Origin of the sequence: Vibrio hibernica (assembly GCF_015223435.1) — a bacterium.
GTDB classification, from domain to species: domain Bacteria; phylum Pseudomonadota; class Gammaproteobacteria; order Enterobacterales; family Vibrionaceae; genus Vibrio; species Vibrio hibernica.
In genome coordinates, this window is record NZ_VHKO01000001.1 from 115,343 (window position 1) to 282,643 (window position 167,301).

At 39.8% G+C, this 167,301-nt stretch carries 155 protein-coding genes and 1 tRNA gene (1 of these 156 running past the window's edge); 77 read left to right on the forward strand and 79 right to left on the reverse strand.

The genetic code is table 11. The features are described from left to right. The 5 genes from FH976_RS00500 to tesA form a co-directional block, all read right to left on the reverse strand. On the reverse strand, nucleotides 1-116 hold the 5' portion of the coding sequence (locus tag FH976_RS00500; RefSeq protein WP_194088943.1) for a hypothetical protein. Its footprint begins 49 nt before the window's first position; only the first 116 of its 165 coding nucleotides appear in the window; the start codon lies at nucleotides 114-116; its stop codon lies beyond the left edge, outside the window. 80 nt (nucleotides 117-196) lie between these two features. Continuing rightward, the gene (locus FH976_RS00505) at nucleotides 197-712 is read right to left on the reverse strand and encodes a YgjP-like metallopeptidase domain-containing protein (protein ID WP_194088944.1); all 516 of its coding nucleotides are present in this window, start codon (nucleotides 710-712) and stop codon (nucleotides 197-199) included. Between the two features lie 94 nt (nucleotides 713-806). Next, nucleotides 807-2,459 carry an ABC-ATPase domain-containing protein gene (locus FH976_RS00510; protein ID WP_194088945.1) on the reverse strand — a complete coding sequence of 551 codons (1,653 nt, stop codon included), beginning with the start codon at nucleotides 2,457-2,459 and terminating at the stop codon, nucleotides 807-809. 178 nt (nucleotides 2,460-2,637) lie between these two features. Next, complete coding sequence (gene fabV, locus FH976_RS00515) at nucleotides 2,638-3,861, reverse strand: enoyl-ACP reductase FabV (protein ID WP_194088946.1); 1,224 nt, start codon at nucleotides 3,859-3,861, stop codon at nucleotides 2,638-2,640. Nucleotides 3,862-4,107: 246 nt separating this feature from the next. After that, the gene (gene tesA / locus FH976_RS00520; RefSeq protein ID WP_194088947.1) at nucleotides 4,108-4,734 is read right to left on the reverse strand and encodes a multifunctional acyl-CoA thioesterase I/protease I/lysophospholipase L1; all 627 of its coding nucleotides are present in this window, start codon (nucleotides 4,732-4,734) and stop codon (nucleotides 4,108-4,110) included. Between tesA and FH976_RS00525 the strand changes: the two genes are divergently transcribed. The 3 genes from FH976_RS00525 (at nucleotide 4,733) to FH976_RS00535 (ending at nucleotide 9,853) form a co-directional block, all read left to right on the forward strand. Continuing rightward, entirely contained in the window at nucleotides 4,733-5,500 is a 768-nt protein-coding gene (locus FH976_RS00525; RefSeq protein WP_194088948.1) for an ABC transporter ATP-binding protein, read from the forward strand. The genes tesA and FH976_RS00525 overlap by 2 nt on opposite strands. Further along, nucleotides 5,500-8,022: an ABC transporter permease gene (locus FH976_RS00530; RefSeq protein ID WP_194088949.1), complete on the forward strand. Its 2,523-nt coding sequence runs from the start codon at nucleotides 5,500-5,502 to the stop codon at nucleotides 8,020-8,022. Before FH976_RS00525 ends, FH976_RS00530 begins: the two co-directional genes overlap by 1 nt. 349 nt (nucleotides 8,023-8,371) lie before the next feature. Continuing rightward, nucleotides 8,372-9,853: an FAD-dependent oxidoreductase gene (locus FH976_RS00535; protein ID WP_194088950.1), complete on the forward strand. Its 1,482-nt coding sequence runs from the start codon at nucleotides 8,372-8,374 to the stop codon at nucleotides 9,851-9,853. A 6-nt stretch (nucleotides 9,854-9,859) separates the two neighbouring features. On the opposite strand, the gene FH976_RS00540 is transcribed toward FH976_RS00535, so the two are convergent. Then, complete coding sequence (locus FH976_RS00540; RefSeq protein ID WP_194088951.1) at nucleotides 9,860-10,786, reverse strand: endonuclease/exonuclease/phosphatase family protein; 927 nt, start codon at nucleotides 10,784-10,786, stop codon at nucleotides 9,860-9,862. A 307-nt stretch (nucleotides 10,787-11,093) separates the two neighbouring features. Between FH976_RS00540 and nrdD the strand changes: the two genes are divergently transcribed. The 4 genes from nrdD to FH976_RS00560 all read left to right on the forward strand — a co-directional run bounded on the left by nrdD (nucleotide 11,094) and on the right by FH976_RS00560 (nucleotide 15,760). Continuing rightward, a complete protein-coding gene (nrdD, locus tag FH976_RS00545; RefSeq protein WP_194088952.1) occupies nucleotides 11,094-13,232 on the forward strand; it encodes an anaerobic ribonucleoside-triphosphate reductase in 2,139 nt (712 codons plus the stop codon). Nucleotides 13,233-13,254: 22 nt separating this feature from the next. Continuing rightward, entirely contained in the window at nucleotides 13,255-13,728 is a 474-nt protein-coding gene (gene nrdG / locus FH976_RS00550; protein ID WP_194088953.1) for an anaerobic ribonucleoside-triphosphate reductase-activating protein, read from the forward strand. A 116-nt stretch (nucleotides 13,729-13,844) separates the two neighbouring features. Further along, nucleotides 13,845-15,029, forward strand: a complete 1,185-nt coding sequence (locus FH976_RS00555) for an amino acid aminotransferase (protein ID WP_194088954.1) — start codon at nucleotides 13,845-13,847, stop codon at nucleotides 15,027-15,029. 41 nt (nucleotides 15,030-15,070) lie between these two features. Next, the gene (locus tag FH976_RS00560) at nucleotides 15,071-15,760 is read left to right on the forward strand and encodes an ATP-dependent zinc protease family protein (protein WP_194088955.1); all 690 of its coding nucleotides are present in this window, start codon (nucleotides 15,071-15,073) and stop codon (nucleotides 15,758-15,760) included. Between the two features lie 136 nt (nucleotides 15,761-15,896). Here the strand turns inward: FH976_RS00560 and FH976_RS00565 are convergent, their stop codons facing one another. Next, the gene (locus tag FH976_RS00565) at nucleotides 15,897-17,321 is read right to left on the reverse strand and encodes an MltF family protein (RefSeq protein ID WP_194088956.1); all 1,425 of its coding nucleotides are present in this window, start codon (nucleotides 17,319-17,321) and stop codon (nucleotides 15,897-15,899) included. Between the two features lie 177 nt (nucleotides 17,322-17,498). Here FH976_RS00565 and FH976_RS00570 point away from each other — a divergent pair, with 177 nt between their 5' ends. From FH976_RS00570 to mog, 6 genes are all read left to right on the forward strand, one after another. Then, nucleotides 17,499-18,998 (forward strand): cobyric acid synthase, encoded by a 1,500-nt coding sequence (locus FH976_RS00570; protein ID WP_194088957.1) that lies wholly within the window; start codon nucleotides 17,499-17,501, stop codon nucleotides 18,996-18,998. A gap of 19 nt (nucleotides 18,999-19,017) precedes the next feature. Then, complete coding sequence (locus tag FH976_RS00575; RefSeq protein ID WP_194088958.1) at nucleotides 19,018-19,803, forward strand: TOBE domain-containing protein; 786 nt, start codon at nucleotides 19,018-19,020, stop codon at nucleotides 19,801-19,803. 114 nt (nucleotides 19,804-19,917) lie between these two features. Next, nucleotides 19,918-20,682, forward strand: coding sequence for a molybdate ABC transporter substrate-binding protein (modA, locus tag FH976_RS00580; protein ID WP_194088959.1), 765 nt, complete (start codon nucleotides 19,918-19,920; stop codon nucleotides 20,680-20,682). Between the two features lie 47 nt (nucleotides 20,683-20,729). Then, nucleotides 20,730-21,446 (forward strand): molybdate ABC transporter permease subunit, encoded by a 717-nt coding sequence (modB, locus tag FH976_RS00585; protein WP_407701618.1) that lies wholly within the window; start codon nucleotides 20,730-20,732, stop codon nucleotides 21,444-21,446. Then, nucleotides 21,443-22,570 carry a molybdenum ABC transporter ATP-binding protein ModC gene (modC, locus tag FH976_RS00590; RefSeq protein WP_194088961.1) on the forward strand — a complete coding sequence of 376 codons (1,128 nt, stop codon included), beginning with the start codon at nucleotides 21,443-21,445 and terminating at the stop codon, nucleotides 22,568-22,570. Before modB ends, modC begins: the two co-directional genes overlap by 4 nt. 305 nt (nucleotides 22,571-22,875) lie before the next feature. Continuing rightward, on the forward strand, nucleotides 22,876-23,409 hold the full coding sequence (gene mog / locus FH976_RS00595; protein ID WP_194088962.1) for a molybdopterin adenylyltransferase: 534 nt from the start codon (nucleotides 22,876-22,878) through the stop codon (nucleotides 23,407-23,409). 78 nt (nucleotides 23,410-23,487) lie between these two features. Here mog and FH976_RS00600 read toward each other — a convergent pair whose 3' ends face one another. Continuing rightward, nucleotides 23,488-23,940, reverse strand: a complete 453-nt coding sequence (locus FH976_RS00600; RefSeq protein ID WP_194088963.1) for a DUF3069 domain-containing protein — start codon at nucleotides 23,938-23,940, stop codon at nucleotides 23,488-23,490. A gap of 95 nt (nucleotides 23,941-24,035) precedes the next feature. Next, nucleotides 24,036-25,487, reverse strand: a complete 1,452-nt coding sequence (locus FH976_RS00605; protein WP_194088964.1) for a protein adenylyltransferase SelO — start codon at nucleotides 25,485-25,487, stop codon at nucleotides 24,036-24,038. A gap of 150 nt (nucleotides 25,488-25,637) precedes the next feature. Here FH976_RS00605 and FH976_RS00610 point away from each other — a divergent pair, with 150 nt between their 5' ends. From FH976_RS00610 to FH976_RS00645, 8 genes are all read left to right on the forward strand, one after another. Next, entirely contained in the window at nucleotides 25,638-26,621 is a 984-nt protein-coding gene (locus tag FH976_RS00610) for a Solitary outer membrane autotransporter beta-barrel domain (protein WP_194088965.1), read from the forward strand. A gap of 191 nt (nucleotides 26,622-26,812) precedes the next feature. Continuing rightward, nucleotides 26,813-27,088 carry an HlyU family transcriptional regulator gene (locus FH976_RS00615; RefSeq protein ID WP_194088966.1) on the forward strand — a complete coding sequence of 92 codons (276 nt, stop codon included), beginning with the start codon at nucleotides 26,813-26,815 and terminating at the stop codon, nucleotides 27,086-27,088. 265 nt (nucleotides 27,089-27,353) lie between these two features. Continuing rightward, nucleotides 27,354-28,907, forward strand: coding sequence for a Re/Si-specific NAD(P)(+) transhydrogenase subunit alpha (gene pntA, locus FH976_RS00620; RefSeq protein ID WP_194088967.1), 1,554 nt, complete (start codon nucleotides 27,354-27,356; stop codon nucleotides 28,905-28,907). 9 nt (nucleotides 28,908-28,916) lie between these two features. After that, complete coding sequence (pntB, locus tag FH976_RS00625) at nucleotides 28,917-30,296, forward strand: Re/Si-specific NAD(P)(+) transhydrogenase subunit beta (RefSeq protein ID WP_194088968.1); 1,380 nt, start codon at nucleotides 28,917-28,919, stop codon at nucleotides 30,294-30,296. A 176-nt stretch (nucleotides 30,297-30,472) separates the two neighbouring features. Continuing rightward, nucleotides 30,473-31,936, forward strand: coding sequence for a sensor histidine kinase VxrA (gene vxrA, locus FH976_RS00630; protein ID WP_407701620.1), 1,464 nt, complete (start codon nucleotides 30,473-30,475; stop codon nucleotides 31,934-31,936). Further along, nucleotides 31,911-32,567, forward strand: coding sequence for a response regulator transcription factor VxrB (gene vxrB, locus FH976_RS00635; protein ID WP_194088969.1), 657 nt, complete (start codon nucleotides 31,911-31,913; stop codon nucleotides 32,565-32,567). The genes vxrA and vxrB overlap by 26 nt, the downstream gene beginning before the upstream one ends. 4 nt (nucleotides 32,568-32,571) lie before the next feature. Further along, nucleotides 32,572-33,441: a DUF2861 family protein gene (locus tag FH976_RS00640; protein ID WP_194088970.1), complete on the forward strand. Its 870-nt coding sequence runs from the start codon at nucleotides 32,572-32,574 to the stop codon at nucleotides 33,439-33,441. Nucleotides 33,442-33,450: 9 nt separating this feature from the next. Then, on the forward strand, nucleotides 33,451-33,597 hold the full coding sequence (locus FH976_RS00645; protein WP_194088971.1) for a YoaH family protein: 147 nt from the start codon (nucleotides 33,451-33,453) through the stop codon (nucleotides 33,595-33,597). Nucleotides 33,598-33,659: 62 nt separating this feature from the next. Here FH976_RS00645 and FH976_RS00650 read toward each other — a convergent pair whose 3' ends face one another. Then, a complete protein-coding gene (locus tag FH976_RS00650) occupies nucleotides 33,660-33,833 on the reverse strand; it encodes a hypothetical protein (protein ID WP_194088972.1) in 174 nt (57 codons plus the stop codon). Between the two features lie 112 nt (nucleotides 33,834-33,945). Next, on the reverse strand, nucleotides 33,946-34,809 hold the full coding sequence (gene hdfR / locus FH976_RS00655; protein WP_194088973.1) for an HTH-type transcriptional regulator HdfR: 864 nt from the start codon (nucleotides 34,807-34,809) through the stop codon (nucleotides 33,946-33,948). Nucleotides 34,810-34,973: 164 nt separating this feature from the next. Here hdfR and maoP point away from each other — a divergent pair, with 164 nt between their 5' ends. Beyond that, a complete protein-coding gene (maoP, locus tag FH976_RS00660) occupies nucleotides 34,974-35,321 on the forward strand; it encodes a DUF413 domain-containing protein (RefSeq protein WP_194088974.1) in 348 nt (115 codons plus the stop codon). A 441-nt stretch (nucleotides 35,322-35,762) separates the two neighbouring features. Here the strand turns inward: maoP and FH976_RS00665 are convergent, their stop codons facing one another. The 4 genes from FH976_RS00665 to yciH form a co-directional block, all read right to left on the reverse strand. Beyond that, nucleotides 35,763-36,515 carry a DsbA family protein gene (locus FH976_RS00665; RefSeq protein ID WP_194088975.1) on the reverse strand — a complete coding sequence of 251 codons (753 nt, stop codon included), beginning with the start codon at nucleotides 36,513-36,515 and terminating at the stop codon, nucleotides 35,763-35,765. 283 nt (nucleotides 36,516-36,798) lie between these two features. Further along, complete coding sequence (locus FH976_RS00670) at nucleotides 36,799-37,182, reverse strand: cystatin domain-containing protein (RefSeq protein WP_194088976.1); 384 nt, start codon at nucleotides 37,180-37,182, stop codon at nucleotides 36,799-36,801. A gap of 74 nt (nucleotides 37,183-37,256) precedes the next feature. Then, nucleotides 37,257-38,678, reverse strand: coding sequence for an MATE family efflux transporter (locus FH976_RS00675; RefSeq protein WP_194088977.1), 1,422 nt, complete (start codon nucleotides 38,676-38,678; stop codon nucleotides 37,257-37,259). 31 nt (nucleotides 38,679-38,709) lie between these two features. Further along, nucleotides 38,710-39,021: a stress response translation initiation inhibitor YciH gene (gene yciH, locus FH976_RS00680; protein ID WP_194088978.1), complete on the reverse strand. Its 312-nt coding sequence runs from the start codon at nucleotides 39,019-39,021 to the stop codon at nucleotides 38,710-38,712. Between the two features lie 130 nt (nucleotides 39,022-39,151). Between yciH and FH976_RS00685 the strand changes: the two genes are divergently transcribed. Beyond that, nucleotides 39,152-40,117 carry a tyrosine-type recombinase/integrase gene (locus tag FH976_RS00685; RefSeq protein ID WP_194088979.1) on the forward strand — a complete coding sequence of 322 codons (966 nt, stop codon included), beginning with the start codon at nucleotides 39,152-39,154 and terminating at the stop codon, nucleotides 40,115-40,117. 50 nt (nucleotides 40,118-40,167) lie between these two features. Here the strand turns inward: FH976_RS00685 and FH976_RS00690 are convergent, their stop codons facing one another. After that, nucleotides 40,168-41,178 (reverse strand): D-alanine--D-alanine ligase, encoded by a 1,011-nt coding sequence (locus FH976_RS00690; protein ID WP_194088980.1) that lies wholly within the window; start codon nucleotides 41,176-41,178, stop codon nucleotides 40,168-40,170. Nucleotides 41,179-41,289: 111 nt separating this feature from the next. Next, on the reverse strand, nucleotides 41,290-41,928 hold the full coding sequence (locus FH976_RS00695) for an SPOR domain-containing protein (RefSeq protein WP_194088981.1): 639 nt from the start codon (nucleotides 41,926-41,928) through the stop codon (nucleotides 41,290-41,292). A 263-nt stretch (nucleotides 41,929-42,191) separates the two neighbouring features. Between FH976_RS00695 and FH976_RS00700 the strand changes: the two genes are divergently transcribed. Further along, complete coding sequence (locus FH976_RS00700; protein ID WP_194088982.1) at nucleotides 42,192-44,918, forward strand: bifunctional acetate--CoA ligase family protein/GNAT family N-acetyltransferase; 2,727 nt, start codon at nucleotides 42,192-42,194, stop codon at nucleotides 44,916-44,918. On the opposite strand, the gene FH976_RS00705 is transcribed toward FH976_RS00700, so the two are convergent. Next, on the reverse strand, nucleotides 44,902-45,801 hold the full coding sequence (locus FH976_RS00705; RefSeq protein ID WP_194088983.1) for a LysR family transcriptional regulator: 900 nt from the start codon (nucleotides 45,799-45,801) through the stop codon (nucleotides 44,902-44,904). The two genes, FH976_RS00700 and FH976_RS00705, sit on opposite strands and share 17 nt — an antisense overlap. A gap of 257 nt (nucleotides 45,802-46,058) precedes the next feature. Here FH976_RS00705 and FH976_RS00710 point away from each other — a divergent pair, with 257 nt between their 5' ends. Then, a complete protein-coding gene (locus tag FH976_RS00710; RefSeq protein WP_194088984.1) occupies nucleotides 46,059-48,239 on the forward strand; it encodes a TonB-dependent hemoglobin/transferrin/lactoferrin family receptor in 2,181 nt (726 codons plus the stop codon). A 107-nt stretch (nucleotides 48,240-48,346) separates the two neighbouring features. On the opposite strand, the gene galE is transcribed toward FH976_RS00710, so the two are convergent. The 3 genes from galE to FH976_RS00725 form a co-directional block, all read right to left on the reverse strand. Further along, the gene (galE, locus tag FH976_RS00715; protein ID WP_194088985.1) at nucleotides 48,347-49,363 is read right to left on the reverse strand and encodes a UDP-glucose 4-epimerase GalE; all 1,017 of its coding nucleotides are present in this window, start codon (nucleotides 49,361-49,363) and stop codon (nucleotides 48,347-48,349) included. 106 nt (nucleotides 49,364-49,469) lie between these two features. After that, nucleotides 49,470-49,715, reverse strand: a complete 246-nt coding sequence (locus FH976_RS00720; protein ID WP_194088986.1) for a DUF2789 family protein — start codon at nucleotides 49,713-49,715, stop codon at nucleotides 49,470-49,472. A 191-nt stretch (nucleotides 49,716-49,906) separates the two neighbouring features. Further along, a complete protein-coding gene (locus FH976_RS00725; protein ID WP_194088987.1) occupies nucleotides 49,907-51,004 on the reverse strand; it encodes a ketoacyl-ACP synthase III in 1,098 nt (365 codons plus the stop codon). A gap of 247 nt (nucleotides 51,005-51,251) precedes the next feature. Between FH976_RS00725 and FH976_RS00730 the strand changes: the two genes are divergently transcribed. Continuing rightward, nucleotides 51,252-52,412 carry an MFS transporter gene (locus tag FH976_RS00730; RefSeq protein ID WP_194088988.1) on the forward strand — a complete coding sequence of 387 codons (1,161 nt, stop codon included), beginning with the start codon at nucleotides 51,252-51,254 and terminating at the stop codon, nucleotides 52,410-52,412. A 99-nt stretch (nucleotides 52,413-52,511) separates the two neighbouring features. Here FH976_RS00730 and queE read toward each other — a convergent pair whose 3' ends face one another. Both queE and queD read right to left on the reverse strand, forming a co-directional pair. Continuing rightward, a complete protein-coding gene (gene queE / locus FH976_RS00735) occupies nucleotides 52,512-53,186 on the reverse strand; it encodes a 7-carboxy-7-deazaguanine synthase QueE (protein WP_194089104.1) in 675 nt (224 codons plus the stop codon). A gap of 26 nt (nucleotides 53,187-53,212) precedes the next feature. Then, entirely contained in the window at nucleotides 53,213-53,575 is a 363-nt protein-coding gene (gene queD / locus FH976_RS00740; RefSeq protein ID WP_194088989.1) for a 6-carboxytetrahydropterin synthase QueD, read from the reverse strand. A gap of 287 nt (nucleotides 53,576-53,862) precedes the next feature. Between queD and FH976_RS00745 the strand changes: the two genes are divergently transcribed. After that, on the forward strand, nucleotides 53,863-54,081 hold the full coding sequence (locus FH976_RS00745) for a DUF2986 domain-containing protein (RefSeq protein ID WP_194088990.1): 219 nt from the start codon (nucleotides 53,863-53,865) through the stop codon (nucleotides 54,079-54,081). Between the two features lie 149 nt (nucleotides 54,082-54,230). Here the strand turns inward: FH976_RS00745 and FH976_RS00750 are convergent, their stop codons facing one another. Together FH976_RS00750 and FH976_RS00755 are read right to left on the reverse strand one after the other, a co-directional pair. Continuing rightward, nucleotides 54,231-54,446 (reverse strand): DUF3820 family protein, encoded by a 216-nt coding sequence (locus tag FH976_RS00750; protein ID WP_194088991.1) that lies wholly within the window; start codon nucleotides 54,444-54,446, stop codon nucleotides 54,231-54,233. Between the two features lie 124 nt (nucleotides 54,447-54,570). Further along, complete coding sequence (locus FH976_RS00755; RefSeq protein ID WP_194088992.1) at nucleotides 54,571-54,774, reverse strand: restriction endonuclease subunit S; 204 nt, start codon at nucleotides 54,772-54,774, stop codon at nucleotides 54,571-54,573. Nucleotides 54,775-55,058: 284 nt separating this feature from the next. On the opposite strand from FH976_RS00755, the gene FH976_RS00760 reads away from it, so the two are divergent. From FH976_RS00760 to FH976_RS00785, 6 genes are read left to right on the forward strand one after another with little or no spacing between them, the layout of a single operon-like run. Further along, entirely contained in the window at nucleotides 55,059-56,015 is a 957-nt protein-coding gene (locus FH976_RS00760; protein ID WP_194088993.1) for an AAA family ATPase, read from the forward strand. Further along, on the forward strand, nucleotides 56,012-57,022 hold the full coding sequence (locus tag FH976_RS00765; RefSeq protein WP_194088994.1) for a DUF58 domain-containing protein: 1,011 nt from the start codon (nucleotides 56,012-56,014) through the stop codon (nucleotides 57,020-57,022). Before FH976_RS00760 ends, FH976_RS00765 begins: the two co-directional genes overlap by 4 nt. Beyond that, nucleotides 57,019-57,768, forward strand: a complete 750-nt coding sequence (locus tag FH976_RS00770) for a DUF4381 domain-containing protein (protein WP_194088995.1) — start codon at nucleotides 57,019-57,021, stop codon at nucleotides 57,766-57,768. The genes FH976_RS00765 and FH976_RS00770 overlap by 4 nt, the downstream gene beginning before the upstream one ends. Continuing rightward, nucleotides 57,761-58,723 (forward strand): vWA domain-containing protein, encoded by a 963-nt coding sequence (locus FH976_RS00775; RefSeq protein ID WP_194088996.1) that lies wholly within the window; start codon nucleotides 57,761-57,763, stop codon nucleotides 58,721-58,723. Before FH976_RS00770 ends, FH976_RS00775 begins: the two co-directional genes overlap by 8 nt. Next, entirely contained in the window at nucleotides 58,716-60,692 is a 1,977-nt protein-coding gene (locus tag FH976_RS00780; protein WP_194088997.1) for a vWA domain-containing protein, read from the forward strand. Before FH976_RS00775 ends, FH976_RS00780 begins: the two co-directional genes overlap by 8 nt. A gap of 34 nt (nucleotides 60,693-60,726) precedes the next feature. Beyond that, nucleotides 60,727-62,430 carry a BatD family protein gene (locus FH976_RS00785; RefSeq protein ID WP_194088998.1) on the forward strand — a complete coding sequence of 568 codons (1,704 nt, stop codon included), beginning with the start codon at nucleotides 60,727-60,729 and terminating at the stop codon, nucleotides 62,428-62,430. Nucleotides 62,431-62,525: 95 nt separating this feature from the next. Here the strand turns inward: FH976_RS00785 and FH976_RS00790 are convergent, their stop codons facing one another. Then, complete coding sequence (locus FH976_RS00790; RefSeq protein ID WP_194088999.1) at nucleotides 62,526-62,951, reverse strand: PACE efflux transporter; 426 nt, start codon at nucleotides 62,949-62,951, stop codon at nucleotides 62,526-62,528. 134 nt (nucleotides 62,952-63,085) lie between these two features. Here FH976_RS00790 and FH976_RS00795 point away from each other — a divergent pair, with 134 nt between their 5' ends. Beyond that, the gene (locus tag FH976_RS00795) at nucleotides 63,086-63,958 is read left to right on the forward strand and encodes a LysR family transcriptional regulator (RefSeq protein ID WP_194089000.1); all 873 of its coding nucleotides are present in this window, start codon (nucleotides 63,086-63,088) and stop codon (nucleotides 63,956-63,958) included. Nucleotides 63,959-63,995: 37 nt separating this feature from the next. Here the strand turns inward: FH976_RS00795 and FH976_RS00800 are convergent, their stop codons facing one another. The 6 genes from FH976_RS00800 to FH976_RS00825 form a co-directional block, all read right to left on the reverse strand. Further along, a complete protein-coding gene (locus FH976_RS00800; protein WP_194089001.1) occupies nucleotides 63,996-64,784 on the reverse strand; it encodes a phosphatase PAP2 family protein in 789 nt (262 codons plus the stop codon). A 151-nt stretch (nucleotides 64,785-64,935) separates the two neighbouring features. Further along, the gene (locus tag FH976_RS00805) at nucleotides 64,936-67,143 is read right to left on the reverse strand and encodes a TonB-dependent receptor (RefSeq protein ID WP_194089002.1); all 2,208 of its coding nucleotides are present in this window, start codon (nucleotides 67,141-67,143) and stop codon (nucleotides 64,936-64,938) included. A gap of 237 nt (nucleotides 67,144-67,380) precedes the next feature. Next, complete coding sequence (gene fhuB, locus FH976_RS00810) at nucleotides 67,381-69,414, reverse strand: Fe(3+)-hydroxamate ABC transporter permease FhuB (protein WP_194089003.1); 2,034 nt, start codon at nucleotides 69,412-69,414, stop codon at nucleotides 67,381-67,383. Next, nucleotides 69,414-70,322: an ABC transporter substrate-binding protein gene (locus FH976_RS00815; protein ID WP_407701619.1), complete on the reverse strand. Its 909-nt coding sequence runs from the start codon at nucleotides 70,320-70,322 to the stop codon at nucleotides 69,414-69,416. Before FH976_RS00815 ends, fhuB begins: the two co-directional genes overlap by 1 nt. Nucleotides 70,323-70,393: 71 nt before the next feature. Next, nucleotides 70,394-71,161, reverse strand: a complete 768-nt coding sequence (locus FH976_RS00820) for an ABC transporter ATP-binding protein (protein WP_194089005.1) — start codon at nucleotides 71,159-71,161, stop codon at nucleotides 70,394-70,396. A gap of 131 nt (nucleotides 71,162-71,292) precedes the next feature. Further along, complete coding sequence (locus tag FH976_RS00825; protein WP_194089006.1) at nucleotides 71,293-73,044, reverse strand: IucA/IucC family protein; 1,752 nt, start codon at nucleotides 73,042-73,044, stop codon at nucleotides 71,293-71,295. Nucleotides 73,045-73,210: 166 nt separating this feature from the next. Between FH976_RS00825 and FH976_RS00830 the strand changes: the two genes are divergently transcribed. The 3 genes from FH976_RS00830 (at nucleotide 73,211) to FH976_RS00840 (ending at nucleotide 78,659) form a co-directional block, all read left to right on the forward strand. Further along, on the forward strand, nucleotides 73,211-74,410 hold the full coding sequence (locus tag FH976_RS00830; RefSeq protein ID WP_194089007.1) for an MFS transporter: 1,200 nt from the start codon (nucleotides 73,211-73,213) through the stop codon (nucleotides 74,408-74,410). Between the two features lie 66 nt (nucleotides 74,411-74,476). Next, nucleotides 74,477-77,302: a GNAT family N-acetyltransferase gene (locus tag FH976_RS00835; protein ID WP_194089008.1), complete on the forward strand. Its 2,826-nt coding sequence runs from the start codon at nucleotides 74,477-74,479 to the stop codon at nucleotides 77,300-77,302. Between the two features lie 22 nt (nucleotides 77,303-77,324). After that, the gene (locus FH976_RS00840; protein ID WP_228767291.1) at nucleotides 77,325-78,659 is read left to right on the forward strand and encodes a lysine N(6)-hydroxylase/L-ornithine N(5)-oxygenase family protein; all 1,335 of its coding nucleotides are present in this window, start codon (nucleotides 77,325-77,327) and stop codon (nucleotides 78,657-78,659) included. Nucleotides 78,660-78,816: 157 nt separating this feature from the next. Here FH976_RS00840 and FH976_RS00845 read toward each other — a convergent pair whose 3' ends face one another. Continuing rightward, nucleotides 78,817-79,923 (reverse strand): 1-acyl-sn-glycerol-3-phosphate acyltransferase, encoded by a 1,107-nt coding sequence (locus FH976_RS00845; RefSeq protein WP_194089009.1) that lies wholly within the window; start codon nucleotides 79,921-79,923, stop codon nucleotides 78,817-78,819. Nucleotides 79,924-80,203: 280 nt separating this feature from the next. On the opposite strand from FH976_RS00845, the gene FH976_RS00850 reads away from it, so the two are divergent. Beyond that, on the forward strand, nucleotides 80,204-80,824 hold the full coding sequence (locus tag FH976_RS00850) for a hypothetical protein (protein ID WP_194089010.1): 621 nt from the start codon (nucleotides 80,204-80,206) through the stop codon (nucleotides 80,822-80,824). On the opposite strand, the gene FH976_RS00855 is transcribed toward FH976_RS00850, so the two are convergent. After that, entirely contained in the window at nucleotides 80,812-81,345 is a 534-nt protein-coding gene (locus FH976_RS00855) for a nicotinate-nicotinamide nucleotide adenylyltransferase (protein WP_194089011.1), read from the reverse strand. The genes FH976_RS00850 and FH976_RS00855 overlap by 13 nt on opposite strands. Nucleotides 81,346-81,483: 138 nt before the next feature. Between FH976_RS00855 and nadE the strand changes: the two genes are divergently transcribed. Next, nucleotides 81,484-82,320: an ammonia-dependent NAD(+) synthetase gene (gene nadE, locus FH976_RS00860; RefSeq protein WP_194089012.1), complete on the forward strand. Its 837-nt coding sequence runs from the start codon at nucleotides 81,484-81,486 to the stop codon at nucleotides 82,318-82,320. Between the two features lie 89 nt (nucleotides 82,321-82,409). On the opposite strand, the gene FH976_RS00865 is transcribed toward nadE, so the two are convergent. Together FH976_RS00865 and FH976_RS00870 are read right to left on the reverse strand one after the other, a co-directional pair. After that, nucleotides 82,410-82,994, reverse strand: coding sequence for a YceI family protein (locus FH976_RS00865; protein ID WP_194089013.1), 585 nt, complete (start codon nucleotides 82,992-82,994; stop codon nucleotides 82,410-82,412). Next, complete coding sequence (locus FH976_RS00870; protein ID WP_194089014.1) at nucleotides 82,991-83,530, reverse strand: cytochrome b; 540 nt, start codon at nucleotides 83,528-83,530, stop codon at nucleotides 82,991-82,993. Before FH976_RS00870 ends, FH976_RS00865 begins: the two co-directional genes overlap by 4 nt. 198 nt (nucleotides 83,531-83,728) lie before the next feature. Between FH976_RS00870 and msrP the strand changes: the two genes are divergently transcribed. Both msrP and msrQ read left to right on the forward strand, forming a co-directional pair. Then, on the forward strand, nucleotides 83,729-84,748 hold the full coding sequence (msrP, locus tag FH976_RS00875; protein ID WP_194089015.1) for a protein-methionine-sulfoxide reductase catalytic subunit MsrP: 1,020 nt from the start codon (nucleotides 83,729-83,731) through the stop codon (nucleotides 84,746-84,748). A 13-nt stretch (nucleotides 84,749-84,761) separates the two neighbouring features. Then, complete coding sequence (gene msrQ, locus FH976_RS00880; RefSeq protein WP_194089017.1) at nucleotides 84,762-85,373, forward strand: protein-methionine-sulfoxide reductase heme-binding subunit MsrQ; 612 nt, start codon at nucleotides 84,762-84,764, stop codon at nucleotides 85,371-85,373. 8 nt (nucleotides 85,374-85,381) lie between these two features. Here the strand turns inward: msrQ and ppiC are convergent, their stop codons facing one another. The 5 genes from ppiC to FH976_RS00905 all read right to left on the reverse strand — a co-directional run bounded on the left by ppiC (nucleotide 85,382) and on the right by FH976_RS00905 (nucleotide 90,343). After that, nucleotides 85,382-85,660 (reverse strand): peptidylprolyl isomerase PpiC, encoded by a 279-nt coding sequence (gene ppiC, locus FH976_RS00885; RefSeq protein WP_190331610.1) that lies wholly within the window; start codon nucleotides 85,658-85,660, stop codon nucleotides 85,382-85,384. A gap of 84 nt (nucleotides 85,661-85,744) precedes the next feature. After that, complete coding sequence (locus FH976_RS00890) at nucleotides 85,745-86,428, reverse strand: MaoC family dehydratase (protein ID WP_194089019.1); 684 nt, start codon at nucleotides 86,426-86,428, stop codon at nucleotides 85,745-85,747. A gap of 399 nt (nucleotides 86,429-86,827) precedes the next feature. Then, nucleotides 86,828-86,914: transfer RNA gene (locus FH976_RS00895), tRNA-Leu, on the reverse strand. Nucleotides 86,915-87,174: 260 nt separating this feature from the next. Continuing rightward, nucleotides 87,175-88,626: an ATPase RavA stimulator ViaA gene (viaA, locus tag FH976_RS00900; protein ID WP_194089020.1), complete on the reverse strand. Its 1,452-nt coding sequence runs from the start codon at nucleotides 88,624-88,626 to the stop codon at nucleotides 87,175-87,177. A gap of 40 nt (nucleotides 88,627-88,666) precedes the next feature. Further along, nucleotides 88,667-90,343, reverse strand: a complete 1,677-nt coding sequence (locus FH976_RS00905) for an ATPase RavA domain-containing protein (protein ID WP_194089022.1) — start codon at nucleotides 90,341-90,343, stop codon at nucleotides 88,667-88,669. A 143-nt stretch (nucleotides 90,344-90,486) separates the two neighbouring features. Between FH976_RS00905 and FH976_RS00910 the strand changes: the two genes are divergently transcribed. The 3 genes from FH976_RS00910 to FH976_RS00920 all read left to right on the forward strand — a co-directional run bounded on the left by FH976_RS00910 (nucleotide 90,487) and on the right by FH976_RS00920 (nucleotide 92,957). Further along, a complete protein-coding gene (locus tag FH976_RS00910) occupies nucleotides 90,487-91,017 on the forward strand; it encodes an NUDIX hydrolase (RefSeq protein WP_194089024.1) in 531 nt (176 codons plus the stop codon). Between the two features lie 26 nt (nucleotides 91,018-91,043). Next, nucleotides 91,044-92,051, forward strand: a complete 1,008-nt coding sequence (gene ltaE, locus FH976_RS00915; protein ID WP_194089025.1) for a low-specificity L-threonine aldolase — start codon at nucleotides 91,044-91,046, stop codon at nucleotides 92,049-92,051. 192 nt (nucleotides 92,052-92,243) lie between these two features. Further along, a complete protein-coding gene (locus tag FH976_RS00920; protein WP_194089026.1) occupies nucleotides 92,244-92,957 on the forward strand; it encodes a TetR/AcrR family transcriptional regulator in 714 nt (237 codons plus the stop codon). 37 nt (nucleotides 92,958-92,994) lie between these two features. On the opposite strand, the gene FH976_RS00925 is transcribed toward FH976_RS00920, so the two are convergent. The 5 genes from FH976_RS00925 to FH976_RS00945 form a co-directional block, all read right to left on the reverse strand. Next, entirely contained in the window at nucleotides 92,995-94,335 is a 1,341-nt protein-coding gene (locus FH976_RS00925; protein ID WP_194089028.1) for a DEAD/DEAH box helicase, read from the reverse strand. Between the two features lie 58 nt (nucleotides 94,336-94,393). After that, nucleotides 94,394-94,972 carry an acyl carrier protein phosphodiesterase gene (locus tag FH976_RS00930; protein WP_194089029.1) on the reverse strand — a complete coding sequence of 193 codons (579 nt, stop codon included), beginning with the start codon at nucleotides 94,970-94,972 and terminating at the stop codon, nucleotides 94,394-94,396. Nucleotides 94,973-95,648: 676 nt separating this feature from the next. After that, complete coding sequence (yieH, locus tag FH976_RS00935) at nucleotides 95,649-96,308, reverse strand: 6-phosphogluconate phosphatase (RefSeq protein ID WP_194089030.1); 660 nt, start codon at nucleotides 96,306-96,308, stop codon at nucleotides 95,649-95,651. Between the two features lie 178 nt (nucleotides 96,309-96,486). Further along, a complete protein-coding gene (locus FH976_RS00940) occupies nucleotides 96,487-97,020 on the reverse strand; it encodes a flavodoxin (RefSeq protein WP_194089031.1) in 534 nt (177 codons plus the stop codon). Nucleotides 97,021-97,151: 131 nt separating this feature from the next. Continuing rightward, nucleotides 97,152-97,646, reverse strand: coding sequence for a CreA family protein (locus tag FH976_RS00945; RefSeq protein ID WP_194089032.1), 495 nt, complete (start codon nucleotides 97,644-97,646; stop codon nucleotides 97,152-97,154). Nucleotides 97,647-97,957: 311 nt separating this feature from the next. Here FH976_RS00945 and FH976_RS00950 point away from each other — a divergent pair, with 311 nt between their 5' ends. Beyond that, nucleotides 97,958-98,584, forward strand: coding sequence for a thioredoxin domain-containing protein (locus FH976_RS00950; RefSeq protein WP_194089033.1), 627 nt, complete (start codon nucleotides 97,958-97,960; stop codon nucleotides 98,582-98,584). Between the two features lie 71 nt (nucleotides 98,585-98,655). Continuing rightward, a complete protein-coding gene (locus FH976_RS00955) occupies nucleotides 98,656-99,129 on the forward strand; it encodes an FKBP-type peptidyl-prolyl cis-trans isomerase (protein ID WP_194089034.1) in 474 nt (157 codons plus the stop codon). A 117-nt stretch (nucleotides 99,130-99,246) separates the two neighbouring features. Here FH976_RS00955 and FH976_RS00960 read toward each other — a convergent pair whose 3' ends face one another. After that, complete coding sequence (locus tag FH976_RS00960; RefSeq protein ID WP_194089035.1) at nucleotides 99,247-99,858, reverse strand: HAD family hydrolase; 612 nt, start codon at nucleotides 99,856-99,858, stop codon at nucleotides 99,247-99,249. Nucleotides 99,859-100,021: 163 nt separating this feature from the next. Here FH976_RS00960 and arfB point away from each other — a divergent pair, with 163 nt between their 5' ends. Continuing rightward, complete coding sequence (arfB, locus tag FH976_RS00965) at nucleotides 100,022-100,435, forward strand: alternative ribosome rescue aminoacyl-tRNA hydrolase ArfB (protein WP_194089036.1); 414 nt, start codon at nucleotides 100,022-100,024, stop codon at nucleotides 100,433-100,435. A gap of 68 nt (nucleotides 100,436-100,503) precedes the next feature. Here arfB and folE read toward each other — a convergent pair whose 3' ends face one another. Beyond that, the gene (folE, locus tag FH976_RS00970; protein WP_194089037.1) at nucleotides 100,504-101,187 is read right to left on the reverse strand and encodes a GTP cyclohydrolase I FolE; all 684 of its coding nucleotides are present in this window, start codon (nucleotides 101,185-101,187) and stop codon (nucleotides 100,504-100,506) included. A gap of 176 nt (nucleotides 101,188-101,363) precedes the next feature. Here folE and moeA point away from each other — a divergent pair, with 176 nt between their 5' ends. Continuing rightward, nucleotides 101,364-102,626, forward strand: a complete 1,263-nt coding sequence (moeA, locus tag FH976_RS00975; RefSeq protein WP_194089038.1) for a molybdopterin molybdotransferase MoeA — start codon at nucleotides 101,364-101,366, stop codon at nucleotides 102,624-102,626. A 104-nt stretch (nucleotides 102,627-102,730) separates the two neighbouring features. On the opposite strand, the gene FH976_RS00980 is transcribed toward moeA, so the two are convergent. After that, on the reverse strand, nucleotides 102,731-103,684 hold the full coding sequence (locus tag FH976_RS00980; RefSeq protein WP_194089039.1) for a TerC/Alx family metal homeostasis membrane protein: 954 nt from the start codon (nucleotides 103,682-103,684) through the stop codon (nucleotides 102,731-102,733). Between the two features lie 312 nt (nucleotides 103,685-103,996). Then, nucleotides 103,997-105,787 carry a bifunctional metallophosphatase/5'-nucleotidase gene (locus FH976_RS00985; protein ID WP_194089040.1) on the reverse strand — a complete coding sequence of 597 codons (1,791 nt, stop codon included), beginning with the start codon at nucleotides 105,785-105,787 and terminating at the stop codon, nucleotides 103,997-103,999. A gap of 191 nt (nucleotides 105,788-105,978) precedes the next feature. Between FH976_RS00985 and FH976_RS00990 the strand changes: the two genes are divergently transcribed. The 4 genes from FH976_RS00990 (at nucleotide 105,979) to FH976_RS01005 (ending at nucleotide 109,814) form a co-directional block, all read left to right on the forward strand. Then, on the forward strand, nucleotides 105,979-107,646 hold the full coding sequence (locus tag FH976_RS00990) for a DUF2813 domain-containing protein (protein ID WP_194089041.1): 1,668 nt from the start codon (nucleotides 105,979-105,981) through the stop codon (nucleotides 107,644-107,646). 153 nt (nucleotides 107,647-107,799) lie between these two features. Beyond that, nucleotides 107,800-108,612: a sugar-phosphatase gene (gene yidA, locus FH976_RS00995; protein ID WP_194089042.1), complete on the forward strand. Its 813-nt coding sequence runs from the start codon at nucleotides 107,800-107,802 to the stop codon at nucleotides 108,610-108,612. A 61-nt stretch (nucleotides 108,613-108,673) separates the two neighbouring features. Next, nucleotides 108,674-108,982, forward strand: a complete 309-nt coding sequence (locus tag FH976_RS01000) for a PTS fructose transporter subunit IIB (protein WP_194089043.1) — start codon at nucleotides 108,674-108,676, stop codon at nucleotides 108,980-108,982. A 19-nt stretch (nucleotides 108,983-109,001) separates the two neighbouring features. Further along, nucleotides 109,002-109,814 carry a PTS sugar transporter subunit IIA gene (locus FH976_RS01005; RefSeq protein ID WP_194089044.1) on the forward strand — a complete coding sequence of 271 codons (813 nt, stop codon included), beginning with the start codon at nucleotides 109,002-109,004 and terminating at the stop codon, nucleotides 109,812-109,814. Nucleotides 109,815-109,878: 64 nt separating this feature from the next. Here FH976_RS01005 and FH976_RS01010 read toward each other — a convergent pair whose 3' ends face one another. Continuing rightward, nucleotides 109,879-110,730: a helix-turn-helix transcriptional regulator gene (locus FH976_RS01010; protein WP_194089045.1), complete on the reverse strand. Its 852-nt coding sequence runs from the start codon at nucleotides 110,728-110,730 to the stop codon at nucleotides 109,879-109,881. Between the two features lie 238 nt (nucleotides 110,731-110,968). Between FH976_RS01010 and FH976_RS01015 the strand changes: the two genes are divergently transcribed. From FH976_RS01015 to FH976_RS01035, 5 genes are all read left to right on the forward strand, one after another. Further along, nucleotides 110,969-112,867, forward strand: a complete 1,899-nt coding sequence (locus FH976_RS01015) for a PTS fructose transporter subunit IIABC (RefSeq protein WP_194089046.1) — start codon at nucleotides 110,969-110,971, stop codon at nucleotides 112,865-112,867. Between the two features lie 175 nt (nucleotides 112,868-113,042). Beyond that, nucleotides 113,043-114,230, forward strand: coding sequence for a mannose-6-phosphate isomerase, class I (gene manA / locus FH976_RS01020; RefSeq protein WP_228767292.1), 1,188 nt, complete (start codon nucleotides 113,043-113,045; stop codon nucleotides 114,228-114,230). 139 nt (nucleotides 114,231-114,369) lie between these two features. Beyond that, a complete protein-coding gene (locus FH976_RS01025) occupies nucleotides 114,370-115,965 on the forward strand; it encodes an ABC-F family ATPase (RefSeq protein ID WP_194089047.1) in 1,596 nt (531 codons plus the stop codon). A gap of 94 nt (nucleotides 115,966-116,059) precedes the next feature. Then, a complete protein-coding gene (locus tag FH976_RS01030; RefSeq protein WP_194089048.1) occupies nucleotides 116,060-117,319 on the forward strand; it encodes a DEAD/DEAH box helicase in 1,260 nt (419 codons plus the stop codon). Nucleotides 117,320-117,626: 307 nt separating this feature from the next. Next, the gene (locus tag FH976_RS01035) at nucleotides 117,627-118,682 is read left to right on the forward strand and encodes an OmpA family protein (protein ID WP_194089049.1); all 1,056 of its coding nucleotides are present in this window, start codon (nucleotides 117,627-117,629) and stop codon (nucleotides 118,680-118,682) included. Nucleotides 118,683-118,753: 71 nt separating this feature from the next. Here FH976_RS01035 and FH976_RS01040 read toward each other — a convergent pair whose 3' ends face one another. After that, complete coding sequence (locus FH976_RS01040) at nucleotides 118,754-119,614, reverse strand: LysR family transcriptional regulator (protein WP_194089050.1); 861 nt, start codon at nucleotides 119,612-119,614, stop codon at nucleotides 118,754-118,756. Between the two features lie 141 nt (nucleotides 119,615-119,755). Here FH976_RS01040 and FH976_RS01045 point away from each other — a divergent pair, with 141 nt between their 5' ends. Beyond that, nucleotides 119,756-120,151 carry a CidA/LrgA family protein gene (locus FH976_RS01045; RefSeq protein ID WP_194089051.1) on the forward strand — a complete coding sequence of 132 codons (396 nt, stop codon included), beginning with the start codon at nucleotides 119,756-119,758 and terminating at the stop codon, nucleotides 120,149-120,151. Next, nucleotides 120,151-120,858 (forward strand): LrgB family protein, encoded by a 708-nt coding sequence (locus tag FH976_RS01050; RefSeq protein ID WP_228767294.1) that lies wholly within the window; start codon nucleotides 120,151-120,153, stop codon nucleotides 120,856-120,858. Before FH976_RS01045 ends, FH976_RS01050 begins: the two co-directional genes overlap by 1 nt. A 40-nt stretch (nucleotides 120,859-120,898) precedes the next feature. Here the strand turns inward: FH976_RS01050 and FH976_RS01055 are convergent, their stop codons facing one another. From FH976_RS01055 to FH976_RS01095, 9 genes are all read right to left on the reverse strand, one after another. Then, entirely contained in the window at nucleotides 120,899-122,332 is a 1,434-nt protein-coding gene (locus FH976_RS01055) for a class II fumarate hydratase (RefSeq protein WP_194089052.1), read from the reverse strand. Between the two features lie 122 nt (nucleotides 122,333-122,454). Next, nucleotides 122,455-122,877 (reverse strand): GFA family protein, encoded by a 423-nt coding sequence (locus tag FH976_RS01060; protein WP_194089053.1) that lies wholly within the window; start codon nucleotides 122,875-122,877, stop codon nucleotides 122,455-122,457. Between the two features lie 8 nt (nucleotides 122,878-122,885). Continuing rightward, nucleotides 122,886-123,725 carry a sulfurtransferase gene (locus tag FH976_RS01065; RefSeq protein ID WP_194089054.1) on the reverse strand — a complete coding sequence of 280 codons (840 nt, stop codon included), beginning with the start codon at nucleotides 123,723-123,725 and terminating at the stop codon, nucleotides 122,886-122,888. An 87-nt stretch (nucleotides 123,726-123,812) separates the two neighbouring features. After that, nucleotides 123,813-124,388 carry a GNAT family N-acetyltransferase gene (locus FH976_RS01070; RefSeq protein ID WP_194089055.1) on the reverse strand — a complete coding sequence of 192 codons (576 nt, stop codon included), beginning with the start codon at nucleotides 124,386-124,388 and terminating at the stop codon, nucleotides 123,813-123,815. 237 nt (nucleotides 124,389-124,625) lie between these two features. Then, nucleotides 124,626-124,871 (reverse strand): DUF1294 domain-containing protein, encoded by a 246-nt coding sequence (locus FH976_RS01075; RefSeq protein WP_228767295.1) that lies wholly within the window; start codon nucleotides 124,869-124,871, stop codon nucleotides 124,626-124,628. 50 nt (nucleotides 124,872-124,921) lie between these two features. Continuing rightward, complete coding sequence (locus tag FH976_RS01080) at nucleotides 124,922-125,335, reverse strand: GNAT family N-acetyltransferase (RefSeq protein ID WP_194089057.1); 414 nt, start codon at nucleotides 125,333-125,335, stop codon at nucleotides 124,922-124,924. Between the two features lie 21 nt (nucleotides 125,336-125,356). Then, a complete protein-coding gene (locus FH976_RS01085) occupies nucleotides 125,357-125,605 on the reverse strand; it encodes a hypothetical protein (protein WP_194089058.1) in 249 nt (82 codons plus the stop codon). Between the two features lie 9 nt (nucleotides 125,606-125,614). Next, the gene (locus FH976_RS01090) at nucleotides 125,615-126,607 is read right to left on the reverse strand and encodes a 2-hydroxyacid dehydrogenase (RefSeq protein ID WP_194089059.1); all 993 of its coding nucleotides are present in this window, start codon (nucleotides 126,605-126,607) and stop codon (nucleotides 125,615-125,617) included. A gap of 252 nt (nucleotides 126,608-126,859) precedes the next feature. Next, nucleotides 126,860-128,065, reverse strand: coding sequence for a multidrug effflux MFS transporter (locus tag FH976_RS01095; protein ID WP_194089060.1), 1,206 nt, complete (start codon nucleotides 128,063-128,065; stop codon nucleotides 126,860-126,862). A 115-nt stretch (nucleotides 128,066-128,180) separates the two neighbouring features. Here FH976_RS01095 and FH976_RS01100 point away from each other — a divergent pair, with 115 nt between their 5' ends. Then, a complete protein-coding gene (locus FH976_RS01100) occupies nucleotides 128,181-129,137 on the forward strand; it encodes a LysR family transcriptional regulator (protein ID WP_194089061.1) in 957 nt (318 codons plus the stop codon). 9 nt (nucleotides 129,138-129,146) lie between these two features. Here the strand turns inward: FH976_RS01100 and FH976_RS01105 are convergent, their stop codons facing one another. Then, nucleotides 129,147-129,293, reverse strand: a complete 147-nt coding sequence (locus FH976_RS01105) for a hypothetical protein (RefSeq protein ID WP_228767296.1) — start codon at nucleotides 129,291-129,293, stop codon at nucleotides 129,147-129,149. Next, nucleotides 129,283-130,197, reverse strand: coding sequence for an aldo/keto reductase (locus tag FH976_RS01110; RefSeq protein WP_194089062.1), 915 nt, complete (start codon nucleotides 130,195-130,197; stop codon nucleotides 129,283-129,285). Before FH976_RS01110 ends, FH976_RS01105 begins: the two co-directional genes overlap by 11 nt. Before the next feature lie 452 nt (nucleotides 130,198-130,649). Between FH976_RS01110 and FH976_RS01115 the strand changes: the two genes are divergently transcribed. Then, complete coding sequence (locus tag FH976_RS01115; RefSeq protein WP_194089063.1) at nucleotides 130,650-131,174, forward strand: YgjV family protein; 525 nt, start codon at nucleotides 130,650-130,652, stop codon at nucleotides 131,172-131,174. 60 nt (nucleotides 131,175-131,234) lie between these two features. Here the strand turns inward: FH976_RS01115 and FH976_RS16050 are convergent, their stop codons facing one another. The 7 genes from FH976_RS16050 to FH976_RS01150 all read right to left on the reverse strand — a co-directional run bounded on the left by FH976_RS16050 (nucleotide 131,235) and on the right by FH976_RS01150 (nucleotide 138,350). Continuing rightward, a complete protein-coding gene (locus tag FH976_RS16050; RefSeq protein ID WP_194089064.1) occupies nucleotides 131,235-132,044 on the reverse strand; it encodes a helix-turn-helix domain-containing protein in 810 nt (269 codons plus the stop codon). 89 nt (nucleotides 132,045-132,133) lie between these two features. Beyond that, a complete protein-coding gene (locus FH976_RS01125; protein ID WP_194089108.1) occupies nucleotides 132,134-132,595 on the reverse strand; it encodes a carboxymuconolactone decarboxylase family protein in 462 nt (153 codons plus the stop codon). A 190-nt stretch (nucleotides 132,596-132,785) separates the two neighbouring features. Continuing rightward, entirely contained in the window at nucleotides 132,786-133,847 is a 1,062-nt protein-coding gene (uxuA, locus tag FH976_RS01130; RefSeq protein ID WP_194089065.1) for a mannonate dehydratase, read from the reverse strand. A 21-nt stretch (nucleotides 133,848-133,868) separates the two neighbouring features. After that, entirely contained in the window at nucleotides 133,869-135,374 is a 1,506-nt protein-coding gene (locus FH976_RS01135; protein ID WP_194089066.1) for a mannitol dehydrogenase family protein, read from the reverse strand. Nucleotides 135,375-135,450: 76 nt separating this feature from the next. After that, a complete protein-coding gene (locus FH976_RS01140; RefSeq protein ID WP_194089067.1) occupies nucleotides 135,451-136,419 on the reverse strand; it encodes a TRAP transporter substrate-binding protein in 969 nt (322 codons plus the stop codon). Nucleotides 136,420-136,464: 45 nt separating this feature from the next. After that, complete coding sequence (locus FH976_RS01145) at nucleotides 136,465-137,823, reverse strand: TRAP transporter large permease (protein ID WP_194089068.1); 1,359 nt, start codon at nucleotides 137,821-137,823, stop codon at nucleotides 136,465-136,467. Nucleotides 137,824-137,828: 5 nt separating this feature from the next. Beyond that, nucleotides 137,829-138,350 (reverse strand): TRAP transporter small permease, encoded by a 522-nt coding sequence (locus FH976_RS01150; RefSeq protein WP_228767297.1) that lies wholly within the window; start codon nucleotides 138,348-138,350, stop codon nucleotides 137,829-137,831. 133 nt (nucleotides 138,351-138,483) lie between these two features. Here FH976_RS01150 and FH976_RS01155 point away from each other — a divergent pair, with 133 nt between their 5' ends. Then, nucleotides 138,484-138,708, forward strand: a complete 225-nt coding sequence (locus tag FH976_RS01155) for a hypothetical protein (protein ID WP_194089069.1) — start codon at nucleotides 138,484-138,486, stop codon at nucleotides 138,706-138,708. A 254-nt stretch (nucleotides 138,709-138,962) separates the two neighbouring features. Here the strand turns inward: FH976_RS01155 and FH976_RS01160 are convergent, their stop codons facing one another. Beyond that, the gene (locus tag FH976_RS01160) at nucleotides 138,963-139,691 is read right to left on the reverse strand and encodes a GntR family transcriptional regulator (RefSeq protein ID WP_194089070.1); all 729 of its coding nucleotides are present in this window, start codon (nucleotides 139,689-139,691) and stop codon (nucleotides 138,963-138,965) included. A 347-nt stretch (nucleotides 139,692-140,038) separates the two neighbouring features. Here FH976_RS01160 and uxaC point away from each other — a divergent pair, with 347 nt between their 5' ends. After that, nucleotides 140,039-141,454: a glucuronate isomerase gene (gene uxaC, locus FH976_RS01165; RefSeq protein WP_194089071.1), complete on the forward strand. Its 1,416-nt coding sequence runs from the start codon at nucleotides 140,039-140,041 to the stop codon at nucleotides 141,452-141,454. A gap of 123 nt (nucleotides 141,455-141,577) precedes the next feature. Next, on the forward strand, nucleotides 141,578-143,074 hold the full coding sequence (locus FH976_RS01170) for a UxaA family hydrolase (protein WP_194089072.1): 1,497 nt from the start codon (nucleotides 141,578-141,580) through the stop codon (nucleotides 143,072-143,074). Nucleotides 143,075-143,191: 117 nt separating this feature from the next. Here FH976_RS01170 and FH976_RS01175 read toward each other — a convergent pair whose 3' ends face one another. Then, nucleotides 143,192-143,674, reverse strand: a complete 483-nt coding sequence (locus FH976_RS01175) for an NUDIX domain-containing protein (protein ID WP_194089073.1) — start codon at nucleotides 143,672-143,674, stop codon at nucleotides 143,192-143,194. A 167-nt stretch (nucleotides 143,675-143,841) separates the two neighbouring features. Here FH976_RS01175 and FH976_RS01180 point away from each other — a divergent pair, with 167 nt between their 5' ends. Beyond that, entirely contained in the window at nucleotides 143,842-144,732 is an 891-nt protein-coding gene (locus tag FH976_RS01180; protein ID WP_324187399.1) for a 5'-methylthioadenosine/S-adenosylhomocysteine nucleosidase, read from the forward strand. 110 nt (nucleotides 144,733-144,842) lie between these two features. Here FH976_RS01180 and FH976_RS01185 read toward each other — a convergent pair whose 3' ends face one another. Then, nucleotides 144,843-145,778 carry a hypothetical protein gene (locus FH976_RS01185; RefSeq protein ID WP_194089074.1) on the reverse strand — a complete coding sequence of 312 codons (936 nt, stop codon included), beginning with the start codon at nucleotides 145,776-145,778 and terminating at the stop codon, nucleotides 144,843-144,845. 466 nt (nucleotides 145,779-146,244) lie between these two features. Between FH976_RS01185 and rbsD the strand changes: the two genes are divergently transcribed. From rbsD to FH976_RS01215, 6 genes are all read left to right on the forward strand, one after another. Beyond that, entirely contained in the window at nucleotides 146,245-146,664 is a 420-nt protein-coding gene (rbsD, locus tag FH976_RS01190) for a D-ribose pyranase (RefSeq protein WP_194089075.1), read from the forward strand. Between the two features lie 14 nt (nucleotides 146,665-146,678). After that, nucleotides 146,679-148,184: a ribose ABC transporter ATP-binding protein RbsA gene (gene rbsA, locus FH976_RS01195; protein ID WP_194089076.1), complete on the forward strand. Its 1,506-nt coding sequence runs from the start codon at nucleotides 146,679-146,681 to the stop codon at nucleotides 148,182-148,184. Beyond that, nucleotides 148,181-149,176, forward strand: a complete 996-nt coding sequence (rbsC, locus tag FH976_RS01200) for a ribose ABC transporter permease (protein ID WP_194089077.1) — start codon at nucleotides 148,181-148,183, stop codon at nucleotides 149,174-149,176. Before rbsA ends, rbsC begins: the two co-directional genes overlap by 4 nt. An 85-nt stretch (nucleotides 149,177-149,261) precedes the next feature. Beyond that, nucleotides 149,262-150,140, forward strand: coding sequence for a ribose ABC transporter substrate-binding protein RbsB (rbsB, locus tag FH976_RS01205; RefSeq protein WP_194089111.1), 879 nt, complete (start codon nucleotides 149,262-149,264; stop codon nucleotides 150,138-150,140). A gap of 155 nt (nucleotides 150,141-150,295) precedes the next feature. Continuing rightward, entirely contained in the window at nucleotides 150,296-151,240 is a 945-nt protein-coding gene (gene rbsK, locus FH976_RS01210; RefSeq protein WP_194089078.1) for a ribokinase, read from the forward strand. A gap of 22 nt (nucleotides 151,241-151,262) precedes the next feature. After that, nucleotides 151,263-152,285, forward strand: coding sequence for a substrate-binding domain-containing protein (locus FH976_RS01215; RefSeq protein WP_194089079.1), 1,023 nt, complete (start codon nucleotides 151,263-151,265; stop codon nucleotides 152,283-152,285). A gap of 162 nt (nucleotides 152,286-152,447) precedes the next feature. On the opposite strand, the gene FH976_RS01220 is transcribed toward FH976_RS01215, so the two are convergent. After that, nucleotides 152,448-153,302, reverse strand: coding sequence for a PA4780 family RIO1-like protein kinase (locus FH976_RS01220; protein ID WP_194089080.1), 855 nt, complete (start codon nucleotides 153,300-153,302; stop codon nucleotides 152,448-152,450). Nucleotides 153,303-153,592: 290 nt separating this feature from the next. Here FH976_RS01220 and FH976_RS01225 point away from each other — a divergent pair, with 290 nt between their 5' ends. The 3 genes from FH976_RS01225 (at nucleotide 153,593) to FH976_RS01235 (ending at nucleotide 155,855) form a co-directional block, all read left to right on the forward strand. After that, the gene (locus tag FH976_RS01225) at nucleotides 153,593-154,354 is read left to right on the forward strand and encodes an amino acid ABC transporter substrate-binding protein (protein ID WP_194089081.1); all 762 of its coding nucleotides are present in this window, start codon (nucleotides 153,593-153,595) and stop codon (nucleotides 154,352-154,354) included. A gap of 98 nt (nucleotides 154,355-154,452) precedes the next feature. Further along, nucleotides 154,453-155,124, forward strand: coding sequence for an amino acid ABC transporter permease (locus tag FH976_RS01230; protein WP_194089082.1), 672 nt, complete (start codon nucleotides 154,453-154,455; stop codon nucleotides 155,122-155,124). Then, nucleotides 155,121-155,855 carry an amino acid ABC transporter ATP-binding protein gene (locus FH976_RS01235; protein ID WP_194089083.1) on the forward strand — a complete coding sequence of 245 codons (735 nt, stop codon included), beginning with the start codon at nucleotides 155,121-155,123 and terminating at the stop codon, nucleotides 155,853-155,855. The genes FH976_RS01230 and FH976_RS01235 overlap by 4 nt, the downstream gene beginning before the upstream one ends. 241 nt (nucleotides 155,856-156,096) lie before the next feature. On the opposite strand, the gene FH976_RS01240 is transcribed toward FH976_RS01235, so the two are convergent. From FH976_RS01240 to norV, 4 genes are all read right to left on the reverse strand, one after another. Next, nucleotides 156,097-157,287, reverse strand: coding sequence for a benzoate/H(+) symporter BenE family transporter (locus FH976_RS01240; RefSeq protein ID WP_194089084.1), 1,191 nt, complete (start codon nucleotides 157,285-157,287; stop codon nucleotides 156,097-156,099). A gap of 177 nt (nucleotides 157,288-157,464) precedes the next feature. Beyond that, entirely contained in the window at nucleotides 157,465-158,226 is a 762-nt protein-coding gene (locus tag FH976_RS01245) for a sulfite exporter TauE/SafE family protein (RefSeq protein WP_194089085.1), read from the reverse strand. Between the two features lie 419 nt (nucleotides 158,227-158,645). Continuing rightward, complete coding sequence (norW, locus tag FH976_RS01250; protein ID WP_194089086.1) at nucleotides 158,646-159,803, reverse strand: NADH:flavorubredoxin reductase NorW; 1,158 nt, start codon at nucleotides 159,801-159,803, stop codon at nucleotides 158,646-158,648. Continuing rightward, on the reverse strand, nucleotides 159,803-161,383 hold the full coding sequence (gene norV, locus FH976_RS01255; protein WP_194089087.1) for an anaerobic nitric oxide reductase flavorubredoxin: 1,581 nt from the start codon (nucleotides 161,381-161,383) through the stop codon (nucleotides 159,803-159,805). The genes norW and norV overlap by 1 nt, the downstream gene beginning before the upstream one ends. 224 nt (nucleotides 161,384-161,607) lie before the next feature. Here norV and norR point away from each other — a divergent pair, with 224 nt between their 5' ends. Beyond that, nucleotides 161,608-163,209 (forward strand): nitric oxide reductase transcriptional regulator NorR, encoded by a 1,602-nt coding sequence (gene norR, locus FH976_RS01260; protein ID WP_194089088.1) that lies wholly within the window; start codon nucleotides 161,608-161,610, stop codon nucleotides 163,207-163,209. Between the two features lie 18 nt (nucleotides 163,210-163,227). Further along, nucleotides 163,228-163,614 (forward strand): DUF1971 domain-containing protein, encoded by a 387-nt coding sequence (locus tag FH976_RS01265; RefSeq protein WP_194089089.1) that lies wholly within the window; start codon nucleotides 163,228-163,230, stop codon nucleotides 163,612-163,614. Between the two features lie 111 nt (nucleotides 163,615-163,725). On the opposite strand, the gene ppsR is transcribed toward FH976_RS01265, so the two are convergent. Further along, a complete protein-coding gene (gene ppsR / locus FH976_RS01270; protein WP_194089090.1) occupies nucleotides 163,726-164,559 on the reverse strand; it encodes a posphoenolpyruvate synthetase regulatory kinase/phosphorylase PpsR in 834 nt (277 codons plus the stop codon). Nucleotides 164,560-164,880: 321 nt separating this feature from the next. Here ppsR and ppsA point away from each other — a divergent pair, with 321 nt between their 5' ends. Beyond that, on the forward strand, nucleotides 164,881-167,253 hold the full coding sequence (gene ppsA, locus FH976_RS01275) for a phosphoenolpyruvate synthase (RefSeq protein WP_194089091.1): 2,373 nt from the start codon (nucleotides 164,881-164,883) through the stop codon (nucleotides 167,251-167,253). Nucleotides 167,254-167,301 lie beyond the last annotated feature (48 nt).

A 167,301-nucleotide genomic window follows, 5' to 3' on the forward strand; every position in this document is an offset into this window, starting at 1 on the left:
AATACAAAAGCAGAACCGTAAAGCAACCCAACATGCAGCGCAATTTTGATTGCACTTTTCAATTTATTGCTAAGGGTTGTTTTAGGTTGTTCTGCTGTAAATGTAATAGTGTTCATACCTGGCCTTTAATGTGATTCACGTCACAATTAGACCATTTTATTTGAACTTGATCAAGTTTTTGTGTGTTTTTTCTACATTATTTTAATGTGATGTTAACGATTTCTTTATAAGTTAAAAACAAACGAGCATCAAACTCAAGCTGGTGATAATCAGGTTCCATATGACAACATAAAGCATAAAAAGCTTTGTTGTGATCTTTCTCTTTAATGTGCGCGAGTTCATGAACTACTAGCATTCTAAGCAGCGGCTCGGGAGCATCTTTAAAAATGGAAGCAATACGGATTTCATTTTTAGCTTTTAATTTTCCACCGTGATTACGAGAAACAAAAGTATGTAAGCCTAATGCATGATTAACGATATGGATTTTAGGATCGTAAATGACTTTCGACAGTGGTGATGATTTTTTCAAATAACGATTTTTGATTTGTATCGTGTATTCATACAGTGCTTTTTCTGTTTTGAGGTCATGCATTTTAGGGTACTTAGAGTTCAGCCATGACTTTAACTTATCATTGTTGATCAGTTGCTCGACCTGAGTTAACACTTGTTCAGGATAGCCTTGCAGATATTTAAGTGTTGGGTTATTGGTCATACTTATTCTTATTTGAACTCACAGCCTTGGCGCTGGGAGTTCAATTTTGGTGAGTGGTGTTCTATCTAGGCGTTTAGCTTTAAATCCGTATGAATTATGAAGCTTTAAATTGTGCTTTGCGTAAACGGTTCAACGCAGCCATTACATCAAGCGTTCTTGGTTTAGCTAAATCACCATTATTCGGCAGGGCTTGATGCCAGTTTCCCGCTAAATATTGTTCGAATGCTTGAGCCGGGTTCTCGCTCCAACCTGGTTGCTGTGATAATAAGAACCACAACCAACCAATGGTATTTAACTCACAAATCGATTCCATTTGTTCTAAAGCTGAAAGGTTAACGTGTTCTTTACCAAATCGAAGGGTATGAGTGCCTTTCCCTTGAATACGGAATTTTCCTTCCGCTAAGATTTTTTGCAAACAACCATTTTGGAATGAACGGGCTGGGTGCGCGACAAGCTCGTTTTCCACTTCATGGTTACGTTGACTTGGATGTTGCTTCACTACTTGTTTTGCTTTTTGAGTCACATCAAGCACTTGGTAATCATGCATTTGAATGACCGTATCCGCAATATCAAAGTAATCACCAGATCCGCCCATAACAATAATGGAGGATACACCTTGTTCATCACGCAACTGACCAATACGATCCACCAGTGGTGTAATTGGTTCATCACCTTTGGCAACCAATGCCTGCATGCGCTCATCACGGATCATGAAATTGGTCGCCGAGGTATCTTCATCTATTAAAATCGTACTGGCACCTGCTTCCAAAGACTCTTGCAGCCAAGCCGCTTGAGAGGTTGAACCGGAAGCATCTTGGGTTGAGAAATTAGTGGTATCTTTCCCCATTGGTAAGTGATTTATATAATTAGACAAATTCAAATTATGAACGCTGCGACCATCTTCAGCTCGGATTTTCATTGCTTGTGGATCGGTAACGATATATTCACGGCCATCCGTTGGAATATGGTCATAGATAGAACGTTCAATCGCGGTTAATAATGTTGATTTACCATGGTAACCACCGCCCACAATTAGGGTAATGCCTTTAGGAATACCTAAACCACGAATATCACCACGGTGCGGTGTATGGAGTGTGATGGCTAAAGAATCTGGCGCGCTAAAAGTAATGGCTTCTTTCATTGGCAGATCGCAATCACCAGATACGCGTGGTAATACGCTGTTATCGGCCACAAATGCTACTAAGTTATTAGCCGCTAATTGACTGCGTAGGGCAACTTGATCTTCAGTAATTTCACAATGACGTTTTAAAGCGTCAATATCGATTTCACGCGCAAGGGTGGCGCGGCGAATAAACTTCGGCAAATGGAAGGTCAAAATATTAATGGCTTTTTTGCCTAAAATTTGTCGACCATCGGCAGGCAGGTTCACACGAAAGCGCAGTTCGATTCCATCTTCAGTAAATAATACCGCGGTATGATCTAAGATCGTTTGCCCATTAAATGCGATATCAACCGTGGCTTCTGGTTGTGCTAATTTAGAAAAATAACGAGCAATATAATCGCGAGCAGCGCGTTGATAATCTTCCGATTCTTGTTGCAACCATTGTAGATCGGTCAATGACCAAGCACGTTTGGCGCGCAGTCGAGAAGCGGTGGCATGCGGATCACCTTGAACCGTATCGATGAAAAGATCGAAATCAGTAAAATTATATTGGCCTTTAATTTGTTGATAGGCACGATAGTTTTGTTTTTCGATGCTTTTCAGAGTGTAGATCAGGTTTTCCATAGAATATCAGTTTCGCTTTTTTAGGTGGGGCAAAATAATGGCGCTGAGTATAACCTGAATTGGGTTTTAGGCGAAGAGATTAAGGGCGTAGAGGAGAAGGTGATCGTGCCGGAAGACAGGATCCGAGACCCGAAGAAGGTTAAGATGATCTTCTTCGGCTCTCAATCACAGTTTGATCCTATATCGGCTTTGCTTTAGTTGTTTGTTTTGCTAACGCTTGTAATTCTTCCATTGAAATATCTTGCGTATAATCGACACCTTCAAGTCCAAAGCCATTGGTTTGCATGAATTCTTTTTTCACTGCTTGATAATCACCAATAGATTTAAAATTATCAGCAGTCATGCTTTCCATCATGATCTTAACTTGGGCTTGGATATTAGCATCCATTTCTAAATCATCAATTCGGATTAAACGCTCAGCGTCTACGGGGATAATTTCTTGACCATAGAGCTTGGTGGTAAATAAACGCTGCATTTGTTCAATACAACCTTCATGGGTTCCGTTATCTTTCATCGCTTTGTATAGCGCAATGAGATAAGGCGTTAATGTTGGGATGAACACACTGGCTTTGGTCACTAGAGCCTTGCAAACGCTCACATGTGCAGAGCCATTAAAATAGGCCATTTTTAAGTTAAGAGAATGACTGGCTTGGTGTAAATCAACTTTTGCCCAGCCAAGTGTGCCATCACGATAAATAGGATAATTAGCCTCGCTGCCAATGTAAGAAAATGCAACGGTTTTACAGCCATCAGCGAGTGATTCATTGTTGATCAATGTATCTATCCAGCTTTCCCAATCGGAGCCGCCCATGACTTTTATTGTAGATTCAATTTCAATATCCGTTGCCGGTTCAATAGTACTCTCAAGCCATGAGTCATCTTCTAATAACACAGTTGCACCAGTGACGCTGTCACCAATTGGTTTAATGCTCGATACCCATTTATTTCCGGTATTGTGGTCAGGGCGTATTCCCGTTGCTAGGCTATAAATAACGAGGTCAACTTCACCTTCAAAGTAGGTTTCAATTGCTTCGATGACTTGCTCGCGAGTTTCTTTGGCAAACGCATCACCTACGATATTGATTGCAATTCTTCCTTCTTTTTCGGCTTCTTGCTTGAAGAAAATATTGTTATACCAACCCGCACTTCCAACGCCTTTATCGGAGGGGCCGCGTTCAAATGACACGCCAATGGTATCAGCTTGACTACCACCAAAAGTAAGCGCAATACGTGAAGCTAAACCAAAGCCTGAAGATGCCCCTAAAATTAACACGCGTTTAGGACCATTTTTGATTGATACAGCTTGTTTTACGTAATCAATTTGTTGCTTAACCGCAGCTCTACACCCATAAGGATGGGCAGAGCGGGCAACGACGCCTTTAATGATGGGTTCAATGACCATATGTGATCCTATGTATGCTTTTTGTTTGGATGAAATATATTGATAAAAAATTATAGATTCAGAATAAATTTATTTTTGAAAACTTTTATTGAGCGAAAAGGGTATAAATGGCTTTTTTTCGAAATAAAAGGAAAAAAATTGTTTCAGATCATAAATGAAATCAACAATAACCGTGGTTACTCAGGATGAAAGAGCTTCATTCGCAAGTGAACCATTATCATCACAAATTCGTATTAGACATTACATTCACAGTATTGATTGCAGCTGAGTCGCCATGAATTGGGCGATCCACGGTTGTGCTTCCGCTTTTGGATGCAAACCATCTTCTTTTATCCATTCAGGTTTAACGATGACATCTTTTAGAAAAAAAGGTAACAAAGGGATGTTTTGTTGTTTGGCTAATTCAGGGTATAAATGAGAGAAGGCTTGGGTATAACGTTTACCATAATTAGGTGGAACCATTATCTGCATCAGCGCAACTTGGCTACCAGAATTTTGACTCAGCTTAATGATTTTAGTGAGGTTACGAGTAATGGTTGCAGGAGGAAAGCCGCGCAACCCATCATTAGCCCCTAATTCAATGACCACCCAATCGGGATTATATTGGTTTAGTAGTGAGGGCAATCGAGCAAGACCATTACCGGTTGTATCACCAGAAATACTGCCATTAACAACCTTGGCATTTATACCTTTAGCTTGCAATTGATCCGGCAATAACGCAGGCCAGCTTTGTTCGATAGACATTTGGTAACCGGCACTCAAGCTATCTCCAAGTATCAAAATGGTTGGATTTTTTGGGCTTGCTTGCACCATGTTCACTTGTGCTAATGACGTTATACATAACATCATCAATAAGGAAAATATTCTCATCATGTCTCAATCACCTATAGCAAATAAATCCGCAGATATAATCACTGAGTCTACCGCGTCAGATCCTAAAAAGGTAGCCGTTATCACAGCGCAAAGTGTTGCCAAAGTGGTTAGTACTAAGCAAGAACAGCTAACCATTTTACATGATGTGGATCTTTCTATTTATGCTGGCGAAAGTGTGGCATTAGTTGGAACCTCTGGCGCGGGTAAATCGACATTAATGACCTTATTGGCGGGATTGGATACACCCACAACGGGCGAGATAAGTTTATTGGGTAAGCGGTTGTCTCAATTGGATGATGAAGCGAGAGCGGCGCTGAGAAGTGATGCTATTGGGTTCGTTTTTCAAAGTTTTTTACTTATTCCCACTCTTTCAGCATTAGAAAATGTCACCTTGCCTTGCTTATTAAAAGGTGAAAATGAAAATATTGAGCGTGCGACAACGTTATTAACGGAAGTAGGCTTAAAAGATCGTATTCACCATACTCCAAATCAGTTATCCGGTGGAGAGCAGCAGCGTGTTGCACTAGCACGAGCATTTATGATTAAACCTCAGATTTTGTTTGCTGATGAACCGACTGGGAATCTAGATCAAATTACCGCAGCCAACATTATTGAGCAATTGTTCGAATTAAATAAAGCTCACGGTACCACTCTAGTATTAGTGACACATGACAGCGATCTTGCCAAACGTTGTGACCGTATTTTTCATATGCAAGCGGGATATTTAGAAGAACAACATTGTGACCAAGATTCTGAGGAGAAATAATGAAACATTCTCCAGTCAATAATGAGCAAAACCCTGAGATACCTAAAAATATTAATACGGCGCGATCTTTACCTAACAAAGCGTTATTAAAATGGAGTTGGCGCGAAATCAAACATGGTCAATTATGGCCAGTGGCAATGGCATTGACGCTGATTATTGCTTGTGTGTTTGGTCTGGCAGCTTTGGCTGATAGGCTTGATCAAGTAGTGGTTATGCAGGGAAAAAATGCCTTAACAGCCGATACCGTTTTTCAATCATCGAACCCTTTACCTAAAATCTTACTGGATGAAACTCACAAGCAAGCATTAACTACCGCGACCCTGACACGTTTTGCAACGATGGCATTTAGTGACAACCACATGCAATTAGTGACGGTAAAAGCGGTCGATACGGCTTATCCATTACGTGGCAATATGGAATTACAACGTGGTGACGAACGTTTAAACCATGTCAGCTCAAATCAATTATGGCTTGAACCTCGAGTCATGGAGCAGTTGCAAGTTAAGATAGGTGACGGCGTAACAATTGGTGATGCCGATTTTAAGGTGTCAGGGGAGATTACCCAAGAGCCGGGGCTAGCCTTCAATCCATTTCAACAAATGCCAAGTGTGTATATTCATCAATCGGATGTAGCTAAAACGGGCGCAGTACAGGTGGGTAGTCGTGTCAGCTTCCGCTTATTTATTAATGCCTCAACAGCTCAAATTGATGGGTTAAAAAAAGATCTGTCTTTAACGCCAAGCGATCGCTGGGTTGATCAAGACTCTCAGAGTCGCACATCAGAAGTGTTTGACCGTACTAAACAATATCTCTCTCTAACCGTGGCGATTGTCATTGTGATGGCGGCTATTACGTTAGTTTTAACCTGCCAACATTATGTTGCGAGTCGTCGTCAAACTATTGCCATGCTTAAAAGTTTAGGCGCGCAAAAACCTTGGCTTATTCGTTGGCTTACGCTGCAAATTGGTAGCTTGTTTGTGATTGGCATGATCGCTGGGGCGGTTATTGGCATCATATTGGAAATATTGTTGCGTATTCCTCTTACCGATGTATTGCCTGATCCTTTACCAAGTTATGGTTGGATGCCGTTAATACTGTCCATCGGAACTTGTTTTGCTATCGGTATTCCCGCATTAGGGATCCCACTGTTAGGATTATTAAACACCTCTGCGGCCTCTGTTATGCAAGCAACACCGACTCGAATATCGAAGAAAGCATGGAGCTTAGTACTATTGCCATTGGGGTTATTAATACTGGCTTACGGTAGTAATACCTTGGTGTGGATGGTGCTTGTTAGTATTGTAATACTGTTTATTGTACTCGCTATTATTAGCTTGTGTTTAGCTCGCCTGTTGCAAAAAATCCCCGCATCTCCAGCATTAAAACTGGCTTTAAGTCGGATTAACCGCTCATCGATTGCGAGCGGTATTCAATTTGGCGCACTGGCGTTGTCATTAATGCTGATTGCGATGATTTGGTTGGTTCGCAGTGATTTACTCAGTGATTGGCAGCAAACCCTACCTCCGGATGCTCCGAATGTATTTGCACTTAACATTGCCGATTATGAAAAAGATGCGTATTTACAACATCTAGATGATGCGAAGCTTATTCGTTCACAGGCGTATCCAATCATTCGTGGTCGGATTAGCCAAATCAACGGAGAGGATGCAAAAGAATACGCGCATGGTGAAGATAAAAGTGATTCATTACGTCGTGAACTAAATTTCACTTGGGCTGATACGTTGCCAGAAAGTAACGATTTACTTGAAGGAACATGGGGCGAGCCGGGGAGTGTTTCGGTGGAATCTGGTGTCGCAGACGATCTTGGTTTAAAAATTGGCGATACCGTTTCATTTGTGATCAGCAGTCAAACGGTAAGTGCCAAAATTAACACTATCCGTAAAGTGCATTGGCGTGAAATGAAGCCGAATTTCTACTTTATTTTTACACCTGATGTTTTAAAAGATATTCCCGGCACTTGGCTGGTGAGTTTTAAAGCGCCAGAAAGTTCAGCGTCGGCCTCTACGACTAATAGTCAAATTGATGCCAATACTTTTTTAAATACCTTATCTCGTGATTTTCCAACCGTGAGCTTGATGGACATTCGAACCATGGCAGGGAAAATTCAAGTTCTGCTGACTCAAATAGTTTGGTCGATCACGGTGTTAGCAGGTTTAGGCGTGGTGGCCGGTTTACTGCTTATTTTCACTTTGCTTAGGTTGAGCTTATCGCAGCGTCAGCAAGAAATTCGTTTGTACCGAACGTTAGGCGCGAGTCGTAAGCGCATTAGTAGAACGGTGTGGTATGAATATGGAATTATGGCGTTAATCGCAGGGCTAGTGGCGTGTATGGGCGCAGAAGCCAGTGTCGCGAGTATTATGAAGTGGGGTTTTGAGCTCGATCCTAGTTGGCATTGGGGGTTATGGATTAGTCTCCCTGCATTGGCTTTTGTTACTTTAGCTTTGGTGCTGAAAACGCTAATTCGTCAATTATTAATCCCAATGAATAAAGTTAACGACTAGGAAAAGTGTTAATAGGATTATGAGTTATCCACAAAAACGGTGGATAACGATTGGGATAACTCATTTACTATTTTAAGGCGGTTGGCTTGTAGACCATGAGATACAATTGTTATCGAAATTTGGTTATGCACATTTCATAAAAAACAGAAAAGTGAATAGATTGAGTCAAGGTTTATTTCAAATATTTTTAATAAAATAATTTAATATATTTTCAATTATTTCTCGAAAAATTTGAGTAAAATGATAGGGTAATCGTCAGGTTTTCATAACGTACTGTGATATCGCATTATGGTAGTGAATTATATGCTCCCAAATATTGGGTTTATGTTTAGGATTGTTAATTAATACTATGTCAGCACCTCATATAGGCATTATTGGTGGTGGAATTGCAGGTGCTACGGCTGCTTTGCATTTTGCTGAGTTGGGTTTGAACGTTTCTATCTTTGAACGTGGTCCTAGTCTGGTCGACGGACCTCCAATTTGTCACTTACACGCAGGTGGCAATTTATATCGTGAAATCTCGCAACAGCAGTGTGTTCAACTGCTAAAAGAATCGATAGAAACGGTTAAACTTTATCGTCATACCTTAAATATTCGCCCGACGGTTATTGCCGTGCCAAAGAAAGATAAAGGTCAGCCAGAAGATCTACTTCCACGCTTAGATGTGATTCAGCAAGCCTATCAAGAACTTGTTGTAAATGATTCGTCTAATCAGGTGCTTGGCAATCCTAGTCACTATTATAAGCTTTATTCTAAAGCTGACCTTGAAAGGTTGGCTGAAATGGATCCCCCGAGTCTTGATGATATGACTGAAACCAGTTTAGATGAATGGATGATCCCTTTTGCTAAACAAGTGGATTTGAAGTTACTTAAATTCCCAGTGGTGTTAGTGCAAGAATATGGGCTCAGTGTATTTCGCTTATCGGCGACTGTGAATATTTCTTTACAACAGCTTTCTAATTGCCATGTTCACACTGGAACCACGGTGACTGGCGTGAATGAGTCAATTAATCAAAAGGGTCAATCCGGTTGGAAAATTCATTTTCAACCATCAGTTTCTCCTGTGACGGGCACCAGCGGACAGAATAAATCGGTTGATGTGGATTATTTAATTAATGCGTCTGGCTACCAAACGGGAACCGTGGATGATTGGGTTAAAGCACCACGCTCTCGTTTAGTTGAATTCAAAGCCGCTTATGTCGCTCAATGGCCTGAGCATAATGGAATGTGGCCAGAGGTTATATTTCATGGTGAACGTGGTACTCCACAAGGGATGGCGCAATTAACGCCGTATCCTGACGGTTATTTTCAACTTCATGGTATGACAGAAGATATTACCTTGTTTAGTGATGGTGTGGCGACATCAACAGAAGAAAGCTCTCAACCTAAATTACCGGCTTACCTTATTAATAAAATAATTAGAGGTTGGGATGAGGCTGAACAAATCGAGCGCACCAATAAAGCCATTACCCATATGGCGCAATTTATCCCCAGTTTCTCTAATGCCAAAATAGGTGGAAAACCTTTATTTGGTGCGCAACAAGTTCCAGGGTCTGATATTTCGCTACGAGCGGCTAGTGTTTCATTTGTGGGCGACAATTACGCCCGATTAGAAATAGTTAAAGCCTCTTCTGCCATTGAAGCGGCTAAGCAAGTGGAAGCGGAATTACGTAGCAAAGGTTATATTCAAAATGATGATGAACTGGTGCTTAATTCTGTTTCTGCCAAGCTAGGTCTCACTCAAATACTCGAAAGAGCATGTGAATTAGCCGAAGAAAGGCATTATCCAACCGCACTCGCAGGAATTGGCGGCGTAAACCAAGCTGGTTGATTTTGACTATTCGATACCACGTATATTAATAGTGCTGGCGACTGGACAATGATCACTTAAATGGTGATCAAGCGCTTCTTGCCGACTATATAACACCTGTTCTGCATAAGAAGTATGGCTTGGTTTGCTGACAATAATATGGTCAATCACGCTAGGGTAACGATAGAGAGAGTTAGGATCATGTTTAGATTTTACCTGACAGACGGCCCCCGTGGTTGCAGTGACTAATTCAACTTGTTTTTCAATTCCATGGTTTAGTGCCAACCAAAGCCAATCGTTTTGTGATGAGTGACCATGAAAAGATAGATTATGATTAAAATCGCCCATCACAATAAAGGTTTCTTTGTTCCTAATTCGTTCTTTCATCCACGAGTTAAGCTTTTCCCCTTGCTGAATAAGTTGATGACACGCCTTTTTTCTCGACTTCTTACCAATACAACCCTGTTTTAAATGTACGGATAATAAATGAACGTTGGGTTCTCCCATTCGCTGCAGTATCAAATAAGTACCAAAGCGTAGTTTTGAGTTAGGCGATAAAACCAAATCTTTTGGGTCATGAGCGCGCCACTTTTGGGAAATGGCAAATCCCGTGTATTGATTCACATCTGAAAATTGTTGTGAACGATATGCAGACTTTGCACGATCGGAAAGATAAATATTATAAAAAGGACCGACTACTTTTTTTATTGCAGTTATGGAATTGACTTCTTGAAAAGCTAAAACATCCACCGACATTGCTCTGAACTTATCATTTAGTGCGTAAAAATCTTGTTCACTTCGAATGCTTTGAGGGATCTTGCTTGAGGGTTTAGTTGTAAGCCATTCTAGATTCCAAGTTACAACGTTAAGATTATCTGCCTGTGCATGAATGGAAAAAATTCCGCCAATAATCACTAATATTATCAGATGTAGCCGACCTTTAAGAAAGTACATTGTAGTCCTTTTGAATAGGAAATAGATTGTCATTTTTATACATGAAATGAATGATCAAAGTAGCAATTTAATAGCTAGATTTTAGCGACTTGGTAACGTACAAAATAGTATGTAAATTTAAATAAGAGCGTTTTCTTTCATACCCGAGATCAGGATCACTTAGAGCGTATTGTTCTTCATCATCTATAAGCTTCTATTGATCTAGATCAAGAAGTCATTCGTCGTAAAATTGATAATGCACACTATATATTGTGTCTCGATTGGATTTATATCCATATATAGTAATTTGTCAGTGGAGATAGACGTAATGACTAAGTTAATTGTAATAAAACGAGATGGTGCAAAAGTACCATTTTATCAAAATCGCATTATTGCTGCTGTTGAAAGTGCAGCTGAACACTCAGATAAAGCATTAAAAGATTATGCTCAAAGTGTCGCTCAAAACGTAGAAGCTAAGTTATCCGCCCAAGCGAGCGCTGACCCACAAGAAATTCATATCAACGAGATTCAAACATTAGTTGAAAATGAGTTAATGCAAGGCTCATATAAAGGCCTAGCGAGATCTTATATTGAATACCGACATGATCGTGATATTGCCAGAGAAAAAACGAGTGTATTAACCAAAGAAATTGATGGATTAATTACACAAAATAATACTGACATTCTAAATGAAAATGCGAATAAAGACGGAAAAGTCATTCCTACGCAGCGAGATCTACTAGCGGGTATTGTCGCGAAGCATTATGCGAAACAATATATACTTCCTCGTGACATTGTAACTGCTCATGAGGTTGGTGATATTCATTACCATGATTTGGATTACTCACCATTCTTCCCAATGTTCAACTGCATGTTGATTGATCTTAAGGGCATGCTAACCAGCGGATTTAAAATGGGCAATGCTGAAATTGATACGCCTAAATCAATTTCAACAGCAACGGCGGTGACGGCTCAAATCATTGCACAAGTCGCCAGCCATATTTATGGTGGTACGACAATTAATCGTATAGATGAAATTTTAGAGCCTTACGTTCAAGCCAGCCATGCCAAGCAATTAAAATTGGCTCAACAATGGGATATTCCTAATCCACAAGAGTTTGCTCGTCAACAGACTGAAAAAGAATGCTACGACGCTTTTCAATCATTGGAATATGAAGTGAACACGCTACATACCGCCAATGGACAAACGCCCTTTGTTACCTTCGGTTTCGGTTTAGGAACATCTTGGGCAAGCCGATTGATCCAAGAATCTATTTTACGTAATCGTATTGCTGGTTTAGGTAAAAATCGTAAAACGGCCGTTTTTCCAAAATTAGTTTTCGCAATTCGTGATGGCTTAAACCATAAGCCAACCGATCCGCATTATTGTGTTAAGCAACTTGCTCTTGAATGTGCAACTAAACGTATGTACCCAGATATCCTTAACTACGACAAAGTGGTTGAAGTCACGGGTTCATTTAAAACGCCAATGGGTTGTCGTAGCTTTTTAGGTGCCTATGAAGAGAATTGTGAATTGATCCATGATGGTCGTAATAACCTTGGTGTTGTGAGCATCAATTTACCCCGGATTGCGATTGAAGCAAAAGGCTCAGAAGATGCATTTTATACTATTTTAGAGACCAAACTGAAATTAGCAAAACGCGCATTAGATACTCGAATTAATCGTTTAGAAAATGTTAAAGCACGAGTCGCTCCAATTCTTTATATGGAAGGGGCTTGTGGTGTTCGTCTTAACGCTGACGATAATATTGCGGATATCTTTAAGCATGGACGCGCATCCATTTCATTGGGTTATATCGGTTTGCATGAAACAGCAACGGCATTGTTTGGTAGTGAGAAGCATGTTTATGACGATGAAACGCTCCGTCAAAAAACATTAAAAATCGTCAACCGTTTAAAAGATGCGGTTGATCGCTGGACGCAAGAAAGTGGCTATGGGTTTAGTTTATATGCAACGCCAAGTGAAAATTTATGTAGCCGCTTCTGTCGTTTGGATGCAAAAGAATTTGGTGTTATTGATGGGGTTACCGATAAAGGTTATTACACCAACAGCTTCCATTTAGACGTACAAAAAACGGTTAACCCATACGATAAAATTGATTTTGAAATGCCATATCCTGAAGTCTCAAACGGTGGTTTTATTTGTTATGGCGAATTTCCAAATATGCAACATAACGTAGAGGCGCTCGAAAACGTATGGGATTACAGCTATAACCGTGTTCCTTATTATGGCACGAATACACCAATCGATGAGTGTTATGAATGTGGTTATACCGGTGAGTTTGAATGTACTAGCAAAGGATTTACTTGCCCTAAATGTGGCAATCACGACTCGAGTAAAGTTTCGGTAACGCGTAGAGTCTGTGGTTATTTAGGCAGCCCTGATGCACGGCCATTTAACGATGGTAAACAAGAAGAAGTGAAACGCCGTGTTAAGCACTTATAAATACGCTAACGGGAATTTATAAGTGCATATCTCACAATATTATCCCATTGATGTCATTAACGGCCCAGGCACTCGCTGTACTGTATTTGTGTCGGGTTGTATTCATCAATGTAAAGGCTGCTATAACCAATCAACCTGGTCGATAAATGCAGGGCAACTGTTCACGAAACAACACCAAGATGCCATTATTCGTGACTTGCAAGATAAACGGATCAAAAGGCGCGGTTTGTCGTTATCAGGAGGGGATCCGCTTCATCCGGATAACCTTGATGATGTGTTGTCATTGTTGGTACGTGTGCGCCAAGAATGTATTGGTAAAGATGTGTGGATGTGGACTGGTTATACGTTAGCCCAATTAACAGCTAAGCAAAAAAGAGTGACGGATTTAGTGGATGTTTTAATTGATGGCAAATTTGAACAAGCATTGGCGGATCCTAGCTTAAGGTGGAAGGGAAGCGCGAATCAGGTGATTCATTATTTTACAGATGTGAACTAAACATGAATTAGATTTAAAAATGAATCGATGAGAGCAAAATTCTCGTCGATTTTTTTTTGCTCTGGTGGTAATTTGGAGGTCTATCTAAATTCAATTATTTCACAGGGTTGTGTCTTATGCTTTCTCATCTATCTGCCCCTACACCAGATCCTATTTTATCTCTTTCTATTGCTTACCGTGAAGATCCTAGATCTGAAAAAGTTGATCTTGGTATTGGCGTGTATAAAAACAGTCAAGGTCAAACCCCTATAATGGCTGCGGTAAAACAAGCGCAAATTCGCCAAACAGAACAACAATCAACCAAGGCGTATGTTGGCTTAGCAGGTAACGAAGTATTCAATCAGGGAATGATCGATTTAATTTTAAAAGATACTTCCGCTTATTCTCGTGTCTCAGCGATTCAAACTCCTGGCGCAAGTGGCGCGCTACGTATGCTCGGCGATTTAATGAAAATTGCGCAGCCAGATACAACGGTTTGGATCAGCAATCCAAGTTATGTTAATCATCGACCTGTTATGGAAGCGGCAGGGTTAAAGGTTCGTTATTACCAATATTTTAATCCTGAAACTCGCCAAGTTGATTCTGATAAAATGCTGCAAGACTTATCTCATGCAGGAACAAATGATGTGGTGCTACTACATGGTTGTTGCCATAACCCCACTGGCGCCGATATCAGTTTTGATGATTGGAAAGCCATTACAGCATTGGCTCAAAAAAATGGATTTACACCTTTTGTTGATATCGCTTATCAAGGTTTTGGCGACGGCCTAGAGCAAGATGTTCTTGGCGTAAAGCATATGGCTAATAATGTGGATGAAATGCTGATTACTGCATCATGTTCTAAAAATTTCGGCTTGTACCGTGAACGTACTGGCGCAGCGATCTTGGTCGGAAAAAACCAGCAAGAAGTGAATAATGCTAAAGGTAAATTAATGACTTTAGCGCGTTCAACCTACACTATGCCACCTGATCATGGTGCTGATTTAGTGGCGAGCATACTGAATGACTCAAGTTTAACTCAAATGTGGAAACAAGAATTAGTCGTCATGCAGCAAAGGTTGGTTGGTTTGCGTATTGCTTTGTGTCAAGAGTTAAACAATAAGCACAATATGGAGCAATTTGATTTTATAAAGTCGCACAAAGGTATGTTCACTGTGCTAGGATTTTCGGACAAGCAAATGCTGCAATTACGTCAAGACTATGGAATTTATGGCGTGGGTGATGGTCGAATTAATATTGCCGGCTTGCAAGAAAAAGACATCGAGTATGTTGCATCAGCAATTGCTACACTAGCGAGATAATGTATCTGCGCTAAAAATTGAATAAATAAAAGGTTAGTATAATGAAAAAATTGGGTTTCCTCTTTCCAGTCGTATTGTCTATTGCTGTCGTCGGTTGTTCAATAACACCGGACCAAGCACAAACAAATGAAACAACAAAGTCCAATAGTACTAACACCGTAACAAAAGAAGATGCAGCGACTAAAACGGAAACAAAGCTTTCTCCAGTAAAAAAACACCCAAATGTAAAACCTAAACCAATGCCAACCGTTACACCTAAAAAAACAAAAGCAATGACGACAGGAATTAAAACACCTGAAGGTAAATTGATTTTAGGGCAAACAGAATGGATACATATCGATGGCTTGGATATTAACGTTCGAGCTCGTATTGATACTGGGGCGACCACTTCATCAGTAAGCGCTGTTGATATTCTTGCTTTTGAGCGCGATGGTAAAAAATGGGTAAAGTTTAAGCTTTCACATGACGGTAAAACCTCAAAAGAACTTACATTACCCGTTGTATCTACCAAGTTTATTCGCCAGTCTAATTCTGAAAAAACGGTTGAACGTTATACCGTTAAAGGTTGGGTTACGGTTGGTAGCTTAAAACTGAATACCGAATTTACTTTAGCTGATCGTACACATATGGATTTTGGCGTATTGCTGGGAAGAAGTTTCTTCCAAGATGAGGCGGTGGTTGACATTAGCCGTCAATACGTACAACCCAAAGTGAAACTTGGCAATAAATAAATTCTATTATAAAGATTAACGAAACCTCTGAGCGATAGTAACCAATAAGATTTGGATATATTACTCAGAGGTTTTTTATGAGCCGTTAATAGCGCTTATTGATGGTTTGTCATTTAACTGCTTACTCAACACGAGCCTAAAAATATCGATAACTTTGATTTATATTTTGTGCTTGCTGATCCTCTCGGTGCTGTTGAATTTTTGCTAACTGCTTATAAATAACATAGTAACGGCTAATATTTGCGACGTAGTTTACCGGCTCTTTACTAATATATTTTCGCGCCATGACTTCAACATGATTAAACCAAATATTTGGATTATAACCATTTCTAATTGCTAATTGACGCATTCTTCTAATTTTGGCAGGGCCAGCATTATAAGAGGCAAGGGTGAAATATAATTGGTTTTCTGGCGTTATTTGAGTATCGCTATAATAACGATCCTTAATAAACCTAAGGTACTTAACGCCTGCGTGAACATTATTTTCAGGCTTTTCAATATGTTTAATATTAACGTAAGGCTCTTTGGCTGTTTTGGGTAATATTTGCATCAGTCCTATCGCTCCAGCATGTGAAACTAAATTATTATTAAAACGTGACTCTTGAAAAGATTGAGCTGAAATCATTAACCAATCAAATTGGTATTCCTTTGAATAAAGCTTAAAAATGCCGGATAGATTATTTAAACGGTCTATTTTCTTTGGGCTGAGTGCTGTTTTTAACCATTTGGTTTGGTTCAAATATTTATTATAAATGACGTTACCGAGAAGGGTGCCTTTCTTTGATTTCTGGATGAATGAGTTTACGGCTTGTTTTAATTGAGGCTCATTTTTCCGTAATGCCCAAGCGATTTCACCATGCTGCCGAATGGGTAGTTCATCATGCATACGGATATTCGTCATTGTTTTAACCCACAATTTAGATTTGTGGCTATCAATTACAGTGGCGGATAATATTCCCTGGTTAAGCATTTCCATCAACTCATAATCTTGTAAATATTCTTCTAATAAATTGATATAAACTGGTTGTAGTCCATCCTTTATTAGCTGTTTATTAATGCTTTGTAAGCTTTCAAAATAGCTTGAGCTTGGACGCACCCAAATTTCTTTGCCACTTAAATCTTTAATAGATGAAAAGTTAGGAACGCTTTTATTGGTAACGATTAGCTCTTGTATTTGGCTAATAATCGGCAGACTAAAGTCATTATCTCTTAGTCGTTCGGGCGTGATAGTTAAATTGGCGACGGCTAAATCACCAAAACCTGCGTTCAGATAAGGTAGAAGCTCGTCTCGCTGAACCGGAATGATTTGGACCTTGAGTTTATTTTTGCGCAGACTCTTTTCAAAGTGCTGTAAAAGCTCGGCAATAATACCTTTAGGTTGACCTTTTTCGATGTAATAAAAACCAATATCAGCGGCAACGAGTACACGTATTACACCTTTCTTTTTGAGTGCTGGAATATCGCCAGTGTAGGGCTGTTTGATTAATGGTGATATTCCAAGACTAAAAGCCAAGTTAGGCAGTAAGAGCAATGTGATTATCCATAATCGAAATCTTCTCATTGATTGTTATCACTTTGTAAAATACTTTACTTAAAGGTAATGTGAAATAGAGTTTGAAGCAAATAGCATTGGATGACTTGCACCGTTACAATGAGAGTTTGTAAGCAATGACTAATACTTGCTTAATTAACCTCAGATTAATTATGTAATTAAAGACTAACGGGATTGAGAATAATCATGAAAGCAGCACATCAAGCGCTTATGGTTCAAGGTACTACATCCGATGCAGGTAAAAGTGTCCTCGTCGCTGGGCTATGTCGAGTGCTAGCCCGTAAGCAGATTAAAGTCGCGCCTTTTAAGTCTCAGAATATGGCATTGAATAGCGCAGTCACAAAAGAGGGGGGTGAAATAGGTCGAGCGCAAGCAGTACAAGCCTTTGCCTGTGGGATAGAACCAAGCGTCCATATGAATCCAGTGTTGCTTAAACCCAACACTGATATTGGCGCTCAAGTTATTATTCAAGGTAAAGCTTTACAAACCATGGATGCGATTGATTTTCACGGTTACAAAAAAATCGCCATGCCTTTTGTGATGGACTCTTTTAAGAAGCTAAGCCAAGAATACGATAGCATTATGATTGAAGGTGCGGGTAGCCCAGCTGAAATCAACCTACGAGAAAATGATATTGCCAATATGGGATTTGCGGAAGAAGCCGATGTTCCTGTGATTATTGTTGCTGATATTGACCGAGGTGGCGTTTTTGCTCACTTATATGGCACCTTAGCGTTATTATCGGAATCTGAGCAAAATCGTGTGATTGGTTTTGTGATTAATCGTTTTAGAGGTGACATTAAATTACTCGAATCCGGACTCGATTGGCTTGAAAATAAAACGGGAAAACCTGTTATTGGTGTTTTACCATTTTTGCATGGATTAAATATTGAAGCTGAAGATGCACTGATTAGCGAGCAAGTTCTTAACGATAACGCAAAGTTTACGGTATTTGTTCCAGTATTAACGCGTATCAGTAATCATACCGACTTTGATCCATTACGTTTGCATCCCGATATTGATTTCCAATACCGTACGAAAGGGCAATCACTACAAGGCGCTGATTTTATTATTTTACCTGGTACAAAATTGGTTCGTTCTGATCTGGACTTTTTGAAAGAACAAGGTTGGGATAAAGATATACAGCGTCATTTACGCTTTGGCGGCAAGGTGATGGGGATTTGTGGTGGCTTTCAAATGCTAGGGCAACATATTTCCGATCCGTTAGGTTTAGAAGGTGAGGTTGGGGAATCTCAAGGCCTAGGTTACTTAGAGCTAAAGACCCAGTTAGAGTTAGAAAAACAACTTCGCCAAATGAAAGGTGTGCTGACTTTACCGAATCAAGTGCCTGTTAAGATTGAAGGTTATGAAATACATGCGGGGCGAAGTGAGATAAGAAATCATCAACCAATTGAATGGTCTGAGAGCTCGAAAGAAAAAACAGATGATCATCTTGATGGTGCGATAAGTGAGTGTGGTCAAATCTTTGGAACATATTTGCATGGTGTATTTGATAAACCGGATGCTTTAGAGTCAATTCTAACGTGGTCTGGATGCGATTTTACCTCTCAATCTGTGGATATTCTTCAGAAGAAACAAGATGCCATCAACCGTATTGCGGATGCGATTGAAGAGCACCTAAATCTACCATTACTTTGGCCTGAATTGGCTTTTGACCGTGATTGAATAAGCCAAGAAATTTTTAATGGAATTACAAGCGTTACTCACATTAAATAACAATCAAGAACTGTTCGCTAATCCAAAGCGTATTAACCTACTCAAGCATGTCGATTCATCAGGCTCGATTAGCCAAGGGGCAAAACTCGCGGGATTAAGTTATAAAGGAGCATGGAGCGCTATTAATGCGATGAATGCGATTTCACCTGAACCAGTCATTTTTAGTGAGAAAGGCGGTAAAGGTGGCGGTGGTGCTAAGTTAACTGAATTTGGGCACCGATTGCTAAAAGTTTATACCGTAATGAATGAAATGCAGCATGTGGTTTTAAAAGCCTTATTGGATAACTCGATACCGACGGAAAATTTACTTGATGTAATGAGTCATTTTTCACTGAAAACAAGCGCTCGAAACCAATTAACAGGAACAATTACCAGCATTGAGACTAACGAGTTAAATGATCTTATTAAAACCAAATTGGCATCCGGTTCTATTATTACTACGGTTATAACGCATTCAAGTACAGAGAAACTACAGTTAGCCGTAGGTAAAAAAGTCATATTATTATTTAAAGCGCCTGCGGTGACCATTGCTGAAACAGGGAAATCTGAAGGGGGTTATAATCAACTTAAAGGTAGGCTAGTTCATCTCAATAAAGGTGAACATCGTAGTGAGGTTTTTCTCGATATAGGTGCAGGCGATATACTTTATGCATCGATTGATAACCAAATATTGGAACGATTCCCTTTAACCATGCAGCATACTTATGTTGGCATATTTGATCCACATCAGGTCTTGATCACTTGTATGTTGTAAATCTGGCAGAATCTTTGATTACTTATTCGTTTTATCGTAGTATTCTTTTTCATATCGATATGTACAATGTTACATATCGATATTTGATTTAACATAAAACATTAGAGGTTTGCTATGAAATACGGTCAAAAAATTGCGTTAATTACTGCATTAATTATACCTTCTATTCCTGCAATCGCAGCTGATGTACATGTGTATGCAGCCTCATCGATGACAGATGTAATTAAAGAGTTAGGTAAAGAATTTAAACAACAAACGGGTGATACGGTTGTGCCTGTTTTCGCAGGATCCTCAACCCTCGCTCGTCAAATAGAACAAGGTGCACCGGCTGATGTTTTTATTTCTGCGAATCCTAAATGGATGGATTATTTAGCAGGTAAAGGTATGACAACTAAAGATAAAGTGAAAATGTTAGTTGGGAATAGCTTAGTGCTAATTGGCAGCGGAAGTGACAATAAAAATCATGTTGATGCCGGCACATTTAAAGAGTTGCCAGCATTACTCGGAAATGATCGCTTAGCCATTGGCCAAACCGAAAGTGTACCAGCTGGTATTTATGCAAAAGAAAGCTTAGAAAATATGGGATTGTGGTCAGTACTATCCACTAAAACAGCACCGAGTAATAATGTTCGATTAACGTTATCTTTAGTTGAACGTGGTGAAGCACCATTCGGCATTGTATATAAAACAGATGCGCTAATGAGCAAAAAAGTAACCATTATTCAAACCTTCCCAGAAAGCACGCATTCTCCTATTGTGTATCCTGCTGTGACGTTAAATGACAAAGCTGAAAGCCAAGCCTTTTTTAAATTCTTAGCAACAGAAGAAGCGAGTAAGACTTTTATTCAATATGGCTTTACACCATTAATGGCCTATTAGTCACTGGTTTTTCATTATTAATAGGCATGATGTAAAAGGTGGATGTTGTGGTATTAACCGATTATGAAATACAAGCTTTACTATTGAGCCTAAAAGTATCTTCAACGGCGGTATTATTTTTATTGCCTGTAGGTATATTTTTCTCATGGCTGCTTGTAAAGAAAGAGTTTTATGGCAAAAGACTGCTTGATAGCCTTATTCACCTTCCTCTCGTTTTACCACCGGTTGTTATTGGCTACCTTTTATTGATAACAATGGGCAAACAGGGTGTTGTTGGCCAGTGGCTTTATAGTGTTTTTGGGTTGGTATTCAGTTTTAATTGGAAAGGTGCTGCTTTGGCTTCTGCCATCGTTGCATTACCACTGATGGTACGATCCATTCGTTTAAGTTTAATGAATGTCGACCCAAAATTAGAGCAAGCAGCCCGAACATTAGGGGCCGCTCCTATAAAAGTTTTCTTTACCATCACTTTGCCGTTAGTACTGCCAGGAATTATTACGGGGGCGATGCTGTCATTTGCCCGTAGCCTTGGTGAGTTTGGTGCGACGATTAGCTTTGTGGCTAATATTCCGAATCAAACTCAAACACTCCCTTTAGCGATGTATAATTTTATTCAAACGCCTGGCGCAGAGTTTCAAGCCGCACGTTTATGTGTTATCTCGGTGATCATTGCTTTGCTGTCTTTACTCTGTTCTGAATGGCTAACCAAAAAAAGTCAAACCAAACTGGGGCTCTCAAATACGGCAGGAGGTAGTGGCGTATGATTTCATTGCGCTTCCATCAAAAGCTTGATCAATTTGAGTTAAATATTGATGCCGACATTCCAGCAACAGGGATCACGGCTATTTTTGGGCGTTCTGGTGCGGGTAAAACCAGTGTCATCAATGCGATTAGTGGGTTAAAGAATCCGACTTCTGGACGAATCACCAAAGATGATCATGTGTTATTTGATTCAGAACTTGGTATCAATAAACCGATTGAAAAACGCAAGATTGGCTATGTATTTCAAGAAGCAAGATTATTTCCCCACTATAAAGTAAAAGGCAATCTACTCTATGGTGTGAAAGGTCAAGTGGATGCTAAAAAACTAGAACAAGTGGTCAAATTACTCGATCTGTCTAACTTATTAAGCCGATACCCTGCAGATTTATCCGGTGGAGAAAAACAGCGTTGTGCGATTGCTAGAGCGTTACTTTCTGAGCCTGATATTTTGCTTATGGATGAGCCATTAGCTTCGCTTGATTTACCAAGAAAACAAGAGGTTATGCCTTTTTTAGAGCGCTTGTCTTCAGAAGTGAATATCCCGATTCTCTATGTGACACATAGTATGGATGAGATTTTACATTTGGCAGATCACATGCTTTTAATTGAAGATGGGCGAGTGAAAGAAGCGGGCGATATTGAAACATTATGGCGTTCGCCGGCGTTAGCAGCTTGGCATAATAGTAATGAACTTAGTACGCTATTTAAAGGTAAAGTAAAGCACCGGCATGAACGTTACGATGTCACCTATGTAGAGTTCGGATCACAAGTTGGAGTCTGGATGTCGGGCATAGAAGGTCAGCGCGAAGAAACATTACGGATCCGTATTCATGCTAGTGATGTGTCCATTACCTTGGAACATGCGTCAGATACCTCTATTCGTAATATTTTGCCTGCCACTATAGTTAAGTTGGCAGATATTACCGATCCAATGGCACCTGTTTCGGTATTGCTGAAATTAGGCAATCAACATCATCAAAATAACCTTAACTCATTGGACACTTGTTTATGGGCTAATATTACTGCGTGGGCTTATGATGATCTCCATTTGCATGAAGGACAAAAGGTGTATGCACAAATAAAAGGCGTCAGTCTGACAAATAGAGATATGGCACGTAAAGGGTAAAACATTCTAATAACCACTACTATAAAGGCCTTGAAAGACTGAATACCCTCAAGGCTTTTTTAGTTTTTATCACCATTGACATAGTATCTCTAATTGAAAGCAGGTAGGTACGTATTTAGAGTCAGTAATATTGATTCAAGCGTACATAACTGTTTGGATAAACAATCAATTTTAGGCGGAATTTTAGAAGGGAAACATGAGTATAATCAATAATGGCTATGTTCATTTTCAGCTTGAAAGGGTATCTTATTTCACAATAATAACCTTTATAGGTTGAGGTTTAAGTAATGATTCAGGAGCTAGAAATGAGTAAAGCAAAGATCGGGATTGTCACGGTCAGCGATCGCGCGAGCCAGGGTGTGTATGAAGATTTATCTGGCCTAGCGATTATCGATACATTAAATGATTACCTGACTTCAGAATGGGAACCGGTTTATCAAATAATTCCTGATGAACAAGCTCAGATTGAAGCATTGTTAATTAAAATGGTTGATGAAGAAGGTTGTTGTCTTGTGGTGACTACGGGCGGAACAGGCCCTGCAAAGCGAGATGTTACTCCAGAAGCGACGGAAGCCGTATGCGATCGTATGATGCCTGGCTTTGGTGAATTGATGCGCGCAGAATCATTAAAATTTGTACCAACAGCCATTTTGTCTCGCCAAACTGCTGGTTTACGTGGAAGTAGTTTATTAGTGAACTTACCGGGCAAACCAAAATCAATTCGTGAATGTTTAGATGCTGTTTTCCCTGCGATTCCTTATTGTATTGATTTGATGGAAGGCCCATTTTTAGAGTGCAATGAAAGCGTGATAAAACCGTTTCGTCCTAAAGCTAAGTAGTTAACCTTCAAAAGACAAGCATAAAAAACGCCGATAATTATCAAGTTATCGGCGTTTTTTATCAGTGTTACAAAAGATCTATTTCTTAAAAATATCGATGAAATCTTTTTTCAAGATAGGATCACGGCGTGCTTTCTTAAGCTGTTTAACCATATCTTTAACGCAGTTTTGTAATACTTTATCCAACAATGAAGCTCGGTATTCTTCCTTACCGGCATCGTCCATATCAGCAGGAAGTTTCATTGTTTCAAATTCTTGCATTAAATCGATAGCTGAGAACGTTTGTCCTACAGAAATCAATGCATGAAATTGCTCAAAATTATCTAGAATATTTTGTGCGCTAGCCGGAAGCTCATCCCATACATCGCGTACGGCTTCTTCTGAAACATCATGAATAGACGTTACCATTGGGATAGCTTGTTCTGGTACTTCTTCGAATTCGATTAAATGACGCAATTCTGGCGAGTAAGTACTTAGATCTACACTATCTTCTACTGACTCTTCGATCACTTGGTCTTGTTGTTCTGACATAAAGGAAACCTCAATTAATCCTACGCATGATATTCATACGCTTACATTCGTCTTATCCATACCGCTTTGGGCATGTGCCATTATGTATAAGCATGTTAAGAAGAGCAACTGATCTCAAGTTCCTGCGCCCAAGAAGGCGGTAAATTGGAGTAATGATCAAACTTTGGTTGTTCTTCGTACGGATTTTTAAGTAATTCCATTAATACTTTCACTTCGCTGTAGTCACCTTCCTCTGCTCTATCTATTGCAATTTGAGCAAGATGATTACGTAAAATGTATTTTGGGTTGAATGATCGCATGGCTTGGCAGCGCTGTTGTATAGATTCAGATTCTTGTTCTACACGTTTTAAATAGCGATCTAACCATTGTTTGGCTTTGGATCGATCAATAAACAAATCAAGAATCGCTTGTTCATTATCCTGATCGAGCATAGAAAGCTGACGGAAAAATCGAGTATAATCAGTTTTGTTTTCTGCCATTAAAGTGAATAATTGATTGAACAATTCACCATCTTGAGGCTGTTTAGTATTCAGACCTGTTTTGTTGCGCATTAGTCGGCTGTATTCTTGATTAAGTTCCGGTTCATATTTTTCTAATACGCTATCGAGATCGCTGCGCTCAATGAATGGTGATAGGGCATGAGCTAAAGCGGTTAGGTTCCACAAACCAATATTGGGTTGGTTCGAAAATGCATAACGACCTTGATAATCTGAATGGTTACAAATGTAATTAGGCTGATAAGCATCTAAAAACCCAAACGGTCCAAAATCGAAGGTTTGCCCAAGTATGGACATATTATCGGTATTGAGTACACCATGAGCAAAACCAAACGCATTCCATTTTGCAATAAGTTGAGCGGTAGACATCACCACCTGTTCAAACATGGATAAGTAAGGCTTTTCAGTTTTTTGACTGGCTACGAAATAGTGATCAATACAAAAATCGAGTAGTTGTTTTAATTGGTCATGCTGACCGGTATAAAAAAAATGTTCAAAATGACCAAATCGAATATGACTTTCTGCAACTCGGATACAAATTGCACCTGTTTCAGTTTTTTCACGATAAACAGGGGTTCGGCTGTTAATTAACCCTAAAGCTCGACTTGTTGGCATACCTAAATGATGCAACGCTTCTGAACACAAATATTCTCTAATACTGGAACGCAATACCGCGCGTCCATCACCTTGGCGAGAAAAAGGCGTTAATCCCGCGCCTTTGATGTGAACATCATAAGTAAGATTATTTTTAGCTTTTATTTCTGCAACCAACAACCCACGCCCATCGCCCAAATCTGGATTATATTGGCCAAATTGATGCCCCGCATATTTCATGGCAATAGGGCGAAATTCATCCGGTAATATTTGCCCTGAAAACTCTGACAATAATTGGGGACTAGGTTCTTTAGGTAGTGATAATAATTCAGCGAGATCACTGTTCCAATCCACCCATTCCGGTAACTGAAGAGGTGTAGGCAAAACCGTTTGATAAAACCCGTTTGTAAGTTGATGAAAACGATATTGTAATGTGACTGAAGACCAAGCAGACATAGTAAACCTCATTAGATAAGTCACCAAATTATCATAGCTCCATTAAGATAAACACAGAGTAAAATAAGGGCTTTGTGTATCAGTGTTCTTTTAGTACAATTTTCGGTAATAATTCGCATAGCTAATGGTCAAAAGATCTGGGGTTCATAAATGACACAACTAACGACAATATTTGCCGTTATCGTTCTTAATTTGACATTTATAACCTTTGCTAGAGCTGAGATGTCCGTATATTCGCGGGCAGAGCAAACTTTTTCTACGGCGGTTATTTTAACAAATAGTGATGTCATTACCTTTGGCGTGCAAGATTTCAACCCTAATGCTATTACTCCCTTTCAGGATGAAAACCTTGGCGATGATCAATCTCTGAATTTGCGTAGTCGAGTAGCCGTTACAACCTTTCCTTATAGCTGGGAACTTGATGGGGCAACAGAACGCTTCCATCATGAGTTTTCCGTCCGTGCTTCTTATGTTTATTTTGAAAATGAAACGCGCTTAGATGATCGGCCTGACATACCAGCAGATTTAGATGTTAATAAAGTTTACAGTGGCTATGCTGGGTATAATTTAATTTTTAACATTACTGATAACTGGCGCGTGTTATATGGGCTCGGTAGTCATTTCATGTACTACGAAAATACGCATTCTTACAATAGCAGCGAAAGCCAAAATATGCAGCCGACTTTAGATGGCGCGGCATACAATACCTCTAGTCGTGCTTATATCGCTCAACCACACCTCGCTTTTGACTATAAATTTCAGCGTAAATGGGGCTATTGGCGCTATACCAGCGATTTGAATTATTTTTATGGTAAGTCTTGGGATAAAGAGCACCGTTATGATTCGGGTAACCCAAACGGTTGGTATTTAGTGAATGGTATTAAGGCTAATTATAATATGACTAACTGGGCTGGCTACATCCCGTCTATGTATACTAGTTTTAAGCGTGTTGATTTAGGGGGTGATCCTGTCGCCTCTTTTGGTACTGAGCATTATTATGAATTTTCGCTAGGGTGGTTACTGACTCCGCCGATTTTACGTGACTGGGTCGATAACGTAGGTATTGGCATTAATGTAAATTACGGCAGTGCACTTAAAGGTGGAAGTTTGGTATTGTTCTTCAACCAAGACTAAATTCTATATCGCATTTAATCTCTAATAATAGAGAATGTATTTTTATTTATCGGATGGCTATCGTGAATACCAACAAGCTCAGTCAGTCATACCTATCAATGCCATTACAAAAATCGTCTTTTTAAAATGTTCAACCTGTATTAGCCTACACTCGAACCGGATATCAAAACCACAATTATAAGGAGACTCCATTGGGACTATTTTCTAAATTATTTACCAGTACGAAGAACGTTGAAAAGGCATCTGTTGAACCGGTTGAATATAGTGGCTTCTTAATTTATGCAGATTCAGTCTCTGAAGGTTCACAATATAGAGTTGCTGGCCGCATCACGAAAGAGCTAGAAGGTGAAACAAAAACCCATCGTTTCATTCGGTCGGATGTTTTAAGTTCTCAAAATGATGCAAACCAATTGATGCTGAAGAAAGCTAAATTATTTATTGATCAATCTGGCTCGACGATATTTTAATCTTAAATGTTGTTCATGATTAAATGTTGGCTAGTAAGTGCATGATTTACACTCAACATGATCTCTATACATTTCAGGTATGACCTGTTTTCTTTTCTATCTTGTTGTTTTTTTACTTAATAAAGGTGAGAATCGATATAACTTAGCTTTATAAGTCATGAGTTTTTGTTTTTTTATTACATGATGTTTACGATTATTATCTTATGTTCGTAATTATACGAGTTAGATAACCACTAATTTTATTGCCAATGTCCAAGGAATTACTATGCAGATTGGTGTACCTAGAGAAATACTTGCGGGTGAAACGCGAGTCGCTGCAACACCGAAAACGGTAGAGCAACTATTAAAGCTGGGATTTACCGTATCAGTTGAATCTGGTGCTGGTGATCATGCAAATTTTGATGATGCATCATTTGAGGCGGCTGGAGCTACGATTGTTTCTACACAAGATGTGTGGAGTTCTGAGATCATCCTTAAAGTGAACGCACCTCAAGTAAATGCCACAACTGGCGTGGATGAGTTTGAGCTCATTCAAGATGGTGCTAGTTTAATAAGCTTTATTTGGCCAGCGCAAAATGAAGAATTATTAGCAAAACTTGCGACTAAAAATATTAACGTGATGGCGATGGACTCTGTTCCTCGTATTTCTCGTGCACAAGCATTAGATGCGTTGAGCTCAATGGCAAATATTGCTGGCTACCGCGCTGTTGTGGAAGCTGCTCATCAATTTGGCCGTTTCTTTACTGGGCAAATTACCGCAGCAGGTAAAGTCCCACCGGCTAAAGTACTGGTTGCTGGCGCGGGTGTTGCTGGCCTTGCCGCTATTGGGGCAGCAGGTAGTCTAGGTGCGATTGTTCGTGCATTCGATGTTCGCCCTGAAGTAAAAGAACAAGTTCAATCGATGGGTGCTGACTTCTTAGAAGTTGATTTCAAAGAGGAATCGGGTTCTGGTGATGGTTATGCAAAAGAGATGTCTGATGCTTTTAATAAAAAAGCAGAAGAACTTTATGCAGCCCAAGCGAAAGATGTCGACATCATTATTACGACAGCTTTAATTCCTGGTCGCCCAGCACCAAAACTGATCACCAAAGAAATGGTTGATAGTATGAAAGCGGGTAGCGTTATCGTTGACCTTGCGGCCGCGAATGGTGGTAACTGCGCTTATACTGAAGCCGATAAAGTGATCAAAACACCAAATGGCGTCACCATTATTGGTTATACAGATATGGTCGGCCGTCTTCCAACGCAGTCTTCACAACTTTATGGTACGAACTTAGTTAACCTTCTAAAACTGCTTTGCAAAGAAAAAGATGGCAATATTAATATCGATTTCGATGATGTAGTTTTACGCGGTGTAACTGTAGTTAAAGCCGGTGAGGTGACTTGGCCGGCTCCGCCAATCCAAGTTTCAGCTCAGCCACAAGCTGCGCCGAAACTAAAAGCGGCACCAGTGAAAAAAGAAGCGACACCAATTTCGCCGACGAAAAAAGTAGCAAGCATGGCAATAGCCGCTGGCGTATTCGCTTGGATCGCAAGTGTTGCGCCTGCTGAGTTTTTGTCACACTTTACAGTTTTTGTTTTAGCGTGTGTTGTTGGTTATTACGTTGTTTGGAATGTATCTCATTCTTTGCATACACCGCTCATGTCTGTGACGAATGCAATATCAGGTATTATTGTGGTGGGGGCATTACTCCAAATTGGGCAAGGAAATGGCATTGTTTCAGTTTTGTCTTTCATCGCAATTTTAATCGCAAGCATAAATATATTTGGTGGCTTCACTGTGACCAAACGTATGCTTGAAATGTTTCGTAAAAAATAAGGGTAATATATGTCTGCAGGATTAGTACAAGCGGCATACATTGTTGCCGCTATTCTTTTCATCATGAGCCTTGCTGGTCTTTCTAAACAAGATAGCGCTCGTTTTGGTAACTATTATGGCATCGCGGGTATGGCAATTGCTTTAATCGCTACCATTTTTGGCCCTGATTCTTCGGGTATCACTTGGATTATTTTAGCCATGGTCATTGGTGGGGCTATTGGTATTTATCTAGCCAAAAAAGTTGAAATGACCGAAATGCCTGAATTGGTAGCAATTTTACACAGCTTTGTTGGTATGGCTGCCGTACTTGTTGGCTACAACAGCTTTTTTGAACATGGGGTTTTAGTTGGCGCTTTATTAAACATTCATTTAGTTGAAGTTTTCTTAGGCGTATTCATCGGTGCGGTTACTTTCAGTGGCTCTATCGTTGCATTCTGTAAACTGCGTGGGTTAGTGTCATCATCAGCTCTAAATATTCCTCATAAACATAAATGGAATTTATTGGCTATTGTGGTTTCATTTGCATTAATGATCTACTTTGTAAATAGCAATGGCAGCATGCTTGCATTACTTGTGATGACAGCAATCGCTTTAGTATTTGGTTACCATTTAGTCTCTTCAATTGGTGGCGCAGATATGCCAGTGGTTGTATCAATGTTGAACTCATACTCTGGTTGGGCAGCCGCCGCAGCAGGTTTTATGCTTGCCAATGATCTGCTTATCGTAACGGGTGCATTAGTCGGTTCTTCGGGTGCAATTCTTTCATACATCATGTGTAAAGCAATGAATCGTTCTTTCATCAGTGTTATTGCCGGTGGTTTTGGTAATGCTCCAACGACTACAACAACAGGTGATGAAGAGCAGGGTGAATACCGTGAAACAACGGCTGAAGATGTCGCTGAAATGCTGAAGGATTCAAAATCAGTTATCATCACTCCAGGATATGGCATGGCTGTTGCTCAAGCTCAATATCCAGTTCATGAAATTACTGAAAAACTTCGTGCACAAGGTGTTGAAGTTCGATTTGGTATTCACCCTGTTGCAGGGCGCTTACCGGGACATATGAATGTATTACTTGCTGAAGCAAAAGTGCCATATGATATCGTATTAGAAATGGATGAGATTAATGATGATTTCCCTGAAACTGATACGGTTCTTGTCATTGGTGCGAATGATACGGTGAATCCAGCAGCACTTGAAGATCCAAATAGCCCAATAGCAGGAATGCCTGTATTGGAAGTTTGGAATGCTAAGAATGTGATTGTATTTAAACGTTCGATGAGTACAGGCTATGCCGGTGTGCAAAACCCATTGTTCTTTAAAGAAAACACACAAATGCTTTTTGGTGATGCTAAAGCTAGTGTAGATGCGATAGCAAAAGCACTCTAAGTACCAAACGGTAAACAATAAAAACCAGCTTTCGGGCTGGTTTTATTTATCTAGAAACAATGAATTATCATAATATAAAGTATACTAATAGAATGATAGGTTAAATATATGTAAAAACTATATCGAATCTAACTGCCCATATTGTTTTTAATGTAGAATGCCTTTCATTAAAATGAATTAATGTAGGTAGTTTTTTGAATTTACGACATATTTTATTATTGAGCTTTTCTTGTATAACGTTGTCTGCTCATGCTGACACGTTGCCTGAACGCATCGCCCAATTTAAAAAGTCGTTTACGAATAGTGATGCTATTGCTGTTTATGATATGAGAGTTATTCAAACCGACTACCCTTCAAACTTGTTATCACCAGAGAGTATGCTCCCCCAAACGTCAAATTATCCATTAAAGGACTTACAACAAGTTTATAAAATTGCGACTACATGCAAAGGTAAATATCCTCTCAGTCCATTAGTGACACAACCTTTAGTTTTCGCGCGCGCGATGTGCAAAGGTACTCCCTTACCTTTAAAATGGTTTATTCGTTCCAACCTCATTCACCCAGGAGGAGGAACTTATGCGGCTCGTTACGTCGAATTACATCCGGATAAATATAAAGCACTCACACCATTTATGCATGTGCAGGAAAGACAAAAAGCGGCTAAAAATACATTATTAGGTCGATTACAATTAATGCCATATGATGCAATTGCAGCTTTAATTGCCGGTTCTGAAACTATTTTGTCTCATAATGAAATTTGGCTACGGCGTGGGACTGAGTATCAAATCTACTCGAAAAAAACGCTGGAATTACACATAAAAGAAGCAGACTTATCCGTAAGCTCTTTTGATTTAGCGGAGCATTGTTATGTACGTAATGGCAATGTTTGCTGGGATAATAGAAACGAATCAGAGACCCTTTTTTACAGCATATTTGCCTTAGGTATCGTTAATATAATTTTAATATGCAGCTGGGGTTATTCACGTTGGTTAAGTAAGCGTAAAGACTTACGAAGCCGTATGTTAGTATTACAAATATTAACCCATGAATTAAGAACGCCAATTGCAAGCCTATCGCTTACTGTTGAAGGTTTTCGACGGGAATTCGAACATTTACCACATACCGTTTATGATGAATTTAGACGATTATGTGAAGATACTCGTAGACTTAGGCAATTAGCCGAAGCTAGTAAGGATTATCTCCAATCTGATACTCAGATATTAGCGACAGAGTGGATACCTTCGGTTGGTGAATGGCTCGAGTACCGTTATGAGGAGTCTGATTTTAATATATCGATTGAATTAAATCAGGACTTAGCCGTGAAAGTAAATATTTATTGGTTAGGCACATGTGTCGATAATTTAGTACGTAACGCCTGTAAATATGGTATAGCTCCAGTATTATTAAAAGCAACAACGCATAAAAATAAATTAGTGCTTGAAGTCATTGATCAAGGACAACTAACAAAAAAAGATTGGACAAAACTTCGCAAACCATTTGTTAGTAAAAGTGGTTTAGGCCTTGGGTTAACGATTGTTGAATCAATGGTTGCTCGTATGGGAGGCAATATGAGCCTAAGTGGTCCACCGACGACATTTAAATTGGAGATTCCCTGTGAAACAGACACTGCTACTCGTTGAAGATGATCGCAACCTTGCTGACGGATTATTAGTTAGTTTGGAACAAGCGGGTTATGAATGTTTACATGCTGAACTGGCTGCTGATGTAGCAGCTTTATGGGATAAAGCAGATTTAGTCATTCTCGATAGACAATTACCTGATGGTGATTCTGTGACATTTTTAGCGGATTGGAAGCAAATCAAATCAGTCCCTGTTATTCTTTTAACGGCACTTGTTTCTGTTAAAGATAAAGTTTCAGGGTTAGATGCCGGAGCGAATGATTACTTAACTAAACCTTTTGCAGAAGCAGAGCTATTTGCTCGTATTAGGGCACAGCTAAGAGTTCCAGAAGGGGAGGATGATGGAAGTAAAGTTATTGTTGGTGAACTTCTTATTGATAAAACGACACGTGAAGTTAAATTTGGCGAAGAAATCATTACAATGACTCGTACCGAGTTTGACTTACTTGTCTTCCTCGCGGCAAATTTAGGTCGTGTTTTTACACGTGATGAGCTACTTGATCATGTATGGGGCTATAATCACTTTCCAACGACTCGTACTGTAGATACTCATATATTACAGCTTCGTCAGAAAATCCCAAGTATCAAGATTGAAACATTACGTGGTGTCGGTTATAAAATGAAAGCTTAATAATATGCTGAAAATTGAGCCTAGATTATTATTACTTCTTATTCTCTTGTTGCCCAACCACAGTTGGGCAGCAAGAGAATGGTTTACAGAACAAACGTCAATCATTCGTGCTCATAAAGCTTTGCTTGAAGGAGACTTAAAACAAAGCTTTGATTCTATGGTTGAAGCTTGGCAAAGTAATCCTGAGCCATATGAAAAAGAACATCTAGATGGTTTATTACTCAAAGGTTTAGATGTTGATTGTGGTCGAGGGTTTGATCCTTCTGGCTATCCACATTGGTTAGATAAGCTTACAATTCAAAGGCAAGAAGTCCAAAATACCGGACGGCTAAGTTATAGTTTAAACATTGATGTGCTTACTACGTTAGATATTAATAAATTATCGTTTATACGTTGGCCGAGTCGGTCTTTACTGACTCATGCAAAATTAACCAACGAAAAAGTAAATGATAAATATCATAACAATAGCCAAATCGATCTTAATACAGAAATCGAAAGTGGTTTATATAAAATACAATTAGAGACAACATCTGGAAAGAATTGGGAGCACTGGGTCATTTTAGCCAGTCCGAATAATGAGCAATCAGTAAGATGGAAATCTAAAGATAGTTGGATCATTGATAAAACAGCTTTACTGAATCGATATTGTCCATTACCAGTTTTGGACGTGATGCTTTATGGAATACTCGATGGTGACTACAAAAAAGTGTGGTCAGAAGAATATGAATCAAATTATCCGAAAACTGTACCAGCATCAAACTTACCGGCCAACCGCTATTTACTAGGGGTTTCAATGACACATAAACATTGGCAAGGTCTAATTTCAATTGAATATAAACAAGTGATTAATAAAACGTACGATTTATCTAATTAAGGGTTCATTATGTTTGATGACATACCAACATTAACACACAAAGAACAACAAGAAGCAGTCGAAGAAATTCAAAAACTAATGAGAGAAGGTATTAGTACGGCAGAAGCTATTAAAATAATAGCTAGTAAAATCAGGGCAGAGAAGAAAGAAGATTAGTTTTATTATGCACTATAACTAAATCAGGGCATAAAATAATAGGGGGCAATTCGCCCCCTATACTAATGCTGATTTTCTTCAAACTCATCTAACCGTTGAGAATGTTTATCTCTATGTGCTTTTCGACGTGATTTACTCTTTTCGATTAACTCTCCATCAAAGTCATCAAAATCTCTTTTCGATTTTTTATCTAAAGCGCGGCTATCATTACTTAGCCATTTATCCCAGTTGCTCATTTTGTTATCCAAACACGGTTATTATAAAAACAATTATTATTAAGCCTAGTAAGATTATGAAAAAGCAATGTGACAGTAAAACGAATAATTTTTCACGTTAGGATGAAAATTATTAATCGTCAGAAGTTGTTCTCAACTCAAAATCAATATCGATTAATTGCTGAATTACATCAACTTTTTCATGGCTATTATTCCAACAAAGATACAGTGATTGTTCCATAACCGGAGCATCTTCAATAATAAATAATTCTCCAGAATTAACCGTTTTTGAAATCACAGGATCAGGTAAATAAGCCATTCCTTTATTTGATAATAAATAATTTAAAACAATCCGACTTGATGAAGCATGGAGGATTGGTGTTTTTAATAATTTATTTATCCTTGCATGCTCAATAGAAAAACGAGTTCCCCAATCCAAGTAAGCAAGAGGAAGATCTTTTAGATCATCAAAACTAATACCTTCTTCAGTGGTGACAAGCTTAAATTCAAAGTTAGCAACTCGCTTTAAGTTAAAGCCCTCAACTTTAGGAGGATCACCCAGTAACGCTACATCAATACTTTTCTCTAATAATGCACGTACAATATCTTGACGACCAATGGATTCCAATCGGAATGCTGCTCCTGATAAACTATCATGCAAGTCATTAATCCAATTTGATATTCCGCCTAATTCCCACACACTAGATGACGCCCCGATGGCAATCTGCTCCATATAGTTTTCACTTAATATTACATCTTGTCTAGCACGCCCCCAGGTTTGTAAGATTGATTCTGCGTAGGGGAGGAGGCGCTCGCCAGCCGGAGTTAGGTGGACATTACCCCGTTGACGAGAAAAAAGAGGACTGCCTAATTGGCTTTCTAGTTGGCGAATCCGGAAGCTTACCGCTGATTGGGTTAAATATAAGCTTTCAGCTGCACGACCAAAATGACGAGTTTTACCTACTTCTAGAAAAGTACGTAATAGTTCAGTATCCATTAAAACCTCAAACAATTTAAAAAGATAACAACATTGTCTATTACTAATAAGAATACCCTAATTTGATAAATAATTTTTATTAAATTGAACAAAATATTTTGTTGTACACAAACACGATAAACACCTATTTTCGCTAAAACATGAGTAGCAAGGTTAAAAAAGAAATGAGAAATTCTGGTAAATTTTTTGATACTAAACATTTTGCTCGAGGCTTTAGCCGTTCGGGTGAATTTACGATTAAAGAAGCACAGATCCTTGAAAACTATGGCCGAACGATGCAAGGGCTTTTTGAAGGGATAATTCAACCACAAGATGATGATGAGATACTTTTTATCTCCGCTTTTAAAGAAGACGAAGACATTATTGGTAACTCTTATTCAAACTGTTGGAAAAAGTATCTGAATAAAACACAACGTAAGCGTAGCTACACACTATGCAGTACTGTGAAAAATTCCACATCTTCGTATGATGACGATGATGGAGACAGTGACGATATATTAATTGATGATTAATGTTCATCATGAGACTCAAAGCCCACCACGCAATGGTGGGCTTTTTTATGCGTATAGAAAGGATAACCGTGTAACTAACTGGATAATTGTAACCATTAATTATCTACTTTAAATTCAATACCTTAGAGTGCACTATTATTGATAGCATGAGAGTACATGCAAGATAAAAATGTTACCCACAAACTAATCACAATATGTAATATTATTACCAGTTTGTGTTTCTTTGTAGTTTTGTTTTGTTTTGAATTTTCAACTTGTTATCGTCCCATTTCATTTATCTCGTTTCATTACACTGTAACTTTTTTGCATTCATTAAATATTAAGGATTATATGCAGCAAGAGGGTTTTTATTGGTATAAGAAAGGTAAGGGGGTATTGGTGGGTAATAAAAAAGGAGCCTCAGAAAAAGAGTACTCCGTAGATTTGTCTGCGATCAATAGGTTATTTTGTTAGTGTTTTAATAGCGTTTGCTAATCCATCTACATCCGCACCATTAATCACATAAGTATTATTAATGGTTGCCCCTTTACTTGGCATTACAACTAAAGCGGGCGTGCCTTTGAAACCTAACTGAGAAAATAATTGTAAGTTTTTCTGGTATGATTCTGTTACTGAAAATTTTGACATATCCATGCCTGCTGATTTTGCTTGTTGATCGATCACCATCTTTGTCAGTTTTCCTTCATTTAACCCTGTTGAATAAACACCATTATGATAATTACCGTAAGCCTTTGAGCCTTTTTGAGCAAAGATTGCTAACCCCATTTGAGCAGCATACTTTGATGGTTCCCAACGATTACCAAAAATAGGCGTTTCTTTAAAAATAAATTTAACATTTGGGTAGTTATTTTGCATTTTTTCAACAATAGGTGCTATTTTATAGCAATAGATACATTGGTAATCAAAAAACTCCACTACATTAATTTTTGCATCTTTAGGACCAATAAATGGTGTTAAAGGATCATTTAGTAAAATATCTTTATTTGCTAATATCGCTTTTTTCTGACTATTTGATTGTTGTTCTAACTGCTGTTGCTGTAATTTTTGACTCGCTTGGATCAAAAACTCAGGGTGTTCAACTAAGTATTGAGCTGCAATTTCACCAATTTTATCTTGTTGCTCAGGTGTGAAATTAGCCGTAGTAGCAAATGCAGGCATCGCTAGTAGTGCTAAAGGGACAATGATTTTTTTCATATAGTTATTACCGTTGAATGTAGTTTATAAAATATAGATAGATTCTCTAAGAGCATACATGAATGGTTAAGTTCAATAGAACATTTTAACATTTCTCAAAGCAGACATATAACTTGGGTAAAAAGTGACATTACAACTTTGGGCTTACAAACAAAGTGCGCATTATATGCATTATGTTAAATTAGTGATTGCCATACATTTATCTGATTACACCCTTACATCTTCCCTATTAAAACAAAAGAAGTTAGCAACGGCTTTCCATTGCTAACCCGAACCTTCGTCTTTATTTACAATTTATAACTTCTGATTGGGGCAAAATACTATTTACTTGGTATTCTCCATTTAGATTTCTATAAACTACCGCAACAAAAGCTATATTAGACTCTTCCGTTGTGAAATTAATCTTATAGTTCATACCTGCAACAACTTGTTCAGTTGCGCTTTGGACTTCTTTAACCGTATGCTTGCCTTCCATACTTGAGGCTGCTGCTATAGCGGCTTGCTTTAGTTCCGGAGTAATTTTAGCTTGTTGCCATCCACCAGGTATTGATTGAGTAGCCTCACATTTTTTCGATACTTCTAACGTTTGTTTATTTTGCTTAGGCTCAGAGCTACATGCTATTAACACGAGCGAACTTACTGTTACTAAAAGTATTTTCTTATACATAATTAGATCTCATATTTAAAATTAGTATTTAATTATATTATCTTGTTGAGGTTTATTGCCTATTATTGAATTGTCTATCTATGATCTTCTATTTCGATGATCGATTCTTCGATAACATGAGCAATTTGTTTATCATCTTCGGTTAGTCGTTTATTCTTCCAGCTTCCTCGGCTAAACCATGCAACTGAAATAAAAGCTATTGCAATATTAGTAATCGCAAATGACCACCAAATACCATGAGCACCTAAATCAGAATGTTTCGATAACACATATGCGATTGGGAACTGAATTACCCACTGAGAAATAAGAGATAATAACATAGTATTGAGCATGTTCCCTGAAGCTCTAAATGCAGAAACAATACAAAGCTGCACACCTATAAAACCCCACGTTAAACACATAGTCCTTACAAATTTCGCACCATTTTCGATGACTAGAGAGTCATTAGGAACAAAAAATGCAACTAGATAAGATGCCGAAAAATAAGCAATAACACCGATTATACTTAACCCAATAAAGCCCCAAATAGTCCCTAAAATAGCAATTTTAGATGCTCTTTCTATATTGTTTGCCCCGATATTTTGTCCAACAAGTGTTGAAACCGCCATTGATAAACCCATTGCTGGAATAGTAACGAACTGCAAAATATTAGAACCAACGCCATAAGATGCAATAGTGACAGTACCAAAACTCGCGACAAGAAATGACATAATAATCAAGCCTAAAGCTCTTGCCGACAACTCCACAGAACCTGGTGCGCCCAAGTAGAATGCTCGTTTTATATAGTCATAATCGGGTATGAAACTACGTACGTTTAATTGAATCCCATGTTTACCACGCATGAATATAGTGACACCAACAATCGCCGCAATAGCTTGGGTCACCAATGTCGCAAGCGCCGCGCCTCTTACTCCAAGTCCAGGTAACTCTCCATAGCCAAAAATAAATAATGGGTCGAGAACGAAGTTCATTAAAACCGTAACAAGAACTATGTATAAAGGTACTTTTACTTGCCCAACACCTCTCATAATTGCTTGGAAAATGGCATAGGTAAAAACAAATATCACACCGATAAAAGAGATATGCATAAATTGTAATGCATCATGATAGACGTCTTGCTCTACACCTAATAATCTTAAAAAATAAGGCGATAAATAATAACCGGTTAAACCTAAAACGACAGCGGTAATAAATACCATTAGCATGGTTTGAGCTGCAACATGATTTACCATTTCTTGATTTCCTGCACCCATGTATTGCGCAGATAATGTCGCGCCGGCCATGGCTAAGCCGGAACCTATCGCTATTACAAGAAATGTAACTGGCATGCTGATTGATACAGCTGCAACTTGCGCTGCACCTAAACGGCCAACCCAAAACGCATCCGTTAACTGATAAGCTGATTGCAATATCTGCCCAATCACAATAGGAATAGCCAAACTAATTAATGCTTTATTAATAGAGCCAGTAAATATTGTGCTTTGATTTGTTTTCATTTAAACCTATTTGCACTTATAGCCATTCTCATTAACCGCCCGCTAGTTTTACGGTATGACCTTTTTTTTCTAGGTAGGCTTTTATTTTTTCGCGATTATCACCTTGGATTTCAATAGTGCTATCTTTTACACTACCACCACATCCGCAAACTTTTTTTAGCTCTGCAGCGATTAATTTCAACTCAGGATCATTAGCATCCAAACCGGAAATAATGCAGACCCCTTTTCCTTTTCGGCCTTTAGTTTGCCGTTGAATGCGGACGATTCCATCCCCTTTTGGCCTTTCATCAATCTCTTTCTCTTGCTTAATACGACCAATGTCTGTTGAATATACTAGTGACATAAATAACCTTTAATATTTTTGAGTTTTTATAGTATCTGACTATAGATTAATTTAATAGTAATGAGATTTGGGATATGCTGATGTATTTGTTACATCACATTAAGTTATAGTGCGCTAGGAGTTCTGACTTATGCGAAAAATAATTCCTATAAACTCAGATTTAAATGAATTAAAAAATAGTCGAGAGAGGTTTTCTCTACCTATTAAATATGACCAATTAGATGCTTTAACACATCAACAGTATTCAAATAATTCTTTATTATCAATGCTAAATGACTGGAACCGGTTTAGTGCTTTTTGTCGATCAAAGCATGTATCATCTCTTCCCGCGGCGATTACAGCTATAAGGTTGTTCTTAGAGTGTGAGAGTCAAAAACGGAAATATGCCACACTACGTCGATATAGTTTAACGATCGGTTTGATACATCGACTACACTCCCTAGCCGATCCGACAAACCATAGACAGATTCATTTCACTCTTTCAGCACTACGAATTGAAAAAAAAGGCGATGCGACTCAAGCGATTGCTTTCACTCGTCAACATTTAATTCAATTAACTCATTTACTCGAACATTCCGATTCAGTTAAGGATTTACGCGATCTCATTGTCTACCACCTTATGTTTGAATGTGCATTAAAACGTGGTCAGTTAAGAACAATACAACCTCATCATTTAATCTTACAAGATCAAGAATCAAGCCAAATTATGATTGGCGATACTGGATATACCTTGAGTTCAACCCTATCAATTCTTTTACATAAATGGCTTTCAATTCTACCAAATAATAATAATTATTTACTTAGTCGTATTGATAAGCATGAAAACCTCGGGGATCAACCGTTAGATGACTCTTCTATTTACCGTATTTTTAGACGAGCAAGTGATTTATTAAAGCTACCACTGAGCTTAAATTTTTCAGGTCAATCTAGCCGGATCGGCGCCGCAAAAGATCTCTATTCCCAAGGGTATAATTTGAAACAGATACAAGATTTTGGCCGTTGGATGAGTCCCGTCATGCCAGCACAGTACTTAGAAAAGTTTCAATTATCTGAGTCAGAGCAACTTAAGTTTAAGCAAATAAAAAGTTGGGATTAAAAAGTTTATTAGCCATTTAACCCCTGCTTCTACCTTAGCTTACCCAATTACTATTGGGTCGCTCGACGGATAGCTTGTTCTAAGAAATCTGAAAATATGTGGCCGTTATGTTCCATTAATTTTGGAAACATTGAAATTGGCGTCATTCCAGGAAAAGTATTGACTTCATTTAGGTAAATTTCATTATCTTCAGTAAGAAAGAAGTCAATTCTCGATAAATCTTTTAATTTCATATGAACAAAGACTTTACGCGAGTATTGCTCAATTGCCTTTAATTGAGCCTCACTTAAATTTTTAGCTTCAAGCACCGTCGTTGAATGACTATCTGCGCTGTATTTTTCATCATATGTATAAAATACGCCATCAGGAGCAATTATTTCACCTGGAGGGGTAATAATTAATTGCCCTTCATATTGATAAGCCGCAACTTCCAACTCTCTAGGCTTAACCGATTTTTCAACTAAAACCTGATCTGAGTATTGGAAAGCACTTTGAATAGTCGCTGCCATCTCACTCCTTTTAGTTACACTGTAGCACCCGACCGATGAACCTTGCCGAGCAGCTTTAATAAATACTTTTCCCCATAAATCAAAAGCTTGCTCAGAAATAAGAATTGATTCAGTAGAATTTTCTGTCAAATAACGATACGGAGTATTGGGTATATTTAAAGCCTCGTACCATAATTTTGATGTTATTTTATTAAAGCTATTAGAACTAGATTCCGCATTACAACCAAGGTACGGGATCTTGGCCATATCAAGCAGTGATTGAATATCTCCAGTTTCACCAGGAAAACCGTGGATACAAGGAACAACATAATCGATTTTAACTGATGCAAAATCATCGCCTTTTAGAGACGCATGTGTGATATCAAGTTCAACCTGTTTAAAGGTGGATGTTAAGTTATCGTCTAACTGCCAACCATTAATTTTTGTGATTTCAACTTTTAACACATTGAAATCAGAGGTTAGTTTGAGCTGTTGCTCTAAATATCGGGCAGAAACTAGCGATACTTCATGTTCAGATGAACCACCACCACATAAAAGTAATATATTTTTCATTATTAATTCTGTTCTTCAAAAATATTTAGCCTCTTATCGTCTATCTAAGATAGAAGCATTTACTCTATAAAAAACACTTTCGCATTTAGATGCGAATTACCTATTTAAAATTTAAGGTAATTTTTTAAGTGTTGGATACTGAGAGTTTTTAACCGATTTTACACTTTTAATAAAGGGATCCATCGCTTGTAGATCAACCGAAAGGCGTAAAATAGCATCTTTTGCGTCACTTTTTGTCTTAAAATCCCCAAATAATAAACTATGCCACTGCTTACCACTTACCGTTTTAATATTCTCCCACTTGGGTTGATTAGCGGGTAACTGCTCTGCTACTTTCAATACTTTGTCTTCACTATTTAAAGCGGCAACTTGAACGAGGTAGTGACTAGAATCTGGCTGTTGGGCTGACTTGTTTTTATCTTCTGGATAAAATACTCGCACTGAAGATTTGCTGGTTGATTCTTGACTGTTTTCAGGTGCAGGGCTTAACTTAACTACCTTTTTATTTGATCCAGTGGAAGCTTCAATCATTGATGATTCATCTTTTACATCCTGCTCCATTGGTGAAGCACTAGTATCAGTAATTGGTTGAGCAATTTCGTCCGTTTTATAGGCCTCTTGATAAGACTCCGTTTTGACTTCTGAATCATAATTGCTTGACGAACAGGCTGCCAACAACAGCACGGAAAGAGAAATAATTGCTATCTTGTTCATAGTAACCACACATTCATTAAAACCTAGTTTCATCATGCCCCTAGCACCATTTAATATCAAGGAATAAGCCATCAGAAACTTAAAAATTACCAATATCCTGACGCAATGAAATCCCTTTGAATACAATTCAAACAATATTTTATTCCTGAATTTGCCACAGCTCTTTTTTGTGTATATGTTTTTTATTAAGTCGCCGAATTATGGGTATAGATCACATACAAGCATTTGTCAGATAATACTTTTGTCTATTTTGATTATGATATCTATATTCAAGCTGTTTATCATCATGGTGAATACTAATGCTCAATTTAGACAAATTATTAAAACCATCCTCCATTGCTGTTATTGGAGCTTCACAACGTCCCTTTCGAGCCGGTTCTATCGTGATGAAGAATTTATTGCAAGGCGGTTTTCATGGTGCAATCATGCCTGTTACACCAAAATATAAATCTGTCAGCGGTGTGTTGGCTTATCCAAATATCGAAGCGCTACCTTTAACTCCAGATTTAGCCGTGATCTGTACAAATGCAAAACACAATAAGTTAATCATTCAGCAATTAGCAGATAAGGGCGTTGGTTCTGTCATTATAATTTCAGCTGACATGTACCAAAGCCAAAGTATAAATTCAGATATAACATTAGATGAGGAATGTCTTGCCATTGCTCTGAAATCTGGCATGCGAATTTTGGGATCAAATAGTTTAGGTATTATTTTACCATGGCTAAACTTAAATGCATCTCTATCACCTGTCACGGCTTCTCGAGGAAACATTGCGTTTATTTCTCAATCTGCGGCTGTATGCACCACTATTCTTGATTGGGCAAACGATAAAAACATTGGTTTTTCCACTTTCGTCTCTTTGGGAAATGCTATTGATGTCGATTATGCAGAGCTTCTAGACACGTTATCAGTCGATAGTAAAACTTCAGCCATTCTTCTTTATGTTGATTCAATTAAAGATGCTCGCAGTTTTATGTCAGCAGCAAGAAGCGCCTCACGTAATCGCCGAATACTAGTGTTAAAAAGTGGGCGAAGCTACGCTGGCCAACAAGCCGTTTTAGCCCATACCAGAGGTGAACAAACATTAGATATTATTTATGACTCGGCTATAAAACGCTCTGGAATGTTACGAGTGAATAACACCCATGAATTATTTGCAGCGCTAGAAACATTAACGCACTCCGTTCCATTAAGAGGAGAACGATTAGCGATCATCACCAATGGCGGTGGGCCTGCCATTATGGCGGTGGATGCTTTAATCGACAGAGGCGGAAAATTAGCACAATTAACCGATGATACACTTGAAAAACTAAATGAAATGTTACCGCAAAGTTGGTCGCATAATAACCCTATAGATTTAGTTGGAGATGCTGATAGTCAACGCTATATCAACGTCATAAATTGTTTATTCGATAGTAAAGATATTGATGCGATTTTAATTATGCATAGCCCTTCTGCTATCTCACACCCAACCAAGACTGCAGAAAAAGTCATACAAGCAATTAAAGATCATAAGAAAAGTAAGCAATTTAATATTCTCACTAATTGGTCGGGAGAAGAAACAGCAAAAGAGGCTCGTCTCCTCTTCACTCAAGCTGGCATTCCAACATATCGAACACCAGAAGGTGCAATTGGTGCATATATGCACTTAGTTGAGTATCGACGAAACCAAAAGCAATTAATGGAAACACCGCTCTCTGTTGAGCTTAGAAACCCCGAACAACTGGCCCAAGCAAAACAATGGATTGAAGATAAAAGAACAAGTAATAGAACCCATCTTGATTCTCACCATATAACAACGTTAATGCAAAACTACGGCATTAACGTCCTCCCGACATGGCTTGCTTCAGATCCAAGTGAAGCCATTCATATTAGCGAACAAATAGGTTACCCTGTCATAGTTAAAATACGATCACCTGATATTGTACATAAATCACAAATTCAGGGGGTTATGCTTAATTTACGCAATGCAGAAGAAGTATCGAGTGCTGCACTGGCTATTTTAGATCGAGCAAAATTGGCTTACCCTTCCGCTTTAATTCAAGGTTTAACCATTCAAACGATGGCAAACCGAGCGGGTTCTCAAGAGTTACGTATAAAAATAGACAGCGATCCTGTATTTGGCCCAGTCATTAAACTTGGACAAGGAGGTTCTGAATGGGATGAAAATCATGATGCCTCAGTTGCACTTCTTCCTTTAAATATGGCACTCGCACGCTACCTTATTATTAGGGCCATGCGTGTAGGAAAACTAAGATTAGAACAATTACCCACCCCCATCGATACGATTGCGTTATGCCGATTTCTCGTACGATTATCACAGATGGTCATTGATTGCCCAGAAATAATAAGTTTAGATTTACATCCTTTATTAGCATCTGGAGATGAATTTACAGTGCTTGATGCAAGATTAGAACTGCAATCACAAGAAGGCTGTCCGAGACAACGTTTAGCCATTAAACCTTACCCTGTCGAGCATGAACAAACTGTTAACTTGAAAAACGCTGAACCTTGTTTACTTCGCCCTATTTTACCGGAAGATGAAGACCAGTTAGCCGGATTTATTACTCAAGTATCTCGTGAAGATTTATATAAGCGATTCTTCTCCGATATTGGTAAATTTAACCATGAAGTATTGGCTAACTTGACTCAAATTGACTATGACAGAGAAATGGCATTTGTTGCTACCCAAATAGATAAAAATAAACAGGAACATATTATTGGGGTCGCACGCGTGGTTGCCGATCCTCATAACTACGCGGCGGAATTCTCTATTTTGGTCCGTTCTGATTTAAAAGGTATTGGGCTCGGTAAAATATTGTTAGCAAAACTCATTCATTATAGCCAAGAAAAAGGAACAAAAAGGATGGTAGGAATGACGATGCCATCCAATAAAGGTATGGTCGGACTCGCAAAAAAAATGGGATTCAGCACAATCATTTCCTTTGAAGACAATGTTGTTGATATGCAATTAGAACTACAAAATCCCATTAATGGATTAAATTCGATTAGTCGAACTGACTAGATGACCTCCACTGTTTTTTAATTTGTTGAATTGCCCATGTTTTTGCTTTGCCCATTTTATTTCGTCGCCAAGCAATCACGACTTCAAATTTTTCTTCATTAGTATTTATGATTTTTTTTAATATACCGCTTTCAATAAGTGGCAATGCAACGTTTTTAGGCAAAGTACCAATACCAACCCCCGCACATAAAGCTTCTAGTTTTGCATTAAAATTATTGACGGTTAAGCGTGGTTGATCATCTAATAAATTACGTGTTAATGCTGGAGAAGTTCTGGCGGTATCAGCAATAACAATGGCTCGGTAGTTTTTTTGTGCATTAGTATCAAAAGGTGATGAGCGTTTATGTACATGATGATGACTGGCGGCAACCCATACCATCTCCATACAACCTAATGGCTCAATTTTCACATCAATCGGTGAATGATCTAGCTTAGGACAGATCAAAATATCAGCACGATCATAAGCTAAGGATTCCCAACATCCGGCTAATATTTCTTCTTGAAGCTTAATTCTTGTTTTAGCTACTCCTTCTATAGACATAACTAAAGGAAATAAACTCGATACAGGGATCAATCCATCATAAGCAATCGTTAAATCTAATTCCCACCCATGAGCAAGGATATTTGCATCAGAGACTAATTCTTGCGCCGCTGCAATAATGGTACGGCCACGGTCAAGCAATAAAAATCCAGCTTCTGTAAATACGGCTTTATGACCAGAGCGATCAAAAATAACCAAGTCTAAATCTTGTTCTAATTTTTGAACTTGATAACTTAAAGAGGAAGGTGCCCTATTCAATTCTTGAGCTGCGGCAGCAAAACTTCCCCTTCTCGCAATCGCATCCAGCACATGTAGAGCCTCTAATGTAATAGTGTGATTCAAATTAGTTCCATCCTTTTTTATAATTACATTAATAATATCGTGACATAAGTCACAATAATCAAATGTGGTATGCATGTTATAGAATTAACCATTTAGACACAATTAAACATAACCAATTGAAATTAAATACTTATTTTATTATTTAATCCTAATGACCATATTTAAATTAAGCACTAGATAAGAATGTAAACGATAGTTATTATCATTAATATCCATTAGAATGCGTCGAATCAATCAACATGGTAATGGATAACTATATGTCTACATTCAACTTTAAACCAAGCTTGCTGCCTATGGCTATTGCTTTATCTTTTTCTTCCCCATTAATAGCGGCAGAAAAAACAGCATTAAACGAAGTGGTGGTTTCAGCAACTCGTACCGAACAAAATATAAAAGATGTATCTTCATCAATCAGCGTCGTGTCTGATGACACTATTGATAACCAACTTTCAACCGATCCCCAACAAGCTCTGCAATATACACCTGGTGTGAATGTAGAGGGTCAAGGCCGATTTGGAATTGCGGATTATAATATTCGTGGGATGAATGAAGGGCGAATCAAAGTGATGGTCGATGGCGTTGAACAACCAACACCTTACAACCCTGGCGCATCAGAACAACGTCATAATCCAGGCACTATTGAAGTAGATACATTGTCTGCTATTGAAATCAATAAAGGACCTTCTTCCACGTTATATGGCTCTGATGCATTAGGTGGCGCGGTTCTATTTAAAACTAAAAATCCAGATGATATTTTAATCACAGACGGTAACGAAAATCGCTTTGGCATAAAATCAACTTACACTTCCTCAGATGAAACTTTTAAAAACACTTTAACCTGGGCGATGCGTCAAAATGATTTAGAAACCTTATTAATGGTTACCTATGCTGATGGTCAAGAAACAGAAACCTATCACTCAGGGCCTGGTGCTTTAGGTGAAAGCCGAGGCCAAGCAGATCCAGCAGATAAACAAATTGGTAACCTATTAGGGAAAGCGTATTACCAAGTCAATGATAATCATAGAGTCGGTTTAACCGTAGAGTATTATCAACGTAGCTATGATGAACAAGAGCTACACAGTGAAGGTTCTAGTATAAACATGGGGCCTATGGGATCGCTGGTTTACAGTGATAACTACAATGAAGATGATGTGAATCGATTACGAGTTGGCTTAGAACATGAATGGCAGATGAATACGACGATTGCCGATAGTTTACATTGGTCAGTTAACTATCAAGCAAGTGATTCTGAATATAAAAACTACGATACTACGACCGGATTTATGAGTTCAGGGCAACGAATGCGTTATCGTGATGCCAGCGATGATTTGATCAAATTCGACGCCCAGTTTGATAAGCTTATTGATCTTTCAACTCATTTTCATCAGTTAACCTATGGTATTAGCTACAGTAATGATAAGTTTGAACTCGATAATACTGATTATAAATACGATCTTGGCACTGTCACTCCTGGCAACACTGGACTCCCAGATGCACGCTTAGAAAAATGGGGCATATTTGCTCAAGACCAAGCCTTCTTTCTGGATGAAAGCTTAATCATTACCGCCGGTGTTCGCTATGATGGATTTAAAGCTAAGCCTAAAGAGGATGAAGGGTTTACTACCAATTATTCAGAAAATAAAGAAGATGCTGTTACGGGGAAAGTAGGTGCGGTTTATCACTTAAATGAAAATTTAAGTACCTTTGCTCAAATTAGCCAAGGCTTTAAAGCACCAAGCGTGCAAGAACTATATTATGTCTACAATACTGGCGCGGTATACGAACCTAACCCTGATTTAGATGCAGAAAAAAGCTTAGCCTATGAATTAGGTTTCCGTGGACAACACGCACTTGGTAGTTTTGAGTTAACGGGTTTCTATAATGATTATGATGATTTTATTGATCAAGCTAACATTGGAACAGAAGTAAGTACCGGCAAAGAAATTTACACTAACCAAAATATATCTAAAGCAGAAATTTATGGGGTGGAATTCTCAGCTCGTCTTAACTTAGATGAGGCTTTATCAGCACCTGAAGGTTTATATTCTAAATTTTCTATCGCTTACGCTGAAGGGAAAAATAAAGATACTGGTGACCACATTGACTCAGTGGCCCCACTTAATGGCGTTGTTGGGCTGGGTTATGATAGTTTAAATAATACTTATGGCGGATTACTTAGCGTTAGTATGACGGCAAGTAAGGATGATTGGTCAACCGAAGGCGTTGCTGATGTTGCTGGTTATACCTTAGTGGACTTAACTGGTTATTATCGTCCAATTAATGATTTAACATTAAGAGCAGGTCTATTTAACGCCTTTGACAAAAAGTACTGGGAATATTCAAGCATGAACATGGATGAACACTCATCCGGTACTAATCGTGATTTCTACAGCCAACCTGGACGTAACTGGGGTGTAAGCTTAGATTATCAATTCTAATCGCCTCTAAAATAATCATTATGGCCACTGAATGTGCTGCATATTCAGTGGCTTTTGTACTAGAGAACAATTAATAATCGAAAATTTTCACACTCAATACAAAACCATTAAGCTTCTGGATACCCTTCAGGGTTATTCGACTGCCAACGCCATGTATCTTGTGTCATATCGTTTAAGGTTCGAGTTGCCACCCAATTAAGATCGGCTTTCGCTTTAGCTGGATCAGCCCAGCACTCTGCAATATCTCCTGGGCGACGATCAACCAGTTTATATGGTATTGATTTACCCGATGCTTTTTCAAAAGCTGCTACCATTTCTAAGACACTATTTCCCTTGCCTGTGCCTAGGTTATAGATATGCAGATTCGATTTTTTCCCAACGTGATTTAATGCGGCTAAGTGTCCATCAGCAAGATCCATTACGTGGATATAATCACGAACTCCTGTTCCATCAATAGTTGGATAATCACTTCCAAATACCGATAAAAACTCACGACGGCCCACAGCAACTTGGGAAACAAATGGCATTAAATTATTCGGGATCCCTTGCGGATCTTCGCCTAAACGTCCTGATGGATGAGAGCCTACAGGATTAAAATACCGCAGCAACGTGATACTCCAGTCTGGATTTGCTTGTTGGAAATCGGTTAAACATTCTTCAACAATTAACTTACTACGACCATAAGGGTTAGTCGCACTTGTTGGAAAATTTTCTAAAATTGGTGTCGACGCTGGATCGCCATAAACAGTTGCTGATGAGCTGAAAATTAAAGACTTCACACCAGCATCTCGCATAGCTGAAACTAAAACATAAGAGCCATTAACATTATTATCATAATACTCTAAAGGCATCGAAACCGACTCACCTACCGCCTTTAAACCCGCAAAGTGAATAACAGATTCAATATCATATTGACTGAAAACCTTATCCAAAGCACCTTTGTCACGAACATCACCTTCAATAAAGATCGGACGCTGACCTGAGACTTCTTCAATACGGTCAAGCACACTCGATTTACTGTTATAAAGGTTATCAAAAATAATCGGTGTCATACCTGCATCGATCATTTGTATACAAGTATGGCTCCCTATATACCCCATACCACCTGTTACTAATACCAACATAACTTCCTCAATATTATAGAAATTTCATCAATTCTAACGTACCCGTGTCACCAATAACAAATCCTTATATTGAATCGAAAATAAATTTATATAATGGTGTAAGTATTTATTTTCCAGGCGCCCGAAATAAAGCGTCAAGTTGATCAACAACTGAAGCCCAATCTGCATCTTCTGATTTTGATTCTTTTAAAAATGCAGCTTGAGAATTACTCCAAAACTCAGCGTGGTGAAGTTTCGAAGTGTGTGCCAATCCATCTCTATGTTGCTCAATGAACATTTCTATTTCTGATTCTGAACTCCCCAAACCAAGTTGTTCGAATAAGGCCGTTAGCGTGTGATTATGCATTTCCATACGATTTACTCCTCATTGACATCAAGCCAGTTAATGACCAAGCCTGATTCACTACAAAATATTCATTAACTATAGTAGATTCTAGTGAGTTGAGGTCCAGAACTGTATTTATTTACCAATAAAAAACCTACACATTTTAACAGAATACGTGTGCAGGCTCATCGATTGCGAGTGACTCAGGTAAATTGGTTTTATTCTGTTTCAGTATGAGAACGACAATGTTCGATCGCTTTTTCAAGCAACTCTAGTGCCGTCTGCTCACAAGGTGGTAATTTAGCCGTTTGCTCTTCCAATGGCGTTATACGATCGCCCCACTTGATCATACCAGCGCCCCAAGTTAAACCTGCACCAAAAGCCGCGACCAAAATATTTTGATTTGGTTGAATAAAGCCTTGCTCAACCGCTTCACACAATGCAATGGGTACGGTAGCTGCCGAGGTATTGCCATATTTTTGAATATTCACGAATGCTTTTTCTTGTGGGATGCCAGCAAAATCACATAGTGTTTGAATAATACGAATATTAGCTTGATGTGGTATTACGCGGTCTATTTCATCTTTTGTTAAACCAGATCGTTCAATGACCGATTGAGTCGCTGCGCTCATCCCTTTCACTGCTCGCTTGAAAATATCTCGCCCAACAAATTCAAAATCCCAATGACCATTTTGCGGATCAAAGCGATCCATACGAGTACCAAAGTTAGGAATAGCTAAAATATCACGTCCTTCAGCATCACATCCTAACGCGGCTTCTTGTAAACCAACGGGTGTTTCTTGTTCACAACGTGATAAAACAACAGCGCCTGCTCCGTCACCAAATAAAACAGCAGTATCACGTTGAGTCCAATTAAGATAAAAACTCAAATGCTCCGCACCAATAATAATGGCATTGCGATAATTGCCAGCTTGAATCAATCGAGTTCCCGTTTCTAATCCGTAAAGAAACCCAGTACAAGCGGCATTCAAGTCAAATGCGGCAGCAACCGGGATTCCCAAGTTCCGCTGTACTTTTGATGCAATATTGGGAATTAAGGTATCGGGTGAACACGTTGCAACAATAATACAATCAACATCGCTTGCCGTGATACCAGCTGCTTGCATTGCATTTTTTGCCGCGACCGTCGCTAAATCTGATGTTTCAACATGACTAATTCTACGGCTTTCAATACCCGTCCGAGAGCGAATCCACTCATCTGAAGTTTCAAGAAAAGTACTCAGATCATCATTAGATAAAGTGGCAGGTGGAAGGCACTTTCCCCAACCTGTAATTTCAGCGTAAACATTAGCCATAAAAACACCTTATTATTTATTATATTTATCGTGGAATAGACTGAAATTATACGACATTTGTCCACAAACGGATACGCCAACAGCTTCACCCAGTCTCAATCAAATTTATTTATCGAGATATAAAAAAAATCTCATTTTACATATTTATCAATAAGCCTCATATTCGCCCGAAAATAGCTTTATACCCAATGGCCACCCTCTTATTTTAGGGGCTGGCGGTGTTACATTTTATCCATTTGGAGTTGCGGTGAACAGCCAACTTTTAACCTCATCAAAATCCTCTTTAACCGTTCCAGTAATGGCACTGTCGCTCTATGCGGTTGCCTCTGGTTACTTAATGAGTTTAATTCCTTTGATGTTAGAACAATATGGTTTAAGTACGGATGCTGCGAGCTGGCTTGCCAGTGCCTTCTATGCAGGATTACTTTTAGGTGCCATGTTTATAGAACCGATTGTGGCAAAAATTGGTCACAAATCATCCTTCATTGTGTTTTTGATTTTATTTGCCTTAACCATTGCCGTGATGCCTTTATTTGCCACTCAAGAAGTTTGGTTATTTGCTCGTTTTATTGCGGGCATGGCCGTTGCGGGTGTGTTCGTTGTTGTTGAATCTTGGTTATTAATTGGCGATGAAAAAAGCAGAACCAAACGACTTGGCCTATACATGGGCGCTCTTTATGGGGGGACTACTTTAGGTCAACTTGGAATTGGTGCATTTGGCTCTCAAGGCATCATTCCATTTACTATTATTTTAGTATTACTTTTATTATCGACCACAGTATTGGTCTTTGGACAAAGTAACTCACCAAGTACACAGCAACATATGAGTCTAAGTTTCAAAAATATTAGTAAACTCAATAAAGCCGCCATTATTGGTTGTATCGTATCGGGTTTATTACTAGGTTCTATCTATGGATTAATGCCATTAGAGCTACAAGCCCGTCATGTGACAATTGAACAAATCGGGATATTAATGGCTTTGTTAGTCTTAGGTGGAATGGCAGTACAACCTATTGTTTCATGGGCAAGTAATAAAATTAATCACAATCTTCTGATGGGGCTTTTTTGTGTATTGGGCGTGTTTGCTCTTGGCTTAACAACACTGACTGATAACAAAATGATTCTTGCCATTAGTTTAGTATTGCTAGGCATGGCGACTTTTTCACTCTATCCAATCGCCATTACTCTAGGCTGCATTGGAATGAATCAATCTTATATTGTCTCGGTCACTCAAGTTATGCTGCTAAGTTATAGCGTAGGATCGGTAAGTGGACCAATGGTTGCACATAGTTTTATGCACAATCCAGAAGGTTTGATGGGTTACTTATTCGTCACATTACTTGCTACCGCTTTATACATGTTTGCGACTAGCTTAAAAAGCAAACCTCGTATGGTCGCAGGCGGCTGATCTACCTTCAATTCAAACAACAAAGCCTCAGGTGAGAAATCATCTGAGGCTTTATTTTTTATTCAATACGACATCCCAATATAACGCAGATAAAAACGGTTACGCTATATTTAAATATTTATGCGTTTGAATTGATAAGCGCCAATTACGCTCAATACACACTTGCATACAAAGCTCTATCGCTCGTGGTTTTTGGCTGATTGGTTGAAGCGCAATTCCTACTTTATGCTGACACTTTGTTTCAAGCAATAATGCGTCTAGTTGCTCGATATCTTTTAGAGTACCAACAGGATGCTTTACTTCATTCGCTCGTTGCATAGCACTGATTAATACTGGTAATTTACCCTTCATAGCAATCTTTGGTGACACTGTCACCCATGTTTTGTCGGAACATTGGATCTCAAAAGTACCACTGGTTTCAATCTGGCATTGACAGCCAAGTTGCTCAAAAGCCGCCGTCAAAGGTTTTAAATCATACAAGCATGGCTCTCCGCCAGTGATGACAATGTGTTTGGCCGTAAACCCAAGAGATTGATATTGCTTGATAATGTCACCTTCAGAGGCTAAGCACCATAAAGGGCTATCAGCTTGCTTTGCAATAATCTCACCAAAGCTAACTTCATCTTGAGGCTCAGCTTCCCATGTTTGTTTGGTATCACACCAAGCACAACCAACAGGGCAAACTTGCAAACGAACAAATACCGATGGAACTCCGGTAAAATAACCTTCGCCTTGAATAGTCTGGAATATTTCATTCACTTTATACAAAATTATCCACCAATTTCTTCTGCTAAACACACTTACTCGCCAATGTAGAAACAACCAGCCGTACAGGTTTCTTTAATTTCAACTTTACTCAGCTGAGGTAAAGATGGTTTAACTTGTCGCCAAATCCACTTTGCCAATACTTCACTGGTTGGGTTTTCAAGCCCAGGAATATCATTCAAATAATAGTGGTCAAGACGATCATAAATTGGAGCGAAAATTTGTTTAATATCACCAAAATCAATAACCCAACCTGACGTTGCATCCACCTCACCTTTTACATACAAACGGACAAAAAATGAATGCCCATGTAAACGACCACATTTATGACCTTCTGGTACATTGGGTAAATGGTGCGCCGCTTCAAAAATGAAGTCTTTATAAATTTCACAAGTCATGGAGTTACCGTTAGATTGATGTGGTAGATAGCTGTGATTGATTATCACAAGCAATTATTCATTCGATTTCGCGCTGAATATATAGATACAAGTCACATAAATAAAGTCATATGGTCAAATTTCTGATTTATTCTATGCTTACTGTACATAAGTCCACCGAGTACAGCTCACCAAGTTAAACATTAAACCTATATTTCATTAGCTGCCTTTCGTGATTATTGATATTATGCGCGCCCATCAATACCATCGGCTGAATTCGACGGTACAGATTTACTGGAGAAAGAAGCATGAATCGTAAGAAAAAAATAAATTCAATCTTAAAAAAACGTATTAAAAAGATGAATTCAAAGTTACACCCATCCAATAAGCCCAAATACATATCTAAAGCTGAACGAGAAAAACTGGAAGCAGAAGCCGCTCAACAAGAAAACTTAGAGACTGCAACAGCAGAACAAAACGACATTGCCGTAGAGCAACAGTCAGAAGCGGAAATAACAGAAAAATAATCTGCGTATTGATGGGTGCATACTCTATTGAGCCAACGTTTGACTCGTTAATCGTTGGCTTTTTTATGCTTCTATACAGCGAATAAAAGTTTCTATTTATAACAAGCTCCCCTCATTGATTTGAAAAAAATTTGCAATCAGCAGCCACGTTATCGCTTAAGTGGTTTCACTAAGCTATCAAGCCCTTCAACTTTTAACGCTAGACACAATTGTAATAATTCGCCCAGCTCACCTTTGGGAAATTCGGCTTTATTTTGAAACCACAATAGATATTCTTCTGGTAAGTCAATCAACATACGTCCAGCATACTTACCAAATGGCATCGGCATTCTAGCCAGTTTAATCAGGTTTTCTTTTTCCAACATCACTTCGCCTTTTCCTTCACCCCCAACAAAAACGCCGATTCAATCTTTAGGAATAGATCGGATCGGCGCTCATCACTAGAACACTCTCATAGCCTAACAAGCCGTAACTTAATAAGCCGCAGCCTTAATGGATTGGTTGACCTTTCTTATCATCAAATTGAGAGAAATGCTCTGCTAATATTTCTGGCGTTAATTTGCCTTCGGCCTCTAGTTGCTTGAATTTAGCCACTAACGCTTTTTGTTCTTCCATCGTTGGAAATGGCGTTTCTGGAGAGTCGGCTAGATTTGCAGTCATTTCTTCTAACTCTTTTTCAAAGTCGCTACTCATAATCATATTTCCTAAAAATAAACTTAACTTGATTCTAACGACTTTATACACACATCACCAGTTTGCTTGATTTAAATTCTGCAAGAAAATCATCAACCATGATCAAACCGCTTATCTATTAAACAGTTAAATAAAAAAAACATTTCTGGCCGAACTTTTTATGTTATTGCTGGTCCGAAATACAATGCTTACAAATTGTAACAACTGCGCTATGTACCTAAATCGATTGAGCGGTATAACTTCATCAAAATGATGATTCCTGCATTCACGGAGATATTTTGAACATGCATTCAGACACTTTTGCCCAACTCCAACAATATCTAAATACTCAAGTCATAGGACAGAGTGAATTAGTAAAACAATTATTAGTCGCCTTACTCGCTGATGGGCACATTTTGGTAGAAGGTCCTCCTGGCCTTGCTAAAACCAGAGCCGTAAAAGTGTTAGCAGATTGCATCGATGGTGATTTTCATCGCGTTCAATTTACGCCAGATCTTCTTCCGTCTGATTTAACCGGGACTGATATTTTTCGCCCTGAAACCGGTGAGTTTACTTTTCAACCTGGTCCAATTTTCAATTCATTAATCTTAGCCGATGAAATCAACCGTGCACCTGCTAAAGTCCAAGCGGCAATGCTTGAAGCGATGGCAGAAAAGCAAATTACCGTCGGACGTGAATCTTATAAATTACCCGAATTATTTTTGGTGATGGCGACCCAAAACCCGATAGAACAAGAAGGTACATACCCACTGCCAGAAGCGCAACTTGACCGCTTCTTGTTGCACCTGGAAGTCAATTACCCGGATGCTAATAGTGAATTAGATATCTTACGCCTAAATCGAGGTGAAGCTCAGGGGCATGTTGCTATTCAACCAGTTACATTATCACAGCAAACTATTTTTGATGCTCGCCAAGCAGCGCTATCGATTCACATGGCTGACAATGTTGAGCAATATATTATTCGCTTAGTAATGGCAACTCGTCACCCAGAACAATACAACCCTCTTTTAAAAGATTGGTTACAAATGGGCGTAAGTCCACGCGCTACCATTGCTTTAGATCGCTGTGCTCGTGCCCATGCTTGGTTATCAGGTCGTGATTTTGTCAGCCCTGAAGACATACAAGCAATGGCGTTTCCAGTACTTCGCCATCGCTTATTGTTAAGTTATCAGGCACAAGCTGAAGGTGTAACGCCGAACCGAGTGATCGCAGAACTATTAGCACAGGTTGGCAGTGCATGAGTGAGCAAAAGTTACCCCCTTTTGCTGCTGGCGCTAAATTATGCTTAAAAGAATTACTGTATTATAAAAGTCACACAGTATATTGGCAGCCACCGGCAAAGAGTATTTGGTCGCAATTAAACGGCGGTCATATGAGCCAACATAAAGGCCGCGGGATGAATTTTTCAGAAGTTCGTCAATATCAGGCTGGCGATGATATTCGATCTATTGACTGGCGCGTCACCGCTCGAACAGGAAAAGCGCATACCAAATTATTTACTGAGGAGCGTGAACAACCAGTCATGCTTTATCTTGATTTAAGCCGCACGATGCGTTTTGGTTCACAATTATTATTTAAATCGGTTCAATGTGCTCATCTGGCGAGTTTATTAAGCTGGCTTACCATCGAACATAAAGATCGTATTGGTGCCTTAATTGACACTGGCGATCGCTTAATTGAATTAAAGCCAACGGCTCGCCAACAAGGTGCTTTACAAATCAGTCACCAACTCGTTGAATTAAATAATCAACTCATTGAAGCCGATTCACAAACTAGACCAAATAAAATACACTCAACTAAATCCACCTCAGATCAAAATAATCACGAAACCCCATCTTTCAAACACGTTTTACAAACAATGCATCGCATGTGCCCGAAAGGCAGTGATATTATATTTATTAGCGATTTCCAACGTTTAACTGAAAATGATAAACCGTTATTGAACCGACTCACTCAACACAATCGATTACGATTTGTGCATATTTATGATCCTCTAGAAATGGGAACAACATTATTTAGAGGCAGTGAACACGTTACCGACGGCCAACAAACACAATGGTTAAATTTCGGGCTCAAACGTACACGTCAACAGCTTGAAAACCGTTATACCGAACATCGAGATTTTATCGAGAGTATGTGTAAAAATATGGCAATTCCTATTCAATCGTTATCTTGCGCAGATACTTTATTATCTCAATTAACCACCAAAACTAATCAATCTAATCTTTCGCAAGGATCTCTCTCGTGAACAATGCTACTGCCCTTGCTGCCTCTAACGCACAGCCAACAATCGCTTCTGCATCGTCGGCCAATTCGACACCACTACCATTAGCATCATTACATCTCCCTGAACCTCCGGGAGCATGGCCGGTCGCTTGGGGCTGGTGGGCCGTTCTCGCTGCAGTGATATTATTTATCATGATTGTACTTCTCTCATGGCATAAGCATAAGAAAAATAGACGAGCAAAAAAAGCCGCTTTGAAACTATTAACCAATATGTGTCGACGTGAAGCTAACCCCAATAAAAAAGTTGCCTTAGCTAACGATTTATTACGCCAAGCATGCCTTGCTTATTACCCACGTGGAATGCTTGCCAGTTTGCATGGTAGTGCGTGGTATGAATTTTTAGATATGCAGTCTGCAGTGAAAAACGCATCATCATTTACGGCTAATCAAGCTGAATGGCAACAAGCACTGTACCAAAAACAGCCTGTAAGTGAGGCTTTGGCAATCGGACTTATCCAACAAGTCGAACAATGGATAGAACAAACCTTACCACCAAGTAAAAAACAGCTTAAGGCGGCCAGCTTAACTTTCAAGCCAGTAGCAAACGAAAGTTTTGATAGCACCGTATCAAAAGCTCGCGTGGTGGCATCTTCAAATTCTACTGTAAAACCTAAGCCAAACTCGACCAATAAAGATGCTCAAGATGCTGATTTTGAACCGACCGAATCGGCAACTTTAAAACGTAAGGAACCAAAGAACGATGTTTGAGTTTCATTGGTGGTGGATGCTATTTGCTCTACCATTACCATTAATCATTTACTTCTTTGCTCCAGCTCATCAGCCAAGCACTGCCATCACTCTGCCAACCCTACCGGATCAAGGCGCAGTACCCAAAACACAAAACCTAGGCTTGAAAATATTAGCGGTTTTGATCTGGGTATCTTTAGTCATCGCGGCCGCTCGCCCTGTGTGGTATGGAGAGCCTGTTGAATTTCAGCCTAAACACCGAGATATGATGTTGGTGGTTGATTTATCTGGCTCAATGGCGCAAGAAGATATGAATACACCAGATGGTTATATCAATCGTTTATCGGCGGTAAAACAAGTCCTCAATCACTTCATCACTGAGCGTAAAGGTGACCGATTAGGTTTGGTGTTGTTTGCCGATCATGCTTATTTACAAACCCCTCTCACCTTAGATAGAAAAACCGTTCAGCAACAGCTTAACCGTGCTCAACTCAATATGATTGGCACACAAACTGCCATTGGTGAAGGGATCGGTATTGCGACTAAAACCTTCATTAAAAGTGAAGCGAAACAAAGAGTCATGGTTCTGCTTAGTGATGGGGGCAATACTGCCGGTGTAATTGAACCATTAGAAGCAGCAAAAATTGCCAAAGAAAATAACGCGATTATCTATACGGTCGGCATTGGCGCTGGAGAGGTAAAAGTAAAAGGGTTCTTTGGTACTCAAACCGTAAATACTGCTCAAGATCTTGATGAAAAAACATTAACTGAAATTGCCAATATGACGGGTGGACAATATTTCCGCGCCCGAGACAAAGAGCAACTCGATAAAATTTATCAGACTATCAATAAGCTGCAACCGGTGACAAATGCAACACAAACTTGGCGACCACAAAGTGAATGGTTCACTTACCCACTAGCACTTGCCTTGATTTTATCTTTTGCTCTAGCGATGTTAAGGAGACGACATGGCTGACTTTCAGTTCTTACATCCCAATTGGATCTTCGCTGCCATTCCAGCTTTATTACTAACAATTTGGCTGTTTGCAAAGCCTAAAACCAGCAGTTTGATTGCTAACCATCTAAGCCAGCAGTTAGGGCTAGATGAAAAGAAATCACACCGGTCTTTAGCAAGTATGGTTCTCATTGGTTGGCTTATTTCGGTATTGGCATTAGCCGGGCCAAGTTTTCAAAAACAAAGCGTACCAAGTTTTGGCGTAAATAATGCACGTGTGATCGTAATGGATATGACCCTTTCCATGTACGCCACAGACATTACGCCTAATCGACTCACTCAAGCACGTTATAAAGTATTGGATTTACTGCCGGCTTTAAATGAAGGGACAACCGGTTTGGTTGCCTATTCTGCTGATGGTTATATGATAAGCCCACTAACTTCTGATAGTAAAACGCTCGCTAATTTAATCCCCAACCTATCACCTGAAATAATGCCCACTCATGGTAGTAATGCAGCAGCTGGCGTGAAAAAAGCCATTGATATGCTGACTCAAGCGGGCCACCTACAAGGCGATATTATCTTGATATCCGATGATATGAGATCAGAAGAATCTAAAAATATTGAACAGCTATTAAAAGGAACTGATTGGCGTTTATCTGTCATGTCTGTTGGCACGCGACAAGGTGCGCCAATCAAATTACCAAGTGGCGACATGCTCACTAATAACGGCACAACGGTGGTGGCAAAAACGAACATCAAAGCCCTGCAAGCTTTGGCAACAGTAGGCAATGGTATCTATACCCCACTTCGCACCGATGATGGCGATATTCAAGCTCTAGTTCAAACCCTACAGCATGTTCAACTTAAATCATCCAAAGACAATCAAGGATCACCCGAATTGGAAGTACACATAAATAACGGGTTTTGGTTACTGCCAATTTTATTATTACTGGCATTAGGCGGCTTTCGTCGTGGTGGTATTTTCAGTGTCGCATTATTGATCACATTACCACTATTAACGCCTCGCCCAGCTTTGGCTTCAACCGCCATCACATCATTACCTTCAACGACAACAAGCCTTATTAATTCCGCCTTTAAAACGGCTGATCAACAAGGATTTAATGCTTACCAAAACAAAGCCTACACCCAAGCTGCCAGTCAATTTGTAAACAAAGCATGGCAAGGAGCCGCGCAATATCAAGCTGGAAACTACCAAGCGGCCATTAACACGCTTCAAGGCTTAAGTGATGAAAATTCACGTTACAACCTCGCCAATTCCCTCGCACAATCAGGTCAATTAGAACCTGCAAAACAAGCTTATGAAGATATTTTGAAACAAAATCCGAATAACCAAGATGCGAAGAAAAACTTAGGCATCGTCAATAAAGCACTTGAACAACAGAAACAACAAAACCAGAAGGATAAGGATAAGAAAAAAGATCAAGACAAAGATCAAAAGAGCCAATCGGATTCAAAACAAGATAAAAAACAAAAAGATCAATCTGGATCTGATCAATCTAGTTCAGATCAATCAAAATCAGAGCAAAATAAGCAAGAGCAATCACAAAAAAATGCTGGTCAAGGTGATTCAAAACAAAAAGAATCTGAGTCCAATAATTCATCAGCACAAGATAAAAAGTCATCACAGCCAAAAGATAGTAAGCCAGATCAATCCAAACAAACCCAAAATCAGAATACTCAATCAAAATCTGAACAAAAGAAGAATCAAGCGAAAGCCAAACAACAGGAAACGGATCAAACCCAACAGCAAACACAAGCACAAGCACAAGCAGATAAAAACAAACCACAGCCTTTGTCTCAAGCTACTCCGAGCCAAGGTAAAAAGCCTAGCAGTACGGTGGCAGTTGATCCTCAACTAAAAAAATTGGAACAAATCCCAGATGATGCACGTCGTTTATTACAGGCACAAATGGCATTAGAAGATCAACAAAACCCAGCGCCTCAATCCACTGGTCAAACATGGTAGTAAACAAAAGGTAATGCAAATAATGGAACATAAAATGAAACAAACACAATACTCACAATGGCTTACCATACTTCTTGTTTTGATCAGCTCGATCGTATTTAGTCAAACTAGTTTTGCCAAAGATATACCCGCTTTTGCTTCCGTCAATCAAACGACACTCAGCACCAATGAAGTTTTTAACTTTAAAGTCGTATACATGGGAACAGCAAGCCGTGATGACTTTGATGCCAGCGTCTTAAATCAAGATTTCACCACAGGCCAAGTACAATATGGCACCTCTCGCTACAGTATTAATGGCGATACCACTATTCGTACGGAATGGAATGTATCACTAGCAACCAATAAAGCTGGCAATGTAGTGATCCCAAGCTTTACCGTTAATGGCACTAAAACTCAGCCAATTAGCTTACACGTGAGTAAAGACCCAAGTACGCCCAACCAAGATGATCTCATTGAATTTCAAGACAGTATTTCAAAACACACACTGTATCCAAAAGAAATGGCAACTTTACGCACTCGTCTCGTGGTTAAAGCCGATCCTCGTGGTTTGCAAAATACAAAAATCATTCCACCAACAGGCGATGGGCTTAGCATCACTCCAATTGGTGAACCTAAACAATATCAAAAGCTGGTGAATGGTATCGAAGCCACTATTGTTGATCAAAACTACCAAGTAACCGCCACCGAGCATGGTAAACATACTCTCCATCCTCCACGTTTAACTGCCACTCTAATTGATGTCAGCCGAGCAACTGGCGCACGCCGTATTGTTCCAGTTAATGTCTACTCTGGTGATATCGAACTTACCGTATTAGAAAAGCCTGCTTCTTTTTCTGGTGTATGGTTACCAACTCAATCGCTTAAATTACAGCAAGGCTGGCAGAATAGTGATGGTGATATGATGGATGTATCTTCTGGAAAAATTGACGCTAAAGTTGGTCAACCTATCACGCGTATCTTAGCGTTAGTGGTAAAAAATGTCAGCGCAGAAAACCTTCCTGAACTTAAAATTGATTATCCAAAATCGGTACGTGTTTATGCCGAAAAACCTAAGTTTGGGCAAGACAAACAAGGCAATACGGTAATGACACTCAAACAAGTGCTGATGCCAAAAAAATCGGGCAGTATTAACTTACCAGCAGTCAATGTACCTTGGTGGAACTCTCAAGCAAATAAAGAAGAAACTGCCACTGTCGAAGGATTAACACTCGCGACCACGGTAGATGAAAATGCGCCTGTGCAAGCACCTACGTCTGTGATAACAACAGCGTCAACGAATCCAGCCATCATAATGGACGATAAAACCACACAGCCTACTAACACGCTCTCTACACCAACGATGGCGACGGCTGGCTACTGGCCTTATTTCACGGCTTTATTTGCCGTACTTTGGTTGTTGACACTAATATTATTGATTCGAAAGCATAAGCAAAAACCAGCGGCAGAAATAACTCAGCCTACAATAAAAGCTGATAATAATAATTTAGCGTCTGTATTAAAAAATCAAGATGGCGCGAAGATCCACAGTGAAATATCACAATGGCTCGCCGAGCGCCCTAATCTTTCCAGTGAATTAACCCAAGCGATTAAAGCAGAATTAAGTGAAGTGATGGCTGCATTTTACAGTAAAAAACGCCGCGATTATGACACAAGCCCATTGTTAGCCTTGCTTAAAAAAGCTAAAAAAGAAGTGAAGAAAAAAAATAAAAATGATAAGAACGATATGCCTCAACTCTAGTACGCAGCATGAGCTGTAAAATTTTATAGTTCAAAAATAAAGCTCATTATCTCATGTCTTATGAGGAACAATAATGAGCTTTACTCTTTTGAGTATTAAGATGCTTGGCGAGAAAAACAACGTTGGTATGGCTGATAATTATCATAAAGCCAATTAAATACAAAAGTATAAACCAAGAAAAATAATAGGAAACCCGCATCCACAATCAAGGCATGTAATAAGGTCACCTCTAATACCCAAGCCACAATAGGAACAGTAGCAATAACTAACCCACCCTCAAACCCAAAGGTATGAACCAGGCGTAACTTCCATTTACGCTGCTGGCGATTCTCACCAAATATCTTATCAAAAACAATGTTATAAACGTAATTCCATATCACAGCAAGTACCGTAATACTGGCACTTAATCCTGCCATTTGTTCAAGGCTTTTCCCACTTAACCAAGCAGAAGCAGGAACGACAATACATAACGCTAAAAGCTCAAATATCGCCACATGAAAAACTCTCTCTTTTGTGGTCATGTTTTACTCCAACTGAATCAATAACTCTTACTTTAGGTATATTTCTTTAAATTAGATAACGTTTACCTGACTAGCGTTGGATTATCATCTAGAATAAAGATAGTTAATAGTTAGATACCATCGGTTAAAACGATATGTTTGGAATTGAACAATTAGAAGCCTTTGTCACAACCGTCGAAACAGGATCTTTTTCTGGCGCAGCTCGGCAACTTAAAAAAGCCCAATCGGTTATCAGTCAACACATTATCAATTTAGAGATCGATTGCGGGGTAGATCTGTTTATTCGTTCCGGTCGTTATCCTACTCTCACTTCACAAGGTGAGAAATTAATACCTCATGCCAAAGCAACTCTGCTTCAACATCAAAGGCTTAAAAATACTGTCGAATTATTATGCAATGATCAACCATCTCAACTTTGTATTGGTATTGATGAAGGGATCCCAATGCAAAAAGTATCTAATGCTATTGCGAAACTGCAAGCTGCCTACCCTAATATCCAATTAGAAATTTTTGGGGCATCCAGCATCGATATTATCGAAATGTTAGAATCTGGTCGTGTATCCACCGGCTTGGTTTTTAGCGAGTTACTGCTCCCTAACAGTATTGATTTTGAGTGTATTGGAGCGGTTAAATTTGATATGTATGTGGCTAAAAATCATAGTTTAGCCACAATAACCGTCCCAAACATGGATCATTTACGACTCCACCGGCAACTATTAATTCGCTCTCGAAATACGCAAACGAGTAGTTTCCAACAAGCTTTTAGTCCCGACATTTGGCATGCGAATAACTATTACTTACTACTAGAATTAGCACTCGAAGGCTATGGTTGGTGTTTATTACCAGAACATATTGCCCAGCAATCAGTAAATGAAGGAACTTTAGTGCGGGTCTCAACCGAATTTGAAGAGTTAGGCTGGCTTGCCAATATCGATGTAATTCAGCATCAACGAGACAGTTCACATCCGCTGTTTAAACAGGTACGAGAACTCTTTCGTTTAGGCTAGCCTTCTAACTAAAATAGACAACTTATCGTTCGCGGAGCTATCTCGACCTTTTGATTTTTAAATTGTGACCATATTTTTCAATAAAATATATACTGATCGTACTTAAGATCATCGCCAAACAAGTGGATACGAAAACATCTTGCGACCAATGCATTCCGAGTAGCATACGACTTAATCCCATCGATATTCCCCACATGATCAATACAATGTTAAGTACACTTGCCCCACTTAACAATAAGTAATAACTTGCTGTTAATACGAGAGTCGTTGCAAAAATAGTGTGTCCTGATGGGAATGCATAACCGACTTCATGCTGCCAATGATGCTGGATAATTGACGATACTTTTAATGGCGGCTGAGTAAGTAAAGAGTTTTGATTCATTGGATCTTGGTATTGTTTTAACGCTGTATAGATAAGCTCACTGCGTTGAATACTTTTCTCGGTATAAAACGTATTCAAATCGATAACAGTATCAACCTGAGAAGCCAACCATGTTAAGTTTGGTCGAGGCTCTTGAAAATAAGATTTCAGAGCATGATTTAACTGCAAACTCATACAAAGACTGAATATGACCGCAATCACCATTCTTCCCCAATACGGTTTAGATACGCAAAAAAAACTGAGACCAAAAAACACGAAAACCGTTATTACTGCATAAGGCGCCGTCCCCGTTGTTGTCAGAGAGAAAAGAATACGCGCGATAGAACTAGTGAGATCCAGCCATGGAAATATCTGCTGTTGCGTTAATAATAAAAACCCGGGAAGTGCGAGTAATAACGCCCAAATGGCGAGTACAGTTTTATAAGTTGGTTTATTGATAACCACGATCCACTCTCTAAAAAATGTCTATCTCAATATGGAGGGTTAAATTAATGGAAATGTCGTTAGGCAGCAAGTAAGAAGGTGTAACACAAAAAAATAGCGCCTTTTCAGCGCTATTTTTTGTCGACTGTAGCAGATTCTGTGTCACTACTGGTTAATACTTGACCTGATAACTCAGCATGTAAGTTCTGCCTTGCCCTTTATAGTCAAATATAGATGCAGGCGCTGAAGCAGAGTAATACAACTGAGCACGTTGCCCCCAAACAGTGGTGTACTCTTCATCCATCAAGTTTTGGATCCCAAATGCGAGGCTACCCACTGGTAAGTTAACGGAACTCATAAAGTCAACGGTCGTATAACCATCGAGTTCATTATCTGAATCATCACTTAAATCAAACATGGTATTACTTTGTAAACGTAATGCATATTGTTCATCATACCAGCCTAGCCAAGCACTTGCTTTTGATGCACTGGCTCCAGTCACAGCAGACTTAACCCAATTACCATTACTGTCTTTCTCTTCAGTTCGAACCACATGGCCAGAACCACCGATTTGTAAATTGGTGGTTAACCAATAATTCAGTTCTGTTTCTAAACCATATACGCGTTTGTCCGAGTCTATTTCTTTTACTGAAAGATTCTTTTTATCATAAGAAATCACTTTATCCGACAACGAAATATACGCCGCAGTCTGAATACTTAACTCACCAACTTGGTTACGCATACCCACTTCAAAACTGTTGGTTTTCATGCCTTCAAGTTGAGAATCAGCAACATTAATACTGTCCACCAGCTCTAAGTGTCCACCGACATTATTATAATTGCCATAACCATAAGCTTTTGCAGGATCAGCAAGATCAAATCCTTGGGAGAAATTCGCCCATACCTGATTCATGGCATTTATGCGGTAAATCGTCCCTAAGTTAAATAAACCGACACTATAGTCAGTGCTACCACCATTAATACTATCGGCCGAAGTGGCCTTACCAAGAGCAATATCGGCTTGTGCATCAGAGGCAACATAATCATCAATCTTATTATTGATGTATTGGTAACGATAACCACCTTGAACAGACCAATCGTCGGTAATATTAAACTCACCTTGTAAGAAGCCGGCAACCGAAGCCACTTCTGTTCCTGGGTATCGGCCTATTGTGGCGTAAGAGTTATTCACTAAGCCGCCAGTTGCATAACTAGTCGCAGGGTCAAAAATAGTTTGTTTACTGTCTAACGTATCAATATAACCATCAACACCATACGTTAAATTAAAGCGCCCAAAATCCTTAAGCAATGCCATTCGTAAGCTAACCACTTCAGTATTTTGCTCTGAAGCCGCCATGTAAGTACCGTAGATAAAAGGGATAAAAGACATGTTTTCTTTACGGTATGAAGCTTGAACCATTAATTGTTGATTTAAAAAATCCGTATTCAAATAGTTCATATTGAGCATGTAACGCTCGGTGCCACCTTGTTGATCCGATTCATAACCCTTGCTACGTGGATCAATTTGACTCGGATCTTTTAATCCTGCAAAGTTTTTCCCAAAATTAATTCCGTAAGGGCTATCTTGCTGGCTGTCATAATACTGAGCCATTAAAGATAGCGTCTGAGTATCGGTTAAATTGATTTCTCCCGATGCCATGAGATCCAGCACTTTGTTGTACTGTAATGAACCTTGGGTAATATCCGGAACAATGATGTCACCATTACCGTCATACTTCCCACCAGTTTCATGGTATACCGCTGAAATTCGTCCACGAGCTTTATCATTACCGCCGCTCACTGACTGAGCAATCTTGCCATCGTAATCATCACTATTATTAAAGCCAGAACCACCACCAACATAGGTTTCCGCTTGAACAGTGCCATCAGAAGAGGCTTTTTTAGTGACGATATTAATCACACCACCAGTTGCACCCGCGCCATAAACCGAAGTCGCACCAGAAAGCACTTCAATACGCTCGATATTAAAGGGGTCGATGGAGTCAAATTGACGGCTAATTGATCGAGAAGAGTTAAGTGATACACCATCGATCATTACTAGCGCAGAACGGCCACGTAAATTCTGAGCATTGTTGGTACGACCTTGGCTACCAACATCTAATGATGGAATCGTTGCCGCAAGAATGTCGCCTAAGCTTTTTCCCATACGCGCTTCTTGCTCAATACGCTCTTGATCAACATACCAAACCGTTCCCGGAATTTCGCTAATGCTTTTAGGAGCCGTACTTGCCACCACCACCATCGCATCCGTCGATCTATTTTTATCTTCTGCCTGTACTGCGAAACTTGACGCTCCAGCAAGTGCTAAAGCTAATGTTACAGGTGTTAATCTCAATCCTTTTAAGGTGTTAATGTCCATTTAACTAGTTCTCTCTATATTGAATTTAAAAAAATAAACGCATTTCAATACTTCATGTGCAACGCCAATAAAAGTAATACGAACCCCAATGATAAGCATTACTATATAAGAGCAATAATCACCCATTACTCAACAGGAAAACCCGAGGGTTAAATAAGTGATTTAATGATCAGCCGTTCAAGTGCCAATCGTACATACCCTATTTACTTAGGTATTTTATGGTGTTTCTAATTATTCTTATTGCTTACGTAGTAAGTAAATGAAGTAACCACCGCCAATTAATGACGCTAATAACCCCGCGGGAACTTGCCATGGAAACCAAATATTTCGCCCAAGCCAATCGGCCAATAGCATGATATTACTACCAATAACACACGCTAATAGCATTTGATGTCGAGCGGTATACTGCCCCAACGATTTCGCCATATGTGGCGCTAATAAACCAACGAAACTAAGCGGGCCAACAACGATCACCGCCAAAGCCGTCAGTAATGAGGCCAACAACATTAACCATTGACGTACGCGATAGGTATTCACCCCAAGCGCACTTGCCGTAATATTTCCCATCGCCATTAAATCCAACCAGCGGTGACATAAAAATAATCCCGCAGCCAACACTATTGTTCCAAGTACTAATACCAAAGAATCTGACCAAGCAACCAAATATGTTGAACCTGATAACCATGCTAATAACGCTTTCACTTGTTCATTACCACTGGCCAGTGATATTCGAATTAAAGAGTCTAAAAACGCACTTAATGCCACTCCGGTTAATAACATTCTGGTAGGTGATAATTGGCTTTTTCGACTTAACCACCACACCAAAAACATCACAGATAAAGCCCCTGCACCGCCCAGTAATAACTGTTCAGCTCGGCTAATAGATCCAAAAATCAACACGCCTAATACTAATGAAAAAGCCGCACCAGAGCTGATACCTATGACTTCTGGGCTAGACATTGGGTTACCCGTGATCCGCTGAATAATGCTGCCGGCTAAAGCTAAAGAAGCACCGGCAAACACCGCAACAATCACTCTCGGTAGTCGTAAATCGAGTACCGTTGCAGACCAAGAAAATTGCCACCCTAGCTGACTTTGTCCGATAAAAAGTGATAGACACAATAAAATAACAAGTACTGTGATCGATAAAATAAAAACCGGTACAAAAGCTTTATCAACAAAATATGGATCTGGGGTGGCTTCAAATTTTTGACTTGAAGACCATGATTGCTTGCTTAACAACCACAATAAGCATGGCGCTCCAATTAAAGCTGTCACCGCTCCCGTTGGTAATAAATCGCCAGCAATCCCAGTAAACTGCATCACCACCAGATCAGTAAGCAGCAACAATACTGCACCGACTAATGTACTGATAATCAGTTGGCTTACCATACGTCGAGCACCAAGTAATTTTGCCAAAGCAGGTGCAACCAAACCTATAAAACCGATGATCCCGACTTCACTCACAATGCTAGAAGTAACAAACACAGCAACGATTAATGCCGAGATCCGTAATACACCTACTTTTACGCCCATTGAAGAGGCAATATCTTCCCCTAACTGAATAATTGAAAGTGGTCTTTGGATCAGCATTAACACGACTAAAGCCAATAAAATTTGTGGTAACAGATGCTGAACCCCAAGCCAATCATTTTGATCAAGTGCTCCCGCTCCCCAAATAAATAATCCGGTTAGTTGCTGTTCATTAAATAAGATCAACACCATATTTAATGCCCCTAAAAACAGAGTTACCACCATTCCTGATAACACCATTTGTAGTGGCGCGAAGCCTTTTCTTACCGTCAGTAAAAACACCAATCCTGTCGCCAATAATCCGCCAATAAAAGCAAAAGATTGGGGAGTTAACCAAAATAAAATTGAATGCAACGCACTCCAATCGGCTAATGGTAATAATAATGCAACGGCAATACCCAGTTGAGCACCAGATGCCACACCTAAGGTTGTTGGAGAAGCCAGTGGGTTTCTTAATACCGTTTGCATCACACACCCCGCCATCGCAAGCCCGGCACCGCACAAGATAGCCATCGCTAAACGAGGAAAAAAACTGTAATGCAAAATAACGTGTTGATAGCTATCAAGATCAGGCGACAGCAGAACCTCACTCCATTGAGAGAACGGCAATGGATAAGGCAAACTAACCGAAATCAATCCAGTAATGATTGCCGTCACTATCAGCATGAACAAAACCGACTTCAACAAATAGGCACAATTTGCGCTGTTGGTTTTTAAAACTGAGATAGATAACGTCATTATTTAGCCTGCATCGTTAACTGGCGAGTCACTTCATCACTCAATCGCTCGGCCGCTTTAAGACCACCAAAGGTCCAAACTGGCGGCAATGCATATACTCGATTTTCTCGAACAAATTTCATGACCTTCCAGATGGGGTTACCGGTTAATACACTTTTGTCTTTTTCGCTCAGAGGACCAAAATAGAAAACCCTCGAATTTTGTAAAGGTGCTAATTGTGAAATCGTCGCAGAACTAAACCCCCAGCTATTTCCCATCGGCTGCCATGCATTGTTTAATCCCATTTGAGTAATGGTTTCACCTGCCAGTGAATTGGATGCATGAACCCGAATATGTTTATCACCAATAAAGCGAATGAGTAATAGCGGTGTTTGCGAAGTATTATGCAATTCAATATTGGCTTTATTGGTTGTTAGGGTTTGATCAAATTCATCGATCACTTGTTGAGCTCGAACCGTGCGATCAAACACTTTACCCAACGTCAATAGTTGGGCCTTTGCCGCTTCTAAAGGTTTATTCTTTGGGGTATATACACTCAAGACCATCGTGGGTGCAATCGCATTTAATTTTTCATAAGCTGGGCTCATCGCGTCACTCATTAAAATTAAATCTGGTTTCATTTGGGCTAAAAGTTCTAAATTAGGCTCTCGTCTTGATCCCACACTGATCACGTCATTTGGCAAGCTCGGTTCCACGACCCAACTTTGGTAACCTTTTACATCTGCCACACCATAAGGAATAACGCCCAATGCTAAAAGATGCTCAGTTAATACCCAATCTAGTGCGACAACTTTAATTGGCGTCGTTTTCAACTCAACACTTCCCATTTCATGTTCAAAGCTTTGAGCCTTAGCACTCAAAGCAATAAGAAACAAAATGGCACCAAGAAAACGCATTTTCATCTTCATTCTTTCCTTTTGTTCCCGAGCATTAACTCCAGAACTATTTTGAATACATCATTTATTGACGAATATATTGATTAGCGGATGTAGCTTATTGAATGTCCCGTTTCTGGGTGAATAAATAAATCCAGAGGAATTCCGTAAATAGAATGCAGCACGTCTTGCTGCATAAGCTCTTGCGGTGAACCGCTTGCTAATATTTTCCCTGAATGCAACGCCACCATATGATCACTAAAACGTGCCGCCATATTAATATCGTGCAATACCATGATGACCGTCATACCTAAGCTTTGATTTAATTCACGGATTAGCGCGAGAAGTTCATATTGATGTGCCACGTCCAATGCTGATGTTGGTTCGTCCAGTAAAATACATTCACTTTTTTGTGCCAATAACATTGCCACCCAAGCTCGTTGTCTTTCACCGCCAGACAAAGTAGCAACAAAGCGGTCTTGCATATGAGTTAATCCGACCTGTTCAATTGCTTGATCGATAAACACTTCGTCTTGAGTGCTATAACGCCCAAACAAGCCTTTCCATGGATAGCGCCCAAAACGCACCAGTTCACGAACCTTTACACCATCGGTGACTGGTGGATGCTGAGGTAAATAAGACACTTTCAATGCGAACTCTTTAGCTGATAAATCGGATAATTTACTTCCGTCAACCAAGATCTCACCTTGAGTCGCCACTTGCTGTCTCGCGAGCATTTTGATCAACGTTGATTTACCACTACCATTATGACCAAGCAAACTGGTCACTTTTCCTCTCTCAAAACCAATCGTAGTGGGACTCAGAATCGTTTTATCTTGAGTACTAAATGCAACATCTGTTAACTGAAACATACACCGAAACCTAAATGAACTATTTATGAACCTATTTTCAACGCAGAGATAGTAATGATTATCATAAGCAATATCAATTGAACTATGCCTTTATACCTAAATTAGCTCACAAATAAAAATTATTTACGCCATTACCATAACAATAATGGATTACTAATCGGCTCGGCTAATTCAGGCAAAGGACGCTCACTACTATCCCCTAGTCCAATTTTAAACCGCACTTTGTTTAAACAAATTTTGTCTATTTTATCCGTGAAAAGATTCAACAATTCATAACGAGAACTTAGCTCTGGATGCTGAGATTGATAGCTTATAAGCGTGCGGTGCAATAGCTGATAAAACTCAACTTCAGTAACTCCAAGGTTTTCTAACCAAGGCGAAACAAAACGTAAAACAGTGACAAAATGTCCGGTTAATAAGTCATGGATCAGATAATGAGCGGGCAAACGAACAAGGTTATTTTGAATATCTTGATCTAAGTTTTCTAGTTCAGAAAAAGGTTGATCGATCAGACGTAAATCACCATGAAAATCTTTAATCAAACAGCCTACTGGACGGTTATCTTCCAATACTAAAGTAACATTTTGACCATGCGCAACGATGCCAACGCCATATTTCGCCATTAAGTGATAAATCGGTACCACCACATGTTGAAACAGATCTTGCAACCATTGCTTAGCAGGTAAACCCGATAATAAAATTAATGCTTCAATGCACGATGTTCCTTCTCCATCGGCTTGCATTAACGTTGCCATGGAGAGTGGTCGTTGATTGGTTGACAACAAACTTTCTGCTCGCTCGCGCCAAATACAGCCCAACATTTCTTGGTATCGATATGGGCCCTCAATTTTAGACTGATGCGGATGCGGGCAATACACGCCCCCTATTTCTTGCTGCACGCGCAAACCACAAGCCTTTAGCACGGGATCGTTATTAGCTATATCAACCAACCACACAGAAATTCGAGCGCCATGAGCAATATATTTCCCGGGAATCCCTCGATAACAAGATGTATTTAGAATCGTTAACGCGGTTTTTACATCAACATCAACTGAAGAACTTTCCGCGGTTAAGGTTCGAATTGACTGTTGAGTAATCCACTTCATTGAGGTGGAGCCTAACTCGATCAATTGTTGTTGCATAAAATACTGAAGAAATTGGCTTTTTAAATAACGCTGTAATTGCCAAGGATGGACGAGGATAATATCAAACTGCTCTAACCCACCTTTAGGCAGTTGGCAAATCAATGCTTGCCATTCTTCATTTGAGACAAAAGACTCAAATAAATTTTGCGACGTTAAGCCGGCCTGAAAACCTGAGATAGAAATAGACTTATCAACGGCCAGAAAGTGCAGCGAGAAAGAGCTGCCCGACTCAGGTGAATATTGTACTAATTCCGTTTCTCCCCACCCAAGTCGACCTTTATTCGCGATCAATTTAGGGTGAGCATCAAGATATTGTTGACGCGTTATCTCATCCATCTGAACGATATCTTGCGCCGTCACACCTTGCTGCGCTTTCAAGCACCGTACCTCGCTCCAAAGTGTTTGCTGTGTTTCCTCAATCAAGCCCGCTAAATTCATATCTGATATTGACAATCTAGTTTGTAAATCCAATAACAAATCATTCAATAGTGGAATATCACCGTGGCTAGTCATAATAGAATCAGGCTTGATCAACAACATTCCCCACACGCTGAGTTTTGCGTTAAAAGACCAAAAATGATCGCCACATTCCAATTGAAACACCTGACCTTTAACCCCTTTTGATGCCAAAGTTTGGGCCGTCATTGGGGGGTAATTGATGAGCTGCTCAAAATGAATTTCACTCAATGTTTTTGCGATTAACTTACGATTAGCTTGTTGCCAAAACTGATGATCCACGCGTCCTCCTAAATCATAATACCTTGATAAAAGTAGGTTTTATTTCATCTCCAAAAACATGAAGCACGAAATATTCACCAAGAATTTACATCAATGTATTGACATCAGACCCAAAAATCAACAAATATAATGATAATTATTCGCATTATCATTTGAAGATTAAATTATGTGGTTATTCGGTTCATTATTAACATTAGGCGTCAACCAAACACTATTGATTGCGCTGCTGCCTCAAATTGCGATGCTTTTCGATGTCGATGCTCAGAGTAACAATCTTGGTTTGATTGCCATTGCCATCAATGTGAATTTAATCAGTTACTGGATTGGATCTGGTTTGTGGGGAAAATATCTTCATAAGATGAGTTTGTTGCAAGCCTATTTCGCGGCTTCCCTCGGCTATATTCTTTGCCATATTTTATTCATCAGCGCCCTATTCCACGTCTCCGAACCACAGTTATGGTTAGCTGCATTAAGCCGATTTGGCTTAGGATTATTTAGCAGTGCATTCATGCCGATTGGACAAACTTACCTTGCACACAAACAACCGCCCGCGCTCAATAAATTATCGCAATTAAGTGGCATGGCAACATTAGGTCGATTACTTGGACCCACGCTCGTCTTCTTACCGCTTTCGTTACCCACCATGTTATTACTCACTCTCATTCCGGTATTAACGAGCTTGTTGTTGATTAAATGGTTTGTAAAAGACTCACTAACTCTCACCACTCATCAGCAAGTTTCACATAAAACCATAGGAAAAACCTCAGCATGGCAATTAGCTAAACATCACCAATTAACGTTTATAACCGCATGTTTAACCACCATGTTAGTCGCGGTTTATCAATTGATGTTGATCCCATACCTAGGTCAATTGGGTTTCAATGACCAAAAAATTTCTCATTATCTGGCCATGCTAATGCTAGGGATCAGCTTATTGATGGTAATAAACCAACTCTGCCTTATCCCCCATGTCGTTAACTTCTCCAACATCACTTGGCATAGTATCTTTTGGTCATTACTTGTCACCGCAGCACTACTTATTTTCACCCAACATGATTTAAGCGCTTTAGTGGCATTAAGCGTCACTTTAACTATCGCACTATCAACGTTACCAGCTTGGTATTCAAAACAACTTTTATCCATCCAAGAAAATAAGAATGACACCAGCCAACTCAGTGGATTATTGGCGCAATCCCACTCGTCAGGTCATCTAATTGGTACCGGTTTCGCCTCATTGTTCTTATATCTGCATTGGAATGTTGAACATTTATTACTCTTCTGCATCGCTATATTACTCATTTTTACGATTCAACTCAGACGTAAACATAGACTTTCAGCGCCTTCACGCAGCTTGAGTCAAAGCTAACACTTTAGACGTTATTTAACGTAATCATTTTATCCACTCAATACCGATTTTAAATAAGGGAATGTCATGTCACTTGAACAGCCATCTTCACATCATCACGAACTCAGCTTACAGAGCTTTTTTAACAGCTTTTCAATGGAAACAGATTCTTGCCAGCTCCATCACCGAACATTATTTATTCCATTAGGAGAAAAGCAACTTGCCTTGCCATTAAGCTACCAATCTCACCTTGGTCGACATCGTTATAAAGGTGACATTTACCTTTGTCGTAACGCTATTACTGATTCACTTTCACAAACTGACCGGATTGAGTTTTCAGCCTCTATCCAACACATCGTTGAGCATTACTTTCCACAAGTGAATGATGAAAAACGCGATCGATTCTTTAACCGTGTTGGCGAGTCAAATCGTTATGTAAAAGCGGCTTATGAATCGCTCATGTCAAGGCAAAACACAAACTCAATAGATGCTTTTATTCAATCAGAACAAGCATTAATTGGTGGCCATAGTATGCACCCTGCTCCCAAAAGTTGTGAGCCACTGACTATTGAGGAGCAACATGCTTATTTACCCGAATATGGACAGACATTTGCAATTGAATGGTTTGCGGTTGACCCTAAATTTGTTGCGACACAACGAAATAATCAAGGTGATACACAAGCGCTTTACCACACTTTCAAACAATTATTGCGTGAAAATCTTAATCTTGATGGTAAAGCGGAAATGCCATTACCCACTTTAATTGAACAAGGTTGGTTAGCACTCCCAATGCATCCATTACAAGCGCAAGCATGGCGTAGAAGTCAGCATGATACTGATCTCAGAAAGCATGTTATCGATTGTGAAATTGCCACTCAAGGTTGGACGGCAACATCATCTAGCCGAGCAATTTATCACCCAGACTTAGCTTGGATGCTGAAGGTTTCTTTACCCGTAAAACTGACTAATTCACTTCGACTTCTCACAGAAAAAGAAGTCAAACGAGGAGTGCAATTTAGCCAATTATTGCAAACCAATGCAGGCAAAGAAATGCTGCAACGTATGCCAAATACTGAGTTCCTACAAGAACCAATGTGGGCGTCAATAAAATCTCTCGAAGGGGAATGCTTAGATCTTCCTTTGGTGTGTTTACGAGATAACGTTTTCTTTAAATCAAATAACAAAGCCAGTTCGTATTTGTTGGCGAGCGTGAATCAGAACATCAATAATCATAGCCAAATTGGGGATTGGGTAAAGGCCTACGCCAACGCAGAAAATATCAGTTTGCAACAAGCGGCACATCAATGGTTATCTTGCTTTATGGACAATGTGATTGCGCCGCTATGTATTGCTCGTAGTGATTACGGCATCATTTTATTAGCTCACCAACAAAATATTTTGTTAGATATTAAAAACAATCTGCCTACTGGCATGAAATACCGAGATTGCCAAGGCATCGCACTCACTGATATCGCTTTAACTCGTTTTTCAAATTTATTTGAGGGACAGCAGCCTGAGTATTTTGTGTCGCAAGATCAAGTTAATCCTTATTTAGCTTATTATTTAATCGGCAATAGCCTACTCAATACCATTACGGCTATTTGCGCCGATCACCAATTAGATGAGCGTCCATTATGGACAGTATGTCAGCATAGTTTTTCAGCCTTGCGCCAAGCTCACCCGAAAGATCCCAGTTTTTATGACTACTTGTTATCGTCGCCAACTTTACATTGGAAGCGGAACTTCTTCTGTTTCTTATCTGATCTCAATGAAGCCACCTTGGACGATCCAAGTCAGATTTACTGCCAAATCTCTAATCCATTTTATGACTCTGAGCCAAAACCTCGTATTTATAAACCACTGCCCCTTAATCAACCTTCAAATTCACTGTCATCCTCACCTTCAGGCGCGTCCCAGCAACGCAACGTGTGCATTGAAACCTTAAGCCATTTAGATGATGGCGAACAAGTGCATCAACGTTACCGCCTTTATGAACATGGCATTAATCAAGGTGAATTTGATGTTATTCGTCATCTTGGTGGTACTCATTTAGACGCAGAATTTAGTGATACGTTAATGTGGTGGAGCGCCCTAGAACACGCTTTTTATCTTTATAACGATACTGATATTTCAAGCAACCAATGGCCTGAATTTGCCAAACCACATTTAAGCGATAACAAAATGTCGCGAGCGATTTTTTTGCAAGTAGCGCCTATCTGGCATCAAGCACATGACCGCCAAAGTCGGTCTAGCCAATCCAACACTAACCAAAGTATCAGCGACATACCCAGTTCAACCCAGATCGCGGCCAATGGTATTTCCCACCCGACACGCCCCGGTAAACCCGTGGGCCAAGTCTTTCAACGCTACTGTTACCACTTAAAACGCAATCTATCATTTCGAACGGTAGATATTGAGCGTGATTTGCCGATTTTTCACCAATGGCACAATCACTCACAAATCCACCCTGTTTGGGAACTAGAAGGCAGTATCGCTATGCACCGAGAGTATCTACAAAAGATGACTCAAGATCCGCACCAATTTGCGGTGATTGGTGAGTTTGATGGCGTCGCTTTCGGGTATTTTGAAGTGTATTGGGCGCCAGAAGATCGTCTTGGACCTTATTACGAATGCCAAGATTTTGACCGTGGAGTGCATATTCTCGCGGGTAATTTTGATTATCGTGGCGGCACCTTTTTCGATGCTTGGGGGAAATCCATTTTACATTACTGCTTTTTAGATGAAGCACAAACCATGCGAACCGTAGGCGAACCCAATGCCAAGAATCACCGCGTGGTAAAAATAACTGAACGTATTGGAATGAAAAAACAATTCGAATTTGATTTCCCTCATAAACGCGCGGCCTTATTGCAATGCGAACGTGGCGACTTTTTTAACCGCGTACTGTTCTAAAACCTCAAATCTAAAGGAAAAGATGATGACTACCCCACAGAAACTAGACCCAATGTTAGACTGTATCGGCATCGGCTTAGGCCCTTTCAACTTGAGTATTGCCGCATTGGCAGATCAAGACAAAACTCAGTTGAGTACTCGATTCTTAGAACGTAAACCCTCTTTTAGTTGGCACCCAGGTTTACTTTTAAGTGATGCTAAAATGCAAACCTCTTTTTTAAAAGACTTAGTAACCGCTATCGATCCCACTAGCCAATACAGTTTTTTAAATTACCTGGTGACCCAGCAAAAATTCTACCCTTTCTGCGCCTCTGGCCAGTCGGTCATTTCACGCTTAGAGTTCTCAGATTATTTAGCATGGACTGCGCATCAACTGCCCAATGCACAGTTCGATTGCAACGTGAAAAATGTTGAGTATAAAGACGGCCAATTTACCGTTAGCTCAGAAAATGACACCTTCACTAGCGAGCATTTAATCATTGGAACGGGAATGCAGGCTTATGTGCCAGAATGCATAAAAGGCCAATTATCTAGCACCTGTTTCCACGCTAGCGAATTGGCTTTACGTGCGCCGGATCTCACAGGAAAACGGGTCGCTATTATTGGCGGAGGTCAAACTGGCGCGGATATTTTCCAACATACATTTGATCAGCACTTTGGCAAACCTGCACACATTGAATGGATCACTCGCCGTCCTAACATCGAACAATTAGATGAAGGTTGCTTCACTGACCAATATTTTATGCCCGATTACGTCAATCACTTCTATCCTCTTGATCAAAAGAGTAAGCAGCAAGAAATTACCCATCAGAAGCTTTCAAGTGACGGCGTCACATCCGATTGTTTGCAAAATATTTACCAACGCTTATATCACGATAAATATGTACTCAGAAATACTAAATGGTGGGCAATTAAACCTCATCAAACCTTGGTGGGAAGCCAATATAGAAATGGATCATACCAACTAGAAATCCAGCATGGGCTGAACAAAACTGTGGATAATATTCAAGCCGATGTTGTTATTCTTTGCACCGGATTTACCCACGATTTACCGGCTTGTTTTGACAACTTAAAACACTTGATGATCACCGATCAACATAATCGTCTCATATTAAGTTCAGATTACTGTTTACAGTGGAAAGGGATGCAAACCAATCACATCTATATTGTAAATTCTGGCACTCATAATCACGGTATCGCCGAGCCTCAACTTAGCCTAGCCGCTTGGCGAGCCGCCAAAATAATTAACCATTTAACACAACGATCAGTTTATCCATTAGCGGAAAATCAAAATATTCTAGATTGGGGGTTGGATGTTGAACCGCAACACGATTTAGCCGCAGTAAGCTCGATGTAATACGTATAGAGCCGATACCTATAAAGCTTAGGCATCTGAAGTATCCACCGCATTAATGAGACTTCAGTTCTAAAATCAACATATCTGAGAACTAGACTCGCATTAAAAAAGCAACCCATTAATTTGGATTGCTTTTTTATTTTAAAATCGAGTTAAATTACTTCTTTTTAAAAACAGGATTAGCGTACATCTCGATTAGTTTCGCTTGTGCATTTTCTGGTAATTGACGTAATTTCGCCGCCAATGTTGCCTTTGTTTCGTCTGTAATTGAATCGCTCTTATGACCTGCTGCCAAAAGATTAATCGGGTACAATCTATACAGATCGTGAATTTGTCGGTCGATCTCTTGGGCTAATAAGTCAGGGGTTTCGAAATCACCAGTGACAACGTCACCAAAGCTTACATGAACTCGCCCTTTCTCCCCAATTATACCCGTCACAATACTTTCAATATCTTCAAACTCTGTTTTTTGATAATGACCATTGGCTTCCATTTGGTATAATTCGTTCGCTTTTGCGACATCAAGTGGATCGTTTTCATAAGAAATCGATACCGGCACAATCTTCAACGACTTTACATAATCTGAAAATGGTATTTTTTGACGACGCCCTTCGACATGGAACATCTTTAAGATTGCAGGCTCCGTCATATCATTACCATCTTTAGCTCGCCCTTCACGTTGAGCAATCCAAATCGAATTATTTGTATCTAAAGAATGTTTGATATAGGCCGAAAGCTGGCCCAATGTTTTCATCATCTCACGTGGGCCTTTCGCTGAACGTTTAACAATAAAGCTTTTGTTTAGCTTCATCATTTCAGTTGCACAAGGCATTTTTAATAAATTATCACCAATTGCAATTCTCATTGTTCGATGACCCGCATTATATAAGCCCCAGTTGACAAGTGCTGGGTCCATAGCAATATCACGGTGATTAGAGATAAATAAGTATGCTTGGTTTGGATCTAAATTTTCTAGACCAGTATAGGTGACCCCATTAGATGTTTTATCTAACGTTGATCCCATAAAATTTTTCACTTCAAATTGAATATCATCAACACTTTTTAGCTTCGACCATTTTAACTTGAGATAAAACTTGATAATTGGCGAGACCAATTGCTTAAACCAAGCTGATTTATGGGAAAACCGATACTTAATGATGGCATTAATAAAATCAGCATCATTAATTAGCCGATCTAACGCGGCAGGGATCTCATCATCATTATAAGGACGAATTTCTTTATACGGATCGTTATCAATACTCATTATTTACTGCTGTTATGAATAGAACGTAATTTGCACAAAATTGTAGTTAGCTCGACGACTTCACCTATCTTTTTAGGTAACCATTAACACAACTATGCAAAGCTTAAACTGGAGACGTAAAGTACCTGAATTAGCGCCAATAGTGAATAAGAAGATAGCTCAGTTTTGCTATCTTCGATCTTTTTAGTATAGTTTTTTGATATTTTAACCACAAAAATTGGCATCAGGTTTAAGAAAACGCTAGTCTTAGCCTCTCTTACTAGAAGCCTGAACTCTGCACATGAATTATCTCATTTCCCACACTCGTACCCAATATCCATTTCTTGTCAGCACGGCTAGAAGAAAAACCACCAAACATCGACTCATTTATATTGAACAAGGCCACATCATTGTTCGTTTGGGGAAAGAAGAATATATATTTACAACCGGACAAACTCTATGGCTACCAATAGATTGCTTGGTTGCGATAAGCTATTTACCAAATACAAACGTGACTGAAATAGAGATATCTATCCGATCCCAGAGAAACTATCCTTATCAAGCGGGCTTACTGCGCGGCTCAGAACTTATCACCGCTATCGTAAATAAGCTTTGCCATCTCCAGTTTTCATCAAATGATACTGCGCTAAAGGCTTTATATTCCGTTTTTATTGACGAAATAACATCTAATGAATATCAAAAAGAAAAAATACCACATCTTAATGATAATCACACAACGGCATTACAAGGCTTTAGTGATAAAACTGAGCATCACCAAATACAAGTTGCATTAAAAGTTCGAGAAGCCTTTAAAATGCAACAGTCAGGAAAACATCGTTCTGTTATTATTAATACCCTATTTGCAGGTAATGACACTCAAGCAGATCAGCTTTGTCGCTTAATTGCTAATCAAACTTTATAAAGCTGATTTTCCTCAATAAATTGCCGAACTGACGCAGTAGTTAGATGTGAAATGTTTACATTTTGACTACAGTTTCGGCGAATATCACTGCTTCTCACGGCTAATTTTTCAGGACACGCTAACACTGACCAACGCTGAATAATTTCATCGTTTTTATAAAACTTAGAGAAATTCAAAAAATTATCTGGCCCTACAACAAACGTCAGCTCAGCGTCTGGATACATTTCTTGTAAAGCACAAAGCACCTCAAACGTCGTTACGGAATAGTTATCACTTTTTTGATGATCTTGATAAAGCTGACTTTCAATACGCGATAATTTAACTTTGGTGAATGCCATATCAGCAATAAATCTCTCTACCATCTGGCAGCGAACATTAAACTCCAGCATGGACTTTCCCCAAGCATGAGCAATACTGGGCACTAACAATATTTGGTCAAAATGCATTAATGATGAAATAACCGATTGATGCCCCAAACTCGGTGGATTAAATGCACTGCCAAATACCGCTATGGTAGCCATGTTGATTTCCCTATAAACAATAATTCAATGTATTAATCTCAAGTTTACCACCGAAAAGCGTTGATTCGAACTGGAAACCCTAACCCTTTTGAGTATATGATTAAAATGACTTAAATTTGCTGGTAATAAGGAATCATCATGGAGCCACACATTCGCCAAGAAATGCGCGTACAGCCATCTATTGATGCACAATTTGAAATTTCTCGTCGAATTTCATTTATCAAAAATCGTCTTCAAGCATCCGGTTGTAAAGCATTAATATTAGGGATTAGCGGTGGCGTTGACTCCACCACTTGTGGTCGTTTAGCTCAATTAGCGATCAATCAATTGAATCAAGAATTATCAACTAACGATTATCAATTTATTGCAGTTCGTCTCCCTTATGGTGAACAGAAAGATGAAGATGAAGCACAATTAGCCCTCTCTTTTATTCAGCCAACACATTCTATCTCGGTTAATATCAAAGCCAGTGTCGATGGAATGAATAATGCTACACACCAAGCACTCAAGCATACTGGACTACTTCCAACCAAAGCTGAAAAATTGGACTTTGTGAAAGGGAATGTAAAAGCACGGGCACGCATGATCGCTCAGTACGAAGTTGCAGGTTATGTAGGAGGCTTAGTATTAGGGACGGATCACTCAGCCGAAAACATTACTGGTTTTTATACCAAATTTGGTGATGGTGCATGTGATCTTGCTCCTCTATTTGGCTTAAATAAGCGCCAAATCCGTCAAGTTGCAGCGCAGTTAGGCGCCCCAGAATCATTAGTGAAGAAAATTCCAACCGCTGATCTAGAAGAGCTCGATCCTCAAAAAGCAGATGAAGCCGCATTAGGCCTAACTTATGACCAAATTGATGACTTTCTAGAAGGTAAATCGGTATCCAAAGAAGCGTCTGATCGCTTAGTGAATATTTATAATAAGACACAACATAAGCGTCAACCGATTCCCACTATTTATGATAATGAGTAATTAGGAATAAAGTAGGCTCCCAAATTCACATAAGGGAGCCTTTAAGTCAGCGGTAAAATTCAATTACTGCTTAGTTACTTAGTTACCAACTATTGCTTGATGCCTTCAACATAAAGATCTAAATCAACATAGCTAGCACCCGCCATGATTTTAATACCAAAATCTTTTAATTCCAGACGAGTCGTGCCTTTAAACCCAGCTCTCTCTTTACCCCATGGGTCATTACCACCACCAATAAACTCTGCATCAATCGTTATTGGCATTTTCTTCCCATGCAGATCCAAAGTTCCATCCACGGCTAATTTCCCATCACCTTTATCGGTAACTTTCGTACTGGTAAATGTGACTTTCGGGAATTTGTTAGCATCTAAAAAGTCATCGCTACGAATATGCTTATCACGATCAGCTTGGTTGGAATCTACGCTGCTCGTATCAACGATAACATTTACTTTTGACGCTGAAATATTGCTCGGATCGTAAGAAAAAGTGCCATCAAATGTATTAAAACGACCTTGAGTAAAACTATAACCCAGATGGCTAACTCGGAAGTTAACCGAAGCATGCGCCCCTTTTGTGTCAATAGCGTAATCTGCCGCAATCGCACTCATAGGAACAACCATGGCGGCACATAAACCTACGGTCGTTAGATATTTTTTAATTCCTGTTTTTATCATTTTATAACTCCTGTCATTTTTCGTAGAGTATCGTCTTTATTAATAAAGTGATGTTTTAGTGAAGCCGAGGCATGTATCACAGCTAAAGCAATGAGCACGCAAGCAAAATAATAATGAAGCAAACCCGAAATATCCGATTGGTCTTCAAACAACGCACCAAGAGATGGCACAGTAAACCAATCAAAAATATCGATTCCTCTTCCATCAGAAGTTGAAATCAAATAGCCCGAAATAAAGATACTAAACATCAGTAAGTACATCAAAGCATGAGCAACTTTAGCAGCACCCTTTTCAAACTGCGTCCCATCAATAATGGGTGAGGCCGTTAACAACATCCATATAACTCTAAACATCGTTAAACCAGAGAGTAATAAGCCAACCGATTTATGCCAATGAGGCGCATCTTGATACCAAGCGCTATAATAATCTAAGTCCACCATCCATAAGCCGGAAGCAAACAAACCAATAATCACCAAAGCTGCAACCCAATGGTTTACTTTTGCAATTCGATTGTACTTTTTTACATGACTTTTCATCTATTGAAACCTTCTCATCATAGCGCTGGAACATCAAAAGCACTTATTAATAAATGTAACATTTGTATTCAAATGTTAATAATAAAAATTAATCAGCAACCAATTGAAATAAAATCTTAAATTGACTGGTCTTAATTATTACTTGATTCGTATTGATCAAACAATGTAATTAAAACGTTATGAAAAAAGGAACTTGTTATGTTAATAAAAAACGTTCTTTCGTGGCAACTCAAAGAAAGCCAATCAACACCAGAAACGATCTATAAACAACGACGAGACATTGTAAAGAAACTTGGCATTGCGGCTGCCATAACACCGTTTGCATCTAATGCACAAGCTGGACTGTTTGATGTTTTTTCACAGAAGAAGGATTCCGCTCCTGAGGTTGATCCTCGCCAAGCTCTTAAAGGCATTGCATCTCCTTTATCGAGTCAAGGTTTGGAATTAACGCCTGAATCAAAAGTGTTAACCTACAATAATTTTTATGAGTTTGGTGCAAGTAAAGGTCAGCCATCTGAACTCTCAAAAGGATTTAAAACCCGTCCTTGGACAATAGAAATCACTGGAGAAGTCACGAAGCCAGTCACGCTTGATATTGACGATATTATGAAAAATATGTCCATTGAAGAGCGGATCTATCGTCATCGATGCGTTGAAGCCTGGTCAATGAATGTGCCGTGGCTTGGATTTACTTTAGCCAGCTTACTTAAATTCGTCCAACCCACGAGCAAAGCTAAATATGTCGCATTTGAAACGCTTTACGATCCAGAACGCATGCCAGGACAAAAGTCATATTCTGTTGGTGGTGGTATTGATTACCCTTACGTAGAAGGCCTCACCATAGAAGAAGCAATGAACCCTTTAACTTTAATGACAGTTGGCTTATATGGAAAAACTTTAGCGCCACAAAATGGAGCCCCACTACGCTTAATTGTTCCATGGAAATATGGTTTTAAAGGTATTAAATCAATTGTTAAAATACATCTACTAGAGCAAAGACCACCTACGACATGGAATTTATTGGCTTCGAATGAATATGGTTTTTATGCCAATGTTAACCCAAATGTTGATCATCCAAGATGGAGCCAAGCAAGTGAACGCTTTATCGGTGAGGGAAGTTTATTTAGCTCGCGTAGACAAGATACTTTGATGTTTAACGGTTACGGTGAACAAGTAGCATCACTTTATAAAAACCTAGATCTAAAGAAAAACTATTAAACGGAAGGTATGTATGAGATTAACGCCCAAGCATACAATATGGATCAAAGTTGTCATACATACTGGGCATATCTTTGCATTTGTATGGCTATTTTTTGCTGTCAGTAATGGATATTTAGGCGCAGACCCAGTCGAGCCAATCATCCACTTTACAGGTAAAGCGGCAATTAATAGCTTACTTATTACCCTGCTTATCACGCCATTGGTACAACAATTCAAACTAGGTGCGTTAATAAGAGTCCGTCGTTTGCTTGGCGTTTATACTTTTGTATGGGCGCTTCTACATTTAAGCAGCTTCGCATGGTTAGATTTGGCGCTAGAGTGGCAGTTATTAGGCAGCGAAATAATCAAACGTCCCTATCTTGTTATCGGCGCGATTGTATGGATAATTTTATTTTTGCTCACGTTGACGTCAACACAATCAATGCAGAGAAAGCTGGGGAAGAAATGGCAACAGTTACATAACTGGGTTTATATCGCCGCAATCCTTGCTCCAATTCATTACTATTGGTCCGTGAAATCTGGCATCGTTGAGCCTATTATTTATTTAATGATTAGCTTTATTTTGCTGTACCTACGCCGACAAAAAATCAAACGTTGGTTAAATATAAAAACGGCCAAGTAGTATCAAGACTATGTACGATACAGAACCTTAACTACATGCCATCCAAACTTTGTTTTTACTAATTGCGGCGTTAGGATCTCTCCAGAAAAACAGGCTTTATCGAAAGCAGGTACCATAGCACCCTTTTGGAACTCACCAAGATCGCCGCCTTTCTTTCCTGATGGGCATGTTGAATATTTTTTTGCCAAAACTTGAAACTTAGCGCCTTTTTTAAGTTGAGCTAAAATATCTTGAGCTTGAGATTCATGCTTAACCAGAATGTGTAGTGCAGCAGCCGTTCTTGCCATTGGTAACCTCGTATTTATTGGTTAGGATAAAAATAAAAAAGCGCTGAGATTAATCAGCGCTATTAAGAAATATGTTATTGCCGTTTAAAAATACAGGCGGACAACCGAAACGACGACGCAACCTGGGCGACGAATACCATCAATCTCGACCTTAACTTCACGTTCAATCTCTAAACCGCGTTTAATCGGTGTCACTTTTAAAAGCTTGCTGCGAGCACGAACTTGATTTCCTGCCTTTACTGGATATGGAAAACGAACTTCATTTAACCCTACATTTACGGTCATTTTTGCAGTAGGAAATGGTGGGTTTTTCTCATCGACACTATCAGTCAAGCGAGATAATAACGATAACGTTAAAAAGCCGTGTGCAATGGTGGTTTTAAAAGGCGACTCTTCTGATGCACGATCTGCGTCAGTATGAATCCATTGCATATCTTCCGTTACTTGGCCAAATGCGTTAATACGATCTTGATCAACCGACAACCAATCGCCAACATGAAGCTCTTGACCAACTTTTGCACTTAACTCGATATAAAGCGCTTCAGCGTCTTCAGAAAGTTCAATTTCAGGTACGGCAACAGGAGCGACTTCTTCATTAATTGCGGGCTTTTGATGCTCTTTAAGCCAAGGGAAAATTTGTTGAGAATTCGCTCTATTAATAAAATCAGTCCAGTAAGCTCTTAACACTGGTGACATCAGTTCTTTTAAATCAAACTGATGCTTCGCTAGCGAATCTGTTTTGTGTTTTATAATATCAACGACTTTCATAATGAGTCTTTGCCCTTTTTATCTATCACAACTCTTACCAGTTGCTAAATTATCTATAATTTTGAATCACTTCACAAAACTGTGCAAATACTTTCGAGCGTACAAGTGTATTCGCAACGTATAAATTCATTATAAAACAATAGATTAAATATTTTATTAATTTAACGCTTTGACACACTAGTGACATAAATTGATGTTAATCAAACAAAGTATTGATTTTATTATAGTGTAGATATGCCATTTTCCAGTATGAACTATGCAATATCGAACAAATAACATAAGAAAATAAATCATATACGTTCAAGACTTAGTTAGAGGTTAGAAAAACTGAAGTCATAAAGGTGAGAATTTTGGGGCAATAAAAAAGGCTCACCATAAATGGTAAGCCTTCGTTATAGATGGTGCCCCGGGCCGGACTTGAACCGGCACAGCGCGAACGCCGAGGGATTTTAAATCCCTTGTGTCTACCAATTCCACCACCAGGGCACGCAATTCTTATTGCGATGCGCCTAACTGTAAAGTTAAGACACCATCTGGATATCGCTATTGCAATACCACTTCAATTTTTATCTCACAGTAGGTGTTTAGTAACATCTTCCGTGGGAACGAGGTGTACTTTACTCGACTGACAAAATGAGTCAACAATAAATTTTGTTTTTTTGATTCAACCGATCAAAAAGCATACTCAAGCGGTGATATTACAAACAAGGCGACGGTAAAAGCAGCAAATAATACGAAGTTAATATCTACTTTTGTTTCACAAAGCGCTGCCCTACCGTTGGAACATAAGCCCAATGATGATCAAAAATATTCATTAACTCTGGATTTGCGTATTTAGACAAGCTAATAGCATGAAAGCGATTTTTATTTAATTTAAGTTTATCTACATGAGCAATCATATCTTTCGACTGTTTTGGGGCAATAAAATCGGACAAAATCACCAAGTCAGCATTGGTATATTTATCGCTCTCCATTTGAGTTAAAGCCGCAGTAATCGCGGGTGATAAATCCGTTCCACCATGAAAGGTATAAGATAAAAAGTCACTCGCTTCTCTTAATCCATCCGGCCTGGTCAATTCATAGGTAACGTAATCGGTTGAAAATAAAACGACAAAGCAATCCCGATCTTCAGCTAAGGCAATTTGCATTAATGCGAACGCAATCGCTTTAACACATTGCTCAGGAAAGCCTCTCATCGAGCCGGACGCATCCACACAAATAATAAATGGCCCTGTATCATCTTCAGCTTTACTTGGTATAGGTTCTTGAGCCTGCACTTTTCTCACCTTGCGCGCTTTACCTTGCATTTTATAATTCATTAATCGTTTATCAATAAGATGTTTATAGAAGACAACTTCAAGCTCGGGATAAGCTAAAAATAGCGTTTCATTGGGTAGGAGTTTGTTGAGATCATCACTTTCATGAATACCGACAATATCATCGGTAGCTTGTTCTGAAACTTCATCTTGATATTGGATCCCTTGCGCATAAAGTTTTGGCTGTTCAGGATCGATGTCATCCTTCGCCATTCGGCCTAAACTCTCCGCAATATCTTGCAGTTTAGGGTGCTTCCTCAAAAAATCAGCTTGTTCTTTCATTACCGACCAATCCGATTTAGAAAGGGTGGCTGAAGACATATCCCATAAGCGCCCAGCAATAGAACCATTATTTGTATCAGGATCAACTTTATCCATATTTTTTAAGGTATCTATACGCTGATACAAATCTTCTAGCTGATCCGCTTTTTCCTCTTCTAAAGCATCTTGTTGCACCTTTTTTACCGCTTCGAGAATATGTTGATACCATTGATGGCAGAAATAATGCGGCAGCATAGGATTTAATTTAGCGCCTGATTCAGACACCAAACGATGCGCTTTAGGATAAAATGATGAGATTGATTTCAATTGGCTCAATAAGTCATCAGAACGATTCAAAAACTCATTTTCCTGCCAATGAATAACTTGTTGATATAGTGCTAATTCTGTTTGTAAATCGGGCGAGGGCGTAACATTAACCACCGTTTTAGTTGCTTTCCTTTTCCACTTCTCGAGTTGATTCCTGACCAACGACGCAACATTTTTATTCTCTTCCATAAGAGGCATTAATTGTGAGCGCGCCATTAAATCATGAAAAGCGGCCTCAATGACCTCCGCATCCGCTAGAATAACGGCAATATCAAGCGCATCAATTCCTAGCATCGTTTATACCTGCTCACCTTTAATTTTCGCTTAAATACACTCATTCAAACGCTTCATTCAAACGTACAACTTTACTTAATGCTAACTCGCTAAGTTCCAATACCGATTCAATTAAAGTATCTAAGTCCTGTAAACTCGATTCAATCATTAATGGAAGATCTTTGTCTAAGAAATTATGCGGTAACGAACTATGAAAATCACTACGCGATTGGTGTAGATTGAAACTGATACCTTTTAATTCTTTTGTCATTTGTTCCGCGACACCATGCCAATCATTTAAGATCTCTTGTTTAAAACCTTGCTCAGTGGCCAATGCAATGGGTATGGAACGGTTGGCAATATCTTTAATCACTAAATGTTGCTTATGATCCACTTCTAAACGGAATCGGCATAACGTCGTTTTCTTATTAACAAAACCATAAGCATCTCCTCCTCCATCTCGAATTATCTGCTCGAGTTCTTTATAAGGTACATACACCCAACGGCTATCACCTGAATCACTTTCACTGACCGACATATTACTTTGTAACAGTATTAGCTTAACTAAGTCAGAGCTAGTGGCGACTTTATATTTCTTAGCGTCAGAAAGTGCATATTGGTAAATATTCTTACGGCGTAATGTTCTTTCCGTCTCAGCCGATAGCACCATGGCGTACTGCTTAATGATTTCATTATCAAAATCCGTCATTTTAGCTTGTTGCAACTCAACCTCTTGCTGAATAGAAGTCTGATCATATGCATGTTGAATCGCAAAATTGGATATGCACTCCCGAACCACCACTCGAGATTGAGGAGAATTCCATAGGCAATCTTGCAGGAGTAGCAGATCGAGAGAGTTAATGTCATCACGCCCATTAAAATAGGCGCTCGCTTTTAATAATTTAACGGCCTTTTTCCATCTGCGATCAGAAACATACATATCATCTCCCGCCTCACCAGCTGCATTTTCTTTTGCCTCTAACATCGACTTTAATTGATATAGTTTTTCAAACATGGAGTCAGTAAGAGACAACTGCTCCAGTTCTTGCAGCCATAACTGATACTCTTCATCCTTGATAGCTAACCCCTCAGGGATCACCGCTTCTTGTTGTGTTCCAACCGTTAACATAGCGCGAAAATTTTGTTTATTTTGAATTCGATTCACAAACACTCGTACCAGCATGCGATCATATAAAGCCTCTAATCCGCTGTCTTCATCTGGTAATTCGTTAGATGCTGAGATTAATAAACGCATTGGAACCGGCTCTATATCATTCCCATTTTTAAACGTTTTTTCGTTCACCACGGTTAATAAAGTATTCAAAATAGCCGGGCCAGCTTTCCAGATTTCATCCAAAAAAACCACTTGTGCAGTCGGTAAGTAACCGTCAGTTAAACGGACATAACGACCATTATCTTTTAATTCCTGAATACTTAGCGGGCCGAAAACCTCTTCAGGTGTTGAAAACCGTGTCATTAAATATTCAAAGTAATGACTATTGTCAAATGCCTGGATCAGACGTTTAGCGATTAAGCTTTTCGCTATCCCTGGAGGACCAAGTAAAAAAACACTTTCACCCGATAAAGCCGCCAATAAGCATAATTTGATCGTCCCTTCTCTTTCATAAACACCATCAGACAAAGCTTGAACTAATTTATTAATACGTTCGGAAAGTAGCGATCGTTGAGAGGCGGTGCGATTTGAAGTGGCTAATAAATGAATTTGAGTACGATCCATACGCTTTCCTTTTGAATGCATTTCATACGGAAGAAAATGATAAAATAAACAAGCTGTTTAACGGGTTATATGACGATTACGCTTGAATTTAACAGCCTAGATGGCACTATGAAAGCCTCATTTTCGTATTATTAGATCTAAGTATGAGCCAGCAAATCTTACATCGTTGGAAAAACATTCAATTAGTTGAGGAAGACATCCGTTTACCCACAGGTATCTCCATTTCTCATACCACCATTATTCATCCTGGTGCCGCGGTAATATTATCCATTACCGAGGACGAAAATATCATTCTATTGAAACAATTTCGCCCATCTTTAGGTAAATGGATCATTGAATTACCCGCAGGCACAATTGAAAATAATGAAAAGCCATTAGCATGTGCAAAACGAGAATTGTTCGAAGAAACTGGCTATCAAGCGGACGTTTTTCATTCACTAGGCCAATGTACACCAATGGCTGGTTTTTGTGATGAGATTCAGTATCTATTTGTTGCTAAACAGTTATCACTTCCTATGAAGCAAAAACTTGACGATGACGAAGTTATTGAGGTCATTAAAGTCAGTTTATGTCAAATAGAACAATGGATCCGAGACGATCTTATTACCGATGCCAAGACTATCGCTTGCATTAGTAAAGCAAAATTATGCGGCCATTTTACTCATCAAAATTAATCATCTCCTAAATAAGAGGAACTAACATGGACTTTCGTTCTGACACTGTGACACAACCTACGGAATCAATGCGTCAAGCCATGGCAACAGCCATTGTTGGTGATGATGTTTATGGTGATGACCCAACCGTTAATGATCTCGAATCATGGTCAGCAGAACGCCATGGGTTTGAAGCCGCATTATTTGTCACATCCGGCACACAAGCGAATCTGCTTGGGTTAATGGCGCATTGCCAGCGAGGTGATGAATATTTATGTGGCCAGCAAGCACATAATTACAAATTTGAAGGCGGTGGCGCGGCAGTATTGGGTTCAATTCAACCTCAACCGATTGAGAATGAACCCGATGGAACAATATGTTTTAAAAAACTAGAGCAAGCCATTAAACCAGATGATTCTCATTTTGCTCAAACAAAACTGCTCAGCCTTGAAAACACGATAAATGGTAAAGTGCTTCCTTTAGAATATTTGAAGCAAGCTCGTGCTTTTACCCTTAAGCATAATCTACAACTTCATCTCGATGGTGCTCGGGTTTACAACGCGGCAGTTGCACTAAATGTAGATGTCAAAGATATCGCACAGTATTTTGATTCCATGACGGTGTGTTTATCTAAAGGGTTAGCGGCTCCAGTCGGATCCTTGCTTCTAGGATCAAGCGATTTTATTAAACGAGCTCGCCGAATTCGTAAGATGTTAGGTGGTGGCATGCGCCAAGCCGGTATTTTAGCTGCTGCGGGGAAAATAGCTCTAACCGATCAAGTAACACAACTCAAAACCGATCACGACAATGCTCAAATTCTCGCCAAGGGATTAAGTGCTTTAAGCGCGTTTGAATTAAAACCTGATCTAATTCATACCAATATCGTTTTTGCTAAAATTGCAGATCACATTGATCGCAAAGCTCTGCAGCAATACCTGCAACAACAAGGTATTATTATTGGTAATAGCCAGCCGATGAGGTTTGTATTACATAAAGATATCAATCGCCAAGATGTTGAACGATTCCTACAAGAAATCAGTTTGTTCACGAATTAAATCGTTCTGAATCGGATGAGTATTTTCCACCAGTATCACCATTGGTTTATCAATACTCATGACATACCACAAAAAATTGAAACCAAATACACTATACTTTCCATTTGTATAATATAATTTCAAATTACTGGAATGAAATAAAAGAAGTGTCGCTTTAATCAGCGCACTTCGACTAAAAAATGGGAGTGAAAAGTGCATACGGTAAGTGAAAGAAAACAAGGTAGACGTAGCGCGGAAGAAGCAGAAAAAACCAAAAAAGCGCTTCTTTTTGTTGCGGGTGAACTGTTTTCAGAATTAGGCTATAAGCGTGTTTCCCTCCGTTTAATCAGTGAGAAAGCGGGTGTTTCTCATAGCCTATTACGCTATCACTTCGGCAGTAAAGAAAAAATTTGGCAACATATTAGTGATCATCTTTACCAATATTTTCGAAATTATTTTCAGCATATTGTCAGTATTCTGCCAGAAGGCTTACCTGCAAATATCCAACTATACAAATTAATGAATCGCGTTTTAGCTTGTAGCCTTAATGATCCACGTGCGGTTCGCTTTTTAGCAGATGCAGTAAGACAAGACAAAAAAATGGTGAACTACTTCCTTGAACCTAGCGTTCAAACCAATGAAGTTCTAGAAAGCCTCGTTCACCAGTTCAAACAAAGCTATCCAAAGTCACCAATAACGGGCAGAACATTACGCTGGCAAACGACAATGTATTCGCACTCTGCTACAACTTTACGACCTTTACTTCAACACATGTTTGAAAAAAAGACTGACACAGAGGCACTTTTTGCACACTGGCAGCAGTTCAACCAATTATTAGTCCTTCAGCTTCATATCGACGAGAAAGATATTGAACGCCCAAAAGCTCTAACGGATCTTATCGTCCCAGCTCCCACAGAATACGTTTAACTCCACGGCATCTCATCAATAATAACGCTGTTAACGACTAACCGCGCTTACCTCGTGAACGATGAATGTTCAACTTAGCTTTCAGTTTCCGCTTTTCTGCTGTTCTGCCACGTTTCATTTGAGGTTCTTCAACCTGATTAACACTTGGTTCATAACCTGCCAGCCATTCTTGTGGCAAACGTTTGTCTAATAAAGCTTCAATCGCATCTAACAAATATTGCTCTTGTGGGCACATTAACGAGAATGCTTGCCCTGTTTCACCGGCTCGACCTGTTCGTCCAATTCGATGAATATAATCCTCAGCTTGAAAAGGCAACTCATAATTGACCACTTGTGGTAACTGTTGGATATCCAATCCCCGAGCGGCAACATCTGTCGCAATCAATGCACGAACTTTTCCTGACTTGAAATCATCCAATGCTTTTTGACGCGCACCTTGGCTTTTATCGCCATTAATAGATGCCGCATTAATACCATCAAGTTTAAGTTCTTTGGCTAAAATATCTGAGGTTTGTTTCGTCTTAGTAAACACCAACACCTGTTGCCAATTTCGCGAGCCAATCAAATAAGCCAATAACTCTCTTTTTCTCGATTTATCAACAGGGTAAATCATTTGTTGAACGGTATCTGCTGTGCTGTTTTTAGCGGCAATTTGTATTTCTTTTGGATCATTAAGCATTTTATAAGCGACTTCACGTATGCGTTTAGTGAAAGTTGCTGAAAAGAATAAGGTTTGTCGGTCGGAGCTCATCCTGCGCAGAATTCTTTGTAGATCAGGCATAAAGCCCATATCCAACATTCTATCCGCTTCATCTAACACTAAAGTTTGAGTTTGCTTCAAATGAATATTGCCTACAAATAGATGATCCAATAATCGCCCCGGTGTTGCTACAACGATATCTGCGCCTTTTGCTAGGGCTTTAGTTTGCACATTCATGCTCATACCACCGTACACAACAACAATATTTAAACCCTGGTTGTACGACTGCAAACTATCAAAAACTTGTTGTGCTAATTCGCGGGTTGGCGTTAATACTAATGCTTTGACTGATTGAGTTGATTTTTCATTTTTTGTTTTTCCTAGCGGTTCACCATCTACTTTACCTATATTTTGAGATATTAAATCTTCGGCAGAAATAGATGGTTCTTGAACCAAGCTCTCGTCTCGAGCGATAGAGATCTGGTGCAGCACTTTTTGAATCAATGGCAAACCAAAAGCGGCTGTCTTTCCTGTTCCAGTTTGCGCACACGCTAGCAAGTCGTCACCTTGTAGAACCAGTGGAATCGCCTGCTCTTGAATGGGTGTTGGTGAAGTAAAACCTAACTGCTTAACGCAATCGACCAAAATAGAATCTAAACCTAATGATTGAAACGACATGGCAACCTAATATTAAAATACAAATATCGATAAATAATGGGGTGGAAGTTTAGCAAATTTATGTTTGAGAGTATTTCGCTTTCATTAATAAGTCCGGATAGAACTGACTAAATGCCGCTATGAAAGTGTCGTATTCTTGTTCCATAATTTCCGAGCACTGCGCTAAAGGCGATAATTTTGGTCTGCGCATCGACATACGTTCAAGTGCATAGGCAATATTATCGAAGTTTTGATAAGAAAATAACCACTCACCTTCCCACATTGCCTTTGTCACTCGCTCATACTTTTCAGGCAATATTAATTCGCATTGAGAACACTCATATTCCGATTGATTAATAAATTGCGTTAACGATAAATGATGGTACTCATCCCAGCGAGTCGCAAGCGCATGATCCCAAAACATATCAAATGCAATAGGTGCAAAACGTTTTAAATTTTCTGGGAAAAAACGTTTTAAACTAAGAACAATAGGATGGGAATCTGTATTGCTATCGACCCAGCGGTGTAACTTGATCCCTTTAACTACCTCTGATGGAAATAAATCATCAGGATTGCCTTTCACAAAATCGCCTAATAAATTACCGACCAAATCACTACCGCAATGATCAGCAATATGTAAATGTGCTAAATAATTCATACGATTACCCTATGGTGAACGTTAATATTGAAAATAAACATGCCTCATAATCGAACCATAATGGCGGATAGCAATACATCATTCTAGGTATGTAAAGATTACGTTAAAACTAGATATGCACCCCATATGCTTACTGTGGGAATAAACGAAGCAATTAGAACTGTGAGATAATCCCTACCAGCCTGCAATCACAGCTAGGTTAGTTACACTAGATTGTAAACAAACTCGCTATATTGATGTTTAGCACAATAAATTATGTACAAGAACACTGTCACATAGCCATACTAGATAATAACGACAGAGGGCATGAAAATTATGAAAAGAAAACAAATAAAAAAAGATCCTGCTTTAGACGTTAATTTGGATATTTGCTGTTGCCCATTATGTTCTAGCGAAGAATTCCTACTATCAGAAAACGAAGACGAACTGGTTTGTATCGACTGTGGTCTTGTGCCATTAAACACGGACACAAAATATCTTACTTCGACCAGTCAATTTCAATATCACAAATTTCCATTCGTTCATTGACCCTTAGTAAGTATTGATTTCTATTAGCGGTCATGAATATTCTTATCGATTAAATATGCTTATCAGTTAAAGTAGACAAAGCCCACCGAATTGGTTTGCTTCAATTCGGTGGGCTTTGTCTATTCTAAATCATTGTTATTTGAAAGATTCATGCAAATAAAGAAATAGATTGAAGCTCTGATAAATGCTCAATTCTTCTTACTAAAGGATGATCAATGGTTTGCCCAATCAATGGCGTAAAGTGAATCGTTTGGATCCCCGCATTGATCCCGGCTTTTACACCATTTTCAGTATCATCCACAAATAAACACTCTTCAGCGCGAAAACCCATTTGCATAGCCGCATACATCAATAAATCTGGTTCTGGTTTCCAACTATTAATGTCAAAGGCACTGAATATATTATTCTTAAACAAATGCAACATCCCTGTTAATGAAAGTGCATATTCCATTTTACTTACCGAGCCATTTGAAGCTACACACACAGAGATATTATTATTAATCAAATGCTGTACTGTTTCTAAGGCTGAGGGAATTGGTTTAAGATTTTCAGAAAATAGATGGTTCATAAATTCTCTATAACGAGGCTCTAGTGTTTGCATGGGAATTTTTAATCCAACTCTATCACTCGTTTCTTTCAGAATATCAAACATTTTACCGCCTTGAAAATTAGCCATGCATTGGTCATAACACACCTCGGCACCGTAACTAGCAAAGACTTGAACTAATGCCTGACAACAGAGAGTTTCACTGTCCACTAGCGTGCCATCGCAATCAAATATGACACATTTGATCTGAGATTTAGCCATGCTGATTCCCCACTTTCAACCTAATAAACTAAGTTTGGCTTTTAGTTATTAAATTAGAAAGAAAAGGTTAAGTATTTTGTTAAACCAAGCCGAGCAAAAATCTATATTTTCAGACAAGATCACTATTTATTCTTATAGCATGAAAAATTAACAGGCAATTCACCTAACTGACATAAAATTATGCTTCATAAATGACAGTCATATTAAGATCATTTGGAGTTTGATATAAATGAACCATGGAGGCTATGAGAGGTAGGTATATTTCTGGTAATAATGCTTGCTGCGTATAAACATCGGATAATAACAAGCTATTGGTTTGATCATCTTTATAAGCGATCATTGCCATCATAGGTTGGCCCTGTTTAAATCCCATATAAAGCTGATAATGCTCATCAAGAATGATTTGAGTGAGAAATTCAATAATAAGTTTTTCTTGCTCCGGATCGTTGGACCACGCTTTTGCTTGCAGAACTGAAAACAGAATGGTTAGTCGATGAAAATCGACAGGTATAATATCATCTAACCAAATAGGATAATGGCTAGCTTGATCTAATAGCTCTGATGCAAATTGCGTTTTAAACGTTTTACTTTCTTGTGAAGATAAATACAACTCTCGTCCTTTTAGGCTCTCTTGAGTTGGAAAGTCCACATCAACATGATGAGATAACCATTGGTTTTTCTGTTTGATTAATCGTACTGCTTGCGTGTCCATATTATCCTTCTTCAACGAGCTAACTAAGGTGTGACAATAACATTTCAGGTTAGGAAGCGATAGCGCTATCATATTGTTAAATAAATTAAAAAAGCCATCCACTTTAGTAACAGTCAATGGCTTTCCTTTATTTATTCAGACTCTTTTAACGCTTTTTCTTCTGCTAACATTTCTGGCGTTTTATAAGCTTTTGTTCCCCATAAAGGAACCGTTGATAAGCTATGTTTAAAACTCCCAGAGGTTTCTTTTGTTGAATATGATAAATACATCAATGTTTGACTTTTAGGATCAAAAATACGTCGGATTTTCATCGTTTTGAAAAATACACTCTTTGATTTTTTAAATACGGTTTCGCCCGATTCTGAACGATCAATACCAGCAATCATTTCAGGCGTAATTTCACCCGTTTGACGGCAAGAAATTGAACTATCACTTGGGTCAGAGAAACTTAAATTAGCTTCAATAGAGGCAATATGACAAGTTACACCTGAAATTTCAGGGTCAACAAGCGTATTCAATTTAATATCTTTTGTAGTAAACAATCCTAAAGAGACATCCCCCACTTCGTTATTGTCACAACCGGCTAATATTGTCGCCAAACTGAGAGCAACGATTAATTTTTTCATTTTCTTCCTTAAAATTAACATTGTTTTGATAATGTTATCACAATGAAATCACGTCTTATTCAATATTTAGATAACGAATATTTTATAGTTTAGTTCAATTACGTAATCGCCACGTTAATGGCATGCTCACAGGGTATTCATAATCAATCGAGAACCAAATTATAGCTATCTTGAGCTTTCTTTTATCCTACAGCCTAAAGTTACACCTCTCTTCTCATAATGCACCGCTTTTGTTTTACATCAGACGGAACTTTTTCTATGATTTGAGCTCTATTAGCTTGTCATTTTAACTTAAGTTTGAATTCTCTATCATGCATAAACATATAAAAAATATCGTTTTATTTTCAATTTCATTGATTTTTCTTTCGGCCTGTTCTGATAGTAGCACTCCAAAGGAAGGTGAAAAGTATCAAAAGCTCTCAACGGTATTAACACAGCCAAACATAAAACCTGTCACTGAAGTGTTTTCTTTAATGTGCGGCCATTGCCGTAACCTTGAACCTTCTATTGGGGAACTAGAAAAGCTAACCAATCAACAGTTTGGGAAGGTTCATGTTACCTTTAATGATCAAGCCCAAGTGTCCGCTCTCATTTATTACGCAGCAGAGATGCAGCTCAATAAGATTCCAGATGAAAAAATGCTTTCAGAATTATTTGCAGCCGTACAGCTAGGCGAAGGTTCAACCATGACTCAGAAGCAACAAGCAATTGAGCAAGTCTTCACCTCTCGCAATATTATTAGTCCATATAATTTCGATGAATTACAAAAGAAAGCTTTATTACGTTATTTAAATGAAGCTATAGAAATCACCAATCAAGCAAAATTTAATGCGGTACCAACTTTTATCGTCAAGGGTAAATATCAAGTTCTCATCACTGGCCATAAAGATATTCAAGATATCGCAAACACGATAAACTACTTACTTAAACAGCCTTAGAACATGTATTTGATTTGCTATTTTAAGTCAGGAAATCTAGGCACTTATCGATAAATAAAGGATTAAGTTAAGTGAAAATATTATTACCCATTATTCTGCTACTTTTAGTTGGTTTTTTATTGTATCGCTCTATCAATACCACGAAAACGGCAGAACTAAATATTAAAGCGGGTGAAGGATTTTTAGCCGAAAATGCAACTAAAGAAGGTGTTATTACTACACCGACTGGTTTGCAATACCAAGTTCTGATGAAAGGGACTGGTGACAAGCATCCTACATCAACCAGTACCGTTCGTGTTCACTATCAAGGAACATTATTGGATGGTACCGAGTTTGATAGTTCATATAAACGCGGTGAGCCGATTGAATTTCAACTCAATCAAGTCGTAAAAGGCTGGCAAGAAGGTCTTCAATATATGGTGACCGGTGAAAAAGTTCGCCTATTCATTCCATACCAACTTGGCTATGGAAAATCAGGCAGTGGCCCTATTCCTGCTGGAGCAACGTTGATCTTTGAAGTAGAACTCTTGGATATTGTTAAATAAAACTTGTATTGAAAATAACGCCCCAATAAACGCTAAAGCCCTGAAATGCAATATTTCAGGGCTTTCTTATTAGAGTAAAATCTTACTTTTCATTCATCATTTTTATATTAAGGGAAGTCATGATGATGCCATTTTATGATTGCTTTCGACTAATTCCCCATCCACTACCATAATACACGCCATTCCTGCCGCTAATGCCGCTTGCCGACCAATTTCAGTATCTTCAAACACCACACAATCTTTCGGTTTAATACCTAAACGCTCTGCCGCAAGTAAAAATGTATCTGGATTTGGTTTATGGTTTTCAACATCTCTAGAAGTGACTAAAGCATCAATCATTGTCAACATTCCATTGTATTCCAACAATTTCATCGCGTTATGGTGATTACTACCAGTGCCGATTGCTATTTTCTTCTGACCTTGAAATTGTTCTAATACTTGGTAAGTACAATCAATAATTTTTCCATCATGAATAAGGGAAGAAAAATAGGCCGTTTTAGTATCAGCCACTATAGCCGGCTCAATTTTAACGTCATACTTCGCATTTAACTGTTTTGCAACTTTTAATGTGGGCATTCCCCCCATGCTGTGAATCCATTCCTTCTCATAGGGAAAATTATATTGCTCGGCGGTTTGTTGCCATGCTTTTAGATGAGATGGCATGGTATCGATTAAGGTGCCATCCATATCAAAAATAAGTGCTTTGTAATGAGATACATCTACAGTCATACTACCCACCTTAAATCAATATATAGCTAGAAATGTTATTTTAAACAGTGCTGCTTTCATCATTTAAGTGCTTACTGTTTCTCTAATACGATATAGCATATCATTAGTATTAATAACAATCCGATAACTTAGACACATTCATTCATCTATTTATAATAAAACTATGCTCAAAATCTCAAATAATGTCCAAATTCCTGATAGTGAAATCGAACTTACTGCTATACGGGCTCAAGGGGCTGGTGGGCAGAATGTCAATAAGGTGTCATCGGCCATCCACCTTAGGTTTGATGTAAACGCATCCAGTTTACCGGGTTTTTATAAAGAACGGTTACTGAAAATCTCTGATAAACGCTTAACTGGCGATGGTGTTATTGTTCTTAAAGCGCAACAATACCGTACTCAAGAACAAAATAGAGAAGATGCCCTATTGCGTTTAAAAGATCTGATCTTAGAGGCGACTAAAATAGAAAAGGTTCGCAGGGCCACGACACCGACTCGATCGTCACAAAGAAAACATACCGATAAAAAAGTACAGCAAGGTCAAAAGAAGCAATTAAGAGGAAAGGTTCAATATTAAAAAATCGCACTCAATGGTGCGATTTTTATAAAGTCTATTTTGATAAAGACATGCAAGGTAGATCTTATTTAACGCAGGCCATGTAAAAATTCAGCGCGAGTTGCAGGGTTTGATTTGAATATTCCACCTAGCGCTGTCGTTGTCGTCACGCTGGTCGCATCCATGACACCACGAGATTTCACACAATAATGAGTGGCATCCATCGTAATGGCGACATCATCAGTTTCAAGTAATGCTTGTAGAGCAACTAAAATTTGCTGAGTCATACGCTCTTGAACTTGAGGGCGCTGAGCAAAAAAACGCACAATACGGTTGATTTTCGATAGACCAATAATTTTCCCACGAGGAATATAAGCAACTGCAGCTTGCCCATCTATGGTCACTAAATGATGCTCACAAGTGCTAGTGACGGTAATATTTTTGACTCGTACCATTTCGCTGCAAGACATTTTATTTTTAATGACCGTGATCTTAGGGAAGTTTTTATAATCCAACCCCGAAAATAGTTCATCTACATACATTTTGGCAATACGACGTGGTGTTTCTTCTAAGCTATCATCACTCAAATCGAGCTCTAACAATGTTAAAATCTCCCGCATGTGATGCTCTATACGCTCTTTTTTCTCTTCATTAGGAATATAATTCAAACACATCGGAGTTTCTATACCGCGCTGCTGTAACGCAGATTGAACTAATAACGCAGATTCACTTAAGCCTTGTTCGTTAAGAGTTTGAGATTCTAGATTTGACATTATTTTCTCCGACTATACTGATGATAAAACTCGACTAGAAGCCAGATACTACTATTGAGTTGATGACAAGGATACTCGTTCTCAAGCATAATTACATCCACAAATTACGTGTGCGCTTTGAGGCTGTAAATAGCTTTTCCCACGTAACCTGACTCACTTTCAAAACAGGAAAGACCATGGACAGCTGTACGACCCCCGGCCTAATGCCTATAGATGATGCTTTAGCAAATATGCTCAAATCCATTACTCCAATTAACGCCACCACAAATAAACCTTTAGCGGATAGCGTCGGTTATGTTTTAGCTCAAGATCTTCACTCTCCAATTAATGTGCCGCCTTTTGATAATTCAGCGATGGATGGTTATGCCGTTCGTATTGATGATTTAACCGAAACCACTACATTAACAATCGCAGGTAAATCATTTGCTGGTATTCCTTTTCAAGGTCAATGGCCTATAAAATCGTGTATTCGTATTATGACTGGCGCAAAAATACCACAAGGTTGCGATGCGGTGATCATGCAAGAGCAAGTGAGCATTAAGGGTGATGATGCCGACTTTTCTCAGGCGTTACCTCTTCGTGATCAACAAAACATTCGATCTTTAGGTGAGGATATAAAGCAAAGTAATTTAGTTCTTCCCAAAGGACACCGATTAACCCCTCGTGATATTCCAATGATCGCAACTTTAGGCATTCCAACATTGACAGTGTTAAATAAGCCAAAGGTTGCATTCTTCTCGACAGGAGATGAATTGAAGCCATTAGGAACCGAGCTAAAAGAAGGCGAAATCTATGACAGTAATCGCTATGGCATTAAAATCATGCTGGAAAAATTTGGTTGTGAAGCCATTGATCTAGGCGTTATCCCTGACGATAAAGAGCAGCTTAGACAAGCCTTTATTCGCGGCCAACAACAAGCAGATGTAGTGATCACATCTGGTGGCGTCAGTGTAGGCGAAGCCGATTATACAAAGATCATTTTAGAAGAACTTGGACAAATCGGCTTTTGGAAAATTGCTATGAAACCGGGCAAACCATTTGCATTCGGTAAACTAATCGCAACAGATAACACATCGGATGCTATTTTCTGTGGTCTTCCTGGTAATCCAGTTTCTGCAATTTTGACTTTATATATTCTGGTCCAACCATTGTTGGCAAAACTAGCGGGTCATTCTGATTGGAAGCCTCAACCAAGCATTCCAGCCAAAGCGTTAACACCATTTAATAAATTCCCAGGACGAACTGATTTTCAGCGCGGTATTTATTCGATTAATGACGATGGGCAATTTGAAGTTAGCAGTACAGGCAACCAAAGCTCTGGTGCATTCCGTTCTATGAGTATTGCTAACTGTTTTATTATTTTAGAAAGAGAGCGCGGTAGTGTTGAAGTAGGTGAAACGGTACACATTCAGCAGTTTGGCCCTGTATTCTATTCCTAATCCCATGAATCAATTGTAATAGTTTCCTCACCAAATTAAAAAGGCTGAAAACATAGATCTGTTTTCAGCCTTTTTTTACTTTTATATTCTACTATCAGAACTGATTATCTAGTGACTTTCTTCGATGCTTTTTTATCTTTAATAATGGAAGCCACCACGGCCAGCGTCATTGTCATTAATAGCACCAATAATGACACCATGGTTGGAATCGCATAAGCCGTACCGATAAGCAGCATTTTACAACCGATGAAAATCATAATAAATGCGAGGGCTGGACGTAAATAAATAAATTTATCCAACATGCCCTCAAGCACAAAATACAGTGATCGCAAACCTAATAAAGCAAATACATTAGCGGTTAAAACAAGGAAAGGTTCTTGTGTAACCGCAAAAATAGCGGGTATAGAATCTAAGGCAAACATCACATCAGTCATGGCAATCACAACAACAACGATAACCAATGGCGTCACAAGCCAACCAGCATTGTCCTTCACTAACAGTTTAGTGCCTTGATAAGAATCACTGACTCTAAAGAATTTGCGTACTAATTTTTCAGGAAAAGAGCTAACAGACTCATCTTCTTCTGGCTCAGGTTTTGTGAGTTGATAACCAGTCCAAATTAAAAAGAAAGCGAAAACGTAAAGTACCCAATGGAAGGACTCCAATAATTCAGCGCCAACTGCAATCATAATGCCACGGAGGAATAATGCACCAATGACACCCCACAATAAAACGCGAGGGCGCAGTTCTACAGGCACAGTAAATCGACCAAAGATTAAGGCAAACACGAACAAATTATCGACACTGAGTGATTTCTCTAGTAAGTAGCCTGTTAAGAATGCGGTAGCCGCATCATGAGGGGTATAAGGACTATCGGGCTCAAATACTGGCCAAAATTCATAAAGAGAAATAAAGAATAAAAGCGCCAAAAACACCCAAAATAAACTCCAGAGTGCCGCTTTTTTGATGGTAACAACACCATTTCGAGTTTGCCATACATCCAGTGCAAACATGCACAAGGTCAGTAAACCAAAATAAGCATAAGTTGAAATGTGCATCTCTTTTCCTTAAACGCGGAAAGAAACGGATCGTAAGAGATCAGACCTTCCGCATAATATCAAAAAACATCAGGCAAATGCCTGATCATTAAATTCTATGCGTTGGTCTCGTCTGAGTGATTATTTCATTGATAAAACGTCACAATGAGTAACCACCTTTGCTTACCGGAAAAAGGTCTATCACTATTTCAGTGGCCCTTTTCGAGATGACGACAAGCAAACTCGCGCTAACTACTCCCCAAACCAATAAAGTGTACAAGTGATATTCTCGCCTTCCAAGAACTATTTCTTAATTTGTGTAAATTCGCTCACTTAACTTTTTGTGGTATTAGACAATTGCTCGGTTTGATCCATTCTGATGTCAGCCTGACTAACCGATAGTTGTTGAAAGCGATCTGGATGATATTTTAAGAACTCAATAAAACAATCAGCCATCGATAATGCGGTCACTTGTCCTTGTTGTTTCATATTAACAATCGCGTCATACCCTTCCTTTCCTTTCATAGTATAAGCGGATGACGTGCCTTTAAAATAACGTGTCGATTCAACTTTCTGCCATATTTTTTGCTGACCATTGGTATCAAAAGTATAAATTTCCAACTTCACAATACGTAAACCAAGGGGTTTATCTGCATGATATTCAAAACGTAAATTATGCGTATAAGGATAACTTCCCGATCCTGTTCCGATCACACCATTACCCAATGCGTTATTGATTGCCCCCTCTAATAATTGAGAAATATAACACCCTTGGATTTCATAACAGCCAATAGGAACCGCAAATGGCAATAATTTTCCAGCAATATCCGCAATAGTGATTTCACCCGGATCTAAAGATGTCCGTACGCCACCAGCATTATGGATAGAAAACTCAATATCATGCCCTTGCTGATTTAAAGCAAACGCAAAGGATTCGGCGACTAATGGTGCGACCTCACTACCACCGTTTTCATCGGGAACCCTGACATGACGTAGTTTATAATCAGTTCGACCAATGATCGTTTGTTGTAAAGCTTTCACTTTTGGCATGTATTTATCGACCAAAATACTATGTACATCAGGGTTTTTTTTACATATCACAACATGAGGATGTTGGCGTAAATATTGACATGCTTTTTCATGTGCGTCGTCCGTATGCGCTCGGCTTAAAGTGGCATCTAAGCATAAACGACGACCTAAAAGCAGCTCATTCTTACCATTAAATTCACTCACGCACCCATAAGCATCAAACGTAATATCACAATGCCCCATCGTCTGAGCGTGGAACCCTGCTTGCACAACGTAAGTTTTATTGATTTTCTGGCCATAATCATCATCTTTCGTTAATCCAAGCGTCGAAAAGTCGCCTTGTAAACGGTGAGAGTGCCCACCAACGATAATACCAATACCATCCACTTTCGCTGCCAGTTCTAAATCTGACTCATACCCTAAGTGGCTTAATAAAATGATGTTATTAATGCCTTGACGATGAATGGCGGCGACCGTTGCTTTCGCCACCTCAATCGAATTGATAAAAGGCGTATCAGCATCTGGCGTTGAAATGTCAGCCATCTTATCCAAAGCAAGACTAAATATAGCAATACGCTCCCCATTAACCTCCTTTTCTATCCATGATGCATGCTTCTTGGTTGCAACATAGCTATGAAGACGATCAGAATCACTGACTTTAAATGGCTTATTTGGGTTTTCATTCGACACATCCCAATTACCAGCCAATAGTGGGAATTCAATGCGTTTGAGAAAATGGGCTACCGGCTCATTCCCCATGTCTAATTCATGGTTACCCAGCGCCATTGCGTCCAACTTCAATGCATTAAGCATGTCAGCATTCGCTTTGCCTTTAAATAAAGAGAAATACAGCGTGCCTTGGAAGCAATCACCAGCATGTAAAAATAAAAAACCTTTTTGTTGCAGCTTAGCTTGCTCTCTTAACTGCTCCGCTCGTGTCGCAATTCGAGCAAAACCACCAGCGCTGACATACGGAGATAAAACCTGCTGATCTACCGTGATCTGAAGCTGTAGTGAGGTCGGTTCAAAATAGGAATGAGTGTCATTGATATGAGCCAGCGTTAAGCTCACAGATTGATGTTTTGTTTTTGTCATAGTTCTTCTTATGGTCTTGACCCCTATTGTTCTTATAGAGATCGATAATCATTTATTTTCTTTAATTCTTCACCATCATAAAGCTTCAATCATGACAACTCTATGACTATTTCAAATTTGTGAACAAAACAAACGCTTAGTGTAAGACATTCCTATAATCTATAGGAAAGCGATCATATGTGGGGTACTGAATGCAATTGGAACGAATTGAAATTGTCGGATTTAGAGGCATTCAGCGCCTATCGCTTGATTTTGGTGAAATCACAACCTTACTAGGCGAGAATACTTGGGGGAAATCATCGCTCTTGGATGCGCTTTGCATTGCACTGCCACATAACGGTCAGCCCTACTCTTTCCAAATCCAAGATTTTCATGTCAATTACGCTTTATCTCAAACCCAAACACAACAAATTCAAATTGTGACACAATGGCGAGCACAACATAAAACGGAACACAGAAGCGCGAGATACCGTCGTTTAAAGCCGATTTGGATAAGTAGTCATAGTGATGACCAAGATGATTCTAAACACGTTATTTTTCAAATTAGTGCCATACGTAATGAACATAAAGTCAGTACGCATTACCAATTTCTCGACTGGACAGGGACGCCACTGGCAATTCACGATTGTGAGCAGTTAGCTTTAGAGCTTAGCCGACTGCATCCGGTTATTCGTTTACGAGATGCAAGACGTTTACATCAACACAGTGAAAGCATTACTCCGGACTCGAATAACAAAAAAGAAAAGATTGAGCGCCGAGTGAATAATACTTATCGGCGTTTATCAGCAATGCCTGGGCATGTGAATAAAGCGGAGTTAAAAAGTACCTTAAATGCTATGCAACACTTAATAGAGCACTATTTTTCATTTCAATCACAACCTAAAAACAATATACGAGAAGCAAGATCTAACCTTTTTACAGGAAATACATCATCCACTGAAAGCAATAAAGACAACCTGATTCAATTATTAAAAAGTAATAAAAATCATCAAAGTAAATTACTGCTAATGGGCTTGCTTAACGCTTATCTTCAAGCGAAAGGCGCCGCAGAGATCAGCCAATCGGCGCGACCAATATTGATTTTAGAAGATCCAGAAGGCCGTTTGCACCCCACCAATTTATTAAAATCGTGGGAATTATTGCAAATGATCCCTATGCAAAAAATTGTTACGACCAATAGCGGTATTTTGCTCAGCGCCGTTCCTTTTTCTTCTATCCGACGTTTAATAAGACAGTCGGATAGAACCCTCGCCCTGTCTATCCCTGAACATTTATTAAGCCAAGATGAGTTACGCCGTATTAGTTTTCACATTCGTTTTCACCGCCCAAATGCCTTGTTTGCTCGCTGCTGGTTATTAGTGGAAGGTGAAACCGAAGTTTGGTTATTCAATGAACTGGCTAAAATCTGTGGTTATCACTTTCCCAGTGAAGGTATTCAATTGGTAGAGTTTGCTCAATCTGGACTCAAATCATTAATTAAAGTCGCAAAAGCTTTAAATATTGATTGGCACGTGGTGACCGATGGTGATGCGGCAGGGAAAAAATACGCAACCGCCGTTCGGACTCAACTTGGGCAAGATATGGAAAAGCATCGATTAACTGAATTACCCGATAAAGACATTGAAAACTACCTCTACCATAATGGTTTTGAGAAGTTCTTTCGGGGCATGGTTAACCTCCCTGAAAATCAACAAGTGCCGACTAAAAAAGTCATTAACCGAGTCCTTAAAAAATACGCGAAGCCTGATGTCGCACTTGGTATCGTTGAATATTGTGAAGAGCATGGTATTGATAAAATACCATTATTAATCCGACGTATTTTAAAAAGGGTCATGACAATGGCGAATGGAAACAGCTAATATTTACCTAGCGACTTCCTGCATTCTCGTCATTAAATACGATTTCCATTTATGTTTCGCTTTAACATTTGTGTACTGAAAGCCATGTCGTTAAGATGCCATTAGTTTTTATTGTTCACTCCTAGTTGATAGGAAAAATTAATGGGAAAAAGCATGTACAAATTGATCGCAATTGATATGGATGGAACCTTACTCAACACTGACCATCAAATTACCTTACACAATAAACAAGCGATCACCCAAGCTCGGGAAATGGGCGTAAAAGTCGTCTTAGCTTCTGGTCGCCCTTTGGCTGGTATGCTTTCCGCATTAGAGCAACTAGACATGAACACCGATGATGATTATGTGATCAGCTACAACGGCTCAATGGTACAAACGGCGGCAAGTAAAACCGCTATTCGTCAAGAAATCCTGACCGGTTCTGATGCCAAATTAATTGCGGATTGGGCGGAAAGATTAAGCGTTAACGTGCACGCATTTTCATTAAAAGATGGTTTAATCACGCCTAAAAATAACAAATACACCACCCACGAATGCACTATCAATAATATTTCATTAACCGAAATGCCTTTCTCTGAATTAAGTGATGACGAAGCTATCTTGAAAGTAATGATGGTTGAAGAAGAACCATTATTAACCAAAGCCATTGAGCAACTGCCAGCCGTACTGAACGAAAAATATACCATCGTCCGCAGCTCACCTTTCTTCTTAGAATTTATGCACACAACCAGTGATAAAGGTGCTGGTGTTGAATGCTTAGCTCAACATTTAGGCATTAAACGAGAAGAAGTCATCACAATGGGTGATGCGGGTAACGATCACCATATGCTGACTTATGCAGGCTTGGGTGTTGCAATGGGCAATGCGACCGAAGAAACCAAAGCGATTGCCGACTATATCACTGACACCAATAACAATAGTGGTGTAGCACAAGTGATTGAAAAATTCGTTCTAAACGTCAAATGATTAGACCCATATTAATCAAAAAAGAACTCATTAAACAAACATTGATGAAAAAGGAAACCATATGAAGATGGTGGCAGTAACCGCATGTCCAACAGGCATCGCTCATACTTATATGGCAGCAGAAGCATTAGTAAAATCCGCCGCGAGTTTGTACGTTAACATACAAGTGGAAACCCAAGGTGCAATGGGCATTGAAAATAAGCTTAGCTATCAAGATATTAGCAAAGCGGATATTGCTCTCATTGCCTCTGATATTGCTATTGAGCAAGCCGAGCGATTTGAGCAATGCCTTGTGATCAATGCAACCATTGAAGATGTATTAACCAATCCAGACAGTGTGATCAAACGATGCTTAAACGCTATCTCTTAAATCAAGTTAGAACATCATAATGTCAACGGTACGAGTTACCTTCTACTTAGGCCAAGCTGGATTACCGGCTTGGTTGATTAAAGGTGTCCATCACCAAGTTCGAGGATTTAAAGGTTACGCTGAATTAATTAAAGTACACACCTTACAACGTGTTAATGTCCAAAAATATTTGAGCGCGTTAACCTTTGCTTTTCAACCTTTTGATTTATGCCAGATCGTTCTCACGGGTGAACAAGCGGCAAGCTACGCGGCTATACTCCGAATTTATCTTCACAAAGATTGTTTTTTACTGGATAAAAGAATCACACCAACCAGTCAGGACACCCAACATTTACATCTCAGTCATTTTGAATTCCACCATCTCGCGATTCAAAAGCAATTCGATGCTTTCATTCGGCTTTATCGCTTAATGCACCCATCGGAAAATGAATCAACCGCAGAAAAAGCTTATATACTCCAACAAATTGCCAAAATATCATCGATTCAACACTATAAGTCCATTGAAGAGCAGCTCAATCAACGTGAACAATTATCTTCTACGGGAATGAAAGGCGGTATCGCTCTCCCACATATAATGACCGAGCATATCAATCAACCTCAACTCATTTGCCTAACCTCTAATAACCCTATTGATTGGCAATCATCTCATGGCCCCGTCACCCATATTATTGCTTTATTACTACCCAAAGAAAGCAGCAAAAATACTATGTATGCGGTTCGTCATTTGGCTGTCCGTTTACTCTCATCGGAGGTAAACCAATTTATTAGTGAGCATCATACCGCCAATGAATTACATGCTATTTTGACCTGTTTTATGATGCCAAAAGTTTGATGATGCCAAAATAACGCCAATCATATTGATCTTTAAGAACAGTGATACAACCCTACAAAGTCAATCACCCACCGTGCATGGCTCTAAATTCACTGGGTGTTCGACCTAATTTATTTTTAAATACTCGATAGAAATAATTTACATCATTAAAGCCACAACGCAGCGCCACTTCACTCAACCTAAAGGTATAACGGGTTAACATAAACTTCGCCCGCTCTAATCTCACCCATGTAATGTAATCGGCTAACCGCATATGGCCTTGTTGGCGAAATAAGCGTGATAGATGATTTGGACTGACATTAAAACGGCTCGCAATGCTGTCGCGAGTAATATCACGATGAAAATTTTCTTGGATATAAATGCAAATGCCTTGGTATAAATCTTCACTACGACCTTGAGTTGAGCTTTCTGGCGACAGCAACATGCCATGGCAATAACTCATTAAAGCCATCAACAAATGTCCACCGGTAGGATGTTGAGTCTTTTCTTTGGCTAGAGTATTTAACCCGCTCAAAATATGGTCTAGAGCGTGACCAGTACGCGTCTGCACACTGTGCTTTTGGACATCAAAAAATGTCGCTTCATTTTTGCGTTTTTCCACCAAACTAAAGCCTAATTGTCGCTTACCAAATAACAGGCTCAATACACTGCAATCGGTATCCCATTCAGGCTTATTCCAACTATTGGGCGGTATATACAGAATATCGCCCGGTAGTACTTTAACTTCAGTAATACCAAATTCAGGATCTTCAATTTTATTAATATATTCCCCCTTGATAACAAACTCCATACGAGGAAAGTTCACCTGATAACTAAAAGGTGGTGGCGTGGTATGGTCACTGGCAAACCAAACTCGATTAAAATGCTCCCTTTCCGATAACACACCTTCTAAAACATTAATAAAAACTTGAGTCATCACGATTTTCCACTTTAATTTGAAATAGTTAAGTATCTTTACCGCTCTATTAACTATTGTAGCCTCTAGTAATTGCTGAATATATCGACCAGATGACAACCTAAGTGATCACGATCACAAAGCACCACTTAGGTTACAATAATCCAGTAAATGGTTTCAATGTACACTATTTTAAAACAACAAAATATCCAACAATTAACCTATAACTTAAAATAACAATACATATATAGGTACTATAATGATTACACAGCTGATTAATGAAAACCTGATCCGCTTGAATCTAAAAGCCACCACTAAAGATGAAGTCTTTAATGAGATGGTTGATGTATTAGATGCTCAAGGCAAACTCAATAACCGTGACCAATTCTTACAAGATATTTATGCCCGTGAAGAGATTGGAAACACAGGGTTTGAAGAAGGCATAGCAATTCCACATGCAAAAAGTGCCGCAGTAGCTCAACCTGCAGTGGCAATTGGTATTAGCCGAAATGGAATTGAATATGGCGCAGAAGATGGAGAAGCCTCTACGCTATTTTTCATGATCGCATCACCAGATGGCGGTGCTGATCATCACATTGAAGTATTAGCAGAGCTGTCTTCTAAATTAATCGAAGATGGTTTTATTCAAGCTTTCATGCAAGCGGAATCACCAAAAGCTGCACTTGCTCTTTTACTGCAGAAGAAAGAAGTCGAAAACACCGTAGTGGCTGATAAAGGCTTTCTTATAGGCGTAACGGGCTGCCCTGCTGGTATCGCCCATACTTACTTAGCCGCCGAAGGGTTAGAAAAAGCGGCCGCTGAGATGGGTTACACAATTAAAGTCGAAACCAATGGTTCAATTGGTGTGAAAAATGCCCCAACCGCAGAAGAAATTGAACGCGCAGTTGCGATCGTTGTAAGCTGCGATAAGCAAGTAGACATGACTCGCTTTAATGGTAAAAAACTCGTTCAAACTAGCGTAAAAGCCCCTATTAGTAATGGTAAAGGCGTTATTCAACAAGCATTAGATGCATCGCCTTATCAAGCCGATGCAAGCCATTCCAAAGAAGACAAATCAGCGGCAACCTCTGGCCGTTCAAATCTTTACCGCTACTTAATGAATGGCGTATCACATATGATCCCATTTGTAGTAACGGGTGGTTTGATGATTGCCCTGTCTCTTGCTCTTGGTGGCGAGCCAACGCCAAATGGCATGCAAATTCCGGAAGACAGTTTGTGGAATCAAGTTCTCAACGTGGGTGTCGTTGCCTTTACCTTAATGATCCCAATCTTGGCGGGTTACATTGCTTTTGCTATCGGTGATCGCGCCGCACTTGCACCTGGTTTTATTGGGGGTTGGATTGCGAACAATGGTTCTTTCTACGATGCGGACGCCGGCACTGGCTTTATTGGCGCTATTATCGCGGGCCTTTTAGTGGGGTATTTTGTACGCTTTATTGCAACACGTGATTACCACAAAATGGTTGCTCCACTGGTTCCAATAATGATTGCACCAATCTTAGGTACTGTCTTTATTGCTTCGCTATTTATCTTTGTTATTGGCGCACCCATTGCTGATCTGATGCAGTGGTTGAACGCTGTTTTAACTGAAATGAGCACAGGTAACGTGGTTCTGCTTGGGATTGTACTTGGCGGCATGGCGGGCTTTGATATGGGGGGTCCATTTAACAAAGTGGCATTCCTATTCTCTGTCGGTATGATTGCCAATGGTCAAACTCAATTTATGGGCGCGATGGCCGTTGCTATTCCAATCGCTCCACTTGGCATGGCACTCGCCACCGTGATTGGTCGCAAACTAGATATATTTGAAGCAAGCGAAATCGAAACCGGTAAAGCAGCCGGCGCAATGGGTTTAGTGGGTATTTCTGAAGGTGCCATTCCATTTGCAGCGCAAGATCCATTATCGGTTATTCCTGCTAACGTCATTGGTTCAATGGTTGGCGCGGTCATGGCATTCTCCTTTGGTATTACCAATAGTGTTGCTCACGGTGGCCCCGTTGTCGCTTTACTTGGCGCAATGAATAAACCCGTGATGGCATTAATCTGTATGGCAACAGGCGCCATCGTAACCGCCGTAGTTTGCGTTACTTTAAAGAAAATGCGTAAAGCTCGCGCCTTAAAAGCAGTCGCGGCATAAAAGATTGATGTTAGATAATACGTCAGCGTAAAAATGAGCAGATAATGATTCCCGTTATCTGCTCATTTTAATATTTCCTAGCTAGCGTATAATTTTAAAATTCACCCGATTAAAACAGTTATTCTATTACAGCACTTATAAAATTAAGAGCGCTCAACCGAAAATAAGGTTTTCCATGAAACAACTTCCCCCTTTTTTCCTTATGCAAAACGTGATTCAAGACTATGCATGGGGAAGCACAACCTCCATTAATCAACTTTTTGATATCCCGAATCCAGACAATAAACCACAAGCTGAAATTTGGATGGGCGCTCACCCAAATGGTTGCTCTCATATTAAACTAGATGGTCAATTGACTCGCTTAGATGATGTCATTAATCAGGATAAAAGTGCCATTTTAGGCGATAAAACGACTCAAACATTTAATGAACTTCCTTACTTATTTAAAGTATTGGCGGCGGCCCAAGCGTTATCAATTCAAGTTCATCCAAGCAAACAGGCCTCTGAAATTGGTTTTGATAGAGAAAACAAAGCAGGGATTGATATTAAAGCGGCCAACCGTAATTACAAAGATCCAAACCACAAACCTGAACTTGTTTATGCTTTAACCACTTACCAAGCAATGAATGGCTTTCGCGATTATCCAGCGATTATCAAACCTTTTGAAAAAATTGGCATTAAAGTGTTACAGCAAGACGTTGCTGCGCTTAAAGCAAACCAAACACCAGAAGGATTAAGCGCATTCTTTGAAGCTATTTTGTCACTGGAAGGCGAGCGTAAAACCTCGGCACTTAACGCTCTAATGGCGCATGTAGAAAAAAATACGCAATGTGCCACCGCGGCATTAATTCTTGAATTGGCCGAGCAATACCCGGGTGATGTCGGTTTATTTGCCCCACTGATGTTGCATGTCATTACGCTCCAACCAGGAGAAGCCATGTTCCTTTATGCATGCACACCACATGCATACATAAAAGGCACAGGGCTAGAAATCATGGCAAATTCAGATAATGTTCTACGCGCGGGCTTAACCCCTAAATATATTGATGTCCCAGAATTGGTCGCCAATACTTTATGTGAACCAAAACCAAGCGAGGATCTCTTACTCGCTCCAATCGTTAAAGACAATGCTAAGCATTACCCTATTCCAGTTGACGATTTTAAATTCAGCGTTTATCACGGAGATAGCAACATCACCTGTGAGAGCGCAGAAATTATTTTCGCTATCGATCAAGATGTCACATTACGCCATCAATCTGGCAATATACTTTGTATTACCAAAGGTCAATCAGCTTTCATTCCATTGAGTACTCAGCAATACCAAGTTGAAAGTTTCGGCACCTTTGCTCGTGCTTATAATTAAGCCATAATAATGACCACTATAAACATGCTATCCCATCACATTTCAGTGTGATTAAGATCGCTATTTAACTTGAAAAACGCGCCAATCGGAGTTACCGTGGCGCGTTTTTCATCATATTTACGATATAAAGGATTCTACATTGATTTCTTCAGCTAACATCACGATGCAATTTGGCGCCAAGCCATTATTTGAAAACATCTCAGTTAAATTTGGTGACGGTAACCGTTACGGCTTAATTGGTGCCAATGGCTGTGGTAAGTCAACCTTTATGAAGATCCTAAGTGGTGAGCTTGAGCCATCTGGTGGCAACGTCAGCGTTGATCCAAATGAGCGTGTTGCAAAACTAAGCCAAAACCAGTTTGCTTACGAAGAGTTTTCGGTACTTGATACCGTCATCATGGGCCATAAAGAACTTTGGGCTGTAAAACAAGAACGCGACCGTATTTATTCTTTAGCTGAGATGACTGAAGAAGATGGCATGAAAGTGGCCGATCTTGAAGTTGAATTTGCGGAAATGGATGGTTACACCGCTGAATCTCGCGCAGGTGATCTTCTTCTTTCTGTAGGCATTCCAATCGAGCAACATTGGGGTCCAATGAGTGAAATCGCACCGGGCTGGAAACTTCGTGTTCTTCTTTCTCAAGTGTTGTTTGCTGACCCACATATCATGCTACTTGATGAACCAACCAACAACTTGGATATGGATACGATTCGCTGGTTGGAAGATACACTAAACCAACGTAACTGTACTATGATCATCATCTCGCATGACCGTCACTTCTTGAACTCAGTATGTACACACATGGCCGATATCGACTACGGTGAACTCCGTGTTTACCCAGGTAACTACGATGATTACATGTTTGCATCGACTCAAGCTCGTGAACGTTTGTTAAATGATAATGCGAAGAAAAAAGCACAAATTGCAGAACTGCAAACTTTCGTATCTCGTTTCTCAGCCAATGCTTCTAAAGCAAAACAAGCGACATCTCGTGCGAAACAAATTGATAAAATTCAACTAGACGAAGTTAAAGCGTCTAGCCGTCAAAATCCATTTATTCGTTTTGAACAATCGAAAGAGCTATTCCGTAACGCATTAATTGTGGAAGAGTTGACGCAAGGTTTTGAAAACGATTTATTCACTAACTTTAATGCTATTTTTGAAGTAGGCGAACGTGTTGCCATTATCGGTGAAAACGGCGTGGGTAAAACTACCCTACTGAATACGCTAGCGGGAAGGTTAGAACCTAAATCGGGTGAGTTCAAGTGGTCAGAAAACTCAAACATTGGGTACTATGCACAAGACCATGAATATGAATTTTCACAGAATATGAAAGTATTCGATTGGATGGCTCAATGGCGTCAAGAAGGCGATGATGAACAAGTCGTTCGTAGTTTCTTAGGTCGTATGCTTTTTGGACAAGACGATATTAAAAAAGACGTTCAAGTACTATCCGGTGGTGAGCAAGGTCGTATGCTGCTAGGTAAGTTAATGATGCACAAACCAAACATGTTGTTGATGGATGAACCAACCAACCACATGGATATGGAATCAATTGAATCGTTAAACTTAGCTCTTGAAAACTACAAAGGTACTTTGTTCTTCGTCTCACACGATCGCCAGTTTGTATCCTCTTTGGCAACTCGTGTACTTGAGATCCGCGATGGTAAAATCAATGACTTCCGTGGCACTTATGAAGAATACTTAAAAGTGCGTGAAGTGAATAAAGCGTAATTGATTTAATATAAACAACATCAACAATTAACTGGCCCTAAAGTATTTTCTTTAGGGCTTTTTTAGTCTTTACTTCCTTTAGGATAAACCTAGCATGACCTTTTCTGAGCTTAACCTTAACGCTGATCTTATCAAGGCCTTACCTGCTGACATTACAACGCCAACCTTGGTTCAGCAACAAGCTATTCCTGCCATTTTACATGATGCAGATGTGCTTGCTTTAGCTCACACCGGCAGTGGTAAAACGTTAGCTTTTGGCTTGCCTATTTTACAAATGATAGAGGCTAAAAAAAGTGATATTCAAGCGGTGATCATCGCCCCCACCCGAGAACTTGCTAGGCAGACAACTCAAGTTTTACAACCCATTGCTACATGTTTACATATCAAAACTGCCGCCTTATTTGGTGGTATTGATTTAGCTATTCAAGCTGAACAAATAACTCAACATCCGCAACTGATCATTGCGACACCCGGCCGCTTATTGGCCCTTTGCAAAGAAAAAGCCATCAACCTATCTCAAGTTAAACATCTTGTTTTAGATGAAGCCGATCGCTTATTAGACATGGGCTTCTGGAAAGATATACAAAGCTTGATCACCTTCATTCCAATGCAGCGACAAACGTTATGTTTTTCGGCCACTTTATCTGATGATCTTGCCAATCAAGTTCGTCAGGTTCTAACCTCTCCGGTTGAAATAAAAACGCACAATAGCAATAGTGTTGTAGATGGAATTAATGAACAACTGTACTTAGTCAATAAGGGCAGTAAAACCCAAGCATTAATCTCGATACTAAAACAACACTCAGATAAACAAGCCCTCATTTTTATCAATGCAAAAGATGGTGCCGATACCATAGCGAAGAAACTGGCTAAAGCAGGTATTAATGTTAAAACACTTCATGGTAATAAAGATCAAGCATCACGCGAATCCACGTTAAATGAGTTTAAACAAAATAGTGTTCAGGTACTGGTCGCCACTGATTTATTAGCGCGTGGTATTCACATCGACGCCTTGCATGTTGTGATTAATTTTGATTTACCAGAAAACCCTGCCGTGTATGTTCATCGTATAGGTCGTACCGCTCGATCGGGAAAAACTGGTTTAGCATTATCACTAGTGTGCCATGCAGAAACTGAAATATTACAAGCAATTCGTGATTTAACCCAAAACACGATGGCTCTAGAAACACTAGAACACTTTCCTGTCACCGATATACCGAGTACAGGTGAGAAAAAACGAGCGCCGAAAGATAAACAAGCTAATCGTCGTAGCGCGAAAAAACAGAGTATTAAAGACTTTCAATCGAAAACTGAGCGAAATCATTCTAATCACTCAAAATCAAAATCCAAGTAAATTAGAATGACACTCTAACTCTGTGTCAGACAGGTATACATCATCTCTATAAAAAAGAGGGTATTGCAATAACGCTACTGTCTACTATCTTTAATAATTAGTCCTTTTTAAAAAAATAAGAATTTCATTAATCAAGCTAAAATAATCATTCCATAGAGTAAAAAGAAACAGAGAATTAACAATTCATGCGTTGAGATGCTAATATTTCATAAGTATAATTAATATCTTAACTCTATTTTTCAACCTTAACTTTAAATCATTTTTTATCCTTAATTAACTACGAAAAATCAACTTTAATGGTGCCATTATGAATACTAAACGGACTTTACTCGCTGCATCGATTTCCTCTCTTTTTTCACTTTCTTTATTGATGTCAACTCAAGCTAACGCCGCTGCAGAAAATGCGGGTGAATTTTACTTAGGTGCAAAAACTGGTTGGGCAAATTATGACTTTGCTTGTACAGGATCGGGCTTAGATACTGATTGTGATAATGACGCTTGGGCTGGCAGTATTTTAGGTGGTTATCAATTTAATAATTGGTTAGCACTAGAAGCCGGTTATAACTACTTTGGTCACTCCAATGCTGATTATTCAGGTGCCGGTAATAATAAAACTCGCGTTCAAAATGGTGAACTTTCGGTTAAAGGCGATTGGAATCTAACAGACAAATGGAGTTTATTCGGTAAAGTTGGTACATCATACAATGGCGTCGATAGTAACTTTTCTGGTACTTATGGTTCGGATGTTTCCGACAATAACTTTTCAGCCATGCTAGGCGCTGGTGTGGAATATCAAATTAACCACAATTTACGTTTCCGTACTGAATATCAATGGTTTAATAATGTAGGTGAAAAAGATACTACTGGCTCAAGTGATTTAAATTACTTAAGTATTGGTTTGGTGTATTTCTTTGGCAGTAACGCAGCGGCAGCTCCTGTTGCGGCAGTAGCAGCAAGTGAAGTAATGGCTGAAGAACAACCAGTACAACAAGCACCAGTAGAACAGCCAGTACAAGATGCCTTACCAGCAATTACTCTTTCAACCGGAGCCTTTGCTCATAATTCAACTAAACTGACCCCTGATGCTAAAAAATCATTAGATCCAGTTGCTGATACACTTCTGGCTGATGATACTATCAGTGTGAAAGTTGTTGGTTATACTGATTCTTCTGGTAGCGCTGCATACAACCAAAAACTGTCAGAAAAGCGTGCCCAAAGTGGTGCAGAGTATATCGAGTCAAAAGGCGTTGCTAACGATCGTATTACCGTAGAGGGTAAAGGTGAAGACAGTCCAATAGCCGATAATTCGACTTCTGAAGGTCGTGAAAAAAATCGTCGCGTTGAAGTTTTTTACGCAAGATAATAAATAACCGTGATTTAAACACTCAACCGCATCTTCATAAGGTGCGGTTTTTTATTCTCGGTTATTTATATTCAAAATAGTGCTAAAAATGCTTTTGCCGCATGAGAGAGATAACGTTGCGACGACCAGCAAATTCCAAGCTCCCATTTTATTTCTTGTTTTAACTCAATAAAATCGTAATGCTCAGAATTCAAGCGGGCGCAGATCGGCGCAGGTAAAAATGTTACTCCTAGCCCGCTTTTTACCATAGCAGCAAGAAAGTCCCATTGAGTACTCCTGACCCCTACTCTTGGCTGAAAACCATTATCTTGACATAACTGTTCAATAATCGCCGTCAATGCAAATTCTTCACGGTAAAGATAGAAAGTATGCTGTTGTAGATCGACAATATCGATAGTTTGATCGATTGAATAACCACTATTTTTTGCCAAAACCACATAGACCGGATGCGTAACAATAATTTTTGTCTTCAATTGTTCTTGATTTAAAGGCAGCATGGTAATACCAAGATCAATATCTCCAGCATGAATGGCACTTTCAATTTTACGGCTACCAAACTCTACAATAGATACCTCTACTTTCGGGTATTTGACCTGAAACCGATGCAAGGTATCAGCGTATAAGTGTCCAACCATGGGTGGAATACCAATCGATAATGTCCCCGACTCCAACTGTTGTAAATCATGTAGCTTTACCTGCATATCATTGAACTGCTGTAAGATCTCTTCGCCATAACGATAAACAATACTGCCCGCTTCCGTTAACCTAATATCTCGATTATTGCGATGAATTAAAGGACCACCAACCGATGACTCTAAAGACTTCAAAGCTTTGCTAATAGTAGGTTGTGTGACAAAAAGTTGCTCAGAAGCACGAGTGAAATTTTTGGCTCGAATCAAGGTGACAAAATAATTGAGCTCTTTGTTATTCATAAATTACAACCTTAATATGGGTAGCAACACAGCCAAAATCATTCCGATATAGAATGTATTCTAGTCATATTATTCATTACTGGAAAGTGATCTGTATCACTTATAATGACTACATCTTATTAAACCGAATCAGTTAAGACGATGATCCCTTCAAAAATCAAAACAATTTCTCTTATTTTTATCCAAGTAATTAGCCTTTGCCTATTGTGGCTTTTCGCAGACCAAGCAGTACGGATACTTCATATTCCAATGCCCTCCAATGTATTTGGTTTGTTCGTCCTTCTTGTGCTGATGTTCACTGGGATTATCAATATTAAGTGGTTAAAAGCCGGTTCAATGTGGTTACTCGCGGAAATGTTGTTGTTTTTTATTCCCGCGGTTATCGCCATCATTAATTACCAAGATTTATTCATACACGATGGCATTAAAATTATGGCTGTAATTTTATTGAGTACCTGCTTTGTATTAGGTGTAACCGCATACGTCGTAGAGAGAATTTATCGTTATGAAGTCAAAAAAATGCAGGGGCAACACTGATGGAACTTCAATCTATTCAACACCATGCTGCTATGTTGATGTACTTAGCTTTTACTGTAAGTTGTTATTATTTTAGTAAGTGGCTTCACTCTCGCTTTCCTGTGTTTATTTTTATTCCACTTGTTTTTGTTCCTGTGGTCATTGTGGTTTTAGTCACTGGTTTACATATTCCATACCAAGACTATATGTGGGATTCTCATTGGTTAGTTTGGATGCTCGGTCCTGCGACTTTAGCCTTTGCGGTTCCTGTATATGAATATCGCACTTTAATCGTCAAACATTGGCTTTCTTTAACCACTGGCGTTTTTATTGCTGTGAGTGCTGGCGTTGGTAGTACCTTATTATTAAGTCGCTGGTTTCATCTATCCGAGATGTTACAACGCAGCCTGGCAATGCGTTCTATCACAACGCCTTTTGCAATGGTGGCAACAGAATCAATTGGCGGAAAACCGGACCTAACGGCTGTTTTTGTCGTGATCACCGGGGTTATTGGGATTATTGTAGGAGAGTTAGTACTAGGTGGGCTAACCATTACATCGCACCATGGTAAAGGTGCAGGTTTAGGTGCTTGTGCTCATGGCGCAGGTACAGCAACCGCTTATAAAATAGATAATCAAGCGGGTGTCATCGCCAGCTTAATGATGATGCTATCTGGTGTGGTTACCGTGCTTCTTGCGCCATGGCTCGGGCATATTTTATGGGCTTAATAGGCGCTCCAAGCTTATAAATTTACGGCTTGTATACTGTTTACAGCTGAGAAACTCCACCTTGAGTAAGAACCATCGGATCTAATAACTCTTTAAGTTCTTCTCGGCTTAATGTGGTTTCCTCTTCTGCTACCTCTAAAATAGCCCGCTGTTGTTGATACGCTTTTTTAGCAATTTTTGCGGCGTTTTCATAACCAATAACAGGATTAAGCGCCGTCACCAGAATTGGATTTTTTGCTAACGCTTTATCTAGATTATCTTGTCTAATGGTAAAACCTTGGATCGCTTTATCTGCCAATAAAAGAGAACTATTTGTTAATAATTCAATGCTTTGCAACAGGTTATACGCAATAACCGGTAGCATCACATTTAATTGAAAATTTCCTGCTTGCCCTGCTACCGTGATCGTTGTGTCATTGCCCATCACTTGCGCAGCCGCCATCGCAACGGCTTCAGGAATAACAGGGTTAACTTTACCCGGCATTATTGATGAACCCGGTTGCAAAGCAGGCAATTCAATTTCACCAATTCCAGCGAGTGGGCCAGAGTTCATCCAACGTAAATCATTGGCTATTTTCATTAAAGCGACTGCATAACTTTTTAACTCACCTGAAAGCGCGACACTACTGTCTTGGCAGCTCAAGTTATAAAATGGATTATCACTGGCATGCAGATTTAGCCCAGTCATTTCACTTAATTGTTCGGCTATATTTTTCGCAAATTTCTCAGGCGCATTTATGCCCGTTCCTACCGCTGTACCTCCCTGCGCTAAACTTTGCAGCTCAGGTAATGAATCTTCAATACGTTGTTGCGCTCGTTGAATTTGAGCTTTCCAACCTCGTAATTCCTGCCCAAAAGTCACTGGCATGGCATCCATTAAATGCGTCCGGCCAGTTTTTACAATGCTGTCAGTTTGTAAGGCTTTTTTCTCTAACGTATCAATAAGATGGGACATATTCGGAAGCAGTTGGTGATGAATGGCGACTAAACAACTTAATTGAATTGCTGTTGGGATCACATCATTGCTACTTTGGCTCATATTAACGTGATCATTGGGATGAACTCGTTGCTTACCATTCAACTCTTCACCCAGATGGTTATTCGCCAATGTTGCTATGACTTCATTCACATTCATATTGGTGCTGGTGCCGGAGCCCGTTTGGAACACATCAATGGGGAACTGATCAGAATGTTCACCTTCGATAAGCATGGTACAGGCAACCTCTATCGCTTGAGCTTGCTCTGAGTCTAATAATTTTAGGTCTCGGTTAACGACTGAAGCCGCTTGCTTGATTAATACAATCGATTGAATGAAACGAAAAGGTAGCCTTAAATCACTCATTGGGAAGTTATCGATCGCGCGTTGAGTTTGCGCTTGATACAAGGCGTTTTTAGGGACACGAACCTCACCCATGCTGTCGTGCTCGAGTCGGAAATTAGTGTCAGTTGAATTATTGGAAATTGAAGAAGCCATCGTATTTTCCTTTTTTACTATTCTCGTCATTACGAATAAAAATCAAAAGTCGATGGCTTCAGTGTTGAGCTAAATGAACGGTTATGCAAGTGTCTCAATCATTAAGACTCTTATTTTCTCATTTAACGCTGTTTTTCGAACTGCTGTACATCATCAGGAATAGCGACCCAAGCTTGCTTTTCACTGGTCCAAACATGCATATTCGGCACAACCATACTGGTGTCATCTAAGCTGCTCATTGCTTTAAATTTAATCATTTCAGGTGCAGTTGGATTAATGTGATAAATACGATTGCCACATCCTGGGCAAAATTTACCTACATTGAGATTACCACTGGCGGCAACACGTGAGTTTTCGTTTAGATCTCCAGTAATATCAATATCATGCTCGTCCACTATCGCTGTGATGCTAAATGCACTTGTTGATAATTTTTGGCAGTCTTTACAATGACATGCAATGATCAACTTTGGGGCGGCATTCAATGAGAACTTAACTTGCCCACACTGACATTGTCCTTTTACTGGATATATAGATTCATTACCCATAATATTTCCTATTCAATTGGAAGCGAATGATCTCCGCCCCACTCACTCCACGATCCATCGTAAACCGCCATATTGTTATAACCAACGCAATAAGCTGCCAATAATACGATACAAGCGGTTAGACCTGAGCCACAACTAAATACCAGCTTTTCGGCTTGATCAAACTGATATTGCTTTAATAACGCCACAAGTTCTTCATTTGGCAGATATTGATGCCCAGCTAAGACTTTACTGAAAGGCAAATTAATCGACGATGGAATATGCCCTGAACGCATGCCTTCACGTGGTTCTTGTACCGTACCGTTAAATCGCCCTTCGCCACGTACATCCACAATCATAGTATTAGTTGTATCAATTGCGGCTAGAACATCTTGAGCACTGTAAATTTTATCCGCTTGATAGTGAGCAACAAAATTACCTTGAGCATAAAGATCAACACCAAGAGTATCGCTTAACGGATACCCCATCGCTTGCCAAGCTTTAACGCCACCATTAAGCACATACACATGCTCATGACCCATGCATTTAAACATCCACCACGCTCGAGGCGCAGAATATAAGCCTCGTTCATCGTAAATGACAACAATACTGTCATCGTTTATTCCCAAGTTTTTGGCTTCTTGAGAAAACTTATCAGAGCTGGGCATGGTGTTAGGCAGTGACGATGTAAGATCCACAAACACTTTTTCAATATCAAAAGCTTGCGAATTAGGAAGATAATTACGAGGTCCCTCTAGTTGCTCACCAACAACCGAGTGTTCAACCGTGGCATCTAGAAGAATAAGATTGTCATCAGAAAAGTGATCAAACAACCAAGTGGGAGAAATCATTGGGTAAGTAGAATTCATAGTATCTCTTTCCTTTCTCTACATTAGAAAATGAAAATGATGCTCATAATATATTCTATAATTACCCAACTGACTTGAAAGTCGGTATTAAAGTAGGTTAACCATTAATTGAGCATCATCACCATAGCTATCAGTACAGTCTGACTTTACTGATTTAAAACCATATTTAGCCCAAAAGCTAGCCATACCTTGTACTGCGACTAAAGAAACTCTATCAATATTCAAAGCATCGGCATGTTTTAGTAAATTTTCAATCAATGCTTGAGCAATCCCCGCACCTCGCGTATCAGGATTAATGGCTAAATCATGAATATATAAAGTTGATGCATCTTCTACAGACACCACTTCTTTGCGATCAGAAATATCTTGGTTGATGTGTGGCGGCTCTTCACTTTCCCAAGGGTGCGCGAGTACATAACCTAATACTTGCTCATCATCATCCATACACACAAAACACGTTTCAGGTGATACATCAGATTTAATTTTAAGAATATCAATATCTTCGGCTAGGTCATCTCGATAGGCGACTTCTTGAATTTGTTCTATTTGAGGCCAAACTTCATCGGGGATTTCTAAGATTTGTGTATCGTTAATATTGGTGTTCGATTGGAGAGTCACATTTTGAGTCGAGTGGATACTTTGATTTGATTGCGTCATGTTCATGAGATGGAGACACCTTGTTTGTGTTCCGTCATCCTTAACTGGAAACCCATTTAGTGGGTATATATGAATGGCACCGAAAGTGGTGTTGATATATTGAGGCGGATTATAGCAAAATATCGCTTATGAAGGAATAGTCGATAAAATAGTCAATAGCAGTAATCGATATTGACTATTTTATTTCTGTACTCATGTTTTGAATATTTATCCTCTTCAGCCTTTGCATTCATGAGACTTGTATTAACGGAAAAAATGAGGGTTCTGGATCCAAATACTTCCGATGCAATTCAGCACCACCATAAACCAAAAAATCACTTGAAAACTAAACTTGCGAGTCTTATGGCGCAATAGTTTTTGCGCCATTAATGCTCCTGGCCAACCGCCCGCTAAAGCTAAAAGTTGCAACGTTTTTTCAGGTGTGCGCCACTGATCTTTTTTGGCTGCGCGCTTATCTTTCCAGTAAATAACAAAGGTTACAAAGCTCATAATAAAACAATATAACAAACCCATTTTTAAGGTGACCATAATGCTATTTCTTAATCCAATTGTTTAAGGTCTGATAAAATCCACGCACTCTCGTGTCTCTCTAAGCCAATATAAGGATAATAATCAACCGCTTGAGGCGCAGCTAATAAATTCAATTTACAGCCTGGGTTTAACTGTAAAAATGTCTGCTTAATTAGCTCTTTGCCAATGCCTTTCGCTTGAATATTTTCAGAAACGGCTAAATCTGATAAATAACAACAAAAATAAAAATCTGTCACAGAGCGAGAAATTCCAATCAACTCATCGCCCTGCCATGCGGTCACGGTTAAATTCGCATGATCAAGCATTGCCTGAATAGCAACAATATTGTCAATTGGTCGGCGTACACCCAAAGTGGTTTGTTTTAATAAATCAATAAACTGTCTCGCAGTAATGGGCTGATTTACCTTGTATTCAATTGTCATAAGCGCTCCATATTATTTACGTTAAATGAGTCTCGATAAGTCGTGCTGATCAGGCGCATCACAGACTTTAGCTTTGACTAGCATGGCAAGAGTTGAACTCTCTGGTGGGAAGTACACAATAAAGTCACAGTGTAACCCACTGAGCGACTCATGACGATAATAGGCAACGAAAGATCCACCTAAGGATTGGCACTGCTCTTTTAATGAAGCAATGTTAGGTTCTACCATTAAAGCACCACCTAAATTTTTACGATACCAATTCGCTGCCATTCACTTCTCCTAAATTATCACTTCGTTACCAGACAAAGCATGTTTTGAAAATTCGTCCACGTTATTCAACGTTGTTTCTGCAATATTGGATAACGCTTCTTGGGTTAAGAATGCCTGGTGTCCAGTGAACAATACATTATGGCAGGCCGATAAACGGCGGAAGATATCATCAGTAATAATGTCATTCGATTTATCTTGGAAGAATAATTCTTTCTCATTGTCATAAACATCTAAACCAAGCGAGCCTATTTTACCGCTCTTCAGCGCTTCAATTGCATCACCAGAATCCAATAATCCACCACGACTAGTGTTAATAATCATCACATGATCTTTCATTTTACTGAATGACTCTGCGTTCAATAATCGCTGATTGTCTTTCGTTAAAGGACAATGAAGTGTGATCACATCGGACTGGCGATAAATTTCATCTAAGTCCGTATAGGTTGCCCCTAATTCAATCGCGGCATCACTTGGATATGGGTCGGAACAAAGAATATTCATGCCTAAACCTTTTAGGATCCGCATTGTCGCCAGGCCTATTTTTCCGGATCCAATGACACCAACGGTTTTACCATGAAAATTAAAACCCGTTAATCCTTCTAACGAGAAATTGGCATCACGAGTTCGTTGGTAGGCTTTATGAAAGCGGCGATTTAAGCACATCATCATACCAACGGCATGCTCAGCGATGGCTTCTGGTGAATAAGAAGGAACGCGAACCACTTGGATCCCAAGCTCTTTTGCTGCATCTAAATCTACTCGATCAAATCCCGCACATCGCATTGCAATCAACTGAGTGCCTTGCGACGCTAATTTCTCCAATACAGGCCGGCTTAAATCATCATTCACAAAGGCACAAATGACTTGAGAATCTTCAGCAATAGACGCGGTTTTTACATCCAACTGAAAATTATAAAAGTGGCATTCAAATCCATACTTTTCGTTCACTTTAAGAAACGAGGCTTCATCATAAGATTTGGTACTGAACATTGAGATTTTCATAGTGGTTCCTTTGGGCCTGATTTTAAATCGCGCCTAGTTTGAAGTAGCGTCTGATCTTAAACAACGCCTGTTCTTAAACAACAATGATACACATTACCCTTATCTGTTGATCTATCTCAAGTAATAATTAAAACAAAAAGTTCCAACCATAAAAAAGCCAAAAACAAGTGCTGGCTTAAGGACAATCATCAACTTATTTTAGGACGAGATACAAACTCTTATTGATTAGTGAATGAAGAAAAATATGACATATCAGTCGTGAGCCAGTTGCTCAACGTGCCATGCATTCATTCTTTTCATCGACATTATAGAAAGCAAGATTATTGCCCCACCACCCATAACGGTGATCACGGCAAATGGCGCTGTCAATGAGGTTTGCTGAATTAAACCGGCGAGCAACGAAGCGCCACTCATCTGAATAAATCCAAGCATTGCTGCTGCGGTACCTGCGCGTTCACCAAATGCAGAAAGCGCCATACTAGTAGCAGGGCCAAGTAATAAAGCAAAACCGATACAAAGCAATGCCATTGGTAACATAAAGCCAACAGCGGCAGCCATTCCCATTTGAGGGCCAATTTCTTGGGCTAAAAATTGCATTGCCGCCGATCCAATTAACAACGATAAAGCAAGAATAACGGTTGGGCGGTTACCTAATTTTTTGATCACCCAAGGTGCACCAAAACATGCGGCAATATTAATGATGGCGTTAATGCCAAATAAACCACTAAAAGCTAACTCAGATACACCTAAATGACCAATTAACCACACTGGCGCATAAGAAACATAGGTTAAAATCGCGCCCATACCTGTCATGCAACAAATCGCATAAAATAAGAAATGGCGCTCTGTTAATACCGGTTTATATCGAGACCAACGATATAACGACCCTTCACTAACCGTATTAGCTGGCCGTGTTTCAGAAAATTTCCACAATACAATAACCAGCATGATCAAGCCGTATAACATCATAAAGGCAAAGGTTGAACGCCAACCAAAATGCAATGCCAATACGCCGCCTAACGTTGGAGCTAAAGCGGGAACCACACAGATCACACCATTTAAATAACTATAAATTTTTGCGCCATCTTTAACCGAGTAACAATCACGCACCGCGCTAAAGACCACAATAGAAGTTGAACACGCCGCTAAACCTTGTAGCACTCGCGCTACTTGCAGTAATTCAAACTCTTTTGAAAGCACCGCCAATAAACTGCTTAGGATATACAAAACCAAACCAAATAAAGCAATCGGACGACGACCAAACCGATCCGCCAATGGCCCAATAATGACTTGGCCTAATCCCATCGCAAATAAGAATAAAATCAAAGTAGATTGCACTTGGCTGTTAGAAACCGAGAAATCTTGCGCCATAATAGGTAAAGACGGTAAATAGATATCAATTGCCAATGGACTCAGCAACACCATCGACATCAAAATAAATAACAAATTACGTTGCATATAATTCTCAAAGTGGGAATAAAAAAGACAAAAATAAGTGCGATATTTTAACGCTTAGATGATATGAACAGAAATGGTATAATTTCGGAAATCAATTTCCTATAAGGAATATCAGGTGAATTTAGATAAACTTGCTCGCATCGATCTCAATTTGCTGGTGATCTTACAAGTATTACTCGAAGAACAAAGCGTAACGCGTGCAGCTTATCGCTTAAATCTAAGCCAATCAGCATTAAGTAAGAGCTTAAATCGCTTACGTGAAACACTTGATGACCCTCTGTTTCAGCGAACCTCTCATGGTCTAAAGCCTACAGCACATGCAATGGCGCTATCAAAAATACTGCCAAATACATTGCAAGATTTATATCAATTAACGTTACCGCCCATTTTTGATCCTGCGACCAGCAGCCGAAAATTCACCTTTTCAATGGTAGAAAGTGCTTACGAAACTTTGATCCCTTCCTTTATTGGTTCACTTTTACAACAAGCTCCCAGTATTAAGCTCGATTCTTACTTATGGACAGGGCAATCTTTTCACGATCTTCAACAAGGACAAATTGACTTTGGCATTGCCGGGCGAGATTTACACCCCCAAACGAGTTTAGATAACAACAAGCCACCAGAAGGATTAGTCCAGCATACTTTATATGAAGACAAACAAGTGTGCTTAGTGCGAAACGATCACCCTATCTTGCAAACAGTGGAACAAAAAGATTGGACACTAGAACGCTATTTGAGCATGGCGCATGTGCAAGTTCGATGCGAAGGAAAAGAATGGTGGGCACTGGATTATCATTTAGCGGATCGTGGCCATCATCGTAATATCAGTGCCACTGTCCCCGATTTTTATGGCGCGGCGAGCGTATGTGCGCATACCGATTTGATTTTCACCTTGCCATCAAGCTTTGCCAGCCATGCCCTCAAACTTTACCCTTTAACTCAGCTCATTTTGCCTTTTGAATTTTTGCCGATGGCGTATGTCTTGTTATGGCACGAACGTAATAACCAAGACAAAGGCCATCAGTGGATGAGAGAAACGATAAGTCTGAGTGTAAAAAAAGCCATTATTTAAAAGCATAAATTATACGTGCATTTTACCTTCGATGGTCGTCACAGCGCGGCCAATCAATTTTACTCGACCATTAAATAGGATTTCGCACCCTACATAACCACCGCGACCAGATAATTGATTAAGGGCTTCAAATACAAAGGCTGATTTATGGCACACCGTGACCTTTAGAAGCACACCACACTCGGAACCATTGCTCACGGCTCAAATCAATACTCAAGGCATCGATTGCCGCTTGCATACGTTCGATCTTACCTGAACCTATGATCGGTAAAGGTTTTGATGGCAAACGATGCACCCAAGCATAAATCACTTGATCAATACTTTGTGCGCCCACTTCTTTGGCAATGGCTTCTAATTCATCACGAACGCGAACATGCTGATCTTCTAAGCCATTAAAAATATCACCACCAGCAAGGCAAGACCACGCCATTGGTTTCACACGTAATTGCTGCAGCAGATCTAAGGTGCCATCATGCGCGACTTCAAAATTCAGTGGGTTAATTTCAACTTGGTTGGTCACTAATAGCGCATCTAGACGCGATTGCAGTAATTCAAACTGACGAGGAGAAAAATTCGAGACACCAAAGTGTTTCACTTTACCCGCCTGTTTTAACTCTGAGAATGCTTCTGCTACTTCATCAGCATCCATCAATGCGTCTGGGCGATGGATTAAAAGCACATCTAAATCTTCTACTTGCAAACGTTTAAGCGAATTATTAACCGATTCAACAATGTGAGATTTACTGGTGTTGTAATGGTTAACTTTCCAATCTGGGTTTTTATCACCGCACAATTTGATATCGCATTTACTCACGATCTCAATTTGATCGCGCATGCTTTTATCAAGCGCTAAACCTTCACCAAACAGTTGTTCACATTCGTAGTATCCGTAAATATCTGCGTGATCTACGGTTGTAATACCCAGTTCAACATGTTGCTTTAAGAAGGTTAGTCGTTCTTGTGGGCTCATTCCCCAATCACCTAAACGCCAGTAACCTTGAACTAACTCAGAGAATTCAGGCCCTTGCGGTGCAATTTGTACTTTTTTAATTGTCGTCATATTTCATTTCAGTCTAAAAGACTGACTCCATGATGAATATTGAAAATCGATTGCGTTAATCCTAGGGAGTTTTCTAGCTTGGCACAATCAATAAACCCCGAAAGATTACATTGCAAAAAAGAGAATCACTAAAAATGGCTCGAGATAGCTTTATTTTCAGAGTAATGAAAGCCATAAAAGCCAATATTTATACCGTGTCCCCTACGAGCATCTCTAAACAATCGTGATAACAATGTAAGACTGCCAACTCTTTAATGAAATGCCATTTCAATTCGTTGCTAAAATGGTCCTCAACATGTTAGGCTAATTGGTATAACAACTTGACGTGGTATCACCATTTCATCTGAACCCTTAGACCCAAAATACTTGAAGTTTCAGCTTCGAGTAAAACAGACATACAAACCACTGATGCAGGTTGTTATTTCCCTAACATTTCACTTTAAGGCTCATAAATGCAGTATTTAATTGATTTACCGTTTGCTCAGTGGCTTGGTTTTCTTAGCTTTGCACTTGGTATTTCAACTTTTTATCAAAAAGATGACCGTAAGCTGAAACTCGTCATGTTGATTTTCCAATTCAACAATGTGCTGCACTTTTACCTATTAGGATCGGATATTTCCGCCATCAGCACCCTGCTCTCTTTTCTGCGTACCGCAACCGCCATTAAGACCTCTTCAAAGTTAGTCGCTGCTGCCTTTGTCATCGTAAGTATTGCTCTTGGTTTATGGATTGCAGATGGACCTTTAGATCTATTACCCATTCTAGGTTCTATATTAGGAACGATTGCGGTTTTTCTATTAAAAGGAATTCAAATGCGGATCGCCTTTATTATTGGGGCAATATGCTGGCTAGCAAATAACATTATTGTGGGATCAATTGGCGGCTCATTACTAGAAGCCACATTATTAACCGTGAATTTATTCACCATAATGCGTCTTTATCGTAATAATCAAAAAGTGGGTTTCAAGGCTGAGTGAGTAAACAATATATGAACGCGATTATATCCTGAACTCTTCCATTACTGGAGTCGTTACCAATTAAATTGATTTTGTTACCTTTACTTTTTTGCTGTATTGCTTCGGCGTAATTTTAGCAATGGCTTTAAATTCTCGTGTCATATGTGCTTGATCGGTAAATCCATATTGAAACACTAAATCGACCAGTTCTGCGTCAGGATTTAATTTTAAGGCTTGCAAGGTTTTATTCACCCTGATGATCCTTTGATAATATTTCGGCGTTATATTCATCCACTTTTGAAAGTGACGTTCAAGCTGCCGCTGACTAAGAGATAGCGTTGTTGGTTTTACTGAATCCTGACTCTTTTGTTTAATGTTGGCTAACGCTTGTTTTAGCTCTATCGGCAAAGAGAATGGTTCCCTCACCTCATCATCAAAGAGCAACTGGCTGATCCAGCGATAAAGCAACACCGTTCTGGCGTATTTGCCTTTTATTGTCAATAAATGCTGATAAACCAAAGATAAAGAAAGGGTATCGTCTGATATCGCAATGTGTACCGCTTGGTGCTCAGTTTGATAATTACCGCCCACAAATTGACGACCAATTGCAGGGTGAAAACGAACACCAACCAATAAAGATCCAGATGGAAAATAGACAGGTTGAGCATGTTTGGTAACAGGTAGAAAAATCACACCGCGTTTAAAGGTAATATCACCAATTTGAATCTCTCCACCCAAATTGAATAAAATACCGCTACCACCATCACAGTGAAGCCATTGTTTCAACCTTGATGTATTAGTTTGAGGCGTGCAAGCCGACCAAATACCTTGTACATGATCAGCAAGCATCTTTTGAGGTTTAAAAATATAGAAATCAAACTGAGCAGTCACTCTTATTCCTTTTTACTCTCAACTCAAAGTACTGACGTTGCAGTGAAGCGGTAAGTAAAAGATATACTGAGTTTGACTCCTCGTCATCTTTATACCGCTTTGTAGCTTCCGACTTCAGGCTTAAAGGTTTTAGCAATGCGATTCCAACTATTAATCGCATTAACTGCAATCGTTAAATTCACTAAACTTGCATCACCAAAAATACTTAACCCTTGTTGATAATCAGAATCACTGATTGGTTTACCTTCAGTAAGCAATTCAGCCCATGCTAGCGCTGCTCGTTCGTTGTCGGCATAAAACGGCATATCACGCCAAGCAGTCAGCCCATAAATACGCTCAATGGTTTCACCTTGTTTTAACGCATCTTTACAATGCATATCAATACAAAAAGCGCAGTGATTAATTTGAGATACGCGTAATTTAACCAGTTCCCAGATCGTAATACTGAGTGAATCCGATTGACTGAACTGCTGCTGTAAATTTTTCTCTTGCTCAAATAAAAGTGTAATAGCTTTTGGCGCAGCGGCCATATAGTTTAAACGAGTTGTCATCATCTTTCTCCAATCATTCATTGATGTGCCCTTAATATAAGCCCTCGCAACAATCATTTATTGAATATTTTCGACATCGACATAAAAGCTGATAACAATATTAACCACTACCAAAAAGGCAAAAAGGCAAAAAGGCGATGCCAAGCGACATAACCTTTTTTGAGTCAAACAGTAAACATATCAACCAGGTTTATTTATGATTCAACAAATCCCATAAGCCATTGATGTACATAATGCCAAGGGCGCGGTCGTATAAGCCGTAACCCGGCCTTGCCCACTTTTCCTCCCCCCAAATATGACGCCCGTGATCGGGGCGTACATAACCTTGGTAATCGTATTTATGCAGTGATTTTACGATTTGAACAATATCCACCGAACCATCACAAGCACGATGTGAGCTTTCAATAAAGTCACCATTTTCAAAACGTTTCACATTACGGATGTGCATAAAGTGAATACGATCATGGTATGCATCAATAATCGCAGGAATATCGTTATCAATAGAGCCGAGCGAACCAGTACAAACGGTTAAACCATTATGCGGCCTATCGACCAATTTTAAGAAACGGCCAATATTTTCTTTGTTGATGATTATTCGCGGCAAGCCAAAGATTGGGAAGGCAGGATCGTCTGGATGGATCGCCATTTTGATGTCGCACTCTTCCGCCACTGGAATGATTTGCTCAAGGAAGTATTGTAAGTTCTTCCATAAATCTTCGGCAGTAAAACCTTCATATTGCTTAAAAGTATTTTTTAAATTGGCAAGACGTTCAGGCTCCCAGCCCGGCATGGTGACATCAGTATTTTTTGAAATGGTTTCAATTAATTCAATCGGATCAATCTCGTTAATTTTACTTTTTTCAAAGAACAACGCGTTCGAGCCGTCTGGGAGCTTTTTATACAAACTCGTTCGTGTCCAATCAAACACTGGCATAAAGTTGTAACACACCACTTTCACACCAAACTTAGCGAGTACGCGCAGTGTTTGTTTGTAGTTTTCAATGTATTGATCACGAGTATCTAAACCCAGTTTAATGTCTTCATGCACGTTCACACTTTCAACAACATCAATATGAAAACCAAACTCTTTGGCTTGTTTTTCGACTTCAGCAATACGTTCTGGCGACCATAACGCCCCTGCTGGCATATCATGTAATGACCAAACAACCCCTTCTACACCCGGAATTTGTTTGATCTGATCAAGGGTGATTTTATCGTTTCCTTCACCGTACCATCGAAAGGTCATTTTCATTGTTATCTTCCTCTGCTGAATTTACACAGCTTGAATAAATTGTTGAACACTGTGTTTTGCACCATGCTGAATAAGGCGGTTTAAGGCATCGACTAACTGCGCTTTAAACACACTGTTGTTAGCTAATTGCGTTGAAAATATTGAATCTAACGCCAAAAATTCTTTAACTAAGGCAGAAACAGACTCACTGTGTTGTTGCCAAATCTGCGCAAATTTCCCACTTAATGGGTCTTTTACATCAATTGCATTGCCTTGCTCATCGACCCCACTGACGTATTTCATCCATGCGGCCACTGCAAGCACCAGCCCTGAAATATCAATGTTATGTTCTAAACCATAAGCGATGGTTTGTAAGAATCGTTGCGGCAGTTTTTGTGAACCGTCCATCGCGATTTGCCATGTGCGGTGTTGAAGTGCTGTATTTTGATAACGCTCAATAAGCTGATCTTTATAAGCCTCTAGATCGATGCCTTTCACGCTAACTGACGGACTAATTTCTTTATCCATTAAATAACGAATAAAAGTCTTAAAACTCGGATCGCTCATGGTTTCAGATACCGTTTGATAACCGGATAGATAGCCTAAATAAGCAATCGAGGAATGAGTTCCATTGAGTAATCTCAGTTTCATGTTTTCAAATGGGATCACATCATCGGTCAACATAATATTGGCGATAGACGTTTTCTCCCACGCTGGACGTTCGTTATTAAATTTATCTTCAATCACCCACTGCAAGAAAGGTTCGGTGCTCACGCAGCAATTGTCTTGAACCCCAAGTTGAGTGGTGATTTTATCAATATCAGCAGTCGTCGTTTGCGGCACAATACGGTCGACCATGCTGCATGGGAAATGGATATTAGCATCAATCCATTGGCTCAATTCAGGGTCAAGTTGCTCGGCAAAGTCCAACACCACGCGTTTTAGCACATGACCATTTTCAGGCAAGTTATCGCACGTTAATGGCGTAAACGGCGCAATACCCTTCTCTTTACGAGTTTTAATCGCTGATACTAAAAAACCAATCGCACTGTGTGGCTGATTAATATTTTGTAAGTCATGTTGAATAAGCGGATTATTCAAATCAAGATGCCCAGTTGATGGATGATGACAATAACCTTTTTCAGTAATGGTTAAAGACACCACCTTTACTTTCTCACTGGTCATATAAGCCAGTATTTTTTCAACTTGATTACTAAATAATACTTCTTGGATCGCGCCAATCACTTCCAGTTCAACGTTATCATCTTGCCCTACGGCCACAGTGTACAAATTATCTTGCGAAGCAAATTCACTTTCGGCACCTGTTTCTGACTCAAGCTTTCCCGCTGCGCGCCAGTTATTCACGCCAACAATCTTCCAATGACCACCCAGCTCTTTCATGACCTGATTAGTAATTAACGCTTGGTGGGCACGGTGAAATGCACCAAAACCAAGGTGAACAATCCCTACATCTGCGGTATTAATTTGAGTGTTAGGCTTCATTTTTGCGTTTGCTTGATCAATGGTTTGTGTCGAAAGTACATTCATTTCTAGACTCTTAAAAAAGGTATACCAATAAAAATCGAGGCATATACAGAGAATCGTATATGCCCCTGTTCATTTATTATTGTTGTGCTTGTTGGATTTCTTCTAACAAGTCAGCTAAGTCAGGGTTTTCTTTTTTGAATTTTTCGTAAACAGGTTTCACTGCTTCTTGGAACGCAGGGATATCACTGTCGGTGAAAGTTACTTTTTGTTTTTTCAAATCAATTAATGATTTATCTACGTAAGCTTTCCAATTGGTTTTTTGTTGCTCAACAGTTTCCTTGGCAATTTTACGAATCGTTGCTTTTTGCTCGTCCGTAAAGCTATTCCAAGCACTGGTTGAAACCACTAACACATCAGGAACCATGGTATGCATATCGTATGAGAAGAATTTTTTTACTTCATAATGACGAGATGAATAATATGAAGGGATGTTATTTTCCGCTCCATCAACCACGCCTTGTTGAAGCGCTGAGTACAATTCACCATACGGTAGAGGTACAGCCGTTGCGCCTAACGCTTTCATGGTATCAATTGAAATTGGTGAGTTTTGAACGCGAATTTTCATACCTTTTAGATCAGCAGGTTCTTTGATTGGTTTGTCGGTATAAAAACTACGTGCTCCCGCATCAAGAAATGCAAGACCGATAAATCCTGACTTTGCAGACGATGCTAAAATTTTATCGCCGATTGGCCCTTCTAATACTTTGTCGTAGCTTGCTTTATCTTTAAATAAATAAGGTAAAGAAAGAACGTTATAATCTGGCGCAAAGGTACTCAGCGGCGCAGCACTCACTTTGGTGAAAGCAATTGTGCCGTTTTGAACCATTTGTAGCAGATTGGTTTCATCACCTAACGTGCCATTTGGGTATACTTTTACGCGGATTTTGGTTTCTTTCGTTACTTCCTTAGCGAACCAAGTTAGTGATTTATGTACTGGATGCTCTGTTGGTAATGCATGGGCCAACTTCAATGTAGCTGCGTGCGCCTGAAATGCCATTGCTGACGTCAGTACGACAGAAGCTAATAACGTTTTCATATTTTTCATGTAAATCGTCCTTTTTATTGTTAGTAACTTACAAGTACCTGCAAGTTATTGTTGATAGCCTGCGAGACGAGGCAACCAAAGTGATATCTCAGGGAAAACAGTGACGATGGCAAGCGTAATCACCATGATCCCAAATAACGGTAATAATTTAGGGACAACAGAACCCAACTTGGTTTTAGAAACACTACAGCCAACAAACAATGCGGTGCCAACTGGTGGAGTACAAATCCCGATACATAAGTTAAACACCAAAATAATACCGAAATGAACAGGATCAATGCCTAACTGAACCGCAATAGGCAAGAAGATAGGCGTAAAAATTAGAACCGCTGGCGTCATGTCCATAAAGGTGCCAACCACCAATAAGATGACATTCATTAGCAACATAACCATGATTGGATTTTCTGATGCGGCTAATACAAAGTCAGCAATGAAGCCCGGAATATCGGCATTGGCCATAGACCAAGACATCACGGATGAGGTTGCGACCATGAGTAGAACAATCGACGTTGTCACCACACTTTCAATCAGCAGCGGCATCATGTCTTTCATTTTTAGTTCACGGTAAACAATCCCAAGAATTAAGCTGTAAACCACCGCAATCGCCGACGCTTCTGTTGCGGTAAACACACCGCCTAAAATGCCGCCCATTATGATGACAACCAGCCCTAAGCTTGGCAGTGCATCTAATACCACTTTGCGTTTTTTTTCTGTAAATTCGATTCTCTCGGCCGGAATACCATAACGCTTACCAAACAAGAAAATGCCGATCATAATTCCCAGTCCCATCAATAAACCCGGCAGATAGCCCGCGATAAATAAATACTGAACCGATGTGGTGCTCACTAAAGCATAAAGAATGAGGATATTTGATGGCGGAATGAGTAACCCTGTAGGGCAAGAGGCCACATTCACTGCCGCTGAAAACTCTGGTGGGTAATCATGCTTGTCTTGTAGCGGTTTCATGATCCCGCCTACCGCAGCAGCAGATGCCGCAGCTGAACCAGACAGAGAACCAAACATCATATTCGCAATAACATTCACATGAGACAGTGAACCGGGCAGTTTGCCACCAAAAATCATCGCAAAATTAATCAACCGAGAAGCAAGGCCACCTCGATTCATTAAGTTACCAGCCACAATAAAAAAGGGCAGCGCCAACAAGCCAAAGTTATCCAAACCATTTGCAAATTTTTGCGAGCTCAATACCATCGCTTGTTCAAGCGGAAAATCGAGAAAAATCGTCAATACCGCCGCAATCCCAATAGCGAAAGCAATCGGTACACCAATCACCAATAAAACACCCAGCACACCAAATAAAACCGCGACAGGGATAAAATCAAAGAAAAAGTCTGGCGCATTGGCAAGAAAATCGGCTGAAAACAATAAATCTAATAGAGTCATGATTATTAACCTTGCGCTTGATGGTTAGGAGACATAAGCGAAATAACCGATTCACAAGTATCGAACAGCCCATAATATAAAATCAGTACACCGGAAATAGGCACAACCAAATACACATAGCCCATCTTTAAACTATCTCCAAAAAATGTAATTCCTGGCGATATTTGTCCGTGCTGTAATGTTGTACTGACCATTTCGCCACCACCATAAACCAGCACAACTGCGGCAAAAACACAGATAATCAGATTAATAATGATGGTTAAAATTTGCTGCCCTTTTACATCGAGCTTGGAAGAAAGCATTTCTAGTGCAAGATGGCGCTTAACCGAATAGGTATAGGCTCCACCTAAAATACCTATCCACATAAGTAAGTAGCGGGACAGTTCATCGGTATAACTTGCAGGGTCTTGAAGCACAAAACGGGTAAATACCTGCCAAACTACCGCGAGGATCATAATCGTCATAAAAAACGCGAGCAGAAGCTCCAACGCCTTTTTGAGATAGATATTAAATTGGTTTACAAACATGCTGCCCTCTTTAGATTTTCTTATATTTTTTATATTTAGCTGATATCTAGACAATATCGGTAAGCAAAATCGAAAAACTAGCTGAACTAATAGCAACCTATCAGACATCTTAGTGAGAACACTATGCATTGGTATGACATCTAAAAAAGAGTTAGAGATCAATGAAATTAAAATTGGCCCAATATATGTTGGTTTTTTTGACCTTAATCACGGAAATACAGGGCTATATAGAATGCATCATCAATATTCAACTGAATTAAAAGGTAATAATGGCGTAGTAATTGACTTTCTGCCAGTAAATATTGGTATAACAGCATTGGTGAGTGAGCGATTACAAGTCGTGAGGTGTAGAGGTTGATAGAAGAGGCTATTAATAATACAAATTAAGCAGAAATATACGTTTATAAAACAACAGGATCGCTCTATAGACAAAGTAAGTTAAGGCGACCAGCTTAGCCGCCTTTACATTAAAATGAGAGTGGTTCCGAGGGGATTATGTGCAACGCGGATAAACTATGTACGACGTCAGAAATCAATATAATGACATTGGCAATATTGTATTAATGCATTGAGCAATCAGACAATATACATATAAATCTTTGATAATAAATGCTATTTAAGTAGTGTACTTTCTGAATACAGGAATCGGTCATAATCTTCAGTACTGGCATCAAACAACATTTGTTTAGTTTGCTCTATATGATGCCAAGCTTGATGTTTCGCATCTTCAGCATCTCCTTTCATCAAAGCTTTTAAAATCGCATCGTGATCATCACACCAGCTCTTGATTTTCACTTCCTCGATATGCTCATGCAGTTTTTTCCAGTAGGGATTATTTTCTCGATGGTTACATAGCTGCTCAGCGATATGCACAATGGCCGAATTTTGAGTACAACGGGCAAGCTGAACATGAAACTCACGATCCCAATGAGAGTCACGCGAGTGGTCATCACTACGGGCTTGATCTTGAATTTTCATTAACGCAACAAGATCTTGTTTGCTCGCTTGAGTCGCGGCAAATTCAGCAATACTACTTTCAAATAATTGGCGAGCTTGAAGCAGCTCAAATGGCCCCCAGCTTTCCATTGGTGAGGCTTCTTTTGGCAGCGAGACTAAAGGTTCAGCGCTAACAACCCGAATGCCCGAGCCTTTACGAACTTCAACATAACCTTCCACTTCAAGCATGATCATCGCTTCTCGAACAACAGTCCGACTCACTTCCATTTTTTCAGAAATAACCCTTTCAGGTGGCAACATCGCCCCTACAGGGTATTGGTTATTTTTAATGTCACGTTTAAATTGAGCGGCAATTTTTTGATACAGTTTTGTATTGATTTCCATAACCTATAGCCTATAGCTTTGCATTTGTTATACCAATAAAGAGTAACATAACGACATAATGATGTATTAGATGATAATGGTATGAAAACGGGATCCGAACCATTACTGGTAACAGGAATAGGATTCCAAAATTAGAATATACTCATTTCACCGGTGTTATTGCACTCTTATACTTGAGGCCTTTAGATTACACGATTTTTTACTTTTCGCTTGTTTAAAAACCAGAAAATTTAGTTCACTACCGCAAAACAAGTCATTTCAATATTCAAAAGTGTGATCGGGCACGTTGTTATACCAATTTATCATTCGTATTATACCAGCACTTAATGATGCAATTAGAGGCTACCATGTCAAAATTTCTCACTGAAGATTTCTTATTACCCACTGAAATAGCCAAAGAGCTTTATCATTCCGTGGCGGTCCACCAGCCCATCATTGATTATCATTGCCACTTACCACCGACTCAAGTATCCGAAGATTATCGCTTTAAAAATTTAACCGATATCTGGTTACGAGGTGATCACTACAAATGGCGTGGAATGCGTACTAACGGTGTCGATGAGCGTTTTTGTACTGGTGATGCATCGGATAAAGAAAAATTCATGGCGTGGGCAAAAACCGTTCCTCAAACGATTGGGAATCCTCTTTTTCATTGGACTCATTTAGAACTACGCCGCCCTTTTGGTATTACCGACACCATTTTGAATGAATCGACCGCAGAAGGAATTTGGCATCAGTGTAATGAGATGCTGGCCACTCCCGAATTTTCAGCCCGTAATATTATGAAAACCATGAATGTTCGTATGGTTGGAACCACCGACGACCCTATCGATGATCTTGCGCCACATAAAACAGTGATGGAAGATGCGAATTTTGATGTGCAAATGCGCCCAAGCTGGCGACCAGATAAAGCCTTTAACGCCAACGCGGCCGATTATCCGGAATACCTAACCAAACTCGGTGCTCTCACTAATATCAATATCACTCGCTTCCATCAACTTTGTGATGCCTTAAATATCCGTTTAGACCATTTTGAAGCACACGGCTGCTGCATTTCTGATCATGCTTTAGATACCGTGGTATTTGAAACCGCAACGGAACAAGAATTAGATTCTATTCTAACCAAACGCTTATCAGGGCAATCATTATCAGAGCTTGAAGCCGCGCAAATAAAAACGGCGACCTTGATTTATTTAGGCAAACAATACGCGCAACGTGGTTGGGTTCAGCAATATCACATTGGTGCATTGCGTAATAACAACCAACGCATGTTTAATATTATTGGCGCTGATGTGGGATTTGATTCCATCAATGATGCTTTAGTGGCTGCGCCATTATCCAAGTTACTCAATGCTCTCGATGTTGAAGATGCCCTACCAAAAACCATTTTGTATTGCTTAAACCCACGCGATAACGAAGTAATTGCCACCATGTGCGGCAACTTCCAAGGCGGTGGTATTGCAGGCAAAATTCAATTTGGATCAGGTTGGTGGTTTAACGATCAAAAAGACGGCATGGTTCGCCAGCTAGAACAGCTTTCTCAGCTTGGTTTACTTAGCCGTTTTGTTGGCATGTTGACCGACAGCCGCAGCTTTTTATCCTATACCCGCCATGAATATTTCCGCCGTTTGCTTTGTCGCTTAATTGGACAATGGGTCGTGGATGGTGAAGCGCCGCACGATATGCCTCTGCTCTCTAAAATGGTGGAAGATATCTGCTTTAACAACGCCAACCAATATTTCAACTTAGCGATTACTAAATAGTTAGCAATTAAATATTCGCCAATAAGCGGCCTAATGAAAGACGGTAATTACTGCCGTCTTAATACTCGATTCGATTGCCGATCTTCATTATCAATTACCCCCATGAAGATCTTTGGAGAAACAATGAAAACATGGATCCAAATTCATCCCAAAGATAATGTCATTATTGCCTTAATCGATCTGCCAGCGGGAACCTCAATTACGCTTGAAAATGGTCATGTTTTCTCTCTTCAAGACAATATAACCAAAGGTCACAAGGTATCGACGCAAGATTTAAAAACCAATGACCTTTTATGGAAATACGGTGAATCGTTTGGCCATGCGACGGCCGACATTAAGATGGGTTCATGGATACACAGTCATAACAGTAAAACTAATCTGAATGACAAATTAGAGTACCAATATCATCCAGTTGACATTCCCCACACTGCTTCATCGGTAAAAGATATTGACGTTAATATTTACCGCCGTAGTAATGGTGAAATTGGCATACGCAATGAATTATGGGTGATCCCAACGGTAGGTTGTGTGAACGGTATTGCCCAAACCATGGTGAATCAATTCTTGGCAGACAACCCACAACTCGATATCGATGGCGTGTATGTATTTCCTCATCAATTTGGTTGCTCACAACTGGGTGATGACCACATTACAACGCGCAACTTATTACAAAGCATGGCAAAGCATCCCAATGCTGGTGGCGTACTGATCTTAGGGCTTGGCTGTGAAAACAATCAAGTGCCTGTTTTTATGCAAGGCTTAGGCGACATTGACACCAATAGAATCAAATGTTTAATTTCTCAAAAAGTGGATGATGAGATTGAGGCAGGGAAAGCCATTATTCAAGAAATCTATAACACGATTCGCCATGATAAACGCTCCGTAGGCAAACTCTCTGAAATCAATTTTGGTCTTGAATGTGGTGGCAGTGATGGATTATCTGGCATTACCGCTAACCCATTATTAGGGCAACTTTCTGATTATGTGATCGCTCAAGGCGGAACGACGGTTTTAACGGAAGTGCCTGAAATGTTTGGCGCAGAAACCCTGTTAATGAAACGCGCCAAGGATGAACAGGTTTTCGATAAAATCGTCACCATGATTAACGACTTCAAAGACTATTACAAACAACACAACCAACCTATTTACGAAAATCCATCTCCAGGCAATAAAGATGGTGGCATTACCACACTCGAAGATAAATCCCTCGGATGCACCCAAAAATCAGGCACGAGCGCTGTGGTGGATGTACTTAATTACACTCAAAAACTGTCAGTCTCCGGTTTGAATTTACTGAATGCACCCGGAAATGATGCCATTGCCACCAGCGCCCTTGCCGCATCCGGTTGTCATATGGTGTTGTTTTCTACTGGTCGCGGAACCCCTTATGGCGGGTTTGTCCCAACCGTAAAAATTGCCACCAATACAGAATTAGCCGAGAAGAAAAAGCATTGGATTGATTTTAATGCCGGGCAATTAGTCTCCGATGATGTGCCAATGGAATCATTATTGACGCAATTTGTTCAAACCTTAGTGGGTATTGTTAATGGCGAAAAAGCAAAAAATGAAGTCAATGGAATACGAGAACTCGCGATCTGGAAAAGTGGCGTAACGTTATAAACCTGTAACATTATAAATCCATAGCCTTGATCTTATAAATTAAAGACCAGCCACCTCGATATACCACGCTAAAAGTCACTAAAAGTGAACACATCATCATTTTAGTGGCTTTCATATTTATCGCATTTGGTTACAGGTTTCATTATCACCTTGAATATAGCTGCCTAAATGCGTGCTATAACGTTGATCTACCGCCAATTTTGTCAATGCAGTTAAATCGGTAGGAAAGGTTCGTCTATTATTAAGTTCAGAAAGAGAAACCCATTCAACCCCCTTAATAAAGGCCTCATCATTTAAGCCCGTTAAGTTATTGATATGAGGTTCACCTTGATAATGCTTAATATGGTAGAAAAACTCCGAGTGATAAATATTGCGCGTTGTTTCAAGAAACTCACGGACACAAATCAGCTCACCGATATCCACTTGAATACCGGCTTCTTCTAAATATTCACGCTGTAAACAGGCTTTGGTATGATGATCGTCATCTTCTAACCCACCACCCGGCGGGATCCAATATTCACCGCTGCTATCATTAACCCTAAGCAGTAACACCTTATCGTTTTGAATTAAAATTCCGGCTGCTCGTATTCTATGTTTCATCGATATCCTTACCCTTCTTCTCCAGAAATAAACTTAACTGAGAATTAATTCAATTTGTTACATTAAAATGCGAATAACTTCTCATTAGCAAACGTTTGCTTTAGAATCCTCGTCATTCTACACCTTACATACGGATGTAAGTTTTACTCTTTTTTTAAGGAAAACTCGTGAAGATTTATTCTAAAATTCAAACCATCACTTTGCTTTGTGCTTTACCTTTTATGTCTAATTTTGCACAAGCTAATGAATTTCCCAGTGTAACGGTAACTAATGCTATTTCCTCCATGGATAATAGTGCATTCGCTAAAGACGCACCGATCATCATCCAAGGACCAATGCCGATAGAAGCTCAACATTTAGCGTCCATGCTGAAAAATGTGACGACTGAAAAAACCGGCACTTTTGTTTTTTATAAAGGCACATTAAATAACTACCCTGTGATTGTGGCACAAACAGGCAAAGGATTAGAAAATACGGCCGCAGCGTTAGCCATCGCGATTGAGCGTTACCACCCTCGCCTTATCATTAACCAAGGCACTTCTGGTGGCCATGATCCTGCGTTAAAGGTAGGTGATATTGTATTGGGCGAACGTACGGTGAATACCGGAAACTTAAAAACCCCAGTCAAACAAAAAGGCGAAGGTGTGGATGCATTAAGTTGGATCCCAATGGACTTATTTGCTTCTGCAGGCAGCGCAAGCAGTGATGATGCCAATAAAATCCGTTACTACCAAGGCGATAGCCAATTAATTGCTCTAGCAAAAACGGTCACCTATAAAGGCCAAGTCGTTGAAGGCACGATTGCTTCCGCTAATTTTTGGGATAATGAAATTGATCGCATTCAATGGTTACACGACAAATTTGGCACCAGCACCGAAGAAATGGAAGCTTCATCTGGGGCGCAAATTTCAGCGGCTTACAATGTGCCATTTTTAGCCATTCGCGTGCTATCAAACAACCTAACTAATAACGGTCACTACAATCCAAATACTGCCAAGTTATGCCAGCAATATGTGCATGATGTGTTAGTGAAATACATCGCTAAAATTCAAGCATAATGCTCAAAACGAATTTCACTCGTTCTAATAAAAAAGACCGCCGTCAGTCAATGATTGCGGTCTTTCCAATTTATACATATCTTACTCAATGACTTTGAGCATCCGTTCAATTATTTCCAAGCATCCCGATTTAAATCAAATTTTTGGATCCAAGCATCATCAGCTCTGGCGGCAAGGTATAACTGCAACCCATTATAAAATTGGAAGGCTTGTACTCCACCTAAATAAGCAAAGGCATCAAAAAAAGCATCTTCCGCAAGATTGATTTGATCTAACGTTCTAATATCATTTTCAAGTGCCCATTCAATCGCCTGAGCCTCGGCAATCGCCTCACCCATATCAATAGATTCTAATTTATAATGATTATCGTGCGCACTTTTATCGGCTTGTATTTCTTGTGAATCAAGCTCTTGTTGCTCGATTTCATCAATAATCCTGACCACTTCGAAATGGCGGGCTTTGCGATTAATCTGACTAATTTTAAGCGCATAGCTAAAACGCGAATAACCAACGATATTAAGCACCGCTTCAAATAACGTGGTATTTAATCCTTGCGCGGCGCAATAATAATTCATACACGCTTCTTGACTCGCAAACTGCACACCATCGTATTCAAAACCGGCGCTATCATCGTAACCAATTGCAGAGCCAGCAATCATCAAATCCCAACCAACATAGCGAACACGCTCATTGGCGATCTCATACATCATCCACGCACTGCGGCTAAAGCCTTCAAAAATTCGCCCTTCAAAGTCCGCATCCGCCAATTCTTGTTTGGTCCAATTCAATCCTATGCCTAAATGCTTGGCGTACACTTTCATTAATCGCTGTTTGACATAATCTTTATGCTGCCAAATAGAGGAACAATTTGGCTGCACTGGAAAGGATTGGCATTCTGCACAAATTGGCACAGAAATAGGTTCATGATTGAAAATTTTGGTATTGGTCGCCCTGACTGGAATATCCAGCATTTGGGCAGACGGCTCGCCACAAAACCAACATGTATGTCGATAATTAAACGGAATGTCGATGGGTTCGTAGTTCATAAACGCTCTGGGTTTTATATAGAGAAAGGTAAAAAATAGATGAATAGAGAAATGGCTAAACCGTCGCGGTTACGATGGAACCAATCACGCCACAATACCTTATCTCTTTCCTAGTTAATACTTACTCTTTGAAATTTTATTGACTCACGCTATGACGACCACTTCTGTCGATGACATTCGCTTTTTATCACCATAAAAAACTCGATTATGACGATCAAATCCAGCATAAAAAGCGCTCAATTACCGGCTTATTCTCATCATCAATACCGAGATTAAATTCAAACCAACTTTATAAACGCTAAAAACTTCGTGATAAAGATCACCCACCCCAGCCGCCATCGAAACGTTTCGATGATCTATTTCACATTATTTTTAAGCCGAGAATGCAATTTAAATTAGAGTCACTACACTCTATCGAAACGTTTCGATGACTTCGGATTATTCTTTCTGATTAGGTTGTACTGATATGAAAAAAAGCCCTTTATTGCACTCTGAACTTTCTCATTTAATTTCAACTCTTGGTCATACCGATGAAGTGACCATTTGTGATGCAGGGTTACCTATCCCTTCAATGAGTAAACGTATTGATCTAGCCTTAACTCATGGCGTTCCAAGTTTTGCGCAAACGGTGGATGTCTTCTTAAAAGAATCTCAAATTGAAGGCCTTATCCTTGCCGAAGAGTTTCAACAAATAAGCCCACAACACCACCAAGCCTTGCTTGAAAGAATTCAACAAGAAGAAATTATTTCAGGCAAAAAAATCAATATCACTTACATCACTCATGAAGCACTTAAATCTCGAACCGTTAACAGTAAAGGCATCGTAAGAACGGGTGAATGTACACCTTATGCCAATGTCATCTTTCAATCTGGCGTGACTTTTTAAAGCGAGGAATAGTGATGACTCAAGCCATCTTAGAACTCAATCAAATTGAAAAAGCCTTTCCTGGTGTTAAAGCATTGGATAAAGCCAGCTTAAATGTTTATCCCGGCCGAGTAATGGCGTTAATGGGAGAAAACGGTGCAGGAAAGTCCACATTAATGAAAGTACTCACGGGGATTTATTCGCTCGATGCTGGCGAAATAAAATATCAAAACCAAGCGGTTGCATTCAAAGGCCCTCGTGATTCTCAACTCGCCGGCATTAGTATTATCCACCAAGAATTAAACCTCATTCCTGAGCTAAGTATCGCCGAAAACATCTTCTTAGGTCGTGAAATTACCAATAAATTTGGTCGTATTTTGTGGCATGAAATGGTCGCCAAAGCGGATGCATTACTGGCTCGCTTAAACGTAAAACGCAGTGCCAAAACCTTATTAGGCGAGCTAAGTCTTGGTCAGCAACAAATGGTTGAAATCGCCAAAGCACTCTCGTTTGAATCTAAAGTCATCATTATGGATGAGCCAACAGACGCGCTGACCGATAAAGAAACCGAATTCTTATTTAAAGTGATCAATGAATTGCGCGATCAAGGTTGTGGCATTGTTTATATCTCACACCGCTTGAAAGAAATCTTTGAAATTTGTGATGATATTACGGTGCTGCGCGATGGCAAGTTCATCAACGAATGCACGGTAAAAAGCACCAATGAAGATTCGCTGATTGAAATGATGGTCGGTCGTAAATTAGAAGAACAATACCCTCGCATTGCCGTTCAATCAGGTGATACACGTTTAGATGTCAAAAACTTGAACGGGAAAGGTATTCACGATGTTAGCTTTCATCTTAAACGCGGAGAGATCTTGGGGATTTCAGGTTTAATGGGCGCTGGTCGTACTGAATTGATGAAGATGATTTATGGCGCACTACCCTATCAATCTGGTGACGTCTTTCTTGAAGGCAAACCGATCCACTCAAAATCACCGCAAGAAGGCCTAGCCAATGGCATTGCGTATATTTCAGAAGACCGTAAAGGCGATGGCTTAGTCCTCGCACTCTCGGTTAAAGACAACATGACGTTGTCTGCCCTGAAACATTTTAGCAAAGGCGCACAAATTCAACATAAAAGTGAAGTGATGGCGGTAGATGACTTTATTGACCTTTTCAATATCAAGACGCCAAGCCGTGAACAAGTCATTGGTAATTTATCTGGTGGGAATCAGCAGAAAGTTGCCATTGCAAAAGGTTTGATGACGCGTCCGAATGTATTAATTTTAGATGAACCAACCCGCGGTGTGGATGTCGGTGCGAAAAAGGAAATCTATCAACTGATCAATAAATTTAAAGCCGAAGGCATGAGCATTATTTTAGTGTCATCTGAAATGCCAGAAGTTCTCGGAATGAGTGACCGAATTTTAGTCATGCATGAAGGCAAGATCAGCGGCGAATTTGACGCCAAACAAGCAAATCAAGAATTACTACTGGCTTGTGCAGTCGGTAAAAATATCAGTAAGGACGTCGCATGAGCAGTAATACGATAAACAAGCCAGAAAACCAATCTCCTGAAAAGAAGAAAAAACCATTGATCAGCAAAGAATGGTTAATTGAGCAAAAATCCCTGATCGCATTAATATTTTTAATCGTGGTGGTGTCGTTTCTCAATCCCAACTTTTTTACTCTCGATAACATCTTAAATATTCTACGACAAACCTCGGTGAGCGCCATTATTGCCGTGGGTATGACGCTGGTAATTTTAACCGCCGGTATTGATTTAAGCGTTGGTTCGGTGCTGGCGTTATGTGGCGCTTTTGCCGCCAGTTTAATTGCGATGGAAGTACCGGTATTAATTGCTGTCCCAACGGCCCTCGTTGCGGGTGCAATTTTAGGCGGTATTAGCGGGCTCATTATTGCTAAAGGTAAAGTACAGGCGTTTATCGCCACTTTAGTTACCATGACATTACTGCGTGGCGTCACAATGGTTTATACCGATGGCCGCCCTATTTCGACTGGCTTTACCGATGTTGCCGATAGCTTTGCATGGTTTGGCACTGGCTACACACTTGGTATTCCTGTTCCTGTTTGGATCATGGTCGTTGTGTTTGCTGCGGCTTGGTATTTACTCAACCATACTCGCTTTGGTCGTTATGTTTACGCGCTCGGTGGCAATGAATCGGCCACTCGTTTATCTGGCATTAATGTCGATCGCGTGAAAATCGGTGTTTATGCCATTTGCGGTGTGTTATCTGCATTAGCCGGCATCATTGTGACCTCTCGTTTATCTTCCGCTCAACCAACCGCAGGCATGGGATATGAACTTGATGCTATCGCGGCAGTTGTCGTGGGCGGCACCAGCTTGATGGGTGGACGTGGACGTATTATGGGAACCCTGATCGGCGCACTGATCATCGGATTCTTAAATAACGCACTGAACTTACTCGATGTTTCTTCTTATTACCAAATGATCGCCAAAGCCGTTGTGATTTTACTGGCAGTGATGGTCGACAATAAAAACAAATAATCCAATAACAACGCAATGAATAAATAGACAACCGACAAGAGCCAATTGATAGGCTCGCCCTACATAAAGGATGAACAATATGAAAATGAATAAACTGACAACTTTACTTTCTGCTGCCGTGTTAACAAGTGCAATGTCTGTTACCGCACATGCGCAAGATACCATTGCGATTGTGGTATCAACCCTCAACAACCCTTTTTTCGTTAGCATGAAAGATGGCGCAGAAGCGAAAGCCAAAGAATTGGGCTACGACTTAATCGTGCTTGATTCACAAAATGATCCGAGCAAAGAGCTTTCTAATGTAGAAGATCTCTCCGTTCGTGGCGTAAAAGCTATCCTTATCAACCCAACCGATTCTGATGCCGTTTCCAATGCGATTCGTATTGCTAACCGAGCCAACATCCCTGTATTAACGCTAGATCGCGGTGCAAGTCGTGGCGATGTCGTTAGCCACATTGCTTCTGATAACGTCGCTGGCGGTGAAATGGCAGGTAAATACATCATGGAAAAAGTCGGTGAGAAAGCGAAAGTTATCCAACTTGAAGGGATTGCTGGAACCTCTGCTGCACGTGAACGTGGTGAAGGCTTTATGAACGCAGTAAAAGGTTCACACATGGATCTTCTTGCTAGCCAACCAGCTGATTTTGACCGCACCAAAGGGTTAAACGTAATGGAGAACTTACTTGCCGCTAATGGTGATGTTCAAGCCGTGTTTGCTCAAAATGATGAAATGGCATTAGGTGCTCTACGCGCGGTACAAGCTTCTGGTAAAAAAATCCTAATCGTCGGTTTTGATGGTACAGACGATGGTATTGCAGCGGTAAAACGTGGCATGTTAGGCGCAACAATTGCACAACAACCGGCATTAATTGGTGAGCTAGGGGTTGAAACGGCAGACAAAGTATTGAAAGGTCAAACCGTTGAGAAAAACATCCCGGTTCCTTTAAAAGTCATTACAAAATAATACGATACAAAACGAGGGCTAGTTGATGGCCCTCGTTTTAATCATGTAAATGCATATTGTTATTACGCAGTTTGATCATGATAACAACAGATCACCAAACAAACTCAGTCATACCAATTTGTATTTTCAATTGTTCTCATCATAAAGGATGACACATGAATAAATTAATCGTTTTAGGCAGCGTAAATGCTGATCACGTTCTGCAAGTCCCTTCTTTTCCTCGTCCGGGTGAAACATTATCTGGGCGGAATTATCAAGTTATTGCTGGCGGTAAAGGCGCAAATCAAGCGGTTGCCGCGGCGCGTTTAGGAGCAGACATTGGTTTTATTGCTAGCGTGGGATCCGACGATTTTGGCCGTAATATTATTCAACAATTCAAACAAGATGACATCAACACGGCTTACATCCAAATAGCCGATTCAAAGCCAACTGGCATTGCCATGATCCAAGTCTCTGATGAAGGGGAAAACTGTATCTGCCTCTCACCAGAAGCCAATGATCTACTAACATCAGACATTATTAATCAATATAAAAAGCCACTCCAATCTTGTGATTACTTATTGTTGCAACTCGAAACACCGCTTGAAGGGATTCAATCTGCTGTTAATTATGCAAAAACCTCACCAGATAAAAAAGTTAATATCATTTTAAACCCAGCGCCTGCGAGAACCTTGACCGATGATCTATTAGCAAAAATCGATGTCATTACCCCAAATGAAACCGAAGCGGAAGTATTAACGGGTATTAAAGTCTATGATGATGGATCTGCACAACAAGCGGCTAATGTTTTGCATGATAAGGGAATCCATACGGTGATGATCACATTGGGTTCAAAAGGAGTATGGCTGAGTGAAAACTATAAAGGTGAATTGATTCAAGGCTTTAAAGTGAAAGCTATTGACACCACCGCCGCAGGCGATACCTTTAATGGCGCATTTGTAACGGGTCTATTAGAAGGCATGCAAACCAAACAAGCGATTACATTTGCTCATGCTGCTGCTGCACTTTCTGTTACTCGTTTTGGCGCTCAAACATCCATTCCGACAAGACAAGAAACCAACGAATTTTTAGCGCAACAAAATAATCAAACCAAAAAATAGTTAAATAAAAAGGGAAAATAACATGGCCACCATGAAAGATGTCGCACGACTTGCTCAAGTATCAACGTCAACGGTCAGCCATGTTTTTAACCAATCTCGCTTTGTGAGTGAAGACATTGAAAAACGCATCAAACAAGCGGCGAAAGAACTTAACTATGCCCCTTCCGCTTTAGCTCGTAGCTTAAAAATGAAATGCACCAAAACGCTCGGCATGTTAGTAACCACGTCAACCAATCCGTTTTTTGGTGAAGTGCTAAAAGGTGTCGAACGTCGTTGTTACGAAAAAGGCTACAACCTGATCCTCTGCAATACAGAAGGTGACAGCGAGCGCATGAAAGTCTCGATTGATACCCTTTTGCAAAAACGCGTTGATGGTTTAATGCTGATGTGCTCGACATTAGAAGGCGAAACGATTGAGATTTTTGAGCGCTACCCAGAGCTGCCTGTTGTTGTCATGGACTGGGGCCCAATGGCGTATGCGAGTGACAAAATTCAAGATAACTCTTATAAAGGAGGCTATCTCGCCACCCAGCATCTAATCGACAATGGACACAAAAATATTGGTTGTATCACCGGCCCCTTGCATCGCAGCCAAGCTTCCTCACGTTTTGATGGTTTTAAGCAAGCCCTACAAGATGCCAAGATCACGCTTAATCAAGATTGGATGGTCGAAGGTAACTTTGAATGTGATGGCGGATATGATGCCTACCACACCCTTAAAAAACGCACCCAAGAAAACCCGGCATTAGCATTCCCGACCGCTTGCTTTGCGTGTAACGACATGATGGCCATGGGTTTAATTAATGCGGCAACCGAAGATGGCTTCAAGATCCCCAATGATCTTTCTATTATCGGCTACGATGATATTCATCTGGCGAAATACATCACTCCGTCACTCACCACGATTCATCAACCAAAACATCAACTTGGTAAAACCGCGGTAGATACTCTATTGGCCCGACTTGAAAACCCAACGCAACCTCAGCAAGTTGTTCAGCTAGAGCCCGCTTTGGTGAGTCGCAGTAGCGTAAGTTCACTTAAATAAATGACGATTTCTTATCTGCAGTAATAATTCATGGGAATGAGTCAACTTACCATTTCCCCCCTCAACTCTAAGATCTAAGCTCAATCCTAAAACGAAAAAAACCAGCTCACATTGAACTGGTTTTTCTAAATTTGGTTTTTAACGCAGGATCATACAAAAGACTTATTCTTCATTCGCTTCTTGGATAATACGTTTACGTTCTTGCGCTTCATCAAATGCGGCTTGAATTTCATCTAAAACCACATTCACATCAGCATTCACCAAGATTTCATCAAACTCACCGGTAAGTGGTGTCTCCGGTTTAAGTTCGCCGGCTTCATACAAAGCCCACATTTCTTTGGCGTACTGAGTTTGCAGCAATTGTGGCGCATATTGCCCATAATATTGAGTCATATTGGTAATATCGCGCTCTAGCATCCACTGTGCATTATTATTAGCAGCAGCGTCGACAGCTTGAGGGAGATCGATGATCACAGGCCCTTCGCTATCAACAAGCACATTAAACTCAGATAGATCCCCGTGCACAATACCGGCGCACAACATGCGTTTAACGTAGTCCATAACGGTAACATGATGACGTATGGCCTCTTCTTCCGACATACTGACATCATTTAAACGTGGTGCGGTATGGCCTGTCGCATCCGTCACAAGTTCCATGATCAACACACCATCAAAACAACCAAAAGGTTGAGGTACACGAACGCCAGCGTCTGCTAAACGGTATAAAGCATCGACTTCTGCGGTTTGCCACACTTGTTCTTGCTGTTCACGTCCGAACTTAGAGCCTTTGCTCATCGCGCGCGATCGGCGACTGTTACGAACTTTGCGACCTTCTTGATACTGTACTGCTTTTTTAAAACTGCGCTTATCCGCTTCTTTATACACTTTGGCGCAGCGGATCTCATCGCCGCATCGAATAACGTATACGGTCGCTTCTTTTCCACTCATTAATTGAGCGATCACATCATCGATTAAACCTTCATCAATGAGTGGTTGGATTCTATTGGGTATTTTCATAGCGTCCTTATACCCTAATTAGGCTTCAGATGGAATGAGAAAAATACGGATTGTCTTAGCAGAAAATCGAAATCAACTTGCCCACACGCGTTGCCGGCCTTGATTATCCGACATCCTAGGATGAAGAGAGTAAGTTCATTTATTAAGTATCAATAATGCTATTCACCTACTAAAAGATAAAACTATCATTAGTGCAATGATCGCTTTGTTATGCCTAATAACATCTGTTTATTTACATTATTATGAATAAAACCTATATTCTGGAAAGAAATTAAATAAGGGAACTATCCATGAGCCATTTTTTCACCAAATCTTTAGCCACTATTGTGCTATCGCTTTCTTTCATCGCTGGAGCATCAGCTGAAATAAAAGAAGTCAAAGTTGGTATGTCTGGCAAGTACTACCCATTCTCCTTCCAGAAAATGGATAAGCTACAAGGTTTTGAAGTAGACCTATGGGATGAAATTGCTGCACGTAACAACATTAAAGTCTCTTACACTACGGCAAATTTTTCAGGCTTATTTGGTTTATTAGAAACGGGGCGTATTGATACTATTTCAAACCAAATCACTATCACAAAAGAGCGTCAAGCAAGGTACTTATTCTCTGAACCTTATGTCGTTGATGGCGTGCAAATTACCGTGAAGAAAGGTAACGACAGTATTAAGTCTGTCAAAGATTTAGCCGGTAAAACGGTTGCCGTTAACTTAGGTTCAAACTTTGAACAAGTACTACGCAACTATGATAAAGATGGCAAAATCAACATTAAAACGTACGATACCGCCATTGAACAAGACGTTGCTTTAGGTCGCTCTGACGCGTTTGTTATGGATCGTCTTTCTGCTTTAGCGCTTATCAAAGATTCACCATTACCGCTGCAATTGGCTGGCAAACCATTTGAAGTGATTGAAAACGCGTGGCCGTTCGTGAATAATGCCAAAGGCAAAGAACTGCAACAACTAGCCAATAAAACATTAGACGCTATGCGTGCTGACGGAACTTTAGCTAAGATTTCAACTAAATGGTTTGGCGCAGACATTACTCAAAAATAAATCTGTTTTACCAACTATTTACAACCAAACCCGCTATCATTGATTTGGTATAACCAGAGTCTAATTGATAGTGGGTTTTTGCTTTTTTAAGAATATTTATGAATTTTGATTTTCAATACATGATCGACTTAATGCCAATATTATTCCGGTACCTTGGCATTACACTTGAAATGGCACTTTGGGGCAGTATATTTGCACTAACCTTGTCCGTTATTATCGCGATCATTCGTGTTTTTCGCGTGCCTGTCTTAAACCAATTATGCCAACTGTATATTAGTTTCTTCCGTGGCACGCCATTATTAGTCCAACTGTTTTTATTGTATTACGGTTTACCTCAAGTGTTCCCGATCATGGTTGGTCTGGATGCATTTAGCGCCTCTGTTATTGGTCTAACTCTGCATTTTGCTTCTTATATGGCAGAAAGTATTCGAGCCGCCATTATTGGTATCGATCGAAGCCAGATGGAAGCGAGTATGTCGGTCGGCATGACCACCAGCCAATCCATGCGCCGTATTATTTTGCCTCAAGCAACACGTGTCGCTTTGCCGTCTTTGATGAACTACTTCATTGATATGATTAAATCCACCTCATTAGCTTTTACCTTAGGCGTGTCTGAAATCATGGCAAAAGCCCAAATGGAAGCGTCATCAAGTTTCCGATTCTTTGAAGCATTTTTGGCAGTAGCATTAATTTATTGGTTCGTAGTTATCATCATGACTCGAGTTCAAATTTGGGCTGAAGTGAAATTAAATAAGGCCTATGCACGATGATTAAAATTGAAAACTTACATAAATCCTTTGGTGACACTTTAGTCTTGTCCGGTATTGATATCGAAGTAAAGAAAGGTGAAATCATTGTTATTATCGGCTCAAGCGGTACGGGCAAGTCAACATTATTACGTTGTGTAAACTTTTTGGAGCAAGCGGATAAAGGCATCATTACGATTGGTGATGCTACTGTTAATGCTGAAAAGCACACCAAATCGGATGTGATCGCTCTACGCCGTAAAACTGGATTTGTTTTTCAAAATTACGCTCTATTTTCTCACCTCACCGCTCGCCAGAATATTGCCGAAGGATTAATCACGGTGCGTGGCTGGAAAAAAGCCGAGGCACTAAAGGAAGCACAACAGATATTAGATGAGATTGGATTGAGTGATAAAGGTGATAGCTACCCTGCTGCACTTTCTGGCGGTCAACAGCAACGAGTTGGTATTGGCCGCGCAATGGCCTTCAAGCCGGAGCTATTATTATTTGATGAACCCACTTCAGCACTTGATCCTGAATGGGTTGGTGAAGTATTAGCCTTAATGAAAAAACTCGCCATTGCTCATCAAACCATGTTGGTCGTCACTCATGAAATGCAATTTGCCAAAGAAGTCGCTGACCGCGTGATTTATATGGCGAATGGCGAAATTGTAGAGCAAGGATCACCAAATGAACTATTTAATAACCCTCAATCACCACAATTAAAAAAATTCTTAAATCAAATTCAACGGTAATATGAGTGACAATAAACTGACAAACCATTAATGCCCTGCAAAAAATCTCCCAGATTAAGCGTAGGGCAATAAATGTAAGCGCAACTTTGAGTATGGTATGAAAGTTCTGGTTTGAGACTTTATCTAATATTCTATTTCCAATATAAATCCCTACAAGGCTTCAAGCTCAAAGCGACTCGGTATATAAATCAAAAAGGCTTACGTTCATGTAAGCCTTTTTAATCTCAAAACAGTTATTACCCTACCGATTTTTATGCATTAATTTTTGATGAATAAGCCCAGCCATCAACCCCCATAACGTCGAACCAATACCAAACAAGGTAATGCCAGATAACGTCACCAAAAACGTGTAGAGGGAAGACTCCCGATATTCAGCATCGCTAAACGCCGTTTGCATACACATTAACAAGGTTCCAAGTAGAGCCAAACCAGCGAGAATTTGTGAAACCTCTTTTGGTAAGGCCAAGAATATCGCCACTACTGCGGTGGCCCATAAACCTGCAATAATAAAAATACCTCCGGCCCACATTGATGCTTTGTAACGTTGGTTTCTATCGGAATCCACATCTTCATTCATACAAATAGCCGCTGAGATTGCCGCTAAATTTAAACTAAACCCACCAAAAGGCGCAGTCAGCATATTGAGAAACCCCGTACCAATAAATAAAGGTTTCGCTGGTAATTCATATTGATAACTTCTCATCATGGCAAAGCCGGGTAAGTTCTGAGAAAGCATCGTAATAATATAAAGCGGAAGGCTTAAATTCACCATCGCCATCCAATCAAACTCTGGCGTTACCCATACCGGTTCAGCGATATTCAGTACTATTATTTGCCCTGAAAACGCCCCAGTAAAAATCGCAATAGCAATGCCAACAAGCAGTAAAAGCATCATCGCATAACGAGGTAAATAGCGTTTTGCAATAAAGAAAGTGGCCATCATCGCGCCAAAAACCATAGGGCTTGTAGTAACAGGCGTAAACGCTTTCAAACAAAAAGGGATCAAGATAGCGCCAAGCATTGACGTCGCAAGCTGTGAGGGAATATTTTCAAGTAAACGGCTAAGCGGTGTAATTAGCCCTGTTAATAACAGCAAAAAGCCAGAGATCACAAAAGCGCCAATAACCTGCGGTAAAGTATATTGAGCGACTGCCGCAATCAACATCGCCGCTCCCGGTGTTGACCAAGACATCAAGACGGGCATTTTGTAATACCAAGAATAAGCAATAGAGCTTACGCCCACAGTGACGCCCAAAACCAATAACCAACTGGCAATTTGCAGCGCTGAAGCTCCGGCTGAAGTGGCGGCCTGAATAATAATAACAACCGAACTAGTGTAACCAATCAGAACCGCGGTAAAACCTGCCGATATATGGCTAAGATTAAACCAAGATGAGGGACGAGTGGATCCTGAATTAATACGGTCATTCATGCTATGCGACGCTTCCTTGTCGTTATTTTCATCATCGATTCATCATATAGAAAGAGAAGTTTGTTTACAGTTGGTCTATTGAATAACGTATAGATCCATCTCATTTTATCCGCTCAACCTATTTATAAAAATGATAGTAAGAGTGTTCCCAATACCATGAACTACATTGCCTATAATTTAATGCCCTGCAAAAAATCCCCAGATTAAACGTAGGGCAATAAATGTAAGCGCAACTTTGAGTATGGTATGAAAGTTCTGATTTGAGACCTTATATAAAATACGCTTGCCAACATAAGTGCCCACAAAGCCGAATGCGATCATCAATGTGATCACCCCAAGCCAATCTTTAAAAGCAAAACCTAAGAAGGCAAACATCACCATTTTGATCGTATGCTGCATAGCCATAAAGCAGGCCATGGTCGCGCCAAGTTGACGACGATCAGGTAATAGGTTTTTTACTGTGGCAATCAACAATGGCCCAGTCGCGCCAACAAACATACTAAGGAAAGTAGTAAACAGTCCCACACCGACTAAACCTTTTTTTCCATTAAAGCTCAAGTTAATCGGTACCCAGCTACTGATCAAAATAAACACGGCTAGAATTAACTCTAAATATTGAGTCGGCAAATTAAGCGCCAATTGGCCACCAATAACCGCACCTAATACGCTGCCAACAAAAAACCAACCAAGATATTTTTTTTCGATGTACTTTCTCATCAGTATCGCACGGCCAGCATTTGAACCAAGTTGCACTACCGCATGCACCGGAATAACCGCTTGAGCTGGGATCATGGTCACCATAAACGCAATAAGCGTTGCCCCGCCCCCAACCCCAATAATCGTGTTGAGCATCGATGTCATTCCACTCAGCAATATCAGCAAATAAAATTGAGAGTCACTAAGAACATCAGGTTTAAAGTGAAGAATAAAATCAAGCATAGGAAAGTCACTTTAGGGAAAATGCGATTATAGCGTCTCAGTTGCAAAAATGTGCTTGAATTCATAATTTTGACTGAAAAATGCAAAAAAAGAGCTGCACAAATTAATATCTGCGCAGCTCTTGTTAATGCTCTAGAAATAAATATTGATAGAATAAATATTAATTCCTATTTGAAGCCTCGGAAATCATTACCTGACAATTTTCACACGCTAACTCACGTTGACATTGTTGCGCTGTTTCCAATCCACATTCACTGTTTTCACATCGTCCACGTTGGTTCAAATAATTGGTAAAGTACTGGCTTACTTGATCAGCATAATGATGAAATGTTTGAATACTCATTCGACTCTCCCATATTCCTGTTAATTGACGATGTCTTAATGTTTAAGATAATTACTTCCCTTATTTATGCCTACTCTTACAGCAAAGCAGGCAGCTCTCTTAACATTGGGAAGGCATTTTTCATGTGATTTTGCGTAACCACAAACCCTACTAATACATCATCAACATTAAAGGCTTTAGCGGTAATGCCCTCGCCGTCTAATTCAACCGACCAACGATAAACACTCTCACCTGTATGACCACTCAATTGAATAGGCAGATCGGGCGTTTTTACTTTTACTAGCATCGACGCTAATTTAAGATCCGCATTTTCTACATGACCATTTAATAATGCTTTGGCGAGAACGTTAGCGCTCAATAGCGTTGGCTGTAAGAAAGACAACACCTTATTTTCAATTTGAGCACAGTCACCAATCGCGTAGATATTAGGTTGTGAGGTTTGTAATTGGCGATTAACCACAATACCTTTGCCCACTTCTAACCCAACTTGCTGAGCTAATTGCACATTGGGTTTTAAACCCGCCGCTGAAATTACGCTATCAACTAAAAATTGATCGCCAGAATTAAGTGTCACATCAATACCAAATTCACTTTGTTCAAGGCTTTGCACACTGTTATTTAAATGCAGTTTAACCCCACGTTTTCTCAGTTGCTTTTGCAGTGGTGCAGAAACAGCATCAGGCAATAAAGTCGCCATCACACTATCGCACGGATCGACTAATGACACCGTTTTACCTGAAGATGCTAAATCCATCGCCAGTTCAGTACCAATTAAGCCTGCGCCGATGATCAACACATGCTCCGATTGGCTTAATTGTTGATGCGCCGCTTGAAATTCAACTCGGCTATTTAAAGTCACTATTTGCTCTACCGCTGAGCCTGTCATCGGTGGAACAAACGCCGAAGCACCAGTGGCCAAAACAAGTTTTGCATACGCCATCACTTCGCCATTTTCGCAAGTCACCGTTTGCGCTTGGCTATCAATACTCGCAATACGGGTGTGAGTTAAAATGGTCACCCCGTTTTCTTGTGCAAATACCTCGGCAGTTTGGCGAATAAGCGCGTCCGCATCTTGCTTCTTACTAAACACATGACTGAGATCTGGCTTGTTATAATCATGCCCATCATCGGCAGTGATCACCATAATTGGCGTATCACTGTCAGTTCGGCGCAGCGTTTTAACTAATTGATAGGCAGCAAATCCGCTGCCTATGATCATAATAGGATTATTCATTAAGCCACCTGTGATCCGTTACCTTTACCGAGTTTACTGGCACAAGGTTCAAACACTTCTTTACCAATTCCGCAATCTGGGCATAAGAAATACTCTGGCACTTCAGCCCAAGCAGTACCGGGTTCTACGCCTTGATTTGGCTCGCCTAATTCTGGTTCATAAACCCACTGGCACACCGTACACAGCATGGCTTGTGCATCTGAACCATTGGTTGATTGAGCCGTTGTATTTGGCACTTCAATCTCAACACCAGACGCAGCTTCAACGACCCCAGAAACAGGCGCAGAGGCAGAAACGGCGGTTTTCACATCTTTTGGCACCGTTTTTGATACTGGTACACCTGTCGTTTTTCTCACGATTGACGAGATAGTGTCTGATAGCTCATACAACGCCCATTCGCGTGCAATTTGACGGCCATATTCACGACATTCTTGCATCGCTTTACCATCTGGACGCCATTTGGTTTTCTTGCTGATCGCGGTTTCAAACCCACAATCCATCAAACGTGTATGAATACGGTCTACCGCACCACCATTCCAACCATAACTTCCGAATGCCGCGGCTTTTTTATTTTTAAAACGCATACCAGTAATTTCTTCTAACATGCCGGCCACTTTTGGCATCATCACGTTATTCATTGTAGACGATCCGACTAAGATACCTTTTGAGCGAAATACGCTAGATAAGATCTCATTCTTGTCATGTAGCGACACGTTAAATACTTTTACCGCCACATTAGGGTCAATATCGTGAATACCTTGCGCAATACCATCCGCCATCATACGAGTATTGTTGGACATTGAATCGTAGAATAACGTGATGCGATCTTCTTGGTAGTTATCGGCCCACTCAAGGTATTGATGAATAATTTGAGTTGGGTTATCACGCCATACGATACCGTGAGCAGTAGCAATCATATCCACTGGTAATTCAAGGCTTAGCACTTCTTTGATTTTCGCTGTCACCAACGCGCTAAATGGCGTTAAGATGTTGGCGTAGTAACGTAAACACTGCTCGTATAATTCCACTTGATCAACTTCATCGTTAAACAAATGTTCATCACAATAATGCTGACCGAATGCATCGTTACTGAACAATACTGCGTCGCCTGTCATGTAAGTCATCATGCTGTCTGGCCAATGCAACATTGGAGATTCAACAAACACCAATGCTTTGCCGTTGCCTAAATCAATACTGTCGCCAGTTCTGACCACATTAAAATTCCAATCCGGTTGGTGGTGGTGACCGATAATCGAATCAATGGCATTTTCAGTACAATAAATTGGCGTGTTAGGAATTTTAGCGAGCAATGCACCTAAAGCTCCGGCGTGATCTTCTTCTGCATGGTTGATAACAATGTAATCGATCTCGTTTAGATCAATTTCCATTTCTAAGTTTTGGATAAACTGTTGGCTAAAGCGATGATCAACGGTATCAATCAATACTGTCTTTTCTTCACGGATGAGATAGCTGTTGTAGCTGGTACCACGAGTGATTTTATATTCTGTACCGTGGAAGTTTTGTACTTCCCAATCACGTTGACCAACCCAATGAATATTATTTTTAACATGGATAGACATAAACAACTCCTAAATAAAAACTAAAATTAAATGATTCTCTTAGCTTGTATAAAGCAGCAAGCGTGCCAACTTTTTATACCCTTATTATTCAATACCTTATAAATATTACCATTTAACATGGTGTCATTATGACAAAATTCGAGTAGTATCAATTTGACACTAAAGAGTCAGTTTGACACTTGTTTGAATCTTATAATCGATTACTTTTCTAGCTGAGATATTTAATGCAAAAATTTCACACTCAAATTACTCAATTAGCGTTAGATCTGACTTTGGGGATTTCTAATCAAGATAGGTTTGATCGCTTATTAGAAGTGCTGAGAAATTTACTTAATTGTGATGCCGCCGCGCTACTCGCCTACCGTGACCAACAGTTTGTACCGTTGGCGATTGACGGCTTATATGAAGAAGTGATGGGACGTCGTTTTAATATTAATGAACATCCTCGTCTTGAAGCGATAGCCCGCGCAGGGGATGTAGTGCGCTTTCCTGCCGACAGTGATATTGCCGATCCTTATGATGGACTCATTCCAAATAAAGGTGACAAATTGCATGTGCATGCCTGTGTGGGTTTGCCTTTAATTGCACACGGAAATTTAATCGGTGCGCTTACCATCGATGGTTTCGATGCCAATCAATTTGACCAATTCACCGATAGAGATCTAAGAACCATTAGCGCCTTAGCCGCCGCAAGCTTGCACACTTCATTGCTAATGAAACAGTTAGAAGCACAAGCGGTTCATGTTGGCGCACACTCCCCGCAAGTGACTAAAGATATCAAGCTTGGCGAGGAAATGATTGGGCAATCTGGCGCGATGATGGATCTCCGTATGCAAATTCAATCGGTTGCCAATACTGACCTTTCGGTACTGATAACGGGTGAAACTGGCGTGGGCAAAGAATTAGTGGCCGCGGCTATTCATTCACAATCAAACCGCGCCAAGCAAACCTTAGTGTATTTAAACTGCGCGGCGCTACCAGAATCTGTTGCTGAAAGTGAATTATTTGGCCATGTAAAAGGCGCATTTACTGGCGCGATCAGCCATCGAAAAGGTAAGTTTGAACTCGCAGATAATGGCACTTTATTTTTAGATGAAGTCGGTGAATTGCCATTAAGTTTACAATCTAAACTGCTGCGAGTGCTGCAATATGGCGATTTACAACGTGTGGGCGATGACAGCGTACTCAAAGTAAATACTCGTATAGTGGCGGCAACTAACCGAAATTTACATCAAGATGTGGTCAACGGACAATTTCGCGCCGATTTATATCACAGGCTCAGTGTATTCCCAATTCATGTCCCACCACTACGAGAACGCGAAGGTGATACAACATTGCTGAGTGGTTTTTTTATTGAGAAATGTAAAAATAAGCTCAATCTTAAACACTTGAGTATTTCACCAGCCGCATTGAGTTTATTGCGCCAATACTCTTGGCCGGGCAATGTGCGTCAATTAGAACATGCTATCCATCGCGCGGCGGTATTAGCGCGTACCGAAGCTTTTTCAGGTAAAGACAACAAACCATCAAGCCCCGTCATTTTGCAGCCACACCACTTTGAATTAACTCAAAGCGCTTCACCTCTGCATCAAGTAGCGGCCAATGAATCAACGTTATTACGCTCACCACAGTTACATTCACCACAACTTGCTCAAACAACGGAAACTCTAGTAGGCTTGAAACAAGCCACTGAAGATTTTCAAACTCAAATAATTGCTACATCATTAGATAATAACCAACAAAACTGGGCAGCAACGGCTCGAGATCTCCAAATAGACAGTGGGAACTTGCACCGTTTAGCAAAACGCCTAGGATTAAAAGATTAAATAAAAGAGGATATTATTATGAGTCACCTAGTCATCCCAAGCCATTGGAAAATAAGACGTTCAACTCACTTTTTCACTAAAGATAATGTACCCAAAGCATTGCTGACTCACCACAATACCGCTGAAGGCGTATTTGGTCAGATCTGCGTTATGCAAGGCACCGTTACTTTTTACGGCTTTGCCAATGAAGAAGCGACCGAGCCAGAACAAACCGTGGTGATTAAAGCCGGTACATTTGCCACTAGTCCTCCACAATATTGGCATCGCATTGAAATGAGTGATGATGCGCAATTCAATATCAACTTCTGGGCAGAGGAAGAAACGGGCAACAAAGCCATGTTTAAAAGCTCACGGATCCACAGCAAACCGATTGATGGATTGCTCGACGGCCAAGAAAACAAATAAACTTAAAAATTATTACTATCATTCCCCCTTCAGTCGTCATTAAAATTCGTTCCTGAAGGGGGATTTTTTTAACTTAATTTTCAATTATAAATATCTTTCAGGCTGACTCACTCACCACATTGAACGTTTTAGACCACCCAATTCTAACAACCGCGTTGAGATTTCCTCCACCGATAATGTCGTGGTATTTAAGTAGGGGATCGCTTCACGGCGAAACAAACTTTCGACTTTATTGAGCTCTTTTTCGCACTGATCTTTACTTGAATATTCGCTATTAGCGTAACGTTCATGTCGGATCGCCATTAATCGTTCGGTATCGATCGTGAGGCCAAATGTTTTAAAACGGTAGGGTTCTATCTCTTTTGGTAACTTCAACCTTGCCATATCATCTTCAATAAAGGGGTAGTTTACCGCCTTAATACCAAACTGCATCGCAAGGTATAAACTGGTCGGTGTTTTGCCACAACGAGACACGCCTAATAAGATAATATCCGCTTGTTCAAGGTTGTTTAAAGACACCCCATCATCATGCGCTAATGTATATTCAATTGCCGCAATTCGCCTTTGGTAACTATCTGCATCTTTACTAATACTATGTGAACGATGCAATTTTGGCGTAGGTTCTAGCTGTAAATCTCTTTTTAGTGGTTCAACCAATACATTCAGCACATCATAAAAATGAGCGTCTGCTTGCACAATAATGGCTTTAATCTCAGGTAAAACGATCGAAAAGAACACCAATGGCTTTTCGCCTGTTTCAATAAACTTTTGATTAATTTGACTTTTAACGTATTCAGCTCGCTCGACCGTTTCAACAAATGGCAACGTAGCTTGCTTAATTTCTAAGGGAAACTGACCTAAAACCGCATGCCCTAATGTTTCCGATGTAATCGCTGTTCCATCAGAAACGTAAAATACATCACGAAAATTTGTTTTGCTCTGCATAAGAAGTTGAATCCTCGTTAAGTCCCTGTCAGGTTATCAGTGTGAAATAAATGTAAAAAAAGACAAACAAAATTTTACACATTTTTTTTTACAACATTTCTCAAGAACCGATGTGAAAATACACGCCCAAGCTATATACGTGCACAAGCTATATACGCGCACAAGCGAGAAGTCACCAACAATAGAGTGACAATAAAATTGGGCTAATATTTAAGTAGATTCACCATAAACGGATTAATCGTAAAACAATGTGAATAAGCCCACATTGATGAATTCAGGTTAGTTATAACCAATAACCAGTCAAAAATTAGGAGCGTTGCCGTGGATAAAAATGTGGTTTGGTATGATTCTTTATCAATGAATGATGTTGATAAAGTCGGGGGAAAGAATGCATCTTTAGGCGAGATGGTGGCAAATCTTTCAAATGCTGGCGTAAAAGTACCCAATGGATACGCAACAACCGCTTTTGCCTTTAATCAATTTTTAGAAGCTAACCAACTCAATGACCGAATTTATCAACTGCTCGACGAGCTAGATGTAGATGATGTTAACGCGCTCAAAAAAGCTGGATCAACAATCCGACAATGGGTGTTAGATGCTCCCTTCCCAACCGAACTAGAAGATGGCATTCGCGCGTTTTATAAAGAACTTGGCAACGGCGACGACATGTTATCAGTGGCGGTTCGCTCCTCAGCCACAGCAGAAGATCTACCCGATGCATCCTTTGCAGGACAGCAAGAAACCTTCTTAAACGTGCGTGGCATTGACGCGGTTATCGAAGCCGCTAAACACGTTTTTGCTTCCCTATTTAATGACCGCGCAATCTCCTATCGCGTTCACCAAGGCTTTGATCATAAAGGCGTTGCATTGTCGGCTGGTATTCAGCGCATGGTACGTTCAGACAAGGCATCTTCTGGCGTTATGTTTACCCTTGATACTGAATCAGGCTTTGATCAAGTCGTCTTCATCACCTCTTCTTGGGGCTTAGGTGAAATGGTGGTGCAAGGCGCGGTAAACCCTGATGAATTCTACGTGCACAAACCAACGCTGCAAGCCGGAAACCCAGCCGTCGTACGCCGCACTTTTGGATCTAAAAAAATCAAAATGATCTATGCCGATGGCAAAGAGATCGGCACGCAAGTCGAAATTATCGACACCATAGATGAAGAACGTCGCCAATATTCTTTAACTGATGATGAAATTCAAGAACTGGCAAAACAAGCCTTAATCATTGAAAAGCACTACGGCCGCCCAATGGATATTGAGTGGGCTAAAGATGGCATTACAGGCGAGTTACTGATTGTTCAAGCCCGCCCTGAAACCGTTCGTTCACGCGATGACCAAAAAGTAATGGAACGCTTCCAACTTAATGCGCAAAGCAAAAGCTTGATTGAAGGTCGCGCCATTGGTCAACGTATTGGCGCTGGCGTGGTTCGCGTAGTGAAAAGCCTTGATGAAATGGATCAAGTCCAAGCAGGCGATGTACTGGTTGCCGACATGACCGATCCTGATTGGGAACCGGTAATGAAAAAAGCGGCGGCGATTGTGACGAATCGTGGTGGACGTACTTGTCACGCCGCCATTATTGCTCGTGAGCTTGGCATTCCAGCGGTAGTCGGTTGTGGTGATGCCACCAGCCAATTAAAAGATGGACAAGCCGTTACCGTTTCGTGCGCACAAGGCGAAACTGGGTTTGTTTATGAAGGCGAACTCGACTTTGAAATTAAACGATCTTCTGTCACCGACCTGCCCGATTTACCTTTAAAAGTCATGATGAACGTGGGTAACCCTGATCGCGCTTTCGACTTTGCATGTATTCCCAATGAAGGTGTTGGACTTGCTCGTTTAGAGTTCATCATTAACAAAATGATCGGCATTCACCCGAAAGCACTATTAAATTACGATGAGCAATCAGCGGAACTTAAAGCAGAAATCGACCAACGTATTGTCGGCTACGCGGATCCTGTAGAGTTCTACATCGAAAAACTCACCGAAGGGATTTCCACACTGGCAGCGGCTTTCTGGCCAAAACGTGTGATTGTGCGCATGTCAGATTTCAAATCCAATGAATACCGCAACCTTGTCGGCGGTATCAATTACGAACCAACCGAAGAAAACCCAATGCTAGGATTCCGCGGCGCATCTCGTTATGTGTCACCGAAATTCCAAGATTGTTTTGCCTTGGAATGTGAAGCGATTAAGCGAGTCCGCAATAAAATGGGACTGCGCAATGTCGAAATCATGATCCCATTTGTTCGCACCACTAATGAAGCGGCAGGCGTGATTGATTTGCTGGCAAAATTTGACTTACGCCGTGGCGAAAACGGCCTGAAAGTTATTATGATGTGCGAACTGCCATCCAATGCCATCTTGGCGGATGACTTCCTCAAATACTTTGATGGTTTCTCAATTGGCTCAAACGATATGACGCAATTAACCTTAGGACTCGACCGAGATTCCGGCGACATTGCCCACATGTTTGATGAACGAAATCCAGCGGTGAAAGCCATGTTATCTATGGCAATTAAAGCCGCCAATAAAGCAGGAAAGTACGTGGGAATTTGTGGCCAAGGCCCATCAGATCACGACGACCTCGCGCAATGGCTAATGGAACAAGGAATTGATTCAGTATCACTAAACCCTGATACAGTATTAGAAACTTGGCTTCATTTGGGGACTAAAGTGCAACAATAAAATTAGCACTTTTCGATAAGCAGTTATAAATAAAAAATGAGCTCAATT

Bases quoted from the DNA above. Each gene is read 5' to 3' on its own strand.
- FH976_RS00905 (WP_194089022.1), bottom strand. From the start codon at position 90,343: ATGGATCGTACTCAAATTCATTTATTAGCCACTTCAAATCGCACCGCC.
- FH976_RS01010 (WP_194089045.1), bottom strand. From the start codon at position 110,730: ATGACTCAAGTTTTTATTAATGTTTTAGAAGGTGTGTTATCGGAAAGG.
- FH976_RS01235 (WP_194089083.1), top strand. From the start codon at position 155,121: ATGATTAAAATTGAAAACTTACATAAATCCTTTGGTGACACTTTAGTC.
- FH976_RS00945 (WP_194089032.1), bottom strand. From the start codon at position 97,646: ATGAAAAAATTAATCGTTGCTCTCAGTTTGGCGACAATATTAGCCGGT.
- FH976_RS00820 (WP_194089005.1), bottom strand. From the start codon at position 71,161: ATGTTTCAGTTAACAGATGTTGCATTTAGTACTCAAGATAAAACGATT.
- FH976_RS00695 (WP_194088981.1), bottom strand. From the start codon at position 41,928: ATGATGAAACTAGGTTTTAATGAATGTGTGGTTACTATGAACAAGATA.
- tesA (WP_194088947.1), bottom strand. From the start codon at position 4,734: ATGATGAGAATATTTTCCTTATTGATGATGTTATGTATAACGTCATTA.
- galE (WP_194088985.1), bottom strand. From the start codon at position 49,363: ATGTTGGTATTAGTAACAGGTGGTATGGGGTATATAGGGAGCCATACT.
- manA (WP_228767292.1), top strand. From the start codon at position 113,043: ATGAAACAACTTCCCCCTTTTTTCCTTATGCAAAACGTGATTCAAGAC.
- FH976_RS00985 (WP_194089040.1), bottom strand. From the start codon at position 105,787: ATGACAAAAACAAAACATCAATCTGTGAGCTTAACGCTGGCTCATATC.
- pntA (WP_194088967.1), top strand. From the start codon at position 27,354: ATGCAGATTGGTGTACCTAGAGAAATACTTGCGGGTGAAACGCGAGTC.
- folE (WP_194089037.1), bottom strand. From the start codon at position 101,187: ATGTCAAATCTAGAATCTCAAACTCTTAACGAACAAGGCTTAAGTGAA.
- FH976_RS00755 (WP_194088992.1), bottom strand. From the start codon at position 54,774: ATGAGTAGCGACTTTGAAAAAGAGTTAGAAGAAATGACTGCAAATCTA.
- FH976_RS00565 (WP_194088956.1), bottom strand. From the start codon at position 17,321: ATGAGAAGATTTCGATTATGGATAATCACATTGCTCTTACTGCCTAAC.
- FH976_RS00610 (WP_194088965.1), top strand. From the start codon at position 25,638: ATGACACAACTAACGACAATATTTGCCGTTATCGTTCTTAATTTGACA.
- FH976_RS01125 (WP_194089108.1), bottom strand. From the start codon at position 132,595: ATGACAACTCGTTTAAACTATATGGCCGCTGCGCCAAAAGCTATTACA.
- FH976_RS01050 (WP_228767294.1), top strand. From the start codon at position 120,151: ATGGAACTTCAATCTATTCAACACCATGCTGCTATGTTGATGTACTTA.
- FH976_RS00840 (WP_228767291.1), top strand. From the start codon at position 77,325: ATGATGACTACCCCACAGAAACTAGACCCAATGTTAGACTGTATCGGC.
- FH976_RS00960 (WP_194089035.1), bottom strand. From the start codon at position 99,858: ATGACTGTAGATGTATCTCATTACAAAGCACTTATTTTTGATATGGAT.
- FH976_RS01035 (WP_194089049.1), top strand. From the start codon at position 117,627: ATGAATACTAAACGGACTTTACTCGCTGCATCGATTTCCTCTCTTTTT.
- FH976_RS01265 (WP_194089089.1), top strand. From the start codon at position 163,228: ATGAGTCACCTAGTCATCCCAAGCCATTGGAAAATAAGACGTTCAACT.
- rbsA (WP_194089076.1), top strand. From the start codon at position 146,679: ATGACTCAAGCCATCTTAGAACTCAATCAAATTGAAAAAGCCTTTCCT.
- FH976_RS00750 (WP_194088991.1), bottom strand. From the start codon at position 54,446: ATGTTGGAAAAAGAAAACCTGATTAAACTGGCTAGAATGCCGATGCCA.
- FH976_RS01030 (WP_194089048.1), top strand. From the start codon at position 116,060: ATGACCTTTTCTGAGCTTAACCTTAACGCTGATCTTATCAAGGCCTTA.
- FH976_RS00990 (WP_194089041.1), top strand. From the start codon at position 105,979: ATGCAATTGGAACGAATTGAAATTGTCGGATTTAGAGGCATTCAGCGC.
- FH976_RS00805 (WP_194089002.1), bottom strand. From the start codon at position 67,143: ATGGACATTAACACCTTAAAAGGATTGAGATTAACACCTGTAACATTA.
- FH976_RS00645 (WP_194088971.1), top strand. From the start codon at position 33,451: ATGTTTGATGACATACCAACATTAACACACAAAGAACAACAAGAAGCA.
- FH976_RS01220 (WP_194089080.1), bottom strand. From the start codon at position 153,302: ATGAAAATACCCAATAGAATCCAACCACTCATTGATGAAGGTTTAATC.
- FH976_RS01230 (WP_194089082.1), top strand. From the start codon at position 154,453: ATGAATTTTGATTTTCAATACATGATCGACTTAATGCCAATATTATTC.
- msrQ (WP_194089017.1), top strand. From the start codon at position 84,762: ATGAGATTAACGCCCAAGCATACAATATGGATCAAAGTTGTCATACAT.
- FH976_RS00980 (WP_194089039.1), bottom strand. From the start codon at position 103,684: ATGCACATTTCAACTTATGCTTATTTTGGTTTACTGACCTTGTGCATG.
- FH976_RS00760 (WP_194088993.1), top strand. From the start codon at position 55,059: ATGCATTCAGACACTTTTGCCCAACTCCAACAATATCTAAATACTCAA.
- FH976_RS01040 (WP_194089050.1), bottom strand. From the start codon at position 119,614: ATGAATAACAAAGAGCTCAATTATTTTGTCACCTTGATTCGAGCCAAA.
- FH976_RS01160 (WP_194089070.1), bottom strand. From the start codon at position 139,691: ATGGAAATCAATACAAAACTGTATCAAAAAATTGCCGCTCAATTTAAA.
- FH976_RS00605 (WP_194088964.1), bottom strand. From the start codon at position 25,487: ATGTCTGCTTGGTCTTCAGTCACATTACAATATCGTTTTCATCAACTT.
- FH976_RS00555 (WP_194088954.1), top strand. From the start codon at position 13,845: ATGCTTTCTCATCTATCTGCCCCTACACCAGATCCTATTTTATCTCTT.
- modC (WP_194088961.1), top strand. From the start codon at position 21,443: ATGATTTCATTGCGCTTCCATCAAAAGCTTGATCAATTTGAGTTAAAT.
- FH976_RS00510 (WP_194088945.1), bottom strand. From the start codon at position 2,459: ATGGAAAACCTGATCTACACTCTGAAAAGCATCGAAAAACAAAACTAT.
- FH976_RS00930 (WP_194089029.1), bottom strand. From the start codon at position 94,972: ATGAATTATTTAGCACATTTACATATTGCTGATCATTGCGGTAGTGAT.
- FH976_RS00525 (WP_194088948.1), top strand. From the start codon at position 4,733: ATGTCTCAATCACCTATAGCAAATAAATCCGCAGATATAATCACTGAG.
- norR (WP_194089088.1), top strand. From the start codon at position 161,608: ATGCAAAAATTTCACACTCAAATTACTCAATTAGCGTTAGATCTGACT.
- FH976_RS00795 (WP_194089000.1), top strand. From the start codon at position 63,086: ATGTTTGGAATTGAACAATTAGAAGCCTTTGTCACAACCGTCGAAACA.
- FH976_RS01175 (WP_194089073.1), bottom strand. From the start codon at position 143,674: ATGAAACATAGAATACGAGCAGCCGGAATTTTAATTCAAAACGATAAG.
- mog (WP_194088962.1), top strand. From the start codon at position 22,876: ATGAGTAAAGCAAAGATCGGGATTGTCACGGTCAGCGATCGCGCGAGC.
- FH976_RS01110 (WP_194089062.1), bottom strand. From the start codon at position 130,197: ATGACGACAATTAAAAAAGTACAAATTGCACCGCAAGGGCCTGAATTC.
- msrP (WP_194089015.1), top strand. From the start codon at position 83,729: ATGTTAATAAAAAACGTTCTTTCGTGGCAACTCAAAGAAAGCCAATCA.
- FH976_RS00855 (WP_194089011.1), bottom strand. From the start codon at position 81,345: ATGGCTACCATAGCGGTATTTGGCAGTGCATTTAATCCACCGAGTTTG.
- FH976_RS01245 (WP_194089085.1), bottom strand. From the start codon at position 158,226: ATGCTTGATTTTATTCTTCACTTTAAACCTGATGTTCTTAGTGACTCT.
- FH976_RS00845 (WP_194089009.1), bottom strand. From the start codon at position 79,923: ATGAGTATTGATAACGATCCGTATAAAGAAATTCGTCCTTATAATGAT.
- FH976_RS00690 (WP_194088980.1), bottom strand. From the start codon at position 41,178: ATGAAAAATATATTACTTTTATGTGGTGGTGGTTCATCTGAACATGAA.
- FH976_RS00725 (WP_194088987.1), bottom strand. From the start codon at position 51,004: ATGGCTAATGTTTACGCTGAAATTACAGGTTGGGGAAAGTGCCTTCCA.
- FH976_RS01170 (WP_194089072.1), top strand. From the start codon at position 141,578: ATGAAAACATGGATCCAAATTCATCCCAAAGATAATGTCATTATTGCC.
- FH976_RS00665 (WP_194088975.1), bottom strand. From the start codon at position 36,515: ATGAAAAAAATCATTGTCCCTTTAGCACTACTAGCGATGCCTGCATTT.
- nadE (WP_194089012.1), top strand. From the start codon at position 81,484: ATGGAGCCACACATTCGCCAAGAAATGCGCGTACAGCCATCTATTGAT.
- rbsC (WP_194089077.1), top strand. From the start codon at position 148,181: ATGAGCAGTAATACGATAAACAAGCCAGAAAACCAATCTCCTGAAAAG.
- FH976_RS00570 (WP_194088957.1), top strand. From the start codon at position 17,499: ATGAAAGCAGCACATCAAGCGCTTATGGTTCAAGGTACTACATCCGAT.
- FH976_RS00925 (WP_194089028.1), bottom strand. From the start codon at position 94,335: ATGTCGTTTCAATCATTAGGTTTAGATTCTATTTTGGTCGATTGCGTT.
- FH976_RS00830 (WP_194089007.1), top strand. From the start codon at position 73,211: ATGTGGTTATTCGGTTCATTATTAACATTAGGCGTCAACCAAACACTA.
- FH976_RS01115 (WP_194089063.1), top strand. From the start codon at position 130,650: ATGCAGTATTTAATTGATTTACCGTTTGCTCAGTGGCTTGGTTTTCTT.
- FH976_RS00870 (WP_194089014.1), bottom strand. From the start codon at position 83,530: ATGAAAAGTCATGTAAAAAAGTACAATCGAATTGCAAAAGTAAACCAT.
- ltaE (WP_194089025.1), top strand. From the start codon at position 91,044: ATGGACTTTCGTTCTGACACTGTGACACAACCTACGGAATCAATGCGT.
- FH976_RS00700 (WP_194088982.1), top strand. From the start codon at position 42,192: ATGCTCAATTTAGACAAATTATTAAAACCATCCTCCATTGCTGTTATT.
- arfB (WP_194089036.1), top strand. From the start codon at position 100,022: ATGCTCAAAATCTCAAATAATGTCCAAATTCCTGATAGTGAAATCGAA.
- norV (WP_194089087.1), bottom strand. From the start codon at position 161,383: ATGTCTATCCATGTTAAAAATAATATTCATTGGGTTGGTCAACGTGAT.
- moeA (WP_194089038.1), top strand. From the start codon at position 101,364: ATGGACAGCTGTACGACCCCCGGCCTAATGCCTATAGATGATGCTTTA.
- FH976_RS01140 (WP_194089067.1), bottom strand. From the start codon at position 136,419: ATGAAAAATATGAAAACGTTATTAGCTTCTGTCGTACTGACGTCAGCA.
- FH976_RS01005 (WP_194089044.1), top strand. From the start codon at position 109,002: ATGTCAACGGTACGAGTTACCTTCTACTTAGGCCAAGCTGGATTACCG.
- FH976_RS00540 (WP_194088951.1), bottom strand. From the start codon at position 10,786: ATGTACTTTCTTAAAGGTCGGCTACATCTGATAATATTAGTGATTATT.
- FH976_RS01145 (WP_194089068.1), bottom strand. From the start codon at position 137,823: ATGACTCTATTAGATTTATTGTTTTCAGCCGATTTTCTTGCCAATGCG.
- FH976_RS01095 (WP_194089060.1), bottom strand. From the start codon at position 128,065: ATGCAACGTAATTTGTTATTTATTTTGATGTCGATGGTGTTGCTGAGT.
- pntB (WP_194088968.1), top strand. From the start codon at position 28,917: ATGTCTGCAGGATTAGTACAAGCGGCATACATTGTTGCCGCTATTCTT.
- FH976_RS00835 (WP_194089008.1), top strand. From the start codon at position 74,477: ATGTCACTTGAACAGCCATCTTCACATCATCACGAACTCAGCTTACAG.
- FH976_RS00720 (WP_194088986.1), bottom strand. From the start codon at position 49,715: ATGGAAATGCATAATCACACGCTAACGGCCTTATTCGAACAACTTGGT.
- FH976_RS01070 (WP_194089055.1), bottom strand. From the start codon at position 124,388: ATGAACATGACGCAATCAAATCAAAGTATCCACTCGACTCAAAATGTG.
- FH976_RS01060 (WP_194089053.1), bottom strand. From the start codon at position 122,877: ATGGGTAATGAATCTATATATCCAGTAAAAGGACAATGTCAGTGTGGG.
- FH976_RS00710 (WP_194088984.1), top strand. From the start codon at position 46,059: ATGTCTACATTCAACTTTAAACCAAGCTTGCTGCCTATGGCTATTGCT.
- FH976_RS01150 (WP_228767297.1), bottom strand. From the start codon at position 138,350: ATGTTTGTAAACCAATTTAATATCTATCTCAAAAAGGCGTTGGAGCTT.
- FH976_RS00850 (WP_194089010.1), top strand. From the start codon at position 80,204: ATGAATTATCTCATTTCCCACACTCGTACCCAATATCCATTTCTTGTC.
- hdfR (WP_194088973.1), bottom strand. From the start codon at position 34,809: ATGGATACTGAACTATTACGTACTTTTCTAGAAGTAGGTAAAACTCGT.
- rbsK (WP_194089078.1), top strand. From the start codon at position 150,296: ATGAATAAATTAATCGTTTTAGGCAGCGTAAATGCTGATCACGTTCTG.
- FH976_RS00685 (WP_194088979.1), top strand. From the start codon at position 39,152: ATGCGAAAAATAATTCCTATAAACTCAGATTTAAATGAATTAAAAAAT.
- nrdD (WP_194088952.1), top strand. From the start codon at position 11,094: ATGACTAAGTTAATTGTAATAAAACGAGATGGTGCAAAAGTACCATTT.
- FH976_RS01085 (WP_194089058.1), bottom strand. From the start codon at position 125,605: ATGGCAGCGAATTGGTATCGTAAAAATTTAGGTGGTGCTTTAATGGTA.
- rbsD (WP_194089075.1), top strand. From the start codon at position 146,245: ATGAAAAAAAGCCCTTTATTGCACTCTGAACTTTCTCATTTAATTTCA.
- FH976_RS01045 (WP_194089051.1), top strand. From the start codon at position 119,756: ATGATCCCTTCAAAAATCAAAACAATTTCTCTTATTTTTATCCAAGTA.
- FH976_RS01215 (WP_194089079.1), top strand. From the start codon at position 151,263: ATGGCCACCATGAAAGATGTCGCACGACTTGCTCAAGTATCAACGTCA.
- FH976_RS00535 (WP_194088950.1), top strand. From the start codon at position 8,372: ATGTCAGCACCTCATATAGGCATTATTGGTGGTGGAATTGCAGGTGCT.
- FH976_RS00785 (WP_194088998.1), top strand. From the start codon at position 60,727: ATGAAACAAACACAATACTCACAATGGCTTACCATACTTCTTGTTTTG.
- modA (WP_194088959.1), top strand. From the start codon at position 19,918: ATGAAATACGGTCAAAAAATTGCGTTAATTACTGCATTAATTATACCT.
- FH976_RS00600 (WP_194088963.1), bottom strand. From the start codon at position 23,940: ATGTCAGAACAACAAGACCAAGTGATCGAAGAGTCAGTAGAAGATAGT.
- FH976_RS01065 (WP_194089054.1), bottom strand. From the start codon at position 123,725: ATGAATTCTACTTACCCAATGATTTCTCCCACTTGGTTGTTTGATCAC.
- FH976_RS00780 (WP_194088997.1), top strand. From the start codon at position 58,716: ATGGCTGACTTTCAGTTCTTACATCCCAATTGGATCTTCGCTGCCATT.
- FH976_RS00675 (WP_194088977.1), bottom strand. From the start codon at position 38,678: ATGAAAACAAATCAAAGCACAATATTTACTGGCTCTATTAATAAAGCA.
- norW (WP_194089086.1), bottom strand. From the start codon at position 159,803: ATGAATAATCCTATTATGATCATAGGCAGCGGATTTGCTGCCTATCAA.
- yciH (WP_194088978.1), bottom strand. From the start codon at position 39,021: ATGTCACTAGTATATTCAACAGACATTGGTCGTATTAAGCAAGAGAAA.
- FH976_RS00910 (WP_194089024.1), top strand. From the start codon at position 90,487: ATGAGCCAGCAAATCTTACATCGTTGGAAAAACATTCAATTAGTTGAG.
- yidA (WP_194089042.1), top strand. From the start codon at position 107,800: ATGTACAAATTGATCGCAATTGATATGGATGGAACCTTACTCAACACT.
- FH976_RS01080 (WP_194089057.1), bottom strand. From the start codon at position 125,335: ATGACAATTGAATACAAGGTAAATCAGCCCATTACTGCGAGACAGTTT.
- FH976_RS00560 (WP_194088955.1), top strand. From the start codon at position 15,071: ATGAAAAAATTGGGTTTCCTCTTTCCAGTCGTATTGTCTATTGCTGTC.
- FH976_RS00940 (WP_194089031.1), bottom strand. From the start codon at position 97,020: ATGGACACGCAAGCAGTACGATTAATCAAACAGAAAAACCAATGGTTA.
- FH976_RS00505 (WP_194088944.1), bottom strand. From the start codon at position 712: ATGACCAATAACCCAACACTTAAATATCTGCAAGGCTATCCTGAACAA.
- FH976_RS00865 (WP_194089013.1), bottom strand. From the start codon at position 82,994: ATGATAAAAACAGGAATTAAAAAATATCTAACGACCGTAGGTTTATGT.
- FH976_RS00890 (WP_194089019.1), bottom strand. From the start codon at position 86,428: ATGAAAGTCGTTGATATTATAAAACACAAAACAGATTCGCTAGCGAAG.
- maoP (WP_194088974.1), top strand. From the start codon at position 34,974: ATGAGAAATTCTGGTAAATTTTTTGATACTAAACATTTTGCTCGAGGC.
- FH976_RS00670 (WP_194088976.1), bottom strand. From the start codon at position 37,182: ATGTATAAGAAAATACTTTTAGTAACAGTAAGTTCGCTCGTGTTAATA.
- FH976_RS00745 (WP_194088990.1), top strand. From the start codon at position 53,863: ATGAATCGTAAGAAAAAAATAAATTCAATCTTAAAAAAACGTATTAAA.
- FH976_RS01155 (WP_194089069.1), top strand. From the start codon at position 138,484: ATGACATCTAAAAAAGAGTTAGAGATCAATGAAATTAAAATTGGCCCA.
- yieH (WP_194089030.1), bottom strand. From the start codon at position 96,308: ATGGCTAAATCTCAGATCAAATGTGTCATATTTGATTGCGATGGCACG.
- fabV (WP_194088946.1), bottom strand. From the start codon at position 3,861: ATGGTCATTGAACCCATCATTAAAGGCGTCGTTGCCCGCTCTGCCCAT.
- uxuA (WP_194089065.1), bottom strand. From the start codon at position 133,847: ATGAAAATGACCTTTCGATGGTACGGTGAAGGAAACGATAAAATCACC.
- FH976_RS01055 (WP_194089052.1), bottom strand. From the start codon at position 122,332: ATGGCTTCTTCAATTTCCAATAATTCAACTGACACTAATTTCCGACTC.
- FH976_RS01015 (WP_194089046.1), top strand. From the start codon at position 110,969: ATGATTACACAGCTGATTAATGAAAACCTGATCCGCTTGAATCTAAAA.
- FH976_RS00790 (WP_194088999.1), bottom strand. From the start codon at position 62,951: ATGACCACAAAAGAGAGAGTTTTTCATGTGGCGATATTTGAGCTTTTA.
- uxaC (WP_194089071.1), top strand. From the start codon at position 140,039: ATGTCAAAATTTCTCACTGAAGATTTCTTATTACCCACTGAAATAGCC.
- queD (WP_194088989.1), bottom strand. From the start codon at position 53,575: ATGACTTGTGAAATTTATAAAGACTTCATTTTTGAAGCGGCGCACCAT.
- rbsB (WP_194089111.1), top strand. From the start codon at position 149,262: ATGAATAAACTGACAACTTTACTTTCTGCTGCCGTGTTAACAAGTGCA.
- FH976_RS00950 (WP_194089033.1), top strand. From the start codon at position 97,958: ATGCATAAACATATAAAAAATATCGTTTTATTTTCAATTTCATTGATT.
- FH976_RS01225 (WP_194089081.1), top strand. From the start codon at position 153,593: ATGAGCCATTTTTTCACCAAATCTTTAGCCACTATTGTGCTATCGCTT.
- ppsR (WP_194089090.1), bottom strand. From the start codon at position 164,559: ATGCAGAGCAAAACAAATTTTCGTGATGTATTTTACGTTTCTGATGGA.
- FH976_RS00640 (WP_194088970.1), top strand. From the start codon at position 32,572: ATGCTGAAAATTGAGCCTAGATTATTATTACTTCTTATTCTCTTGTTG.
- FH976_RS01000 (WP_194089043.1), top strand. From the start codon at position 108,674: ATGAAGATGGTGGCAGTAACCGCATGTCCAACAGGCATCGCTCATACT.
- FH976_RS00815 (WP_407701619.1), bottom strand. From the start codon at position 70,322: ATGAAGATGAAAATGCGTTTTCTTGGTGCCATTTTGTTTCTTATTGCT.
- FH976_RS00765 (WP_194088994.1), top strand. From the start codon at position 56,012: ATGAGTGAGCAAAAGTTACCCCCTTTTGCTGCTGGCGCTAAATTATGC.
- fhuB (WP_194089003.1), bottom strand. From the start codon at position 69,414: ATGACGTTATCTATCTCAGTTTTAAAAACCAACAGCGCAAATTGTGCC.
- FH976_RS01240 (WP_194089084.1), bottom strand. From the start codon at position 157,287: ATGAATGACCGTATTAATTCAGGATCCACTCGTCCCTCATCTTGGTTT.
- FH976_RS01075 (WP_228767295.1), bottom strand. From the start codon at position 124,871: ATGAGCTTTGTAACCTTTGTTATTTACTGGAAAGATAAGCGCGCAGCC.
- FH976_RS00775 (WP_194088996.1), top strand. From the start codon at position 57,761: ATGTTTGAGTTTCATTGGTGGTGGATGCTATTTGCTCTACCATTACCA.
- FH976_RS01185 (WP_194089074.1), bottom strand. From the start codon at position 145,778: ATGAACTACGAACCCATCGACATTCCGTTTAATTATCGACATACATGT.
- FH976_RS01090 (WP_194089059.1), bottom strand. From the start codon at position 126,607: ATGAAAATCTCAATGTTCAGTACCAAATCTTATGATGAAGCCTCGTTT.
- FH976_RS01135 (WP_194089066.1), bottom strand. From the start codon at position 135,374: ATGAATGTACTTTCGACACAAACCATTGATCAAGCAAACGCAAAAATG.
- FH976_RS00530 (WP_194088949.1), top strand. From the start codon at position 5,500: ATGAAACATTCTCCAGTCAATAATGAGCAAAACCCTGAGATACCTAAA.
- FH976_RS00650 (WP_194088972.1), bottom strand. From the start codon at position 33,833: ATGAGCAACTGGGATAAATGGCTAAGTAATGATAGCCGCGCTTTAGAT.
- FH976_RS00575 (WP_194088958.1), top strand. From the start codon at position 19,018: ATGGAATTACAAGCGTTACTCACATTAAATAACAATCAAGAACTGTTC.
- ppiC (WP_190331610.1), bottom strand. From the start codon at position 85,660: ATGGCAAGAACGGCTGCTGCACTACACATTCTGGTTAAGCATGAATCT.
- viaA (WP_194089020.1), bottom strand. From the start codon at position 88,626: ATGCTAGGAATTGATGCGCTTGATATTGCCGTTATTCTAGCGGATGCG.